Origin of the sequence: Cobetia sp. D5 (assembly GCF_035666195.1) — a bacterium.
Lineage (GTDB): Bacteria > Pseudomonadota > Gammaproteobacteria > Pseudomonadales > Halomonadaceae > Cobetia > Cobetia amphilecti.
In genome coordinates this window covers 2,876,709-3,107,394 of sequence record NZ_CP142020.1, presented here as the reverse complement: position 1 = coordinate 3,107,394, position 230,686 = coordinate 2,876,709, and the positions used below count along the sequence as shown (strand labels likewise).

Annotated in this window: 190 protein-coding genes and 12 tRNA genes (2 of these 202 only partly in view); 120 read left to right on the top strand and 82 right to left on the bottom strand. The window is 62.4% G+C overall.

The window, feature by feature from the left end:
- A protein-coding gene (locus U0O11_RS12970; RefSeq protein ID WP_043331364.1) for a proline--tRNA ligase crosses the window boundary here: on the bottom strand, positions 1-998 show its 5' portion. 733 nt of this gene lie to the left of the window's left edge; the window shows 998 of its 1,731 coding nt (coding positions 1-998); its start codon is at positions 996-998; its stop codon lies off the left edge, out of view.
- Between the two features lie 264 nt (positions 999-1,262).
- On the opposite strand from U0O11_RS12970, the gene U0O11_RS12965 reads away from it, so the two are divergent.
- Positions 1,263-2,696 (top strand): hypothetical protein, encoded by a 1,434-nt coding sequence (locus tag U0O11_RS12965; RefSeq protein ID WP_153636343.1) that lies wholly within the window; start codon positions 1,263-1,265, stop codon positions 2,694-2,696.
- A 44-nt stretch (positions 2,697-2,740) separates the two neighbouring features.
- On the opposite strand, the gene U0O11_RS12960 is transcribed toward U0O11_RS12965, so the two are convergent.
- From U0O11_RS12960 to U0O11_RS12925, 8 genes are all read right to left on the bottom strand, one after another.
- Positions 2,741-3,193: an STAS/SEC14 domain-containing protein gene (locus tag U0O11_RS12960; RefSeq protein WP_153636342.1), complete on the bottom strand. Its 453-nt coding sequence runs from the start codon at positions 3,191-3,193 to the stop codon at positions 2,741-2,743.
- 343 nt (positions 3,194-3,536) lie between these two features.
- Positions 3,537-3,621: transfer RNA gene (locus tag U0O11_RS12955), tRNA-Leu, on the bottom strand.
- 487 nt (positions 3,622-4,108) lie between these two features.
- A tRNA-Cys gene (locus U0O11_RS12950) sits at positions 4,109-4,182 on the bottom strand.
- A gap of 112 nt (positions 4,183-4,294) precedes the next feature.
- Positions 4,295-4,369, bottom strand: a tRNA-Gly gene (locus U0O11_RS12945).
- 156 nt (positions 4,370-4,525) lie between these two features.
- A complete protein-coding gene (pgsA, locus tag U0O11_RS12940) occupies positions 4,526-5,074 on the bottom strand; it encodes a CDP-diacylglycerol--glycerol-3-phosphate 3-phosphatidyltransferase (protein WP_043331361.1) in 549 nt (182 codons plus the stop codon).
- A gap of 249 nt (positions 5,075-5,323) precedes the next feature.
- The gene (gene uvrC, locus U0O11_RS12935) at positions 5,324-7,357 is read right to left on the bottom strand and encodes an excinuclease ABC subunit UvrC (protein WP_277876241.1); all 2,034 of its coding nucleotides are present in this window, start codon (positions 7,355-7,357) and stop codon (positions 5,324-5,326) included.
- 299 nt (positions 7,358-7,656) lie between these two features.
- Positions 7,657-8,319 (bottom strand): UvrY/SirA/GacA family response regulator transcription factor, encoded by a 663-nt coding sequence (gene uvrY / locus U0O11_RS12930; protein ID WP_043331360.1) that lies wholly within the window; start codon positions 8,317-8,319, stop codon positions 7,657-7,659.
- 129 nt (positions 8,320-8,448) lie between these two features.
- Entirely contained in the window at positions 8,449-8,601 is a 153-nt protein-coding gene (locus U0O11_RS12925) for a hypothetical protein (RefSeq protein WP_153636324.1), read from the bottom strand.
- A gap of 18 nt (positions 8,602-8,619) precedes the next feature.
- On the opposite strand from U0O11_RS12925, the gene U0O11_RS12920 reads away from it, so the two are divergent.
- The 3 genes from U0O11_RS12920 to U0O11_RS12910 all read left to right on the top strand — a co-directional run bounded on the left by U0O11_RS12920 (position 8,620) and on the right by U0O11_RS12910 (position 9,997).
- A tRNA-Ala gene (locus U0O11_RS12920) sits at positions 8,620-8,695 on the top strand.
- 74 nt (positions 8,696-8,769) lie between these two features.
- Positions 8,770-8,845 (top strand) — tRNA-Ala (locus U0O11_RS12915).
- Between the two features lie 279 nt (positions 8,846-9,124).
- Positions 9,125-9,997: an AraC family transcriptional regulator gene (locus U0O11_RS12910; protein ID WP_153636323.1), complete on the top strand. Its 873-nt coding sequence runs from the start codon at positions 9,125-9,127 to the stop codon at positions 9,995-9,997.
- An 86-nt stretch (positions 9,998-10,083) separates the two neighbouring features.
- On the opposite strand, the gene U0O11_RS12905 is transcribed toward U0O11_RS12910, so the two are convergent.
- Together U0O11_RS12905 and argF are read right to left on the bottom strand one after the other, a co-directional pair.
- A complete protein-coding gene (locus tag U0O11_RS12905; RefSeq protein WP_054555527.1) occupies positions 10,084-11,163 on the bottom strand; it encodes an ABC transporter ATP-binding protein in 1,080 nt (359 codons plus the stop codon).
- Positions 11,164-11,309: 146 nt separating this feature from the next.
- On the bottom strand, positions 11,310-12,227 hold the full coding sequence (gene argF, locus U0O11_RS12900; protein ID WP_043331358.1) for an ornithine carbamoyltransferase: 918 nt from the start codon (positions 12,225-12,227) through the stop codon (positions 11,310-11,312).
- 316 nt (positions 12,228-12,543) lie between these two features.
- Between argF and grxD the strand changes: the two genes are divergently transcribed.
- The gene (gene grxD / locus U0O11_RS12895; RefSeq protein WP_043331357.1) at positions 12,544-12,876 is read left to right on the top strand and encodes a Grx4 family monothiol glutaredoxin; all 333 of its coding nucleotides are present in this window, start codon (positions 12,544-12,546) and stop codon (positions 12,874-12,876) included.
- A gap of 170 nt (positions 12,877-13,046) precedes the next feature.
- Here grxD and rnt read toward each other — a convergent pair whose 3' ends face one another.
- A complete protein-coding gene (rnt, locus tag U0O11_RS12890; protein WP_054555724.1) occupies positions 13,047-13,742 on the bottom strand; it encodes a ribonuclease T in 696 nt (231 codons plus the stop codon).
- Positions 13,743-14,009: 267 nt separating this feature from the next.
- On the opposite strand from rnt, the gene U0O11_RS12885 reads away from it, so the two are divergent.
- The 5 genes from U0O11_RS12885 to U0O11_RS12865 all read left to right on the top strand — a co-directional run bounded on the left by U0O11_RS12885 (position 14,010) and on the right by U0O11_RS12865 (position 20,565).
- Entirely contained in the window at positions 14,010-15,275 is a 1,266-nt protein-coding gene (locus tag U0O11_RS12885) for an argininosuccinate synthase (RefSeq protein WP_225348161.1), read from the top strand.
- A 350-nt stretch (positions 15,276-15,625) separates the two neighbouring features.
- Complete coding sequence (locus tag U0O11_RS12880) at positions 15,626-15,913, top strand: HlyU family transcriptional regulator (RefSeq protein ID WP_306424366.1); 288 nt, start codon at positions 15,626-15,628, stop codon at positions 15,911-15,913.
- A gap of 53 nt (positions 15,914-15,966) precedes the next feature.
- Positions 15,967-16,671: a glutathione S-transferase gene (locus tag U0O11_RS12875; protein ID WP_153636321.1), complete on the top strand. Its 705-nt coding sequence runs from the start codon at positions 15,967-15,969 to the stop codon at positions 16,669-16,671.
- Between the two features lie 402 nt (positions 16,672-17,073).
- Positions 17,074-18,324, top strand: a complete 1,251-nt coding sequence (locus U0O11_RS12870) for a diguanylate cyclase domain-containing protein (RefSeq protein WP_324690414.1) — start codon at positions 17,074-17,076, stop codon at positions 18,322-18,324.
- A gap of 315 nt (positions 18,325-18,639) precedes the next feature.
- A complete protein-coding gene (locus tag U0O11_RS12865; RefSeq protein WP_324690413.1) occupies positions 18,640-20,565 on the top strand; it encodes a dihydroxyacetone kinase subunit DhaK in 1,926 nt (641 codons plus the stop codon).
- 153 nt (positions 20,566-20,718) lie between these two features.
- On the opposite strand, the gene U0O11_RS12860 is transcribed toward U0O11_RS12865, so the two are convergent.
- Both U0O11_RS12860 and U0O11_RS12855 read right to left on the bottom strand, forming a co-directional pair.
- A complete protein-coding gene (locus U0O11_RS12860) occupies positions 20,719-21,603 on the bottom strand; it encodes a DMT family transporter (protein ID WP_324690412.1) in 885 nt (294 codons plus the stop codon).
- A gap of 121 nt (positions 21,604-21,724) precedes the next feature.
- Positions 21,725-22,576: an IclR family transcriptional regulator gene (locus U0O11_RS12855; RefSeq protein WP_084589193.1), complete on the bottom strand. Its 852-nt coding sequence runs from the start codon at positions 22,574-22,576 to the stop codon at positions 21,725-21,727.
- 253 nt (positions 22,577-22,829) lie between these two features.
- Between U0O11_RS12855 and xsc the strand changes: the two genes are divergently transcribed.
- From xsc to U0O11_RS12830, 5 genes are all read left to right on the top strand, one after another.
- Positions 22,830-24,650: a sulfoacetaldehyde acetyltransferase gene (gene xsc / locus U0O11_RS12850; RefSeq protein WP_235506947.1), complete on the top strand. Its 1,821-nt coding sequence runs from the start codon at positions 22,830-22,832 to the stop codon at positions 24,648-24,650.
- A gap of 164 nt (positions 24,651-24,814) precedes the next feature.
- A complete protein-coding gene (pta, locus tag U0O11_RS12845; RefSeq protein ID WP_324690407.1) occupies positions 24,815-25,831 on the top strand; it encodes a phosphate acetyltransferase in 1,017 nt (338 codons plus the stop codon).
- Between the two features lie 402 nt (positions 25,832-26,233).
- Positions 26,234-26,782 carry a hypothetical protein gene (locus U0O11_RS12840; RefSeq protein WP_324690405.1) on the top strand — a complete coding sequence of 183 codons (549 nt, stop codon included), beginning with the start codon at positions 26,234-26,236 and terminating at the stop codon, positions 26,780-26,782.
- On the top strand, positions 26,769-26,993 hold the full coding sequence (locus U0O11_RS12835) for an ABC-three component system middle component 6 (protein WP_324690403.1): 225 nt from the start codon (positions 26,769-26,771) through the stop codon (positions 26,991-26,993). Before U0O11_RS12840 ends, U0O11_RS12835 begins: the two co-directional genes overlap by 14 nt.
- Entirely contained in the window at positions 26,984-28,681 is a 1,698-nt protein-coding gene (locus U0O11_RS12830) for a DUF2326 domain-containing protein (protein ID WP_324690401.1), read from the top strand. Before U0O11_RS12835 ends, U0O11_RS12830 begins: the two co-directional genes overlap by 10 nt.
- Positions 28,682-28,716: 35 nt before the next feature.
- Here the strand turns inward: U0O11_RS12830 and U0O11_RS12825 are convergent, their stop codons facing one another.
- On the bottom strand, positions 28,717-30,465 hold the full coding sequence (locus U0O11_RS12825; protein ID WP_324690399.1) for a cobaltochelatase CobT-related protein: 1,749 nt from the start codon (positions 30,463-30,465) through the stop codon (positions 28,717-28,719).
- Positions 30,462-31,577, bottom strand: coding sequence for an AAA family ATPase (locus tag U0O11_RS12820; protein ID WP_324690397.1), 1,116 nt, complete (start codon positions 31,575-31,577; stop codon positions 30,462-30,464). Before U0O11_RS12820 ends, U0O11_RS12825 begins: the two co-directional genes overlap by 4 nt.
- Before the next feature lie 171 nt (positions 31,578-31,748).
- Between U0O11_RS12820 and thiO the strand changes: the two genes are divergently transcribed.
- The 3 genes from thiO to U0O11_RS12805 all read left to right on the top strand — a co-directional run bounded on the left by thiO (position 31,749) and on the right by U0O11_RS12805 (position 35,094).
- Entirely contained in the window at positions 31,749-32,888 is a 1,140-nt protein-coding gene (gene thiO, locus U0O11_RS12815) for a glycine oxidase ThiO (protein ID WP_324690395.1), read from the top strand.
- 239 nt (positions 32,889-33,127) lie between these two features.
- The gene (locus U0O11_RS12810; protein ID WP_324690393.1) at positions 33,128-33,514 is read left to right on the top strand and encodes a nuclear transport factor 2 family protein; all 387 of its coding nucleotides are present in this window, start codon (positions 33,128-33,130) and stop codon (positions 33,512-33,514) included.
- A 116-nt stretch (positions 33,515-33,630) separates the two neighbouring features.
- Positions 33,631-35,094, top strand: a complete 1,464-nt coding sequence (locus tag U0O11_RS12805) for an NAD(P)/FAD-dependent oxidoreductase (protein WP_324690391.1) — start codon at positions 33,631-33,633, stop codon at positions 35,092-35,094.
- Between the two features lie 224 nt (positions 35,095-35,318).
- Here U0O11_RS12805 and pdxR read toward each other — a convergent pair whose 3' ends face one another.
- Positions 35,319-36,923 carry a MocR-like pyridoxine biosynthesis transcription factor PdxR gene (gene pdxR / locus U0O11_RS12800; protein ID WP_324690389.1) on the bottom strand — a complete coding sequence of 535 codons (1,605 nt, stop codon included), beginning with the start codon at positions 36,921-36,923 and terminating at the stop codon, positions 35,319-35,321.
- A gap of 487 nt (positions 36,924-37,410) precedes the next feature.
- Between pdxR and U0O11_RS12795 the strand changes: the two genes are divergently transcribed.
- The 4 genes from U0O11_RS12795 (at position 37,411) to U0O11_RS12780 (ending at position 41,093) form a co-directional block, all read left to right on the top strand.
- Positions 37,411-38,502, top strand: a complete 1,092-nt coding sequence (locus U0O11_RS12795) for a TRAP transporter substrate-binding protein (protein ID WP_324690388.1) — start codon at positions 37,411-37,413, stop codon at positions 38,500-38,502.
- A 150-nt stretch (positions 38,503-38,652) separates the two neighbouring features.
- Positions 38,653-39,231: a TRAP transporter small permease gene (locus tag U0O11_RS12790; RefSeq protein WP_279839322.1), complete on the top strand. Its 579-nt coding sequence runs from the start codon at positions 38,653-38,655 to the stop codon at positions 39,229-39,231.
- A complete protein-coding gene (locus tag U0O11_RS12785; RefSeq protein WP_197738683.1) occupies positions 39,228-40,571 on the top strand; it encodes a TRAP transporter large permease in 1,344 nt (447 codons plus the stop codon). Before U0O11_RS12790 ends, U0O11_RS12785 begins: the two co-directional genes overlap by 4 nt.
- 45 nt (positions 40,572-40,616) lie before the next feature.
- Positions 40,617-41,093 carry a universal stress protein gene (locus U0O11_RS12780; RefSeq protein WP_324690383.1) on the top strand — a complete coding sequence of 159 codons (477 nt, stop codon included), beginning with the start codon at positions 40,617-40,619 and terminating at the stop codon, positions 41,091-41,093.
- A gap of 206 nt (positions 41,094-41,299) precedes the next feature.
- Here U0O11_RS12780 and U0O11_RS12775 read toward each other — a convergent pair whose 3' ends face one another.
- From U0O11_RS12775 to U0O11_RS12760, 4 genes are all read right to left on the bottom strand, one after another.
- Entirely contained in the window at positions 41,300-42,058 is a 759-nt protein-coding gene (locus tag U0O11_RS12775; protein ID WP_324690381.1) for an IclR family transcriptional regulator, read from the bottom strand.
- Positions 42,059-42,229: 171 nt separating this feature from the next.
- A complete protein-coding gene (locus U0O11_RS12770) occupies positions 42,230-43,507 on the bottom strand; it encodes a TRAP transporter large permease (RefSeq protein ID WP_054555518.1) in 1,278 nt (425 codons plus the stop codon).
- A gap of 10 nt (positions 43,508-43,517) precedes the next feature.
- On the bottom strand, positions 43,518-44,099 hold the full coding sequence (locus U0O11_RS12765; RefSeq protein WP_082388272.1) for a TRAP transporter small permease: 582 nt from the start codon (positions 44,097-44,099) through the stop codon (positions 43,518-43,520).
- Positions 44,099-45,325 (bottom strand): TRAP transporter substrate-binding protein, encoded by a 1,227-nt coding sequence (locus U0O11_RS12760; protein WP_215823259.1) that lies wholly within the window; start codon positions 45,323-45,325, stop codon positions 44,099-44,101. The genes U0O11_RS12765 and U0O11_RS12760 overlap by 1 nt, the downstream gene beginning before the upstream one ends.
- A 633-nt stretch (positions 45,326-45,958) precedes the next feature.
- Here U0O11_RS12760 and U0O11_RS12755 point away from each other — a divergent pair.
- The 3 genes from U0O11_RS12755 (at position 45,959) to trxC (ending at position 49,437) form a co-directional block, all read left to right on the top strand.
- The gene (locus U0O11_RS12755) at positions 45,959-47,602 is read left to right on the top strand and encodes a GMC family oxidoreductase (RefSeq protein ID WP_153636308.1); all 1,644 of its coding nucleotides are present in this window, start codon (positions 45,959-45,961) and stop codon (positions 47,600-47,602) included.
- Between the two features lie 79 nt (positions 47,603-47,681).
- Positions 47,682-48,749, top strand: a complete 1,068-nt coding sequence (locus U0O11_RS12750) for a YeiH family protein (RefSeq protein ID WP_225347067.1) — start codon at positions 47,682-47,684, stop codon at positions 48,747-48,749.
- A 250-nt stretch (positions 48,750-48,999) separates the two neighbouring features.
- Positions 49,000-49,437 carry a thioredoxin TrxC gene (gene trxC, locus U0O11_RS12745; protein WP_279836171.1) on the top strand — a complete coding sequence of 146 codons (438 nt, stop codon included), beginning with the start codon at positions 49,000-49,002 and terminating at the stop codon, positions 49,435-49,437.
- Between the two features lie 123 nt (positions 49,438-49,560).
- Here the strand turns inward: trxC and U0O11_RS12740 are convergent, their stop codons facing one another.
- Positions 49,561-50,382, bottom strand: coding sequence for an SDR family oxidoreductase (locus tag U0O11_RS12740; RefSeq protein WP_279836169.1), 822 nt, complete (start codon positions 50,380-50,382; stop codon positions 49,561-49,563).
- 466 nt (positions 50,383-50,848) lie between these two features.
- On the opposite strand from U0O11_RS12740, the gene U0O11_RS12735 reads away from it, so the two are divergent.
- Positions 50,849-51,217, top strand: coding sequence for a hypothetical protein (locus tag U0O11_RS12735; RefSeq protein WP_043331343.1), 369 nt, complete (start codon positions 50,849-50,851; stop codon positions 51,215-51,217).
- Positions 51,218-51,435: 218 nt separating this feature from the next.
- On the opposite strand, the gene U0O11_RS12730 is transcribed toward U0O11_RS12735, so the two are convergent.
- From U0O11_RS12730 to U0O11_RS12705, 6 genes are all read right to left on the bottom strand, one after another.
- Positions 51,436-51,771: a zinc ribbon domain-containing protein YjdM gene (locus U0O11_RS12730; RefSeq protein ID WP_043331342.1), complete on the bottom strand. Its 336-nt coding sequence runs from the start codon at positions 51,769-51,771 to the stop codon at positions 51,436-51,438.
- A gap of 220 nt (positions 51,772-51,991) precedes the next feature.
- Positions 51,992-52,933, bottom strand: a complete 942-nt coding sequence (locus tag U0O11_RS12725; protein WP_279836166.1) for a hydroxymethylglutaryl-CoA lyase — start codon at positions 52,931-52,933, stop codon at positions 51,992-51,994.
- Positions 52,934-52,938: 5 nt separating this feature from the next.
- Positions 52,939-55,206: an acetyl/propionyl/methylcrotonyl-CoA carboxylase subunit alpha gene (locus U0O11_RS12720; RefSeq protein ID WP_324690373.1), complete on the bottom strand. Its 2,268-nt coding sequence runs from the start codon at positions 55,204-55,206 to the stop codon at positions 52,939-52,941.
- Positions 55,207-55,372: 166 nt separating this feature from the next.
- Positions 55,373-56,212, bottom strand: a complete 840-nt coding sequence (locus U0O11_RS12715; RefSeq protein ID WP_279836161.1) for an enoyl-CoA hydratase-related protein — start codon at positions 56,210-56,212, stop codon at positions 55,373-55,375.
- Between the two features lie 83 nt (positions 56,213-56,295).
- On the bottom strand, positions 56,296-57,903 hold the full coding sequence (locus tag U0O11_RS12710; protein WP_054555514.1) for a carboxyl transferase domain-containing protein: 1,608 nt from the start codon (positions 57,901-57,903) through the stop codon (positions 56,296-56,298).
- 56 nt (positions 57,904-57,959) lie between these two features.
- Positions 57,960-59,129: an isovaleryl-CoA dehydrogenase gene (locus U0O11_RS12705; protein WP_279836159.1), complete on the bottom strand. Its 1,170-nt coding sequence runs from the start codon at positions 59,127-59,129 to the stop codon at positions 57,960-57,962.
- 493 nt (positions 59,130-59,622) lie between these two features.
- Here U0O11_RS12705 and U0O11_RS12700 point away from each other — a divergent pair, with 493 nt between their 5' ends.
- The 3 genes from U0O11_RS12700 (at position 59,623) to U0O11_RS12690 (ending at position 62,300) form a co-directional block, all read left to right on the top strand.
- Positions 59,623-60,363 carry an ATP-binding cassette domain-containing protein gene (locus tag U0O11_RS12700; protein WP_153636301.1) on the top strand — a complete coding sequence of 247 codons (741 nt, stop codon included), beginning with the start codon at positions 59,623-59,625 and terminating at the stop codon, positions 60,361-60,363.
- An 8-nt stretch (positions 60,364-60,371) separates the two neighbouring features.
- Entirely contained in the window at positions 60,372-61,937 is a 1,566-nt protein-coding gene (locus tag U0O11_RS12695) for a glycine betaine ABC transporter substrate-binding protein (protein WP_279836154.1), read from the top strand.
- A 189-nt stretch (positions 61,938-62,126) separates the two neighbouring features.
- Complete coding sequence (locus U0O11_RS12690) at positions 62,127-62,300, top strand: hypothetical protein (RefSeq protein WP_165873989.1); 174 nt, start codon at positions 62,127-62,129, stop codon at positions 62,298-62,300.
- 363 nt (positions 62,301-62,663) lie between these two features.
- Here U0O11_RS12690 and U0O11_RS12685 read toward each other — a convergent pair whose 3' ends face one another.
- From U0O11_RS12685 to U0O11_RS12665, 5 genes are all read right to left on the bottom strand, one after another.
- Complete coding sequence (locus U0O11_RS12685; RefSeq protein WP_043331336.1) at positions 62,664-63,968, bottom strand: TRAP transporter large permease; 1,305 nt, start codon at positions 63,966-63,968, stop codon at positions 62,664-62,666.
- Position 63,969: 1 nt separating this feature from the next.
- Positions 63,970-64,527 carry a TRAP transporter small permease gene (locus tag U0O11_RS12680; protein ID WP_043331335.1) on the bottom strand — a complete coding sequence of 186 codons (558 nt, stop codon included), beginning with the start codon at positions 64,525-64,527 and terminating at the stop codon, positions 63,970-63,972.
- Between the two features lie 260 nt (positions 64,528-64,787).
- Positions 64,788-65,807 (bottom strand): TRAP transporter substrate-binding protein, encoded by a 1,020-nt coding sequence (locus U0O11_RS12675; protein WP_248377138.1) that lies wholly within the window; start codon positions 65,805-65,807, stop codon positions 64,788-64,790.
- A 224-nt stretch (positions 65,808-66,031) separates the two neighbouring features.
- Complete coding sequence (locus tag U0O11_RS12670) at positions 66,032-66,943, bottom strand: LysR family transcriptional regulator (RefSeq protein ID WP_107336255.1); 912 nt, start codon at positions 66,941-66,943, stop codon at positions 66,032-66,034.
- 132 nt (positions 66,944-67,075) lie between these two features.
- Entirely contained in the window at positions 67,076-67,516 is a 441-nt protein-coding gene (locus U0O11_RS12665) for a VOC family protein (protein ID WP_054555510.1), read from the bottom strand.
- 283 nt (positions 67,517-67,799) lie between these two features.
- On the opposite strand from U0O11_RS12665, the gene U0O11_RS12660 reads away from it, so the two are divergent.
- From U0O11_RS12660 to U0O11_RS12650, 3 genes are read left to right on the top strand one after another with little or no spacing between them, the layout of a single operon-like run.
- Positions 67,800-68,567, top strand: a complete 768-nt coding sequence (locus U0O11_RS12660) for a 5-oxoprolinase subunit PxpA (RefSeq protein ID WP_153636297.1) — start codon at positions 67,800-67,802, stop codon at positions 68,565-68,567.
- A complete protein-coding gene (locus tag U0O11_RS12655) occupies positions 68,567-69,313 on the top strand; it encodes a 5-oxoprolinase subunit B family protein (protein ID WP_279836144.1) in 747 nt (248 codons plus the stop codon). Before U0O11_RS12660 ends, U0O11_RS12655 begins: the two co-directional genes overlap by 1 nt.
- On the top strand, positions 69,310-70,272 hold the full coding sequence (locus U0O11_RS12650; RefSeq protein ID WP_279836142.1) for a biotin-dependent carboxyltransferase family protein: 963 nt from the start codon (positions 69,310-69,312) through the stop codon (positions 70,270-70,272). Before U0O11_RS12655 ends, U0O11_RS12650 begins: the two co-directional genes overlap by 4 nt.
- A gap of 482 nt (positions 70,273-70,754) precedes the next feature.
- Here U0O11_RS12650 and U0O11_RS12645 read toward each other — a convergent pair whose 3' ends face one another.
- The 3 genes from U0O11_RS12645 to U0O11_RS12635 form a co-directional block, all read right to left on the bottom strand.
- Positions 70,755-71,750: an SAM-dependent methyltransferase gene (locus U0O11_RS12645; RefSeq protein ID WP_279836141.1), complete on the bottom strand. Its 996-nt coding sequence runs from the start codon at positions 71,748-71,750 to the stop codon at positions 70,755-70,757.
- Positions 71,747-73,444, bottom strand: coding sequence for an AMP-binding protein (locus tag U0O11_RS12640; protein WP_279836214.1), 1,698 nt, complete (start codon positions 73,442-73,444; stop codon positions 71,747-71,749). Before U0O11_RS12640 ends, U0O11_RS12645 begins: the two co-directional genes overlap by 4 nt.
- A gap of 373 nt (positions 73,445-73,817) precedes the next feature.
- A complete protein-coding gene (locus U0O11_RS12635; RefSeq protein WP_324690366.1) occupies positions 73,818-74,339 on the bottom strand; it encodes a MerR family transcriptional regulator in 522 nt (173 codons plus the stop codon).
- A gap of 314 nt (positions 74,340-74,653) precedes the next feature.
- On the opposite strand from U0O11_RS12635, the gene U0O11_RS12630 reads away from it, so the two are divergent.
- From U0O11_RS12630 to U0O11_RS12600, 7 genes are all read left to right on the top strand, one after another.
- Complete coding sequence (locus tag U0O11_RS12630) at positions 74,654-76,249, top strand: CoA-acylating methylmalonate-semialdehyde dehydrogenase (RefSeq protein ID WP_279836139.1); 1,596 nt, start codon at positions 74,654-74,656, stop codon at positions 76,247-76,249.
- A gap of 85 nt (positions 76,250-76,334) precedes the next feature.
- Positions 76,335-77,501, top strand: a complete 1,167-nt coding sequence (locus tag U0O11_RS12625; protein ID WP_279836138.1) for an acyl-CoA dehydrogenase family protein — start codon at positions 76,335-76,337, stop codon at positions 77,499-77,501.
- 53 nt (positions 77,502-77,554) lie between these two features.
- Positions 77,555-78,373, top strand: coding sequence for an enoyl-CoA hydratase (locus tag U0O11_RS12620; RefSeq protein WP_279836137.1), 819 nt, complete (start codon positions 77,555-77,557; stop codon positions 78,371-78,373).
- Positions 78,370-79,554 (top strand): enoyl-CoA hydratase/isomerase family protein, encoded by a 1,185-nt coding sequence (locus U0O11_RS12615; RefSeq protein WP_215823244.1) that lies wholly within the window; start codon positions 78,370-78,372, stop codon positions 79,552-79,554. The genes U0O11_RS12620 and U0O11_RS12615 overlap by 4 nt, the downstream gene beginning before the upstream one ends.
- A gap of 85 nt (positions 79,555-79,639) precedes the next feature.
- The gene (mmsB, locus tag U0O11_RS12610; protein ID WP_324690365.1) at positions 79,640-80,554 is read left to right on the top strand and encodes a 3-hydroxyisobutyrate dehydrogenase; all 915 of its coding nucleotides are present in this window, start codon (positions 79,640-79,642) and stop codon (positions 80,552-80,554) included.
- Positions 80,555-80,617: 63 nt separating this feature from the next.
- Positions 80,618-81,031, top strand: coding sequence for a rhodanese-like domain-containing protein (locus U0O11_RS12605; protein ID WP_107336265.1), 414 nt, complete (start codon positions 80,618-80,620; stop codon positions 81,029-81,031).
- Positions 81,032-81,151: 120 nt separating this feature from the next.
- Complete coding sequence (locus tag U0O11_RS12600; protein ID WP_279836124.1) at positions 81,152-82,531, top strand: MATE family efflux transporter; 1,380 nt, start codon at positions 81,152-81,154, stop codon at positions 82,529-82,531.
- A gap of 183 nt (positions 82,532-82,714) precedes the next feature.
- On the opposite strand, the gene ppnP is transcribed toward U0O11_RS12600, so the two are convergent.
- Together ppnP and ppsR are read right to left on the bottom strand one after the other, a co-directional pair.
- Positions 82,715-83,002, bottom strand: coding sequence for a pyrimidine/purine nucleoside phosphorylase (ppnP, locus tag U0O11_RS12595; protein WP_166018755.1), 288 nt, complete (start codon positions 83,000-83,002; stop codon positions 82,715-82,717).
- A 103-nt stretch (positions 83,003-83,105) separates the two neighbouring features.
- Positions 83,106-83,939: a posphoenolpyruvate synthetase regulatory kinase/phosphorylase PpsR gene (ppsR, locus tag U0O11_RS12590; protein ID WP_043331317.1), complete on the bottom strand. Its 834-nt coding sequence runs from the start codon at positions 83,937-83,939 to the stop codon at positions 83,106-83,108.
- 395 nt (positions 83,940-84,334) lie between these two features.
- Here ppsR and ppsA point away from each other — a divergent pair, with 395 nt between their 5' ends.
- Positions 84,335-86,722, top strand: coding sequence for a phosphoenolpyruvate synthase (gene ppsA, locus U0O11_RS12585; RefSeq protein ID WP_324690364.1), 2,388 nt, complete (start codon positions 84,335-84,337; stop codon positions 86,720-86,722).
- Between the two features lie 400 nt (positions 86,723-87,122).
- Positions 87,123-88,415: a dicarboxylate/amino acid:cation symporter gene (locus tag U0O11_RS12580; protein ID WP_213113965.1), complete on the top strand. Its 1,293-nt coding sequence runs from the start codon at positions 87,123-87,125 to the stop codon at positions 88,413-88,415.
- Between the two features lie 91 nt (positions 88,416-88,506).
- On the opposite strand, the gene rraA is transcribed toward U0O11_RS12580, so the two are convergent.
- A complete protein-coding gene (gene rraA, locus U0O11_RS12575; RefSeq protein ID WP_043331314.1) occupies positions 88,507-89,007 on the bottom strand; it encodes a ribonuclease E activity regulator RraA in 501 nt (166 codons plus the stop codon).
- Positions 89,008-89,340: 333 nt separating this feature from the next.
- Here rraA and U0O11_RS12570 point away from each other — a divergent pair, with 333 nt between their 5' ends.
- Positions 89,341-89,961: a porin family protein gene (locus tag U0O11_RS12570; RefSeq protein ID WP_324690363.1), complete on the top strand. Its 621-nt coding sequence runs from the start codon at positions 89,341-89,343 to the stop codon at positions 89,959-89,961.
- Positions 89,962-90,121: 160 nt separating this feature from the next.
- Here U0O11_RS12570 and acnB read toward each other — a convergent pair whose 3' ends face one another.
- Positions 90,122-92,725, bottom strand: a complete 2,604-nt coding sequence (gene acnB / locus U0O11_RS12565) for a bifunctional aconitate hydratase 2/2-methylisocitrate dehydratase (protein ID WP_043331313.1) — start codon at positions 92,723-92,725, stop codon at positions 90,122-90,124.
- Positions 92,726-93,145: 420 nt separating this feature from the next.
- On the opposite strand from acnB, the gene U0O11_RS12560 reads away from it, so the two are divergent.
- From U0O11_RS12560 to U0O11_RS12550, 3 genes are all read left to right on the top strand, one after another.
- Positions 93,146-93,640 carry a DUF1289 domain-containing protein gene (locus tag U0O11_RS12560; RefSeq protein WP_192837576.1) on the top strand — a complete coding sequence of 165 codons (495 nt, stop codon included), beginning with the start codon at positions 93,146-93,148 and terminating at the stop codon, positions 93,638-93,640.
- A gap of 16 nt (positions 93,641-93,656) precedes the next feature.
- Positions 93,657-94,469: a tRNA-(ms[2]io[6]A)-hydroxylase gene (locus U0O11_RS12555; protein WP_324690362.1), complete on the top strand. Its 813-nt coding sequence runs from the start codon at positions 93,657-93,659 to the stop codon at positions 94,467-94,469.
- A 78-nt stretch (positions 94,470-94,547) separates the two neighbouring features.
- Complete coding sequence (locus U0O11_RS12550; RefSeq protein WP_324690361.1) at positions 94,548-98,462, top strand: AAA family ATPase; 3,915 nt, start codon at positions 94,548-94,550, stop codon at positions 98,460-98,462.
- Positions 98,463-98,562: 100 nt separating this feature from the next.
- Here the strand turns inward: U0O11_RS12550 and U0O11_RS12545 are convergent, their stop codons facing one another.
- Both U0O11_RS12545 and U0O11_RS12540 read right to left on the bottom strand, forming a co-directional pair.
- Positions 98,563-99,336, bottom strand: a complete 774-nt coding sequence (locus U0O11_RS12545; RefSeq protein WP_054555497.1) for a UDP-2,3-diacylglucosamine diphosphatase — start codon at positions 99,334-99,336, stop codon at positions 98,563-98,565.
- 152 nt (positions 99,337-99,488) lie between these two features.
- Complete coding sequence (locus tag U0O11_RS12540) at positions 99,489-99,983, bottom strand: peptidylprolyl isomerase (RefSeq protein WP_043331309.1); 495 nt, start codon at positions 99,981-99,983, stop codon at positions 99,489-99,491.
- Positions 99,984-100,221: 238 nt separating this feature from the next.
- On the opposite strand from U0O11_RS12540, the gene U0O11_RS12535 reads away from it, so the two are divergent.
- Both U0O11_RS12535 and cysS read left to right on the top strand, forming a co-directional pair.
- Positions 100,222-101,901: a glutamine--tRNA ligase/YqeY domain fusion protein gene (locus U0O11_RS12535; RefSeq protein ID WP_043331306.1), complete on the top strand. Its 1,680-nt coding sequence runs from the start codon at positions 100,222-100,224 to the stop codon at positions 101,899-101,901.
- A 202-nt stretch (positions 101,902-102,103) separates the two neighbouring features.
- A complete protein-coding gene (cysS, locus tag U0O11_RS12530; RefSeq protein ID WP_153636939.1) occupies positions 102,104-103,486 on the top strand; it encodes a cysteine--tRNA ligase in 1,383 nt (460 codons plus the stop codon).
- Positions 103,487-103,603: 117 nt separating this feature from the next.
- On the opposite strand, the gene mtnN is transcribed toward cysS, so the two are convergent.
- Positions 103,604-104,314 (bottom strand): 5'-methylthioadenosine/S-adenosylhomocysteine nucleosidase, encoded by a 711-nt coding sequence (mtnN, locus tag U0O11_RS12525; RefSeq protein WP_043331304.1) that lies wholly within the window; start codon positions 104,312-104,314, stop codon positions 103,604-103,606.
- A gap of 85 nt (positions 104,315-104,399) precedes the next feature.
- Positions 104,400-105,269: a bifunctional methylenetetrahydrofolate dehydrogenase/methenyltetrahydrofolate cyclohydrolase FolD gene (gene folD / locus U0O11_RS12520; protein WP_324690360.1), complete on the bottom strand. Its 870-nt coding sequence runs from the start codon at positions 105,267-105,269 to the stop codon at positions 104,400-104,402.
- Between the two features lie 619 nt (positions 105,270-105,888).
- Between folD and U0O11_RS12515 the strand changes: the two genes are divergently transcribed.
- The 10 genes from U0O11_RS12515 to U0O11_RS12470 all read left to right on the top strand — a co-directional run bounded on the left by U0O11_RS12515 (position 105,889) and on the right by U0O11_RS12470 (position 115,407).
- A tRNA-Pro gene (locus U0O11_RS12515) sits at positions 105,889-105,965 on the top strand.
- 86 nt (positions 105,966-106,051) lie between these two features.
- Positions 106,052-106,128: transfer RNA gene (locus U0O11_RS12510), tRNA-Arg, on the top strand.
- Between the two features lie 93 nt (positions 106,129-106,221).
- Positions 106,222-106,296 (top strand) — tRNA-His (locus U0O11_RS12505).
- Between the two features lie 68 nt (positions 106,297-106,364).
- Positions 106,365-106,439 (top strand) — tRNA-His (locus tag U0O11_RS12500).
- 315 nt (positions 106,440-106,754) lie between these two features.
- Complete coding sequence (tig, locus tag U0O11_RS12495) at positions 106,755-108,107, top strand: trigger factor (RefSeq protein ID WP_043331301.1); 1,353 nt, start codon at positions 106,755-106,757, stop codon at positions 108,105-108,107.
- A gap of 122 nt (positions 108,108-108,229) precedes the next feature.
- Positions 108,230-108,850: an ATP-dependent Clp endopeptidase proteolytic subunit ClpP gene (gene clpP / locus U0O11_RS12490; RefSeq protein WP_043331300.1), complete on the top strand. Its 621-nt coding sequence runs from the start codon at positions 108,230-108,232 to the stop codon at positions 108,848-108,850.
- An 84-nt stretch (positions 108,851-108,934) separates the two neighbouring features.
- Positions 108,935-110,224, top strand: coding sequence for an ATP-dependent Clp protease ATP-binding subunit ClpX (clpX, locus tag U0O11_RS12485; RefSeq protein ID WP_043331299.1), 1,290 nt, complete (start codon positions 108,935-108,937; stop codon positions 110,222-110,224).
- 232 nt (positions 110,225-110,456) lie between these two features.
- On the top strand, positions 110,457-112,865 hold the full coding sequence (gene lon / locus U0O11_RS12480) for an endopeptidase La (protein ID WP_107336273.1): 2,409 nt from the start codon (positions 110,457-110,459) through the stop codon (positions 112,863-112,865).
- Between the two features lie 177 nt (positions 112,866-113,042).
- Positions 113,043-113,315 carry an HU family DNA-binding protein gene (locus tag U0O11_RS12475; RefSeq protein WP_043331296.1) on the top strand — a complete coding sequence of 91 codons (273 nt, stop codon included), beginning with the start codon at positions 113,043-113,045 and terminating at the stop codon, positions 113,313-113,315.
- Positions 113,316-113,592: 277 nt separating this feature from the next.
- On the top strand, positions 113,593-115,407 hold the full coding sequence (locus tag U0O11_RS12470) for a SurA N-terminal domain-containing protein (RefSeq protein WP_324690359.1): 1,815 nt from the start codon (positions 113,593-113,595) through the stop codon (positions 115,405-115,407).
- A gap of 219 nt (positions 115,408-115,626) precedes the next feature.
- On the opposite strand, the gene U0O11_RS12465 is transcribed toward U0O11_RS12470, so the two are convergent.
- On the bottom strand, positions 115,627-116,583 hold the full coding sequence (locus U0O11_RS12465; protein WP_324690358.1) for a LysR family transcriptional regulator: 957 nt from the start codon (positions 116,581-116,583) through the stop codon (positions 115,627-115,629).
- A 264-nt stretch (positions 116,584-116,847) separates the two neighbouring features.
- On the opposite strand from U0O11_RS12465, the gene U0O11_RS12460 reads away from it, so the two are divergent.
- The 3 genes from U0O11_RS12460 to U0O11_RS12450 all read left to right on the top strand — a co-directional run bounded on the left by U0O11_RS12460 (position 116,848) and on the right by U0O11_RS12450 (position 120,897).
- Complete coding sequence (locus U0O11_RS12460; protein WP_324690357.1) at positions 116,848-117,846, top strand: NADP-dependent oxidoreductase; 999 nt, start codon at positions 116,848-116,850, stop codon at positions 117,844-117,846.
- A 453-nt stretch (positions 117,847-118,299) separates the two neighbouring features.
- Positions 118,300-119,451 carry an iron-containing alcohol dehydrogenase gene (locus tag U0O11_RS12455; RefSeq protein ID WP_107336276.1) on the top strand — a complete coding sequence of 384 codons (1,152 nt, stop codon included), beginning with the start codon at positions 118,300-118,302 and terminating at the stop codon, positions 119,449-119,451.
- Positions 119,452-119,676: 225 nt separating this feature from the next.
- Positions 119,677-120,897 (top strand): CobW family GTP-binding protein, encoded by a 1,221-nt coding sequence (locus U0O11_RS12450; protein WP_324690356.1) that lies wholly within the window; start codon positions 119,677-119,679, stop codon positions 120,895-120,897.
- Positions 120,898-120,925: 28 nt separating this feature from the next.
- Here U0O11_RS12450 and U0O11_RS12445 read toward each other — a convergent pair whose 3' ends face one another.
- From U0O11_RS12445 to queC, 4 genes are read right to left on the bottom strand one after another with little or no spacing between them, the layout of a single operon-like run.
- Positions 120,926-121,213 (bottom strand): YkgJ family cysteine cluster protein, encoded by a 288-nt coding sequence (locus U0O11_RS12445; protein ID WP_324690354.1) that lies wholly within the window; start codon positions 121,211-121,213, stop codon positions 120,926-120,928.
- On the bottom strand, positions 121,210-122,109 hold the full coding sequence (locus U0O11_RS12440; protein ID WP_324690353.1) for a 6-carboxytetrahydropterin synthase: 900 nt from the start codon (positions 122,107-122,109) through the stop codon (positions 121,210-121,212). Before U0O11_RS12440 ends, U0O11_RS12445 begins: the two co-directional genes overlap by 4 nt.
- 8 nt (positions 122,110-122,117) lie before the next feature.
- Positions 122,118-122,810, bottom strand: coding sequence for a 7-carboxy-7-deazaguanine synthase (gene queE / locus U0O11_RS12435; protein ID WP_225347032.1), 693 nt, complete (start codon positions 122,808-122,810; stop codon positions 122,118-122,120).
- A complete protein-coding gene (queC, locus tag U0O11_RS12430; protein ID WP_043331289.1) occupies positions 122,810-123,553 on the bottom strand; it encodes a 7-cyano-7-deazaguanine synthase QueC in 744 nt (247 codons plus the stop codon). Before queC ends, queE begins: the two co-directional genes overlap by 1 nt.
- Before the next feature lie 744 nt (positions 123,554-124,297).
- On the opposite strand from queC, the gene U0O11_RS12425 reads away from it, so the two are divergent.
- On the top strand, positions 124,298-126,025 hold the full coding sequence (locus U0O11_RS12425; protein ID WP_052384227.1) for a putative bifunctional diguanylate cyclase/phosphodiesterase: 1,728 nt from the start codon (positions 124,298-124,300) through the stop codon (positions 126,023-126,025).
- A gap of 204 nt (positions 126,026-126,229) precedes the next feature.
- Here U0O11_RS12425 and U0O11_RS12420 read toward each other — a convergent pair whose 3' ends face one another.
- The gene (locus U0O11_RS12420) at positions 126,230-127,192 is read right to left on the bottom strand and encodes a LysR family transcriptional regulator (RefSeq protein WP_043331288.1); all 963 of its coding nucleotides are present in this window, start codon (positions 127,190-127,192) and stop codon (positions 126,230-126,232) included.
- Between the two features lie 451 nt (positions 127,193-127,643).
- Between U0O11_RS12420 and U0O11_RS12415 the strand changes: the two genes are divergently transcribed.
- The 4 genes from U0O11_RS12415 (at position 127,644) to U0O11_RS12400 (ending at position 132,669) form a co-directional block, all read left to right on the top strand.
- Positions 127,644-128,975, top strand: coding sequence for an MATE family efflux transporter (locus U0O11_RS12415; protein ID WP_215824600.1), 1,332 nt, complete (start codon positions 127,644-127,646; stop codon positions 128,973-128,975).
- Positions 128,976-129,385: 410 nt separating this feature from the next.
- Positions 129,386-130,645 (top strand): D-amino acid dehydrogenase, encoded by a 1,260-nt coding sequence (locus U0O11_RS12410; RefSeq protein WP_324690347.1) that lies wholly within the window; start codon positions 129,386-129,388, stop codon positions 130,643-130,645.
- Between the two features lie 148 nt (positions 130,646-130,793).
- Positions 130,794-131,177 (top strand): RidA family protein, encoded by a 384-nt coding sequence (locus U0O11_RS12405; protein ID WP_043331285.1) that lies wholly within the window; start codon positions 130,794-130,796, stop codon positions 131,175-131,177.
- A 265-nt stretch (positions 131,178-131,442) separates the two neighbouring features.
- Entirely contained in the window at positions 131,443-132,669 is a 1,227-nt protein-coding gene (locus U0O11_RS12400; protein WP_324690346.1) for a LysR family transcriptional regulator, read from the top strand.
- Positions 132,670-132,801: 132 nt separating this feature from the next.
- Here the strand turns inward: U0O11_RS12400 and U0O11_RS12395 are convergent, their stop codons facing one another.
- The 3 genes from U0O11_RS12395 to phhA all read right to left on the bottom strand — a co-directional run bounded on the left by U0O11_RS12395 (position 132,802) and on the right by phhA (position 135,321).
- Positions 132,802-133,995, bottom strand: coding sequence for an amino acid aminotransferase (locus U0O11_RS12395; RefSeq protein ID WP_324690344.1), 1,194 nt, complete (start codon positions 133,993-133,995; stop codon positions 132,802-132,804).
- A 1-nt stretch (position 133,996) separates the two neighbouring features.
- On the bottom strand, positions 133,997-134,335 hold the full coding sequence (locus U0O11_RS12390) for a 4a-hydroxytetrahydrobiopterin dehydratase (protein ID WP_054555480.1): 339 nt from the start codon (positions 134,333-134,335) through the stop codon (positions 133,997-133,999).
- A gap of 89 nt (positions 134,336-134,424) precedes the next feature.
- Complete coding sequence (gene phhA / locus U0O11_RS12385) at positions 134,425-135,321, bottom strand: phenylalanine 4-monooxygenase (RefSeq protein WP_324690342.1); 897 nt, start codon at positions 135,319-135,321, stop codon at positions 134,425-134,427.
- Positions 135,322-135,748: 427 nt separating this feature from the next.
- Between phhA and U0O11_RS12380 the strand changes: the two genes are divergently transcribed.
- Positions 135,749-137,302: a sigma-54-dependent transcriptional regulator gene (locus U0O11_RS12380; RefSeq protein ID WP_043331281.1), complete on the top strand. Its 1,554-nt coding sequence runs from the start codon at positions 135,749-135,751 to the stop codon at positions 137,300-137,302.
- A 344-nt stretch (positions 137,303-137,646) separates the two neighbouring features.
- Positions 137,647-138,168: a MarR family winged helix-turn-helix transcriptional regulator gene (locus U0O11_RS12375; RefSeq protein WP_225347027.1), complete on the top strand. Its 522-nt coding sequence runs from the start codon at positions 137,647-137,649 to the stop codon at positions 138,166-138,168.
- Between the two features lie 164 nt (positions 138,169-138,332).
- On the opposite strand, the gene cfa is transcribed toward U0O11_RS12375, so the two are convergent.
- On the bottom strand, positions 138,333-139,511 hold the full coding sequence (gene cfa, locus U0O11_RS12370; RefSeq protein ID WP_192837591.1) for a cyclopropane fatty acyl phospholipid synthase: 1,179 nt from the start codon (positions 139,509-139,511) through the stop codon (positions 138,333-138,335).
- Between the two features lie 514 nt (positions 139,512-140,025).
- Positions 140,026-140,403 carry a hypothetical protein gene (locus tag U0O11_RS12365; protein WP_043331278.1) on the bottom strand — a complete coding sequence of 126 codons (378 nt, stop codon included), beginning with the start codon at positions 140,401-140,403 and terminating at the stop codon, positions 140,026-140,028.
- A 415-nt stretch (positions 140,404-140,818) separates the two neighbouring features.
- Here U0O11_RS12365 and fdhA point away from each other — a divergent pair, with 415 nt between their 5' ends.
- Both fdhA and argE read left to right on the top strand, forming a co-directional pair.
- Positions 140,819-142,027 carry a formaldehyde dehydrogenase, glutathione-independent gene (gene fdhA, locus U0O11_RS12360; RefSeq protein ID WP_054555477.1) on the top strand — a complete coding sequence of 403 codons (1,209 nt, stop codon included), beginning with the start codon at positions 140,819-140,821 and terminating at the stop codon, positions 142,025-142,027.
- 231 nt (positions 142,028-142,258) lie between these two features.
- Complete coding sequence (gene argE, locus U0O11_RS12355) at positions 142,259-143,497, top strand: acetylornithine deacetylase (RefSeq protein WP_324690337.1); 1,239 nt, start codon at positions 142,259-142,261, stop codon at positions 143,495-143,497.
- A gap of 40 nt (positions 143,498-143,537) precedes the next feature.
- Here the strand turns inward: argE and U0O11_RS12350 are convergent, their stop codons facing one another.
- Positions 143,538-144,476, bottom strand: a complete 939-nt coding sequence (locus U0O11_RS12350) for a LysR family transcriptional regulator ArgP (RefSeq protein ID WP_324690335.1) — start codon at positions 144,474-144,476, stop codon at positions 143,538-143,540.
- Positions 144,477-144,611: 135 nt separating this feature from the next.
- Between U0O11_RS12350 and U0O11_RS12345 the strand changes: the two genes are divergently transcribed.
- Together U0O11_RS12345 and hppD are read left to right on the top strand one after the other, a co-directional pair.
- On the top strand, positions 144,612-145,217 hold the full coding sequence (locus U0O11_RS12345) for a LysE/ArgO family amino acid transporter (protein WP_324690334.1): 606 nt from the start codon (positions 144,612-144,614) through the stop codon (positions 145,215-145,217).
- 358 nt (positions 145,218-145,575) lie between these two features.
- Entirely contained in the window at positions 145,576-146,655 is a 1,080-nt protein-coding gene (gene hppD / locus U0O11_RS12340; RefSeq protein ID WP_216059963.1) for a 4-hydroxyphenylpyruvate dioxygenase, read from the top strand.
- Between the two features lie 126 nt (positions 146,656-146,781).
- On the opposite strand, the gene U0O11_RS12335 is transcribed toward hppD, so the two are convergent.
- A complete protein-coding gene (locus U0O11_RS12335) occupies positions 146,782-147,270 on the bottom strand; it encodes an Lrp/AsnC family transcriptional regulator (protein WP_043331273.1) in 489 nt (162 codons plus the stop codon).
- Positions 147,271-147,827: 557 nt separating this feature from the next.
- On the opposite strand from U0O11_RS12335, the gene U0O11_RS12330 reads away from it, so the two are divergent.
- Both U0O11_RS12330 and gltS read left to right on the top strand, forming a co-directional pair.
- Positions 147,828-149,552, top strand: coding sequence for a 2-isopropylmalate synthase (locus U0O11_RS12330; protein ID WP_043331272.1), 1,725 nt, complete (start codon positions 147,828-147,830; stop codon positions 149,550-149,552).
- A 457-nt stretch (positions 149,553-150,009) separates the two neighbouring features.
- Complete coding sequence (gltS, locus tag U0O11_RS12325; protein WP_043331271.1) at positions 150,010-151,200, top strand: sodium/glutamate symporter; 1,191 nt, start codon at positions 150,010-150,012, stop codon at positions 151,198-151,200.
- A gap of 231 nt (positions 151,201-151,431) precedes the next feature.
- Here gltS and U0O11_RS12320 read toward each other — a convergent pair whose 3' ends face one another.
- Positions 151,432-152,928: an SLC13 family permease gene (locus U0O11_RS12320; RefSeq protein ID WP_324690329.1), complete on the bottom strand. Its 1,497-nt coding sequence runs from the start codon at positions 152,926-152,928 to the stop codon at positions 151,432-151,434.
- A 523-nt stretch (positions 152,929-153,451) separates the two neighbouring features.
- Between U0O11_RS12320 and galE the strand changes: the two genes are divergently transcribed.
- The 15 genes from galE (at position 153,452) to ihfA (ending at position 170,665) form a co-directional block, all read left to right on the top strand.
- Complete coding sequence (gene galE / locus U0O11_RS12315) at positions 153,452-154,474, top strand: UDP-glucose 4-epimerase GalE (protein WP_054555473.1); 1,023 nt, start codon at positions 153,452-153,454, stop codon at positions 154,472-154,474.
- Positions 154,475-154,644: 170 nt separating this feature from the next.
- Positions 154,645-155,472 carry a 3'(2'),5'-bisphosphate nucleotidase CysQ gene (gene cysQ, locus U0O11_RS12310; protein WP_216059966.1) on the top strand — a complete coding sequence of 276 codons (828 nt, stop codon included), beginning with the start codon at positions 154,645-154,647 and terminating at the stop codon, positions 155,470-155,472.
- A gap of 79 nt (positions 155,473-155,551) precedes the next feature.
- On the top strand, positions 155,552-157,402 hold the full coding sequence (locus U0O11_RS12305) for a sulfatase-like hydrolase/transferase (RefSeq protein WP_324690325.1): 1,851 nt from the start codon (positions 155,552-155,554) through the stop codon (positions 157,400-157,402).
- 1 nt (position 157,403) lies between these two features.
- Positions 157,404-158,756: a UDP-glucose dehydrogenase family protein gene (locus U0O11_RS12300; protein WP_324690323.1), complete on the top strand. Its 1,353-nt coding sequence runs from the start codon at positions 157,404-157,406 to the stop codon at positions 158,754-158,756.
- Positions 158,753-159,886 carry a glycosyltransferase family 4 protein gene (locus U0O11_RS12295; RefSeq protein WP_324690322.1) on the top strand — a complete coding sequence of 378 codons (1,134 nt, stop codon included), beginning with the start codon at positions 158,753-158,755 and terminating at the stop codon, positions 159,884-159,886. The genes U0O11_RS12300 and U0O11_RS12295 overlap by 4 nt, the downstream gene beginning before the upstream one ends.
- A gap of 231 nt (positions 159,887-160,117) precedes the next feature.
- Positions 160,118-160,630 (top strand): DUF2489 domain-containing protein, encoded by a 513-nt coding sequence (locus tag U0O11_RS12290; protein WP_324690321.1) that lies wholly within the window; start codon positions 160,118-160,120, stop codon positions 160,628-160,630.
- A gap of 20 nt (positions 160,631-160,650) precedes the next feature.
- Entirely contained in the window at positions 160,651-161,805 is a 1,155-nt protein-coding gene (locus U0O11_RS12285; protein ID WP_324690320.1) for an amidohydrolase, read from the top strand.
- A 277-nt stretch (positions 161,806-162,082) separates the two neighbouring features.
- Entirely contained in the window at positions 162,083-162,958 is an 876-nt protein-coding gene (locus U0O11_RS12280) for an OmpA family protein (protein ID WP_043335655.1), read from the top strand.
- A 338-nt stretch (positions 162,959-163,296) separates the two neighbouring features.
- On the top strand, positions 163,297-165,195 hold the full coding sequence (gene thrS / locus U0O11_RS12275) for a threonine--tRNA ligase (protein WP_324690319.1): 1,899 nt from the start codon (positions 163,297-163,299) through the stop codon (positions 165,193-165,195).
- Positions 165,196-165,229: 34 nt separating this feature from the next.
- Positions 165,230-165,769 (top strand): translation initiation factor IF-3, encoded by a 540-nt coding sequence (gene infC / locus U0O11_RS12270; protein WP_082388253.1) that lies wholly within the window; start codon positions 165,230-165,232, stop codon positions 165,767-165,769.
- A gap of 100 nt (positions 165,770-165,869) precedes the next feature.
- Positions 165,870-166,064 carry a 50S ribosomal protein L35 gene (gene rpmI, locus U0O11_RS12265; protein WP_043335648.1) on the top strand — a complete coding sequence of 65 codons (195 nt, stop codon included), beginning with the start codon at positions 165,870-165,872 and terminating at the stop codon, positions 166,062-166,064.
- 45 nt (positions 166,065-166,109) lie between these two features.
- Complete coding sequence (gene rplT / locus U0O11_RS12260) at positions 166,110-166,463, top strand: 50S ribosomal protein L20 (RefSeq protein WP_043335644.1); 354 nt, start codon at positions 166,110-166,112, stop codon at positions 166,461-166,463.
- 358 nt (positions 166,464-166,821) lie between these two features.
- Positions 166,822-167,841: a phenylalanine--tRNA ligase subunit alpha gene (gene pheS, locus U0O11_RS12255; RefSeq protein ID WP_166018712.1), complete on the top strand. Its 1,020-nt coding sequence runs from the start codon at positions 166,822-166,824 to the stop codon at positions 167,839-167,841.
- Between the two features lie 56 nt (positions 167,842-167,897).
- Positions 167,898-170,282, top strand: coding sequence for a phenylalanine--tRNA ligase subunit beta (gene pheT, locus U0O11_RS12250; protein WP_324690314.1), 2,385 nt, complete (start codon positions 167,898-167,900; stop codon positions 170,280-170,282).
- A 26-nt stretch (positions 170,283-170,308) separates the two neighbouring features.
- On the top strand, positions 170,309-170,665 hold the full coding sequence (gene ihfA, locus U0O11_RS12245) for an integration host factor subunit alpha (RefSeq protein ID WP_107336300.1): 357 nt from the start codon (positions 170,309-170,311) through the stop codon (positions 170,663-170,665).
- 137 nt (positions 170,666-170,802) lie between these two features.
- Here the strand turns inward: ihfA and U0O11_RS12240 are convergent, their stop codons facing one another.
- Positions 170,803-172,197, bottom strand: coding sequence for a TrkH family potassium uptake protein (locus tag U0O11_RS12240; RefSeq protein ID WP_324690312.1), 1,395 nt, complete (start codon positions 172,195-172,197; stop codon positions 170,803-170,805).
- Positions 172,194-172,847, bottom strand: a complete 654-nt coding sequence (locus tag U0O11_RS12235) for a potassium channel family protein (protein ID WP_107336302.1) — start codon at positions 172,845-172,847, stop codon at positions 172,194-172,196. The genes U0O11_RS12240 and U0O11_RS12235 overlap by 4 nt, the downstream gene beginning before the upstream one ends.
- Before the next feature lie 433 nt (positions 172,848-173,280).
- Between U0O11_RS12235 and U0O11_RS12230 the strand changes: the two genes are divergently transcribed.
- Positions 173,281-174,744: a sodium-dependent transporter gene (locus U0O11_RS12230; protein ID WP_324690310.1), complete on the top strand. Its 1,464-nt coding sequence runs from the start codon at positions 173,281-173,283 to the stop codon at positions 174,742-174,744.
- A 144-nt stretch (positions 174,745-174,888) separates the two neighbouring features.
- Here U0O11_RS12230 and lapB read toward each other — a convergent pair whose 3' ends face one another.
- The 3 genes from lapB to U0O11_RS12215 all read right to left on the bottom strand — a co-directional run bounded on the left by lapB (position 174,889) and on the right by U0O11_RS12215 (position 176,912).
- Positions 174,889-176,067, bottom strand: coding sequence for a lipopolysaccharide assembly protein LapB (lapB, locus tag U0O11_RS12225; protein WP_043335632.1), 1,179 nt, complete (start codon positions 176,065-176,067; stop codon positions 174,889-174,891).
- On the bottom strand, positions 176,068-176,373 hold the full coding sequence (locus U0O11_RS12220) for a lipopolysaccharide assembly protein LapA domain-containing protein (RefSeq protein ID WP_054555462.1): 306 nt from the start codon (positions 176,371-176,373) through the stop codon (positions 176,068-176,070). It abuts the gene before it with no gap.
- Positions 176,374-176,615: 242 nt separating this feature from the next.
- Positions 176,616-176,912 carry an integration host factor subunit beta gene (locus U0O11_RS12215; RefSeq protein ID WP_043335630.1) on the bottom strand — a complete coding sequence of 99 codons (297 nt, stop codon included), beginning with the start codon at positions 176,910-176,912 and terminating at the stop codon, positions 176,616-176,618.
- A 269-nt stretch (positions 176,913-177,181) separates the two neighbouring features.
- Here U0O11_RS12215 and U0O11_RS12210 point away from each other — a divergent pair, with 269 nt between their 5' ends.
- Together U0O11_RS12210 and U0O11_RS12205 are read left to right on the top strand one after the other, a co-directional pair.
- The gene (locus tag U0O11_RS12210) at positions 177,182-177,457 is read left to right on the top strand and encodes an FAD assembly factor SdhE (RefSeq protein WP_043335628.1); all 276 of its coding nucleotides are present in this window, start codon (positions 177,182-177,184) and stop codon (positions 177,455-177,457) included.
- Positions 177,417-178,319, top strand: a complete 903-nt coding sequence (locus tag U0O11_RS12205) for a hypothetical protein (RefSeq protein ID WP_324690305.1) — start codon at positions 177,417-177,419, stop codon at positions 178,317-178,319. Before U0O11_RS12210 ends, U0O11_RS12205 begins: the two co-directional genes overlap by 41 nt.
- Before the next feature lie 17 nt (positions 178,320-178,336).
- Here the strand turns inward: U0O11_RS12205 and nadB are convergent, their stop codons facing one another.
- The 3 genes from nadB to U0O11_RS12190 form a co-directional block, all read right to left on the bottom strand.
- The gene (nadB, locus tag U0O11_RS12200) at positions 178,337-180,043 is read right to left on the bottom strand and encodes an L-aspartate oxidase (protein ID WP_324690303.1); all 1,707 of its coding nucleotides are present in this window, start codon (positions 180,041-180,043) and stop codon (positions 178,337-178,339) included.
- Positions 180,040-181,359 (bottom strand): FUSC family protein, encoded by a 1,320-nt coding sequence (locus U0O11_RS12195; RefSeq protein ID WP_324690302.1) that lies wholly within the window; start codon positions 181,357-181,359, stop codon positions 180,040-180,042. Before U0O11_RS12195 ends, nadB begins: the two co-directional genes overlap by 4 nt.
- A gap of 320 nt (positions 181,360-181,679) precedes the next feature.
- Complete coding sequence (locus U0O11_RS12190; RefSeq protein ID WP_324690300.1) at positions 181,680-182,612, bottom strand: peroxiredoxin-like family protein; 933 nt, start codon at positions 182,610-182,612, stop codon at positions 181,680-181,682.
- A 70-nt stretch (positions 182,613-182,682) separates the two neighbouring features.
- Between U0O11_RS12190 and U0O11_RS12185 the strand changes: the two genes are divergently transcribed.
- Entirely contained in the window at positions 182,683-184,074 is a 1,392-nt protein-coding gene (locus tag U0O11_RS12185) for a class II fumarate hydratase (RefSeq protein WP_192837605.1), read from the top strand.
- Positions 184,075-184,179: 105 nt separating this feature from the next.
- Here the strand turns inward: U0O11_RS12185 and glpD are convergent, their stop codons facing one another.
- Together glpD and U0O11_RS12175 are read right to left on the bottom strand one after the other, a co-directional pair.
- Positions 184,180-185,682 carry a glycerol-3-phosphate dehydrogenase gene (gene glpD, locus U0O11_RS12180; RefSeq protein ID WP_215823209.1) on the bottom strand — a complete coding sequence of 501 codons (1,503 nt, stop codon included), beginning with the start codon at positions 185,680-185,682 and terminating at the stop codon, positions 184,180-184,182.
- A 589-nt stretch (positions 185,683-186,271) separates the two neighbouring features.
- A complete protein-coding gene (locus U0O11_RS12175; protein ID WP_324690298.1) occupies positions 186,272-187,063 on the bottom strand; it encodes a DeoR/GlpR family transcriptional regulator in 792 nt (263 codons plus the stop codon).
- Positions 187,064-187,534: 471 nt separating this feature from the next.
- Between U0O11_RS12175 and glpK the strand changes: the two genes are divergently transcribed.
- From glpK to U0O11_RS12145, 6 genes are all read left to right on the top strand, one after another.
- Positions 187,535-189,067, top strand: coding sequence for a glycerol kinase GlpK (gene glpK / locus U0O11_RS12170; protein ID WP_324690296.1), 1,533 nt, complete (start codon positions 187,535-187,537; stop codon positions 189,065-189,067).
- A 2-nt stretch (positions 189,068-189,069) separates the two neighbouring features.
- A complete protein-coding gene (locus U0O11_RS12165) occupies positions 189,070-189,792 on the top strand; it encodes an MIP/aquaporin family protein (RefSeq protein WP_052384798.1) in 723 nt (240 codons plus the stop codon).
- A gap of 215 nt (positions 189,793-190,007) precedes the next feature.
- Positions 190,008-190,730, top strand: a complete 723-nt coding sequence (locus U0O11_RS12160; protein ID WP_324690293.1) for an MIP/aquaporin family protein — start codon at positions 190,008-190,010, stop codon at positions 190,728-190,730.
- Between the two features lie 345 nt (positions 190,731-191,075).
- Positions 191,076-191,152, top strand: a tRNA-Val gene (locus U0O11_RS12155).
- 37 nt (positions 191,153-191,189) lie between these two features.
- A tRNA-Val gene (locus U0O11_RS12150) sits at positions 191,190-191,266 on the top strand.
- Positions 191,267-191,316: 50 nt separating this feature from the next.
- Positions 191,317-191,393, top strand: a tRNA-Val gene (locus U0O11_RS12145).
- Positions 191,394-191,479: 86 nt separating this feature from the next.
- On the opposite strand, the gene U0O11_RS12140 is transcribed toward U0O11_RS12145, so the two are convergent.
- From U0O11_RS12140 to U0O11_RS12120, 5 genes are all read right to left on the bottom strand, one after another.
- Entirely contained in the window at positions 191,480-192,520 is a 1,041-nt protein-coding gene (locus U0O11_RS12140; RefSeq protein ID WP_324690292.1) for an alpha/beta hydrolase, read from the bottom strand.
- 164 nt (positions 192,521-192,684) lie between these two features.
- Positions 192,685-193,173, bottom strand: a complete 489-nt coding sequence (locus tag U0O11_RS12135) for a GAF domain-containing protein (RefSeq protein ID WP_324690290.1) — start codon at positions 193,171-193,173, stop codon at positions 192,685-192,687.
- Positions 193,174-193,390: 217 nt separating this feature from the next.
- On the bottom strand, positions 193,391-194,209 hold the full coding sequence (locus U0O11_RS12130; RefSeq protein ID WP_043335679.1) for a MetQ/NlpA family ABC transporter substrate-binding protein: 819 nt from the start codon (positions 194,207-194,209) through the stop codon (positions 193,391-193,393).
- Between the two features lie 160 nt (positions 194,210-194,369).
- Positions 194,370-195,023, bottom strand: coding sequence for a methionine ABC transporter permease (locus tag U0O11_RS12125; protein WP_107336314.1), 654 nt, complete (start codon positions 195,021-195,023; stop codon positions 194,370-194,372).
- Positions 195,004-196,047, bottom strand: coding sequence for a methionine ABC transporter ATP-binding protein (locus tag U0O11_RS12120; RefSeq protein ID WP_324690287.1), 1,044 nt, complete (start codon positions 196,045-196,047; stop codon positions 195,004-195,006). Before U0O11_RS12120 ends, U0O11_RS12125 begins: the two co-directional genes overlap by 20 nt.
- 654 nt (positions 196,048-196,701) lie before the next feature.
- Between U0O11_RS12120 and U0O11_RS12115 the strand changes: the two genes are divergently transcribed.
- The 7 genes from U0O11_RS12115 (at position 196,702) to U0O11_RS12085 (ending at position 202,415) form a co-directional block, all read left to right on the top strand.
- A complete protein-coding gene (locus U0O11_RS12115; RefSeq protein ID WP_054557313.1) occupies positions 196,702-197,313 on the top strand; it encodes a riboflavin synthase in 612 nt (203 codons plus the stop codon).
- Between the two features lie 300 nt (positions 197,314-197,613).
- Positions 197,614-198,915 (top strand): NCS2 family permease, encoded by a 1,302-nt coding sequence (locus U0O11_RS12110; RefSeq protein WP_107336316.1) that lies wholly within the window; start codon positions 197,614-197,616, stop codon positions 198,913-198,915.
- Positions 198,915-199,460, top strand: a complete 546-nt coding sequence (locus U0O11_RS12105) for an adenine phosphoribosyltransferase (protein WP_043335609.1) — start codon at positions 198,915-198,917, stop codon at positions 199,458-199,460. The genes U0O11_RS12110 and U0O11_RS12105 overlap by 1 nt, the downstream gene beginning before the upstream one ends.
- 171 nt (positions 199,461-199,631) lie before the next feature.
- Complete coding sequence (gene gpt / locus U0O11_RS12100; RefSeq protein WP_043335607.1) at positions 199,632-200,129, top strand: xanthine phosphoribosyltransferase; 498 nt, start codon at positions 199,632-199,634, stop codon at positions 200,127-200,129.
- Between the two features lies 1 nt (position 200,130).
- Positions 200,131-200,841: a uracil-DNA glycosylase gene (ung, locus tag U0O11_RS12095; RefSeq protein ID WP_324690284.1), complete on the top strand. Its 711-nt coding sequence runs from the start codon at positions 200,131-200,133 to the stop codon at positions 200,839-200,841.
- A gap of 38 nt (positions 200,842-200,879) precedes the next feature.
- Entirely contained in the window at positions 200,880-201,551 is a 672-nt protein-coding gene (locus tag U0O11_RS12090; RefSeq protein WP_324690282.1) for a glycosyltransferase family 25 protein, read from the top strand.
- A gap of 21 nt (positions 201,552-201,572) precedes the next feature.
- Positions 201,573-202,415 (top strand): polysaccharide pyruvyl transferase family protein, encoded by an 843-nt coding sequence (locus U0O11_RS12085; RefSeq protein ID WP_324690281.1) that lies wholly within the window; start codon positions 201,573-201,575, stop codon positions 202,413-202,415.
- Positions 202,416-202,941: 526 nt separating this feature from the next.
- Here the strand turns inward: U0O11_RS12085 and U0O11_RS12080 are convergent.
- Together U0O11_RS12080 and U0O11_RS12075 are read right to left on the bottom strand one after the other, a co-directional pair.
- Entirely contained in the window at positions 202,942-203,745 is an 804-nt protein-coding gene (locus U0O11_RS12080; protein ID WP_324690279.1) for a sulfotransferase family protein, read from the bottom strand.
- A 294-nt stretch (positions 203,746-204,039) separates the two neighbouring features.
- Complete coding sequence (locus U0O11_RS12075) at positions 204,040-204,972, bottom strand: glycosyltransferase family 8 protein (RefSeq protein WP_324690277.1); 933 nt, start codon at positions 204,970-204,972, stop codon at positions 204,040-204,042.
- 331 nt (positions 204,973-205,303) lie between these two features.
- On the opposite strand from U0O11_RS12075, the gene upp reads away from it, so the two are divergent.
- The 3 genes from upp (at position 205,304) to U0O11_RS12060 (ending at position 208,755) form a co-directional block, all read left to right on the top strand.
- Entirely contained in the window at positions 205,304-205,933 is a 630-nt protein-coding gene (gene upp / locus U0O11_RS12070) for a uracil phosphoribosyltransferase (RefSeq protein WP_043335602.1), read from the top strand.
- A 121-nt stretch (positions 205,934-206,054) separates the two neighbouring features.
- Positions 206,055-207,341 carry a uracil-xanthine permease family protein gene (locus U0O11_RS12065; RefSeq protein ID WP_324690274.1) on the top strand — a complete coding sequence of 429 codons (1,287 nt, stop codon included), beginning with the start codon at positions 206,055-206,057 and terminating at the stop codon, positions 207,339-207,341.
- Positions 207,342-207,531: 190 nt separating this feature from the next.
- Positions 207,532-208,755 carry a glycosyltransferase gene (locus U0O11_RS12060; RefSeq protein WP_248377237.1) on the top strand — a complete coding sequence of 408 codons (1,224 nt, stop codon included), beginning with the start codon at positions 207,532-207,534 and terminating at the stop codon, positions 208,753-208,755.
- 95 nt (positions 208,756-208,850) lie between these two features.
- On the opposite strand, the gene U0O11_RS12055 is transcribed toward U0O11_RS12060, so the two are convergent.
- From U0O11_RS12055 to U0O11_RS12045, 3 genes are all read right to left on the bottom strand, one after another.
- On the bottom strand, positions 208,851-209,567 hold the full coding sequence (locus tag U0O11_RS12055) for a helix-turn-helix domain-containing protein (RefSeq protein WP_442872631.1): 717 nt from the start codon (positions 209,565-209,567) through the stop codon (positions 208,851-208,853).
- 105 nt (positions 209,568-209,672) lie between these two features.
- On the bottom strand, positions 209,673-211,943 hold the full coding sequence (locus tag U0O11_RS12050) for a cache domain-containing protein (RefSeq protein ID WP_324690271.1): 2,271 nt from the start codon (positions 211,941-211,943) through the stop codon (positions 209,673-209,675).
- Positions 211,940-213,529 (bottom strand): sigma-54-dependent transcriptional regulator, encoded by a 1,590-nt coding sequence (locus U0O11_RS12045; RefSeq protein WP_324690270.1) that lies wholly within the window; start codon positions 213,527-213,529, stop codon positions 211,940-211,942. The genes U0O11_RS12050 and U0O11_RS12045 overlap by 4 nt, the downstream gene beginning before the upstream one ends.
- 662 nt (positions 213,530-214,191) lie before the next feature.
- Between U0O11_RS12045 and U0O11_RS12040 the strand changes: the two genes are divergently transcribed.
- The 10 genes from U0O11_RS12040 to U0O11_RS11995 all read left to right on the top strand — a co-directional run bounded on the left by U0O11_RS12040 (position 214,192) and on the right by U0O11_RS11995 (position 223,272).
- Complete coding sequence (locus U0O11_RS12040) at positions 214,192-215,115, top strand: substrate-binding domain-containing protein (protein ID WP_324690269.1); 924 nt, start codon at positions 214,192-214,194, stop codon at positions 215,113-215,115.
- A gap of 26 nt (positions 215,116-215,141) precedes the next feature.
- Positions 215,142-215,816, top strand: a complete 675-nt coding sequence (locus tag U0O11_RS12035) for an ABC transporter permease (RefSeq protein ID WP_324690268.1) — start codon at positions 215,142-215,144, stop codon at positions 215,814-215,816.
- Positions 215,817-215,936: 120 nt separating this feature from the next.
- Complete coding sequence (locus U0O11_RS12030; protein ID WP_324690267.1) at positions 215,937-216,749, top strand: ABC transporter ATP-binding protein; 813 nt, start codon at positions 215,937-215,939, stop codon at positions 216,747-216,749.
- A 117-nt stretch (positions 216,750-216,866) separates the two neighbouring features.
- Complete coding sequence (gene mobA, locus U0O11_RS12025; protein ID WP_324690265.1) at positions 216,867-217,583, top strand: molybdenum cofactor guanylyltransferase; 717 nt, start codon at positions 216,867-216,869, stop codon at positions 217,581-217,583.
- A gap of 517 nt (positions 217,584-218,100) precedes the next feature.
- Positions 218,101-218,700, top strand: coding sequence for a molybdopterin-guanine dinucleotide biosynthesis protein B (gene mobB / locus U0O11_RS12020; protein ID WP_054556297.1), 600 nt, complete (start codon positions 218,101-218,103; stop codon positions 218,698-218,700).
- Entirely contained in the window at positions 218,697-220,142 is a 1,446-nt protein-coding gene (locus U0O11_RS12015; RefSeq protein WP_324690263.1) for a molybdopterin molybdotransferase MoeA, read from the top strand. Before mobB ends, U0O11_RS12015 begins: the two co-directional genes overlap by 4 nt.
- Positions 220,143-220,305: 163 nt before the next feature.
- The gene (gene moaC / locus U0O11_RS12010; RefSeq protein WP_248377249.1) at positions 220,306-221,139 is read left to right on the top strand and encodes a cyclic pyranopterin monophosphate synthase MoaC; all 834 of its coding nucleotides are present in this window, start codon (positions 220,306-220,308) and stop codon (positions 221,137-221,139) included.
- Between the two features lies 1 nt (position 221,140).
- Positions 221,141-221,761, top strand: a complete 621-nt coding sequence (locus U0O11_RS12005; protein ID WP_442872630.1) for a molybdenum cofactor biosynthesis protein MoaE — start codon at positions 221,141-221,143, stop codon at positions 221,759-221,761.
- On the top strand, positions 221,758-222,747 hold the full coding sequence (gene moaA / locus U0O11_RS12000; RefSeq protein ID WP_054556294.1) for a GTP 3',8-cyclase MoaA: 990 nt from the start codon (positions 221,758-221,760) through the stop codon (positions 222,745-222,747). Before U0O11_RS12005 ends, moaA begins: the two co-directional genes overlap by 4 nt.
- Positions 222,748-222,987: 240 nt before the next feature.
- A complete protein-coding gene (locus tag U0O11_RS11995) occupies positions 222,988-223,272 on the top strand; it encodes an H-NS family histone-like protein (protein WP_043336782.1) in 285 nt (94 codons plus the stop codon).
- 209 nt (positions 223,273-223,481) lie between these two features.
- Here U0O11_RS11995 and U0O11_RS11990 read toward each other — a convergent pair whose 3' ends face one another.
- Positions 223,482-225,062, bottom strand: coding sequence for a ribonuclease J (locus U0O11_RS11990; RefSeq protein ID WP_043336797.1), 1,581 nt, complete (start codon positions 225,060-225,062; stop codon positions 223,482-223,484).
- Between the two features lie 414 nt (positions 225,063-225,476).
- Here U0O11_RS11990 and purU point away from each other — a divergent pair, with 414 nt between their 5' ends.
- Entirely contained in the window at positions 225,477-226,331 is an 855-nt protein-coding gene (gene purU / locus U0O11_RS11985) for a formyltetrahydrofolate deformylase (RefSeq protein ID WP_043336780.1), read from the top strand.
- Positions 226,332-226,448: 117 nt separating this feature from the next.
- Here purU and dinB read toward each other — a convergent pair whose 3' ends face one another.
- Together dinB and U0O11_RS11975 are read right to left on the bottom strand one after the other, a co-directional pair.
- Entirely contained in the window at positions 226,449-227,507 is a 1,059-nt protein-coding gene (gene dinB / locus U0O11_RS11980) for a DNA polymerase IV (protein ID WP_225346986.1), read from the bottom strand.
- 164 nt (positions 227,508-227,671) lie between these two features.
- Positions 227,672-229,018, bottom strand: a complete 1,347-nt coding sequence (locus U0O11_RS11975; RefSeq protein WP_324690259.1) for a Na+/H+ antiporter family protein — start codon at positions 229,016-229,018, stop codon at positions 227,672-227,674.
- A 330-nt stretch (positions 229,019-229,348) separates the two neighbouring features.
- Between U0O11_RS11975 and U0O11_RS11970 the strand changes: the two genes are divergently transcribed.
- The gene (locus tag U0O11_RS11970; protein ID WP_213114861.1) at positions 229,349-229,966 is read left to right on the top strand and encodes a YrbL family protein; all 618 of its coding nucleotides are present in this window, start codon (positions 229,349-229,351) and stop codon (positions 229,964-229,966) included.
- Positions 229,967-230,104: 138 nt separating this feature from the next.
- Here U0O11_RS11970 and bioA read toward each other — a convergent pair whose 3' ends face one another.
- Positions 230,105-230,686, bottom strand: the 3' end of a protein-coding gene (gene bioA, locus U0O11_RS11965) for an adenosylmethionine--8-amino-7-oxononanoate transaminase (protein ID WP_324690256.1). The gene runs 729 nt beyond the window's last position; only the last 582 of its 1,311 coding nucleotides appear in the window; its start codon lies beyond the right edge, outside the window; its stop codon occupies positions 230,105-230,107.

The following is a 230,686-nucleotide window of genomic DNA, read 5'->3' as shown; positions in this document are numbered from 1 at the left end:
GCGCGCACTTCCTCGTCGCTGGCCATGGTCAGCGGCTCGGCGACCTGCGGCAGGTGCTCGGCCTTGATCTCGTTCAGCTCGTGGTCGCCACGCACCATCAGTGCGATCAGACCACCTTCGACGCCTTCGGCCGCCTTGACGATCAGCGTCTTGACGGTCTTCTTGATGTCCAGGCCGTGCTGTTCGACCAGCGCGGCGATGGTCTTGGCGTTCGGCGTGTCGACCAGCTGCATCTCCTGGGTCGGTGCCGCGCGCTCAGGCGTCTCGCCCAGCGGTGCCGGCAGCGCTTCACACTTCTCGATGTTGGCGGCGAAATCGGAGCCGGTGGAGAAGGCGATGGCGTCTTCACCGGAGGCGGCCAGCACGTGGAATTCGTGGGAGCCGGTGCCACCGATGGAGCCGTTGTCGGCGATGACGGGACGGAAGTCGAGACCCAGGCGCGTGAAGATGCGCACGTAGGTGTCGTACATCACCTGATAGGTCTCTTTCAGGGATTCTTCGCCCAGGTGGAAGGAGTAACCATCCTTCATCACGAACTCGCGTGAGCGCATCACACCGAAGCGCGGACGAATCTCGTCGCGGAACTTGGTCTGGACCTGGTAGAAGTTGGCCGGCAGCTGCTTGTAGCTGTTCAGCTCACGACGTGCGAGGTCGGTGATGACTTCCTCGTGGGTCGGGCCGACACAGTAGTCGCGCTGGTGACGGTCAACGACGCGCAGCAGCTCGGGGCCGTACTGCTCCCAGCGACCGGACTCCTGCCACAGCTCGGCTGGCTGCACGGCTGGCATCAGCAGTTCCTGGGCGCCGGAGCGGTCCATCTCTTCACGCACGATGCGCTCGACCTTGCGCAGCGTGCGCAGGCCCAGTGGCATCCAGGTGTAGAGGCCGGAGGTCAGGCGACGGATGAAACCGGCCCGCAGCATCAGCTGGTGGCTGACGACTTCGGCGTCGGACGGGGTTTCCTTGAGAGTGGAAATCAGCAGTTGACTGGCACGCATGGGCTCAGCGATCCCTCGACTTGTCGCTTTGATCGGTACGCTTCGCAGTCGCGAAGCATGAACAGGCAGGTCTTCGGCACGCCTTTTACAGGCGTATCAGCGAAGCAGACTGAGCGCATTGTACTGCCGCGAGCCTTGGAGGGGCAAAGTGCATGGCCAGACTGGAAAATCCGCGCCCGCCTGCCGATACTGGTGACACGGGATTTCCCTTTGGAGAGGGCCGTGAACGGCTTTCTCAGGGAGACCTGACAAGGAGACAAGGATATGTCGTCACTCGATCAGCGCATGGGATACGCGCGCGCCAGACATCGTTGGCCCTTGAAGGTGGGGTTGGCGTTGCTCGCACTGGGGGCGTGCCTGAGCGTTTCCCTGTGGCTGGTGAGCCTTCGCCTGCCGATCCCTTTCGTCGATGAGGGAGTGCATTTCGCGCAGATTCGCCAGTTTCTCGCCGGCGACTGGAGCCAGCATCCCAAGCTGACCACCCTGACCCTGTATCACGCCACCATGGCGGTGACGCTGATGGCACTCCAGACCTTGGGGGAGTGGCTCAATCTTCCCCTCGCGGCTGACGCCATGGCCGGGCGCTGGCCTGAAATGCCCTCGGTGAACTGGGTGCGGGGCCTGTCGCTGCTCGGCTTCAGTGTCATGGCGTGCATGGTCTGGCGGGCGCTGCCGAGCGTCTATCGGCGCCTGGACCCCATGCTCGATGAGAGCGGCGCCCAGCAACAGGCGAATCGTCAGAGCTGGCAGTGGCTATGGCTGCCGATCATCTTTCCCTATCTGGCGCTGGTGTATACCGACCCGTGGATCATCGTGCTGGTCGCGCTGCAGCTCGTCGCGCTGGTGTGTGAGCGGCGTCTGCTGTTGCTGGTGTTGATCCTGGCCGGCCTCGGCTTGCGACAGGACAGTATCGTGCTGCTCGGGCTGTGGGGCGGTCTGTTGCTGTTCATGACGCATGCGCAGCCAGGGGTTCGGTCGCAGGCTGTCGGCATGGCACCACCGCTGCGCTCGCCGTTGCGTCAGCTTTCCGTCTGGTGGGGCCTGATCGTGCGCTGGTGGTGGGTGGCCGTGATTCCAGTGGCCGCCTTCATCGGGTTTGTCGTCTGGAACGACGGCATTGCCATGGGCGATACCACGCGTCATCAGGCCGGTTGGCACACCGGCAATCTCGGCTATTACCTGGGCGTGATCGGCGTGGTGTTTCTGCCGTTGTGGTTGGCCGACTTGCCGCGTCAGCGGCATCTGCTATGCCGTCTGTGCACCCGGGGTGCCTGGCCATGGCGGGGCATTCTGCTGCTGGGGGCGCTGGCGGGTGTGTGGGTCATGCTGGTGATGAGCTTTGAGGTGACGCATGACTACAATTTCCAGCGCTGGACGATCCGCAACAGCTGGCTGTTATGGCTCAATGAGCACCCGGTGGGGCTGTGGGTGACCATGCTGCTGACCACCAGCATGGCGCTCTGGTGGCTGAGAGCACCGCTGCGGCTGGGGCATGGTGGCCTGCTGTTGGTGATGCTTGCATTGATGGTCTGCACGCGTGAGCTGATCGAGACGCGCTACATGCTGCCCCTGGTCACGGTCTTCCAGCTGCTGCGCTGTGCAGAGCGAGCGGAAGTGGAGCGCGCGATGACGCTCTGGGCGGTTTCGATGGGAGCGCTGTTGCTGGCGGGATTGGTGCAGACGCGCACCCTGCCATGAGGCGGTGGCAGGGCGTTTTGGGGGCTCACTCGATGGCGGGTGCTTCAGGCCTGTTGGCGTTTCGCCGCTGGGGTCTGGGCATCACGGCCGGCGGGGGCTTTATTGGCACCAGCACCGATGCCAGAGCCACCACGCGGTGGCTCGGCGACCCAGGCATAGGCAGCCTCGCGCTCGTCGGGCGAGAAGTGGCGCACCTCGATGGAACGCACCAGATGCTTGCTGAACTCGGTGACATGACGCAGCCAGTCGGCCTTGCTGATGATGGCTTCGCGCTCGAAGTCTCCCAGGTGGCGCAGGGCGTAGCCGATGTCATTGAGCAGGGCGGCGGGTGTGATCAGGCCAAAGCGTTCAATCTCCACCAGCAACGAGATTCGCTCATGGCGCGCCAGGCGTTCGTCGCATTCCTTGATGATGGGGGCGAGCGAGGCCTGATCGATATGTCCTGCGAGATGCAGGGCGACAACGTGATCGGCGGGACTCTTGAGCAGTGTCAGCATGTTTGGCTCCTGCACTGATGCATGTTGGCTGGGCGAGCCGTGCTGGAAGCCAGCGCTGGCGTCGCTACCTCTTCAGTGTAGTCGCATGTAAGCAGCTTGCTGGCGTCTGGCCAGGCGATTGTCGGTACTGTTCCTGTCGAGGAGCTGCCAGCAACGGTTACCTCTCTCGACGTCTGGCCGCGCGAGGCATGACGAGCGGAGCTGTGTTCAGGTTTGAAAAGTGACAGGCTCGAAATTTATCAGACATGAAAAGTGACAGACATGAAAAGTGACAGACATGAAAAAGCGCCGCCCCTCGTGAGAGGAGCGGCGCTCTTGAATTCAGTATGGTGCTTGCTTGATCTGGTACGGCCAGCCGGACTCGAACCGGCACGCCCGAAGGCAGGAGATTTTAAGTCTCCGGTGTCTACCGATTCCACCATGGCCGCGCAGACTGGCGCATAACTTATCATATTTCAGATCAAGGTCAACTTTAATGGCGATGACACTCTACTGAATGCGTGATTTAACTGACTGTTATGCAATGAAATTGCGACGGTCTGTGGTTATCGTGAGCGCTGACATTGAGGAGGGAAAGCAGAGCGCTTTTCACCCGGCATGATCGCGGCAAGCGACGCGAAAAGGCGCGCGGTGGAGAGGGGCGGGGCAACAGATAGTCAGTAGCAAGCGCGAAGGCGCACAGGGGAAGTCGCTGACGGGTGCCGGAACACTGTCAGAATCACGGACAGATGAAAACAGAGAAATGATGTGGCAAGGCAATGGCTTGGCAAGGCGTAGATCAGACGATAACCAAGCGAAAAAGCGTCAGGGTTGCAGCAATGTAAATCGAAACAAGTAAGGGAAGTGTGACGACCCGAAGGGGGTGGGTGTCAAATCCATTCCAGAGGGAAACAGGGGATGTTTCGGTATCTGAAATGGAGGCTGGAGTCGGAATCGAACCGGCGTACACGGAGTTGCAGTCCGCTGCATGACCACTCTGCCATCCAGCCTCAATGATCGAGATGTCAGTCGAAACTGATGTCTGATCCGAGGAGTATCCACTGATGCTGCTGCAGATACATGAGTCAGTAAATCAGGTGAATGTTGCGCTACCTGTGTTACTGGAGCGGGAAACGAGATTCGAACTCGCGACCCCAACCTTGGCAAGGTTGTGCTCTACCACTGAGCTATTCCCGCTGAACTCGAGGTCGAATTATACGGATAATTCCCATGCTGTCAAACAGTTAATGAAAAATTGTCTCGCGAGTCAGGTCACTGGAAACGAAAACGCCCACCGGCCACAGGGGCGGTGGGCGTTGAGGCATTCGCAGCGTCTCGTGGCTGAACGGGGTGTCAGACCGAGCGCACCAGTTCCGGCCAGGCGGCACGCAGATAGCTGATCATCGACCACAGCGTCAGCGCTGCCGAGATATACAGCAGGGCCAGGCCGGCATCCCCCCCGACACTGCCCGGAGCGAAGAACAGCAGCATGAACAGGGCCAGCATCTGGGCAGCCGTCTTCAGCTTGCCGACCCAGGACACCGCGACGCTGCCGCGCTTGCCGATCTCGGCCATCCACTCACGCAGCGCCGAGATGACGATCTCGCGACCGATGATGACCAGGCTCGGGATGGTCATCCACAGGCTGTCGTAGCGTTCGATCAGCAGGCCCAGTGCCACCGCGACCATCAGCTTGTCGGCGACGGGGTCCAGGAAGGCGCCGAAGGGCGTGGTCTGATTCCACAGGCGGGCCAGATAGCCATCGAACCAGTCGGTGATGGCGGCCAGTGCGAAGAGCAGCGCCGTCAACGGCAGGCTCCATGCATAAGGCAGATAGAAACATACCACCAGCAGCGGAATGAACAGGATGCGGATCAGAGTCAGGATATTGGGGATGCTCATCGTGACGGCACGAGTCCTTGCATGAAGCGTAGGTGGCTGGGCGCAATCGAGGGCGAGTCGAGACCCTGAAGAAAGCCGATCGATTGGCGCCGCACAAGTCGTCTATTCTAGCCTGCCGGCGGCGCATTCAGCCATGCCAAACGGCAGGTTATTCAAGCCAACGCTCTGTCACTCTTCCTTGAGCGTTGAGTCGATGGTGCCAGAGGCAGCCATGTCGTGCACGGGGGCAGCCATGCAGCGCCTGGTGGATCAGCCATGCAGCGCCTGATGGATCAGCTCGGCGAGCGATTCGCTGATGCCGGGCACGCGCGCCAGTTCCGGCTTGGAGGCCTGTTTCACCCCCTGCAGGCCGCCGAAGAACTTGAGTAGCTCGCGGCGCCGCTTGGGGCCGACTCCCGCGATGCCCTCCAGGCTTGAGGTGCGCCGCGCCTTGTCACGCTTGGCGCGGTGACCGGCGATGGCGAAGCGGTGCGATTCATCGCGCACATGCTGGATCAAGTGCAGCGCCGGTGAGTGGCTGTCGAGGTCCAGGGTGTCGTGCACCGTCTCGATGAACAGCGTCTCGAGCCCTGCCTTGCGCGTGGTGCCCTTGGCTACCCCGAGCAGGATGATATCGGTCACGCCGAGTGACTCGAACACCCCGCGCGCCATGTTGAGCTGCCCCTTGCCGCCATCGACCAGCAGGATGTCCGGGCGCTTGCCTTCGCCTTCCTGCAGGCGCTTGAAGCGCCGCGTCAGTGCCTGTTGCATGGCGGCGTAGTCATCGCCGGCCGTCACGCCTTCGATATTGAAGCGCCGGTAATCCGACTTGATCGGCCCGTCATGATCGAAGACCACGCAGCTGGCCACGGTCGCCTCGCCATGACTGTGGGAAATATCGAAGCATTCCAGGCGCTTGGGTACCTCATCGAGTCCCAGCGCATCGCGCAGCGACAGGAAGCGGTTGGACAGCTGCTGGCGGCTGGCCAGCTGGGTGGCCAGATGTTGCTCGGCGTTGGTCTGCGCCAATGTCAGCCACTGGGCGCGATGGCCGCGCACCTGATGCGCGACCCGTACCCGCCGCTCGGCCTTCTCGCTCAAGGCGCCTTCCAGCAGGTTGGCGTCATCGAGGGCCAGCGAGGTCAGCACCTCATCGGGCATCTCCCTGTCCTGGCCGAGATAGTACTGGCTGACGAAGCTGGTCAGCAGCTCGCTGCTGGTCAGGTCCAGACCATTGCCCGGCGAGAAGTGGCGTGCGCCGAGCATGCGACCCTGACGGACCGAGACCACGCTGATGCAGAGCCCGCCGGGGCGCTCGGCCAGCGCCAGGATGTCGGCGTTGCCGGTGCCGGTGTCGACGTATTGCTTCTCCTGCATGCGGCGCAGCTGGGCGACCTGATCACGCAGGCGGGCCGCTTCCTCGAATTCCAGCCTCATGGCCGCGTCTTCCATCGCCTGGCTGAGCTCGTCGGTGACCTTGTCGCTCTGGCCGTTCAGGCACATCACCGCATGTTCCATGTCGCGGCGATAATCCTGCTTGCTGATGTAGTCGACACACGGCGCGGTGCAGCGGTTGATCTGATATTGCAGGCACGGGCGATCGCGGTGGGCGAACACCGAATCCTCGCAATTGCGCAGGCGGAAGATCTTCTGCATCAGGGTCAGTGATTCGCGTACCGCAACGCTGCTCGGGTAGGGGCCGAAATAGCGTCCGTCATTGCGCTTGTGGCGCACGCGCTTGAACTCCAGCGCCGGATAGTCGTGATGCTGGCTGATGAAGACGTAAGGGTAGGATTTGTCGTCACGCAGCAGGATGTTGTAGGGCGGGCGCAGCTCCTTGATCAGGGTCTGCTCCAGCAGCAGGGCCTCGGTCTCGCTGCGCGTGATGGTGACCTGCACATCGGCGATGCGCCCGACCAGCGCCTGGGTCTTGGCATTCAGGCCGGTATTGCGAAAATAGCTGGAGAGGCGCGCCTTGAGGCGCTTGGCCTTGCCCACGTACAGCACGTCACCGGCGCTATCCAGCATGCGATAGATACCGGGCGCGTCGCTGACATGCTTGAGGAAATGGCGGGCATCGAAGCCAGTCGCCTCGCTGCCCTGCAGCAGATCACTGCTCGCGTCACTGGTGATCAGGCGGCTGGAGACACGCGCGGCGTCGCTGCGTGCGCGGCTGTCAGCCTGCGCGCTCGCTGAGGACGTAGGTTGGGCATCAGGCTGGCTGGCGGTGCCTGCCGGCTCCTCATTCTCGGGCGACTGAGAAGTGGTGTCCGTCATCGTGGGATCAGTGTGCTGCTTGGCCATGAGGTTCCTCGTCCAGAGATGCCTCGAGTCTATCAAACAAGGGCGATTGCTCGCAGGCATGGGGGCAACAGGGCCATGCTGCAATGCCTGCTGTCATGGCCGCGTCTGTGAGGGCGTGCCATTCACGAACATCTCAGACAGAAACGCCTCATGCATGAACGTTCCAGACAGAAACGCCTCATACAACAACGCCACCCGGGGAAGGTGGCGTTGTTGTATGAGGCGTTGTCGGCGCTGCTCGGGAGTGTTACGAGCAGCGCGGGCCTGCAGTGTGTGACGGGCGAGCAAGGTGTGCTTGCTCAGGCCTCGTCAGGACGGTCCAGCACGTAGTCATCCAGCAATTGGTGACGCATGGCCAGATGCGTCATCTCCACGTCGCTGGTCACGCCAAGCTTGTCGAAGATGCGATAGCGGTAGGTGTTGACCGTCTTCGGGCTCAGGTGCAGGCGGTCCGAGATCTCGCTGACGCGATGGCAATTGACGATCATCGTCGCCACCTGCAGTTCTCGGCTCGACAGCTGATCGAAGGGATTGCTGCGCTGGGTGTCCATGCCCGAGAACACCAGGCGCTGGGCGATTTCCGGGGACAGATAGCGCTCGCCAGCGGCCACCTGATGGATGGCGCGAATCATCTCGTCAAAGGGCGTGCCCTTGGAGATGAAGCCGAAGGCTCCCGCTTCCAGCAGGCGTTTGGCGAAGGACTCTTCCAGATAGGCGGTCAGCACGATGACTCTGACGTCGGGCAGGCTGCGCACGATCTTCTGTGTGGCTTCCAGGCCATCGACGCCGGGCATGCGAATGTCCATGAGCACGATATCCGGGCTGTGCTCACGGCAGAGTTTGATCGCGGTTTCGCCATCCGAGGCTTCTGCAATCACCTTGAGCCCATCCTCTAGCTCAATGGTACGGACGATGCTGGTACGCACCAGGTGGTGGTCGTCAGCGACAAGAACCTTGATCAAGGCGGCTCCAGTAAAGATGTCAATAAGCAGTGAAGTGAATGCGGGATCCAATGTACCCATTGGACAAGGGCTTGTCGATGCCCTGTCATCCAGTGCGTCGCGTTCAGGATAACCACTACTGATATAGTGCTAGCGTGATTCCTGCTCCTTGTCGTCGGCCGTGAGTCCGTGAGCGAGCCCCTGCGGGAAACCGTGCTCCGCGATGTGATCCTCAGACTTCGCGCGCTCCACAAAGCGCAGCAAAAATAAGAGGTTGACGACGTATTCGTCGCTCTGTAACATGCGCTCCATCGTGAAGACGGGGCCTTAGCTCAGCTGGGAGAGCGCAACACTGGCAGTGTTGAGGTCAGCGGTTCGATCCCGCTAGGCTCCACCATGATTCACGACAAGCCTGTCCAGATTTCATGTGCCTCTTGCCTGCAAGTGACATGCGAAATGACAGTCTGATTCGGGGCCTTAGCTCAGCTGGGAGAGCGCAACACTGGCAGTGTTGAGGTCAGCGGTTCGATCCCGCTAGGCTCCACCAGAATTATTGAAAAAGCGGTCATCCTTCGGGGTGGCCGCTTTTTTTGTGCCCGGCTTTCAGCTCGTTCCTTTCTGCAGCTCGCCCCTGTCAGCATGCCCCTGTTTGCAGCTCGACCCTGTCTGCTTCACATATATAGCCGGCGGCGCCCGAGTCTGCCAATACTGACAGAAATGGACGATAAATCTCACTCAGACTCGAGATCGGCTGAAATTACCTGCATTCGTTGCCTGATCGTCTCAAGTTGTTGATGAGAGGCAGGCATGGCGCTAGATTGGCGACATGAGCAGACAAGAGATCACACGACTCGTGGCGAGTCTCGCCCACGAGGAAGGCATTCGAGAGACCGCAGTGAAGGGCGTGCAGCTCTTTCGCATGACGGAGCCCGTGCGTTGCGCGCCGGCCATCTATGAACCCGCCGTGGTGGTGATCGTCAGCGGTGCCAAGGAGGCGATACTGGACGGCGAGCGGCATGTCTATGACAGCCGTCAGTATCTGTGCTGTCCCATCTCGATGCCGGTCGAGGCGGGCGCCCCCACGGCCTCGCCAGAGACACCGCTGCTGGGCGTCTACCTCTCGCTGGACACGCGGGTAATGACGGAGCTTGCCATCGAGATGGAAAGCGCCGCGGGCCTCGTGCGCAAGTCGGCCCGCGGCCCGCTGCCGCCCGGGCTTGCCCTGGCGCATTGGGACGCCGCCTTCAGCGATGCCTTGTTGCGGCTGCTGCAGGTGGCGCAGAGCCCCGCCGATGCGGCGATACTGGGAGAAGGGCGGCTGCGGGAGCTTTACTACGCCGTCCTGAAGGGCGAGGCCGGTGAGTCGGCGCGACGTGCCTTCGGTGTGGGCAATGAGATCGCGCGGACAATCGATTACCTGTCCAGCCGACTGGATGAGCCGGTCAGCATTGAAGACATGGCCGGGCGGGTCGGCATGAGTCGCGCCGTCTTCCACCGCAAGTTCAAGCAGGCGACCACGATGTCGCCGATCCAGTTCGTGAAGTCCATGCGCCTCAATACCGCCGCCATGCAGATCGCCAATGGCAAGACCGTCAGCGAGGCGGCCATGGCCGTGGGCTATGTGAGCTCCTCGCAATTCAGTCGCGAATTCAAGCGTCTGTACGGGCAGTCGCCCAAGCAATGGAGTCAGTTCAAATAGCGACACGCCACCAGCGGGGCAAGAAAAAACGGCCATCCGAAAGGAGGCCGTTTTTTCATGGCTGGCGATCATCCTGCGCGCAGGCGCTAGAGCACCGCTTCACTCTCCTCGACACGCTCGAAGAGGATCAGGTGATCGGCCTGGATACGCAGCATGACCTGCTCGCCGGGCTGATAGTCGTGATGGCTGTTGAAGGCCGCCTCGACTTCCCGTCCGGAAGGCAGCGCCAGCCTATAGAGGGTACTGGTACCGGCGAAGGTCGCGCTGAGCACGCGTGCCTTGAGATCGGTGGCTTCCGAATCCCCTTCGGCCAGCACCAGGTCATCCGGGCGCAGCAGCACATCCACCGGCGTGCCGGGCGCATACGGATAGGCACGGTTGCCGCGAATCACGCCCAGCTCCGTGCTCACGCATTCGTTGTCCTTCAGCGTGCCGGGGATGAAATAGCCCTGGCCGATGAAGTTGGCGACGAAGCGCGTGGCGGGTTCGTGATACAGATTGAACGGCGTGTCCCACTGCTGCAGATGACCGCCGTGGATCACGCCGATCTGGTCGGCCATCGCGAAGGCCTCATTCTGATCATGCGTGACCAGCACCGCGCTGATGCCAAGGTGCTTGAGAATCCGCCGCACCTCCTGACTCAGCTGACGACGCAGCTCCACGTCCAGATTCGAGAACGGCTCATCGAGCAGCAGAATGCGCGGCTCCGGCGCCAGCGCGCGGGCCAGGGCCACGCGCTGCTGCTGGCCACCGGACAGCTCATGCGGGAAGCGCTCGCCGAGATGGGCGAGGCCGACCAGCGTCAGCAGCTCCGTCACCTTGTCATTGCGCGCTTCACGGGTCATGCGGCGCACGCCGAAGGCCACGTTGTCCGCCACGCTCAGGTGGGGGAACAGCGCGTAATCCTGAAAGACCATGCCGACATGGCGCTGCTCCGGCGCAGTCAGATGAGTCGCGCTGGACAGCACCTCGCCTTCGAGACGAATCTCGCCCATCGCTACCGGTTCGAAGCCGGCAATCGCGCGCAGCAGCGTGGTCTTGCCGCAGCCGGAGGGGCCGAGCAGGCAGGCAATGTCACCCTTGTTGAGGGAGAAATTGATGTCACGGGTCACGACGGTAGTGTCGTAGCGACATTCCAGCGAATCGATCTGAAGGAGCGGTTGCATGATGGCAGGTCAGTCCGGATGGCGATGAAGGCAGCGGAGCAGGGGAGTGTCCGTCTCGCTTGAGCATACGCGAGCGCCGCCTGCGTGGATGCAGGCGGCGGCAGGGCACCCCTTCGGCTTGCTGGGCGGCGGCTCAGCCTTGAGGCTCAGTCCTGGCGACCCAGCATCAGGAACTCGAGCAGTGCCTTCTGGGCGTGCAGGCGATTGCCCGCTTCCTGCCAGACGACGGCGCGCGGGTCATCCAGCAGGCCCATGCTGATCTCTTCGCCGCGGTGTGCCGGCAGGCAGTGCAGGAAGATGACATCGTCAGCGGCCTTGTCGAGCATGGCTTCATCGACCTGGAAACCGGCGAAGTCGGCTTCACGCTTGAGCTGCTCTTCTTCCTGGCCCATGGAGGCCCAGACATCGGTGGTCACCAGGTCCGCGCCCTGCACGGCTTGCTGCGGGTCGCGATGGATGCTGACGCGCTGGCCAGCCGCCGCGACGATCTCGCTGTCCGGCTCGTAGCCTTCCGGGCAGCAGATGCGCAGATTGAAATCGAATTGACGCGCGGCGTTGATCCAGGAATGGCACATGTTGTTGCCATCGCCGATCCAGACCGCTGTCTTGCCCTTCACGGAGCCACGACATTCGGTCCAGGTCATCACGTCGGCCAGCAGCTGGCACGGATGATAGTCATCGGTCAGCGCATTGATGACCGGCACGCTGGAGGCGTCGGCGAAGGCTTCGATATCGGAGTGGGCGAAGGTGCGGATCATCACGCCATCGACCATCTCGGAGAGCACGCGGGCGGTGTCGCCGATCGGCTCGCCACGGCCCAGCTGGGTGTCGCGCGGCGACAGGAACAGCGCATGGCCACCGAATTGCGCCATGGCCGTCTCGAAGGACACGCGGGTACGCGTGGAGGACTTCTCGAAGATCATCGCCAGGGTGCGGTTGGCGAACGGCGTATAGACCGGACCTTCCTTCTTCAGCCCATCCTTGATGGTGATGGCGCGCTGGATGAGGTAGTCGAGTTCTTCCGGAGAAAGGTCAAGCAGGGTCAGAAAGTGCCGGGTGGCCATCGAGCGGGCTCCTGTCAGGGTCTCGGGCAGCACCATCGAAAAGGGCGCCATGCGTCGGAGGGAAGGAAGTCGCCGACGATCACGGCGCCCGGATGGCGCTGCCTGTCAAAAGAGCCATCCTAGCCAGCTCGGCTCGAGCGTGCAACGCTCACGCCGTTATCAGCGCGGCCATGGCGCGTGCTGCAGGGCCGATGCGCGCTGCTGCAGACAGCAATCCACAACTCGGGCACTATCGGGGGCTGAATTCATGGCTTACCCCCAGTAGAATGAGGGAATGACACTCACGGGCCTTGCGCCCACCGTCCGAGGATTGCACATGAGCACTACCATCGAATCGATCGAAAAGCAGATTGGCGAGAACCCGATCCTCCTGTACATGAAGGGCACCCCGCAGCTGCCGCAGTGTGGTTTCTCTGCGCAGACCGTGCAGGCCGTCATGTCCTGCGGCGAGCGTTTCGCCTTCGTCAACATTCTCGACAACCCGGACATCCGCGCCGAGCTGCCGAAATACGCCAACTGGCCGACCTTCCCGCAGCTGTGGGTCAACGGCGAGCTGGTCGGCGGTTGCGACATCGTGGTCGAGATGTACCAGAGCGGCGAACTGGAGCCGCTGATCAAGCAGGCCGCTCAGGAAGCGTCTGCCGAGTGATCGGCTCCTTCTGATCGGCTCCTTCTGATCGGCACCCACTGATCCGCATCTTCTGATAGGAGTTGCTCTGATCAGGCTCGCTCTGAGCCAAGCAGTGCCGAGCAGAAAAAACGCCCCCGCAGCCTGGCTGCGGGGGCGTTTTCATGTCTGGCCGTCAGAAGCTCTGCCAGTCAGGGCGCGGGCGCGTCGAGCGAGGCCGGCACCTCATCATTCATGCCCTGTTCCTTCATCGCCAGGTCCCAGCCGCCCAGGTCCTTGAAGCGGTTGACCATCGCGCAGAACAGCTCCGCGGTGCGTTCGGTGTCATAACGCGCCGAGTGGGCGGAGGCGTTGTCGAACTCGATGCCGGCGGCGCGGCAGGCGCGCGCCAGCACCGTCTGGCCATAGACCAGACCCGCCAGCGAAGCGGTATCGAAGCACGAGAACGGGTGGAACGGATTGCGCTTGATACCGCAACGCTCGACCGCCGCGTTCAGGAAGCCCTGATCGAAGGCCGCATTGTGGCCGACCAGCACCGCACGCGTGCAGCCGTGCGCCTTGATGGCCTTGCGCACCGGGCTGAAGATCTCGCCCAGCGCCTGATTCTCGGCCACCGCGACCTGCTTGCGCACCGGGTTGTCGAGATCGATACCGGTGAAATCCAGTGCCGACTGTTCGATGTTGGCGCCCTCGAAGGGGGCCACGTGGAAGGCATAGGTCGCATCCGGCACCATGTTGCCATCGTCGTCCATGGTCAGCGTGACGGCAGCGATCTCGAGCAGTGCATCACCGGCGGCATTGAAACCACCCGTCTCGAGGTCGACCACCACTGGCAGAAAGCCACGGAAGCGCTGTGCCATCTGCGTGCGCTCGCTCGCCTGGGTCATCAAGATCTCCAATCCCGTCATAGCATCTCGTGCTGCGTCGTGCGTATTGCCGACGCTCAAGGTGGCCAATTGTAGCAGGGCGAAAAGGGCGCGTCGCGGCGCTGGCCGCGTGCCGGGGTGTCTCTGGCCCTCCTGGCAGTATCGGTGAGGTGCCAGCCTCGCTATAATCGGCGTCACATCGTGATTCGGGTAGATGAGCGGCTGCGCTTGCGCGGCCTTCGCTCGTCTGGACCGGGCGATCCAACCCCACCTGCGGCCACGGCGTTCATCAGTGGTACGCGGGAACTACAAGCATCAACTCAGGAGTCAAGCATGTCCGACGTGCAAAAGGTCGTTCTCGCCTACTCCGGCGGCCTGGACACTTCAGTCATCGTCAAGTGGCTGCAGGAAACCTACAACTGTGAAGTCGTGACTTTCACAGCTGACCTCGGTCAGGGCGAGGAAGTCGAGCCGGCGCGTGCCAAGGCAGAAGCCCTCGGCGTGAAGGAGATCTACATCGAAGACCTGCGCGAGACCTTCGTCCGCGATTACGTCTTCCCGATGTTCCGTGCCAACGCCATCTATGAAGGCGAGTACCTGCTGGGCACCTCCATCGCACGTCCGCTGATCGCGCGTCGTCTGGTCGAGATCGCCAACGAGACCGGCGCCGACGCCATCTCTCACGGCGCGACCGGCAAGGGCAACGACCAGGTGCGTTTCGAGCTGGGCGCCTACGCGCTGAAGCCGGGCATCCAGGTCATCGCGCCGTGGCGTGAGTGGGACCTGAACTCCCGCGAGAAGTTGATGGAATACTGCGAGCAGCACGGTATCGAAGTCGACTACGCCAAGAACAAGAAGAAGTCTCCGTACTCCATGGACGCGAACCTTCTGCACATCTCCTATGAAGGTGGCGTGCTGGAAGACCCGTGGACCGAGTGCGAAGAAGAGATGTGGCGCTGGAGCGTCAGCCCGGAGCAGGCGCCGAATGACGCGACCTACATCGATCTGACCTACACCAAGGGCGACATCACTGCCATCGACGGCAAGGAAATGGCCGCTCACGAAGTGCTCGAGTACCTGAACAAGGTCGGCGGCGCCAACGGCATCGGCCGTCTCGACATCGTCGAGAACCGTTACGTCGGCATGAAGTCGCGTGGCTGCTACGAAACACCGGGCGGCACCATCATGATGCGTGCTCACCGTGCCATCGAATCCATCACTCTGGACCGCGAAGCGGCCCACCTGAAGGACGAGATGATGCCCAAGTACGCTGAGCTGGTGTACAACGGCTACTGGTGGAGCCCGGAGCGTCGCATGCTGCAGGCGGCCATCGATGAGTCCCAGAAGGTCGTCAACGGCGTCGTGCGTCTCAAGCTCTACAAGGGCAACGTGATCGTCGTCGGCCGTCAGTCCGAAGACTCGCTGTTCGATGCGTCCATCGCGACCTTCGAAGATGATGCGGGCGCCTACGACCAGAAAGATGCTGCCGGCTTCATCAAGCTGAACTCCCTGCGCCTGCGTATCGCGGCCAGCAAGGGACGTGGCATCGAGTAATCTCTGATCCGATAGCCTGATCTCGGAACACCATGACGCCGGCCCCTGCTGCAGCCATTCGCTGCCATAGGGGTCGGCGTCGTGCTATCCGGTTGTCGGTGCTACGTTATCCGGCTGTCGTATCGCGCTTTAGGCGGCCAGAGTCAGTCGCGCTGTCGGCTACCAGAGCCGGGCGCGCTTTCGTCTGATGAGGTGCTGCTCATCCAGGGCACGCATGGCGCTCAGGGGCGTTGCTGAGCGCTTTTCTCCCCCGTGGGTGCATGCGATGCTGACAGAAGCCCCTTTTCATTGTCATTTCTGCACGTAGATCGCCGGCGTCTGTCATGGCGGCCGGCCAAGGAAGATGTCTCATGCTGGGTATGCTGAAGAAACTGTTTGCCGCAGGCGAGCCTGCGCCGGTCAAGGAACCGGAAGCCACCGAATACAAGGGCTATCTGATCGTGGCGATGCCGCAGAAGCACGATGGTCAATACCGGGTGTCGGGCGTGATCCGCAAGCCGGTGGAAGGCGGCGAGATGCTGGAGCACCGCTTCGAGCGCTCCGACACCGTGCCGGGCGAAGAGGGCGCCGTGGAGCTGACCCTGCTCAAGGCGAAGCGCACCATCGATGACCTGGGTGACAGCATCTTCGAGCGCTGATCGCCCCCGGAGCTGACCGCTGCGCACTTGCCCCCACCTTCAGGAGCACGCCTATGATCACGGTTCACCATCTGGAAAACTCGCGCTCGCAGCGCATCCTGTGGCTGCTGGAAGAGTTGAATCTTGAATACCGTCTGCAGACCTATGCCCGCGACAGCAACAGCATGCGTGCGCCCAAGGCGCTGAAGGAGATTCACCCACTGGGCAAGGCGCCGATCATCACCGACACCACGCTGGCGGGAGAGAATGCCGAGCCGGTGGTGGTCGCCGAGTCCGGTGCGATCATCGAATACCTGATCGATCTGTACGCCGGCCAGGGCAGCGGCAGCACTGCCCATCTGCGCCCGCCCGCCGGCAGCCAGGCCGAGCGTGACTACCGCTTCTGGCTGCACTTCGCCGAAGGCTCGGCGATGCTGCCGCTGATGCTCAGACTGGTGTTCTCGCGTCTCGACAAGCCGCCGGTGCCGTGGCTGGTGCGCCCGATCGCGCGCAAGCTGGCCAAGGGGGTGAACGACAGCTTCATCAGTCCGGAGATCAAGGCGCATCTCGCCTACATGGATACCTGTCTCGAGCATCGCCAGTGGCTTGCCGGCGACTCGCTGACCGGTGCCGATATCCAGATGAGCTTCCCGATCCAGGCGCTCGATGCGCGCCAGGGGCTCAAGAATCACCCGAATATCCAGGAATGGCTGGCCCGCATCCGTCAGCGCGAGGCCTTTCAGCGCGCCGTGGCCAAGGGCGGCGAGCTGGCGCTCTGACGCGCTGATGCTTTTGCGCCCTGATGACCTGATGCTCGGGCGCGATGCGCAAATATCATATGGCTTGCGCATTTTTGCGCTATTGATGTGATTTAGACTTTCGTCGGGATTCTTTCGGCATTCGGGCTGTCACATCTGGACGTTATATCGATAGGTTCTGTTTTAGGTATCTAAGCTACAGTTAGTGCTTATTGACCTCGAGCGGGTGACAACCGCCCAGTCACCGGGCTGGGCAGCGAAGCGCCTAGGACGCCAGGCACGACAGGCGGAAGAACACCGCAACACAGAGCGACAAGACAGAACACAAGACCGTGAGCGATGCATCGGCAAGCGAGTGGGGAGTCCACCGTGGTGCCGATGGATAAACAGGATGCAGGACAAGGAGTCGACCGGGGGCCTGGCATGGCACGCAAGAGTCTGCGTGAACAATCACTGGAACAAGCACTCCAGCAGATGGAACGCGACAAGGCTCGCCTTGAACGCCGACTAGCGGGGCTGGAAGAGAAACTGTCGACGACGCTCGACGGTACCGGCCTGCGCCTCTGGCAGCTCGAAGTGCCCAGCGGCAAGCTCACCATCTTCAACTATCGCTGGGGGCGCATGCTGGGCTATCAGCCCGGCGAACTGAACGCCCATTTCGATGTCTGGCGTGAGCACCTGCACCCGGAAGACCGCGACGAAGTGCTCGCTAACCTCAATGATCACCTTGAGGGGCGCACCGAGGTCTATCAGGTCGTGCATCGCATGCTGGCCCGCGACGGCAGCATCACCTGGGTCGCCGACCGCGGGCGGGTGGTCGAACGCGATGAGCACGGCAATGCCCTGCGCCTGCTGGGCACGCATACCGACATCAGTCATGAGAAGGACTACGAATCGCGGCTCAATGCGCTGGCCAGCACCGATGCCCTGACGGGCCTTGCCAATCGTCAGGCCATCAACAGCTGGCATCAGCGACCGCTGGCCGATGACAGTGCCTTGATCTTCATCGACCTCGACGGCTTCAAGCAGGTCAATGACCAGTTCGGCCATCGTGCCGGCGACGAAGTGCTGGTGCTGGTCGCGCATGGCCTGAACGATGAGCTGCATCGACTGGGCATCCATCATCATCTCTCGGCGCGTTTCGGCGGCGATGAATTCCTCTTTCAGCTGCCCCGCATGTCACTGCCGCGTGTCGAACATATCGCCCGTCGCTGGCTGGAGCGCTTCGCGCATCCCCTCGAGATCAGCGGTGGCCTCGGCCGCATCGGCCTGAGTATCGGCATCTGCTTCGGGTGCGATGCCGATAATCGCTTCGGGCTGGCGCTGGAACGGGCCGATCAGGCGATGTACCGGGTCAAGCACCACGGCAAGCATGGCTTCAGGGTGCACACGCCGGTGGAGTACTCCGACTGCGATTTCCAGGCCTCGAATCTGGAAGCCCCCGCCAGTCGCCTGCCTTCCTGGCTGCACCCACAGCCCGCGCCGACATCAAGGCCCGCGCCAGCCTCCCAGTCGCCGCCGAGGCAGCAGGCAGCTTCTGCCGGTACCGAGCCTGCCAGTGCTGAGTCTGCCGGTACTGAGCCTGCCGATACCAAGCCTGCCGATACCGAGCGTGGCGATAGCGTGTCTGCTTATTCCGAGTCTGCCGATGCCAGGGCCAAGGAGGAAAGGTGACTCGCATGACAAGCAAGCCCGCTTCCCGCTGGCTCCCGACATTCCAAGCCCCCCCGCACGCGCAGGCGTCGGGGGGCTTTTGTCTTTCAGGCCGCTCGATCGACGGGCGTGGCACAACGCTGCAGCGCGAATGCCATCATTTTCTGATATGACTATTGCATCCGGCAAAGTCGCGAACGACGCTGGGGGGAACGGCAAGGCAGGATGAGTCGAGGCCCCCGAGCGTCATGGAAGCGTCGTGGCACAAGACAGGCATGAACGGCGGCCTCAAGTGCCGCCTTTATCAGCAGGGCGAGTGTCCTCAAGGAGAGAAGGATGAGTAGCAGCGAGTCTGGCCGACAGTTCATCAATCAGCCACGCCAGGTCGTCGGTGAGGCGCTGGAAGGCTGCGCACGACTGCGCCACCCTGATGGCAGTGGCGTGCGGCTGTCAGACCCCGCCAGTGGCATGCGCCTGGTGGTACGCGATGACTGGGCGCGTGATCAGGTCGCGCTGATATCCGGTGGCGGCTCGGGGCATGAGCCCGCGCACGCAGGCTTCGTCGGCGCGGGCATGCTGACGGCTGCCGTGTGTGGTGAGCTGTTCGCCTCGCCGACGGTGGACGCCGTGCTGGCGGCGATCCGCGAAGTGACCGGTGAGGCCGGGGCCTTGCTGATCGTCAAGAACTACACCGGCGATCGCCTCAACTTCGGGCTGGCCGCCGAGCGGGCGCGCCAGGAAGGCTTCAAGGTCGAGATGGTCATCGTCGCCGATGATGTGGCGCTGCCCGACAACCCGCAGCCGCGCGGGCTGGCCGGCACACTGCTGGTGCACAAGGTCACCGGTGCACTGGCGGCACGTGGGGCGGGCCTCAAGGAAATCACCGCCGTCGCACGGCGCGTCGCCGACAGCTGTTCGACCCTGGGCGTGGCCTTCAATGTCGGCCGCCATCCCGGCAAGCCGCGTGAGCAACGCGCACCGGAACTGGGGCTGGGCATTCACGGCGAGCCGGGCGCCATGGCGCTCGAGCTTGGCAGCGACTCGGACACCCACGGCGTGCATGCGGTCATGGACACCGTGGTCACGGCGCTGGTGCAGGGCCATTCGCGCAAGGATGTCGGCGGCGACCTGCCGGCCAGCGGCCATCTGCTGTTGATCAATGATCTGGGCGGTTGCTCGGCGCTGGAACGCAGCCTGCTGCTGGAAGAAGCGCTGACCCATCCGTCGCTGCAGGCGTTGGGCATCCATGCCGTGGTCGGCCCGCAACCGCTGATGACTTCGCTGGACATGCACGGCTTCTCGCTGACGCTGCTGCCGCTGGATAGCCTGCTGGAAGAGGCGCTGAGCGCCAGCTGCGCGCCGGTCGCCTGGCCGGGTGTGCAGCCGGTGACGCCACTGGCGCACTTCACGCCGAGTCAGGACGCCGCCAGAACGGCCGGCGATGAGGCCTCGGATGCCAGACGTGCCCAGGCCAAGGCCGACTGCCAGGAGCGTGCCGCCCGTGGCGTGAAATCGCGTGCCGGCCTGCCGGGCGATCCGCAGGTCGAGCAACGCCTGCGCGCGGCACTGGAAATCCTGCTCGCCAGTGAGGCGGACCTTGACCGCCTCGATGCCATCAGCGGTGACGGCGATACCGGCAGCACCTTCGCCAGCGGTGCGCGCGCGGTGATCGAGGCGCTGGAAGACTGCGAGCTGGCGTGTGGCGATTCCGGTGAGCTGATGACCACCATCGGCAAGCAGCTGGCCCACGGCATGGGCGGCTCCAGTGGTGTGCTGCTCTCGACGCTGTTCACCGCCGCCGCCACCCGCTGGAAGGAGCAGTCGGACGCGCATGGCCAGGCACCACTGGGCCATCGCTGGCACGACGCCCTGAGTCACGGTGTCGCCCGCATGCAGCATTACGGCGGCGCCTCACGCGGCGACCGCAGCCTGCTGGATGCGCTATTGCCGGCATTGGAGGCCCTGCAAGCGTCGGTGCAGTCTGAAAAGCAGGCATCGGTGCAGCCTGATCAGCAGGGTGATCAGTCCGCCTCGCCGGCCGAGAGCCAGCAGAAGATACGCGCCGGTCGTGTCGACTGGGCCGCGATGGCACGCGCCGCCCGTCAGGGTGCGGATGCCACCGCCGAGATGGCCAAGGCACGGGCCGGACGCTCCGCCTACGTGCCTTCCGCTCATCTGGTCGGCAACAGCGACCCGGGCGCGGAAGCCGTGGCGCGTGTCTTCGAAGCGCTGGCCGATGCTGCCGAGGAAGCGGCGGGCTGATGTGATTGACCGGCTGAGCTGGTTGACCCGAATGACTGGTGTCTGAGCTCTCCAGCCCCAAAAAGCTCTAAAACCAAAGCCCCATAAAGCAAAAGGCCCGCCCCATGAACCTCGTGTTCAGGGGCGGGCCTTTTTGCATCATGCGGCAAGCGGTCAGGCGACTTTCTGACGTGTCGGCAGGCGAATCAGACGGGTGGCGATGGCGGTGCCCAGCAGGGTGATGCCCATGCCGGTGAGGATGCGCGCATCGATCACCTCATCGAGCAGCATGTTGCCCCACAGCAGCGCACTGACCGGTACCAGGAAGGTCACCGAGGTGGTCGCGGTGGCGCCGGCACTGGCCAGCAGGCGGAAGAAGATCAGGAAGGCGAGGCTGGTGCTGAGCACCGCCAGTGCGATCGCGCTGCCCCAGGCTTCCAGGCTGACGCTGGTCGTCGGCCACATCCACAGGCCCGGAATCAGCAACAGCAGGGACGACATCATCGAGCTGCCCGCGGCCAGTACCGGCGCCGGCAGGTGATTCAGGCGCTGGCGCGAGAAGTTGGAGGCGAAGCCGTAGCAGAAGGTCGCGCCGAGGGCGGCGAGAATGAACCAGCCATCACCGCCGAGCTGGAAATCGAGGCGATTACTCGACAGCACATAGACGCCGCTGAAGGCCACGGCCAGGCCGAGATACTGCTGCTTCTGGATCGGCGTGGCGAACAGCGCCATGCCCAGCAGCGCGGTGAACAGCGGCGTGGTGGCATTGATCAGCGAGGTGAAACCGGCCTCCAGCTGGGTGGTGGCCAGCGCCAGCAGGCAGAAGGGCAGCGCCTGACTGGTCAGTCCCAGCACCGCAAGTGGGCCCTTGTGCTCCCACAGCATCCTGAGGCGTCCCGCGCCCAGCAGCAGCGGGGCCAGTACCAGCGCACCGATGCCCATGCGCAGCAGTATCAGCGTGGTCGGGCCGAATTCCGGCGCGGCCACGCGCATGAAGATGAAAGACATGCCCCACAGGGTGGACAGCAGGACAAGACGCAAGGCATCGCTGGCGGACATGGTGTTCTCGACGTGGCGTGTGAAAGGCAGTCCGCTAGGCTAGCCCCTCATGCGCGTCACGGGAAGCACGACCTTGTGCCTGTCGCTCTTCTTTCCCAGTCCCAGCTCCAGCCCGCTGGCCTCAGGCGGAGGGTATCGCGCCGCGCTGGATGGCGGCGATATCGCGGGCGGCGCGCTCGAGTGCCGGCAGATGCTTGAGCATGTCCTCGCGCGACTGGCGCATCACCGGTGCCTGGATCGCCACGCCGATGTTGGAGGGCCCATCGGGATTGGGCGCCAGTACCGCGATGCACACCAGACCGGGCAGGAATTCCTCGTCATCCAGCGCGAAGCCCTGCTGGCGGACCTGCTCGATCTCGGCCTCGACGGACTCGATGTCGGTCAGGGTATTGCGTGTCATCGCGTTCAGCGGCGTGCCGGTCAGCAGGCGGCGGCGCTGGGCGGGCGGCATCTGGGCCAGAAACAGCTTGCCGCTGGCGGAGCAATGCACCGGCACCCGTGAACCGGGGTGCAGATAGAAGCGCAGCGGGGCCTGGGTCTCGACGCGGTCCAGATACAGCACCTCGCTGCCGGACAGTGCCGTGATGTTGCAGCTCTCGCCGACCTCTTCCATCAGCCGGTTGAGCACGCCGTGGCGGGCGCCCTGCACGGTGTCGTTGAGCAGCAGGTTCTCCGCCAGACGGCGCAGGCGGCTGCCCTTGCTGTAATGGCGGTTGTCCGCCTCGCGCTGCAGCATGCCGCTGCCTTCCAGCTGCTGCAGCATGCGGTGCAGCGTCGGCTTGGGCAGGCCGGTCTCTTCCACCAGTCCCTGCAGGGTGAAGAACTGGTCCTTGGCGGCGATCACTTCCAGCAGCGCCAGCAGACGCTGGGCGGGCGTATCGCCTTCTATCTTGCTGCCTTCCTTGCCGGTGTCCCTGTCAGCGTCCTTGCGGTCACGCGGCAGGCTCGCCTGGGGCTGGGTGGCACTGTTCATGGGCTATTCCCTCCTTCAATCCGTGCGCTGGGCAGTGTGGCGCCGAAACGCTCGGCCCGTCAGTGCCTTGCGTTGCTGTGCCTACTTTAACAGTACTCCATTCATCGAAAGAAGTTTCTAAAAAAGGAGTGTTTTTGATCATTTTCCGAAATCGGGCTTGACGGACCGCGCGGCGAGGGCTAATTTTGGTCACATGTTTCGGTAATCGGAACTAAATGTATCAATAAACATAAAATTTAGAGTTGGAGACGCCATGAGCACTCAAGACAGCGCAGACAATCGCAAGGTCGTGCAGGGCAAGCAGAAGATGACCCCTTCCGAGGCCTTCGTGGAAACCATGGTCGCCAATGGCGTCACCGACATGTTCGGCATCATGGGCTCCGCCTTCATGGATGCGATGGACATCTTCGCCCCGGCCGGCATTCGCCTCATTCCGGTGGTGCATGAGCAGGGCGCTGCCCACATGGCCGATGGCTATGCTCGCGTTTCCGGCCGTCACGGCATGGTCATCGGCCAGAATGGCCCGGGCATCTCCAACTGCGTCACCGGCATCGCGGCGGCTTACTGGGCGCACAGCCCGGTGGTCATCGTCACGCCGGAAGCCGGCACCACCGGCATCGGCCTGGGTGGCTTCCAGGAATGCAAGCAGCTGCCGATGTTCCAGGAATTCACCAAGTACCAGGGCCACGTGACCCACCCGTCGCGCATGGCGGAATACACCGGTCGCTGCTTCGACCGCGCCATGTCCGAGATGGGCCCGACCCAGCTCAACATTCCGCGTGACTACTTCTACGGCGAGATCGAATGCGAGATTCCGCTGCCGGCACGTGTCGACCGCGGCCCGGGTGGCAGCAAGAGTCTGGATGAGGCAGCCGAGCTGCTGGCCAGCGCTAAGTTCCCGGTCATCGTTTCCGGTGGCGGTGTGGTGATGGCCGATGGCGTCGAGGAGTGCAAGGCACTGGCAGAGCGTCTCGGCGCGCCGGTGGTCAACAGCTACCAGCACAACGATTCCTTCCCGGCCAGCCACCCGCTGTGGTGTGGTCCGCTCGGTTATCAGGGCTCCAAGGCGGGCATGAAGCTGATCTCCCAGGCCGATGTCGTCATCGCACTGGGCACGCGCCTCGGGCCGTTCGGTACCCTGCCGCAGCACGGCATGGACTACTGGCCGAAGGACGCGAAGATCATCCAGATCGACGCCGACCACAAGATGCTGGGCCTGGTGAAGAAGATCTCCGTCGGCATCTGCGGCGATGCGCGTGAAGCGGCCATCGCCCTGACCGAGCGTCTGTCCGGTCGCAATCTGGAATGCGATGCCTCCAAGGATTCGCGTCTGACCCAGATTCGTGAAGAGAAGGCCGCCTGGGAAGCCGAGCTGGATGCCTGGACCCACGAGAAGGACGCCTTCAGCCTCGACGCCATCGAAGAAGCCAAGGACGAGAAGCCGTTCTCCGGCGGCGAATACCTGCACCCGCGTCAGGTACTGCGCGAGCTGGAAAAGGCCATGCCGGAAGATGTCATGGTCTCCACCGACATCGGCAACATCAATTCCGTGGCCCACAGCTACCTGCGCTTCGATCGTCCGCGCAGCTTCTTCGCCCCGATGAGCTTCGGCAACTGCGGCTACGCGCTGCCGACCATCATGGGTGCCAAGACTGCCGCGCCGGAACGTCCGGCCATCGCCTATGCCGGTGACGGCGCCTGGGGCATGAGCCTGATGGAAATCATGACCGCCGTGCGTCACGACATTCCGGTCACGGCCGTCGTCTTCCACAACCGTCAGTGGGGCGCCGAGAAGAAGAACCAGGTCGAGTTCTACAACCGTCGCTTCGTCGCCGGTGAGCTGGACAACGAGAGCTTCGCCGAGATCGCGCGCTCCATGGGTGCCGAAGGCATCACCGTCGACCGTCTGGAAGACGTGGGCCCGGCCCTCAAGAAGGCCATCGACATGCAGATGAACGAAGGCAAGACCTGCGTCATCGAGGTGATGTGTACTCGCGAACTGGGCGACCCGTTCCGCCGCGACGCCCTCAAGAAGCCGGTGCGTCTGCTCGAGAAGTATCAGGATTACGTGTAACGCCCATCGCTGATCGCGCTGTGCAGGTCATGGATGGCAGCGCGATGAAGCGGGTGTAGCGCGACGCGCAAGCAGGACTGGAACTCTCCCTTGCCCCGGCCATTTCAGATGTCCGGGGCTTTTTGGATGTGTCGGCTGCCTGCAAGGGCAGCGAGGAGACAGACATGAAGGCACTCAACAACATTCTGGCGCGGGCCAAGGCAGACCCGCGGCGTATCGTGCTCTGCGAAGGGCAGGACATGCGGGTGGTGCAGGCGGCGGTGAGCGCGGCGGAGCAGGGCCTGGCGCAGGTGATGGTGGTCGGTGACCCCATCGTCATCGCCGCCACCGCCAGAGAAGCCGGGCTTGAGGATCAGGCGCTGGCACGGCTCGAGTTGATCGACCCCGTCACTTCCGAGCACACCGCCAGGCTTGCCGAGGCGCTGCACGCGCATCGCGCGGCCAAGGGCATGACGGCGGAGCAGGCCGCCGAGAAGATTCGTGATCCGCTGACGTTCGCCAACATGCTGGTGCGCGAAGGGCTGGCGGATGGCTCGGTGGCTGGCGCCGTGCTCACCACTGCCGATGTGGTGCGCACCGCCATTCAACTGCTGGGGCTGGCGCCGGGCAGCAAGCTGGTCTCCAGCTTCTTTCTGATGATGCTGTGCAAGCCGTTCCACAACCTGAAGGGCGGCATGATCTTTTCGGACTGCGGGCTGGTGATCGACCCCGATGCCGAGGAGCTGTCGCAGATCGCGTTGGCCGCCGCCGACAGCGCCCAGGCTCTGCTCGGGGAAGACCCGCGGGTGGCGATGCTGTCGTTCTCCACCAATGGCAGCGCGCATCACGCCTCGGTGGACAAGGTGGTGCAGGCCGCGCATCGGGTACGCGAGCAACGTCCGGATATTGCCATCGATGAAGACGTGCAGCTCGACGCCGCCATCGTGGCGGAAATCGCCGAGCGCAAGCTGCCCACCTCCCGCGTCAAAGGCACCTCCAACGTGCTGGTATTCCCCAATCTGGAAGCCGGCAATATCGGCTACAAGCTCGCCGAACGCATCGGCGGCGCAGAAGCCATCGGCCCGCTGCTCCAGGGCCTCGCCAAACCCGCCAACGACCTCTCGCGTGGCTGCTCCACCGCCGACATCCTCAATGTCATTGCGGTCACTGTTGTTCAGGCACAGCAATATAGAAGTACGTAGCTGACATATGAATTAGTAAAAGATATACTTGTTAAAGAAGGGTGAGATTTTATCTCACCCTTCTTTAGTGGCTTAATGCTATACTACTACATGATCGATTGTAAATTTGCAATTACTGTTATTTATAAAGCTAGAGGGTAAGTGAATGGATATAGTGGACTCTATATATGGGTTTATAAGACTTCCTTTGATAAATATTGGAGTAACTGTTTTGTCAGTCGTATCGTCTATCATTGCTGTTGTTCAATATTTGAGTAAAAAGCGTGTTGTTAAAGAAAATATCACTCTTAAGAATGAGGTAAGTGAAGTTGCATTGAAATATAATAACTTGGTGCAAGGAGATAAGTCGCAATTCTTTCAAGACAATTCCGGGCCCGTTAGTATAGATAATAGAGGCTAGTTATGTCAGGCGATATAACTTTTACCGATAATAAAGCTCCAATTACAATTAGAAATGAGTCCTCTATACGTAGACCTACAGTGATTGGAAAGCTCATCGAGATCATTGCGACAAATAGTGCTACTGCGGATGATCTGAGGCGTGAGCCAGCCGACATAGAAGTGAAAATAAAACTCAATGATCTTAAACGTTCAAAAAGATATCTCAAAGATTATAGAGGAGAGTCATTGTTGGTTGATGACTCAATAAAGGAACTTAATCGGAACATCATGAATGGTGGTAGAAAGCTAAAAAGACAGATGAAAGATTTCTATACAGATTCTTTGTGCAAATACTCTATTGAAATCGATCCATTTGATCTAAATAAATTAAGAGAAAATTCGGACAATATAGTCGAGGATGTGGCCCACGCTACAATGGTTTTTGTTAAGAATTCTTCAGATTTACAGGATGGGTATTTTGAAGAAGACATTGTCTTTGGTGTGAATCTAATTGTTGGGTATAGTATAGTTGAGTGTATTGTTATGGAAAATCCTCATGATCACGATTGATTCAGACCCAGAAGTCAATCCAGTAAGTTTAGGTGCCCATATACTAACATATATAGCGGATAATGCAGGCGAAGTAGAGCTGGATGAGCTCTACAATGTGTTAAAGAATAGTTATGGCATTTCATATGATGTATATGTTTACACATTGGACTGGCTGTATGCTATTGGCGCTGTTAACTTAAATGATGACGAGAGACTTGTATGTTTTTAATCAGCCTTACTGTTTTTAAAAATAATAATATTCTTCGTGAGATTTCTTTTAAAAAAGGTCTCAATATTATAGTTAACTCTGCTAATCCTGACCAAGCATCAGGTAATAGTGTAGGTAAGTCTACATTATCTCGCTTGCTGGACTATATCTTTTTGTCTAGTGGTAAAGAAATATATACTGAGAGTGAGCATAATAATCCTATACCTCAAGTAGTAGATTTTATAAAAAATAATAGAATTTTAGTTGAGCTAAAGTTTATTGGTTACGATAAGAAAAATTATACAATAGGACGAACGCTTACTCTAACTGCTGCTAAGTCTGAATATTATATTGGTTTGAAAAAATCCAATAAAAAAGATTACGAAAGTATAGTGGCTTCTCAAGTGTTTGGATTGAGCTCCGAGAAGCCTACTGTACGTACTGTTTCTAATAAGTTTATTAGAAATACAAACTATAAAATGCAAAATACTACAAAGTTCTTATTCCCTACAACAAAGCACGATGTTTATGATCAGTTATACCTCTTTCTTTTCGGTTTTTCGGATTTGGACCTATTAAAGAAAAAGGCTAAACTAAATCTAGATATAGCCTCTAGCAGTCAACAGTTGTCTGCTTATCGGCAGCCTTATAAAGAAAGTGTGTTGAAGAAAATGATAGTTCCATTACATACAGAAGAGAAAGAGATCATCGAAAGGATCGAAAGTTATGACTTTACTGGAACTCAAGATGATAATGTGAAATCATTAGTTAAAATTCAAAGTGAAATATCGGATTTAACCATAAGGTATTCTAAAGTAAAGTCTAAGTCGTTGTACTTAAATAAATCTATAGAAAGCCTGAAGGAGAACTCAACAAGTATTAACGGGAAATACCTGCAAGATATATATCTAGATGCTAAAGTGTCTATAAATGAAGATCTATTGCGGTCAATGGAAGATCTTATGATTTTTCATAACAAGGTTATAAATAATAAGATTTCTTATATTAATGCCGGTATAACAGAGTGTCTAGAAGAAGAAGAGAATTTGCGGGAAGAAATATCAAGCTTACAGAAACATGAATCGGAATTACTTCAGCATATAAAGGAGCCCTCAGTATTAAAATCTATAGCTACGCTATATCAGAAGCTGTCAAATGTTAAAGAGGAGATAGCAAAGGCTAATACATTACTCAATAGGATAGAAGAAGTTAAAGCATCACTTGCTGAACTAGAGAAACAAAAGCAAAAAGTTGTAGAAAGGATACAAAGTAACACAGATAGTCTAAATAGTAATGTTAGCCACTTTAATAGGCTTTTTGGCGAGCTAAGCAAATGTTTTTATGATGAAAGATACATTTTTGATTTAAATTTTGACTCTGAGAAAGAGAGATGTAGTTTTGAAGTTGTTAGTGTAACGCCGAACTCTACAGGGGGAAAAAAGAAAGGCGAACTTAGTGCTTTCGACATGGCTTATATAAAGTTAGTTAAGGAAGTGGGGTTAAAAAGACCTACATTTGTCGTGCATGATAGTATTGAAGACGTTGATGTTAATCAAGTACATGATATTTTTAAAGCAGCGGATAAGCTAGATGGTCAATATATTATTGCTTTGATGAGGGATAAAATAGCAGGTCAAAACTTTTCTGGATACTTAGAAGAATCTACAGTTTTAGAGCTGTCAGAGAATGATAAATTCTTTAAGATATAAATAAATCAAAGGAATTTCTGTGATTCTTGTATAGATCACATCCCCTGATGCCGACACGCCAGCGCCATGTGATACACGATTTCATCGGCGAGGGCGTTGTCGAGGGTGCGTTCGAGGTCGATGATCAGCTGGTTGGGGTAGTAGGCGCTGAGGTCCAGCCCGACGCCGAGGCCGAGGATGGCCTGGCGGCCGGAGCGGGTCTGTTGCGCGACCACCTGCTTGAGGTGGCTGTCGAGGTACTGTTCATCATTGGCCATGTTGGTGGCGCTGTCACAGGGGCTGCCATCGGAGATGACGACCAGCAGACGGCGCGCGCCTTCGTCGGCAGTACTGTTATCGGCGAGTCGTGAGCAGGCCCATTGCACGGCTTCGCCATCCACGCCTTCGCGGTAGAGATCGGCCTTGAGCAGGGCGCCGAAGTTGCGGCGCGCACGTCGCCACGCCAGTGAGGCGGGCTTGAAGACCAGATACTGCACTTCATTCAGGCGACCCGGACGTGCGGGCTTGCCGGCGCGTCGCCAGTCCTTCAGGGCGCGGCCGCCATTCCAGGCGCCAGTGGTGAAGCCGAGCACCTCGGTGGGCACACCGGCCATGTCGAGCGCGCGGGTGAGTATCTCGATCAGCATCGCCACCGCCTCGCCATGCACCTTCATCGAACCGGAGCAGTCGATCAGGAAGCTGACCTGCGCACTGGCCTCGGGCACCCAGCGCTCGCGCTGGAAGACCCGCCGCTCGGCCGGCGAGGAAATCACCTGACTCAGCCGCCGCCCATCGATGATTCCTTCCTCCTCCCCGAAGTGCCAGCCCTCACGCTGCGGCGAGCTGAAATGGCGCGCCAGCTGACGTGCCAGGCGCCGCACGTTGATCTTCTGCTCCGCCAGACGCGTATCCAGCGCCTGACGATACTCATCGAGCAGGGCCGCGCGCATGCGCCTGGCCGGTTCCAGCTCGCGGTCATAGGCCGTGGTGAACACCTGATAGGGCAGCAATTCCTCCGGCGCGCCACGCCGATGGCTCGGCAGCTGCGACGCCGCCTGCTCCTCGAGCAGGCTCGCTTCCTCATCCTCGTTTTCCAGAAACAGCGCGAAGCGCTGACTGGCCTCAGACTCGTCATCCTCCTCGCCGTCCTGCTCCTCCAGCGATGCGGCCAGTTCCTGCTCCAGCCACAGGCTGATGTTCAGCGCATGCTGCTGATAGGCCGCCTGATCGAAACGCGTGCGTCTTAGCCCCGCCATGTCAGCGCCCAGCGCCTGATAGAAGGAGGCGCGCGTCGTCTCGATGTAATCCTCCGTCTCGTGGATCACCGCACAGGCCATCAGGCGCGACCAGCACGACTGGATGACGCTGTAGATGAGGATGCCGCTGCTCGTCTCGGTCAGGCCCGCGTGATAGAAGGCCAGGCACCAGTCGGTGAAGCGCCGCGCCAGATTCTCCTTCACGCCGGGCATGTCGGGGTCGACCAGCGCCTCGACGCGCAGCTGCTCCAGCAGGTCATAGATCAGGCGCGTTTCCGGCAGCGCCGGACGCGCCGCCAGATGCAACGCCTCGTCGGTGTGAACCAGGCGCAGCGCGATGGCATCGCTGACCGCGCGATAGTTGTCGAGCGTGCAATCATCTTCCTCAAGGCGCAGATGCGGCGTGCGCAATGGCAACGCCTGAGCATGCCGACTCAGGCGCCGCCCCCGATAGGCCCAGCCGGCCTGACCGCTGAGTGCCCCGAGACTCGCCGCAGAAAGCTCCTCGAGATACTGCTGACGACGGCGTACCTGCTGGGCCGCACTCATGCCCGGGCTCCCTTGTCGCTGTCCTGTTCATCCATCAGGTCGCTCTCCATCAGCGCCGCGGATTCCTCCAGTTCCTTGGCGAAACAGCGCTGATAGAACTCGGCGACCAGCGGGCGCTCATGCTCATCGCACTTGTTGAGGTAGGAGAGACGGAAGGCCAGCGCCGGATTGCGGAAAATCTCGCAGTTCTCCGCCCAGGTGATCACGGTGCGCGGCGACATCAGGCTCGACAGGTCGCCATTGGCGAAGCCCTTGCGGGTGAGGTCGGCCACCGCGACCATCGCGCGAATCAGGGCGCGGCCTCGCTCGTTGTCCTTGGCGGGCACGCGCGCCAGCACGATCTTCACCTCTTCCTCACGCGGCAGGTAATCCAGCTTGGCGACGATGTTCCAGCGGTCGATCTGCGCATGGTTGAGCAGCTGGGTGCCGTGATAGAGCCCATCCTGATTGCCAAGCCCGACGGTATTGGCGGTGGCGAACAACCGGAACTGCGGATGCGGGCGAATCACGCGGTTCTGATCGAGCAGCGTGAAGTGGCCGTCGCGCTCCAGAATGCGCTGGATGACGAACATCACGTCCGGACGGCCGGCATCGTACTCATCGAAGATCAGCGCGATGGGGCGGGTCAGCGACCAGGGCACGATGCCTTCCTGGAACTCGGTGACCTGCACGCCGTCGCGAATCACGATGGCGTCCTTGCCGACCAGATCCAGTCGGCTGACATGGCCATCGAGATTGACGCGCAGGCACGGCCAGTTGAGGCGCGCGGCGATCTGCTCGATATGGGTCGATTTGCCGGTGCCGTGCAGGCCCTGAACCATCACGCGGCGGTTGTTGGTGAAGCCGGCGAGGATGGCGAGGGTGACATCGGGATTGAAGCGATAGGCGTGATCGATCTCCGGCACGTGGGCGTCGCGCTCCAGAAATACCGGCACCTTGAGGTCACTGTCGATGCCGAACAGCTCGCGCACGCCGCGCAGCTCGGTGGGCTGCAACTGGCCGGCGGGCAGCGGCTGCTCGGCAGAGGCGGCGGGGCCTGCATCGCTGGCAGGATTTGCCTCATTGGTAGAGCTTGCATCACTGCTGGAATGCGTCAAGGTGGCGTCGCTCACGGGGTGTCTCCCTCGTCATTCTTGTTGGTGGCTGCCCGGTGGACCTGTCGCGGGGAGACAGGCAAACCGGGCGGCGGCAATGCTGTGAATATAGCTTTGTTTCTAAAAATAATGCAAATCGTATCGAAATATGAGATTTGTGATTGTTCATTCCCCGCAGGAGCAAGGCAGATGAGCGATACCCTGATCATTGGTGGCGGCGTGATGGGCATGATGATGGCGTGGCAGCTGGCCGAGGCCGGCCAGACGGTCACGCTGCTGGAGCGCGGTCAGTGCGGACGCGAGGCATCGTGGGCCGGTGGCGGTATCGTCTCGCCGCTGTATCCGTGGCGCTATTCGAGCGCCATCTCGTCACTGTCACGCTGGTCAGAAGGCGAATACCCGAGACTTGCCGAGGCGCTCAAGGACGCCACCGGCATCGACCCCGAATACCGCCAGAAGGGCCTGATCTATCTGCGGGTCGAGGATGAGGCGCTGGCGCTGGACTGGGCGCGTACCCAGCACAAGCCGCTGGAGGTGATCGAGCGTGAGGCGCTCTACGCGCGCGAGCCGCATCTGGCCAGTGGCCATCAGCAGGCGCTGTGGATGCCGACACTCGGCAGCATCCGCAATCCGCGACTCGGTCAGGCGCTGCGTGCGCGTCTGCTGGCGCACCCGCGTATCCGGGTGCGTGAAGACTGTGAGGTCACGCAGCTGGTGCTTGCCACGCCGTCGCGTGTCACGGGCGTCCGGCTTGTTGATGAGACCCTCAGCGCAGACAACGTCGTGGTGTGTGGCGGCGCCTGGAGTGGCAGGCTGCTGGCGGCCGCCGGCGTGCTGCTGCCGGTGCGCCCGGTGAAGGGCCAGATGATGGTGTTCAATCCGGTGGCGGCGGGGCTTTGCAGTGTGGATGCGCCGCTGCTGTCGCGGGTGGTGCTGTGCGATGGCCGCTACGTGATTCCGCGCGCCGATGGGCGGATTCTGATCGGCTCGACCCTGGAGCATCAGGACTTCGACAAGTCCACCACCGCGCAGGCGCGCGAGTCGCTGCATGCCAGCGCCGCGAGCATTCTGCCGGCTCTGGGTGAGCTGACGCCGGAGCATCACTGGGCCGGCCTGCGTCCGGGCACGCCGGATGGCACGCCCTTCATCGGCGCGGTGCCGGGGCTTGATGGCCTCTACGTGAATGCCGGTCACTACCGCAATGGCCTGGTGCTGGCGCCCGCCGCCACGCGCCTGCTCAGTGACATCCTGCTCGGGCGCGAGAGCTTCATGTCAGCGGAGGCCTTCACGCCACCGGGCGTGGCAGCGCCCACGGCCCTCGCAGGCTGAGTCGCCCGAGGGCGGCGCTAGGGCGGCGCTTGGACGGCCTTGGTACAGCATCAGCGCGGCGCGATGGGACCAGTTGGCACCAGGGCAGCCCCGCTCGTGCCAACTGGCCCAATCGGTGGCAGCCAACTGGTGCTAAAGGGCGGTGCAAGTGTCGGCGTAGTCTCGGGTCATGGCGCAGCGCTTGCTGCCGCTCATCAGCTCAAAAACAAGCCCAACAACAAGACTGCGGAGCCCGACCCATGACTCACCAAGCCACCATCGAACTGCTGACCGCCTTCTGCGATGCCCTCAACCGTCACGACATCGACGACTGCCTGTCGATGATGACCGATGACTGCGAATTCCTCGCCATCGCCGGGCCGGAACTCGAAGGCAAGACCTTCGCCGGTCAGGACGCCGTGCGTGCGGGCCTCTCCGCCGCCTGGCAGAACGCGCCGGATGCCCAGTGGATCGACGCGGAAATCTTCGCCGATGGCGAGCGTGGCTTCGTCATCAGCACCTATACCGGCACCACTGCCGATGGCGCGCGTAGCGAAGCGCGCATGATCGACGCCTTCACGCTGCGAGACGGCAAGATCGCGACCAAGAACGCCTTCCGCAAGAACCGTCCGCCCGTCAACGTCTGAGCGCCAGCGGCGCACCGATCAGGGAAGAGGTTTCTGAAGCTGTCTTTGCCCCGGGGGCAGCACGTCATGGCGTCAGGTCATGGCGTGCGCCCCGTGGGTGAGAGGAGGTGTTCGAGATGGAAACTATCGTGCAGCACGGCGCCCGGCCGTCGGACATGGGCAATGAGCCAGAGCAGCGCCCGGCCACTCAGGCCTCGCGGCCGTATGACCCGGCCTACGACCCGCTGGTGAGCGCCACACCCGGCGAAGGGCGCGACTATGCGCCGACCTACTGGGTCGCCACCGCCGGCGAGCCGCCGGCAGACGATGGCCCGGTGATGGGCGATATCGACGCCGATGTGGTGATCGTCGGCTCCGGCTTCACGGGCCTGACCGCCGCCATCGTGCTGGCCGAGAAGTACGGCATCAAGGCCACCGTGCTGGAGGCCAATCGGGTCAGCTGGGGCTGTTCGACCCGCAATGGCGGTCAGGCGCAGTGTGCCACCGGCCGCCTCAAGCGCTCGCAGTGGATCGAGCGTTACGGCCTCGAGGCCGCCTACGGCCTGCACCGCGAGTGCGTCGAGGGCATGGAGAATTTCAAGGAGCTGATCAAGGACATCGACTGCGATCCGCAGCCGGGCGGCCATCTGTATATCGCCCACCGCGAGCGCATGATGCCGGGGCTGGAGAAGGAAGCGCGCCTGTTGCGCGAGACCTTCAACTACGATGCCCGCATCATCGATGGCGCCACGGTGCGCAATGAGTGGGTCGGTGATGAAGAGGCCTGCGGTGCGATGCACGAGCCGGAAGGTATCGGCGTGCACCCGGGCAAGTTGGCCTTCGGCTATCTGCGCAAGGCGCGCCGCCTGGGCGTCAAGGTGCACCCGGCAAGTCCGGTGGAGAGCTGGGAGACCCGCGATGGCGTGCACTATCTGACGACGCCGGGTGGCGTGGTCAAGGCGCGCTCGGTGGGCATGGCGACTGGCGGCTACACCTCCGGCAAGCTGCATCCGGAGCTCGACAAGCGTCTGATGCCGGTGCTTTCCAACTCGCTGGTGACGCGCCCGCTGACGGCGCAGGAAATCGAGGCGACCCGCTTCCATACCCACCAGGTGCTCACCGACACCCGCGTGCTGCGCCACTACTACCGCCTGCTGCCGGACAACCGCTTGCAGATCGGTAGTCGCAGTGCCGTCTCGGGGCGTGATGCGCCCAAGGCGCAGTACGAGCAGCTGCTGATCGCCGACATGCATCGCAAGTTCCCCGCGCTGAGCGGCATCGAGGTCGATTACTCCTGGTGGGGCTGGGTGGATGTCAGCCACGACATGATGCCGCGCATCCATCAGCCGGACCCCAAGCAGAGCATTTATTACGCCATGGGCTATGGCGGCAACGGCGTGATGTATTCCGCCCAGGCGGGCAAGCGCCTCGCCCAGTGGATCGCCAAGGACGCGGCGGACCTGATACTGCCGATCTTCCAGTCACGTCTGCCGTACCCCAATGTGCTCAACAAGGTCGAATCCCCGCTGTTCGCACCGTTCCGCCGTACCGGCCAGCGTTGCCTGTATCGCTGGTACGCGATGAAGGATGAGGCGCAGTAGGTGTGACTCGCCACTGATGCCACGATGACCAGAATGCTCCCGCATTGATCGATTTCATGATCAGTGCGGGAGCATCTTTGTTATCTAGAAGATAATGATCAGGGTATTTGTTGCTTGGGGAATGAGTAGGGTTTGCCTCAGCCATGGCCGATACGGCGGCTCGTCTCGCCTTTCTTCTCCTTGCCTTTCATCTCCTCGCCTTTCATCCCCTCGCAAGGGGCAGGCTAGCTGGCGCGCTGCCGGTGTGATGCGCCGTGGGGAGTGGGCAGGGCGGGCTGAGGGGGTAATGGCTGTGCTTGTGTTTCCGGTGCGTCCGTCTCCGGTGCTTCTGTCTCTGCGCCCGCAACTGACGGCGCCTCCTCCATCGCCTGTGGCACCAGCGCGGCCAGCTTGAGGATGCCGGCTTCGATGCGTGATTCCGGAATCGCCGAGAAGCCAAGCCGGAAGTAGTGGCGGTGGCTGTCGCGATCACAGAAGAAGTGCAGGTCACCGACCTCGATCAGGATGCTCTGCTCGCGGGCGAGGTCGGCCAGGCGGTGGGCATTCAGGCTCTTCGGGCCGTGCATCCAGAAGCAGGAGCCGCCGTAGGTGGCCGGCGTGCTCATCATCGGTAGATGGCGCTGGATGGCGTCACGCATCAGCAGGAAGCGACGCTGCATCACCTGGTGCATCTGATTGATCAGGCTGTCGTGATAGCCGCGCGCGATGAAGAGTCCCACCGCACGCTGATTGTTGGTCGGCGGATGGCGCAGCATCAGGCGGCGCAGGGCGCGGGCCTCTCGAATCAGGGTCGGGTGCGCGACCATGTAGCCCAGACGCAGACCGGGGGCGAGGGTCTTGGAGAGGCTGCCGACATAGATGACGCGCTTGTGGCGGTCGAGGCTCTTGAGCGCGGGTGTCGGGTTGTCGGCGTAGTTGCTCTCGCTCTCGTAGTCGTCCTCGATGATCAGGAAGTTGCCGGTCTCGGCCATGTCCAGCAGCTGGCGGCGGCGCTCGAGCGGCAGGGTGATGGTCGTCGGCGACTGGTGGCTGGGCGTGACATATACCAGGCGGCAGTCCTTGAGCGATTCCAGCGGCTGCATGCCCTTGTCGTCGATGGGCAGCAGCTGGATGTCATCGGTGAAGGTGCTGGCGATGTTGTACATGTCGACGTAGCCGGGGTTCTCCATCGCGAAGCGCTGACCCTGCTTGAGCAGCAGCATGCAGCTGATCCACAGCGCCTGCTGGGTGCCCACCGTGATCAGGATTTCCTCCGGGCTTGCCCAGACACCGCGGCGCGGCAGCAACCGCTGGTGGATCTGCTCGATCAGCAGCGGGTCGTCATTGTTGAGGTGATCCACCGACCAGCTGCGAATCGACGGCACGCTCATGGAGTCGCGGCTGCATTCGCGCCAGTGCTGGGTGGGGAAGAATTCCGGGTCCAGCTGGCCATAGAGGAAGGGGTAGTCGTACTGGTGCCAGTCGCCGGGCTTCTCGATGGCGCGCTGCACAGAGGGCTTGAAGGCCAGCCGCTCATCCCAGTCGAGGCTGTCGGCCTCGATGTCATTGAGGCGCACCGGCGTGTCGGCGCGGCCCTTGAGAATCTCGGGATTGATGAAGTAACCGCTGCGCTCGCGCGCGATCAGAAAGCCGTCTTCCAGCAACTGCTCATAGGCCAGCATCACGGTATTGCGCGCGACATTCAGCTCGCGGGCCAGCTTGCGACTGGAGGGCAGCGCGACATCACGTGGCAGATGGCCTTCGAGAATCGCCTGGGAAATCTGCTCGCGAATCTGGAATTGCAGGCTTTCCTTGCGCGAGGAATCGAGGTGAAACAGCGGGTGGCTCATGCGTGTTCTCTATTGTTTTCGCGAGCGTGTCGTCACGAGGACTTTCCAGCGGAAGTGCCCGTTTTATATGCATTTTCTGTACCTGCTTGCCCCGCGGTGCGCCGTCAGTGAGTGGCGCGCGGGGCGCTGCCTGCCCTGAGGTGGCAGCCACCGGTACGGCTTCATTGAGGCAGACCCCCGTCGGGAGAGCAATAGCCAGCCGGGACTGGCCCCATCGATGCCGACGGACTGGTTCTATCGAGGAATGGCGCACGGGGAGAAAGTGATCTGGCAGGTACAACGAAAGCACAGTTCAAGCACGACGCGACTTCACACTCCCTTTCCTGGGGCTGTAGATGAGCAGGTGATGGCAATCGTGAATGGCATGAGGCGCTGCAGGATAGTGGTGCAGACGCGAAGTCATTGACGATATGAGGTGCAGTACCCCGCTCGCTATCACGCGCAGCCGTCAGGAGCCCGCAACAACAATAACGACGGGACAGACAAGATGATCGACTCGACACAGACCCTTTCAGACCTCCGCTTGCTGACTCGCACCAGCGTATCTCGCACCAGCGTATCTCGCACCAGTGCCTTCAAGTCCACGCTGGCCATCGCGGTGGCTGCCGCGAGCCTGGGCATGACCGCCGGCGCCAATGCCGCGACCTGGAAGATGGCCCTCGGCGATGCGGCCGGCGGCACCCAGTATGAACTGGGCAAGACCTTCGCAAGCCTGGTGGAAGAGAAATCCGGTGGCGACATCAAGGTGGACCTGTTCCCCAACGGCCAGCTGGGCAGCGAGCAGGATACCGTCAACAACGCCAGCATGGGGCTTGTTGACCTGTCCGTGGTGGCGATCAACAACCTGACACCATTCTCGCCGACCGTCGGCGTGCTGACCCTGCCGTATGTCATCCACGGCCCGGACGATGCCAAGGCGCTGACGCAAGGCAAGATAGGCGATGAGCTGCGCGAGAACACCCTGCGCGATTCCGGTATCCGCATTCTGGGCTGGGCCTATTCCGGCTGTCGTCGTCTGACCAATTCCAAGCAGGCGGTCGCCTCACCGGAAGACCTGGAAGGCATGGTCATTCGCGTGCCCAAGAACGAGATCATGATCTCCTCCTACCAGTCCTGGGGCGTCAACCCGAACCCGCTGGCGTGGTCCGAGACCTTCACCGCCCTGCAACAGGGCGTCGTCGATGGTCAGGACAATCCCTACATCACCATCGATGCCATGAAGTTCTATGAGGTGCAGAACCACGTCACCGACAGCTGTTACGTGTTCTCGATGGAACCGCTGATCATGGGCGAAGGCACCTTCCAGAGCCTCAGCGAAGAGAATCAGCAACTGGTGCTGGCCGCTGGTGAAGAGGCGACGTCGCACAGCTATGACTACCTGCTGGCCACCGAGGATTCCATCAAGAAATCACTGGTGGAAGAGCACGGCATGACCATCACCCAGCCCGCCAATGACGAGCAGGAATGGATCGCCAAGGCCTCCAGCATCTGGCCGGACTTCTATGACAGCATCGGCGGCCGCGACAAGCTGGTCGAGGTGCTCGAGACCCTCGGACGTGATCCGTCCACCGCGCCCTGATGAACTCCTGAACGGCTGAGGCTTTCAAGGCCCGCCCGGATTCCCCTGCCTGCCGGCACCTGTCATGAGTATGTCGTCGACATGTGATCGCTGGCAGGGGAAACGTGGCGTCAAGTGGTCATCGCTGGCGATGTCGGGGGATGTGTATCCATGCGGGTATTGTTGAAGTTTCTGGATAATATCGAGAACTATCTCTGCCAGTTCCTGCTGGTAGTGTTCGTCATCATTCTCTTCACGCAGATCATGCTGCGTAACCTTTTCAGCTACTCGATTCCCTGGGGAGACGAGTTGGCGACCTATGCCTTCGTGTGGTTTGCCTATCTAGGCGCCGTCTACGCCACACGCATGTCGGCGCATAACCGCGTGACCTTCCAGTTTCGATTCCTGCCGCGTTGGGTGGAAACCCTCTGCGGTGTGCTGACCGATATCATCTGGATCGCCTTCAATGCGGTGTTCATCTATTACAGCTACGACTTCGTGTTCAACAAGATGAATCTGTTCTGGAAGTCACAGACGCTGGGTGTGCCGATGAAGTACTTCTATCTGATTCTGCCGCTGGCCTTTACCGCCATGACGGTGCGCATCATCCAGACCAATTATCTCAAGTTCGTGCGCAAGGAAGACATCGTGGACCCGGATTCCCAGGCAATGGAGGAATTGAAGCAGGGCGGTGACGGCCAGGCCACTGATCCACAGCCCAGTGACAGACAGGAGGGCGGCAAGTCATGATCGATTCCACCATCATCTACATCCTGTTTGGCGTCTTCTTCCTGCTGCTGGTACTGGGTGCACCGATCACCGTCTCGCTGGGTGTCGCGGCGCTGGCGACCTATCTGAGCATCGATGAAAACCCGATGGCGTTCGTGCAGATCGCCTTTACCTCGGTGGGTTCCTTCCCGCTGATGGCCTTGCCGGCCTTCATTCTGGCCGGGGCGCTGATGGAGGCCGCCGGCATCTCGCGACGGCTGGTCGATATCGCCGAGGCCTTCGCCGGGCCGGTGACGGGCGGACTTGCCGCCGCCACGGTATTTGCCTGCATGTTCTTCGGTGCGATCTCGGGCTCAGGACCTGCCACCACGGCGGCGGTCGGCATGCTGATGATTCCGGCGATGGCCAAGCGCGGCTATGACCGTGGCTATGCCTCGGCGATCACGGCCTCTTCCGGCGGGCTGGGGGTGGTGATTCCGCCGTCGATCCCGATGGTGATCTTCGGGATTTCCGGCATGGGGCTGCAGCCGCCGCCCGAAGCGGTGGCCATGCACGGTGATTTCCAGACACTGTCGATCCCGAAGCTGTTCATCGCCGGCGTCATGCCCGGCGTGGTGATCGCCGGCTTCCTGCTGATGATCAACTACGTGATTTCGAAGAAACGCGGCTATCGCGGGCTGACCAACAGCTGGTCGTGGCCACATATCCGCGCCACCTTGAAGAAGGGCGTCTGGTCGATGCTGGCGCCCTTCATCATCCTGGGCGGTATCTACAGCGGCCTCTTCACGCCGACCGAATCCGCCATCGTCGCCATCGTCTACACCCTGATCGTCGGCATCTTCCTGCACAAGGAACTCAAGTGGAAGCCGACGCTGCGCACCCTGGAGACCACCACCTGGATCACCGGTCGCGTGCTGCTGATCCTGTTCACGGCGACGGTCTTCGGGCGGCTGCTGGTCGAGCAACGCGTGCCGGCGCATATCGCCGAGGGCATGCTGGCGATGACCGACAACCTCTACCTGATCTGGGCGATGATCATCTTCTTCCTGCTGTTCGTCGGCATGTTCATGGAGACGCTGGCCGCGATCATGATTCTCACCCCGGTGCTGCTGCCGATCATGTACATGCTGGGGATGGACCCGGTGCACGTCGGCATCGTGGTGGTCTGTGCACTGGCCATCGGCTTCCAGACGCCGCCATTGGGGGAGAACCTCTTCGTGGCCTCGGGGATAGGCGGGGCCTCCATCGAGGAGATTTCCCTGAAGGCATTGCCGTTCGCGGCGGGCTCGGTGGCGGCCATCTTCCTGATCGCCTATGTGCCTGAAATCTCGCTGTGGCTACCCAGGGTGATGGGGTACTGAAGCGCCATCTGAACGCTAGCCCTGCAATGAACGAGGAGAAGGACGATGCCGGCAGTCAAACGAATTCTGTGTTGTGTAGGCCTGCGCGGAGACTGTGAGCGTGTACTGGCGCGCTCGGTGTGGTTGGCGGGAGCGACCGGCGCCGAGTTGCATGTGCTGCATACCGTCAAGTCATTGTCGGATGACGTGATGAACACCCTCAAGGTCAACATCCGTCACAAGCCGACGCTGGAGGGCCTGATGCAGCAGCGGCTCGATCAGGCGAAAGAGAGCCTGGAAAAGATGCTGGAGGGCTTCTGGAGCACCCATGACGACGGCGACCCGCGCCCGGTGATCGCCGGACTGAATGTGGTGGAGGGCTACCCGGCCTCGGAGATCATCCGCTACGCCACGCGCCATGACTGCGACATGATCATCATGGCCACCAACAAGCGCGGCTTCGTGGCCTCCTATGCGGGCAAGGTCACCAAGGGGGTGATCAAGCGCGCCAGCATTCCGGTGGTGGTGGTACCGACGCCCTGAGCCGGTGGAGAGAGACGCCTCAGGGATAGGCGGAGGCAGCAAGGTGGCAGATGAAAAACGCTCGCTGAAAAACGCTCGCCCCCGCAGACAATCACTGTCTGCGGGGGCGAGCGTTTTGGATCATGGCCCATCGTCAGCGTGGCTCAGGTGTCACCCGGGTCTGGATGGGATCACTTCATGAGTCATGTGCGCACAAGGTGCACGCCTCAGAGCGTGCCTTCCAGCTCAGTGGCGATCTGTCGCATCAGCGGTGCCCACTCCAAGAGGGAGTCGATGGAGTGGCGCAGGCGCGGCGCGTGAATCGCCAATGTCGCCTGGATCTGGCCGACCTCATCGAAGACCGGCACCGCGATGGCGACCATGCCCTGGATGAACTCCTCATCATCGGTGCTCAGCTGATTGCGCGCCACGGTGTCGAGCGCCTCTTCCAGCGTGGCACGCGAGGTCAGGGTGCAGGGCGTGTGTGCCTCCAGCGCCAGATGGGTGAGCAGGGCGCGGCGACGATGCAGCGGCATCAGCGCCAGAAACAGCTTGCCGCTCGCGGTGCAGTGCAGCGGCAGGCGTGAGCCGGGCGCCAGCTGGATGCGCACCGGCCAGTTGGTTTCCACGCGGTCGTAATACATCACCTCGTGGCCATCGAGCAGCGTCAGGTTGCAGGTCTCACCGACTTCCTTCGCCAGCCGTTCCAGCAGGACACGGCGCGGCACCTTGAGGCCTTCATTGGCCAGTGCGCCCAGCGACATGCGCCGAAAGCGCGGGCCGGGCAGCAGGTGACGGCCATCCAGATCACGACTGATCAGCTGCTGTTCTTCCAGCTGCTTGAGCAGGCGATGGACGGTCGGCTTGGGGATGTCGAAGCGCTTCTCGAGGTCGGCGGCGCTGACGGCGTGCTGGGTGGTGACGATTTCTTCCAGCAGGCCGAGTGCGCGAAAGAGCGTCGAATTGGTGGGCGTGTCTTTGCTCATCTAGTGTCCTCATCCTGCTGTCGGGCACATGTCACTCGGGGTGACCGGGACCGACAGGGGCAGGGTGGCAAGGCGTCAGTGCATCGATTCATCACGGCAGTGGGCCCCTTGGCGAAGGCTGCCCTGATGAGACGAAGACAGCCCCTCGCGGGGCTGTCGATGAGGCTAGTGTTACAGGTTTACCAGGAACAGGGAAAGGGAAGGCACCAGGCAGATGGCCAGCCAGCAGGCGATCAGCGCGATGAAGTAGGGGATCACGTACTTGACCAGTCTGACGTAGGAAATGCCGGTGATGCTGCTGGCCACGTACAGGTTGAGCCCGAAGGGTGGCGTGACGAAGCCGATGGCGGCACCGACCAGGAAGATGACCGAGAAGTGGATCGGATCGACCCCGGCCTGCTGGGCGATGGGCGCGAGAATCGGCGCCAGGATGATCGTCACCGGCAGGCTTTCCAGAATCATGCCCGCCAGCAGGATGATCAGCATGCAGGTGCCCAGCGTCAGGTAATAGTTGTCGATGCCGCTGAGCATCTCGCTCAGCGCCTGACCGGCACCCAGCACCGACAGCAGCTGCTGCATGACCACCGAGATGGCGATCAGCGGTGCCAGCATGCCGGCGATCTGACCCGAGCGCAGCATGATGGTCGGCAGCTTCCTGAGGCTGATCTCGCGGGTGATCAACAGCCCCGCGATCATGGTGAAGCCCACGGTGATGGCGGCGGCTTCGGTCGGCGAGAACTTGCCCGAGTAGATGCCGTAGACCACCACGCCGATGGTCGCGAAGCCCAGATAGGCCTTGCGCGCCAGCCTGGCGCTGACACCGGCCTTGAAGGGCTGCAGCTGGCCCCAGCCATTCTTGCGCGCCACCAGATAGCAGGCGCCCATCATCGCGACCACCATCAGGGCGCCCGGCACCATGCCGGCGATGAACAGGTCACTGATCGACAGGTTCATCATGAAGCCGTAGACGATGAAGATGATGCTGGGCGGAATGATGATGCCCACGGTGCCGCCGGAGGCCGCCGTGGCGGCGGCGAAGCGTTCGTCATAGCCGTTCTTGACCATCTCGGGCTGCATGATCGAACCGATGGTGGCGGTGGTGCCGGCGTTGGAGCCGGAAATCGCCGCGAACAGCCCGCAGGCGCCGAGGGTCGACATGCCCATCCCGCCGCGCATCCAGCTCAGCGTCGAGTAGGCGAAGTCGGAGAGTCGCTTGGCGATGCCCGCCGCATTGATCAGGTCCCCCGTGAGGATGAACAGCGGCAACGCCAGCAGGCCGAAGAAGCTCAGGCCCTGGAAGAGGGTGACGCCGACATTGGCCAGCGTGAAGTCGATCACCAGACTGGTGCCGACCACCCACAGGCCGATGACGAGGAAGATGGGCACGCCGAGCAGGAAGAAGGCGGTCACGCCCGCCGTGATCAGGGAGATCCAGATACCGTCTGTCATGCTGACCTCCTCAGTCCATGATGGACGGTTGCAGGTTGAAGGAATCGCCGCGGCGGTAGCGCGCCCAGTCGGCGTAGAGGTTCTGCAGTACGCGATAGATGATCATTACCCACGCCAGCGGCGTGGCGAGGTAGAACCACCACTGCATGACGTTGTCGGTGCCCGGCACGATGGCGTAGTTGTCATAGGCCAGTGTCACCTGGGTGGTGGTGAAGTAGATCACCATCAGCCCGAAGCCGATCCACAGCACGGCATCGAGGATCAGACAGGCGAACTGGCCACCGCGCGGCAGCTTCATGCGGATCTCGTTGAGGCTCAGGTGGGTGCGCTTCTTGACGTTGAGCGAGGCGCCGAACCAGGTCAGCCACAGGAACAGCAGCACGGGAATGCTGGTGCTCCAGGGGGCCTGCAGGCCGAAGAAGAAGCGCCGGATGACTTCGACGAAGATGATGCCGGCCATGCCGGAATAGGCGATCAGTATGACGACCTGTTCCAGATGGGCGTCCAGCCACAGGAAGGGACGCGCCCAGGGCGCGGCCTTCTTGAGGGCAGGTTTCTTGGTCGGTTGGCTGAAGATGGTGGTATCGCCCATTACCCCCTCCACCAGCGCTGCGGCTTGACGTTGACGGCGGCGACATCACGCGGAATCTCGCGCGCGACATCATGGATTTCCTGATAGATATCGAGACCGCCGGACCACTTGTTGAGGCGTTCGCGCCACTGCTCCCACGGCTCGGGATTGAATTCCGGCGAGCACATCTGCTCCGCGCGTGAGCGTTCGGCGTCCGACAGCGGCGCCACGCGCACGTTGTTCTCGGCGAAGACGGTGCCGGCGGCGGGGTGCTCGGTAGCACCGACGATCTCGAAGCGCCCGGCCTCGTTCATGCCCTGGGTGAAGATCTGCGCGCAGTAGGCGGACTCCATCACCTGGTCCTGCAGCTCGGAACCGAGGCTGTCGAACTTGGGCAGGCTCATGCCGGTGTGTTCGGTACCGGCGAAGAAGCGCAGGTCGACCGCCTGGGACACCACCGGTGCCATGCCGGCGTAGGCCACGGCGCTCATCCAGGTCTCGGCGCCATCCAGCAGGCCCTGACGCAGGCCATCGAGGGTCTCTTCCCAAGCGACCGGCACCGGGTTCAGGCCCAGCTGCTCCATCGCGATGCGTCCCATCTGGGTGCCGGTGACGCGATTCTTGGTGCCCTTGAGATCATCGATGCTGGTGACCAGCGGTTTGTCCTGCCACTTGAGGCCGAGCATGATGCCGCGCAGGTCACAGTGGGTGAACAGGAACTGCAGGTTGTGGCGCTGGCGCAGCGGTTCGCGCAGCAGCTGCTCACTCTTCTTGTGATAGAAAAAGTGGAACATCGAGGCGACGGTGGGGAACATGTAGGCGAAATCGAGCACGTTCAGATACGGCGCGCTGCCCGAGGAATTCTGGGTGGAGGCCGAGTAGATATCGACGATGCCCTGCTGGGTCTTGCCGACGCAGTCCAGCTGGTTGCAGACCTCGTTGCTGCCCATGAACTCGACGCGGATGGCGCCGTTGGTGCGCTCTTCCAGGTCGCGCGCGAAGAACAGCTGGCCGGATTTCTGGATATCGAGATTGCGCTCATTGAAGCCCGAGGCACCGAAGCGCAGCTGGAACTTGGGCGCTGTCTTGTAGCGTTTCTGCTGCTCCTGGTCGGCGGCGCGCGCCAGTGTGGACGCGGTGAGACCTGCGCCGAGGCCGGTGGCGGCCAGCAGGGTCGAGGTCAGACCGAAGCGACCCGAGATGTCGAGGAAGTCACGGCGTGACAGCTTGCTGAGTGGCGATGGCATGGTAGTGCTCCCGGTATTGTGTTTGCTTTTGTGGTGGGATGCAGGCCTGGCGGCCGGGAAGTGATGTCGTATCACTCGCCCTGTGTTGGCGTTGTTATGGGTCTTGCGGTGCGGGGCTTGCTTCCGCTGCTTGTCTGGCAAGCCGTTCGTTGATCACTTCTGTAGCCAAGTGCTTGTTTATCCTTCCTTATTTGCTGTCCTGATTTGCCCGTCTTTATTTGTCAGGCGTTTTCGCAGTGCCTGTTCAGAGCGTGTCTGTTCAGAGCGTGTCTAGTTAGAGAGTGTCTTTTCTGAGCATGTCGGGGCGCTTGTCAGACATATCCGCTATTTCTTCAAAGTCTCCTCAAGCCCTCTTAAGGCTCTCCTCAAGCACGCCTCCAGAGCCCATGAGCCCTGCTTCTGGCCTCTCTGGTGGCTGCCACTGATGGCAGTCTGTGTCGTTCTCGCTAGTTCGTCTTACATAGTTGGTCGTATAACGAGACGAAAAGTACCGTTACCGGCGTTTCAAATCTCAATGTAGGGCACTTTTTCAGCTTTGGCAAAGATATTGAGACAATACGTTTCGTATTTGACGAATCCCAATTTTGATACCATGATTATGAGACAATATGTCTCGATATGGTATATAAAATAATGAAAACAACACGTTACGCCAATGCAGACGCATCAGCCGCCTATGACTACATCGTGATCGGAGCGGGTTCAGCCGGTTGCGTGCTAGCCAATCGTCTAACCGAAGACCCCTCCATCAAGGTCTTGCTGCTGGAGGCCGGCGGCTCGGACTGGAATCCGTGGATTCATGTGCCGGTCGGTTATTTCAAGACGATGCACAACCCGGCCACCGACTGGTGCTATCTCACCGACCCTGACAAGGGCATCAATGGTCGTCGGCTGCAGTGGCCGCGGGGCAAGGTGCTGGGCGGTTCCAGCTCGCTCAATGGGCTGCTGTATATCCGTGGTCAGCACGAGGACTACGACGACTGGGCGGCCGCGGGCAATCAGGGCTGGGACTACGCGTCAGTGCTGCCGTACTTCCGCAAGTCGGAGTGTCAGGCGCGCGGCGCCAACCAATGGCACGGCACCGATGGGCCGCTGCATGTCTCTGACCTGCGCCTGAAGCGCGAGATCGCCGAGCGCTTCATCGAGGCGGCGGTGGAGGCGGGGATTCCGCTCAACCAGGACGTCAATGGCGAGCGCCAGGAAGGGGTCGGCTATTTCCAGCAGACCACCTACAAGGGCCTGCGCTGCAGCACGGCCAGGGCTTTCCTGCGCCCGGCGCTCACGCGCAGCAATCTGACGCTGGTCAAGCATGCGCACTGTCGTCGCGTGTTGCTGGAAGGCAAGCGTGCGGTGGGAGTGGAATACGAGGTGAAGGGCACGATCCACACGGCGCGCGCCGAGCGCGAGGTGCTGCTGTCCAGCGGCGCCATCGGCAGCCCGCAGATTCTGCAGTGCTCCGGTATCGGTGAGCCCGAGCATCTGGCCAGTGTCGGCGTCGAATGCCTGCACGCGCTGCCGGGGGTCGGGGAAAACCTGCAGGACCACCTGCAGGTACGGCTGGTGTTCAAGACCCAGTGCCGCACCCTCAATGACGAGGTGCGTCATCCGCTCAAGAAGCTGGCGGTCGGCACCCAGTACCTCTTCACGCGTACCGGCCCGCTGACGCTGGCGGCCAGTCAGGTGTGCGCCTTTACCCAGTCGCGTGAGGGGCTGACGCGCCCCGATATCCAGTTCCACATGCAGCCGTTGAGTGCCGACAAGCCCGCCGATGGCGTGCATCCGTTCTCGGCGTTCACGTCCTCGGTGTGTCAGCTGCGCCCGCACAGTCGCGGCCAGGTGCGCATCACCAGCGCCGACGCCAGCATCTATCCTTCCATCCAGCCCAACTATCTCAGCGCCGAGGAAGACCGCCGCGTGGTGGTCGATGCCATCAAGGTGGCGCGGCGTATCGCCCAGGCAGCGCCGCTGGCCTCGGTGATCAGCGAGGAGTACGTGCCGGGCGCGCACTACCAGAGCGATGAGGAGTTGCTGGAAGCCGCGCGTCAGTTCAGCCAGACCATCTATCACCCGGCGGGCACCTGCAAGATGGGCCACGATGCGCTGGCGGTGGTGGATGACGAGCTGCGTGTCCATGGCCTGCACGGCTTGCGCGTGGTGGATGCCTCGATCATGCCGGTGATCGTGTCCGGCAATACCAATGCGCCGACCATCATGATCGCCGAGAAGGCCGCCGACATGATCAAGGCCGCCCAGGTGAACATGGCCCAGGCCAGCTAGCAGGCCTGCGTGCCTGAACGACACACCGCGGCGGGGCTGCTTGCCCGTCACCGCTTGCTGGTCTTCAAGAGGAATCCGCGTGGCCACTGACAACAGTTCATCACTGCACGACACACCCACCCCGCCCACCAGCCTGTGGCGGACCCTGGAAGGGCGCGTGCGCACCATCATGCCGGGCCTGTTGATCTGCATCATCATCGCGCTGGCGACCACATTCATCGCTGATCACTACGGCGGCCCGACGCTGCTCTATGCGCTGCTGTTCGGCATGTCGCTGCACTTTCTCTCCGAGGAGGGGCCGTGCAAGGCGGGCATCGAGTTCGCCTCCAAGACGGTACTGCGCCTCGGCGTGGCCCTGCTGGGCGTGCGCATCACGCTGGAGCAGGTCGCGAGTCTCGGTCTCGGCCCGGTGATCACGGTGGTGCTCGGGGTGGTGGCGACCATCCTGTTCGGCGCGCTGCTGGCCCGCGTGATGGGGCTGGACCGCGACATGGGGCTATTGACCGGTGGCTCGGTGGCCATCTGCGGTGCCTCGGCGGCACTGGCGCTGTCGGCGGTGATGCCGCGCAACGCCACCAGCGAGCGCCACACCATCATGACCGTGGTCGGGGTGACGACCCTCTCGACCGTGGCGATGATCACCTATCCGCTGATCGTCAGGCTGCTGGGGTTGGATGATGCCGAGGCCGGCATCTTCCTCGGCGGCACCATCCACGACGTGGCTCAGGTGGTGGGCGCGGGCTATATCATCTCCGAGCACACCGGGGACGTCTCGACCTTCGTCAAGCTGCTCCGGGTGGCGATGCTGGTGCCGGCGGTGATGGTCTTCATGCTGCTGTTCCGCAGTGCGCGCCAGGCCAATGGCGATGAGGGCGGCAAGGTGCCGATGTTCCCCACCTTCCTGATCGCCTTCGTGGCACTGGTGCTGATCAACAGCCTCGGCTGGGTGCCGAGTGTCGCCGTGGAAGGCTTCACGGATCTGTCGCGCTGGTGTCTGGTGGCGGCGATTGCCGCGCTGGGCGTCAAGACGTCGTTCCAGAAGCTGGCGGTGGTGGGCTGGAAACCGGTGATCCTGATGGTGGTGGAAACCCTCTTCCTGCTGGTGCTGGTGACGCTGTGCATCAAGTTCGGGCTGGCCAGCATCTGACCGACTCTGGGTGTGCTCAACCTGAAGGGCCCCGCCGTGACTGGCGGGGCCCTTCAGGTTGAGGGCAGGGGGGCGTTCAATTCGTTCAGTTCGTTCAGATCAGGCGGGCTCATACAGCCAGCCAATCAGGGCGATAAGGTGGCTCAATTGCTTCCTGGCCCACGAGTCGTATGATCTGCGCTTATCGGTACGCATCTGACGGTTGACCGTCACGTGGCGCGCCGCATCCCCATTTCTCTGGAGTCCGATCATGTCTGAATCCCTCGTGCTGGCCTGTCCGCAATGTCTCGCTCTCAATCGTGTGGCCACCGCGCGTCTGGATGACAACCCCAGCTGCGGCAAGTGCAGCGCCGCCGTACTGCCCAAGGAGCCGCTGGAACTGACCAGCGACAACTTCGAGGCTCTGGTGGTGCGCAGTGAAATGCCGGTGGTCATCGACTTCTGGGCCAGCTGGTGTGGCCCGTGCAAGATGATGGGGCCGATCTTCAATGAAGTCGCCGCGCAGATGGGCACCCGTGTGCGTTTCGCCAAGATCGACACCGAAGCCCAGCAGGCGCTGGCCGGTCGTTTCGGCATCCGCAGCATTCCGACGCTGCTGGTGATTAAGCAGGGCAAGGAGCTGGCGCGCGAATCAGGCGTGATGCAGGCCGGTCAGCTCAAGCAGTGGCTGGCACCGCACGCGGTGTGACCACGGCCCGCTCAAGACAAGTCCGCAGTTGAGCGTTCAGGGAAACCCGGACGCAGCTCAAGAACTGACAACGCCTGACGTGCAATCGCGTCAGGCGTTGTCGTCTCAGTCCGCCTTGTCGTATCAGTCGACGTAAACCATCTTGCGCGTCATGCCGCCATCGACGACATGATTCTGGCCGGTGATGAAGCCGGCCTTGTCCGAGATCAGGAAGGCCACCAGCGCGGCGATGTCATCGACATGGCCGACGCGCCCGACGGGGTGCTGGGCGTGGTCTTCGTCACTCAGCGACTCGGCCTCGCCGCTTTTCTGCAGGGCGCTGACGTCGATCCAGCCCGGGCTGATGGCATTGACGCGAATCTCCGGCCCCAGACTCATCGCCATGGCGTGGGTGAGGGCGACGATGCCGCCCTTGCTGGCGGCGTAGGCTTCGCTGTGCGGCTCGGACTGCAGCGCGCGGCTGGAGGCCAGATTGACGATGCTGCCGCCAGTCTCGCGCAGATGACGCGCCGCATGCTTGGCGGTCAGGAAGCTGCTGGTCAGGCTGGTGTCGAGTACCTGGTGCCAGCGCTCGAGTGACAGCTCCTCAAGCTTGCCCTGGAAGGGATCGGCGATCGCGGCATTGTTGATCACCGCGTCCAGCCGCCCGAAGGCCTCGCAGGTAGCCGCGATGCTGGCGGCCACGGATTTCTCGTCACGCACATCCAGCGTGAAGACGCGCAATCGCTCGCCGATGTCTTCTGCGGGCTGCTCCCCCGACGGCTCTGCAGGCTCCTCTGCGAGCCCGCTCGCCTGTCGCTTCTTCATCTCTCGATATTGCTGGCCTGCCTCGGCATCGATATCCGCCACGGCCACGCGCCAGCCGTGGGCGAGCAGGTAGTCGCTGATGCCGCGGCCGATGCCTTGAGCACCGCCGGTGATATAGGCCACCTTGGCTGTCTTCATGTCATTCTCCTGATGAGGTGCCGGCAGGGCGATGTGACGAAGCGCTTCACACATGCCTCGTCGATGGCGCGGTGTGCCCCTGCGGGCAATGATATAGGTGCGGTTGGCGCGCGAGACAAGGGCGGTGCTGCAGATGCGCGCGCGGCGCCCATGCCTCAGCATGACAGGCCTCAGAGTCGTGATGGGGCTGGCGAGTGGCGCGGCGCCTCACGGCCTGCGTTGAGGACTGATCCTGATGGCTGATTCTATTGGTCAGGGAGTTATCGCCTCGCGTGGCAGCTGTCAGACTGTGCATGAGTCCACGTCAGGCGTCAGGTGCGTCTGGGTGACCACGAGATATCGCCATTCGATGCGAGGGGCGAGGAACTCGACTGCCGGGCCGTTGCCCGAGTCCCCTCAAGCCGCAAGCGAGTGAATGAGCGAGCGGGTAGCTCCCGATGAAGTATCAGTCGCGCGAGGAATGAAGATGAACAAGGGGATGCAACACTGGCTGGCGATGGTGGCCGTGGCGGTGATGCTGATGGCCACAACGGGATGCGATGGCGTCAATGGCCCGCGCCCTACCAGCGTGGCGACGCTGCTGGAACACTCCGAGGCCTGGCAGGGCGAGCAGGTGGCCGTGCAGGGCAGGGTGCGCAGCGAAGACGTGCCCAACCGCTATTGGCTGGAAGGCGAAGGACAGCAGCGCTTGGAACTGCTGCCACCGGAGCGCATCGGTGCCTATATCGGGCGCGAGGTCCAGGTGAGTGGCCGCTTTGAATTCGAGGTCGGCGGTCAGCGCCGCATACGCCTGTCCAAGGTCACGCCGCTCGACAAGACGTCGCCTGAGGAGTGAGTGAGCACTTGCTGGGGTGGTGGGCTGGAGCGGGCTTGAGAGGACTGGAGCGTATTGGCGCGGGCCAGGGCTAGCCAAAGCGGACTGAACAAGGCGCCTCGGCAAGCCGGAAATGGCGGGCTGGAAACGATAGTCCGAAAACGACAGTCCGCAAACGACGATGCCCCGTCGCGCACAGAGCGCAGGCGGGGCATCGTCGTGTCAGGCGAGCGGATCGATCAGGCTTTCTTGACGAAGATCGACTTGAGCTTCATCGGGCCGACGCCATCGATCTTGCAGTCGATGTCGTGATCGCCATCCACCAGGCGGATGTTCTTGACCTTGGTGCCGACCTTGACGACGGAGGAGGTGCCCTTGATCTTCAGGTCCTTGATGACGGTGACGGTATCGCCATCGACCAGCTCGTTGCCGTTGGCATCGCGGAATACCGGGCCGGCTTCCTCGACGGCGGCTTCCTTGGACCACTCATGGGCACATTCAGGGCAGACGTACTGCATGCCATCGTCGTAGGTGAATTCGGAATTGCAGGCCGGGCAGTTCGGGAGGGCGCTCATCACGGTGTCCTGAAAGCTGTCTCGCGCTTCACCCGCTCACAAGACGGGCGAAGATTCAGGCAGAGACATGGTGTTGGAAGGCGCGCATCGGGCTCAAGCGGTGCGCGAACGGCGGCAAGCCTACACCGATTCCATGACAGCGACCATCCAGTGCGGCCCTTGGTCGCAATCAGCGCGCGCCATTGTGGCCTCTCTTGGCAGCGCCTCAAGCCACTCGTCCTCAGCCACTGGCCATCAGCGCCTGACCGACGCGTGAGCCATTCGGCCGCCCAAGCGTGCGGCTGATCCAGTCACCAGTGCGGGCCAGCGCTGCCAGATCCACCCCCGTCTCGATGCCCATGCCCTCAAGCAGATAGAGCACGTCTTCACTGGCGACATTGCCCGAGGCGCCCTTGGCGTAGGGGCAGCCGCCCAGACCTGCCACGGAGCTGTCGATCACCGCTATGCCTTCTTCCAGCACGGCGTAGAGGTTGGCGAGTGCCTGGCCGTAGGTGTCGTGGAAGTGGGCGGCGAGCTGCGTGATCGGCACCTCGCGACTGACCTGCTCCAGCATGTGCTTGGCCTTGAGCGGCGTGCCGACGCCGATGGTGTCGCCCAGCGAGACCTCGTAGCAGCCCATGGCCTTGAGCTCGCGAGCGACGGCGGCCACCTCGGCGGGGGCTATCTCGCCTTCATAGGGGCAGCCGAGCACGCAGGACACATAGCCGCGCACACGCACACCGGCCTTGAGGGCGTGTTCCACCACTGGCGCAAAGCGCTCAAGCGATTCGGCGATCGAGCAGTTGATGTTGCGCTGCGAGAAGGACTCGCTGGCCGAGCCGAACACGGCCACCTCGCGCACACCACACTCAAGCGCCGCCTCAAGCCCCTTCATGTTGGGCGTGAGGGCGGAGTAAGTGGTCGCTGACTTGGCGGTTGTTGACTTGGTAGTTGGTGACTCGGCGGAGCTGTCGCGCAGCGCCAGCATGATCTCGCGGTGATCGGCCATCTGCGGCACCCACCTGGGCGAGACGAAGCTGGCGGCCTCGACATGCGCAAGACCGCTGTCGCTCAGGCGCCGGATCAACTCAAGCTTGGTGGCGGTCGCGACGGGCACTGACTCGTTCTGCAGTCCGTCGCGCGCACCCACCTCGACGATGCGTACCTTGCGGGGAAAGTGCATGCTGACTACTCCTTGTCCGACTCGACCTGCGTGGCCGTGAATTCGAGCAGCACATCGCCCTGGACCACGCTGTCACCGGCCGAGAAGTGGAACTGGGCGACCTCGCCATCGGCAGGGGCATTGAGAGTGTGCTCCATCTTCATCGCCTCCATCACCATCAGGGGCGTGCCCTGCGGGACATGGCCGCCCGGCGCGACCAGCTGGGCGACCACGGTGCCATTCATCGGCGCATTCAGGGTCGCCTGGGTCTCGTGGCGCGCGTGGTCCACGGCATCGGCACGTCGCCACAGCAGGCGTGACTCCCCCTGTGGAGTGCTGCCGGACTGGCTGTGCTGCGCTGACGACAGCACCAGCACTTCACCGCCGCGGGCCGGCGCGTGACTGGCCTGGAAGCGGCGACGATAGCCATCCAGCGTCACGGCGATGGCGTTGCCTTCAAGGCGAGTGAGTCGGCCGAGATGCCTTGTAGTCTGTCTTTCATCGCCGCAGTGAGTGGTCACTTCCAGTTGCCAGTCGCCGCGCGAGTCGCTCATCGGTGGCGTATCTGAGGTGTGCGTATTCGCCAGGGAGGCATGTGTTACGGGGCGGCGCGCGATGATATGCGCCACCTTGTCGCTGCGCTCATCGGTATCGGCGTCAGCGGGCAGACACAGCGCCAGGCGCACCTGGTGTGGCAGGCCATTGCGCCAGCCATCGCGGCGCTCCCACGGGCCGGCGCAGGGCTGGCGCGAATGTGATGTGGAGCGCGAAGGTGATGCGTGGCTGGCTTGCTCATTCAGGCGCGAGAGCGCCAGCAGGGCACTGGCCGCGAGACTGTCATGGTCCAGCGTCGCGCTGGGGAACAGGCTGTCGTGATGACGCTCGATGAAGCGGGTATCCAGCTCGGCGGCGCGGAAGTCAGCATGGCCAGCCAGGCGGGACAGGAAGGCGCGGTTGGTGGTGACGCCGCGCACTTCCAGCGCTGCCAGTGCGCGCAGCATTGTCTCGAGCGCCTGTTCGCGAGTCGGCCCGTAGCTGATCAGCTTGGCCAGCATCGGGTCGTAATGCATCGAGACTTCATCGCCCTCGGCGACGCCGCTGTCCAGGCGTACCTGCCGGGCGGTCAACCCGCCCCCTGCCAGATCCAGCCGGAAGCGTTCCAGCACACCGGTGGCGGGCAGGAAGTCGTTGTCCGGGTCTTCGGCGTAGAGACGCGCCTCGAAGCTGTGGCCGGTCAACGTCAGCTCATCCTGCTGGCGCGGCAGGCGTTCGCCCCGCGCGATGCGCAGTTGCCATTCGACGAGGTCTTCGCCGGTGATCATCTCGGTGACCGGGTGCTCGACCTGCAGGCGGGTGTTCATCTCCATGAAGTAGAAGGCGCCGTGGCTTTCGCTGCCCGGCTGCGGTGCGTCGAGCAGAAACTCGATGGTGCCGGCACCGACATAGCCGATCTCGCGCGCTGCCCGCACGGCGGCCTCGCCCATCTCACGGCGCAGCGACGGCGTCAGCCCCGGCGCGGGGGCCTCTTCCAGCACCTTCTGGTGGCGACGCTGGACACTGCAATCGCGCTCGAACAGATAGACACCGCTGCCGTAGCTGTCGCAGAACACCTGGACTTCGACGTGGCGCGGCTGGGTCAGGTATTTCTCGATCAGCATGCGCTCGTCACCGAAGGCGGCGCGGGATTCACGGCGACAGCTGGCCAGCGCCGCCGCAAATTCCTGTGCGCTCTCGACCACGCGCATGCCCTTGCCGCCACCGCCGGCGCAGGCCTTGATCAGCACCGGATAGCCCATGCGGTCCGCTTCAGCCTGCAGCAAATCGTCCTGCTGGTCATCGCCATGGTAGCCGGGCACCAGCGGCACATTGGCCGCCTGCATGCGCATCTTGGCGGCCGACTTGTCGCCCATGTCGGCGATCGCGCTCTGGGGCGGGCCAACGAAGATGATGCCGGCCTCGGCCAGCGCGCTGACGAAGGCGGCGTTCTCGGACAGGAAGCCATAGCCGGGATGCACGGCATCGGCACCGCTTTTGCGTGCGGCAGCGATCACCTTTTTGATATCCAGATAGCTTTCGCGGGCGCTGGCGGGGCCGAGACGCACGGCCTCGTCGGCCTCGCGCACATGCAGGGCATCGGCGTCGGCATCGGAGTAGACCGCCACTGTCTGGATGCCCATCGCGCGAGCGGTGCGCATCACGCGTACGGCGATCTCGCCCCGGTTGGCGACCAGCAGCTTGCGGATCTCGCCGCAACCGGCGGGGAGGGTCTGGTCTGTCTCGCGGTTGGCGTTCATGGCAAGCGTCCTGTGGCGAAGGTGGCTAGGGGAATCAGGAGGAGAAAAGCTCTTGAGAAAAAATCCGGCAGGCATGGCCGAGGTGGATGGCCGAGGTGGATGGCCCAGATTGAAGACCAGCGCCGAGAGCGTCGACATGCCGCCAGCGGCTTCAAGCCTCTGGCGTTCATGTGGGCTTCGACGTCTCGGTTGTTTGGTTCTCGGTCGGCACCCAGGGCGCCGGCGTGCCGGCGAAGAAGGCGGCCAGACCGGCCTGGCCCTGTTCGCTGACGCGCAGCTGGCTGATCACCTCGCAGCAGCGTTCACGGGTCGCGGCGCTGGCAGGTGCCTGAGCCACCTCGCTGAGCAGCGCCTTGGTGGCGCGACTGGCGGCAGGCGAGGTGGCCAGCAGGGTCTGCACCATCTCCGTGACGCGCGCCTCCAGCAGCTCATCGGGGCAGGTCTCGTGGACCAGGCCGATGCGCTGCGCGGTGGCACTGTCGATCACCTCGGCGCTGAGGGCATACCGGCGCATCTGGCGTGAGCCGATGGCGCGCTGCACGTAGGGACTGATGGCAGCCGGTGCCAGGCCGATGCGCACTTCGGAGAGACAGAAGCGCGCCCGCTCGGCGGCAATCACGATGTCGCAGCAGGCCACCAGGCCGACGGCACCGCCGAAGGTGGCGCCCTGGACACGACCCACGCTGGGGCAGGGCAGCTCATCGAGCAGCTGCATCAGTCGCGCAAGCTCGCGTGAGTCGGCAAGGTTATCTTCCAGCGAATACTCGACCATGCGCTGCATCCACTTGAGATCGGCGCCGGCCGAGAAGCTCTTGCCCTCTGAGGCCAGCACCACCACACGCACCTCGTCGCGGCTCGCCCTGGCGTGCAGGCTCTCCAGATGCTGATTCAGCTCCGCAATCAGCAGGTCATCGAAGGCGTTGTGCACCTCGGGGCGCAGCAGAGTGAGGCGGGCGACGCCGTGTTGATCTATCTCGAGTCGACTCGATTGGCGAGGCTCTGTCATCGTGCTTTCTTCCATTCTGTTAGCTTAAAGATGACTATCACTATTCAGTGCAGGTCACAATCATTGTTGTGGCGCTTGACGGGTTACATGCGAAGCACACCGAAGCGACTGTCCTCGATCTCGGCATTCATGGCCGCGGCCAGTGACAGACCGAGGATGTCGCGGGTCTGCAGCGGGTCGATCACGCCGTCATCCCACAGGCGCGCACTGGCGTAGGTCGGATGGCCCTGACGCTCGTACTGCTCGCGCACCGGTGCCTTGAAGGCCTCCTCTTCCTCGGCGGGCCACTCGCGCCCCTCGCGGGCATGCTGGTCGCGCTTGACCTGTGCCAGCACGTTGGCGGCCTGCTCGCCGCCCATCACCGAGATGCGTGAGTTGGGCCACATGAACAGCAGGTTGGGGTCATAGGCGCGCCCGCACATGCCGTAGTTGCCCGCGCCGAAACTGCCACCGATCAGCACCGTGAACTTGGGTACCCTGGCGCAGGCCACCGCCGCCACCAACTTGGCGCCGTGCTTGGCGATGCCTTCGTGCTCGTAGCGCGAGCCGACCATGAAACCGGTGATGTTCTGCAGAAAGATCAGTGGAATCCGGCGCTGGGTGCACAGCTCGATGAAATGCGCGCCCTTGAGGGCGCTTTCCGAGAACAGCACGCCATTGTTGGCGAGGATGCCGACCGGATGGCCATGCAGATGCGCGAAGCCGGTGACCAGCGTCTCGCCGTACTCGCGCTTGAACTCGTCGAAGTCCGAGTCATCCACCAGGCGGCCGATCACTTCGCGCACGTCGTAGGGTTTCTTGAGATCGGTGCCGACGATGCCGTAGAGCTCCTGCGGGTCCAGGCGTGGTGGACGCGATTCGCGCAGCGCGAGCTGGCCCTTGCGTTGCCAGTTGAGGCGCGACACGGCGCGGCGAGCCAGCTGCAGGGCATGGGCGTCGTTGTCGGCCAGATGGTCGGCCACGCCGCTGATCTTGCAGTGCACCTCGGCGCCGCCCAGTGCCTCGGCGCTGATGTCCTCACCGGTGGCGGCCTTCACCAGCGGCGGCCCCGCCAGGAAGATGGTGCCTTGCTCGCGCACGATGATGGATTCGTCCGCCATCGCCGGCACATAGGCGCCGCCTGCGGTGCATGAACCCATCACCACGGCGATCTGCGGGATACCCTCGGCAGACAGCGTGGCCTGGTTGTAGAAGATGCGGCCGAAGTGGTCGCGGTCCGGGAAGACCTCGTCCTGGTGGGGCAGATGCGCGCCACCGGAATCGACCAGATAGAGACAGGGCAGGCGATGCTTGCGGGCGATTTCCTGGGCACGCAGATGCTTCTTGGCCGTCATCGGGAAGTAGGTGCCGCCCTTGACGGTGGCGTCGTTGGCGACGATGACGCACTCCACGCCGCTGACGCGGCCGATGCCGGTGACCAGGCCCGCGCCGGGGACAGGGCTGTCGTAGACGTCGTGGGCCGCCAGCGCAGAGAGTTCGAGGAAGGGCGAGCCTTCATCGATCAGGTGGTCGATGCGTTCGCGCACGAACAGCTTGCCGCGCGACTCGTGACGTTCACGCGCCTTGTCGCCGCCACCGGCCGCGACGGTCTCCAGCAGCTGGTGCAGGCGATCGACCTCGGCCTGCATCGCCGCTTCATTGGCGCGGAACTGGTCACTGCGCGGATTGATCAGGGAGGTCAGTATGGCCATCGAGCAAGCTCCAGCGGCGAAGGGTTGCGAAAAAGAGTAGGGGATGACGAGAGGTATCAGGCACTCTCGTTGAACAGTTCACGCCCGATCAGCATGCGGCGGATCTCGCTGGTGCCGGCGCCGATCTCGTAAAGCTTGGCGTCTCGCAGCAGGCGCCCGGTGGCGTACTCGTTGATGTAGCCATTGCCGCCGAGCAGCTGGATGGCATCCAGCGCCATCTGGGTGGCCTTCTCGGCGCAGTAGAGAATGACGCCCGCGGCGTCCTTGCGTGAGGTCTGGCCGCGATCACAGGCATTGGCGACCGCATACTGATAGGCGCGACAGGCATTGAGGGTGGTGTACATGTCGGCGACCTTGCCCTGCACCAGCTGGAATTCACCGATGGCCTGGCCGAACTGGCGGCGCTCATGCAGGTAGGGCACCACGATATCCATGCAGGCCTGCATGATGCCGATGGGGCCGGCGGCCAGTACGGTGCGCTCGAAATCGAGCCCGCGCATCAGCACCTTGACGCCACGATTGACCTCACCCAGCACGTTCTCGACCGGCACCTGGCAGTCCTGGAAGACCAGTTCGCAGGTGTTGGAGCCGCGCATGCCGAGCTTGTCGAGCTTCTGGGCGGTGGAGAAACCGGGGAAGTCGCGCTCGATGATGAAGGCGGTGATGCCCTTGGAGCCGGCGTCCGGGTCGGTCTTCGCGTAGACCACCAGGGTGTGGGCATCCGGGCCGTTGGTGATCCACATCTTGTTGCCGTTGAGCACGTAGTGATCGCCACGCAGCTCGGCCTTGAGCTGCATCGAGACCACATCAGAGCCGGCGCCGGGTTCGGACATCGCCAGCGCGCCGACATGCTCGCCGCTCATCAGTTTCGGCAGATAACGTGCCTTCTGCTCGGCAGTGCCGTTGAGCTTGATCTGGTTCACGCACAGGTTGGAATGCGCGCCGTAGGAGAGCGCCACCGAGGCGCTGGCGCGCGAGATCTCTTCCATCGCGATGCAGTGCGCCAGATAGCCCATGCCGCTGCCGCCGTCCTCGTCCGGCACGGTGATGCCGAGCAGGCCCATGTCGCCGAACTTCTGCCACAGGTCATCGGGGAAGGCATTGCTGGCATCGATCTCGGCGGCGCGCGGGGCGATCTCGTCGCGGGCAAAGGCGTTGACCTGCTCACGCAGCAGGGTGTGTGTCTCGTCGAGTCCGAAATCCAGCGGTGAATAGAGGCTGTGCATGATCTGGCATCCTGTAGATCGGTGAAGCGCGATGAGCAAGGCCCGCCAGGGGCTGTGATGACCTGATGGCAAACGGTCTGTCGCGACCGGCTTATCAAGTCCGCCCGTCATGGGCCGCCTTGGCGTGTGATGGAAATTACTCTAGGTCAAAGTTGACGTTAACGTAAAGGTCATTATGCGGCGCTTTGACCAAGGTCGCAGGGTTTGCGGCAGAAGGTCAGCAGGGAGACTCGGGAAGGGGAGTGTCAGGTCGAGAAGGTCAGGTAGAGAAAGTCAGCTCAGGAAACGAAATTGCTCCGGCATCGCCGAGGTGACTTGATAAGCTGAGACGCTGTAGTCACTGTTGATTGAGGAAGTCGTGAGGGCGTCAGTGGGGGAGCATTCCCGTCACCTGCCTGGTGTCACCGGCACTCTTTAGTGTGCAAGTGCGCTGACTCGCCAGCGCTTTTTACCATTCCAGACTCATGCTCACCTGCCTAGAAGGACCTACTCGATGAGTGATGACACCGCCCCGGCAGTCCGCTTCAGCGGCCTGCACAAGGGCTTTGCCGGTCAGCGCCTGTTTGAAGGCATTGATCTTGAACTGCCGCGTGACCGTATCACCGCCCTGGTCGGTGCCAGTGGCTGTGGCAAATCGACCCTGCTGCAGCTGATCAACGGCCTGATCCGCCCGGATGAAGGCGAGGTGAAGGTGTTCGGCGCCGCCGTCGATTACGCCAACCTGCCAGTCATGCGTCGCCGCATCGGCTATGCCGTCCAGCAGATCGGCCTCTTTCCCCATCTCAGCGTGCGCGACAACGTCGCCATTCTTGCTGACCGCGAAGGCTGGAGCGCCGAGCGCGTCAAGGCACGCATCGCGCGTCTGTTCCAGATGATGGATCTCGACATGGCGCTGCTGACCCGCTATCCCCACGAGATTTCCGGTGGTCAGGCCCAGCGCGTCGGGCTGTGTCGCGCCATGATGCTGGAGCCACCGTTGCTGCTGCTCGATGAGGCCTTCTCGGCGGTCGATCCGATCACGCGCATCGAGGTGCATGCCCAGTTCCAGCGCATGCAGCAGGAGGAACCGCGCAGCGTGGTGATGGTCACCCACGACATGAACGAGGCGCTGAGCCTGTCCGATCACATGGTGGTGATGGCGCCCGGCGTGGTGCTGCAGGCCGCCAGCCCCGACACCATCACCACGGCGCCGGCGGATGAGCGCGTGGCCCGACTGCTGGAGGCTCGCGCATGAAGACGCTGATGACGACTCCCGTCCTGCAACGCTCGCGCCGCGGGCTGTCCGGTGCGCTGATGGTCGCCGGCCTGGCGCTTGCCAGTCTGGGGGCACTGGTGTCCAGCCCGCTTGCCAGCGCGGAAGAGCAAGCCGCGGCATGGCCCGAGGACAAGCCGATCGTGGTCGGCTCCAAGGCTGACCGCGAAGGGCATCTGCTGGGCGAGATCTTCGCGCAGGTGCTGGAGGACGCCGGCTTCACGGTCGAGCGCCGTCTGGGGCTGGGGCAGACCATCATCACCTATCAGGGGCTGGCGGAAGGCGAGCTGGATGTCTATCCCGAATACACCGGCACCCTGGCCCACGCGATTCTCAAGCTGGACGACGTGCCTCCGCTCGAGAAGCTCGATGAGCTGAGTCGCGAGCAGGGCCTGCGCGTGCTCGAGCCGCTGGGCTTCAACAATACCTACGCCGTCAGCATGCGCCGCGATCAGGCCGAGTCGCTGGGAATCAGCACCATTGGCGATATGGCCGATCACCCGGATCTGTCCGTCGCGATGTCGCATGAGTTCATCAAGCGTCCGGATGGCTGGCCGGGACTGGCCGCGGAATACGGCCTTTCCCAGGTGCCGCGTGGCATCGAGCACGGCATCGCCTATCAGGCGCTGCGCGAGAGCAAGATCGACGCCACCGATGCCTATTCCACCGAGGGCGACATCAAGCGCTTCGACTTCGTGCTGCTCGACGATGACAAGGGCTACTTCCCCGAGTATCTGGCGGTACCCTTCGTGAATGCCGCCTTGCCGGAAGATGCCGTCGCGGCGCTCAACCAGCTGGCGGGGAGCCTCGATGAAGACAGCATGCAGGCGCTCAACGCCCGCGTTTCCACCGATGAGCAGAGCTTCGCTCAGGTCGCCAGTCGCTTCATTCAGGAACAGGGCATCACCACCGAGCAGCGTGAAGTCAGCGGCGCCAAGTGGGACAAGCTGGGTACCAATCTGATCGAGCACCTGCAGTTGACGCTCTCGGCGCTGCTGCTGGCGTGTCTGGTCGGCCTGCCGCTGTCCTTGCTTGTCTATCGCAATCCGAAGGTCTCGCGGGTGGTGCTCTACGTCACCGGCCTGCTGCAGACCATCCCCTCCATCGCGCTGCTGGCACTGATGATTCCGCTGTTCGGCATCGGGGTGGTACCGGCGGTGATCGCGTTGTTCGTCTACTCCTTGCTGCCGATCATCCGCGCGGCGATCACCGCGTTGCTGACGGTGGACCCGCTGCTGGTCAAGGTGGCACGTGGCATGGGCCTGACGCGTCGCGAGCAGTTGCGTCACGTCATCCTGCCGCTGGCGACGCCCAATCTGCTCACCGGTATCAAGACCGCCGCCATCATCAATATCGGCACCGCGACGCTGGCAGCCTTCATCGGCGCCGGAGGGCTGGGCGAGCCGATCGTCACCGGGCTTTCGCTCAATGACTATGATCTGGTGCTTTACGGGGCGATTCCCGCGGCATTGCTGGCCATCTGCGCCGAGCTGCTGTTCGAGCTGTTCGAGCGCCTGGTGATACCGGCGCATATGCGGGGCTTGAAGTCGCGCTGAGCCGGAAAAAAACGGCGTAGTACATTACACGACAATCATGTCGCAACTCTTGTACAAGGCGTGCAGTAAAAAAGGAAGGCTGCTGCGAAGGTTTAACGTTGGTCGCCGATCAGAGTAATGTGAAGGGGAAAGTAAGGGCTTGCTGACAGGCCTTGCAGCAGCCTCTACCCCCCTTTGAAGGAGAGATTCATGCGTATCAAAAATCTGTTTCCGATTGCGCTGGTCGCGGCGACTCTGGCCCTGAGCGGTTGTGGTCTGTTCGGTCATGGCCACGGCCATGGTGGTCACGGCGGTGGCGGTGGTGGCAAAGGTCACGCGATGATCGATACCCCGGCCAGCGCACCGGCGGATCATCTGTCCTGATCTAGCCTCGCCTGTCGGTTGACGAAAAAGCCGCCCCTTTCTGCCTCACGGCAAGGAAGGGGCGGCTTTTTTGTGTTCGTGTCCGAGTGCCGATCTGAGCTGAGCTGTGTGGGGTTGGGCTGTGTGCGAGGACGGTGCTTTCCGTCGCGATGCTTTGAGTCGCGATGCTCTGCGAGCGGCAAGCGCCGGGCAGGCGGCAAAAAAAAGACCTCCCCGAGGGGAGGTCTGCAAGCACGTCACCGTATGTCTGCCGTGACGCTCGGCGCCCTTGAGGCAAGGGTCGACCGATAGAGGTGCCGACAGCTGCGGTTCCTGAGTCTGGAAGCGCTACCAGCTGCCATCCTTGGCATCGGGGTCAGATGATCAGTTGTTCATGGCCTGCGGAAGATAGAGCACGATCTCCGGGAAGACGTGCATCAGCACGATGGAGAAGATCATCAGCAGGAAGAACGGCAGTGTCGCCTTGGTGATGGTGATGATGTCCTTGCCGGTCAGGCTCTGGATCACGAACAGGTTGAAGCCGACCGGCGGGGTGATCTGCGACATCTCGACCACGATGATCAGGTAGATACCGAACCAGATCAGGTCGAAACCGGCGGCTTCGATGACCGGCATGATGATGGAGGTCACCAGCAGGATCAGCGAGATGCCGTCGAGGAAGCAGCCCAGGATCAGCAGGAACAGCGTCAACACCACCAGCAGCATGGTCGGCGACAGTCCCAGGGTGGCGATGCCTTCGGCCAGCTGCATCGGAATCTGGGTGAAGCTCATCGCCGAGGACAGGAAGGAGGCACCGGCGATGATGAAGGCGATCATGCACGAGGTGCGCAGCGCCGCGAACAGCGATTCCTTGAAGGTGGCGGCGGTCATGTGGCCGTTGAGGCGCGCGATGATCAGCGACAGTACCACGCCGACCGCGGCCGCTTCGGTGGGTGACGCCAGGCCACCGTAGATGCTGCCGAGGATGCCGCCGATCAGTGCCAGCAGCGGAATCAGCTGGGCGCTGTTGCGCAGCTTGGCCATGAAGCCCATGTGCGGCTCGTCATGGCCGGCGCGGCCCTGCGGCTCACCGACGACCTTCGACCAGATCGCCAGGTAGCCCATGAACAGGGCCAGCAGCAGCATGCCCGGCAGGACACCGGCGATGAACAGACGCGAGATGGACTGCTCGGTGACCACGCCATAGACGATCATCATGATCGACGGCGGAATCAGCAGGCCGAGGGTCGAGGCACTGGCGAGGGTACCGATGGCCAGGTTGCTGTCGTAGCCGCGGCGTTCAAGCTCCGGCAGCGTCATCTTGCCGACGGTGGCACAGGTGGCGGCGGAGGAACCGCACACGGCGGCGAACAGACCGCTGCCGATGATGTTGGAGTGCAGCAGGCGTCCCGGCAGGCGATTGAGCCACGGTGCCAGCGCGCGGAACATGTTGTCGGCCAGCCCGGAGCGGAACAGGATCTCGCCCATCCACACGAACATCGGCAGGGCGGTCAGGTCCCAGCCGTAGCTGGCACCCCAGAAATCGGAGGCCAGGATCGGGCCGGTCTCGAAGGTGGAGAAGAAGGTCAGCACGATCCAGCCGGTGCCGATCAGCGAGAAGGCGACCCACACGCCGCTGCCGAGCAGCAAGGCGAGGGCCAGCAGAGTGACGAGGATGAGTGTCAGCATGTCATTCGGCTCCGTCTTCGGGCTCGGGCGCCACGTAGCTTGAGGGCGCGGTGAAGGCGGTGCGCAGCGTGGCGATCAGGGTCTCGAGAATCGCCAGGCACAGCAGGCCGGTACCGGCGACCAGCACGCTCTGCGGAATCCACAGCGGCAGCGCCAGCAGGCCGGAGGAGATGTCGTGGTACTCGAGGCTCTCGCCGACCAGCAGTACCAGTTCATGGGTGATCAACACGCTCAGGCCGAGTGCGATCAGCAGCGCGAGGCTTTCGATCCATACGCGCACGGCGGCCGGCAGGCGGTTGATGACCAGCGTCACGCGGATATGGGCGTGATGCGTGAAGGTGTAGGCGAGGCTCAGGAAGGTGGCGCCGACCAGCAGGAAGGCAGCCATTTCCGACACGCCGGAGATCTCGAAGCCGAGACGCTCGGCACCGAACATCACCATGATGGCGTCGATCAGGCGCAGGAAGACTTGCAGGCTGACGAGGGTGCAGATCAGCAGCATGCAGGCCGCCGCACCCCACGCACCGAGGCGATAGAGTCTGTCGAAGAAATAGGTCATGACGGGCGCTCACAGGGAAGGTGAGGGTGGCCACGCGATGCTGCGCACAGGCTTGTCCGTGGGTCACCTGCCGGCGGACGGCAGGTGTCGGAGTCTCGAGTGGCGTATCGCGTGGCGGGATAGCAACGCTGCAGCTGGGGTCGGTCAGGACATCTACAGCGCTCAGGCAATGCTCAGAGGTTGCTCAGGCAGTGCACGGTCGATGCGCTCAGCCGCATGTCCAGCATTCAGCGCCGGGCAGCCGGGCTTGCGAGCGAATCTCAGGCATCCAGGTCTGCGCGGTAGCGCTCGAGCAGCTGCTGGCCTTCTTCACCGGCACGCGACTTCCAGTCCTGGAACAGCTTGTCACCGGCGGCCTTCAGGTCTTCTGCCAGCTTGGCGTCAGGCTCGCTGATGGTGAAGCCATTCTCGGTCAGCACCTTGGCGCTCTCGTCGGCATCGGCCTTGCTGGCTTCCCAGCCGCGGGTCTCGGCGGCCTTGGCGGCATCGAGCACGGCTTGCTGGGTGCTCTCGTCGAGACGATCGAAGGCACGCTTGTTGACGAAGACGATGTTCTTCGGCAGCCACAGCTTGGCGTCGTTGTAGTGCTTGACGTAATCCCAGGCCGACATGGACTTGCCGGTGGAGCTGGAGGTGATCATCGCGTCGACACGGCCGGTGCTGAAGGCGGTGGGGATGTCGGCTTCTTCGGTCTCGGTGGGCTTGCCGCCGACGTTCTCGACGAAGCGCTGGGTGTTGATGTTGGGTGCGCGGATACGCAGCCCCTTGAGCTGGGAGACGTCGGTCAGGTCGAAGTCGGTGTAGATGCCCTGGGCCGGCCAGGCGACCGCGTACAGCGGCATCAGACCTTCCTTGGCGAACAGCTCGGTGATGTCCGGCTTGGAGGCCTGCCAGAGGGCGAAGGCTTCTTCGTAGCTGGAGGCGACGCCCGGCAGGGTGTCCAGCTCGTAGACCGGCGATTCGTTGGAGAGGATCGACAGGAAGATCTCACCGGCCTGGACGGTGCCGCGACGCACGGAAGGCTTGATCTCGCCGTGGGAGATCAGGGAACCGCCGCTGTGCACGGTCACGGTCAGCTCGCCATCGGTGGCCTCGGTGACGTCCTCGGCGAACTGCTTGGTGTTCTTGGTGTGGAAGCTGGCATCGCCATACGGAGTGGCGAGGTTCCACTGTGCCGCGAGTGCCGAGCCACTGAAGGCCAGGGCACCCACTGTCGCCAGCCAGGCGAGGGACTTGACTGTCGGGGTCTTGCGAGTGAGGGAATCGTTGGGCTTACGCATGTCCTGTTCCTCATTATTATTGAATGTTGTCGGCAGACAATTTCATTCTTCAAGCGACGGGCCATCCCGTCCAATCGTTAATTCTGATGCGTAGTATCGATGAAATCTTTCACAGTGTCGTCGCATGAAAGCCTTTGACGATATTTTTAGACCTTGGTCTGACGCTGATCTGATGCGGGGCGGGGCGCGATCAACCCTGACTCAGCGCATGACAGGCGGTCTGATCAGGGATCGGAATGCGCGTGTTGCTGCGAGTAGGTCTCGGCACATTGGCGGCCGAGGCGTGCCACGCTGGCGCAGAAATCGGGATAGTTGGCATTGCGCCAGATGGCTTCATAGACCATTGGCGGCAATGGGGTCTTCAGTGGCAGGCGCACCAGTTCGCCGTGGCTGATGACATCCTCCACCGTGGCGACCGGCAGTACGCCGATGCCGAGCCCTTCGCTGCTCATGCGCAGGATGGTCATCAGGGTGCTGGTGCAGTGCACCTTGGGCTGGGTGATGCCCTGTTCCGACAGATAGCTGACCAGCTCGGTATAGGGGCGCGCCTGCTTGCTGAAGGAGATGAATGGCGTGGAGGCGAAGCGCTCGCCATCCTCGGCCAGCTGCTCGGCGAGGGTCGGCGAGGCGAACATGCCCATCTCGAAGGTGCACAGCGGAGTCTGGGTGGCGTAGGGCCCCATGGCGGCGCTGTCCATCGCGAACAGCATGTCGAGATCATTGTCGGCCAGACGCTGATGCAGGGAGGGCGAGATATCGACGGTCATTTCCAGCGTCAGCTTGGGATAGCGTTCGGCCAGCTGGCGCATGAAGGCGGGGAACCAGCTGTTGGCGATGGTCTCGATCACGCCCAGACGCAGGGTGCCTGAGAAGGCGCCTTCTTCCTGAAACAGGCGCATGGCTTCGTCGCGGCCACTGAGCAGGCGCTCGGCGTGGGCGAAGAACTCTCGCCCGCGCAGGGTGGGCTGGATGGGGCGGGTGGCGCGTTCCAGCAGGGATTCGCCGACGGTGGCTTCCAGGCGGTTGATGCGGTCCGAGATGGAGGGCTGGGTCAGGTGAAGCTTGGTCGCGCCTTTGCGGAACGAGCCAAGCCGGACCACCCAGACGAAGGCCTCGAGTTCCTTGAAGTCGAACATGGCAGATGCCCCGTGATGAATCGTGAAGACCGCCCATCTTGCCGCATGCGGCGCGGGGCGTCAGCTTTCATCTCGGGGCATGGCCCGCGTCAGGCCGGGAGCGGGCTCATTCGCTTGCGCGGGTCGCTCACGTCATTTGCGAAACAGCTGGCTCTCGCGGTCCTTGAAGGCCTTGAATTCCAGTGCATTGCCGGTGGGGTCGAGGAAGAACATCGTTGCCTGTTCGCCGGGTTCGCCCTTGAAGCGGATATGGGGTTCGATCTCGAAGGTGACGCCCTCGGCGATGAGGCGGTCCGCCAGTGCCTGCCAGGCATCCATCTCCAGCACCACGCCGAAGTGCGGCACCGGCACGCCATGGCCATCGACCGGATTGCGGTGCTGAGCGACGGCGCTTGCCGGGTCGGCCAGCGCCGGGTTCAGGTGGCAGACGAACTGGTGGCCATAGAGGTCGAAATCGACCCAGCTGTCGGACGAGCGGCCCTCGGGGCAGCCCAGAAACTCGCCATAGAAGCGGCGTGCCTCGGCGATATCGCGGACCTGGATGGCGAGGTGGAACGGGTCGCTGACGGCCATGGTGAAACTCCTGTTGTTGTTGGGGGATTCGGCTGAGCAAAGAATGACTTCAGACCAGCGGTGGGCGGGGTGACAGGCCCTGAAGTCACCGCTCGGCTCGCACAAGACAGAAGCATGACGCGCGCTGTCGGGCAAGCGATACACGGCCGGTGCTTTCATGGCGCAAGATGATGAAAGATTTCACCGATATGACGAATCATAAAATACGATTGGATACCAAGGCGGCCCCTTACATAAAGTGGAGGCATAACAACACACAAGATCTGACCTGTGAGGTTCCGCTATGTCCCGCTCTGCTCCCTCCCTCCCCCTGCTCAACTGCGATATGGGCGAAAGCTTCGGCAACTGGAAGATCGGTCTGGATGAAGAGGTCATGCCCTTCGTCGACTGCGCCAATATCGCCTGTGGTTTCCACGCCTCCGACCCCAGCATCATGCGCCGCACCGTGCGTCTGGCGGTCAAGCATGACGTGCGCATCGGTGCGCACCCGGCCTATCCAGACCTGCAAGGCTTCGGCCGTCGCTCGATGGCGTGTTCGCCTGCCGAGGTCGAGGACATGCTGCTCTACCAGATCGGCGCGCTCGATGGTATCTGTCGCGCCGAGGGCACTCGCGTCCAGTACGTGAAGCCGCATGGCGCGCTCTACAACGACATGGCCGCCGACCCGACGCTGCTGCGCGCCGTCATGCAGGCCGTGGTGCGCTATGACGCCAGCCTGCCGCTGATGGTGATGGCGACCGCCAACCCCGCGCCGATGCAGGCGCTGGCCGACGAGATGGGCATCACGCTGTGGTTCGAGGCCTTCGCCGACCGTGCCTATGACTCACGCGGCCACCTGGTGTCGCGCCGTGAGCCGGGTGCCGTGCATCACGACAGCGAGGTGATCATCGCCCAGTCCGTGACATTGGCGCGTGGTGAAGCACTGACCGACAGCAGCGGCGGTGACCTGGTGCTGTCCGCCGATACGCTGTGCGTGCACGGTGACAACGCCGAGTCCGTGGCCGCGGTGCGCGCCATCCGTGAAGCCTTCGATACGTTGGCGGGTGCCTGATGGCGGGGGCTGACAGCCACGGCCGTGGCACGTCACCGCAACTGCGCCTCGAGACCGTCGGCATGGACTCGCTGATCATCCGGCTGTTCGATCGCATCGAGGAATCCAACATGGCCTGGGTGCTGGCCGCCGACAGTGCGCTGCGTGAGGCCTTCGGCGCGGCGCTGGTCGATCTGGTGCCGTCCTACACCACGCTGCTGCTGCACTACGATGTGGCCGCGCTGGAAGAAGGCGAGGCGCGTGCCCGCATCCAGGCCGCGCTGGCGGATCTCGCGCCGGGCAGTGGCCAGCAGGGCCAGCTGCATGAAGTGCCCGTCTGGTATGACGACAGTGTCGGGCCGGAACTGGCGCCGATCGCCGCGCGGCTGGGCATCAGCGTCGAGGCGCTGATCGAGCATCACGGGGCGCATGATTACTGCGTGTTCGCCCTCGGCTTCGCGCCCGGTTTTGCCTTCATGGGCGTGCTGGAAGAGGCGCTGACCACACCGCGCCTCAAGACGCCGCGCCAGAAGATCGCCCCCGGCAGCGTCGGCATCGCCGACCGTCAGGCTGCCATCTACCCGTCCCGCTCACCCGGTGGCTGGAACATTCTGGGCCGTACGCCTATCACGCTGTTCGGGCGCAATGAGGCCGGTGAACCGTCCAGTCGTTTCATGCCCGGTGATCGCGTGCGCTTTGTCTCCGTGAGCCGAGAGGAATTCGTTCGCCTGGGCGGCGATGTCACCCCGCTGGAGGAACGCGCATGAGCGACGTGAAGACGAAGACGACGCTGCGCGTCGAACGCAGTGGTGCACTGGCGCTGGTGCAGGATGCTGGCCGTCTGGGCGTGCGTCACCTGGGCGTGACCCAGGGCGGCGCGGCGGACTGGGTGTCGCTGGGCTGGGCCAACTGGCTGCTGGGCAACGCTCATGATGCGCCGGGGCTCGAGATCACCATGGGCGGCGGCTTGCTGCTCAAGGTCGAACAGGCCGGCACTCTGGCGCTGTGCGGGGCAGATCTGGCCGCGACCCTCGACGGCGAGGCGCTCGCGCCGGGTCAGGCCTTCGAGGTGACCAGCGGACAGCAGCTCAAGTTCGAGCGTCCCGTTGCTGGCCTGCGCGCCTATCTGACCTTCCCCGGTGGCCTGGATGTCGCCCCGGTGCTGGGCAGTGCCGCCAGCACGGTGCGCGACGGCCTCGGCGGGCTGGATGGCGAAGGGCGGGCACTGGCCAGCGGTGATGTGCTGACGGCTGCCAGCAATGAGCTGTCGCTGCGCGAGCTGCCGGCCTCGGCACAGGCATGGCAGCAGTCGCTGGCCGCCAGGGAAGGCGAGGCGCTGGAGTTGCCGCTGGTCGTGGGGGCGCAGATCGCCGAGTTCAGTGGCGACAGCCTCTATCGCGCCTTCAACAGCGAATGGGCGGTGGATGGACGCGCCGATCGCATGGGCGTGCGCCTGACCGGCCCGCGTCTGGAGCGTGAAGGGGCGGGCATGGTGTCCGAGGGCATTCCGCTGGGCGCCGTGCAGGTGCCGGCCGATGGCCAGCCCATCATATTGCTCAATGATCGCCAGACCATCGGCGGTTACCCGCGCCTTGGCGCGCTGACGCCACTGGCCTGCGCACAGCTCGGGCAATGTGTGCCGGGCACCCGGGTGCGACTGGCGGCCGTGACACCGGGTCAGGCGCGTCGTGATCACCTCGAGGTGCTGGCCGGTTGGCAGTCGTGATGCGCTGCAGCGAAGCTGTCAGCTCGACGCCTGCAGGCCAGAGTGACTAGACCGAAGCGTGCAGGCCCGAGCCTGCAGATCAACGCGTGCAGACCTGAGCGACTGGATCGAAGCGCGCAGACAAAAAAAGGGCCTCCAAGTGGAGGCCCTTTCGGTTTTCCCGTGAGGGAATCTTTGATGCTGTTGGGAGTGATTGATCAGATCACGCCCTCGATGAACAGATTCCCGGAGAAACGTTGCGCGAGCATCGGGAAACGTTGCACTGACTCGTGGGTATCGATGAAACACGAAGCAATGCGGTCATCATGTCGGGCACATTACCCTCACATGCTGACGGGTAACGAACGGCTTATCCCCCGAACGGGACTGTACTGGCAAGAATAACGGTTGAGGCAGGCGGATGCCAGTCATTTGCGAGCGCTGTTTCCTAATTTTTTCCTCGCCGCATCCCTGCGGTGAGTTCTGCTGATTCATCGCGCCTTTCACTGCCTGGCAGGACGCTTGCGCAGGCGCCACAGGTGAACCTCCAGCCAGCCGGCTTCCAGGGCCAGCATCAGGTTGCGTTGCATCTGGGAAAAGGCCGGGCCGAACACCAGTTCCGGCGTCAGGCCGCGGGCGGCCAGCATGGCCGGCGAGGGCGCAGGCGCATCATCCCGGTAGGCGCTGGGTTGCTCGCTGGTGCTCTCGCGCATGCGCCGCGCCTGCCAGCTCAGCACCTGATCGGTCAGCTCGACATGGGCATCGACCTCGAAGCCACTGCTGGCCATCGCCTCATGCAACTCCTCGCAACTGGCCAGCTGATCGCCACGCGGTGACAGCGCCCAGGGCAGTGGCAGGGCAGGGCGCTCGCCAAACGCCTGCGCCTGCACGCTGAGCACCGGCTCGTGCAGCAGGAGATAGCCATCCTGCTCGAGACAGTCATGCCACTGGGTGAGCGTGCTGACCTTGTCGCTCAGATGCACCAGCAGGTGCTGGCTGAAGAGGCGATCAAAGCGGCGGCCCGAGAGTGCCGGATGCAGCTCGGGGTAGCAGGCGTCGCCCTCCAGCACGCGAATCGACTCGCGCAGTCCGGTGGCCCGGTTGAGGGCGATCGCCAGCTCGCAGAGGCTGCTCGAGAGATCCAGCGTGGTGATGTGGTGGTCCGCGCCGGTGTCACGCGACTGGCTGGCAATATGCCGTGCCAGCCCGCCAAGGCCGGCGCCGAGTTCGAGCATCGCCAGCCCCCGCGACTGGGGTTCCAGCCGGGCGAGGGCCAGCAGCTCGCGGGTGCCCGTCACGCCACCCAGATGCAGTTGGTCCAGCCCGGCCAGTGCCATGATCGGCAGTGCGCCGCTCGGGTGGGCATCGATCAGCGTCTCGAGTGCCTCGTCGAGGGCCGCATGATGGTGACTCGCCGCATAGTGGGCGACCTGCTGACGAGCGCTGCTCAGGTGGCGTGTGGCGGGGGCGTCATCCTCCTCCTCACGTGACGTGCTCACCTGGCCAGGCCCAGTTCTTGCGTTGCGGCCTCGCGCATCTTGAACTTCTGGATCTTGCCGGTCACGGTCATCGGGAATTCCTCCACGAACTTGATGTAGCGCGGCACCTTGAAGTGAGCGATACGTCCCTGGCAGAACGCCTTGAGCGCCGGTTCATCGAGCTGCTCGCCTTCCTTGAGCTTGACCCACGCCATCACTTCCTCGCCATACCGCTCATCGGGCACGCCGATCACCTGCACGTCCGACACCGCCGGGTGGGTGTAGAGGAAGTCCTCGATCTCGCGCGGATAGATGTTCTCGCCCCCGCGGATGATCATGTCCTTGATACGTCCCACGATCGTCACGTAGCCGTCTTCATCCAGCGTAGCGAGGTCGCCGGTATGCATCCAGCGGCCGGCATCGATGGCCTTGGCGGTGGCCTCCGGGTTGTTCCAGTAGCCCAGCATCACGCTGTAGCCCCGCGTGCACAGCTCGCCCTTCTCGCCGACTGGCACCACGCGCCCGCTGTCAGGGTCGATGATCTTGATCTCCAGATGCGGGTGCAGGGTACCGACGGTGGAGACGCGCTTGTCCAGCGGCGCCTCACGCGTGGTCTGCAGGCTGACCGGACTGGTCTCGGTCATGCCGTAGGCGATGGTGACCTCGCGCATGTGCATGCGTTCGATGACCTGGCGCATCACCTCGATGGGGCAGATGGAGCCGGCCATGGTGCCGGTACGCAGGCTGGTGAGGTCGAATTCGGCGAAGCGCGGGTGTTCGAGTTCGGCGATGAACATCGTCGGCACGCCGAACATCGCGGTGGCGCTCTCCTCGCTGACCGCCTGCAGGGTGGCCAGCGGATCGAAGCCCGCTTCCGGATAGACGATGGCGGCGCCGTGGGTCAGGCAGCCCAGATTGCCCATCACCATGCCGAAGCAGTGATAGAGCGGTACCGGCATCACCAGTTTGTCGTGCTCGCTGAGGTTCATGCGCTCGGCGACGAAGAAGCCGTTGTTGAGGATGTTGTGGTGCGAGAGGGTCGCGCCCTTGGGCGCACCGGTGGTGCCGGAGGTGTACTGGATATTGATCGGGTCATCGAAGGTCAGGCTGGCCTGCAGCTCGCTGAGTGTTTCCCGCGAGACGCTATCGGCACCGCTGAGCACATCCTGCCAGTTGAGCATGCCGGGCAGGGCATCCTCGGCCTCGAAGCAGATCAGGCGCCTGAGGTCCGGCAGCGCGCCATTGTGAATGCCATCACGGCCGCGGGCCTCTTTAGCCTCAGGGAACAGCTCCTCGAGGATCGCCACATAGTCGGACGCCTTGAAGCGAGACTGGAAAATCAGCGTCGCCGCACCGGATTGCTTGAGGGCGTAGGCCAGTTCATGGCCGCGGTAACTCGGGTTGAGATTGACCAGCACCACACCGATCTTGGCGGTGGCGTACTGGATCAGCGTCCATTCGGCGCGATTGGGCGCCCAGATGCCGACGCGGTCGCCGCGCTCGATGCCCATCGCCAGCAAGCCGCGCGCCACGCGCTCGACCTCTGCGTGCAGTTCGGCCCAGGTGTAGCGCAGTCCCTGATGGCGACTGATCAGGGCATCGCGCTCGGGCCAGCGCGCGCAGATGCGATCGAGGCAATCCCCGATGGTTTCTCCCATCAGTGGGGTGTCGGAGGTAGCGCTGAGATAGCTGGCTGACTGGCTTGCGTGTGCCATTTCGCTGGCAGGCTGGCGTGTGGCGATGGCGTCCTGTGACATGGTGCTTTCCTGTGTCCTTGGTTGTTATTGGTGAGGCAAGGCTTGTCAGGGGGAGCCGCCTCAGGGAGGCGGTGACGCAGTGTTGTCGTTCTTTTCGTTCTTTTCGTTCTTTTCGTTTTTGTCGTCTGGTCGTGCTGTCGTCTTGTCATGAGTCGCGTGATCAGCGGGCGACGCGCTGCTCTCCGGCAGTCTGCTGTCGCCCGCACTCGCGAGGCGCTGGTCAGTTTTCGACAGACGATTCTCTATAGGCAGTCTAGTCGCTGTCACTTGTGTAGCCGGCAGTTATATAGCTGCTGCTGGCGCGAGTGGGTTCTGGCGTTGTTGACTCCAATCAGCCCTCGCTGTCGCCGGCCAGGCGGGCGAGGGCTTCGCGGGCACGCGTCTCGACGTCATCCAGCTCGCGCTGCATGGCGGTGAGATCGCGCAGCTGACGCTCAAGGCCCTCACGCTTTTCGCTCAGGATGCCAAGCAGGCGGGTGAGCTGCTTCTCGCCACCGCCGTCGGCGGCGTCGTAGAGGTCGACCACTTCACGAATCTCGGCCAGCGAGAAGCCCAGTCGCTTGCCGCGCAGGGTCAGCTTGAGACGCACGCGGTCCTTGTCGCGATAGACGCGCGTCTGACCGCGCCGCTCCGGGTGCAGCAGACCTTCCTGCTCGTAGAAGCGGATGGTGCGCGTGGTCACGTCGAAATGCCGTGCCAGCTCGCCGATGCTCCAGGTGCGCTGGGTCGGACGGATGGCGTCGCTGGTGCTGGTGGTGCTCAGCAGGGACTCCACACCGGCATCGTGTGTCGCGCCATCAGGCGTTGCCCGGGATTTGGGGTCAGGACTTGGGGTCATCATCGTATCTGTCATGGGCGCTGCCGCTCCGGATGCTGTGCGCGCCAAGGAGAGGGGAATGCTCCTTGGCGCAGTGGGTGCCAGCGGCGTCTGGCCGTGAATTTTCTACAGACTAGCATTGTTTACGTTAACGTAAAGGGTAATAGTATTTGCAGCCAACCAAGCAGATGCTAGGTTGAATCAGATCACAGTCTCGGCTTGCCGCTTTCTGCAGGACGGCCTGGTTCTGCAGAACGTCTTCAGCTCTGCAAGGCGGCTCGCCTGACGACTTCGGCTCTGTTGACACACTGTCTTCCTCCCAATAACAACAGCCACAGGAATGCCACGCCATGTCTTCGACGTCTCTCACGCCCTCTACTGCCGCGCCCTCTACCGGTTCACTGGATCTGCTGTCACGCCTGCGCGCCGTGGTCGCCGGTGACAGCGCGCCGCTGGTGCTGCCTCAGCTGATCAATGGCCAGTTTGTCGAAAGTCGCGCCGATCAGCACCTGAGCGTCACCAACCCGGCCACCAACGGCGAGATCGCCCGCGTGCCCCTGTCACCGCTGAGTGAGCTTGATGAAGCGCTGGACCACGCCGAGCAGGCCTTCCAGGGCTGGCGCAACACGCCGGTGCCGTCCCGTGCCCGCCTGATGCTCAGCTATCAGCATCTGCTCAAGCAGCATCATGACGAGCTGGCCGAGATCATCTCCCACGAGCTGGGCAAGACCTTCGAGGACGCCAAGGGCGATGTGTGGCGCGGCATCGAGGTGGTCGAGCACGCCGCCAACATTCCCAGCCTGCTGATGGGCGAGACGGTGGAGAACGTCGCCACCGGCATCGACAGCTATTCCGTGACCCAGTCGCTGGGAGTCTGCTTAGGCATCACGCCGTTCAACTTCCCCGCCATGATACCGCTGTGGATGTTCCCGCTGTCCATCGCCTGTGGCAATGCCTTCGTGCTCAAGCCGTCCGAGCAGGTGCCGCTGACCACGCTGCGGCTGGCGGAGCTGTTCATGGAAGCGGGTGCCCCCGAGGGCATCCTGACCGTGGTGCAGGGCGGGCGCGATCAGGTCAATCATCTGCTCGCCCACGAGATTCCGCGCACCGTCAGCTTCGTCGGCTCGGTACCGGTGGGTCAGCACATCTATCGCACCGCCACTGACAACCTCAAGCGCGCCCAGTGCTTCGCCGGGGCCAAGAACCACATGGTGATCATGCCGGACGCCCCGGCCGACCAGGTGGTCAACGCGCTGGTCGGTGCCAGTGTCGGCGCGGCGGGTCAGCGCTGCATGGCGATCTCGGTGGCGGTCTTCGTCGGTGATTCGAAGGCCTTGATCGAGCGCGTGCGCGATGCGCTGGCCGAGGTGCGCCCGGGCGCCTGGGATGACAAGGGCGCCAGCTACGGGCCGTTGATCTCGCCGCAGGCGCTGGAGCGCGTGACCGGCTGGATCCAGCAGGGCGAGCAGGAAGGCGCCGAGCTGCTGCTGGATGGTCGTGGTGTCTCGGTGGCGGGCTATCCCGATGGCAACTGGCTGGGGCCGTGTCTGTTCTCCAAGGTGACGCCGGAGATGGTGCTCTATCGCGAGGAAATCTTCGGGCCGGTGCTGTGCTGCATGGAGGCGGCGGACCTGTCCGAGGCCATCGAGCTGATCAACAACAACCCCTACGGCAACGGCACCTCCATCTTCACGCGCTCCGGCGGCGCGGCGCGGCGCTTCCAGAACGAGATCGCGGTCGGTCAGGTCGGCATCAACGTGCCGATTCCGGTGCCGCTGCCGTTCTTCTCCTTCACCGGCTGGCGCGGCAGCTTCTTCGGCGATCTGCATGCCTATGGCAAGCAGGCGGTGCGCTTCTATACCGAGACCAAGACGGTGACGGCGCGCTGGTTCGACGATGCACCGGCCGAGGGCAATCAGCCCAACTTTTCTATTCAAATGCGCTGATGGCTCCTCAGATGCGCTGAGCCGCTTTGACAGGCCCGGGCGATAGACCCGGGCCGACAGAACAAGGACAACAGGAGGCAGCTGCATGAACTTTTCGCTGACCGATGACCAGCGTGCCCTCCAGGAGGGGGCGCGTGCCTTCGCGGATGCCGAGCTTGCCCCGCATGCCGCCGAGTGGGACGCCACGGCCCACTTCCCCATCGAGACACTTCGCAAGGCGGGCGAGGCCGGCTTCATGGGGCTTTACGTCCCCGAGGAGCATGGCGGCCTTGGCCTGCCGCGCCTCGACAGCTCCATCATTCTCGAGCAGCTGGCGACTGGCTGCATCTCGACCACCGCCTACATCACCATCCACAACATGGTGGGCTGGATGATCGCCAGTTTCGCCACGGACAGCTGCCGTGAGCAGTGGGTGCCGGCGATGGTGGCGGGCGACAAGCTCGGTTCCTACTGCCTGACCGAGCCGGGCAGCGGCAGTGATGCTGCCAGTCTGCATACCCGCGCCGAGCGCGAGGGCGATGACTACTATCTGAGTGGCTCCAAGATGTTCATCTCCGGTGCCGGCGCCACGGACGTGCTGGTGGTGATGGCGCGCACCGGCGAGCCGGACAGCGGCGCGGCGGGTATCTCGGCCTTCGTGGTGCCGGCTGACGCCGAGGGCATCAGCTACGGCAAGAAGGAAGACAAGATGGGCTGGAACAGCCAGCCGACCCGACTGGTGAGCTTCGATCGCGTGCGGGTTGCGGCGGCCAATCGTCTGGGCGAGGAGGGCGAGGGCTTCCGCTTCGCGATGAAGGCGCTGGATGGCGGTCGCATCAACATCGCCACCTGCTCACTGGGTGCGGCCCAGAAGGCGCTGGAGCTGTCGCGGGATTATCTCGGCGAGCGCAAGCAGTTCGGGCGCGAGCTGGCCCAGTTCCAGGCCCTGCAGTTCAAGCTGGCCGACATGGCCACCGAACTGACCGCGGCGCGCACCCTGGTGCGGCTGGCGGCCTTCAAGCTCGATGAGGGTGACGCCGAGGCCAGCGCCCACTGTGCGATGGCCAAGCGCTTCGCCACCGACATGGGCTTCGAGGTCTGCAATCAGGCACTCCAGCTGCATGGCGGCTACGGTTATATCCGCGAGTACCCGTTGGAGCGGCTGGTGCGTGACACCCGTGTGCACCAGATTCTGGAAGGCACCAACGAGATCATGCGTCTGATCATCGCGCGCCGTCTTCTGACGCCGGGCATGATCGAGTCGCTGGCGTAACGCCGCCTCCACTTCAGTTCGTCATTGGTTACCATCTTTCAGGGAGTTACATGATGTCATCCAGTCAAGGGCCATGCCTCATTCTCGAGAAGGATCGTCATATCGCCCGGGTCACCATCAACAACCCGCCGGCCAACACCTGGACGGAAGCGTCCTTGATCGAGCTGGAGCAGCTGCTCGACGAGCTGGAGGGCGATGGCAGCATAAGTGCCGTGGTGATCACCGGTGAGGGCGACAAGTTCTTCTCCGCCGGCGCCGATCTCAAGACCTTCGCCGATGGCGACAAGGGCGTCGCCGCCACCATGGCGCGTCGCTTCGGGCTGGCCTTCGAACGGCTGGCCAACTTCCCGGGCGTGACGATCGCCGCCGTCAACGGCTACGCGATGGGCGGCGGGCTCGAGTGCGCGCTGGCCTGTGACATGCGTATCGTCGAGCGGCAGGCCAGGTTGGCACTGCCGGAGGCCAAGGTGGGGCTGTTGCCGTGTGCGGGCGGCACCCAGCACCTGCCGTGGCTGGTCGGCGAAGGCTGGGCCAAGCGCATGATCCTGTGTGGTGAACAGGTGGATGCCGAGACCGCCGGTCGCATCGGGCTGGCGGAAGAGGTGGTCGAGACCGGCCAGAGCTTCGAGCGCGCGCTGGCGATCGCCGAGAGCGTCGCCAACCAGAGCCCGAGCGCGGTGGCGCGCTGCAAGGCGTTGATCATGTCATCACGCCATCGCGGCATGAGCGATGGCCTGCGCATGGAGCGCGAGCTGTTCGTCGAGCTGTTCGATGACCCCAACCAGAAGGAAGGCGTAAGCGCCTTCCTCGAGAAGCGCGCCCCGCAGTGGGTTTCGCGTCAGGAAGAGGTGAAGGGAGGAGGGCGCTCATGAGCCAGATAGAAGGTGTCACCGCCAAGGCCGCGACCGATGTCGAGGCGCCCGTGGTGTTCGAGACGCGTCGCGCCCGCGACGGCAAGCAGCTGGGAATCGTGCGCCTGAACGCGCCGCGTTCGCTGAATGCGCTGTCGCTGGCCATGATCGAGCGCATCGAGGCGCAGCTGGATGCCTGGGAGCTGGACAGCAGCATCGCCATGGTGTGGCTGGAAGGCGCCGGCGAGCGTGCGCTGTGTGCCGGTGGCGATATCGTGGCGCTCTATCAGGCGATGACCACGGCGCCTGCCAGCGAAGGCGCAGACCCCCTCGAGGCGCTGGATGATTTCTTCGCCACCCGCTACTTCACCGCCGAATACCGGCTCGATCACCGCCTGCATACCTTCCCCAAGCCGCTGCTGGTGTGGGGTGGCGGCATCGTGATGGGCGGCGGCATGGGGCTGTTCGCCGGCGGCTGTGAGCGCGTGGTCACCGAGAGTTCGCGACTGGCGATGCCGGAAGTCAGCATCGGCCTGTATCCGGATGTCGGTGCCAGCTGGCTGCTCAATCGCCTGCCGCGTGGCATCGGAGAATATCTCGGCGCGACCGGTGCGCAGCTGAATGCCCGCGATGCGCTGGATCTGGGGCTTGCGACACGCCTGATTCCCGATGAGCAGCGCGAGGCGCTCAAGCAGGCGCTGTGCGAGGGAGAATTCGGCCGTCACCCGTCGCGTCATCTGAGCCAGGTGCTGAGCGAGTTCGAGCGCCGTGAACTGGCGCCGCCGGGGCAGGTGCTGCCGCTCTTCGATCACCTTCAGCAGCTGGTCGCCGGGCGTGAAGTGCTGAAGGCCTGCCAGCGAATCATTGATGACCCCCAGGCGCGCAGTGACTGCAATGCGTGGCTGAACGCCAACCGCGAGCGTCTGCTGGCCGGCTGCCCCAGTTCACCGCATCTGGTATTTCGCATGCTGGGGCGCCATCGCCACTCCTCGCTGGCTGAAGCCTTCCGCGACGAGCTGACTCTGTCGGTGCGCTGCTGCATGGGCACCGAGCTTGCCGAAGGGGTGCGCGCCCTGCTGATCGACAAGGACAAGCAGCCTCAGTGGGCCTATGCCTCGATCGCCCAGGTCTCCGAGGAATATATCGACGGCTTCTTCGCGCCGCTGTGGGAAGAGGACGAGCATCCGCTGATGGACCTCTGAGCGCACTTTTCAGTACAGGCGGCAGGCGCGGCCATGCCGCCGGACGCCAATGACAACAAGAATCTGTTCACAAGGAAGCATTGCCATGACATCCATCGGTTTCATCGGACTCGGCAACATGGGCGGTCCCATGGCGCTCAATCTGGTCAAGTCTGGCCATGCGGTAAGGGTTTTCGATCTGGTCGAGTCGGCCATGAGCGAGCTGGTCGAGGCGGGCGCCACCCGTGCGGCATCTCCCGGAGAGGTCATCGAGGGTGTCGAGGTGTTGATCAGCATGCTGCCGGCCGGTCAGCACGTGCGAAAGCTCTATCTGGGCGACAAGGAAGACGGCGCGGGTGGCCTCCTGGCCACGCTCGACGCCTCGGTGCTGGTGATCGACGCCTCGACCATCGCGCCAGATGATGCCCGTCTGGTCGCGCGCCACGCCGCCGAGCGTGGCATCACCTTCATGGATGCCCCGGTGTCCGGCGGGGTCGGTGGCGCGCGTGCCGGCACGCTGAGCTTCATCGTCGGCGGCGAGGCCGACGGCTATGCGCGTGCCGAGCCGCTGCTGGAAGTGATGGGCAAGAATCTGTTCCATGCAGGCCCGGCCGGCAGCGGCCAGGTCGCCAAGATCTGCAACAACATGCTGCTGGGCATCCTGATGAGCGGCACCGCCGAGGCGCTGGCGCTGGGGGTCAAGAACGGACTGGACCCGGCTGTCCTCTCGGAGGTGATGAAGCAGTCATCCGGCGGCAACTGGGCGCTCAACGTCTACAACCCCTGGCCCGGCGTGATGGAAGCCGCACCGGCCTCCAATGATTATCAGGGCGGTTTCCTGGTCGATCTGATGACCAAGGATCTTGGCCTTGCCTGGGAGATGGCGCTGGGCTCGAAATCGGCGGTGCCAATGGGCTCCCAGGCGCGTAATCTGTTCGTCCAGCATGCCGCCCAGGGCGCAGGCCGTCTCGATTTCTCGAGCATCCAGCGCTTCTATCGCTGTGGCGAGGCGGATGCGTGAGCTGATACGCCGCCAGCCGCTGGCATGCACCCCGAGGACAACATCACCTGCAAGGAGCACCCCATGATTCGACCGGTCAGTGAGCTGGTGGCCGCCGCCGAGACGGAGATCGAGACCCTGTCGCCCCGCGAGCTGCGCGAGGCGCTGGAAGAGGCCCGCGCCGGCGGCACGCCGCTGACGCTGGTGGATATCCGCGATGTGCGTGAGCTGGAGCGGGAAGGGCGTATTCCCGGCGCCATCCACGCGCCGCGCGGCATGCTGGAGTTCTGGGTCGACCCGGCCTCGCCCTATCACCGTGCCGACTTCGCGCGCGAAGGGCGCTATGTGCTGTTCTGCGCCGGCGGGCTGCGCTCGGCGCTGGCCACCAAGTCGCTCAAGGACATGGGCTTCGGGCCGGTGGCCCATCTGGGTGGCGGCTTCGCGGCCTGGCGTGAGGCGGGGGGAGAGGTCGTCTCGCCCTTCATGCAGGGCAACTGACGCAGCGCTGGGATCCTCGGCGCGATCCGGCGTTGCCCCTCACCTGACACGCTGATGCTTTACACTGTTCGGCCCCGCTGGCGCCTCGCCGGTCGGGGTCGTTTTCTGTCCGGAGCCTGTATGTCTGACCCTGATACCCCTGCCACCCCCAAACGTGCCTCGTCTCGGCGTGACACGCGTGATCTGGTGCGTGACCCGATCGCCTCGACGCTGGCGCGCATGACGGGGCCGGTGATCGGCGGCATCGTCACCATGATGCTGTTCAACCTAGTGGATGCCTGGTTCATCGCCCAGCTGGGCACGCCGGAGCTGGCGGCGGTGACCATGACCTTCCCGGTCACCTTCGGCGTGATCAGCATCGCCATCGGTCTGTCCATCGGCACCACCGCGGTGGTGGGGCGCCGGCTGGGGCGAGGTGAGCTCGAGACCGTCAAGGCGCGCACCACGGATTCCAGTCTGCTGGGGCTGCTGCTGGGGCTGGTGATGCTGGTGCTGGGGCTTGCCAGCATCGAGCCGCTGTTCGGGCTGCTGGGGGCCGATGACACCCTGATGCCGCATATCCGCGATTACATGCAGGTGTGGTATTTCGGCGCACCCTTCGTGTTGCTGCCGCGTGTGCTAGGCAGCGTGCTGCGCGCCGAGGGCAATACGCTGGTGCCCTCGCTGGTGATGGCGGCGGCGGGGGTGCTCAATGCGCTGCTCGACCCGCTGCTGATCTTCGGCATCGGTAGCTGGCAGGGCATGGGCGTGGCGGGCGCGGCGCTGGCCACGGTGCTGTCATGGCTGGCGATGACGCTGGGCTTGCTGGCATTGCCACTGCTGCGCGCGCGGCTCGATTTCCGTCACCTGAGCGTGACGCGGCTGGTGACGTCATGGCGCGAGGTCGGGGCGATCGGCCTGCCTGCCGCGCTGACCAGCGTGATGACGCCGATTGCCACCGCGCTGGTCACGCGTATCGTCAGTCAGCATGGGCACGCGGCGGTGGCGGCTTACGGTATCGGCTCACGCATCGAGTCGCTGGCGCTGATTCTGGTGCTGGCGCTGTCCATGACGCTGTCGCCCTTCATCAGCCAGAACGATGGTGCCGGGCAGCACAAGCGTGTGTGGCGCGCCATCCACGGCGTGCTGGCCTTCATTCTCGCCTGGCAGCTGGTGGTCTGGTTGGGGCTCGGGCTTGGCGGTGAGTGGATCGCGGCGCGCTTCGCCGAGAGTCAGGAGGTCGCGGGGCTGGTCAGCACCTATCTGTGGCTGATACCCGCCGCCCTCGGGGCCCAGGGCGTGATCATTCTCGCCAATTCCAGCCTCAATGCGCTGCACAAGCCACGCCGCGCGATGATGCTCTCGCTGGTGCGTCTGTTCGCCTTGCTGGTGCCGCTGGCCTGGCTTGGTGGCGCCCTGTATGGCGTGATCGGCATCTTTGCCGGGGTGGCGACCAGTTACCTGTTGATGGGCGGCATCAGTTATCTGGCGCTGCGTTCGGTCCTCAGGCAGCGCGCCTGAGCCTGGTAGCGAGAGGACAGTCGTCGTGACGAAAAAAGCCGCCGTGGCCCGAGAGGGTACGGCGGCTTTTTCATGTCTGGCTTTCAGCGCCTTGGGCGGCTGTTTTCCAGTGCCCCAGGCGTCTTTTTCCCAGTGCCCCAGGCGGCTGTTTTCCAGTGCCTTAGGCGGCTGTTGCCCAGTGCCTTAGGCGTCTTCGTACTTGCACAGATAGGCGGATTCGACCGTGGTGCGTACCTCGAAGCTCTGGTTGGCTTCGACGATGAAGCTTTCACCGGCGGCGAGCTGATACCACTCTTCCGCGCCCGGCAGCAGTACCTGCATGTCGCCGCTGATCAGGGTCATGTATTCGCGTTGGCTGGTTGAGAACACGAATTCGCCGATGGCCATCACGCCGACCGTGGCAGGAAGGTCTGCGCTCTGGAAGGCGATGGAGGCCACCTGGCCGTCGAAGTAGTGGTTGGTGTTGAACATGGGAGAATTTCCTGGGTGAGTAGCGCTGTTGTTGTGGTCGATGTGTCTAGACGTGTTCGACGTGTGTTGTTGTGTTCGACTTGTGATGATCTGGCCGTCGGGGTCAGCGCGGTGAGAAGCGGCGCGCCAGGCCGGTCTCGGCGATCATGCGCGTCGAGATCTCTTCGATCGAGAAGCGCGTGGTATCGATGTAGGGCACCTTGGAGCGGCGGAAGAGTGCCTCGGTCTGCTCGACTTCCTGCAGGCACTGATCGATCGAGCAGTAGCGGCTGTTGGGGCGACGCTCGGTACGGATGGCGGCCAGACGGCGCGGGTCGATGGTCAGCCCGAACAGCTTGTGACGATATTGTGCCAGTGAGGCGGGCATCTTGAGGGTGCCGGACTCGTCCAGATCATCCTCGGTCAGCGGGTAGTTGGCCGCGCGGATACCGAACTGCAGCGCCAGATACAGCGAGGTTGGGGTCTTGCCGCAGCGTGAGACGCCGATGAGGATGACGTCGGCCTTGTCGTATTGATGTGTGCGCGCGCCATCATCGTTGTCGAGGGCGAAATGCACGGAATCGATGCGATTCATGTAGACGTCGTCCTGCCCGATGGAGTGGGTCTTGCCGACGCTGTAGGACGAGTGGGTGTCCAGCTCCTCTTCCAGCGGCTTGAGGAAGGTCGAGAAGATGTCGACCTTGAAGCCGGAGGATTCGGAGATGATGTCGCGGATGTTCTGGTCGACGATGGTGTCGATGATGATCGGGCGCTCGCCGTCATTGGCATGCGCGCTCTCGATGGCCTTGACCAGTGCCGTCGCCTTTTCGGCCGAATCGATGTAGGGCTTGGTCACCATGCGGATGTCGGTATTCTCGAACTGGGCGAGCAGACTGCGCCCCAGTGTCTCGGCGGTGATGCCGGTGCCATCAGAAATGAAGAAGGCGGTTCGGGTCATGACGGGCACTCGTGAAGAACGAATCGAAGACACCAGCCCGCTCAGGCTGTTGCCCCGTGAAGACCCCAAGTGTCGGTGTTCACTGTCGAGCTTGCAATATCCGGTACAGGGCCAGTGGCGCGATATGAGAAATCCCGTGTTCCCGTTCTCTGCAAAAGCGCCTCATGACTACATTCCTGTAGCGGCCGTTTCTGGCTTGTCGACATGTTCGCCGACGATGGCGACATAACGTCTGAAACAGGCTCAGGGTTGTAGTCCTCCTCCACTGACTAGCCGGTTAGACCAATGGCTAATACTAGAGAGAGCTTGTTAGGGTGGCGTCATTGCTGAACGGAAGGCGGTTCATCGTCCTCCATCGGTCATTCGTTTCCATCCATTGGTACCAGGGGGTTCCCTTGTCACAGCAAGCCACATCCGAATACGTCGTCGATTTCGATCAGCTCGGCATGAACGATGTTGATCGCGTTGGCGGCAAGAACGCCTCGCTCGGTGAGATGATCTCCAATCTGGCCGATGCCGGTGTCACCGTGCCCGGCGGCTTTGCGACTACCTCCTATGCCTATCGCGAGTTTCTGGCCCACGAAGGCCTCGACAAGCGTATCAATGCCGCCCTCGATGCCCTCGATGTGGACGACGTGGTCGAACTGGCACGCGTCGGTGCCGAGATTCGTCAGTGGATCATCGACACGCCGCTGCCGCCGGCCTTCGAAGCCGAGATGGAACGTGCCTATGCCGAGCTTCAGGCCAGGCACCCGAACCTGAAGGTCGCCGTGCGCTCCTCCGCCACCGCGGAAGATCTGCCGGATGCCTCCTTCGCCGGTCAGCAGGAAACCTTCCTCAACATCGAAGGCTTCGACAACATCAAGCGTGCGGTTCACGAGGTGTTCGCGTCACTGTTCAACGACCGCGCCATCTCCTACCGCGTGCACAAGGGCTTCGATCACTCACTGGTCGCGCTGTCTGCCGGCGTACAGAAGATGGTGCGCTCCGAGACGGCCGCTTCCGGCGTGATGTTCACCCTGGACACCGAATCCGGCTACCGCGACGCCGTCTTCGTCACCGGCTCCTGGGGCCTGGGCGAGACCGTGGTGCAGGGCGCGGTCAATCCTGATGAGTTCTACGTCCACAAGACCACGCTGGCCGCCGGCCGCCCGGCAGTACTGCGCCGCAACCTGGGCTCCAAGCTGATCAAGATGGTCTACACCGACGACACCAGTGCAGGGCGCTCCGTCGAGACCGTCGACGTGCCGGTGCCGGACCGTCACCGTTTCTGCATCAGCGACGCCGATGTCGAGGCTCTGGCGCGCCAGGCCATGATCATCGAGAAGCACTACCAGCGTCCGATGGACATCGAATGGGCGCGTGATGGTGACGACGGCAAGCTCTACATCGTCCAGGCGCGTCCGGAAACGGTCGTCAGCCAGGAAGAGGGCGGCAACCTCGAGCGCTTCCAGCTGCGCGAGAAGGGCCGCACCCTGGTCACCGGACGTGCCATCGGCCAGCGTATCGGCCAGGGCGCGGTGCGCGTGATCGACAACCCGGAGCAGATGGACAAGGTGCAGGTCGGCGACGTGCTGGTCACCGACATGACCGATCCGGACTGGGAGCCGGTCATGAAGCGCGCCTCCGCCATCGTCACCAACCGTGGCGGACGTACCTGCCACGCGGCGATCATCGCGCGTGAGCTGGGCATTCCGGCCGTGGTCGGCTGTGGCGACGCGACCTCGGTGCTCGCCGAAGGCCGCGAAGTGACGGTCTCCTGCGCCGAAGGCGATACCGGTCACGTCTATGACGGTATCCTCAACTTCGATCGCACCGTCACCAGCGTCAACGAGATGCCGGAGATTCCGTTCAAGATCATGATGAACGTCGGCAACCCGGACCGCGCCTTCAGCTTCTCGCGTCTGCCGAATGCCGGCGTGGGCCTGGCGCGTCTGGAGTTCATCATCAACCGCATGATCGGCGTGCACCCCAAGGCGCTGCTCGACTACGCCGCCCTGCCCATCGATCTGCAGCAGACCATCGATGCGCGCACCGCCGGCTACGCAAGCCCGGTCGACTTCTACGTCGACAAGCTGGTCGAGGGCATCTCCACCCTGGCAGCCGCCTTCCATCCGCAGAAGGTCATCGTGCGCATGTCGGACTTCAAGTCCAACGAGTACGAGAACCTGATCGGCGGCAAGATGTACGAGCCGGGCGAAGAGAACCCGATGCTGGGCTTCCGTGGCGCCTCGCGCTACGTGTCCGACACCTTCCGCGACTGCTTCGATCTGGAATGCCGTGCCCTCAAGCGCGTGCGTGACGAGATGGGGCTGACCAACGTCGAGATCATGGTGCCCTTCGTGCGCACCACCGGCGAGGCGGAGCAGGTCATCAAGCTGCTGGGCGAGAATGGTCTGGTACGTGGCGAGAACGGCCTGCGCGTCATCATGATGTGCGAGCTGCCGACCAACGCGCTGCTGGCGGATCAGTTCCTCGAGCACTTCGATGGCTTCTCCATCGGCTCCAACGACCTGACCCAGCTGACCCTGGGGCTGGATCGCGACTCCGGCATCGTCGCTCACCTCTTCGATGAGCGTAACCCGGCGGTCAAGCAGCTGATGTCGATGGCGATCCGTGCCTGCAAGGCGCAGGGCAAGTACGTCGGCATCTGTGGTCAGGGCCCGTCGGACCATCCGGAGCTGGCCAAGTGGCTGATGGAAGAGGGCATCGACAGCGTCTCCCTCAACCCGGATTCCGTGCTGGAAACCTGGTTCATGCTGGCGGACAAGGAGCTGGTGTAACCCAGGCTTCCCAGGATGGTGACCTGACGCGCTGAGGCGCAGATGGTCGTTGTCACCCAGGGCGCCCATCGCACTCAACGTGCGGTGGGCGCTTTTCGTTTTGTGCCTGAAACCTGAATGATTGGTCAGTTCGGGCATTAGACCAATGGGGGAGAAAGCAGCACAAAGACGCCAGTTAGTAACAAATGGCAACAAAATGATCTCGATTGCGCGACTAAATGATTATCTTTCTACCTTATGTAAAAAAGGCAGTCATTTATAATCCCAGCCACCCCGCTGACCACAATATCCATGGTGGCAATGAGTCCATGGTGACTATGACGGCAGGCCTCACCGGTAGCCAGCACTGCGGTGGCACGCAACAACCGACCTTTCAGACACAATCCAAGGTAGTCGTAACGTGAAACAGTCTTTATGGAAAAACATCGGCGTCCAGGTAGTCATCGCCATGATCCTGGGTGCAGGTGTCGGGGCGTACATGGGCGAAGACGCCTCGATGTTCGCGCCACTGGGTGAGCTGTTCATTCACCTGATCAAGATGCTGGTCGTGCCGCTGATCGCGGTCTCCATCGTGTCGGGAGCCGCCAATCTGGGCGACAGCCCTTCTGCCGGCAAGATCGGTATCTCCACCTTCGCCTTCTTCATGCTGACCTCTGCCGTGGCCGTGATGCTGGCGCTGGTGATGGGGCATGTCTTCCAGCCGGGCAGCGGGGTGGACCTGGAAAGCGCCAAGGGCATGTTCTCCAATGCCTACGCTGACAAGGGCAGCGTGCCGGGCGTGATGGACACCATTCTGGGCATGGTGCCGACCAATATCTTCGGGGCACTCACCGATGCCAATATCCTGCAGATTCTGGTGTTCTGCCTGTTCCTCGGCATTGGCCTGTCCAAGACCGGTGAGCGTGGCAAGCCGCTGATCGAAGGCCTGAACACCGTCATTGAAGCCTTCGTGTGGATGATCAACGTGGTGATGCTGATCGCGCCGATCGGCGTCTTCGGCCTGATGGCGGACGCCGTCGGCACCTTCGGCTTCGATGTACTGACGCTGGTGATGAAGCTGTTCCTCGTCTACATGGGCGCCATCCTCATCTACGGCTTCGTGTTCTACCCGCTGGTGGTCAAGTTCGGCTCTGACGTGCCGCTGGGTCGCTTCATGTCCGCGATGAAGAAGCCGCAGGCCGTCGCGCTGTCCACGGCGTCCTCCATGGCGACCCTGCCGGTCAACATGGAAGTCTGCGAGAAGGAGCTGGGCCTCAAGAACGCCACCTCTGCCTTCGTGCTGCCGCTGGGCGCGACCATCAACATGAGCGGCAATGCCATCTATTACGGGCTGGTGGCGATGTTCTTCGCCCAGGTCTTCAATGTCGACCTCGGCTTCTCCGCCTACGCCGCCATCGTGTTCACCGCGACTCTGGGTGCCATCGGTCAGGCCGGCGTGCCGGGGCCGTCGTTCCTGGTGGTCGCCGTGCTGCTGGCTGCCGGTATCCCCATCGAAGGCCTGCCGTTGCTGTTCGCGCTGGATCGTATCTTCGACATGACGCGCACCGCGCTCAACATCACCGGTGACGCTGCCTGCGCCGCCGTGGTGGACCGCTTCGCGCGGGCCGATGATGCGGCTGCGGCCTCTCAGGCCAGTGCTCAAGCCGGCTCACAGACCGACTCATCCAACGTAGAGCCTGCCAGCACTCGCTGAGTCCGCGACTTTGAACGCGAAACGCCCCCGCAACCTGCCTGGTTGCGGGGGCGTTTTCATTGCGGCGTGCACCGCGGCGCGAGACGGCGACTCAGGGAGTCGGCTGGGTACGGATCAGCGCTTCCTTGGCGGTGATGACGCCATTGTTGTCGGCGTAGAGATAGTCGCCCGGCACGATGGTGACGCCGGCGAAGGTGACCGGGATATCGCGCTGGCCTTCGCCGCGCTTGATGCTGGGTCGCGGGTAGCAGCCCAGTGCCTGCACGCCGAGATTGGTGGCGTGGATCTCATCCACATCGCGGATGCAGCCATACATGATCACGCCGGCCCAGCCACTCTTGGCGGCCTGTTCGGCGAGCATGTCGCCCAGCATGGCGCAGCGCATCGAGCCGCCGGCATCGACGACCAGGACGCGGCCTGCGCCGGGTTCCGCGACGGCTTCCTTGACCAGCGAGTTGTCCTCGAAGCACTTGATGGTCACGACTTCGCCGCCGAAGGACTCGACGCCGCCGTAGTTGATGAACAGTGGCTCGAGCACCTGCACGTCGGGGAACTCATCGCAGAGGTCGGGGGTGGAGATGGGATGCGTCATGTCGGATTCCTTGTGCTGGGCGGCCGGGGCGGGCCGCTTGAGGGACGGAGCGCTTTGATTGCTGCAATGCCACAACCCCGAGAATGCCCGATACGCCAGGGCTTTGCATCTGTGCGAAGGGCTAAGTGGGCCTCGGGCACGCGCAAGCGGGGGGAGCGGGAAGGTCATGAGGACATGTTGCTGACTGGCGACGTGACAAGTAGTCAAAACGCCACTCTTGAAACACTGTTCTATATCTACCACGATGCTCCTGCAACCCATGACAGGCGCGGTCTTGCCGTCAGTACCTGGCCGGCAGCTGCCTGTGCCGCCCATTGGATCAAGGAGCAATACATGAGCAAGTCACGTCTTCTGGCCGCCCCGTTGGCTACCGTTTCCTTCGCCGCTCTCGCTCTGGCGCTCAGTGGTCATGCTCAGGCGGCAGGCAATGCCAACAAAGGGCTCTACATCGGTGCCGGTACCGGCTTCTCCAGCCTTGAGAACGATGATTCCGATGAGGCCGGTGACTTCATCGAATCCGGCAGCGATGACTTCGATGTGGATGATGACGACAACGTCTACAAGGCCTTCGTGGGCTATCAGTACAATCCGTACTTCGCCACTGAGGCCTTCTACACCGACCTGGGGACTGTCCAGCTCAAGGGCAATGACTTCAGTAATACCGATCTCGAGTCCAAGGCCTACGGTGTCAACGTGGTGGGTATCCTGCCCATCGGTCAGTACTTCTCGCTGTTCGCCAAGGCGGGGATGGCCAAGTGGGAAACCGATGTCGATGGCAATCTGGGCAATTCCAGTGTCGATCTGAAGGACAACGACGGCTTTGATCCGGTCTATGGTGCCGGTGCACAGGTCAATCTGGACCCGTTCCTGATCCGTGCCGAGTACGAGCGCTATGACTTCGACAGCGATTATCAGGTGGATGCCTTCACCGCCTCGGTCGGCTACAAGTTCTGAGGCAGGGCGCTTGCGCCTACTGAGCTTGTCGCAGGCATGAAAAAACGGGCCGTCCCTTGAGGGGCGGCCCGTTTCGTTGTCTGGCATGACACCAGTTGGCATGACGCCAATTGCTGCTGTCAGAGGGGAGTCATGCAGTGGCGCATGACTCCCCGCCTGATCAGGCTTCCTGGGTGACCGGAATCACGTTGGAAGCGGCGTTCTGGAACTCTTCGATCTCATGGAAGTTCAGGTAGCGATAGATCTCGCCCGCCATGGCATCGAATTCGCCCATGTAGCCCTGATATTCCTCGACGGTCGGCAGACGACCGACCACGGCCGCGATGGCCGCAAGCTCGGCAGAGGCCAGGAAGACGTTGGCGCCGTCGCCCAGACGGTTCGGGAAGTTGCGCGTGGAGGTGGACACCACGGTGGACTTGGCGGCCACACGTGCCTGGTTACCCATGCACAGTGAGCAGCCCGGCATTTCCATGCGCGCGCCGGCACGGCCGTAGATGCCGTAGTAGCCTTCCTCGGTCAGCTGGTGCTGGTCCATCTTGGTCGGCGGTGCCAGCCACAGCTTGGTCTTCAGGCTACCGGCCGGCTGCTTCTCGAGCAGCTTGCCTGCAGCGCGGAAGTGACCGATGTTGGTCATGCACGAGCCGATGAAGACTTCGTCGATCTTCTGACCGGCGACGTCGGACAGCAGGCGGGCATCGTCGGGGTCGTTCGGCGCGCACAGCACCGGCTGATCGATCTCGGCGAGGTCGATCTCGATGATCTCGGCGTATTCCGCGTCCTTGTCGGCACGCATCTGGCTCGGGTTGGCCAGCCACTCTTCCATGCCCGCGATACGACGCTCGATGGTACGGGCATCGCCGTAACCGTTGGCGATCATCCACTTGAGCAGGGTGATGTTGGACTTCAGGTACTCGGTCACGCTCTCGTCGGACAGCGTGATGGTACAACCGGCGGCGGAACGCTCGGCAGAGGCGTCGGACAGCTCGAAGGCCTGTTCGGCCGTCAGATCTTCCAGACCTTCGATTTCCAGAATGCGGCCAGAGAAGGCGTTCTTCTTGTTGGCCTTGTCGACGGTCAGCAGGCCCTGCTTGATGGCGTACAGCGGGATGGCGTGGACCAGGTCACGCAGGGTGATGCCCGGACGACGTTCGCCCTTGAAGCGCACCAGGATGGATTCCGGCATGTCCAGCGGCATCACGCCAGTGGCGGCGGCGAAGGCCACCAGGCCAGAACCCGCCGGGAAGGAGATACCCATCGGGAAGCGGGTGTGGGAATCACCACCGGTGCCGACGGTGTCTGGCAGCAGCATGCGGTTCAGCCACGAGTGGATGATGCCGTCGCCCGGACGCAGGGAGACGCCGCCGCGGTTCATGATGAAGTCGGGCAGGGTGTGGTGAGTCTCGACGTCGACCGGCTTCGGGTAGGCAGCGGTGTGGCAGAAGGACTGCATCACCAGGTCGGCCTGGAAGCCCAGACATGCCAGATCCTTCAGCTCGTCGCGGGTCATCGGGCCAGTGGTGTCCTGGGAGCCGACGGTGGTCATCTTCGGCTCACAGTACATGCCCGGACGCACGCCTTCCAGGTTGCAGGCCTTGCCGACCATCTTCTGTGCGAGGGTGAAGCCCTTGCCGGTGTCCTTCGGCTGTTCCGGCAGACGGAAGACGTCAGACGCCTCCAGACCCAGCTCGGTACGCGCCTTGTCGGTCAGACCGCGGCCGATGATCAGCGGGATACGGCCGCCAGCACGCACTTCGTCGAGCAGGACCTGAGTCTTGAGGGAGAAGGTGGAGATGACTTCGTCGGTGTCGTGACGGCAGACCTTGCCTTCGTATGGGTAGATGTCGATGACATCGCCCATGGCCATCTTCTCGACGTCCATCTCGATGGGCAGGGCGCCGGCATCTTCCATGGTGTTGAAGAAGATCGGCGCGATCTTGTTGCCGATGCAGAAACCGCCGGCGCGCTTGTTGGGCACGAACGGAATGTCGTCGCCGAAGAACCACAGCACGGAGTTGGTGGCGGACTTGCGTGAGGAGCCGGTACCGACCACATCACCGACGTAGGCGACAGGGAAGCCCTTGGCCTTCACTTCCTCGATCTGGGCCAGCGGGCCGACGACGCCATCTTCCTGCGGGTTGATGCCTTCACGCGGGTTCTTGAGCATCGCGTTGGCGTGCAGCGGGATGTCCGGACGTGACCAGGCGTCAGGCGCCGGAGACAGGTCATCGGTGTTGGTCTCGCCCGGCACCTTGAAGACGGCCAGTGAGATCTTCTCGGCCAGTGCCGGCTTGGACAGGAACCATTCGGCGTCGGCCCAGGATTGCAGCACGGCCTGGGCGACGGCGTTGCCGGCCTTGGCGCGGTCAGCAACATCGTGGAAGGCGTCGAACATCAGCAGGGTGTGCTTGAGCTGTTCGCCGGCTTCCTTGGCCAGGCTTTCGTCGTCCAGCAGCTCGACCAGCGTGGCGATGTTGTAGCCGCCCTGCATGGTGCCGAGCAGCTTGACGGCATGTGTCTTGTCGATCAGCGGAGAAGCGGCTTCGCCACGTACGATGGCGGTCAGGAAGCCAGCCTTGACGTAAGCGGCTTCATCAACGCCCGGGGGAATGCGATTGGTGAACAGATCGAGGATGAACTCTTCTTCACCGGCCTGCGGATTCTTGAGCAGTTCGACCAGCTCTGCGGTCTGCTCGGCAGTCAGCGGCTTTGCCGGGATGCCCTGCTGGGCGCGTTCTTCAACCTGTTGACGGTAGGCTTCAAGCACGTGGGAGACCCTCATCTGTAATCGTGTCGAAATGCGCGGGCCAGTCGTCTTGAAGACGCAGGGCGGGGCACCTCGAGGCTTCTTGCGGGTAATTCAAGCGTCTTATTGCGAGCGAATCAGGCGCTACGGGGCGAATGCGAGTCTACTCAACTTTGTCGACAATGTTAAGGAGCGCCCAGTGGCGGGGGCTGAGACTTTGGTCGCCTATTGCGGCATAACATTCTGATATTTCATCTGATTGTCAGGAAATCACGCTGAGCAAACACTATGCGGCAACGCTGATGACGCGCTGATGACGCCCAGCGCGGTGCTGACGCGAGGCCCTTTGGGCACCGACGGCGCGATGCTGTCGGCCCTCAGGTACGCACGGTATGATGGGGGTTACCCCGAATCACACTTTCCGCCTCCCCCGAGGGCAACATGAGCCGTATTCTTTCTCCTTGCGTAGGTGTCTGCTCCACTACGGTCGGCGATAGCGTCTGTCGCGGCTGCCAGCGTCATGATCATGAGATCCTGGCCTGGTTCGGCTATGACAGTGACCAGCGCGCCCAGCGCATGCTGGCACTGGACGAGCTGCGCAGCCAGGTCGCCGCCCGCTGGCTGCGTGTCGCCGATGACGCCATGCTGGCCGAGCAGCTGACCCGCCATCGCATCCGTTTCCGTGCCGATCAGTCGGCGCTGTCACGCGCCGTTGAGCTGCTGCGCGTCGGGCGCACCCGCATCAAGGACCTGTCGGCATATGGCATCGCACCACTGGCCCATGCGCGAGAACTTGAGCCCGAACAGCTTTTTGCCCATATAAACGATGAAATCATGGTGGAAGCGGCAAAGCGTGCCGATAATGATATGAACTCCGTCGTTGAGGTGTCTCCTGTCAGTCAGCAGCAGACGCAAGCGAGCGAGACAAAAGACTGACGTGACAATGAATTCAATGACCGACGTGACGGAGCGCAATGTGATTGCGCCTGAGCAGAGCAAGCAGCATGATGATGTTCATGCTGGCCAGTATGGCGAGAGTGAGGCTGGGGCGCGCGTGATCGCAGCGTCGCAGGGGCCAAGCGATGAAGATACCGAGGCCTTGCTGCCGGCGTCGCTGCTGGCCTTTCTGCCCTGCAGGACGCCCCTGAGCTGGGTCGAGGCGGCGCTCGAGAATCCGGAGCTGTTGCTGATCGACCATGCGCAGTGCGAGAAGAAAGCCGCCTCCACCGCCATGAGCCTGATGTACCGCTACGTGAACCGGCCACTGCTGTTGACCAAGATGTCACAGCTGGCGCGCGAAGAGCTGCTGCACTTCGAGCAGGTGGTCGGGCTGATGGAGAAGCGGGGCATCGTCTATCGGCATATCAAGGCCTCGCGCTATGCCGAAGCCCTGCGCCAGCAGGTCAGGGACGAAGACCCGCAACGCCTGGTGGACATCCTGCTGATCGGCGCCCTGATAGAGGCAAGGTCGTGTGAGCGCTTCGCGCGCCTCATCCCGTATCTCGAACCAGAGCTTGCAAAGTTCTATCGCACTTTGGTTAAGTCAGAAGGACGTCACTATGAGGATTACCTCATGTTGGCGGAGCAATACACCAATGAACCACTGGAACCCCGTCTCGCGGTGCTACGTGAAGTGGAACGAGAGCTGATCGAAACCCCCGATGCTGTCTTCCGCTTCCACAGTGGTCAGCCGAGCGCACGACGGGCAGCGCGCGCCTCGGCCAGGGTGGGTCGGGACGCGATGGATCAAGGCACGAGAGACTAAGGCAAGGATCAAGGACAGGGGATCACCGGCGCCGTGGCAGGGCTGGCGTTTCGTTCGCGACTTTGAAATGGATGACACATGACGCAGGAAACATCTGGTCAAGCTCAACTGGCACTGCTGGGACATTTCCAGCTGACGTTGGGTGATGACACGCTGACTCAGTTCAGCTACGACAAGGTCAAGGCGCTACTTCTGCATCTGCTGCTGCATGATCAGGCCGTCTCCCGTGCCGGGTTGGCGGAGTTGCTCTGGCCGGATCAAGGGCTGTCCTCCGGACGGACCAACCTTCGCCACGCCTTGCACTGTCTGCGTCAGAGTCTCGGCGAAGAGGCCGACAACCTGTTGACGGTGTCGCGCCAGACCATCGCGCTCTCGCTGCCGGAGCACTGGGAGCTTGATCTCGACGAGCTCAACGGCCTGCTGCTGGCACCGCCCTCCGTCGCCACCCTGGGGGAGATCCTCACCCTGTATCGTGGCGACCTGGTCGAGGAGCTCTCCTTGACCCAGTGCCCTGACTTCCAGCGCTGGATGATCAAGGTGCGTGGCGAGTGGCGTCAGCGCGTCATCCAGTTCGCCGAGCGGGTGCTGGCCACGGACGAGCCGCTGCCCGATGACGCGCTGCGCACGCTAGTCAGTCGCTTCTCCGGTTACGGCCCCTTCCATGAGCGTCTCGTGCGTCAGCTGGCCGAAGGCGGCCAGTCGGCCGCGGCCCATGAGCAGTTCAATGCCTTCCTGCAGCAGCTGGCGCTCTCCGGTCAGCAGCCGGACCCCGGCTTCCTGCAGCTGGCCCGCTACTGGTCCGATGGCAAGAGCGAGACCATGAGTGCCATGACGCCGCAGGGCGCCATCTCACGGACCCTGTCGCTGGACAGCGCGCCGCTGCGCGAAGAGGAAATCGATCACCGTCAGCTGTCGGTCATGGCCATTCGTCTGAGCGTCAAGGACAGTCATCGTGACCGCGTCTGGGCGCGTGCCTGCCTGACGCTGCAGATCGAGCTGCTGCGCTGGCTGGAGCAGCAGTGTCATCACCTGGGCGGCTTCTGGCTGCCGGGCGCCACGGGTGGCGTGGGTCTGGCATGCTTCGGCACCCACGGCCCGGCGCATCAGCTCGCCGAGCTGGTCGCGCTCTATGAGCACTGCAGCAAGGCGATCCCCGACGAGATCGCCAAGCTGTGGGACGGTGAAGGCAAACCGCCGGCCTTCTCGCTGTCGGCGGGCCTGCACTCCGGTCAGGTCATCTACCTGCCGGAGCGCCAGCTGGCCGACCCACTGGGTCAGGTCACGCAATATTCCCTCGAGTTGATGACCGCCGCCGAAGGCAGCGAGCTGGTGATCTCCCAGGAAGCCAGTCAGCACATGCCGCCGGCACTGGATCTGCAGCCTCGCTTGACCTCGCGCCTGTTGGCCGCTGACGGTCGCGTGCGTCTGCGTGCGCTGGTGCTGGGCAGCAGTGTCGCCACCCGCGAATCCTCATTGCCGACCTTGATCGGTCGCGAGGGCGAGCTGCGTCGTCTGCGCGATGCGCTGGCCCGCGCCAGCATCGGCCTGCGCCAGAGCGTGCTGGTCAGTGGCAACTCCGGCATGGGCAAGTCGGCCCTGATGGTCAATTTCCGTCAGCTGGAGCAGAGCCAGGATGTCGGGCTGTGCTGGATGCCGACCACGCGCCTCTCGCAGCTGGAGCCCTACAGTGTCGTCACGGCGCTGATTCGCTGGCGTCTGGACGGCAATATCGATCGCGAAAGCGTCGAGCAGCTGTTCGAGTCTTCCGAGGCGTTGCAGGGCATCAGCGAGGAAGTGCGTCGCTCCTTCCACGCGGTGCTCGGCACGGCGGAAGATACTGCCGAAGATGAAGTGCTGATCCAGTCCAGCGAGACGGTCGAACGCGTCGTGCGCGTGCTGCATCTGGTGATCGAGAAGTCAGCCAGCCTGCGTCCGCTGGTGATGATGATCGATGACCTGCAGTGGCTCGACGAGCCGTCGCTCAAGGTGCTGGCTGGCCTGCAGGCGCGTCTGCCGATCAACATCGGCTTCATGCTGGCCGCGAGCCACAACGGTCGCGACAGCCTGGCGGTCAAGCTCAACTGGGACCAGCACATCGCGTTGGGTCGCCTCGACCCGATGCAGGTCTCGCGCCTGCTGTCGCACCTGTCACGTCGCTATCGCCTGCACCTGAGTCCGCGCATGCGCAGTCAGCTCATCGAGCGCTGCGATGGCGTGCCGCTCTACCTGCAGGAAATCTGCCGGCGTCTCGACATGGACCGCCGCGAAGGGCGTCCGGTGCAGCTCGACGAATTGCCCAAGGGCCTGATCGGCCTGCTCTCCAGTCGTATCGATCAGCTGGAAGAGGGGCGTGATGTCGCCCACGCCGCCGCGGTATTGGGGCGTGTCTTCAAGCTGAGCTTCGTGCGCCAGAGCTGTGAGTTCGAGGAGGGCCGCCTCAAGCGCGCCATCGAGAACATGCAGCGTCTGGAGATCATCGAGGCCTGCAGCAGCGACAGTGAATTCGACTACCAGTTTACCCATCAGCTGATCCAGGAAGCGGCCTACCTGTCGTGTCCACGGGATGTGCGGCGCCGGATTCACCATCAGGTGGTCGCGCTGATCGAGGACAAGTATCCTGCCTGGATCAGCCGTCACCCCGGCTACTTCGCCGTTCACCTGCGCAAGTCGCAGAACTTCAGCCGTGCCGCGCGTTACTTCGAGCTGTCGGCGCGCGAGGCGCTCAAGATCAGCGCCAACCGCACCGCGCTCAAGATGGCGGACAACGGCCTGGCCTGCCTCAAGCATGTCGATGGTCAGGAAGAGCGCGAAGTCAGCCTGCTGACGGTACGTGGCCAGTCCGGCTTCGCGCTGGAAGGCCATGGCTCACGCATTGCCCACGAGAGCTTCGTGCAGGCGCGCAACCTGCTCAGCAGCCCGGCGCTGGTCGAGGACGACGAGCCGGACCTCGAACAGGCCTTCATCGTCAAATGGGGTCTGTGGGTCGGTTGCAGCGAGCGCCATGCCCACGCCGATGCCTTCGCGCTGGCCTCGGGCCTCAGCGAGCTGGCAGAAGAGCTTTCCGATGATCGCTATCGTCGCCTGGCTGACTATGCGCGGGCCCACTGCGAGTTCTGGGCCGGTCGCGTGCGTGTGGCGGGCGAGCACCTGGATGAGATCGATCCGGTCAACCATCCGATGGTGCTCGAATGGCTGCCGTTCAGCGATCACCCGCAGGTGGCGGCTTCCTGTCTGCAGAGCTGGACATCGTGCCTGCGCTGCGACTACGTGAAGGCCGAGCAGCAGGCCGAGGCGGCGATTCGCATGGCCGAGCAGATCGGTCAGCCCGGTTCGCTGGCGATGGCGCTGATGTTCTCCACCTCCCTGTATCGTCAGCTGGGCCACACCCATCTGGCGACCCAGCGCGCCGAGCGGGCCCTGGAAGTGACGCGTTCAGCGGACCTTCATCTGTGGCACATGGCCGCGCATGGCGTGCTGGGCTGGGCGCGGGCGATGAACGGCGACCGCGATGGCCTGTCCATGCTGCAGTCGAGCATGAACGAGTTCGCGGAGCTGACCGGTCGCGAGCGTCATCAGCGTCCCAACCTGTGGTACATGGACGCCGTGATGGCGCTGGGCGAGCACGCTGCCGCCGAGGAATACATGGAGAAGGTGCTGCTGGTGGCACAGGAGCGCAATTCCTTCTACCTGTCAGAAGTCAGCTATCTGGTCGCGAGCCTGCGCAGTGCTCAGGGCTTGCCGCTGGAGAAGGTGCGCTCCCTGATCGAGCAGGGGCTGTCCTACTCCATCGAGCAGGAAAACACTCACCATGAGGCCATGGGGCTTGCCACCTGGCTGCGTCTGGTCGATGCCCATGATGCCGAGCGGTGTCAGCGTCTGAAGGTGTTGCTGGAAGAGCTTCCGAGCGCCGATGCCCCCGCGGTACTGGGCTGGCATCAGCTGGTGGAGATCGCCGAGGGGCGTGCGCGCCGCAAGGCGTCGTCACCGGCCTGAGCGAAGCGTCTGGCGCAGCGAAGCGCCTGATACTGTGAGAGCGTAAGAAAAAGCCCCGCTGCCGTGATCGGCAGCGGGGCTTTTTGGTGTGTGCAAGCGATCAGCCGTGGGTGATCGCATCGACCAGCGGCAGCGCAAATTCACGCAGCTCCGGCCCCTGGCCACGGGCGATGATGTCGAAGGCCTGAGTCGGGCGCCAGTCGCCGAGCACGATACGGCGCGCCGGCTCGCCATCGATCTCGAGTTCATGCACCGCCGGGCGATGCGTATGGCCATGGATCAGCGTGCGCACGTCGTGCTCACGCATCTCGCGCACCACTTCCTCGGGCGTGACGTCCATGATCGCCTCGTCCTTCTCGCTGTTGGTCTCGCCGGACTGCATGCGCAGTGACTGGGCCAGCGCCAGACGCTGCTCCAGCGGCATGGCCAGAATCTGCGCCTGCCACTGAGGGTCGCGGGTCATGGCGCGGAACTTCATGTAGGCCTCGTCGCGGGTGCACATGCTGTCGCCGTGCATCAGCAGCACGCGCTCGCCGTCCAGCTCGATCACGCTCGGGTCGGGCAGCAGCGTCACGCCGGCCTCGGCCGCGAAGGTCTCGCCGACCAGGAAGTCGCGATTGCCGTGCATGAAGAAGATCGCGGTGCCGCGCTCGGCGATGCGCTTGAGCGCAGCGCTCATGCTGTCGGTGAAGTCGTTGCGATAGTCATCGCCGACCCAGACCTCGAAGATGTCACCCAGCAGGAACAGACGCTCGACGGCAGGCTGGCAGGTAGCCAGGCGTGCAAGATAGTCGAGGAAGCCCTGGGCGATCTCGGGCGTGTCGGGTTGCAGATGCAGGTCGGAGATGAAGAGGGTGGTGGCAGTCGTGTTCATGGTCGGGGTCCGCGAAGGTGGGCGGTCAGCAGGGCATCGCAAGGGCGCACTGCCGTGGGAGTTCATAACGCAAACCGCCCAGCCTGGCACTCGCGATCACGAGGCAAGGCCGGGCGGCAGGCACGCCTTGCGGCGTGATCAGGCGAAATCGCTTATTCGGTGATTTCAGCGCTGGTGATGATCACGTCTTCTGCCGGCACGTCGGCGTGGCCGTCGCGACGGGTGGTCTTGACCGCTTCGATCTTCTCGACCACGTCCATGCCTTCGACGACCTTGCCGAACACGCAGTAACCCCAGCCCTGGCTGGTCTTGCTGGTGAAGTTCAGGAAGTCGTTGTCATTGACGTTGATGAAGAACTGGGCGCTGGCGGAGTGCGGGTCCATGGTGCGAGCCATGGCCACGGTGCCGCGGTCGTTCTTGAGGCCGTTGTCGGCTTCGTTCTCGATCACGCCATTGGTCGGCTTCTGGTTGAAGTCGGTGTCAAAGCCACCGCCCTGAACCATGAAGCCCGGAATGACGCGGTGGAAAAGGACATTGCTGTAGTGGCCTTCACGCACGTACTGCTCGAAGTTGGCCGCGGTCTTCGGGGCCTTCTCGTGGTTGAGTTCGAGGGTGATATCGCCGTAGTTGGTGTGAAGAACGATCATTCGGGCTTCCCGGTCATCTGTCTTGCTTAAGTGTCAGGCAGGCGCGGCTTCATGGCATCGCCTGCGGGCGTCGCGCTATAATAGCGGCTTTGCATCCAGACACGAAAGCCTGAGCGGGCGGCAGGCGCGTGGATGCAGCCCCGATCATCCGTCTTGTTGTCCTTGCGCACGTTCGTTCAACCACATGACGACCCGCAATACGACGCCCAGGAACCACACAGAGGTGCAGCGAAACTTCATGAGTACCGAGACCCAGAGCGCCCCGAACTTCGTGCTTAACCAGATCCGCGAAGAACTCGAGGCCGGCCGTGCCGATAAGGTTGTCACGCGTTTCCCGCCGGAGCCCAACGGCTTCCTGCATATCGGGCACGCCAAGTCGATCTGTCTGAACTTCGGTCTGGCGCAGCAGCTCGGTGGCGATTGTCACCTGCGCTTCGATGACACCAACCCGGCCAAGGAAGAGCAGGCCTATATCGACGCCATCAAGGAAGACGTCGAATGGTTGGGCTTCGAGTGGGCCGGCAAGGTGCGCTTCGCTTCCGATTATTTCGACCAGCTCTATGCCTGGGCCCAGCACCTGGTGCGTGAAGGCAAGGCCTATGTCGATGACCTGTCGCCGGACGAGATTCGTGAATATCGTGGCACGCTGAAGGAGCCGGGTCGCCCGAGCCCTTACCGTGAGCGTAGCCCCGAGGAAAACCTCGATCTGCTCGAGCGCATGAAGAAGGGCGAATTCGGCGAGAGCGAGAAGGTGCTGCGTGCCCGCATCGACATGGCGGCGCCCAACATCAATCTGCGTGATCCGATCCTCTATCGTATCCGCCATGCCAGCCACCACCAGACCGGCGACAAGTGGAAGATCTACCCGTCCTACGATTTCACGCATGGTCAGTCCGATGCGCTGGAAGGCGTGACGCATTCCATCTGTACGCTGGAATTCGAGGACCATCGTCCGCTGTATGAGTGGTTCCTGGCCAACCTGCCGGTACCGGTCACGCCGCGTCAGATCGAGTTCGCGCGTCTGAATCTGGATTACACCGTCACTTCCAAGCGCAAGCTGAAGCTGCTGGTGGACGAAGGCGTCGTCGATGGCTGGGATGACCCGCGCATGCCGACCATCTCAGGCATGCGTCGTCGTGGCTACACGGCCGCTTCCATTCGCAAGTTCTGCGACATGATCGGCGTGAGCCGCGCGGATGGCGGCATGGTCGAGATCGGCATGCTGCACCACGCCATCCGTTCCGACCTGGAAGACAACGCACTGCGGGCCATGTGCGTGCTCAATCCGCTCAAGGTGGTGCTGACCAACCTGCCGGAAGGTCACGAGGAAGTCTTCGAGGTGCCCGGCCATCCGGCACGTGACGACATGGGCACCCGCCAGATTCCGCTGACCCGTGAGCTGTGGATCGACGCCGATGACTTCATGGAAGATGCGCCGAAGAAGTTCTTCCGTCTCGCGCCCGAGAAGGAAGTGCGTCTGCGCAACGGTTACGTCATCCGCTGTGATGAAGTGATCAAGGATGAGGCCGGCGAGATCGTCGAGCTGCGTTGCAGTGTCGACCTCGATACCCTCGGCAAGAACCCGGAAGGCCGCAAGGTCAAGGGTGTCATCCACTGGGTCAGCGCCGAGCACGCGGTGCCGGTCGAGGTGCGTCAGTACGAGAACCTGTTCCTGGAAGCCGAGCCGGACCGTGACAAGGATGTCGACTTCCTTGAGCACCTCAATCCGAACTCGCTGAGCATCGTCAAGGGCTTCGGTGAGCCGAGCCTGCGCAATGCCGCGCCGGAAACGCGTTACCAGTTCGAGCGTATCGGCTACTTCGTCGCCGACCGCCATGACTGCGTCGATGGCGCGCTGGTCTTCAACCGTACCGTTAGCCTGAAGGACGGTTGGGCCAAGGCCCAGAAGAAGGGTTGATGGCAGCCAGGCCTCCTGCGGGAGGTCTGCTGGTATGACTTTTGACCCGCTTCACGGCCCGCAGGCTGATCCTGTACCTTCGATGACGAAGCTGCATGACCGGCCTGCGGGCCGCTCCATTTCGCAAGGCTGACAGCGCACTGTCAGCAAAGTAGCCAAGGGCGATGACTGAATGATTTCACTCGAAGATGCCGCGAGCACACTGTCCATCTACAGTACCCTGAGCCGGACCAAGGCACCCTTCGTGCCATTGGAAGGCAACAAGGTGCGCATGTACGTCTGTGGCGTGACGGTCTATGACCTCTGTCACATCGGCCATGCGCGTGTGATGGTGGCCTTCGACATCATCACGCGTTACCTGCGTGCGCGTGGCTATGACGTCACCTATGTGCGCAACATCACCGATATCGACGACAAGATCCTCAAGCGTGCCGACGAGAATGGCGAAGCCTTCGAGGCGCTGACCGAGCGCATGATCCAGGCGATGCACGAAGACGAGGGGCGTCTGGGGATCCTGCGTCCTGATCGCGAGCCACGGGCGACCGCGCACATCGGCGATATCATCGCGATGACCGAGACGCTGATCGACAAGGGCTTTGCCTACGCGGCCAGCAACGGTGATGTCTACTACCGTGTGCGTCGTTTCGAGGGCTATGGCAAGCTCAACAACCGTCAGCTCGATGACATGCAGTCCGGCGCGCGCGTGGAAGTGGAAGAGGCCAAGGAAGATCCGCTCGACTTCGTGCTGTGGAAGGCCGCCAAGCCGGGCGAGGCCAGCTGGCCGTCTCCCTGGGGCGCGGGCCGTCCGGGCTGGCATATCGAGTGCTCCGCGATGTCGACCTGCTGCCTGGGCAACACCTTCGATATCCACGGCGGCGGGCCGGACCTGACCTTCCCGCATCACGAGAACGAGATCGCCCAGTCCGAAGCCGCCACTGGCCAGCAGTATGCCAACGTGTGGATGCACGCCGGCGCGGTGCGTGTCGGGCAGGACAAGATGTCCAAGTCGCTGGGCAACTTCTTCACGATTCGTGATGTGCTGGAGCAGCACAACCCGGAAGTGGTGCGTTATCTGCTGGTGGCCAGCCACTATCGCAGCGCGATCAGCTATGAAGCCAACTCGCTGGATGAGGCGCGTCGCTCGCTGGAGCGCTTCTACAATGCGCTGGAGAACGTCACGCCCGAACAGGGCGAGGTGTCAGGCGACTGGCGGGCACGTTTCGTGGCTGCCATGGATGACGACTTCAATACGGCCGGTGCGCTGTCTGTGCTGTTCGAGCTGGCCCGCGAGCTGAACCGTGCCAAGAAGGAGGCACCGCAGCAGGCGCCGGCGCTGGCCTTCGAGTTGACCGCGCTGGGCGGTCTGCTGGGGCTGTTCGGGCAGGACCCGGCGGTCTTCCTCAAGGGCGATACTGCCGCATTGGCGTTGTCGGAAGACGAGATCCAGGCGCAGATCGAGGCGCGTGCTGCCGCCAAGAAGGCCAAGGATTTCGCGGGTGCTGACCGTATCCGTGACGAGCTGGCCGCTCAGGGCATCATCCTCAAGGATTCCCGCGAGGGGACGACCTGGGTGCTGGAAGGCTGATGCCGTTGGCATGACGCATTGTCGCCGCGAAATGTCACCGCGAAAAAAACCGCCGTCCCGAGAGGGGCGGCGATTTTTTTGGCCAGTCGAGCGGGGTCGCTCTCAGGCAGCGGCTGATCAGCTGGCGAGGCGCTTGACCATGGCCTCGACCATGCGCGAGGACTGACGTGCGGCGACGTGAAGGAATTCCTCGAAGGACTGGCTGTTGTTGTCCTTGCCGGCGATGTCAGACAGCGCGCGGATGACCACGAACGGCATCTCATAGACGAAGCAGGTCTGGGCGATGGCGGCGGCTTCCATCTCGGCGGCCAGCATGTCCGGGAAGCGTGAGCGAGTCAGCGCGACCAGTTCCGGGTCTGCCATGAAGATGTCGCCGGTGCAGATCAGGCCTTCACGCGCCTTGATCTCGCCCTGGGCTTCGACGCACTCACGCGCGATCTTCACCAGTGCCGGGTCTGACGGGTAGGCGGCCGGCATCTGCGGCACCTGGCCGTATTCGTAGCCGAACACCACGGCATCGACGTCGTGGTGACGCACTTCGCTGGAGATGACCACGTCGCCGATCTCCAGATCAGAGGCGAAGCCCCCGGCGGAACCGGTGTTGATGATGGCGTCCGGCTGATAGCGCTCGATCAGCTGGCAGGCGCCCACGGCGGCGTTGACCTTGCCGATGCCGGACTGCAGCAGCACGATCTTGAGGCCGTGCAGCTGGCCGACGTGGAAGGTGGAGCCGGCATGTTGAGTCGTGGTGCTGTCTTCCAGCAGCTCGGCGAGGATGGCGACTTCCTCGGCCATGGCGCCGATGATGCCAAGTGTCTTGAGGGACATGGTGAAATCCTGAAGCAGGGCCTGCGGGGCATCCTGTCATGCGATGCCCCGCGGCCAGGGGAGGTGTCAGCGAGAGGGTGCGTGCTTACTTGCCGGCCAGCTGAGCATCGTGCAGCTCGGCGGCGAACAGGGTGTTCTCCAGCAGCGAGGCAACGGTCATCGGGCCGACGCCGCCCGGAACCGGCGTGATCCAGCCTGCGCGCTCCGCCGCCGGGGCGAACTCCACGTCACCGACCAGCGAGCCGTTGTCGAGGCGGTTGATGCCCACATCGATGACGATGGCGCCTTCCTTGATCCACTCCCCCTTGACCAGGCCCGGCTTGCCGACGCCGACCACGACGAGGTCTGCCTGGCGGACCTTGCTCTCCAGGTTCTTGGTAAAGCGGTGGCAGACGGTGGTGGTGCAGCCGGCCAGCATCAGCTCCAGTGACATCGGGCGACCGACGATGTTGGAGGCGCCCACGATGGTGGCGTCCATGCCGCGCACCTGCAGGCCGCTCTCGGACAGCAGCGTCATGATGCCCTTGGGGGTGCAGGGGCGCATTACCGGCAGGCGCTGCGCCAGACGACCGAGGTTGTAGGGGTGGAAGCCGTCCACGTCCTTGTCGGTACGAATGCGCTCGAGAATCGGGCGTGAATCGAGATGCGCCGGCAGCGGCAGCTGCACCAGGATGCCGTCGATGCTGGTGTCGTCATTCAGCTGGTCGACCAGGGCTTCCAGTTCCTGCTGAGTGGTGTCAGCGGACAGGCGGTGCTGGGTGGAGAGGATGCCAGCCTTCTCGCAGGCGAGGTGCTTGTTGCGGACATAGACCTCGGACGCCGCGTCTTCACCGACCAGCACGACGGCAAGCCCCGGAATACGTTCACCGGCATCACGACGCGCATCGACCTGACGGCCTACCTGTTGGCGTACGCGTTCGGCAATGGCCTTGCCATCTATCAGTTGTGCTGACATCAGCGATCATTCCTTCTCGTGGGCGATAAATGCAGGAGGGACAACGATGGCCAATTTTCGCATGCCTTGCCCCCCAGTCAACGCCGAATGACGACCTTGGTCGAAAGTAGTCATGGGTGTCAGGTCTTTCGCAGGCATTCGCAGGTCAGATGACGGCGCCAAGTCACAGGCAAGAGTGGGGTCATGCCATGCGGTTGTCGCCTTGACGCTCCCTCTGTAGAGGCGCAAGCAGAGGTAGAAACAAAGGGGGAGACAAAGGGTGAAGCAGAGGGCGGAGTAAGGAGAAGGGTGGGGTAGATGGGAGAGGGCGGATGGGTGAGGGTGGATGGCAGAGAGGTAGAAAGCGTGAAGACGATAGTCAGTCCACCGGCGGCGCTCAGCCGTCGCAAGTCATCACTGCGTCAGTGGCAGAAGCGATGACAGGTAAGGCGTCTTGTATCAGCAAGGAGAGATGTTGGGGGCTGCAGGGATGAAAGCCCATGACATGACATTGGCATGACAGCGCGAGGGGGCAAACGATTCTTTTGGAAAGAATTCACGTAAGGGCTTGACCGCAGACGAAAGTTCGGTAGAATACGCCTCGCATCGACGGGGTTCGACGGTCGGTTGAAGACGGTTTCGGGATATAGCGCAGTCTGGTAGCGCGCCTGCTTTGGGAGCAGGATGTCGGGGGTTCGAATCCCTCTATCCCGACCACTTGAATACAATGTATCGCAAGGCTTCGGTCTTCTGGAACAGTATTCAGGGCTTTGTCCGGAGGTTGACTCGCAGCATTAGTTTCTGCGCCTATAGCTCAACCGGATAGAGCAACGGCCTTCTAAGCCGTAGGTTGCAGGTTCGAGTCCTGCTGGGCGTGCCATCGAGATGACGTTTGTCATCGAAGTGGATGTCGGAATGCTCTTCATTGAGCCTGATGACTGCGACCAGACGATGTGAAGATGTTCATGCAGTGGTGGGTGTAGCTCAGTGGTAGAGCCCCGGATTGTGACTCCGGTGGTCGTGGGTTCGAACCCCATCATCCACCCCATTGCATGTCAGCTTGAGCAGTATCAACGAGATGGAGACGGCAGGCTTTCTGTCCAACCTCCAGAAGTGGTGGGTGTAGCTCAGTGGTAGAGCCCCGGATTGTGACTCCGGTGGTCGTGGGTTCGAACCCCATCATCCACCCCACGTCTCGATGAATATCAGGATGCTGCCTGGCCCACTTGGGCGGGCGGCATGCCGCAAAAGGGGGAGAAGGCCAATGGCTTTCTCCTCCTTTTTTTTGGTTTTTTCGCACTGCTCCATGCATGACGATTCCGGGTTGCCGGGCGCTCCAGGTGCCTGTCTGGCGGGTAGGTGGAGCAGAAAATGGCCGGGGTCCTTGAATAACTTGGACCAAGGCACCATATGAAAGGGTCATATCCGCGCTTGCCAGCGCGTGGCGGGGTTTCTACAATCTTCGCCTTTATGATTCGAACGCCACCAGTGGGTAGAGGAACTTTCATGCAAGCTTCTGTCGCAACGACTTCTCCGATCGAGCGCACGGTCACCATCACGGTGCCGGCTTCTGAAGTCGACCAGGCCGTCAACGCCCGTCTTCTGGAAACCGCCAAGACCGTTCGTCTGAACGGCTTCCGCAAGGGCCACGTGCCGATGGCAGTGGTGCAACAGCGTTACGGCAAGGACGTGCGCAACGAAATCGTTGGCGAGATCATGCGCCAGCATTACGTGACCGCCGTCACCGAAAACGAACTGAACCCGGCTGGCTGGCCGAAGATCGACGCGACCGTCGATGAAGCCGGCAAGGATCTGGAGTTCGTCGCGACTCTGGAAATCTACCCGGAAATCGAACTGAAGCCGATTGAAGGCGCTGAAATCGAGCGTCCGCAGGCTGAAGTGACCGACGCCGACGTCGAAGAGATGATCGAGACCCTGCGCAAGCAGAACGCCTCCTGGACCGACGTCGAGCGCGCTGCCGCTGACGGCGACCAGGTCAAGATCGACTTTGAAGGCTTCCTCGGTGAAGAGGCCTTCGAAGGCGGCAAGGCAGAGGGTCACGAGCTGGTGCTGGGCTCCAACAGCTTCATCCCGGGCTTCGAAGAGCAGCTGGTCGGCGCTGCTGCCGGCGACGACAAGGAAATCAAGGTTTCCTTCCCGGCTGACTACCAGGCCGAGCACCTCGCCGGTCAGGAAGCGACCTTCAAGGTCAAGGTCCACGCCGTCAAGGCTCAGGAACTGCCGGAAGTGAACGAAGAGTTCATCGCCCAGTTCGGCCTGGAAGCTGCCGATGTCGAAAGCTTCAAGGTGGAAGTGAAGAAGAACATGCAGCGTGAGCTGAAGAACGCGATCGAGAATCGCGTCAAGCAGCAGGTGCTGGCCGAACTGACCAAGGCCAACGACATCCTCGTGCCGCAGGCTCTGGCCGACCAGGAAATCGACGGCCTGAAGCGTCAGGCTGCACAGCAGTTCGGTCTGGGCGAAGACTTCGACGTCTCCCAGCTGCCGGGCGAGCTGTTCCAGGACCAGGCGGTCCAGCGCGTCAAGACTGGCCTGCTGCTCAGCGAAGTCGTCAGCAGCAACGAGATGGACGTCAGCGACGAAGAGCTGAATGCTCGCGTTGAAGAAATGGCTCAGCAGTACCAGGACCCGGCTCAGGTCACCGAGTACTATGGTTCCAACGAACAGGCTCGCAACCAGCTCAAGTCCGTGCTGCTTGAAGAGAAGGCCGTTGACAAGCTGCTGGCACAGGCTCAGGTTAAGGACGTTGCCATGTCCTACCAGGAAGCCCTGCAGGCTGCACAGCAGCAGGAAGAAGCAGAAGAAGAGGCTGCTGAAGCCGAAGGCGAGCAAGCCTGAAGCTTGGTTGACCCCTAGTGCTTGCTAGACCAGGACCCGGCTACGGCCGGGTCTCTGGTCAGTGGGCGGGGTAAAGTGGCATGCTCAATGGATATCAATGTCATCGGATGAAGGAAGCCCCCATGAACGACTTCGACATCAAGAATGCTGGCGGTCTGGTTCCGATGGTTGTCGAGCAGAATGCTCGCGGCGAACGGGCCTATGACATCTATTCCCGCCTGCTGAAGGAACGGGTGATCTTCCTTGTGGGTCCGGTTGAGGATTACATGGCCAATCTGGTCGTGGCTCAGCTGTTGTTCCTCGAGTCTGAAAACCCGGACAAGGACATCCATCTGTACATCAACTCGCCGGGCGGCTCCGTGACTGCAGGGATGGCGATCTACGACACCATGCAGTTCATCAAGCCCGACGTGTCCACCGTGTGCATCGGCCAGGCAGCCAGCATGGGTGCCTTGCTGCTGGCAGGCGGTGCCGCCGGCAAGCGCTACGCGCTGCCGAATTCCCGCGTCATGATCCACCAGCCGCTGGGCGGCTATCAGGGTCAGGCCACGGATATCGAGATTCACACCAAGGAAATCCTGACCATCCGTGAGAAGCTCAATCGCATTCTCGCGCACCACACTGGCCAGGACTTCGACACCATTGCCAATGATACCGACCGTGACAACTTCATGGCGGCCAATCAGGCAGTGGAGTACGGCCTGATCGATGCCGTGCTGGAACGCCGTCCCGACGTGGAGTGATCCGCGTAAACGGCTGACCTGACGTCGGCAAACATGCATTTCCGGCGGCTCCCCGGGGAGTCGCCGCCATTGAGAGGTACGCGAATGGCTGACGGCAAAGGCAAGGACGAGAACGGCAAACTGCTGTACTGCTCCTTCTGTGGCAAGAACCAGAATGAAGTGCGCAAGCTGATCGCGGGACCTTCCGTCTACATCTGCGACGAATGTGTCGATCTGTGCAATGACATCATTCGCGAAGAGGTCCTCGAAGCCGACGCCGAAGGTGATGATGATCGCCTGCCGGCGCCGCGTGAGATTCGTTCCACTCTCGACGATTACGTGATCGGCCAGGACCGCGCCAAGCGTGTGCTGTCCGTGGCGGTGTACAACCACTACAAGCGTCTGCGTGCCGGTCAGAAGGCCGCGGATGAAGTGGAGCTGGGCAAGTCCAACATCCTGCTCATCGGCCCGACCGGTAGCGGCAAGACGCTGCTGGCCGAGACGCTGGCGCGCCTGTTGAACGTCCCGTTCACCATCGCGGATGCGACCACCCTGACCGAAGCGGGCTATGTCGGTGAGGACGTCGAGAACATCATCCAGAAGCTGCTGCAGAAATGCGATTACGATGTCGAGAAGGCCGAGCGTGGCATTGTCTACATCGATGAGATCGACAAGATCTCACGCAAGTCCGACAACCCCTCCATCACGCGTGATGTCTCGGGTGAAGGCGTGCAGCAGGCACTGCTCAAGCTGATCGAGGGCACCACTGCCTCGGTGCCGCCGCAGGGCGGTCGCAAGCACCCTCAGCAGGAATTCCTGCAGGTGAATACCGGCAACATCCTGTTCATCGTCGGCGGTGCTTTCGCCGGGCTGGACAAGGTGATCCGCGAACGCGCCGAGAAGGGTGGCATCGGCTTCAATGCCGAGGTCAAGAGCAAGCAGGACGAGAAGACCGTGGGTCGCGTGCTGGCAGACGTCGAGCCGGGTGATCTGGTCAAGTTCGGTCTCATTCCCGAATTCGTTGGCCGCCTGCCGGTCATCGCGACACTGACCGAGCTGGACGAAGATGCCCTGGTGCAGATTCTGACCGAGCCGAAGAACTCGCTGGTCAAGCAGTACTCGCGCCTGTTCGAGATGGAAGATGTCGAGCTGGACCTGCGTGAAGATGCGCTGCGTGCCGTGGCTCGCAAGGCCATCGAGCGTCGTACCGGCGCACGTGGTCTGCGCTCGATCCTCGAGTCCGTGCTGCTCGACACCATGTATGACATCCCGTCCGAGGAGAGTGTCAGCAAGGTAGTGGTGGATGAGTCGGTGATTGCCGGCGACAGCAAGCCGCTGCTGATCTACTCCAAGAACGAAGAGAGTCAGGGCAAGGTGGCCGGCAAGGACGGCTGAAACGTCCGGGCCTGAGTCGCACCAACGGGGGGCCGCAAGGCCCCCCGTTGCGTTTGCGCTCGCAAGCCATCCCTTCTGTGATGCATTCGCGGGTCACGCACGGCTTCATTCAGCGTTGAGTTACCGCCAGGCGTGTCGGGATCATTGCAAAATCATGACCTTGCCCCCATGGTCTCAGTATCAAAGTGCCGTGTGAGGCGGCCCACCCACAGAATACCGAGGAACGTCTGCCATGGAGCAGAACGAAGATCAGACCCTGACACTTCCGCTGCTGCCGCTGCGGGATGTGGTGGTCTATCCCCAGATGGTGATTCCGCTGTTCGTCGGCCGGGAAAAGTCGATCCAGGCCCTCGAAGTGGCCATGGAAGGCGACAAGAAGATCCTGCTTGCGGCGCAGCGTGAAGCCAGCCAGGACGACCCGACGGCGGAAGACCTGTTCGCCATCGGCACCGTTGCCGACATCATGCAGCTGCTCAAGCTTCCCGATGGTACCGTCAAGGTGCTGATCGAGGGCAGCTCGCGCGCCGATATCCAGGCGATTCGCCTGCACGACGACGGCCACAGCATCGCCGACGTCGCGCTGCGTGACAGCCAGCCGCTGTCCGAGCGGGAGCAGGAAACCCTGGTGCGCGTGCTGCTCAACCAGTTCGAGCAGTATGTGAAGCTTTCCAAGAAGGTGCCCAACGAGGTGCTGGGCAGCCTGCAGGGCATTGAAGACCCGAGCCGTCTGGTGGACACCATCAGTGCGCATCTGTCGCTGGGCATCAATGACAAGCAGGCGCTGCTCGAGATGGACAAGGTGCGTGACCGCATCGAGCACCTGATGACGCTGATCGAAGCGGAGATCGACCTGTTGCAGGTCGAAAAGCGCATTCGTACCCGCGTCAAGGAGCAGATGGAGAAGTCGCAGCGCGAGTACTACCTCAATGAGCAGATGAAGGCCATCCAGAAGGAAATGGGTGAGCTGGATGACGTGCCCAACGAGGTCGAGCAGTACGAGCGTCGCATCAAGGACGCCGGCATGCCGAAGGAGGCAGAGGAGAAGGCCACCCAGGAGCTCAACAAGCTCAAGATGATGGGGCCGACTTCCGCCGAGGCGACCGTGGTGCGCACCTACCTGGACTGGCTGTGCGACGTGCCGTGGAAGAAGCGCACGCGTGTGCGTCATGACATCGACCACGCCGCCAAGGTGCTGGACGAGGACCACTACGGTCTGGATGAGGTCAAGGAACGCATCCTCGAGTATCTCGCCGTGCAGAAGCGCGTCAAGAAGCTCAAGGGGCCGGTGCTGTGTCTGGTCGGTCCGCCAGGTGTCGGCAAGACCTCGCTGGGCAAGTCCATCGCACGTGCCACCAACCGCCAGTACACCCGTATGGCGCTGGGCGGCGTGCGCGATGAGTCCGAGATCCGCGGTCACCGTCGCACCTATATCGGGGCACTGCCGGGCAAGATCATCCAGCGCATGGCCAAGACGGGCGTGAAGAATCCGCTGGTGCTGCTCGACGAGATCGACAAGCTGGGCATGGACCACCGCGGTGATCCGGCCTCGGCGCTGCTTGAGGTGCTGGACCCGGAGCAGAACGACAAGTTCGCCGATCACTACCTCGAGCTTGATTACGATCTGTCCGAGACCCTGTTCATCTGTACGTCCAACTCGATGAACATTCCGGGCCCGCTGCGCGATCGCATGGAAATCATCCGTCTGCCGGGTTACACCGAAGACGAGAAGCTGGCCATCGCGATGCGCTACCTGGCGCCCAAGCAGCTCAAGGCCAATGGTCTGAAGCCGGGCGAGCTGACCTTCAGCGAAGCCTCCGTGCTCGAGCTGATCCGTTACTACTCGCGTGAAGCCGGTGTGCGTGAACTTGAGCGCCAGCTTGCCAAGGTCTGCCGCAAGATCGTGCGTGAGCGTGTGGTCGCCGAGGCAAAGGAGGGTGCACTGTCTTCCATGCACCTTGAGGCCGAGCAGGTCGAGCACTACGCGGGTGTGCGCAAGTACAGCTTCGGCCTTGCCGATGCCGAGGACCAGATCGGCCGTGTCACTGGCCTGGCCTGGACCTCCGTCGGCGGTGAGCTGCTGACCATCGAGTCTGTCGTCACGCCGGGCAAGGGCCGTGTCAGCAAGACCGGGTCACTGGGCGACGTCATGAAGGAATCGGTGAGTGCGGCCCACACCGTGGTGCGTGCGCGTGCCGAGGCCTTCGGTATCGAGGCTGAGCGCTTCGAGAAGGAAGACCTGCACATTCACGTGCCGGAAGGCGCCACGCCCAAGGACGGCCCCAGTGCGGGCGCTGCCATGGTCACCGCGATGGTATCCGCTTACTGTGGACGCCCCGTGCGCTGTGACGTGGCAATGACCGGTGAGGTCAACCTGCGCGGCGAAGTCATGCCGATCGGTGGCCTCAAGGAGAAATTGCTGGCGGCGCGACGCGGTGGTATAAAGCTTGTGCTGATTCCCGAGGAAAATCGCCGTGACCTCAAGGAGGTTCCGGACACCATCAAGGATGCACTCGATATTCGGCCGGTGCGCTGGATCGACGAAGTGCTTGAGGTGGCTCTAGCAGAAAAGTCTACTGCTGAGAAGGACGATTCTCGTTCAGACGATGCCAGTGGTCGTCAGACAATGATCAGTACACATTGACGGGATTTTTTTGGCCATGCCGCTGTCGAAACGGCGGCGTGGTGCGGTTTTGCGCGTGAGGTTGCTTGACAGTCGTTTGAGGGCGTTGCTATAAACTCCGCTTCGTCGCGATCGCGTTTAGCACCCGTAATTTTCGCGCTGATTTCTGGTAATTTTTGCAAATTCAAGGGGTGAAGAGTGAATAAATCCGAGCTGATCGAAGCCATTGCTGCATCTGCCGATATTCCGAAAGCAGCAGCTAGCCGTGCACTCGATGCGATGGTCGACACCGTCACTGATAGCCTGAAGAAGGGTGAGACCGTGGCACTGGTCGGGTTCGGCACCTTTATTGTCAAGGAACGTGCTGCACGTACTGGCCGTAACCCGCAGACTGGCGCTCCGATCGAGATCAGTGCTGCCAAGGTGCCGAGCTTCAAGGCTGGCAAGGCACTGAAAGACGCCGTCAACTGAGGTCTGCCTGCTTCGCAGGCACCCGGTGGCGCGGTACCGGTTCGGGAGTGGTCTGATGACTGCCGAACCGGCACCAGAACATCGAAGCGCATCGCCTGGCGATGCGCTTTTTTTGTGGCTGAACCCGGCCATGTCGGCAGGGCGCAAGCGTTTGATGACCCTGGCGAGTCAGTCAGTCGTGCAAAGTCACCTGCATCTGTCTGCGGCATGCGTATAATCATCAGTCACTGAGTCGCGGCCCTTGTGGCCATTCCAATCCCTGTAGTTCGAGGCCTGCATGCTGCAACGAATTCGAGACCGGTCGCATGGCTGGGTGGCCAAGACGATCGTTGGTTTCATTGTCGTCACCTTTGCCTTCTTTGGTGTTGAGTCGATCATTGGCGCCTTCACTGCCAGCAGTGACGACGTGGCCACGGTCAATGGCGATACCATCAGCCGTCAGGCGGTGGAAACCGAAGTCCAGCGTGCCATCCGTTCTGGCCAGGTAGCGCCGGAACAGGAGCGCGAAGCACGCAATCAGATCATCAACCAGATGATCGATTCCCGCCTGCTGGATCAATACGCCGAGGAAGGCGGCCTGCACATGTCCGATGCGCAGCTCGATCAACTGATCGTGAGCATTCCGGACTTCCAGGACGACAAGGGACGCTTCGATGCCGACCTGTTCCGCAATCGTCTGGCCAGCGCCGGCTATTCGCCCACCTCCTTCCGTCAGCAGCTGAGCAGCGACACCCTGCGCCAGCAGTTGACCGACGGCTTCGCCGCCAGTGCCTTCGTGCTGCCGGGCGAAGAAGAGAAGCTCAGCCAGCTGCAGCGTCAGACGCGCACCTTCCGCTATGCCACGCTGAGCAGTGCGGACCTCGATGCGCCGGTGACGGTCAGCGAAGACGAGCTCAAGGCCTGGTATGACAGCCACCAGGACAACTACCGCCGCCCGGCACAGGTCAAGCTGGCCTACGTGCTGCTGGACCAGAACGAGCTGGCCAGCGGTGGCGATATCAGCGAAGACACGCTCAAGGCTGAATATGCGGCCAAGCGTGCCGATGCGCCGCGGGAAATCGCGCACATCATGGTCGAGAAGGGTGACGATGATGCGGCAGCACGTGCCAAGCTCGAGGGCGCACGTGACGCACTCGCCAACGGCGAAGACTTCGCCAAGGTGGCGGCCGAGGTCTCCGAAGACAGCTCCACGGCCGAGGACGGCGGTGAGCTTGGCGTGATCACCCGCGGTATCTTCGGTGAAGACTTCGACGATGCGGCCTTCGCACTGGATGAAGGTCAGGTCTCGGATATCGTCGATACCGGCGACAGCCTGCACCTGATCAAGGTGACCGGTCTGGACATCGCGCCCTTCGAGGACATGCGCGACGAGCTGCTGACGCAAGCCCGTCAGGCCGCTTCCCGCGATACCTTCAACGAGAAGGCGCAGCAGCTGAAGGACGAGAGCTTCGCGGCGGATGATCTGGCCAGCGTCGCCGAGGATCTGGACCTGCCGCTGAAGAAGACCGACTGGGTCGCGCAGGAAAATGATGACGAACTGCTGTCCGAGCCGGGTGTGATGGCGGCAGCCTTCGGTGACGAAGTGCTGGAAGAGGGCTACAACAGTGACGTCATCGAACTGGATGACAGCCGTCGTCTGGTGCTGCGTGTCCTCGAGCAGCGTCCGGCCACCACGCTGGCGCTGGATGAGGTCAAGCAGCAGGTTCAGCGCGAAGCCAAGGCCGACAAGACTGCCAAGGCACTCGAAGCACTGGCCGAGAAGCGTCTGGAGACGCTGCGCCAGGGCGGATCACTCGAGGGGATCGACTGGCAGCAGGCTGATGACGTCAGCCGTCAGGCCAGCAGCCAGCTGCCGCAGAGTCTGGTCAAGCAGGCCTTCACGCTGGCGCACCCGCAGGATGGCCAGCCGGTCTACGGCAAGGCGTCGCTCAGTGGTGGCATCGCGCTGATCGCCCTGACGGAGATCGGCGAGGCCGAGCCGGGCGAGATGGACCAGTTCCTCTCGCGTCTGGCCACGCGTCTGCGTGCTCAGGCCGCTGTCACGGGCCTGCAGGAATCTCTGCGTGAGCGTGCCGAGATCGAGCGCAACTGATCGAGCGCAAATGAGCCAGGCAACTGGCGTGGGCAGCTTTCCCTGCCAATGAGACCGTCACCCTTTGGGGTGGCGGTCTTTTTTTGGTTCAAGCCATTGGGTTCAAGCCAATGGGCTCAAGTCTTAGAGGCTCAGGTATCGAAGCTCAGGCCGCGAGGCTACGTGCGGGTGTGGTGCCAGGTCACGAGCTTGGTGTCAGGTCATGAGTCATGTATCAAGTCACGAGCCCAGCCGCTGACGCAGGCGCTGGGAGAGTTCGCGGTGACGGGTCTGAATGCCCGTGGAGAGCGTCTGGCGCAGCCAGCGGTGGCCAGCGTCATGGTGCAGGCGTTCGTGCCACACCAGCCAGTAGGAGAAGCGGTTGAGGGTGATGGGCAGCGGACGCAGGGCCAGCGGCAGCTGATCGAGCATGCTGATGGCCAGACAGCCCGGCACGCACAGCAGCAGGTCGCTGTGGCAGCTGACACTGAAGGCGGCCAGAAAATGGGGCTGGCGCATGACGACCTGACGACTCAGTCCCAGTTCCGCCAGCTTGAGGTCCACCGCGCCTCGCTCATCGCCACCCATGCTGATCAATTGGTGGCTGGTGGCGAGGAAGTCCTCCAGGCTCAAGGTCTCCTTCGTTGCCAGCGGATGGTCCTTACGCATCACGCAGACGAACTGGTCATCCCCGATCTCGCGACCATGCACGCCGGCCGGCACCCTGGCGGTGGGCACGCACATCGCAAGCTCCGGCCCGCCTTCTTCCAGCTGCTGTTCGACATTGCCGCCATAGGCCTGGATATCCAGACGGATGCCGGGCGCCTGCTCGTGCAGCGGGGCGATCTGGGGCGCCACGAAGGCGTGCATGCCGTAATCGGTGGTGGCCAGCTGAAAGCGACGTTGGCTATCTCCAGGCGAGAACTCGGGCGGTGCCAGCAGGGCGCCCAGCTCCTGTAGCAGGCGGGCGAGGGGCTGCCTGAGGGCCTCTGCGCGGGCGGTGGGGCGTAGACCGCGTTGCGCGCGCACGAACAGGGGGTCATCGAAGGCCTCGCGCAGCCGGCCCAGGGTGCGGGATACCGCAGGCTGGCTCAGGTTGAGGCGCTCAGCGGCTCGCGACACGCTGCGGGTTTCCAGCAGCGCATGCAGCGCGACCAGCGTATTGAGATCATGGCGGGCAAGTTCAGCCAGGTGCATGGCAAGCGGTTCCCGGTAGCGAGGCGGCCCAGTCACTGGGATGAAAGTGTGCAGTTTCAACCGCACATGATATCAGTCTCATGCATACCGGGATTCAGTTTCTGTCATTGGTGTGATATCGGGAGCGCGCGTAATCTGGGAGCACTTCGTCGCCGAGCAACGCTTGCGGCGGCCAGTCGTCACAGGGTTGAGGCTACGGGCCAGCGGCCTGATGACGATTCTGATCACATGTCGTTTGACCAGATCATTCGCAAGGAGCATTGCATGCAGACACGCTATTACACGATCACCGACTATCCGAAAGGCACCCCGGAACGCGACCTGTTCCAGTTGCGCGAAGAGGAGCTGAGCGAGCTCGGTGAAGGCGAGGTGCGCATTCGCAACAGCTGGCTGTCCGTCGATCCCTACATGCGTGGCCGCATGAGCGGCGTGAAGACCTATATCGACCCCTTCGAGATCAACGAGCCGCTGCAGGGCGCAGCCGTCGGTGAAGTGATCGAGTCACGTGACTCTCGCTTCAAGAGCGGCGACAAGGTACGTCACATGGGTGGCTGGCGTGACATCGCGCAGCTCTCTGGTGACCAGGTCGAGCCGCTGCCGAGCATCGAGGTGCCGGAGCAGGCCTACCTGGGCGTGCTGGGCATGCCGGGCATGACCGCCTGGACCGGCCTCAACATCATCGCCGAGATGAAAGAGGGCGATAACGTGCTGGTCAGCGCGGCCTCCGGTGCGGTCGGCTCGCTCGCCGTCCAGCTGGCCAAGGCCAAGGGCGGCACCGTCGTCGGCATCGCCGGCAGCCAGGAAAAGCTCGATTGGCTGGAAGCGCGGGGCGTCAAGGCGGTCAGCTACAAGGGCAAGGACGCCGAGCAGCTGACGAAGGCGCTCAAGGAAGCCTGCCCGGACGGCTTCGATGTCTACTACGAGAATGTCGGCGGTGATTGCCTGGTGGCGGCGCTGAACAATCTGAATGTCGGTGCACGCATCGCCGTCTGCGGCATGATCTCCAGCTACAACGATACCGAGGCGGCGCCTGGCCCCTCGAACATCTCGATGATCCTGATCCGCCGTGCGCGCATGCAAGGCTTCATCGTCTTCGATCACTGGCAGAACTACAGCCGCTTCCTCGAAGAGGTAGGGCCGCAGGTCGCCAAGGGCGATATCGACTACGAAGAGACGGTGGAAGAAGGTCTCGAGCAGACGCCGGACGCCTTCCTCAAGCTGTTCTCGGGTGGCAACAAGGGCAAGATGCTGGTGCGTCTCTGATCTGAGAACTGAGTGCTGAGAACTGAGTGCTGAGAACTGACACAGCATTACTGAAAAACCGGGCTCAAGACCCGAACACCTGATGTCGTGCGTATGCGCGCTGCTCAGGCAGTCACGAAAGGCTCGCTACGGCGGGCCTTTTGCGTGGGTGGTCAAACGTTTGCCATCACGCATTACTGTTCATCACGAATTTCTGGTCATCACGCATTACTGGTCGTCAAATATCACTGGTCATCAGGATTGGTGACTCTCACGAACCAAAGACGTGCGGTCTGCGCTCTACTTTGGTCTTGGTCACTGCTCTAGAATGCAGACCATCGTTCGTGGGCAGGTGGCGTCATCGTCGCGCTTTTCTGTCATTTGCCCACACATCACTCTGTGTCAGGTGGCGCCTGACCACGGCCCTGTCACTTCATGTAGCCGTGTCGCCCCTGACTCCGCGAGGAGAGCATCATGCAGGACTTTACCTATCAGAACCCGACCCGCGTGCACTTCGGTGCCGGCCAGATCGCCAAGGTGCGTGACGAGATTCCGGCGGATGCCCGCGTGCTGGTCACCTACGGTGGCGGGTCGATCAAGCGCAATGGCGTGATGGATCAGATCGAAGCCGCGCTGGAAGGCCGTCAGTGGTGGAGCTTCGGCGGCATCGAGCCGAACCCGAGCTATCACACCCTGCTCGAAGCCCTGGAAGTCATCAAGCGCGAGAAGATCGATTATCTGCTGGCGGTCGGAGGTGGCAGCGTCGCCGATGGCAGCAAGTTCCTCGCGCTCGCCGCCTGTCATGCCGGTGATCCGTGGGAGATTCTCGCCGAGGGCAAGCACCCCGAGACGGCGCTGCCGCTGGGTGTGGTGCTGACACTGCCGGCCACGGGCTCCGAGTCCAATGGCAACGCCGTGGTCACCAACTACGAGACCCACGACAAGCTGCCGATGTTCAGCGAGCTGGCCTATCCGCGCTTCGCGGTGCTGGACCCGGCCACCACCCTGACCCTGCCGGAGCGTCAGAGCGTGAATGGCGTCGTCGATGCCTTCATTCACGTCAGCGAGCAGTACCTGACCTATCCGGTCAATGCGCCGGTGCAGGACCGCTTCTCCGAGGGGCTGCTGATGACGCTGATCGAGGAAGGCCCCAAGGTGCTGAGTCAGCCGGATGATCTGGCCGTGCGCGCCAACATCATGTGGGCCGCCAACCTGGGGCTCAACGGCCTGATCGGGCGTGGCGTGCCGCAGGACTGGGCCACCCACATGATCGGTCACGAGATCACCGCACTGCACGGTGTCGATCATGGTCGCACCCTGACCATCGTGATGCCGGCGCTGTGGGAAGAGCTGTTCGAGGCCAAGCGTGCCAAGCTGGCGCAATACGGTCGCCGCGTCTGGGCGCTGGAGGGCGATGAGGAGAGCGTCGCGCGCGCCGCCATCGACAAGACCCGTGAGTTCTTCACTCGTCTGGGCGCGCCGGTGTCGTTGAGCGAAGCCGGTATCAGTGCCGACAGCATCGATCAGCTGGTCGACAACCTGACCCGTCACGGCTTCACCGCCATCGGTGAGCACGGCGATATCACGCCGGACGTGGCGCGTCGTATCCTGACCCGCGCTGCCTGATCGCACGCGTCAGTCAGGCTCGAGTGTCAGCCTCAAACCCCTCGTCACTCCTGGTGGCGAGGGGTTTTGCGTATCTCCCCCCTTGTCTTCCCCCTTGTTGCAGCTTGCCGATCGCCAGGTCGCGTCAAGCCAGAAGGCCGGATTCGCTTGACGAGACTTCGTCGCCGGCCGGTTTTTGTTACTCTATAACCTTTTGCACGCCCTTCATCTTGCGGAGATTTCAGCATGTCTGTGGCTTCACGCGGCGCCAGAAGTGGCGACGCTCCGACGGAACCAGCTCCGATTCCGGTGCATCTGATCACCGGCTTTCTGGGAACGGGCAAGAGCAGTTTCATCCAGGCATTGGTCGCGGCCAAGCCAGCGGATGAGCACTGGGCGATCCTGGTCAATGAGTTCGGGCAGGTGGGGATCGACCAGGCACTGTTTGCCGGGCGCGAGGATGTCAGCGTCAAGGGACTGCCCGGCGGGTGTCTGTGCTGTCAGCTGGCCTTCGTGCTGCAGGCGGGGCTGGTCAGCCTGATCCATCAGACGCGACCTGACCGTCTGATCATCGAGCCCTCGGGGCTGGGCCATCCGGCGGGGCTGATCGATGTGCTGCGCAGTGAGGGGCTGGCTTCGGCGCTTGCGCTCGAGGAAGTCATCACCCTGCTGGACCCGCGCGCACTGGACGATACCCGCACGTGCGAACACGGCACCTTCCAGGACCAGTTGACGCTGGCGGGCGGCGTGGTGCTCAGCAAGCGTGATCTGGCGAGCGATCAGCAGCTGGCGGCCGCGCATGAGTTTCTGGCGGGGATGTGGCCGCGCAAGCGCTGGGTCGGTGAGCTGGGCAGAGCCGAGGGCGAAAGCCAGCCGCCGCAGGCTCGCATGGCCGGTCAGAAGGTCGCGCTGATCGATTGGCTGCTGTCAGCAGAGCGCGCGCCTCAGCGCCAGGGCGGCGGGCATGCCAGCGATGCGCACCAGCCCGAGATCAGCATGCCGGCCGCCCATCGCGCTGCGCGGGATAGGGCGCGTCTGGCGCAGCCCAGTGATGAGACGTCCGCCTCAGACATGATGCCGCTGCCCGGCGCACCGGTGATCGAACAGGCCGAGGGGCTTGAGCATGCCAGCCTGGGCTGGCGAATCGCCGCAAGCGAGGTCTTCGATCTCGATCAGCTGACCCAATGGCTGGATGGCCTGCCGCGCGAGTGGCGCATCAAGGGCATCTTTCACACCCAGGATGGTTGGCGCAGCTATAACCGCGCCAATGGGCGTGCCGAGCTTGCGCCGTCCAGTTGGCGCGAGGATTCGCGGCTTGAACTGATTGCACCGCTGGATGGGCAGGGCCAGGAGCAGGAGGGGATGGTGGCTGCGTTGCCGCTTGAGGATTCCCGTCAGCTGAATGCGGCCTTGCTGGCCTGTCGCAGCGACGGTGCCGCCAGGCCCTTCAACTTCTTCGGCGAGTGAGCTGAGCACCTCCCTCAGGAAGCGCTACTTACGTCAGGCGCTCCCACTCGCCGATCAGGCGCAGGGCCTCTTCGCGGGAATCGCCACACAGCTCATGATCGAAATCGAAGTCGCCGCACACCGCCGGACGCTGCGGCGTGCCGAACAGCTTGCACAGATTGTCGTCATTCAGCTGCACGCAACGCACCCCCGCCGGCTTGCCATTGGGCATGCCGGGAATAGGGCTCGAGATCGAGGGGGCGATGCAGCAGCCACCGCAACCGGCACGACAGCCGGGAGCGGCAGCTGCTGCAGAAGGGGCGGCAGTCTGCGTCATGAGGTAGCAGACGTGTCTTCGCGCTCGGGGAGGACGAGCGGCTCACGCGCCGTCTGCGGGGTATGGCGCGCGATGGCGCCCTTGTTGATGCCCTCGTAGGCTTCGACACGGATACTGTCACCGCTGTCGAGGGCGATCTGGCGCGCCAGCCAGTCGGCGATCCACTCGATGGTGGTCGGTGTCGGCAGCAGCCAGACCTGCTTGCGCGGCAGGCGGATGCGGAACCTGCCCTGCGGCGCTTCATAGCTGAATACCAGCTCACGTCCCGGGCGGTCGATCAGATCGCCTTCCTCGGCCAGGTAGCGGTCGTTGAGCTTCTCGGCCCATTCGGCTTCCAGCGCCGTGTCCCGCACACCATTGCGCTCGATGATCAGCGGAGAGCGATGCCCATGCGCGATACGCTGGCAGTTGCCACTGTGATGACGTAGGCCATGACTGTAGGTGTAGGCGGCGCCGTCGATGATCTCGTCTCGCAGACGCACGCGCAGCGCCTCGACGCGCGGTGGCAGGCGGCGAGTCAGCAGCTTCTCGAAGTGGTTGGCCAGCACCTCGGTGGTGACCTCGGCCACCGGCAGCAGGCAGAAGGCCTGACGCGGGCCGCGCACTTCCATGGCATAGGGCTGGGTGAAGCGCAGGCACAGTCCTTCCGGGCAGTCCGTGACGCTCACGCCATCGGCCTGACTGGGCACGATCAGGGTGTGATCGGCGTCCTGATCGATCATGCGTTTGGCCCACGGCTTGACGTCGCCGAAGTCGAACAGCATGCCGTCATGGCCGACGGCACCGTCCAGCTCCAGGTCCAGATGCTGGCTGATGCCGTACAGGCCGCGGGTATTGCTCCACACCGAGGCATCCACCGCGGTGAGGGCCCTGACGAACAGGGTCTTGGGAGTCATTGCGGTCATCAATCGATACCACTGATCTTGTGAGTCTGCAGCGAGAGCTGCCACTGGGGATTGCGCATGCAGTAGCTGACGCACTGGTTCATCGGCGTGTCGGACGCCAGCACCTCGCGGTAATGCTCGCGGGCCGCGGCAGGCGCGGGCAGGGCATCGAGGGCGGCGGTATCCAGTGGCTGCAGATAGAAGTGCGCGAAGTCCAGGCTGGCGAAGCGCTCCGGCAGGGCCTCCGGCTGCGGGTAGACGAGCTTGAGCTCATCGCCTCCGGTGAGGACCAGCTCGCTGGCGCCCTTGGGGCTGACACACAGCCAGTCGATGCCGGCAGGCGGCTCGACGGTGCCGTTGGTCTCCACCGCGATCTCGAAGCCGCGGGCGTGCATCGCGTCCACCAGCTCACTGTCGAGCTGCAACAGCGGCTCACCGCCAGTGAAGACCACGTAGGGCGTGGCGATGCCGGTGTGTTCCGGCCACAGGCTGGCCAAAAAGTCCGCCAGCGCGTTTGCGGTGCGGAACTTGCCGCCATTCTGACCGTTGGTGCCGACGAAATCGGTGTCGCAGAAGCGGCAGACCGAGGTGTCGCGGTCCTGCTCGCGGCCACTCCACAGATTGCAGCCGGCAAAGCGGCAGAACACGCTGGCGCGCCCTGCGCGAGCACCTTCGCCCTGCAGGGTGTAGAACGCTTCCTTTACCGTATACATTAGAGAGTGCCTGCGCCCTTGGCCGAGTCGGTCGTTTCGTAACCGAGCGGATCGCTCAACCCATGGGCGGCGAAGGCCTCGAGACGCTCACGGCAGCTGCCGCATTCCCCGCAGGCCAGTTCGCGGCCTTCGTAGCAGGTCCAGGTCTGGGCATAATCGAGCTGCATGGCGATGCCGGCGGCCAGAATCTCGTCCTTGCTCGCGTGCAGGAAGGGCGCGCGAATCTCGACTGGGGAGAAGTTGGCGATCGCGGCGACGGCGTTCATCTTGTCGACGAACTCCGGACGGCAATCCGGGTAGAGCACGTGATCGCCACCGTGGGCACCATAGAAGCAGACCTCGGCCTCGATGTTGACGGCCTTGGCGATGGCCAGCGACAGCAGGATCATGTTGCGGTTGGGCACCACGGTCGAGGTCATGGAGGCCTCGTCGTAGTCGGCCTTGGGCATCGCCTGGTCACTGTTGGTCAGCGCGGAGTTGTCGATCAGGCCATGGATGGCGCGAATGTCGACGACTTCGTGGGCGACGCCCAGCGACTCGCAGACCTGGCGTGCGACGTCGAGCTCACGCGAGTGACGTTGGCCATAATGGAAGGAGAGGGCGTGTACCTCGAAGCCTTCCTTCAGCGCCTGGTGCAGGACAGTGTAGGAGTCCATGCCACCGGAGTAGATGACGACGGCGCGGGGGCGCTCTGCAGAGGAGGCAGAAGCGGGTACAGCGGAATTCTGGACGTTGAGAGTCATGACGGAGAATTTCTTTGACCGATGGATTCGGCGCCCGGGATCCGGTCCGGGCGAAACGGGCGCCTATCCTACTCTTCCGCACGCCTTGATGCCACTCGTGCACTGGTGCAGGCCGCGGATACACCGCCTGTCGCCAGATTCTTAAGCGGCCATGGCAGCCAAGCGTTGAGTCGGCGAGAAAATAGCCTTGGTACCCGCACCACAGGCTGGCATAGACTCGGAGTATTTACGAAGCGTAGAGAGAGTCGTCTGCGTGCTGCACGCTTGTCCACCTAGTGCTTCGCCTGATGGCACGCTCTTCGGGATGACGGGTTGAGGAGCAGGTTGAGGAGCCGTCTGAGTGGCTTGCCGAATGGCTCCGGGAGTGGCTCTCGCAATGGCGCCTGGAGCAGCGTCAAGTGACAGGCGAAGCGGGAGGCGTCTGGCGTTCAAAAGGGCGCTCAAAAGGGCGATCAGAAGAGACAAAGTGCAGCAGTCTGGCGCCTGGTGATGTCCATAGGAGGAGTAGCATGGTCGTCCGGACATTGCCGCATTAGCCATGCGGCCCCGGGCCTTGCGGCAGCCAGCGGCGACAATGAAAGCAGGTGTAAGCAGATAAGCGCGAGAACAGCCGGAAGCGTGAATGACGTGTCATGTCCCGGCGGTGTTGTCCGCGTTGCGCCAGCCAACGGCCAGCATCACTGGCGACAGGCGGCCCTTGCGGGGCATCAAGCCATTTTCCTTATGACTGCAGGTGGAGTGAGCGTGCCTCTCGATATCTTGATCAAATTGCTGTCGTCCATCGAAGAGCCGTTGTGGATTCATGACCGCTTCGGCCAACTCGCCTGGACGTCGCCGCGCGCTCGACAGGAAGACAGGGTGCCGGAGCTGCCATCCCCGTTGCCCAAGCAGCCGGAGCCTTGTGGCATCAGCGGCCAGCCCGGCTTCTGGTTGATGGGCATCACCGGCGAGCTGGGAGAATGGCTGCTGGTGCAGAAGGCCAATCTGCCGTGGCGCATGGCGATCTTCGATGCCGAGTGTCTGGTGGCCAACACCTGTGGCTGGCAGGAGCTGTTCGGCACCGAGCGGCCGCGTCTCGAGCCGGTCAGCGAGCGGCGAGTTCGCCTCAAGGCGCCGTTCTCGGGGCTGGCGGAGGCCCGGGCGGCCGGGGTGGATGACAAGGTCTTGATCGCCCTGCGCCGCCTGCAGCCCATCAACCTGCTGTCGCGCGATCGCTTCAATGCCCAGATCGATGAACTGCTGCTGGAAGAAAGCGTCGACGGCAGCATCGATGGCGGCATCATCTATCTGTCGCTGACCCACCTGGAAATCATCAACTCGGCGCACGGTGCCGAGCGCATCGATCCGCTGCTGGAGCGGGTGGCAGAAGCCATGTCACTGCAGTATCGCGACGCCCTGGTCTGCCGCCCGCTGGGCAACGCCTTCGCGCTGTTCTTCGTCGGGGATGAGGCCAGCCTGATCGCGCGTGCCAACGAGCTGTGCGAAAGGCTGGTGATGCTGATGCGACTGGATGGCAAGGCCCTGCCGGTCACGGCGCGGGTCGGCATCAGTCTGGCACCGCAGCACGCGCGGCGTGCCCATCGCCTGATGCATCTGGCCGAACTCGCCATGTTGCACGGGGAATACGATGACATCGATGTCTGCGGCCCCCTGCATGTGTTCTCGCCCGGCGCGCACATGCAGCACCTCAACGACTATCGCCTGACCAGTGACCTGCGCGAGCATCTCGAAGAGCTGGACCTCGCCTTCCAGCCCCAGTTCGACCTCGCCAGTGGCGAGGCCGTCGGTGTCGAGGTGCTGGTGCGCTGGGATCACCCCGAGCTCGGCACCATCGGGCCGGGTCGCTTCATCCCGCTGGCGGAGCAGTACGGCTTGATCGGCACCGTCGGCGCGCGGGTGATGGACACGGCCCTCTCGGCGACGCGTGATCTGGTGACGCCCAACGGCAAGCCGCTGTCGGTGGCGATCAATGTCTCGGCTCAGGAATTTCGTGACCCCGGCTTCCCCGAGCGCGTCTCGGAGGCTCTGGCGCGCCATGACTTCGCGCCGGAACGCCTGGAGCTGGAGATCACCGAATCCTCACGCGTGCCGGATCTCGATCGCGTCGTGGAGCGACTGACCGGCCTGATCGAACGCGGCGTGCGCCTGGCGATCGATGATTTCGGCACCGGCTTCGCGTCACTGCTCTACGTGCGCGACCTGCGTGCTTGCCGCCTCAAGGTCGATCAGCGCTTCGTCGGTAGCCTTGACCATGATGCCCGCGACCGCGCCATCGTCTCCCACGCGATCTCGCTGGCCGACAGCCTGGGCATGGAGGTGCTGGCGGAGGGCGTCGAGACCGCAGAGCAGGAGCGCCTGCTGGTCGAGATGGGTTGCCATCTGGTGCAGGGCTTCCGCTATGCACGGCCCAAGCGCCTGCCGGAGCTGGTCGAGTGGCTCAAGCGCAAGCCGTCGATCCATCCCTGCCCCTGAGTACTTTTGGAGGGCGCCTGATGAAGAGTTCTGAAGTGAAAGGCGCTTGAAATGAAAGGCGCTTGAAACGAAAGGTGCCTGAAATGAAAACGCCCGCCACGCAGTGACTCTGCATGGCGGGCATTTTCATGGCGAGCATTCGGATCTGGCAGTGGCCGTGGGAGGTGACGGCGTGCGTTCAGACTCGAGAGCCGTGGCGACGTCTCATTCGCTGCAACCGCTACCGTAGCCGTACATGTTCTCGAAGCCCGGGATGCGCTGCTCCCAGACGGGCGGCGTGCCGACGACCTCCTGCAGGCAATCGCTGAAGCGACGCGTCTTCTGCGGCAGGTACTGGCGGTGCGGGTAGACCAGGTGGATCGAAGGCAGTGGCTTCATCGGCACGTTGGTCAACAGCGGCACCAGCTCGCCGTTCAGGATCTCGTCCTTGATGTTGATCGCGGACACCATGCCATAGCAGGCGCCCGACTTGATGGCGCCGATCAGCACGTCGGCATCGTTGACCTTGAGGCGCGAATCCAGCGCCACCTTTTCCTCGACACCGCTCTCGGTGCAGACGCGCAGGCGATCAAGAATGAAGCCATCGCGCGAATACACCGCTGCCGGCAGGCCAGACAGATCGGCGGGGGTCTGGGGCATGCCGTGACGCTCGATGAAGGCCGGCGAGGCACAGATCAGGTGACGGTGTGCAGCCAGCGGACGCGCGATCAGGTTGGAGTCTTCCAGCTCCGACATGCGAATGGCCAGGTCATAACCGCCGCCGATCAGGTCGGTCAGGTGGTCTTCCAGGCGCACTTCCACCTGGGTGTCCGGGTAGCGCTCCATGTAAAGGCGCACGGCCTGGGCGACATAGGTGCGCCCGAAGTGGCTCGGGCTGGTGATCTTCAGGATGCCGCGCGGGCCATCCTGATAGGCGCCGGCCACATCGTCGGTATCTTCCAGCACTTCACGCAGACGCAGTGCGTGCTGATGGATCTCGCGCCCCGCATCCGTCAGGGCCAGCGAGCGAGTCGAGCGATTGAACAGGCGAATCTGCAGTTCTTCTTCCAGACGGCTGATCTGCTTGGAGACCACCGAGCGGTTGACCTGACGATGGTCAGCCGCCTTGGAAAAACTCTGTGCTTCTACCACATCGAGAAACAGCAACAAACGGGATGCTTTATCCACGGTCTGACCTCTCGTGATGCCATGGGGAGGGGAACACTCTGCCAGCCATCCGTGAGGCAGTCAGTGCATATAAAGCGACGGTCCAACTTCGGTAGCAGTCGATAATCGGTGACATTGCATGGGTCATCATCACGAATCCAGGTGACGGAAATCCCTGACAAGGTGAGTTTATCACGGTCACTGTTTCCTCTAATACCACGCATCAACGCGTTTCTCGCTCTTCCTGTTGCCGACAATGCATCAAAGACATGTCCCACTGAGCCTATCTGGGGTCCGGCGAAATCCCTAGAATCATCCCTCCAGCGTCACGGAAGTGTTCCGACGCCTTTACCTCCATCCAACCAGCCATGCTCGACATGCTGGGAGTGAGTTCATGTCTTCTTCTATGTCCACCGACGCCTCTGCAACATCGACCCCGCCAACGTCGGAAACGCCGACGACGCGTGAGCTGATGTCACGCCTGTGGCGCAGCACCTTGCCGATGACACTCGGCATCATGGGATTGCTGGGCTTCAACCTGGTCGATGCCGCCTTCGTCTCGCACCTGGGCACCGCGCCACTGGCCGCGCAATCCTTCACCTTCCCGCTGACCTTTCTGATCATCGGGGTGCAGGTCGGCATGGGCATCGCGATCGCCGCGATCGTCTCGCGGACCCTGGGCGCCGAGGATGAGGCGCGTGCCCGGCGTCTGGGAGGTGTGGTGCTGCTGGGGTCCGGTGTGTTGATGGCACTGCTGATGCTGCTGTTGTGGGTCATCCGGGTGCCGGCCTTCGAGTTGCTGGGGGCCAATGCCACTGAAATGACGCTGATCGAGGTCTATTGGGGCCCATCGCTGATCGCCAGCTGGCTGGGGGCCATGGCCTATGTGCTCTACAGCCTGTTCCGCGCCCACGGCGACACGCGTCTGCCGGGCGAGATGATGCTGCTGACCAGTGTCTTCAACCTGGTGCTGGACCCGCTGCTGATCTTCGGCGCGGGGCCGCTGCCCGGCTTCGGTCTGGCGGGGGCTGCCTGGGCGACCGTACTCTCCTTCGGGGCCGGGCTTGCCATCACGGCATTCAAGCTCTCACGCCGTGACTGGATGGAATATCGCGGCCTGTGGGCCGAATGGCAGGCCTCGCGCCGCCAGCTGGCGGGAATCGCGATACCCGCGATTCTGTGCCAGATGATGCCGGCACTCTCCGCGATGCTGGTCACCGCCATCGTCGCGGGGCTGGGCCAGACGGAGGTGGCCGCCTGGGGGATCGCCTCACGCCTGGAAACCTTCTCGCTGATCGTGGTGCTGGCCCTGACCATGTCGCTGCCGCCGTGGCTGGGGCGCTGCTATGGCGCCGGCCGTTGGCAGGAAATTCGCCGCCTGATGAACCTGGCAGCCCGTGTGGTGGTGATCTGGCAGCTGGTGCTGGGCATCATCGCCGCAGTGCTGGCGACACCGCTGGCCTATGTGCTGGTGGGCAGTGACGAGGTCTCGGCGGCACTGGCGGTCCTGCTGCCGTGGATGTTGCCCAGCTACTCCTTCCTCGGCATCTGCATGCTGGTCGTGTCGGCTGCCAACGCGCTGGGGTGGCCGCTGCGTGCCACGGCGTTGTCCTTCGTGCGGCTCTTCATCTGCTTCATGCCGGCGGTATGGCTGGGAGCACATCTGGATGGGCTGCGCGGTGTCGCCATCGGCTCGGCGATCGGCAACCTGCTGGCGGGTGTGGTGGCATGGCGCGTCTATCGTCAGGCCCTGGGCGACCGTGGCAAGTCAGTGCGTCGCCATGCCTATGTCGCGACGACCTGATCGCCCGGGCCTTCATGGCGTCCAGCACGAGCGCTCCCTCGAGATGTCAGGCGCCATTCAGAAGATTGTGCCTAGAAGACCCTACTGGAGACCCTGCCAGTAGACCTTGCCAGAAGCCCCGTCAGCAGTCCCGCTGAGAAGCACCGAAAGCGGCCATTCCAAAAATGGCCGCTTTTTTGTTTTTTATCACTGCCATCATGCGAAAATTACCTGCTTATTTTCTGATATAGGGTCTCATAACAGAATATTAACCGTGGTTTGCGCCTCTATACTGGATGCATTCAGGCCAAGTCACTGTGAGTCGCCTTGTCGACCGGTGCCGGCCTTCATCGTCTTTATTCGCTGCCGAGTGCGCGAATACGCCTGTCATTTGCCGTGGGGCGCGGCTTGCAGTCATGGGGTAGGCCAACATGAAGATTCTTGTACTCGGTAGCGGCGTCGTCGGTGTCACCAGTGCCTATTATCTGGCGCGTCAGGGGCATGAGGTCACTGTCGTCGATCGTCAGGCCAGCCCGGCGATGGAAACCAGCTACGGCAACGCCGGTCAGGTCTCCTTCGGCTTCTCCTCGCCGTGGGCGGCGCCGGGCATTCCGCAGAAAGCCGTCAAGTGGATGTTCCAGGAGCATGCGCCGCTCAAGATCCAGCCGCGCATGGACCCGCAGATGGCCAAGTTCATGGTCAAGATGTTCGCCAACTGCAACGCCGACCGCTATGCCGTCAACAAGGAGCGCATGGTGCGTGTCTCCGAGTACAGCCGCGCCTGCATCAACGCCCTGCGCGAAGAGACCGGACTGCGTTACGAAGACCGTCAGAAGGGGCTGTTGCAGCTGTTTCGTACCCAGGCGCAGGTCGATGCCGTGCAGAGCGACATGAAGGTGCTGGCGGGCTGTGGCGTGCGCCATCAGCTGCTCGACGCCGACGCCTGCGCCACGGTGGAGCCGGCACTGACCCGCGTGCCGGGCAAGTTCATCGCCGGCCTGCACCTGCCGGATGACCAGACCGGTGATTGCCATCTGTTTACCAACCGGCTGGCGGATTACTGCCGCGACACCCTGGGCGTCAATTTCGTCTTCAATACCACCATTCAGCGCATCCAGCGCAGCGGCAGCCGCATCGAGAAGGTCATCACCGACCGTGGCGAGATGAGCGCAGACAGCTACGTGATGTGTCTGGGCAGCTACTCGCCGTTCCTGGCGCGTGATCTGGAGCTGGACCTGCCGATCTATCCGGTCAAGGGCTACAGCCTGACCGTGCCGATCATCAATGCCGATGCCGCACCGCAGTCCACCGTGATGGACGAGACCTTCAAGGTCGCGCTGACGCGCTTCGATGACCGCATTCGCGTCGGTGGCACCGCCGAGCTGGCCTCGTTCGATCTTTCCTTGATCGAGAAGCGCCGTGCGACCATCAACATGGTGGTGCGTGATGTGTTCCCGGAAGCCGGTGACTATGCGCGGGCGGAATTCTGGGCCGGCCTGCGTCCGATGACGCCGGATTCCACGCCGATCATCGGTGGCACCAAGTATGACAATCTGTGGTTGAACACTGGACACGGCACCCTGGGCTGGACCATGAGCTGCGGCAGTGCGAGTCTGTTGGCGGACCTGGTGGATGGTCGCAAGCCCACCATCGACCCCAACGGTCTCAGTCTTGGTCGCTACGCTGCCTGATGCTCGGCGCAGTGTCTGTATCTGTGACAGTGTCTGTATCTGTGTAAGTGTCAGTGGCTGGGCCAGGGTCTGCCAGGCAGTGCGTACTGCCGTGTAGTCGTCTTTTTTCGAGTGTCTCTCCGTCAACTGATTGAACAAGGAATTGCGCATGACCAAGCAGATTATCTCTACCGAGTCCGCACCGGCTGCCATCGGCCCGTATTCCCAGGCGGTGCGCACGGGTAATCTGGTGTTCCTGTCCGGCCAGATCCCGCTGGACCCGGCGACCATGGAAGTGGTGGAAGGCGGTTTTGAAGCCCAGGCAGACCAGGTATTCCGCAATCTCAAGGCGGTGTGTGAGGCCTCCGGTGGCAGCCTGGATCAACTGGTCAAGGTCAATCTGTTCCTGACCGATCTCAGCAACTTCGCCGTGGTCAACACGCTGATGGAGCAGTACTTCAGCCAGCCGTATCCGGCGCGTGCGGCCGTCGGCGTCAAGGAGCTGCCCAAGGGCGTGCTGTTTGAAGCAGAAGGTGTACTGGCACTCTCCTGATCGCTCGTCGATTGTCGGTCTTAACGAGCGGCCGCTCTGAACCAGTGGCCGCTCTGAACGAACAACTGGCGTGAATCGATGCCTTGTCTCTCACTCCCCTCGCTGATTCATCAGCGGGGGGAGTGTCGTTTCAGGGGGTCGTGACGTCCTCTAGGCAGCTTGAGCGTGACATTTGGCGCCAGCATGATTAGCGTAAGGCTAAATAAGCCAGCGCCCAGCGCTGACTCTCGGAGCATCGCGGACGAACCCTTCAAGGAGCAACACCATGGCGCAGTCAGACACAGGCACCCGTGAACCCGGCATACGGCTGCGTCAGCTGGAAATGCTGTGGGCGGTGATCGAGTGTGGCTCGATGAAAGGCGGTGCCGCACAACTGGGGATCAGCGTGCCGGTGGTCTCGCGGGGCTTGGCACAACTCGAGCAGACGCTGGGCTATTCGTTGTTTCTGCGCGAGGGCGGCAAGCTGGTACCGACCCCGGAAGCCGAGCGCCTGACGCCATCACTCGCCCGGATGTTCAGCGCTCAATCCGAGCTCAGGAGACTGGCCTTCGGGCCGGGCAGCGGCAAGCGTCCGCGTCTCGTGCTGGCGGTCACGCCTGGTCTGGAGGCCTTCAGTGCCGGTTGGCTGACACGCATCGCGGCCAGTGAAGCCTTGAGTGAGTGGCTGCCAAGCCTGGAAGTGCTCGAGGTGTCACAGCATGATCTCGCCATCCGCGAGGGGCGGGTCGCGATGGCGGTGAGCCTGGAAGCCCCGCCGGAGCCACAGGGCGGCAAGCGTGCCAAGACGGCGGCGGCACGCGCCCGCGAGCTCAAGGCCAGCCTGCGTCAGCGTGCGCGCGAGGAGACGACACTCATCGAAGGCGATGACGACGAGGCAAAGCCTACCGCCAAGGCCGCCATGCCCGAGCTGGGGGATACGCCGGAGTTGCCGTTTGACGTCGAGGATGATGCGCACAATGCCGAAGGGACCGCTTCCCGGAGCGGGACAAGTGAAGAGGCCAGTGACGAGGCGCACGCCGAGGCACCGCCCGCGCTGAAGCTACCCTTGATGTTGCTGTGGCCCTCACGCTGGCCGCTGCTGGACAAGCCGCTGACCCTTGCACGCCTCAATGAACGCCCCTTCGTCGACCTGCCGGAAACCAGCAGTCAGGGGCGCTTGATTCGTGGACTGCTCAAGCGTGAGCGCGTGACGCCGGCGAGTCTGCTGGAAGTCGCTACGCCGGCCAGCGCCGGGCGTCTGACACGCGCGGGCAGTGCCGCCACCATCATTGATGCGTTGTCGGCGCTGCAGGTGCTCGAGGATGCCAGAGGCGACCTGATCGGCCTGCCGCTCTCGATGCGCAGCGAGCGCTATCTGGAGCTCAAGTGGCAGTTGCCGACGGCCGAGGAAGGGGAATCGCTGCACGCGGTGCAGGCCCTGCTGATCAGCCTGCTCGAAGAGGAGGTGGCGGCGAGTCTTGCTCGCTTGCCGCTGGCGGACGAGGAAGGCTGATGGTGCAGGCGCCTGGCGGAAGCCTTGCCTCAGAGTAGAGAGCAGACCAGACAGCAAGTCAGACAACCGACCATTAAAAAACCCCGCCGATTGGCGGGGTTTTCTTGTCTTCACGACAGCGCTCGCTCGGGCTCAGCCCTTGACGACGGTCGCGATGGCCTTGGCCACGTAGGGCAGGTTCTCGGTGGAGAAGCCGGCCACGTTGGCACGCCCGGAGCGCACCATGTAGATGCCGAACTCGTCACGCAGGCGATCGACCTGTTCCGGCGAAAGGCCGGTGTAGGAGAACATGCCACGCTGTTCGGCGATGAAGGCGAACTGCTCGTCCAGACCATACGGCTTGAGCGCCTCGACGAAGTCACGACGCAGGCCGTTGATGCGCTCACGCATCTCGGTCAGCTCGCTTTGCCACTCGCTGCGCAGGGTGTCGTCCTCGAGGATGTCGATGACCACCGCACCGCCATGTGCCGGCGGGTTGGAGTAGTTCTCGCGCGCGGTGATCGCGGCCTGGGAGCGCACGTCGAGCATTCTCTCCTCGTCCTTGGCGATCAGGATCAGGCAGCCGGTGCGCTCGCAGTAGATGCCGAAGTTCTTGGAGCAGGAGCTGGTGATGATGGCTTCATCGACGTTCTCGGCCAGCAGGCGCACGCCGTAGGCGTCTTCTTCCAGGCCGTCACCGAAGCCCTGGTAGGCGAAGTCGATCAGCGGCAGCAGCTTGCGCGCCTGGACGACTTCCAGCACCTGGTCCCACTGCTCGCGGCTCAGATCGAAACCGGTCGGGTTGTGGCAGCAGGCGTGCAGCAGCACCACGTCACCTTCCGGGATGGTCTTGAGCGTCGCCAGCATGCCATCGAAGTCGAGACGGTTGTTCTCGTCGACATACGGGTAGCTGTGGCGCGTCACGCCAGCGGCGTCGAAGATGCCCAGGTGGTTCGGCCAGGTCGGGGTGGACAGCCAGATATCACGGCCCTTGAGGTTGCTGGCGATGAAGTCCGCGGCCAGACGCAGGGCACCGGTACCGCCGGGCGCCTGGGTGGCGCTGGCGCGATTGGCGGCCAGCACCGGCGACTCGGCGCCCAGCACCATCGGCAGCACGACCTTGCCGAAGCGCGGGTCGCCGTGAGAACCGATGTAGGTCTTGGTGGCCTCGTTCTCGACCAGGCGGCTCTCGGCCTGCTTGACCGCACGCATGACCGGCGTATTGCCGTTGGCATCGCGATAGACGCCCACGCCGAGGTCGACCTTCTGCGGGTTGGTGTCCTTGTTGAAGGCTTCGATCAGGCCGAGGATGGCATCCCCGGGTACACGCGCAATCTGCTCGAACATCTTATTTCGCTACCTCGTCGGTTCTGGCGGCCATGATGAAATCGTTCTTGTGCAGACCCTTCATCTCGTGGGACCACCAGGTCACGGTGACCTTGCCCCACTCGGTGAGAAGTGCCGGGTGGTGCCCGACTTCCTCGGCAATCTCGCCTACGCGATTGGTGAATGCCAGTGCCTGCTTGAAGTTGCGGAACGTGAAGCACCGTTCCAGTTGCATGATGCCATCGCGATTGAGCAACTGCCACTCGGGAATGGCGGTCTTGAGCGTCTCGATGTCGCTATCGCTGACCTTGGGCGCATCGAAGCTGCAGGCTTCACAGGACTGTCTGGCGAGTTCGGTCATGTCACTATCTCCGGCTTGAGGAAAGAGGGGGCTGGTGAAAAGGCGTATCCCTTGGGGCAAGGACGTCTGTGCGATCAGCGCCGGTGCGATCAATGTCTGTGCGAACAACGTGGTGGGAAGCGCGGCGTCTTGAGGCCGAGAGCCATCGCCTCGTGGACCAGCGCCATGATGTCGCGACTGGCGAGTTCATGCAGGTCGTCCAGTGACTCAAGGACATAGTAGAGCGGCTGCAGGATGTCGATGCGATACGGGGTGCGCAGTGCCTCGACGGCATCGAAGGGCAGATGCGCGGGGCGCTCGAGACTCTCCGCAAGCTCACCCAGGGCATAGCGGGTCTCGCGCGGCGAGGAGATGATGCCGCCGCCGTAGAGGCGTAGCGCACGACTGCCATCGGGTTGAGTCTCGCGCAGCATGCCGAATTCCACCGTCATCCAGTAGAGGCGGGCCAGATAGACGCGCTCTTCCTTGCTGGCGGCGAGACCGAGGCGTCCGTAGGTGGCGGTGAACTCGGCGAAGGCGGGGTGGGTGAGCATCGGGCAGTGGCCGAAGATCTCGTGGAAGATGTCCGGCTCCTGCAGGTAGTCGAGTTCTTCCGGGGAGCGGATGAAGGTGGCGACCGGGAAGCGCCGCTCGGCGAGCAGCTCGAAGAAGCGCGTGAAGGGGATCAAGGCCGGCACGCGAGCGGTTCGCCAGCCGGTGGCGGCCTCGAGGACACGATCGATCTCGCCAAGCTGGGGGATGCGGTCCTCCGGCAGGGCAAGGCGCTCGAGCCCTTGCCGATACTCGCGGCAGACGCGCCCCTCGACCAGCGCCATCTGGCGCGCCATCAATGTCTGCCAGGTGGCGTTTTCCTGATCGCTGTAATGGATCCGGCCCCGGGCATCCGGCTCATGGGCCACGTAGCGGGTGCCCTTGGCCTTGGTTTGCGAGCCGGGCTGAGTTTCCTGGGATGTCTGTGGCCAATGACGACCCTGCGGTGCGTTCATGCAACCTCCCCAACCAGATGGCGGCGCTGCCGAGCAGGCTGCCGTGTTGTCATTATGGCGTACATGCCAGTCCTTGCATGTCGATGACAACGCTAGGCCTTGTCGGGTGGCGTTGACCAGTGGTCAGGCGTGGCTCTGCGCCGCAGATAACGCTGCGATGGCGCGTGTCTTGTCACATAATTGTGACACTGGAGCGGTAATCGGGCGCATCCTGTGCCATTCGGGCGTTCGTGCACTGCTGTGTCGCCGTCTTTTGTAAGGAATGCTTTACGACGTTTTTGATAACGCTTACGTTAACGTCACTCAGCCGCCCGTCGCCAAGCTGTCCGTCGCCAAGCCGCCCGTCACTCGAGCGGTGCCGCCAGGCCGGTGACACCATTTCGATGACAATGCCAACAAGAATTCCAACGACAATGCCGAGAACGCCATGCGCCTCAAACTGACCTGCCAGAATCGAATCGGGATTCTGCGCGATATCCTGGCCCCCTTTGCCGATTACGGCCTCAACGTGCTGCGCGGTGAGGTCGGCGGGGAGGCCAACAACTCCATCTATCTGCATGTGCCCAACATGCTGCGCATGCAGCTCTCGACCCTGAAGCCGACCCTTGAGGAGATACCCGGGGTCTTCAAGGTCAGTCGCGTCAGCCTGATGCCCACCGAGCGACGCCATCTGGAGCTCAATGCACTGCTGTCATCGCTGTCAGACCCGGTGATGTCCATCGACATGGATGGGCGCGTGGTGGCGGCCAATCGCGCGGCGGGCAAGTTGCTCGGGGTGCGCATCGATGAGGTGCCGGGGCTGGCGCTGACGCGTCACGTCCAGGATGTCGATCTGCCGGAACTGATCCGGCGCAACAATGCCCGCGTCAATGGCCTGCGCCTGCGGGTAGGGGAGGAGACCTTCCTCGCCGATATCGCGCCACTGCATACCGAGAACGAGGATGTCGCCTCGCTGGCGGGCGCCGTGGTCACCCTGCATCGTGCAGACCGACTGGGCTCGCGTATCTATCAGATTCAGCGCACCGAGGTGCGCGGCTTCGAAGCGATATTCCAGGCGAGCCGTCAGCTGTCGGCGGTGGTCAAGGAGGCTCGCCGCATGGCACCGCTGGATGCGCCGCTCCTGATCGAGGGCGAGACCGGCACCGGCAAGGAGCTGCTGGCGCGGGCCTGCCACCTGGCAAGCCCCCGCGGTCAGGCTCCCTTCATGGCGCTCAATTGCGCGGGGCTGCCGGAGTCGATGGCCGAGACGGAGCTGTTCGGTTATGCCCCGGGCGCCTTCGAGGGCGCACGGCCGGAGGGCAAGCTGGGCCTGCTGGAGCTGACCAGCGGCGGCACCATCTTCCTGGATGAGGTCGGCGAGATGAGTCCGCGCATGCAGGTCAAGCTGCTGCGCTTTTTGCAGGACGGCGGTTTCCGGCGCGTCGGCAGCGATGAGGAAACCTTCCTCGATGTGCGCGTGATCTGCGCCACTCAACAGGACCTGCCGGCACTGTGCAGCGAAGGGCGCTTCCGCCACGATCTCTTCCATCGCCTCAATGTGCTGTGTGTGCAGATACCGCCGCTCAGGGAATGTCTGGATGGGCTCGAGGAGCTGGCGCGGCATTTCCTCGAGCGGGCGGTGCGTCAGATCGGCGCTCGCGTACGGGATATCTCGCCCGAGGCCATGGCGCGCCTGCAGGGCTATCACTGGCCGGGCAACGTGCGTCAGCTGGAGAACGTGCTGTTCCAGGCCGTCTCGCTGTGCGATGGCGAGGTGATCGAGGCGCAGCATCTGCGCCTGACCGGTGAGGCGCGTGATGAGGGGCTCGACAACATCGACCTGACCGGCAGTCTGGGCGATATCCATGACGAGGTCGAACGGCGCATCCTGGCGCATCTCTATCCCGAGTACCCGTCCAGCCGATTGCTGGCCAAGCGTCTGGGGGTCTCGCATACCACCATCGCCAACAAGCTCAAGCGTCACGGCATCGCGCAGGAATGACCCGCGGCGCAGGTGATGACGGGAGAGAAAAGACAACAGGGCGAGAGCAAAGCAGACGAGCCGCAAAAGAAGAAAGAGGAGAAGGGGAAGATAAGTCAGAAGACAGGCAAGAAGACAGAGACGCAGAGGCGCTTGAATGCGTGTTTGAATATCGGAATTGGTGAATTGTTTTGCTCGCTAATAAAGGGTATGATTCTCATATTGTTAGCAAGCTAATATAGATGGCGTCTGATATCGCCGGCAACAGCCGCCCTGACGCCGCACCAATCAAGGCTCTCGTGGGTCTTCCGCTCAGTACCGATGAGGGGGAGTGTCATGGGAGCCTTCATGTCGAGAGATGATACATGAACGCACATTCTTCGGGGACGGATTCGACACAGGAAATTCCGTTTCACGAGCAGATCAAGCCCTCGCTGGGTGGCCAGGTCGGTCGGGTCCACCGTCTATGGCGCACCGCCATCACCAGCGCGGTGCGTAGCCTGGACATGACGGAATCGCGCTGGACGGTCATGGTTCATCTGGAAAAGCTCGGCGAGGGCTGTACCCAACAGATGCTGGCCAGTGAGCTGGGCATCGAGATGCCGTCGCTGACGCGCACCCTCAACCAGCTCGAGGCTCAGCAGCTGATTGCGCGTGTGCCGCACGAGACCGACAAGCGGGCGCGCTGCCTGTGGTTCACCGAGCAAGGCCGCCAATGCCTGACCCAGTTGACGGAGCGCATCGAGCGAGTGCGTGCCGAGCTGTACGTCGGCTTCGATGACGAAGCACTCAATGCCTTCGCCCGCACCCTGCTCCAGTTCGAAGACAATGCCAGTGCCAGCATCGCGCGCTCCCAGGCCGAATATCAGCGGAGTCGCCAGGGGTGACATCCGATCAGCGCTTTCGGCGCTGGGTGCGGTCTGCATCGCGATGCTGTTGATCTACCTGATGCATGCGCTGCTCAATCGTTTCGCGGCGACGCGCCTGATTCGCCCCGCCGCTTGAGACAGTCGTTCCCGGTCGAGACTGCCGGCGCCCCGCAGGCGGTGGATCAGCGTGGCGCGTCGTAGCGCCCTGCGGTGCCGTGGGTGAACACCACCTGCCACAGCTGCAGCTGGCGGGCGCGGAAGGCGCCGGCGCAGGCGCCGAGATAGTACTCGAACATGCGCTTGTCGCGCGGTGAATAGGTATCGGCCAGCTCATGCCAGTGCTGGTCGAGATTGGCGCGCCACGCCATCAATGTCGGGTCGTAGTCGGCGCCGAAGTTGTGCCAGTCCTCCATCACCAGATGCGCTTCGCTGGCGCGTACCAGCTGGCTGGCGCTGGGCAGCACGCCATTGGGGAAGATATAGCGGTTGACCCAGGGGTCGGCCGAGATATCGCTCTGGTTGGAGCCGATGGTATGCAGCACGAAGCGTCCGCCGGGGCGCAGCAGGTGCGCGGCATGGGCAAAGTAAGTAGCGTAGTTCTTGTGGCCGACATGCTCGAACATGCCAATCGAGGCGATGGCATCAAAGCTGCCCACCGTGCGCCGGAAGTCAGGGTCGCGATAGTCCTTGAGCAGGATTTCCACCGGTAGCCCTGCGCAATGCTCACGCGCCAGCGCGGCCTGCTCGGCGGAGATGGTGATGCCGACCACCTCCACGCCGTAATGGCGCGCGGCGTAGGCGGCAAGGCTCCCCCAGCCACAGCCGATATCCAGCAACCGCATGCCGGGCGCCAGCCCCAGCTTGCGACACACCAGATCCAGCTTGGCCTGTTGCGCCTTGCCCAGGTTCTCCGCACTCACCGGCAGGTCTTTCCAGTAGCCGCAGCTGTAGCACAGGGTGTCATCCAGCATGCGCGTGAAGAGGTCATTGCCGAAGTCATAATGCACCTTGCCGACCACGCCGGCGCGGCGGCGACTCTGCAGATTGATCACTCCGGCCTGCAGGCGATAGGCGATGCGCTCGCTGGTGGTGTGGGCGCGGCTGCCCAGGCCATGTCGCAGCAGGCGACAGATCATCTCGTCGATCTGCTCACAGTCCCACCAGCCTTCCATATAAGCCTCGCCCAGTCCCAGGCTGCCTTGCTGCAGTACCCGCCGGAACAGGTCCGGATGGCGAACGCGAATGTCCCAGGGATCAGGCCCATTGAGCCTGACGCCGGAACCTGCCAGCAGATGTTCGACGGTGCGTCGATGACGGGTGTCGGGGAGTGCAACGGGGGCCAGGCGTTGTTCGATACTCATGGAAAAGCCTCCTTGACGGCGCGCGGGCGCAGAGAGTCCTGATGGGTTCGTCATGGCGTATGGCAGTGATCGACAGCCCTCGGGCGATAGGGCTGTCGAACGTCTCGCATGGCAATGCGCGAGCTTCATGCTGCGAGGTGCATGCAGCGAGGTTGCAGGGTCAGCATCCGAGTCGCCACTGGCGTGCCACCCGGGCGGCGGGGGCTCTCTCTTCACCAGTTCCACATGGCGATCAGGGGCAGCGCTGGGACAGCTTTCGTCTCAGCATAGTCAAGAGTCGTCTAATGCGGTGACGCAATTGACTGATTTGTGGGGCAACCGATGGTTGCGCCCTCGGAACTCAAGTGCCGCAGTGCCGGTTTCCCTGGCTTATCGCCTGGTGTCGGAACGCAAGAAAGCCGCCCCTGGGGGCGGCTTTCTGACGGATGCTGCGCTTTCGCTTTCGCCGTCGTTGCGACTTTCGCTTTCGCGTTCGAGCGCGCTGTCAGGTCACGCTACCTGACGGGGGAACGCCTCAGCGGCAGCGCACGGTCCAGACGACCTTGTAGCCTTCGCCTTCATGGGTGGCGGCAGCCATTTCGGTGTCTTCATTGACGGTGCCACCTTCCAGCTGGTCATTGCCATCGGCGGCCTTGGCGGTGGCGTCGTGCGGGCCGAAGACGCGCGAATCGAGCACATCGTACTTGTCGCGGTCCTGCTCTTCACACACCTCGAGCGCGCGTTCCTTGACCTGTGCGATGGCATCATCGCGGTCTTCATCGACGGCGCTGACTTCATAGCGCGTGTCCTGCTTCTCGATCACGCTGGTGTTGCCGCAACCGGCGATGAAGGCGGAGCCGACGAGGGCCAGGGTCATGCAGGAATTGCGCAGGGCGTTGGATGTCAGGGTCATGATCTCTCCTTGAAGTGTCTTTCAGAGCCGCCGTAAGCGGGCTCGGGTCGCAATGTCTGTCGTCAAGATGACGCTGACATCAGTACTGGGGGGTATGGGCGCGTGCTTCAAGTGTCGAGATGCATCGACGCTGACTGTCGCCTGCCGCCAACAGCAGAGGCGCGAGGGCACTGGCGAGTGGGCTTGCGGGCAACCGAAGTGACACTTTGGTCGTGAACTGTCTCATTTAGGCATGTCGATGCCTCATCTGGACAGCCAACCTGTGACAACTGACCTAGTCTGCATAAGCCCTACCGGTTGGACGCCACCGACCGGGGGCTGGTGGCCGATGCAGGAGAAGTGACGGGCGGCGCAAGCCAGCTTGTCTGCCTGTCGCCGGCCACCTGCCAAACCCCATGCCAGCCAGGAGCACGTCATGTCAGCCAATGCCAATCGCGGAGTCGTATACCAGGGAGCGGGGAAGGTGAGTGTCGAATCACTGGACTATCCGACCCTGGCGCTGGGAAATCGCAAGTGTGAACACGGGGTCATTCTCAAGGTCGTCTCGACCAATATCTGCGGCAGTGATCAGCACATGGTGCGTGGCCGCACCACGGCGCCTCAGGGTCTGGTACTGGGCCACGAGATCACCGGTCTGGTCGTCGAGGCCGGGCGCGATGTGGAATTCATCAAGGTCGGTGACATCGTCTCGGTCCCCTTCAACATTGCCTGCGGCCGCTGCCGCAACTGCAAGGAAGGCAAGACGGGGATCTGTCTGAACGTCAATCCGGCGCGTCCCGGCGCGGCCTACGGCTATGTCGACATGGGCGGCTGGACTGGCGGTCAGACAGATTACGTCATGGTGCCCTATGCCGACTTCAACCTGCTCAAGTTCCCGGATGCCGACCAGGCGATGGAGAAGATCCGTGATCTGACGCTGCTGTCCGACATCTTCCCCACCGGCTTCCACGGCTGTGTGACCGCGGGGGTCGGGCCGGGCTCCACGGTATATATCGCGGGCGCCGGGCCGGTCGGGCTGGCGGCGGCTGTCTCCGCCCAGCTGCTGGGGGCGGCCTGTGTCATCGTCGGCGACATGATTCCCGAGCGTTTGCAGCAGGCCGAGAGCTTCGGCTGCGAGACCATCGATCTGCGTCAGGAAGGTTCGATGGAAGACAAGGTCGAGGTGATTCTCGGCGAGCGTGAAGTGGATTGCTTCGTCGACTGCGTCGGCTTCGAGGCGCATGGCTGTGGTTGTGATCACGGCCGCGAGCAGCCGGCCACGGTGCTCAACTCGGCGATGGCGCTGACGCGTGCCGGCGGCCAGATCGGTATTCCCGGGCTTTATGTCACCGAAGACCCGGGCGCCGAGGATGAGGCCGCCAAGGTCGGGGCGCTGTCGATGCGCTTCGGGCTGGGCTGGGCCAAGTCCCACTCGCTGCACACGGGCCAGTGTCCGGTGATGAAGTATCACCGTCCGCTGATGCAGGCGATCCTGTTCGGGCGCGTCAATATCGCCGATGCGGTCAATGTGCAGGTCATCAGTCTGGAAGAAGCCCCGCAGGGCTATGCGGACTTCGATGGCGGCGCTGCCAAGAAATTCGTCATCGACCCCCACGCCATGGTGCGCAACGGCCGTGCTGCCTGACGCCATCACGGCCTGAATCCCGCCCGTAGCGGAGTTCTGTCGCCACAGACGACGCTGCCACGCCCTTTCATCGGGTGTGGCGGCGTCGTCTTTTTTTGAAGCTGCCTGCCAGGCGGATGTTGCAGTCAGGCCCTTGTTGTCGAAGAGGCGCTGCGCTATACCGGTGGGCATATGAGGCCAGCGCGCTGCGTATGGTGCTCTCCGCTCTGATGTCTCTGCACAGGAATGCCCATGTCCGCTTCAGCGTCCCCCATCGCCAATACCGCCAGCCTGATGCCGCAGCACGCCGATTTCTCCGACTGGCCCAACAGCCGCGACTGGCTGGCGCATCTGGTCAGCTTCAATACCGTGTCGCGCGAGTCGAATCTGGCGTTGATCCATTGCCTGCGCGACGCCCTGGAAGTGGTCGGTGTCAGTGCCGAGGTCATCCATAACGATGGCGGCGACAAGGCCAATCTGCTGGCGGTGATCGGGCCGGAAGTCGAGGGTGGTGTGGTGCTCTCCGGGCACACCGATGTGGTGCCGGTGGAGGGTCAGGCCTGGGACAGCGATCCCTTCACGCTGCGAGAGGACGAGGGTCGCCTTCATGGGCGCGGTTCCGCCGACATGAAGGGCTTCATCGCCTGCTGCATGGCGGCGGTGCCGGCACTGGTGAATGCCCAGCGTGCGGGTACGCTGAAAAAGCCGGTGATTCTTGCCTTCTCCTATGACGAGGAGATCGGCTGTCTGGGGGCGCCGCGCATGATCGCGCGCCTGCGTGACCGCCTGCCGCGTCCGGCGGCGGTGCTGGTGGGCGAGCCGACCATGATGGCGATCGTCGATGCCCACAAGGGCATCACCGATCTGCGCACCACGGTGACCGGCAAGCCGTCGCATTCCAGCCTGGTCTATCAGGGAGTGAGTGCCATCCATCTGGCGGCGCGCATGGTGACCTTCATCGAGGATCGCATGCAGGCGCGCATCGACTGCGGCCATCTGGACGAGCGCTTCGATGTGCCCCACGCCAGCCTGCACGTCGGGCGTATCGAGGGCGGCACGGCGGTCAACATCACTGCCGGGGAGTGCATCTTCGACTGGGAGCTGCGTCATCTGCCGGGCGAGGATGTCGAGGCGATGCTGGCGGAGATCGATGCCCACGCCGAGCGTCTGGTCGCTCCCTATCGTGAGCGGGCGCCAGAAGTGGCGATTCGTAGCGAACGCACGGTGGAAACGGTGCCATCACTCGGGCATGGCGATCGGGACCCGGCCATTCGCCTCTGCCAGCGTCTGCTGGGCGATGAGCGGGCCAGCGAGGCCGTGGCGTATACCACGGAGGCGGGTCAGTTCCAGAGCGAAGGCTGGCCGACGGTGGTCTGCGGGCCAGGCTCCATCGGGGTCGCGCATCAGGCCAACGAGTACATCGAGCTCAGCCAGCTGGCGGCCTGTGATCGCTTCCTGGCCCAGCTGGTGCGTGAGCAACAGGGCGGCTGAGGCTCCTGTGTTGGGCCTGATGCACGACTGACACGTGCTCTCACAGCATGCCGGGGCGGGGCGTCTCCTGCTCCGGCATCGGGCGCAATGCCGTGGCACATTCCCGCAGCAGGTGATCGGTGAGCTTGTCCAGCGTGCTGCCGCCGTGGCGCCAGTGATGCCAGTAAAGCGGTACATCGAGGGCATGGTTCGGCGCGATATCCACCAGCTCACCACTGGCCAGCAGATGCGCCGCCTGCTGCTCGGGAATCATGCCGTAGCCCATGCCGCTCAAGGCCAGACGCACGAAACCTTCCGACGACGGGCAGAGATGGTGGGGGAAGGGCTCATCGAAGCCCATGGTCGACAACAGCCGGTGCTGCAGGCGGTCATCACGGCCATAGACGATGGCGGGCATGCTGCGCAGGGTCTCGGCCGGCAGAATGGGCGGGATGGGATGGCCTTTCTTTGCGATATGGCGCTGCACGAAGTCCGGGCTGGCCAGCGCCCGATAACGCATGCTGCCCAGCGGGTGGGAGCGTGCCCCCTGCACCGGGCGCGGCGTGGCACAGATGCAGCCCGCGACTTCTCCATCACGCATGCGCCTGAGCGCCACTTCCTGATCCTCCACCAGCATGTCCAGCAACAGGTCACGCTCGCGACAGAAACTGCCGGTGACGGTCGGCCACCAGGTGGCCAGCGAATCGGCATTGATGGCGATGCGCAGTCGCTGCTCGCTCTCGCCGAGGGCGGGAATCTGGTCGAGCAGATCATGCTCCAGCAGACGCACCTGCTGGACATGATTGAGCAGGCGCCGCCCGAGCGGTGTCGGCCCCAGCCGCGGTGTACGCACCAGTACCGGCTGCCCCAGCCGTGCCTCCAGCAACTTGATGCGCTGCGAGACCGCTGACTGCGTCAGCCCCAGTGCTCGCGCCCCGCGTTCAAAGCCCGCCTGATCGATGACGGCCGCCAGCGCCTCCAGCAGTTTATAGTCCAGCATCAGTATTCCTTATGATCCATTCCCTGAATCAATTTCCTTGATGGATTCATCCTAGCGTACTCTGCCTGCCTCAGCACTGACAGCCGTGGTATGCACCGTCAGTCACGGCAACGACACGACGAAAGGACAGGCGATATGTGGTGGTCATTCTTCAATGGGGCAGGGGTAGGCGCAGGCTTGATCATCGCCATCGGGGCGCAGAACGCCTTCGTGTTGGGACAGGGTCTCAAGCGCGAGCATCAATGGTGGGTCGCGGGACTCTGCGCGCTGTGCGATGGCGTGCTGATCATCGCCGGCGTGCTCGGGCTGGGCGCGCTGATGCAGCAATCGCCGCTGTTGATGAGCATTGCCCGCTGGGGAGGGGTGGCGTTTCTGCTCTGGCAGGCACTCAAGGCGTTGGGGCGCATGCGCACTGGCGGCCAGCTGACGGCGAGCAACGCGCTCAAGGCCAATCTCGGCAAGGTGCTGGCGGCAACGTTGGCCGTCACGCTGCTCAATCCCCAGGTCTATCTGGATACGCTGGTGATGCTGGGCGCGATCGGCGCGCAACAGCCGTCCCCGCAAAGCTTCATCGTCGGGGCGAGCCTGGCCTCCTTCGGCTGGTTCTTCGGCCTGGTGACATGTGCCGGTTGGCTGGCACCACGTCTGACCAGTCCGCGTGCCTGGCAGGTCATCGAGGCCTTCATCGCCACGATTCTGCTGTGGGTGGCCTGGCAACTGGGCAGCGGTGCCTGGCTCTAGCGGCCAACGCAAGACGGGCAAGAGGCAACAGCAGGCGTGACGCGCCGATAGGTGTAAAGAAAGCATGACGCAGTGTCAGGCGCTGGCGGCAGTGGGAGCGCCCCGAGTGGGCAGTGTCGAGATGGCCGTCAGCGCCATGGCAGGGTTTCGTTACATGTCTGGCGTGGGAAGAGGCCGGACACGGCACCAATGCAGGCGCAAGGCGCATGGGCAGGGCGGCAGGCAAGGCATAGATTTCCGATAACGGAATCGGGACACGGCAGGTGATGCGCGCGATGCGTTCGCCTGTCGTGAAGGATGTTGCCCGCCTTTTCTCTACCTTGCCTGCCTTGTCGGCAGCCTGACTCAGGAGCCTCCCATGAACGCACCGGCACGTATCGAACAGCACAATCCCATCGGCACGGACGGCTTCGAGTTCGTCGAATTCACGGCCCCGGATGCGGCCGGCATCGATGCCCTGCGCAAGTTGTTCAACCAGCTCGGATTTACCGAGACCCGTCGCCATCGCTCCAAGCAGGTGTTCCTGTTCCAGCAGCACGGCATCAATGTGGTGCTCAACGCCGAGCCGAACAGCCCGGCGGCGGAATTCGCGGCGATCCACGGCCCGAGTGCCTGTGCGATGGCCTGGCGCGTGGCGGATGCCGAGCAGGCGCATCGCTACGCACTGGCGCACGGTGCGCGCAGCGTCGAGCATCCGGTCGGGCCGGGCGAGGTGGGCATCCCCGCGGTGCAAGGCATCGGCGGTTCGGTGCTGTACTTCGTGGACCATCACCGCGAGCGCTCGATCTACGATACCGACTTCGTCGCCATCGACGGCGCAATCGAGAATGCCAACAGTGTCGGCCTGCATACGCTGGATCACCTGACCCACAATGTCGGGCGTGGCCAGATGGATGTGTGGGCCGACTTCTATGCGCGTATCGCCAACTTCCGCGAGATCCGCTATTTCGATATCGAAGGCAAGATGACCGGGCTCTTCTCGCGCGCGATGACGGCGCCCTGCGGCAAGATGCACATTCCCATCAACGAGTCAGCGGATGATGACTCCCAGATCGCGGAATTCATCCGCGAATACCATGGCGAAGGTATCCAGCATCTGGCGATGGCGACGGATGATATCCATGCCACCGTCAAGGCGCTCAAGGCCAATGGCGTCACCTTCCTGACCACGCCGGCCACCTATTATGAGAAGGTCGATGCGCGGGTGCCCAATCATGAAGAGAATGTCGAGGACCTCAAGGCATTGAACCTGCTGGTCGATGGCGCGCCGGGGGAGGGCATTCTGTTGCAGATATTCACCGAGACGGTGATCGGGCCGATCTTCTTCGAGATCATCCAGCGCAAGGGCAACGATGGTTTCGGCGAGGGCAACTTCAAGGCGCTGTTCGAATCCATCGAGGAAGACCAGATCCGCCGCGGCATCATCGGTGGCGAGTGATCCACCCATTCCGGCACGCCCTGATCAGCGCGTGATCACGATGGCATCTTCAGCAACACGAAAGCCCCGTCGGCTATCACCGACGGGGCTTTCATGTTGATGAAGGCTTGATTCAGGCAGTCAGGCTCAGGAGGTCGTCGGGACGCGTTGGTGATCGATCACCTGACGCAGCACGAAGCTTGAATGCACGCCGGTCACACCTTCGATCCGCGTGATCTGCTTGAGCAGCAGGTCGTGATAGTCATCCATGTCCTTGACCACCACCTTGAGCTGGTAGTCGGCTTCCTGGCCGGTGATCAGCAGGCATTCCATCACCTGGGGCAGCGAGGCGATGGTGTCCTCGAAGTTGGTGAAGCGCTCCGGGGTGTGGCGGTCCATCGAGATATGCAGCAACGCCATCAGGCTGAGTCCCAGCTTGCGGGCATCTATCTGGGCGCGGTAGCCGGTGATCATGCCGCTTTCTTCCAGCGCACGGACACGGCGCAGGCAGGGCGACGGGGACAGGCCGATGCGCTCCGCGAGTTCCTGATTGCTGATGCGACCCGAGTGCTGAAGCTCGTCAAGAATGCGACGGTCGAAGCGGTCCAGTGTCGGGAGAGGAATATTCTGGCTCATTTTCGCAATCCATTAGCGGTGAAGATGTGAATGGTGAAATAATCTGCTTTTAAGATGGCGATGTCATGTGGTTTTCGCAATCGTCCGCCCTGATATGCGGCATATACTGTAATCACTGCTCAGCGATGAAGACGCCCGTTCGGGTCGTGGCTGTCGCATGACACGACGTACGACGCGAACGACAGACCTGAGCAGGATGAGCCACCGGCGCTGGCGACACGCCTCTTGCAACCGGTGAACGCGGAACGCAGTCGGCTTCTGATCGAAGCGAGGCTGCCGAAAGGGCTCTGGTGGTGATCCCACCGTCCTTCTCTCCGCGCTGGAGACCGTGATCCGGTCCCGGAGCTTGCGGCGGGCAGTGACGTTACGCTGCCCCCGACTTGCTTGCTTGCCCTGCTGACGGCAAGCTTTCGGATGCAAGGCCTTCACGCCTTCGTCATCTCACATTTACTCAGGCGCCCCGATTGGGACACTGTTGAGTGCGAAAGGTGCCATCGATCTCCCGTATCGGGCCTCGATTGCCGGTTTTTCGCACCCAGACCGCCAAGGACACGACCATGACTGCTGCATCCACGCCAAGTGCTGCCTTCGACCACACCAAATATCGCCCCGTGACCCCTGTTGCACTGACCGACCGCCAGTGGCCGTCGCGTACCGTGACCCAGGCGCCGCTATGGGCGAGTGTCGACCTGCGTGATGGCAATCAGGCGCTGCTCGAGCCGATGACGGTCGAGCAGAAGAAGCTGATGTGGAAGCTGCTGGTCAAGATCGGCCTCAAGGAGATCGAAGTCGGTTTCCCCTCCGCCAGCCAGCTCGATTTCGACTTCGTGCGCTGGTTGATCGAGGAAGACCAAGTTCCGGAAGGCGTCAGCATCCAGGTGCTGGTGCAGGCGCGTGAGCATCTGATCGCGCGTACCTTCGAGTCGCTGGTCGGTGCGCGTGATGCCGTCGTTCACGTCTACAACTCCACCTCCACCGTGCAGCGTGAGCGGGTGTTCGAGATGGACCGTGACGGCATCAAGGCCATCGCCGTCGAGGGCGCACAGCTGGTCAAGGACTACGCCGAGCGCTACCCGGACACCAACTGGGTGTTCCAGTACTCGCCGGAGAGTTTCACCTCCACCGAGATGGATTACGCCGTCGAGGTATGTGAAGCGGTGATGGATGTCTGGCAGCCGACGCCGGAAAAACGCTGCATCCTCAATCTGCCGGCCACGGTGGAAGTGGGCCCGGCCAATCACTTCGCCGACCAGGTCGAGTACTTCATCAAGCACCTGAGCCGTCGTGACTGCGCGATCATCTCGCTGCACACCCACAACGACCGCGGTGGCGCTGCTGCCGCCGCCGAACTTGGCCTGCTGGCCGGCGCTGATCGCATCGAAGGCACCCTGTTGGGCAACGGTGAGCGCACCGGCAACATGGACCTGATCACCCTGGCGATGAACCTCTACAGCCAGGGCATCGATCCGGAGCTGGATCTCTCCAACCCGGACGAGATCATCCAGGTCTACACCGAGTGCACCAATCTGCCGGTTCACCCGCGTCACCCGTGGGTCGGCGAGCTGGTCTACACCGCCTTCTCCGGCAGCCACCAGGACGCCATCCGCAAGTGTCTCAAGAAGCAGCAGCCTGACGAGCCGTGGCAGGTCGCCTATCTGCCCATCGACCCGCAGGATCTGGGCCGCGACTTCCAGGCGGTGATCCGCGTCAACAGTCAGTCCGGCAAGGGCGGCATGGCCTTCCTGCTCGAGCGCGATCATGGCATCAGCCTGCCGCGCTGGATGAGCCTCGAGCTTGCGCCGCACGTGCAGAAGGCCAGCGAGCAGGTCAGTGGTGAGCTGTCCAGCGACCAGATTCGCGCGATTCTCGATGCCAGCTTCAAGCGTGAGGCGCCGCTGAGTCTCAAGGGCTATCGCCTGGATCGCGAAGGGGCCGAGCAGCTCACCGCGACACTGGTCGACGACAAGGGCGAGCAGATCGCGCTGGCCGGCGAAGGCAACGGTGCCATCTCCGCCTTCATGGATGCCTGGCAGCGTCACACCGGTTCCACCGTCAGCGTGGTGGATTACGGTGAGCACGCCCTCGGCGAAGGCAGCGATGCCGTCGCGGTGGCCTTCGTGATGCTTAACCTGGATGGCAAGCGTGTCTGCGGCATGGCCGAGGATGGCGATACCGTGAGCGCATCGCTCAAGGCCGTGCTGTCGGCGGTCAATCGCGGCCTGGAAAGCAGTGCACGCAGCGAAGCGGAACGTGCCGAGGAAGCCGGTCCGGTCGCTGTCTGACGACAACACGCCTCATGCGTGACTGATCAGGGGCTTTTTTGCCTCTCTCGAGACCCTCGCTCATCAGAGCGGGGGTCTTTGCGTTTCGTGGCAGGGCAGAAGTTGCCCGGATGGCGCTCACGCCCGCCGTTGCTGGGCTGACGCGGGCAGGCTTGCGTGGAAAATACGTGTCATGCTCGCCAGGCCGCTATAGACTTTTGTCTGATGTTGACGGCTCAGTCAACATCCGGGCTTGCACCGGTGCCCACCCTGCGTATCATCGCTGCACCCGCATAATGATAACGATCTGGTGGCAGACCGGATTCGAGAACACAACAATTCCAAGCGGTGCAAAGGCAACCCCCCTGATTGAAGAGATAATGGATGCGTCCCCATCCCTGCTCTGATCGGGCATCGCCAGTGCACCTCTCGTTCAGGAGGTCCGCTAGAACAACCCACAACTACTCATCGGTATCGCATGATTCAACTTGATGCTATCACCACCCTGTTGCTGGCGGCGCTTGTCCTCGTCGTTGGCCATCTGATCGTCGAGCGCGTGCGCGTGCTGCGCGAATTCAATATCCCCGAGCCTGTGGTCGGCGGCCTCATCGCTACCATCATCGTCACCGGCCTGCGCGGCCTGGGTTACGAGTTCCAGTTCTTCGGCGGTCTCCAGACTCCCTTCATGTTGCTGTTCTTCGGCTCCGTCGGTCTGTCGGCAGACGTGCGCATGATTCGTGCCGGCGGAAGCAAGCTGGTGCTGTTCCTCGCGCTGGTCATCGGTCTGCTCATCCTGCAGAACCTGCTGGGTGTCGGTGTTGCCAGTCTGTTCGGTCTGGATCCGGTACTGGGTCTGCTCGGCGGTTCCATCACCATGTCCGGTGGCCACGGTACCGGCGCGGCATGGGCCAACGTCTTCGCCGACGAATATGGCATCAATGGCGCGATGGAAGTCGCGATGGCCTGTGCCACCTTCGGGCTGGTGTTCGGTTCCCTGATCGGTGGGCCGACGGCGCGTTTCCTGATCAATCGCATGAAGCGTGAAGGGCAGGACATCAACGCCCAGGTCAGCGATTCCGAATATGACGAGACGGAAGTCCAGCATCCGCTGAATACGTCCAATGCCCTGAAGACACTCTTCATGCTGCTGCTCGGGGTCGTCTGTGGCCAGCAGCTGCAGTCACTCACCTCGGGCACCGCCTTCTCGCTGCCGACCTTCGTGTGGGTGCTGTTCAGCTGTATCGTCATCGGCAACGTGGTGCGCGCCTTCGGCGACAAGCACCTCAATACCCACGCCGTCGATGTGCTGGGCAACATCAGCCTGTCGATCTTCCTGGCGCTGGCGCTGATGACGCTCAAGCTCTGGGATCTGGCCAATCTGGCACTGCCGATTCTGGCCATCCTGCTGGCACAGGTCGCGCTGGTGTTCCTCTACACCACCCAGGTCACCTTCCGCCTGATGGGCAAGAACTACGACGCTGCGGTGCTGGTCGCGGGTAACTGTGGCTTCGGCATGGGCGCCACGCCGACGGCGATCGCCAACATGCAGGCGGTCACGCAGCACCACGGGCCGTCGCGTCTGGCCTTCATCATCGTGCCGGTGGTGGGTGGCTTCCTGATCGATATCGCCAACTCGCTGATCATCAAGGGTTTCCTCGGCTTCTTCTGAACATGACAGCAGATGTCATGAGGAGATGTCGCAGAATCTGCCTGGCATGAACGACAACGCCGGACTCCATTGGAGTCCGGCGTTGTCGTTTCGGGGGGGCTGAGGCTTGCAGGTTTCAGGGCTCAGGCTTCAAGGGCGGTGAGAAGCTCGTCAGGCGCTTTTGTTCTCACCCTCGTTCTCACCTTCGCTCTCTTCCTCGTGCTCTTCCAGACCCTGCGTCAGCACTTGCCTCTACACCCACAGTGCCACAATCAGGCCATAGGCCAGCAGGGTGACGACCACGGTACCGGCCAGGTTCAGGAAGAAGCCGGCGCGCATCATGGTCTGGATCTTGAGGTGGCCGGTGGCGAACACGATGGCGTTGGGCGGCGTCGCCACCGGCATCATGAAGGCACAGCTGGCCGCGATGGCTGCCGGCACGGTGATCAGCAGCGGATCGATGTCCAGTGACAGCGCCAGTGCCCCCAGCAGCGGCAGGAAGGCAGCTGCCGTCGCGGTATTGGAGGTGACCTCGGTCAGGAAGATGATCACCACGACCACGATGGCGACCAGGCCGATGAGCGGCAGCACGCTGAACATCGACAGCTGGCCGGCGATCCACTCGGCGAGACCCGAGCTCTTGATCACGCCCGCCAGTGCCAGACCACCCCCGAACAGCAGCAACACGCCCCAGGGCAGGTCACGCGCGTCTTCCCACACCAGCAGGCGGCGGCCGCGTGAGGTGCCGGAGGGAATGGCGAACAGGCCCACGCCGATGGCCATGGCGATGCCGGTGTCCGACAGCCAGGCAAGGCCCATCTGGTTGATCAGCGGACGGAACATCCACAGCAGGGCAGCCACCAGGAAGGCGACGCCGACACGTTTCTCGGCGCTGCTCATGGCACCCAGCGCCTTGAGCTCGCGGCTGATCATCTCGCCGCTGTCTGCCGTCTCGGACTTGAAGGAGAAGGGCGTGCGCGTCAGCCACCACCAGGTGATGGCGCACATCGCGATGGCCACCGGCAGGCCGACGACCATCCACTGGGCGAAGCCGATCTCGATGCCTTGATCACTGGACAGGTAACCCGCCAGCAGGGCATTGGGCGGCGTGCCGATCAGGGTCGCGATACCGCCGAGGCTGGCGGAATAGGCGATGCCCAGCAGCAGGGCGGCGGCGTAGCGCTTGAGTTCCGGGTCATTGCTGTCGCGCTCGTCCTGACCACTGGACATCAGGCTGACCACTGACATGCCGATGGGCAGCATCATGATGCTGGTGGCGGTGTTGGACACCCACATGCTGATGAAGCCGGTGGCGATCATGAAGCCGGCGATCTGGCGGCGCGGCGAGTGACCGGCAAGTTTCAGCGTATGCAGAGCCACGCGGCGATGCAGGTCCCAGCGCTGCATGGCGATCCCGAGCAGGAAGCCACCGAGGAACAGGTAGATGGTCGGGTTGGCATAGGCGGCGGTGGTGCTCTTGATGTCGTCGATGCCAAGCGCCGGCACCAGCACGATGGGCAGCAGCGAGGTCACCGGAATCGGCAGGGCCTCGGTGGCCCACCAGGTGGCCATCAGCAGGGCCAGGCCGACGCAGAGCCAGGCGCTGTCCGGCATGCCACCCGGTGCCGGTGTCAGCCAGGTCAGCAGCAACAGGAGGGGTCCGAGTATCAGGCCGATGCGCGCCGCGAGTGGCGCTTGTGGCGGCGTAGTGGATTGATCAGCGACGTGATCGGGAGATTGCTCAGGCATGTCGACTCCAGAGAAGCCGGTCGGCGACTGGCTTCCTCATCATGGTGGTCATCGTGTTGTTGGTATGGGTCATGGTAGGTGATGGCGAGTTGTCGTGTTGGTGTTATTCATTAAATGTCGCGCATGTATTCCCGGTCGGGGTGACGTGCACGACGTGTCATGTTGCCTGCCATGTCAGAAAGCCGCTCGCGAGTCGATCTGCCGGGCGCTCAGGCGGCAAGGCGCGGCCATTGTCTCAGCATTGCGGCGCGGCTCAATAGCCTTCATTGCCTGTTTTGAAACTCCGGCAAGTGAAACCTTGACGCCGCGCAAGCGCGACGCTTGATCCGAGGCGCTCACACCTCGGGCCAGGCCCTGTGTGACGCCATCTTGCACGGGTCAGGTTGCTGTCTGGCGACAGACGCTGTCGTTGGCTGTGGACTTGTGAGCGCAAGGGCTGGAAGGTAGGGTTAGCAGCCATGAACAGGGCCAGCGCAGGACAACTGCGTGGCCCACTGTCGCGTTACTTTCACAAGGAAGATGATTGATGATTCTGGTCACGGGTGGTGCAGGCTACATCGGCTCTCATACGGTATTGGCGCTCATGGAGGCCGGCCATCAGGTGCTGGTGCTGGACAACCTGTCCAATGCCAGTGAAGCCTCTCTTGCGCGTGTGGCGACGCTTGCCGGACGCGAAGTGCCGTTCGTCGAAGGGGATATCCGCAACGGCGCGCTGCTCGACAGCCTGTTCGAGCGTCACGATATCGAGGCCGTGGTCCACTTCGCCGGGCTCAAGGCGGTCGGCGAGAGCGTCGCCAAGCCGCTGGCCTACTACGACAACAACGTCAACGGCACCCTGGTGCTGTGTGACGCCATGGCGCGTGCCGGCGTCAAGCGTATCGTGTTCTCTTCCTCCGCCACCGTGTATGGCGACCCGGCCTCCACGCCGATCCGTGAAGACTTCCCGACCTCCGCGACCAACCCCTATGGCCGCTCCAAGCTGATGGTCGAGGAAGTGCTGCGCGACCTGGCCGTCGCGGATGACAGCTGGCGCATCGCGCTGCTGCGCTACTTCAATCCGGTGGGCGCCCATGAGTCCGGCACCATCGGCGAAGACCCCAACGGCATCCCCAACAACCTGGTGCCGTATATCAGCCAGGTCGCCGTGGGCCGCCTCGAGGAACTGGCCGTGTTCGGTGATGACTACCCGACGCCGGATGGCACCGGGGTGCGCGACTACATCCACGTCGTCGACCTGGCCGATGGCCACCTCAAGGCGCTGGACTACCTGGCCGGTGATGCGCGGGATGGCGTTCACACCTACAACCTGGGCACCGGTACCGGCTACAGCGTGCTGGACATGGTCAAGGCGTTCGAGAAGGCCAGCGGTCGTCCGGTGCCGTATCGCATCGCACCGCGTCGCGCCGGTGATATCGCCGAGTGCTGGGCAGAGCCGGACAAGGCCTTCAATGAGCTCAAGTGGAAGGCCGAGCTGGGTCTCGACCGCATGATGGCCGACAGCTGGCGTTGGCAGTCGCGCAACCCCAACGGCTATCGCAGTGCCTGAAAACTGACACTGCATGGTCAGTGCGCCGAAGTTGACCAAGCTTGAGTTGACGGCGCTTGTGTGAAGACCTCTCGAAGCGGTCGCGGGCAGCATCCGCGGCCGCTTTTGCGTATGATGACGGCGGGCCGAAGGGCCCGTGCCGACTCCTTCGAATTCTCTGCGAGACCCCCATGACCCAGTCTGATGTCACCCTCGATCTTGAACTGCTGACGGCCATTGAACAGCTTTGCCGTGAAGCGGGGCAGGCGATACTCGCCGTTGCCCGTGGGGGAGAGCTCGGCACGCGTGCCAAGGCGGATGACAGCCCCGTCACGGCGGCGGATATGGCGGCGCATCATGTGCTGGTCGAGGGGCTGGCCCGTCTGACGCCGCAGATTCCGGTGCTCTCGGAGGAGAGCGACAAGGCCGATATCGCGGCGCGGCGTGACTGGCAGACCTTCTGGCTGGTCGACCCGCTGGATGGCACCCGTGAATTCGTCACCGGCAGCGGTGAATACACCGTCAACGTGGCACTGATACAGGGTTCGCGCAGCGTACTGGGTGTGGTGGATGCGCCGGTGCTGGAGACGACCTGGAGCGGCCTCGCCGGTGTGGGGGCCTTCCGGGAAGACGCCACCGGGCGTGTCGCGATCACGGTCAGTCCGGAGCCCGAGGTATTGAGAGTCGTGGCCAGCAAGTCGCATCTCGATGCGCGTACGGCGGCGCTGATCGAACGACTGGCACCGGTGGAGAACGTCAGCTGTGGCAGCTCGCTCAAGTTCTGTCGCATCGCGGAAGGCAATGCGGATCTCTATCCGCGCTACGCGCCGACCAGCGAGTGGGACACCGCGGCGGCCCAGGCCGTACTGGAAGCGGCCGGCGGCCAGGTCTTCGATGCCGAGTCATTGCCCGCACAACCGCGTCGTCTGGACTACAACGCCCGCGATACACTGGTGAATCCCTTCTTCATCGCCTGTGGCCAAGCGGATGGTCGCTGGCGCCAGGCGCTGGACGTCTGAGGGTGGCCGGGGCTCGACGGCTCGTGCATCCATTGGCCCGCGTGAGGGCTGAAGCGCTCATGTCATGGCGAGGACGCGCATGAAGGGCCTGCTGCAGCGCCTCGTCCGTCGCCTGTTTGCGCGCAGCGATCAGGCGAGCAAACGGGCCGGGGTGATCTCCGCCATCACGCTGGCCCTGCTGGCGAGTCTGGTGCCGTTGATCTATCACGGCCTGCTCGAGGGCGGCCTGATCCTGTTCGGCAATCTGTTGCTGTGGCCGTGTCTGCTGGCGGCGCTGCACCGTCCGCGCTGGCGTTGGCCGGCGCTGGGGCTGATGGCGTCGCTGGGCGTCAATCTCTCCGCAAGCGTGGTCAGCGCCGTCTATTACGATTCCCGCTATGGTTTGGCCTTTGCGCTCAGCTCGCTGGATACCAGCCGCAGCGAATCGATGGCGATGCTGTTCAAGTTCCCGCTGGCCCTGATCGTCCCGTTGGGGTTCTTCCTGCTGGCGCTGTCATTGGGCAATCGCTTCGGGGCGGGGCTGGCTCGCGCCCGGCTGGGCGGGCGCAGCGGAATCGCCTTCGTGCTCTGGATGCTGATGCTGCTGGCCGGTAGCTGGCAGTGGGGCCGGGCCAGTGTGCCGTTGGCCATCACGACGCTGTCGGTCTCGCCGGGCTGGAATCTGGCCACCACCTCGCATGCCTGGTGGGAGAAGGAGCGCTACAAGGCGCTGATGGCGGACGACTATGATTTCGGCGGCGTCTCGCGCAGCCCCGAGGTGTCGGATGACGCCGTCTTCGTCCTGATCATCGGTGAATCCCAGCGCCGCGACCAGCTGTCGCTGTATGGCTATTCCCGTGCCACGACGCCGAATCTCGATGCGCGCCGCGATGAGCTGGTGGTCTTCGATCAGGCCATCGCGCCGGCGCCGCAGACCGTGCTGGCGGTACCGATGCTGGCCAGCCTGACCGACCCGCGGACCTTCTCGCCGCGCTACCTGGACGCCAATCTGATCTCGCTGGCCAATCAGGCCGGCTATCATACCGAGTGGCTGTCGCGCCAGGGGCTCGATATCACCTCCGAGCGCACCTGGATCACCGCCATCGCCCAGCGTGCCGATGTCGCTCGCACCATCATGACCGACTATGACGATGGCTTGCTGGATGCACTGGATGAGGCGCTGGCGCGCGAGGTCGAGGGGCCGCGGCTGATCGTGCTGCATCTCTACGGCAGTCACCCGCCGGCCAGCCTGCAGTACCCGGATTCACTGCGCTATTTCCTGACCCCGGACAGCCGCTCGCCGCTGACCGATGCCTACGATGACAGCATCCGCTTCACGGATCAGGTGCTCGAGGGTGTCTTCCAGCGCCTCGAGGGGCGACCCGCTGGCGTGCTCTATCTGTCGGACCACGGCCTCGAGCATGACCCGCTCAGTGACGCCTATGTGCATGGCGGTGATCGCCCCAGTCAGGCGCCGTACCGCATTCCGCTATGGCTGTGGCAGACAGCGCAGGCGCCCAATCCCGCGCGCGAGCTGACGCGCCTGCGCTCGCACGCCGATGAGCCTTTCGCCAGTTTTGACCTGCCCTATCTGGCCAGCGACTGGCTGGGCATCCGCTTCTCCGGTGACAAGCCGTGCCTGTCGCCCTGGGCGGTCTGCTATCAGCCGCGTGAACGTCATCCGGTGCTGGACCAGCTGGGACGATTGAACTTCTATGAAGCCCTGCCGTCGGACTTTCTTTCCCGACCTCTCGCGCCGGGTGCCGAAGAGCTCGAGGAAGCGGTTGAGGCGACCACCGAGCTGCTGGAGCGTCCGGAGTTCATGTCCGGGCAGGGCGCGAAACGCGACGGGCAAGCCCCACAACCGGATTCCCGCGTGACGCCGTCAGAGGAGTCGTCGGCGTTCACCTTGTCACCTGCTTCATTACCTTCAGAAACCCTCAAGGACTGACATGAAAATCACTGTCTTCGGAACAGGCTACGTAGGCCTGGTGACTGGCACCTGTCTGGCCGATGTCGGCCATGACGTGATCTGCATGGACGTTGATGCGGCCAAGATCGATGGCCTCAAGCAAGGCGAGATCCCCATCTTCGAGCCGGGGCTGGAGAGCATGGTGCTGCGCAATGTCGAGGCCGGCCGCCTCAACTTCACCACTGACGCCCGTCAGGCCGTCGAGCACGGCGTGCTGCAGTTCATCGCCGTGGGCACACCGCCGGACGAAGACGGCAGCGCCGACCTCAAGTACGTGCTTGCGGTGGCCGGCACCATCGGCGAGCACATGAATGACTACAAGGTCATCATCGACAAGTCCACCGTGCCGGTGGGCACGGCGGATCGTGTCACGGCGCGAGTCGCCGAAGTGCTCGCCGAGCGCGGCGAAAGTGTCGACTTCGATGTCTGTTCCAACCCGGAATTTCTTAAGGAAGGCGCGGCGCTGGAGGACTTCACGCGTGGCGCGCGCATCGTGGTCGGCACCGATTCCGAGAAGGTGCGTGAGCGCATGCGCGAATGCTACGCGCCCTACAACCGCAATCATGAAAAGCTGATGTTCATGGATGTGCGCGCCGCCGAGCTGACCAAGTACGCTGCCAACGCCATGCTGGCGACCAAGATCAGCTTCATGAACGAGATTTCCAACCTGGCCGAACGCCTGGGTGCGGACATCGAGGAGGTGCGTCGCGGCATCGGCAGTGACCCGCGTATCGGCTACCACTTCATCTATCCCGGTTGTGGTTATGGCGGTTCCTGCTTCCCGAAGGACGTCCAGGCACTGGCGCGTACTGCCAGTCAGGTCGGTTATGACGCCGAGCTGCTGACTGCGGTCGAGTCCGTCAACAAGCGCCAGAAGGTCACGCTGTTCGACAAGCTGTCGCGGGCCTTCGATGGCGACCTCAAGGGCAAGACCATCGCTGTCTGGGGTCTGGCCTTCAAGCCCAACACCGATGACATGCGCGACGCGCCGAGCCGCACGCTGATGGAAGCGCTGTGGGCCGCTGGCGCGACCGTGCAGGCCTATGATCCGGAAGCCATGAAGGAATGCCGCCGCATCTACGGCGAGCGTGATGAGCTGGTGCTGGTCGCGGACCGTCAGCAGGCGGTCAAGGGCGCCGATGCGCTGGTGGTGTGCACCGAGTGGAAGGAATTCCGCACCCTGGACGGCGAGTGGCTCAAGGCGCAGCTCGGCTTCCCGGTGGTGGTCGATGGCCGCAACCTGTTCGAGCCCGCCGCCATGAAGGCCGCTGGCCTGATGTACTACGCGGTCGGTCGCGGTGACTCCATGCGCCGCGTGCAGGAGGCGTCGTGAGCACTGGCGCAGGCAAGCTGGCCGCGATCGCCATTCGTCAGGTCGAGAAGAACACCGGGGCCAGCCGCAATGCCTTCGAGCAGGCGGATGCGTTGCGCGCGCTGGGCTATCGCGTGGTGATTCTCGCCGAGCGCGGCAAGCCCGAACTGGCTCGCGCCCACGGCGCGGAACTGGTGCGCCTGTGGCGGTGGCCCTTCAAGGGGGCGTATCGACGTTTCTGGTTCAATCGCCGTGTTCAGGCCTGGGCCAGCCGTCATGCGCCCGACCTGCTGATCAGTCATGGTGACTGCGAAAGCCCGGATACCGTCTATCTGCACAATTGCGTGCACCTTGCCTCGCAGTGCATCCATGGCCGTGAGCTGCCTCGCGACCACGAAGTGGCGGCGATTCATGATCACGTGCTCAAGGGGGGCAAGTTCCGTCAGGTTGCGGTCAATTCGCGCATGATGGGCGAGGATCTGATGGCGCGCTACGGTATCGCGCCTGAGCGGATCGAGATCAGCTACCCGGGCTATGACCCGGTGCAATTCACGGTCGAGCGCGCGCGCGCAGGGCGCACCGCCCAGCGTGAGGCATTGGGCGTGGCCGAGGACGAGCTGCTGGTCGGTCTGGTGTCATCCGGCAACTTCACCAAGCGCAACGTGGCAGGCTTCGTGGCGATGGCGGCGCTGATGGAGCAGGCCTCACCGGGCCGCTATCGCTTCCTGGTGGTAGGCAAGGATGATGCCGCGCCTTACCAGCAGCAGGCCAGGGAGGCGGGCATCGCCGAGCGCATGATCTGGCGCTCGACCATCCCGGAGGTTGAGACGCTCTACGGTGCGCTGGACCTGTTCGTGATGCCGGCCCATATCGAGGAATTCGGACGTGTCGCGCTGGAGGCGATGGCCTGTGGTGCGCCGGTGCTGCTCAATGCGCGGGTCGGCTCGGCCGAGTTGCTCGATGACTACCCTGAACTGGTCATGGCGGCAGAGTCCACGCCACAGCAGTGGGCCGAGCGCTGCACCCATCTGCTCGAGAGCGACACTCAGGCGCTGAGCGCTGCGCTGGCCAGTCTGGCACGCAATTACTCGCATCAGGCGCAGAATCTCAAGCTCAAGGCCAGCTTCGAGGCCTTGATGGCGGGGCGGTGAAGGTCCGCTCTGACAGATTGACCGCTCGCGTGCCGGGCGAAGCATGAGTGCGACAGAGAAAAGCGTGCAAGAGTGAATGACACGACTGGCCCCGTATCCCTGATGCGGGGCCTTTTGTTGACGCAAGGCGTGGGTGAGGGCGGGCTACGTGGTCATCGGTCGCAGTGCCCCGCCTTGGGTGTCGCGTGTGCAGTCCCTATACTCATGGCTTGTTTACCGCAGGAGAAAGGCATGTCCCTGACTATCAGCATCATTCTGGCCGTCATCGCGATCATCATTATCGCGGGATTGGCGTTCTATGCCCTCAAGCTGCGCCGCGAGGTCAAGGTGCGTGAGGCGCGTCGCGAGCAAGAGCTCATCCAGGCGCGCGCCAACTGTCTGGAAAGCCTCGAAGCCATCGCACGCGCCATGCAGGCCGGGCAGGTCGACATGGTGGAAGGCGGTCTGCGCTGCAAGGTGTTGATCGAGATTCTCGATACCAGTCTGGCCGAAGATGACGTGCTCTCGGTCTTCGGTGTCCTGCATGGGCGGGTGTCACACCTGCACACCCATTCGGCGCGCAAGGCGCTGTCGCCGCGTGAGCGACTGGCCGAAGACAAGGAGCGCATCGCCGTCGAGGAAGCGCTGGCGGAGCCGCTGCAGCTGGCGGCGAGTCGCGTGCTGAGCAACATGGAGTTCTGGCATCAGCATTACCTGGGGCGCAAGCGTCCCGCTTCGCCAGCAGATCTGGGGCAGGCCGTCTGATGAGTCTTCACGAGGCAGGCATGAACACGACACTTTCCTTGCTGGGCACGCCGCTGGCCGAGCTGCGTCACGCCCTGCACCGCTCACCGGAACTCTCCGGACAGGAAGCCGCCACGGCGGCCTGCATCGCCGGCTGGATGCAGGAGGCCGGCGCCGAGGTGGTCAGCGGGCTGGGCGGGCATGGTCTGGCCGCCATCTTCCGCGGCGCCGAGCCAGGCCCGCGCGTCATGCTGCGCTGCGAGCTGGATGCGCTGCCCATCGATGAGGCGCCGCGCGGCGACTGGTCCTCCTGTCATCCGCATGTCGGGCACCTGTGCGGCCATGACGGCCACATGAGCTGGATGCTGGGCGTGGCGCAGCGCCTGGCGGCGTCTCCGGTCGCCAGGGGCGAGGTGGTGTTGCTGTTCCAGCCCGCCGAGGAAACCGGCGAAGGCGCGCGCGCCGTCGTACGCAGCAAGGCCTTTGCCGCGCTCAAGCCGGATTATCTCTATTCGTGTCACAACCTGCCGGGGCGCCCCCTCGGGGAAGTCAGCGTGCGCGACCATGCCTTCACCTGCGCCTCACGCGGCATGATCGTGCGGCTTTCCGGGCTCTGTGCACATGCGGCCCACCCGGAAAATGGTCGCAGCCCGGCGATGGCCATGTGTCGCATCATGCAAGGCCTGTCGCGTCTGCCGTTGCAATTTGCCGATGAGACCGGACTTGCGGTGGTGACCCTGATTCATGCGCGCCTGGGCGAGGTCGCGTTCGGCACCTCACCGGGCGACGCCGAGGTGATGGTCACCCTGCGCACCGAGAGTGATGACATGATGAAGGCGCTGGCCGAAGCGGCGGTGTCACTGGCGCGCAGCGAGGCGGAAGAAGACCGTCTGGGCATCGACGTGGACTGGTGTGACACCTTCGATGCGACTTGGAATTCGCCTAAGGCGAACGACATGATTCGCCGCGTGGCACGACAGCAAGGGCTTGATTGCGTGGAACTTCCTCAGGCACATCGCTGGTCCGAGGACTTTGGCGTGCTGGCACGTGACTGCCATGCCGCCATGTTCACATTTGGCGCAGGCGAGGAAATGCCCGGCCTTCACCACCCCGATTACGATTTTCCTGATACGCTGTTGGCGCCCGGCGTCGAGATTTTCGAGGGGCTGGTTCGCCAGCACCTTGGAAGAGAGTAAAACAGGGGTTTTACAGCGTCGCTATTCTGATACAGTTAGTGTCAAAGATTTTCGACGTTGCAAAAAACACTGTTTTCCTTCACCGTATGCCTGAGGATCGGTACCGTTTTCAAGGGAAACAGACCCGATCAGAGCTGGAAGGACGCACCTGCATGTGCTTTCTTCTTAAAGGAAGATTTGAATAAAATTCCTTTCATCGTAACGAGTTCGGCTCTTATACTGAGTCGATACGTAACACCCTCGTTACATATTGCGCTGTGTTAAGAAGGAGTCTTACATGAAAAGATCTACGACTGGCCTGGTTCTGGGTTCTGCATTGGTTGTTGGCCTGTCTGGCTGCGCAAGCTCTGCTTCCCAGTCTTCATCTGCTGAGAAGCCCTGGTACAGCCAGCCGTTCGTCTGCGGTCTGGCCGGTGGCCTGATCGGTGGCGGGATTGGTTACGGCGTCTCTGGCGACAGCGACGAAGACACCGGCGCTTCTCTGGGTGCTGTCGGCGGCGCGACCGCTGGCGCACTGCTGTGTGCTGACGATGCTCCGAAGTCCATGGACGACGATGGCGACGGCGTGCCGAACGACCGTGACGAATGCCCGGGGACTCCGGCAGGCGTCGCTGTTGATGCGAAAGGCTGCCCGCTGGACACCGACGGTGACGGCGTTGCTGACTACAAGGACCAGTGCCCGGGTACTCCGGCCGGCGTCACTGTTGACGCGAAAGGCTGCCCGCTCGATTCCGACGGTGACGGCGTGCCGGACTACCAGGACCAGTGCCCGAACACCCCGGCCGGCGCCAAGGTCAATGCCCTGGGCTGTGTCGCTGACCTCGTCCTGCGTGACGTGAACTTCGAGTTCGACTCCGCCAAGCTGACTGCCAACGCCGAGAAAGTGCTGAACGGTGTGGCGGCCAAGCTGGTCTCCAACGAGAACGTCCGCGTTCGCGTCGAAGGTCACACTGACTCCGTGGGTTCTGACTCCTACAACAAGCAGCTGTCCCAGAAGCGTGCTGACTCCGTGAAGGCCTACCTGGCTTCCGAAGGTGTTGGCGCCAACCGTATCCAGACTGTGGGTTACGGTGAAGAGCAGCCGGTCGCCAGCAACGATACTGCTGCAGGCCGTGCCGAAAACCGTCGTGTCGAGCTTGCTGAAGTCAAGTAAGCCGAACGCGGTAAGCTGAATCAGACGGGGCGCCTCAGGGCGCCCCGTCTGCGTTCGTGTCGTGCATGGTCTTCAGTGGCTCAAGCGTATCTTTACGACTTTTGAACGGGCTGCTAAGGTCTTGCCTCGTTCATGTTCCCGCGTTATGTGTCCACACCCTGCCTGGTCGCTCGATCATCATGGGGCAGTGGGCGGCGCCCCAGGCATTGTAGGCCGGGGTCAGTAGCGTGAGGGGCGTGATCGTCATTGCCCCCATTTCGAGCCGACGCCCCGCGTTCGGCCAAATTCGCTTCACGTGACCCTTGGTAAGGGCCACCACTGAACGCAAGGAATTCTTCATGCCTATCGTTACTCTGCCTGACGGCAGCCAGCGTACCTTCGATACCCCGATTTCCGTGATGCAGCTGGCCGAGTCCATCGGTCCCGGTCTTGCCAAGGCCTGCGTGGCCGGCAAGATCAATGGCGTCGAGGTCGATGCCGCTGACATGATCACCGAAGACGCCAACGTCGCCATTCTCACGGCGCGTGATGCGGAAGGCCTGGACGTGATTCGTCACTCCTGCGCGCACCTGATCGGTCATGCCGTCAAGCAGCTCTACCCGGAGGCCAAGATGGCCATCGGCCCGGTCATCGATGACGGTTTCTATTACGACATCGACTTTGGCCGCTCGGTCACCCCGGAAGATCTCGAGACCATCGAGAAGCGCATGAAGCAGCTGATCGACAGCGAGTACGATGTGGTGCGTGAGTATGTCTCGCATGACCAGGCCATGGCCGCTTTCGAGAAGCGCGATGAGCCGTACAAGCAGGAGATCATCGAGGGCATCGGCGAAGGCGACACCATCCGCCTTTACCATCACGAAGAATACACCGACATGTGCCGCGGCCCGCACGTGCCGAATACCCGTCACCTCAAGCACTTCCAGCTGCTCAAGCTGGCCGGTGCCTACTGGCGTGGTGATTCCACCAAGCCGATGCTGACTCGCATCTATGGCACCGCCTGGCCGGACAAGAAGCAGCTCAAGGCCTACCTCAAGCGTCTCGAGGAAGCCGAGAAGCGCGATCACCGCAAGCTGGCCAAGAAGCTGGACCTCTTCCATATGCAGGAAGAAGCGCCGGGCATGGTGTTCTGGCACCCGAATGGCTGGACCATGTACCAGGTGCTCGAGCAGTACATGCGTCGTATCCAGCGTGCCAATGGCTACCAGGAGATCAAGACGCCGCAGGTGGTCGATCTTTCGCTGTGGAAGAAGTCCGGGCACTGGGGACATTACAACGAGCTGATGTTCACCACCGAGTCAGAGAAGCGTGAGTACGCGGTCAAGCCGATGAACTGCCCATGTCACGTCCAGGTCTTCAACCAGGGCCTGAAGAGCTACCGTGACCTGCCGCTGCGTCTGGCCGAGTTCGGCTCCTGCCACCGCAACGAGCCGTCCGGCTCTCTGCATGGTCTGATGCGCGTGCGTGGCTTCACCCAGGATGACGCCCACATCTTCTGTACCGAGAATCAGGTCGAGTCCGAGGCCGAGGACTTCATCCGTCTGACGCTGGAAGTCTACCGTCAGTTCGGTTTCGAAGACGTCGAACTGAAGCTCTCCACCCGTCCGGAATCCTTCATCGGTGAGCCGGAAGCGTGGGACAAGGCCGAAGCCGGCCTGCAGGCAGCACTGGATGCGACTGGCCTGCCGTGGGAGCTGCAGCCGGGTGAGGGTGCCTTCTATGGACCAAAGATTGAATTCTCTCTGCGAGATTGTCTGAATCGTGTCTGGCAGTGTGGTACTCTACAGCTCGACTTCAATCTGCCTGAGCGTCTCAGTGCCCAGTTTGTCGATGAAAGTGGAGAGCGTCGCATGCCGGTCATGTTGCACCGCGCGATTCTCGGCTCCTTCGAGCGCTTCCTCGGCATCCTGATCGAGCACCACGCAGGCGCGATGCCATTCTGGCTCGCCCCGGAGCAGGTTGTCGTAATGAATATCACGGATTCCCAGGCAGAATATGCCAAGGATCTGGTCTCCCGCCTCGAGAAACATGACATCCGTGTCAAAGCAGACTTGAGGAACGAGAAGATCGGCTTTAAAATCCGTGAGCATACTCTGCAGAAGGTTCCTTACCTCATCGTCGTTGGCGACAAGGAAGTGGAAGCTGATGCAGTAGCTGTCAGAACCCGTTCCGGTGAAGACCTCGGCACCATGAAAGTTTCAGAATTCATGGAACGCCTGAAGGAAGAACAGGTCTGACAGTAACGAATTTCAGCCAAACGGAGACGCAACGATCAAGCGGAATAATCAGCGCGGACGCCCCCAGGAAAAGCGGGCTCCCATCAATGACCGTATTCGTGCGGACGAAGTCCGCCTCATCGACGCAGATGGCGAGCAGGTTGGCGTAGTGTCAACCAAAGATGCGCTTGTCAAGGCCGAAGAGGCAGGGCTCGACCTCGTCCAGATTTCCAATGCCGACCCCATCGTCTGCAAGATCATGGATTACGGCAAGTTTCTTTTCGACGAGAAGAAACAGAAGAATCTGCAGAAGAAGAAGCAGAAACAGATCCAGGTCAAGGAAGTCAAATTCCGTCCTGGTACCGATGAAGGCGATTATCAGGTCAAGCTACGCAACCTGACTCGCTTCATCGAAGGCGGAGACAAGGGTAAGGTAACCTTGCGCTTCCGTGGTCGCGAAATGGCGCACCAGGACATCGGCCGCAAGCTGATGGAACGGATCGCCGGCGATCTCTCGGAGCTCGTGACCGTCGAGTCCTTCCCGAAAATGGAAGGCCGTCAGATGATCATGATTCTCGCGCCGAAAAAGAAGTGATCCATAGGCAGTAAAACGGACACATCAGGGTCACGCCTGCGGGCGTGGCTCTTTTTGTCGGCCCTGGATTTTCTCAAGAAACCGAGCGGAGTTAATACTCATGCCGAAGATCAAGACTAACCGCGGCGCTGCCAAGCGCTTCAAGAAGACTGCCAACGGCTTCAAGCACAAGCAGTCCTTCCGTAGCCACATCCTGACCAAGAAGTCGACCAAGCGTAAGCGTCAGCTGCGTGGCATGAAGCAGGTTCACGCTGCAGACAAGGCGCTGATCCAGCGCATGCTGCCGAACCTGTAAGCCGTCCTTACCTCGGTCCAACTTTCTTAATATCAGGAGTACGCTATGTCCCGCGTCAAGCGTGGCGTCGTCGCACGTCGCCGTCACAAGAAGATCATGAAGCAGGCCAAGGGTTACTACGGAGCGCGTTCACGCGTCTTCCGCGTAGCCAAGCAGGCTGTCATCAAGGCCGGCCAGTACGCTTACCGTGACCGTCGTGTCCGCAAGCGTCAGTTCCGTGCCCTGTGGATCGCGCGTATCAACGCTGCGGCCCGCATCAATGGCATGTCCTACAGCCGCTTCATCGCTGGCCTGAAGAAGGCCAATATCGAGATCGACCGCAAGGTCCTCGCCGATATCGCGGTTCACGAAAAAGCTGCCTTTGCTGCCATCGTCGAGAAGGCCAAGGCTGCTCAGTAAGTGACCGGATCAGATGTCGCCCAGTCCCGGCGAGCCGCTCAGGTGGCGAATCGGGCCGTGACTGTCGAATGCTTGCATTGGACAACTCAGGCGGTATCGAGATGACGTGTTACGTCACAGGGGAAGAGCAGCCGCTCTTCCCCTGTTTTTGTTTGGCCTGCCTTCAGAGAACCGGCGGTGGGTCAGCAGCGACATGAACGGGATTGGCCGCGTTGTGGGCCGGTCTCTGGCAAGGGCGCGATCGTCTGTGTGACTCACCGCAGGCGGAGCGCTCTCCCTGCCGACCTTCGGGTCGGCGCGACTTCCATTGGTGGCGGACATTGCCGCGCCAGTGACTCAAGCGATCGGAGCTGAACGGATGGAACATCTTTCCACCCTGGTGGACGAAGCACGCACCGCGATCCAGGCGGCCGAAGACGTCCAGACCCTCGACGAGGTACGGGTACGTTTTCTCGGCAAGAAGGGCGAGATCACCGCACTGCTCAAGGGCCTCGGCAAGCTGTCCCCCGAAGAGCGTCCCAAGGCCGGTGAGACCATCAACGAAGCCAAGCAGCTGCTGAGTGGCGAGTTGGATGCACGTCGCAATACGCTGGAAACGGCGGCGCTCAATGCGCGTCTTGCCGCCGAGCGCGTCGATGTGACCCTGCCGGGCCGTGGTGAGCCGGTAGGCGGCCTGCACCCGGTCACCCGCACGCTTGAGCGTATCGAAAGCTTCTTCTCGCACATCGGTTACGGTGTCGCTGAAGGGCCGGAAATCGAAGATGACCATCACAACTTCGAAGCGCTGAACATCCCGTCGCATCACCCGGCGCGCGCGATGCATGACACCTTCTATTTCGATGCCACGCGTCTTCTGCGCACTCACACCTCACCGGTGCAGGTACGCAGCATGAAGGCCAGTGAGCCGCCGCTGCGCATCGTCTGCCCGGGCCGCGTCTATCGCTGCGACTCCGATCTGACCCATACCCCGATGTTCCACCAGGTCGAGGGTCTGCTGGTCGACGAGAATGTCAGCTTCGCCGACCTCAAGGGCACCGTCGAAGAGTTCCTGCATGCCTTCTTCGAGCGTGATGACCTGGAAGTGCGCTTCCGTCCGTCCTACTTCCCGTTCACCGAACCGTCCGCTGAAGTCGATATCCAGTGCGTGATGTGTGCCGGTGACGGCTGTCGTGTCTGCTCCCACACCGGCTGGCTCGAGGTGATGGGGTGCGGCATGGTGCACCCGGAAGTCTTCCGTCACTCCGGTATCGATAGCGAGCGCTTCCGCGGCTTCGCCTTCGGCATGGGCGCGGAGCGTCTGGCGATGCTGCGTTACGGCGTCAACGACCTGCGGTTGTTCTTCGAGAACGACCTGCGTTTCCTTCGCCAGTTCAGCTAGACACTCATTCACGTATCGCGCCTTGAGGGCGTGAACTTACGGAACAGGACAGCAAGATGAAATTTTCCGAACAGTGGCTGCGTGAGTGGGTGTCGCCGGAACTGAACACCCAGCAGCTTGCCGATCAGGTCACCATGGCCGGTTTGGAAGTCGATGGTATCGAACCGGTCGCCGGTGAGTTCACCGGTGTGGTCGTGGCCGAGGTCAAGGACAAGCAACCGCACCCGGAGGCTGATCGCCTCAATGTCTGCCAGGTGGATGATGGCAGTGGTGCACTGGTGCAGGTCGTCTGTGGCGCGCCGAATGTCGCCGCTGGCCAGAAGGTGCTCTTCGCTCAGGTCGGCGCCAAGCTGCCGGGCGACTTCAAGATTCGCAAGGCCAAGCTGCGCGGTGTCGAATCCCGCGGCATGATCTGCGGTGCCTCCGAGCTGGGTCTGGAAGCCGAAGCCTCCGACGGCATCATGGTGCTGGCCGCGGACGCGCCGGTGGGCCGCGATGCACGTGACTTCCTGAATCTTGACGACAACGCCATCGAGGTCGATCTGACCCCGAACCGCGGCGACTGCCTGAGCGTCAAGGGTCTGGCGCGTGAAGTCGGCGTGCTCAACCGTCTCGCCGTCACTGCGCCGGGCATCGAGCCGGTCGCCGCCCAGATCGACGATACCTTCCCGGTCACCGTCAGCGCGCCAGAGGCGTGCCCGCGCTATCTGGGACGTGTCGTGCGTGACGTCAATGTCGCCGCGACCTCGCCGCTGTGGCTCGAGGAGCGTCTGCGTCGCAGTGGCATCCGCAGCATCGACCCCGTCGTCGACGTCACCAACTACGTGCTGCTCGAACTCGGCCAGCCGATGCACGCCTTCGATCTGGCACGCTTGAACGGCGGCATCGAGGTGCGCATGGCAGCCGCTGAAGAGCCGCTGACGCTGCTCGACGGTCAGGAAGTCGCGCTGCGTGACGACACCCTGGTCATCGCCGACGAGAAGGGCCCGCTGGCCATCGCTGGCGTGATGGGCGGCGAAGGCAGTGGCGTGAACGCCGAGACGCGCGACATCTTCTTCGAGTCGGCCTTCTTTGCACCGTTGAGCGTCGCTGGCAAGGCGCGCAGCTACGGCCTGCACACCGACAGCTCGCATCGTTTCGAGCGTGGTGTGGACGCCCAGCTGCAGCGTGATGCCATCGAGCGCGCGACAGCCCTGCTGCTCGAGATCACCGGCGGCAAGCCGGGCCCGATCATCGAGGTCGCAAGCGACGCAGCGCTGCCCAAGGCCGCCGTCATCAGCCTGAGCGGCGCCAGTGTCGAGCGCACGCTGGGCATGGCGCTGCCGGATGACGAGATCGTCGAGATTCTCGAGCGTCTAGGCATGCAGGTCGCCGCGAATGGCGATAGCCAATGGCAGGTGACGGTGCCGAGCTGGCGTTTCGATGTCAGCATCGAGGCTGATCTGATCGAAGAGCTGGCACGCATCCACGGCTACAACAATCTGCCGGTCAGCCGTCCGAACGCGCGTCTGGCGCCGGCCGTGGCCAATGAGACCACCCAGCCGCTGACCACCCTGCGTCGTCAGCTGGTGGCGCGGGGCTATCAGGAAGCGATCAGCTACAGCTTCGTCGCCCCTGAGCTGCAGAAGACGCTGGACCCGCAAGGGGTGGCACCGGCACTGGCCAACCCGATTTCCAGCGACATGGCCGTGATGCGCAGCTCGCTGCTGCCGGGGCTGGTCAAGGCGCTGAGCCACAACCTCAATCGTCAGCAGTCGCGCGTGCGCCTGTTCGAGACCGGGCTTGTGTTCCGCGGCGAGCTGGACTCCCTCGAGCAGGCGCCGATGATCGGCGGCCTGATCACCGGTGCCCGTCTGCCGGAAGGCTGGAATGGCGGTCGTGACAAGGTCGACTTCTTCGATCTCAAGGGCGATGTCGAGGCACTGCTGGCACTGGGCGGCAATCTGGATGCCTGGCGCTTCGAAGCCGCCGAGCATCCGGCACTGCACCCGGGCCAGTGCGCTCAGCTGTTCTTCAATGGCGAGCCGGCGGGCTGGATGGGTGCCCTGCACCCGGCGGCGCGCGCCGAGCTTGGCCTGAAGGTCGAGGTGTTCGTGTTCGAGATCACGCTGGCCGCTGCCTGCGCTGGCCGTCTGCCGCGCTTCGCGCCGCTCTCCAAGTATCCGGAAGTGCGCCGCGACCTGGCCTTCGTGGTCGAAGAGGGCGTTCACGTGCAGTCGCTGCTCGACGCCATCCGCTCGCAAGCCGGTGAATGGCTGACGGACCTGCGCCTGTTTGACGTCTATCAGGGCCAGGGGGTAGCCGATGGTCACAAGTCGCTCGCCCTGGGCTTGACCTGGCAGCATCCTTCGCGCACGCTCAATGATGAGGAAATCAATCAGTTAGTCGATGCGATCGTCACCGATGGCCACACACGTTTCGGGGCGGCGCTGAGAGCATGAGTCGCCACTTGAACGAGGGAGCGGACATGGGAGCGTTGACCAAGGCGGAACTTGCCGAGCATCTGCATGCAGAACTCGGCATGTCCAAGCGCGAAGCCAAGTCGATGGTAGAGGTATTCTTCGACGAGATTCGCGGTTGCCTGCGGGAAAATGAACAGGTGAAGCTGTCCGGTTTCGGCAACTTCGATCTACGTGACAAGCGCGAGCGTCCGGGGCGCAATCCCAAGACAGGCGAGGAGATTCCGATCTCCGCGCGTCGCGTGGTGACATTCCGCCCAGGTCAGAAGCTCAAGGCCCGAGTGGATGAGTACGACGGCGAGACGCACGCACATCAGCGTCTTGAAGAGCATGATGACCACGATGATCATGATGATGATCACTGAGGTCATTGCCTGACCTCACCCGCCGCTCCCTGAGCGGGTGACCATGCTCACGAAAGCCCCGACGCCCTGCGTCGGGGCTTTCGTCGTTCTGAGGCGTCGTTCTGAGGCGTCGTTTCTTGTGTTATCGCTGTGCGCCATCAGCCGATCGAAAGCTCGGTACGCGCATAGCTGATGCCGGGGCGGCTGCGGGTCGCCAGCAGGTAGCCGAGGGCGAGTGGCCCGGTGCGGCCCAGCAGCATGGTCGCGATGATCAGCAATTGCCCGCCGGGCGAGAGCTCGGGCGTCAGGCCGTGGCTCAGGCCGACGGTGCCGAAGGCCGAGACGGTCTCGAAGGCCAGCGACAGGAAGGCGTGGTCCGGGTCGGTGATGGTCAGGCCGAACAGCATGCTGAAGATCAGCAGCATCGCCGCCAGTGCCACGGCGATCGACTTGAAGACGGTGTCATCGCCGATGCGGCGGCCATGCAGGGTGGGGGAGGGCTCGCTGCGCAGAAAGGCGCGCGTGGTCAGCAGCAGCACCACGAAGGTGGTCAACTTGATGCCGCTGGCCGTCGAGCCGCTGCCGCCGCCGATGAACATCAGCGCCATGGTCCACAGGGTCGAGGCTTGTGTCATCTCGGCGGAATCGATGACGCTGAACCCGGCGGTGCGCGGTGTGATGGCCATGAAGGCAGCGGCGAGCAGGCGTTCGCCATGACTGGCCATGGCGCCCAGCGTGCCGGGGTTGCGCCATTCAAGCGCCAGTATCACCACCAGACTCAGCAGGTTGAGCGCCACGGTGGCCTCGATCACCAGGCGTGTCTGCACCGAGAAGCGTGACGGCTGCAGCAATACGCGCCAGCCATGTTGGCGGCGCCGCTCGCGCAGCTCGCCCATGACGGCAAAACCGATGCCGCCGGTCATGAACAGAATGCCGATCACGCCGCTGGTCAGGGGGTTGGCCGCCTCACGCATCAGGCTGTCCGGCCACAGGGTGAAACCGGCATTGTTGAAGGCCGAGACCGAGTGGAAGAGGCTCAGCCAGAGCCCCTCCTGCCAGCCGTACTCGGGCACCCAGTCCAACGCCAGCAAGGAGGCGCCTGCCAGCTCGAGCGTCAGCGCAAAGGCGGTGATGATCTTGAGCAGGCGGCCTATCTCGCGTGAGCTGCTGCGATTGAGCGCCTCGCGCAGCAGGCTGGTCTGATGCATCGGCAGGCGCTGGCCCAGCATCACCAGCGACAGGGCGGCGATGGTCATGAAGCCGAGTCCACCGAGCTGGATCAGTATCACTACGACGGTCTGGCCCGCGAGGGTGAAGTCGCTGAGCGGAGTGACGGAGAGTCCGGTGACCGTGACGGCAGAGGTTGCGGTGAACAGCGCCGACAGCCAGCTCAGCCCTTGCTGGTGCATGCCGGGCAGTTTCAGCAGGCAGGCGCCCAGCATGCCGAGGCCCAGAAAGCCGCTCAGCAGAATCTCCGGCGGCGACAGATGGATGATGGGCCCGCGTGGACTGCGGGTCAGGGGGCGGAGATAGCGCCGGTAGCGCTGCCTCATAGATGTGCTCCCAGCTTGCGCAGCGCGCTCAGCTCGCCGATCAGGACCAGATGGTCACCGGCGGACAGTCGCGTGCTGCCGGAGGGTTGGCGATCGAGGGTCTTGCCCTTGCGCAGCGCGATCACGCTGATGTCGTCATCGATGGGCAGCTGATCGAGCTGCTGGCAGTCATCGCCCAGTCGTGCACTGACCTCCAGCTCGACCACGAACTGGTGATCGCCGAGATGGATGAAGTCGACCATGGCATGGTAGGCGAGGCTTTCCGCCACGCGCACGCCCAGGTCGTACTCCGGATGCACGATGTGGTCGACACCCAGACGACTGAGCAGCTTGTGGTGTGCATCCGAGGTGGCCTTGACCCACAGCTCCCTGGCGCCGAGCTCCTTGGCCAGCAGCGCGCAGATCAGGCTCTGTTCCATCGAGTCGGCCAGATCGATCAAGACGGCGTCGTACTGCTCAAGCCCCAGCTCCTGCAGGGCATGTTCATCGGTGGGGTCCGCGATCACGGCCTGGTTGAGCAGGTCTGCCACGGCATTTAGGCGCTTCTCATCGGCATCCACGCCGAGCACTTCATGGTCATGGCGCCTGAGCTCCCGCGCGACGGTGCTGCCGAAATAGCCCAGTCCGATAACCGCGAATTGACGATGCATGACGACTCCTTGTCTGCGCTGCTGGGTGAGACCAGACGCTCTTTGTCCAGAAGCTCTCTGGCCAGGCACTCTCAGGCCCAGCCCTCTCTAGCCAGAGCGTTCCGGTCTGCGTCTCTTGAATGAGCCTACTCCAGTGATGCGGTGATGTCGGGTCCTTTTGCGGCGCGGTGCGTCTCAGGCGAGGTTGCTTGTCAGGCTTGGGAAGCAGGTATCGTTTCAAATGTTACCAATTTGAAGCATCTAATGTAGAGTGATTGCCGTCGTGTGGTGATGGCGTTTTCGCAGACGAATTCTGAGGGAATCGTGGTGATTTTCGATGGGAATCGCGGACGAACCTGCTTCATATCAGTAAAATGATCTGTGTGAGCACCCAAGGCGGCCAGGCGTTGCGTCGATCACCACTGGCTCACAACAATAACTCGTAAGGTATTCCATGACGGCAAGACAGCAACCCAAGAATCTCTGGTTCAGTCGCTGGGGCTTCATCCTTGCAGCTACCGGTTCCGCGGTAGGACTGGGCAATATCTGGAAGTTTCCCTATATCACCGGTGAGTACGGCGGTGGCGCCTTCGTGCTGGTGTATCTGGCCTGCATTCTCGCCGTGGGCGTGCCCGTGATGATGGCGGAGATCGCCTTCGGGCGGCGCGGGCGCGGCAGCCCCATCGAGGCGATTGCCAATCTGGCGCGTGAAGCGGGGGCCAGTCCGTTGTGGAAGGTCTTCGGCTGGATCGCGATGCTGGCCGGCTTCATGATCCTGTCGTTCTATGTCGTGGTGGCGGGGTGGTCGTTCAGTTACCTGTGGAAGATGGCCAGTGGCGCGCTGTCCGGACACAGCGTCGCGGAGCTGGGCGCCATCTTCGAGGCCGGCAACGCCAACCCTTGGGCGCTGGGTGGCTGGGCCACGCTGGTGACGGTGGTGACGATGCTGATCGTCGGGCGCGGGGTGCAGGAAGGCGTCGAGAAGAGCGTGCGCTGGATGATGCCGGGCATGGTGATCATGCTGCTGATCATGATCGGCTATGCCCTGACCTCGGGCAACTTCTCGGCAGGCTTCCACTTCCTGTTCGATTTCGATGTCACGCGCTTGAGCAGCGAGGGGGTGCTGGCCGCGCTGGGGCATGCCTTCTTTACCCTGTCGCTGGCCTCCGGTGCCATCCTCACCTACGGCTCCTACCTGCCGTCGGGCACTTCCATCGCCCGCACCACCTTCACGGTGGCGATCGCCGATACCCTGGTGGCGCTGATGGCGGGACTGGCGATCTTCCCGATCATCTTCGCCAATGGCATGGACCCGTCCTCCGGGCCGGGGCTGATCTTCATGAGTCTGCCGGTGGCCTTCAATCAGATGCCCTTCGGACAGCTGTTCGGGGTGCTGTTCTTCGCCATGCTCTCGATCGCCGCCCTGACCTCCGCCATCTCGATGATCGAGGCGACCGTCGCCTGGCTGAGCGAGAACCGCAACATGAGCCGCACCAAGGCCTCGTGGCTGGCCGGCAGCGTGCTGTGGCTGGTGGCGATGTTCGCGATGCTGTCGTTCAATCTCGGCGCGGACTGGACACTGGCCGGCAAGCACTTCTTCGACTGGCTCGATTACCTGACCTCGCGCTGGATGATGCCGATCGGTGGCATCGCCATGGCGCTGCTGGCCGGGTTCGTCTTCAAGAGCAGCATGCTGCGCGATGAGCTGAATCTGAGCGACGCCGGCTATCGTCTGTGGCTGTTCATGATTCGCTATGTCAGCCCGGTCTGCATCCTGGCGATCTTCGTCGATGCCCTGGGCGTCGCAGAGCTGTCATTCGACGACTGGCCGTATTTCGTGGCCGTCATCCTGGCAGCCTGTCTCGTGGGCGAGCTGCTCTCGCCGCGCCTGCGCGAGCGTGCCGCCGAGCAGGGCTGATATGCTCGCTAGCGTCAGTTCGATAGCGCCAAGCCCGGAAGTCATGAAAGCGGCATGAAAAAGCCCCCTGCAGCGAGCTGCAGGGGGCTTTTCGTTATGGTATCTGTGGTCTGGCTGCTGGTATCTGTGTGCCAGCTGGCGCCGTTACTCGCCTTCCAGGCCGGTGATCGGCTTGACCGTGCCCCAGTGGCGGCACTTCGGACATTGCCAGAGCAGCATCGAGGCTTCGAAGCCGCAGCGATGACAGCGATGGCGAGGACGCGCCTGGATCAGTTGCTGGGTATGACGCTTGAGCAGATTGAAACGCTCGGTCTCGCGCTCATCGGCATCCAGCAGGTAGAGATCGAGCAGATAGTCGACGCCGCGCAGGCTGGGGTGACGATGCAGCTGCTCGCTGGCGAAGCTGGCAGCGGCCTCGACGCCCTCGCGGCGCTCGATCAATTGCGCAAGGCTGATGACTGTCGTGGTGTAGGGCGCGCGCTCGACTTCCTGATGCAGCAGGCGTACCAGGCCGCTCTCGTCATCCAGCATGCGAAAGGCATTGCCCAGTGGCTCGAGGATGATGGGGGTGAAGCCGGTGTCCTGACGTGGAATGCGCTGCAGCAGGCGGATGCACTGCTTGTAGTTGGCATGATCGAATTCGATCTCGGCCAGCATCCAGTTGGCGCGGACGCATTTCTCATCGGTGGAGAGCGCCTGCTTGAGGCGCTTGCGGGCCATCGCCTGGCTGCCTTCGGCGATATCCAGCGCGGCCAGTTCGCAGTGCCAGTGGGCCGCCGCGCGGCGGATGCCGCCTTCCTGGCGCAGAATGGCGTGGGCGACTTCGAGTGCGGCCTCCCATTCGCGTTCCCGCTCGAGGAGGTCGATCAACAGGCGGCGGCCGGCACGCCGATGGCTGTCGTGCTGCGCTTGCTTGAGGAGGGTTTCCAGCAGCTTCTCGGCGCGGTCATAGACACCGCTGCGCATGAAGTCGCGGGCCAGTTCCAGCTGGACACGCTCGCCCTGTTCGCTATCCAGGGCAGGGCGGGCCAGCAGGTTCTGGTGAATCTTGACGGCACGATCGACTTCGCCGCGACTGCGATAGAGATTGCCCAGCGCGATGTGGGTATCGACGGTGTCGCTGTTGACTTCCAGGGCCTGAACGAAGGTTTCGATGGCACGATCAGGCTGCTCGTTGAGCAGATGATTGAGGCCGACGAAGTAGTCGCGGGACAGGGTGGCAGGAGCCGGTGCTTGTTCATCGGGGCGACGATCACGCCGCCCCAGCCAGAATCCGATGGCGATGGCCGCCATCAGCAATCCCAGCAATATCAGATCAGGCATTTATGCCACTTCCTTGATCTCCTGGATGCGCAGTTGGTCCAGTTCCTTGCGTTGCTGCTGGTTGCGACGCTGGGCACGGGTCAACAGCGTGCGCAGGCGCAGGTACATGCCGGTCATCGCAACCATGCCAAGCACGACGCCGACGGCCAGCGAGAACAGCAGCCACATGGAAAGGGACGCAGCAGGCAGCTCTACCCAGATGAGGTCGAGGGGCACGGCTTGCTGGTTGTGAACGGCAAAGAGAATACCGACCAGCAGGACGATCAGCAGGATCACGGCCAGAACGAGACCTTTTAGCCAACGCATAACGGTTTCCTTGTCATGAAATGCAGTCGTGAATCATCTGGGAGCGAGTGTATCACTGCCCATCGCGCGAGTCTTGGCGGCGACGCCGTGAGGTGGGTGGCTGTCGTCTCTGGCATGACGGCTTGAGCAGATGTCGGCCGGCGCTGAGCCAGCCGGCCCCGTCACGCCGGGTCTTGCTCTGCGGGCAGCGCTGTCAGTCAGCCGCGCCGTCGTCTTCAGCACTGTCATCGGTCGCGCTGTCGTCAATACCCCAGGGCGCGACTGGCATCGACCTGCTCGCGCAGCTCCTTGCCGGGCTTGAAGTGGGGGACGAACTTGCCATCCAGGTCCACCGGCTCACCGGTCTTGGGGTTGCGCCCCAGTCGTGGCTCACGATAGTGCAGCGAGAAGCTGCCGAAACCGCGAATCTCGACGCGACCGCCGTGGGCCAGGGCGTCTGTCACATCATCGAGGATGATGCGAACCGCGGCCTCTACATCCTTGAGCGACAACTCAGGCTGTCGCATGGCTATCTGTTCGATCAGCTCGGACTTGGTCATCGGATCTCTCCATGCCTGCACCTTTCTCGCGAAAGGCGTTCGTGATGCGGCAGCCGGGCGACCTCTTGTCACCGGACAGGCACACGCATCCTTGTGATTGTTATCTCCTCAGCATAATGGGCAAATCCTGAGAAAACAACGCACTAGGGACATCATTGCCGATCACGGCACGGATTGCCAATTCCTGCCCGAGCAACGGGTCAACGGATGCCGCTGACGCCCCCCTCGGGTATACTGCGCGCATTGATGTGACGACTGAGGTTCAGGCAATGGAAGATGTGATTCGCAAGCGGCTTCATTGGCATTCGCGTCGCGGCATGTGGGAGCTCGATCTGCTGCTGCTGCCGTTTCTGGAGCAGCGTTTCGACGCCTTGAGCGAAGACGACAAGGCGCTCTATGTGCAGCTGCTGGCCGAAGAGGATCAGGATCTCTTCGTGTGGCTGATGAAGCGCGACCCGTGCGGCAATGCCGAGTACCAGCGCCTGATCAACATGGTGATCGCCAATGCCGAGAATGGCGAGCGCGATCAGTTCAAGGGCCTCTAGACAGGCGTTCGCGACCCACGCCAGCCTGCGCGTCGGGCTGTTGGCGGCGAGTCTCGCCTTGTGGGTCTGGCTTGCCGAGCTGACGACTGGCCAGTTGGTTGTCAGTACCTGGTGGACCTGTCAGTGGCAATATCTACGCAATGCCCTGCCTTTCGAGGCGGGGCATTGTGCGTTTGAGGGGCCCGCTCAGCTGCCGGATGGCGTCATGGCGCTGCTGAGCGTGTTGGGGCTGGGCTGGCTGCTGCAGGCCGTAGAGCTGGTGTCGTGGTGGCGCCAGGCTCGGCGGCGCCTCAAGGACCCCGAGGCGCGAGTCTGGCTGGCCCTTGGAGGCAGTCTCTGCGCCGATGCGGCGCTTGCCAGCGGTGGCCAGGCGCCAGTGCCGGAGAACGAGGCTGAAGCCAAGACCGAAGCCAAGACCGAAGCCAAGACCGAAGCAGAGAGCGAAGCCGAGACCGAAGCCAGCGACACCCCGCCTGCGTCAGAGGCGCGCCATCGTCATCCGGAGATGCAGCTCTGCTGGTGGTGGGCCGATGGTGCCTCACGCAGCTGGCAGCCCGTCAACGTGCGCTGTCTGTGGTGCTCACCACGTCTGCTGGGGCTCGAGATCTCGCCGCAGGGCTTCGGGCCACAGGGAGTGGGGCCACAGGGGATGGAGCTGCAGGGCTTGAGAGCGCAAGGCGCGGGCCAGCAGTACCTGAAAACCCAGCGGGTATGGCTGTGGCCGGATAGCGCCTCCAGCGAAGACCTTCACCAGCTGCGGCTGTGGTTGCTGTGGCCGCCCTTGCCGCATGGCTTGCCGCGTCAGCCGCCGCCATTGGAGACCCTGCGGCGCGTCGCTGCCCAGGGCTCCCGCCCACGCTGAGCCTTCTCAAGAGCTGCTCAGGTCGCGGCAGCGAAGGCCGAGAGCCGAATGACGCTATCGCGGGCACGCGGCGCCGGCATCGGGAAGTCGCGGATGAAGTGCAGGCCACGTGACTCATGGCGCTGATGGGCGCACAGCAGCAGCAGCGGTGCCAGCGTCAGGGCCTGATAGAGCGCAAGATGATCGAGCCCTGCACGCGGCGCTGAAGCTTGCCTGTGCTGCTCGGTCTCCGTCGTTTGCCCCGCCTCCAGCGAGACCCACTGCGCTATCTGCTTCAACGCCTCCCTCAGGCCGTGCTGGCTACGCTCGATCCCCGCTTGCAGACTCATCAGCTGGCGCAAGCTTTGCAGGCGCGTGCGCGCCTCGTCGGCGCTCAGGCGCATCACGCAGCGCCAGACCTGACCATTGTCGGCAAGCTGTGTGAGCAGGGCGGCGTGTTGCGGCATCAGCGAGTCGAGCGTGCTCATCAGGCGTGGCTCGTCGGTGCGGCGCGGCTGCCCCAGCGCTTCACCACAGGCGCGCGCCTGTACCAGGCACTCGAGCAGCGAGTTGCTGGCCATGCGATTGGCGCCGTGCAGGCCCGTGCAGGCGACTTCGCCGATGGCCCACAGCCCGGGCAGGTCGCTGGCGCCATCCAGCCCGGTGGCGATGCCGCCGCAGCTGTAGTGGGCGGCAGGGACGACGGGAATCGGTGCATGACGAATATCGATCCCGCGTGCCAGGCAGTGCTCGGCGATGGTCGGGAAGTGATGCTCGATGGCCTCGGCCTCCAGCGCGCTGATATCCAGACAGACATGCTCGAGGCCGTGCGTGCGCATCTCGGCGAGAATGGCACGTGCCACGACATCACGCGGCGCCAGCTCCAGACGCGGATCATGATCGGCCATGAAGCGATGTCCATCCGGACGCAGCAGCAGTCCCCCTTCGCCCCGCACCGCCTCAGAGATCAAAAAGGGCGTGCCATCGGGGTCATACAGGCAGGTGGGATGAAACTGCTGGAACTCCAGGTTCATCAGGCTGGCGCCGGCGCGGGTCGCCATCGCCATGCCATCACCGACGCTGGCGCTCGGGCTGGTGGCGTGAGCGAACAGGCCGCTGGCGCCGCCGGTGGCCAGTACCAGGTCATTGGCCGCCAGCCATTGGCGCTGGCCCGTGCCATCCATCACCCACAGACCGCTGGCGCGACCCGCATTGACCGCGATGTCGACGGCCAGCAGGTCTTCGAGAATCTCGATGTTCGGGTGGGCTTCGACGTGGGCGCTGAGCGTATCGAGCAGCGCTCGCCCGGTGGCGTCGGCGGCATGGATGATGCGGCGGCGTCCATGCCCGCCTTCACGGGTGAGGTGGAAGGGGTAGCTGGCGTCGGCGTCGGCCGGGGTGAAGGGCACGCCAAGCGCGATCAACCATTCGATGGCCTCCCGCGAGTGACCGACGGTGAAGCGCACCGCACGTTCGTTGCATAGGCCATCGCCGGCAATCAGGGTGTCGGCGACATGGGATTCCACATCGTCCTCGGGCGCCAGCACCGCCGCGATACCGCCCTGCGCCCAGCGGCTGGCGCCCTGTGCCTCACGCGCCGGACGCAACAGCGTGACGCGGCGGGTGCGCGGGCCGGCTGGCAGGCGATTGGCGAGGCTGAGTGCCAGGGTCAAACCTGCCGCGCCGCCACCGACGATCAGCACGTCATGCTGGCTTGCGGGAGTCACTCCGGATACTGAGTTCATGTGTCTTTCCTGGCAGTCTCATTGCCGGCCGAGTCCGGCTGGTGCCTGTCGTGGCGGTCTGGCTCATCGCTGCTGTTGTCACTGATGCTGTCATCACTCGCCGGCGCTTTGCTGGCCGGTGCTTCGCTGACCGAAGAGTGTTGCTTGCCAGCGCTGTTCTCGCGCCTGGTGGGGGCTGCCGTATCGCCCGGTGTCGGATCTTCCGGCAGGAACAGACGGCGTGCATCACTGATCAGGCCATGGCCCGGCAGGCGGCGTTGCAGGCGCTGGCTCGGCAGGCGCTCCAGCAAGGCAAGACGCTCGCCCAGCGCTTCGGTCAAGCGTGCCAGTTCGCGGTTGAGCCACAGGTAGCCTGCCGGGCTGAACAGCGCGCGGCCGTTGCGGCTCTCGACATTGCGGACATCGGCATAGCGTTGCAGGTCGAAGGGCGTCACCGTCAGTTCGATGCTCTGGCCGGTGCGCACCTGAAAGGCCAGGGTCCCCAGGGCGCGGGCCAGACGATGCTGGGCATCGCGCAGGCCATCCAGCCCCTCGATGAATTCATGCCCCTCGCGGGTGTTCCAGTGGGTTTCCTGCAGCAGTTCGATGGTCGAGATCATGCGGCGCTCGAAGGACAGGATTTCCTCGATGTCGGCACGATTGATGCGGCCTTCCTGAGCGACGGCATCGACCAGTCCGCGCTGCTTGACCAGCTGTGCCGAGGTGGCACGCACCAGCGCGAGCCCCTCATTGACGCCCTCACGCTCGGCCTTGGTATGGCCGTGGTAGAGGCGTGCCAGCTTGTCGAGGTTGTCGGCCAGCAGAAAGCGGAAGACGTCCGTCGCCTTCTGGGGCAGCAGCACCATGCTGACCACGATGCTGATCAGGGTGCCCAGCACCACATTGAAGACACGCCACAGCCCGATGCCGAGATCATGATTGCCATCACCGATCACCATCAGCAGCGTGACGCAGAACAGCAGCGAGCTGTAGCCATAGCGATTGCTGAAGGTGGCATTCAGCGCCAGGGCGATGCCGACGATGCTCCAGAAGGGCACCACGCCGGGCAGAGGCTCGGCGACCAGAATCAATATCAGGCCCCACAGGCCGCCAAGCAGGGTGCCGACCAGACGTTGCCAGCCCTTGTCGATGACACCGCCGACGTGGGGCAGGTTGCCCATGACCATCACGGTACTGACCAATGCCCAGGAGCTGTGCGGCAGGCTGAACAGTTCGATGATGGAAAAGCACAGCGTCAGGGCGACGGTCACGCGCAGGATATGCAGGCGCTGGCGGTGCAGATAGGTGAAGTAAGGGTTGTGCGAGAACCATTTCATCGGGCGTATCTCACTGTGCTTGTCATGAGGAAGAGGCTACCCGAGGGTGAAGGGGTTCAGTCATCGTGACCGAGAATGAGGTGAACATCTGGAGCGGCAGGGTCCCGTTGCTGGAGAAGATGAGGTGGTGGTCGACATTGATGGAAATGCAGTGGAGGCGTGGTATCTCCACTGCGCTGCTGATTCAGGCTCGAAGTGGCTCAAGGCTGTCGCGGTTCAAGACTGAAGTGATTCAAGACTGCTGCCTCTCGCGCGGGAGATATTACCCCAGACGCCGGCGGTGGCAGGCGTCTGGGGAGCCTCAAGTGCCTGTGAGGGTGTCAGGCGAGCTCTTTCAAGGCGTTGACGATATCTGCGGGTTCCGAGCGTGTCCGGTAATCGACATCGACGTGACGCCAGCTCACGGTTCTGTCCTGTGCGATGACGAAAGTCGCCGGGATGGGCAATACACTGCCATTACCGTTGTTGATGGCATCCAGATCGAGTTCACGATCCACGCGCATGTGTTCCATCAGATAGTCCGGCACCTTCCAGGCGACGCCATAGCGAGAGGCGACCTCTGCGTCCTGGTCTGACAATACGTGGAACTTCATCTCATCGATCTCGGTGGCGGAGAGCGAGTCATCCGGCACCTGTGGGCTGATGGCGACCAACTGTGCGCCGTGAGCGCGAATGTCTTCGAGTCGCTCATTCAGGGCTCTCAGCTGCAAGCTGCAGTAGGGGCACCAGTCACCACGATAGAAGGTGACCACGACCGGGCCTGATTCGAGCAATTCCTCGAGAGACACTGCCTGGCCTGCGGCGTTGGGCAGCGCGAACCCGGGTGCCTTCTCGCCCACGGAAAGAGCATTCGCACCCTGTTGCAAAGCCTTGGCGTTTTCGATGATCTCATCGACATTCTTCATGAAGTCAGGCTTGGCCTGGCGCCCAGCTTCAACCTTCGCTTCAGTCTGCTCTTTCAGGCTTTTCATGCTGTCCTCGCTAAGGTGGTAGTGGGCCGCTGGAAAGGGCCAGCCATAGGCCCTCGCAAGCTCGGTAGTGTAACCGAGGCCCCGTCTTGCGTAACAGAGGATTGGTGACAAGCCATCTCGCAAGCGTGCGTCCGTGCCGTTGCAGGGCGGGTGATGACGGAGCCCGGCAATGAATGTGTAATTGTTATTGATAATCACTACCATCAAGCGGCTTGATTGGTATCCTGTACGTCCCCAAGTGATCATCAGGGGATCGAAGCTGGCGATCAGGTCATTGATCAATTATTGCCAGCCGCCCATCAGTGACGCCAGCCAGGTGCGACGTCATATGCAACAGCACAGGGAGACAAGCATGAGCAGCCAGACCCGCCGTGAACGCGACAGCATGGGTGAACTCGAAGTGCCGGCCAGCGCACTCTATGGTGCCCAGACTCAGCGAGCGGTCGACAACTTCCCCGTCAGTGGCCAGCCGTTGCCTGCTGCCTTCATTCGTGCCGTGGCGCGTATCAAGCTGGCCGCCGCCGAGGTCAACCGTGACCTGGAGCTGCTGGATGACGTGCGTGCCGAGGCGATCATCAAGGCGGCGCGTCAGATCATCGACGGCGAGCATGCCGATCAATTCCCGGTAGATGTCTTCCAGACCGGTTCCGGCACCTCGACCAACATGAACGTCAACGAGGTGCTGACGCAGCTTGCCAATCAGCATCTGGGTGACAAGGACGTGACCGTCGGCGCCAACGACCACGTCAACATGGGCCAGTCGAGCAATGATGTCATCCCGACGGCCATTCATCTGTCCGCCGTCATCGCTGTCTCGGACACTCTGTTGCCGGCGCTGCGCCATCTGCATGAGGTGATCTCCCGCAAGGCCTCTGAGGTGGACGACGTCGTCAAGACCGGTCGCACTCACCTGATGGATGCGATGCCGATTCGCATGAGTCAGGAGCTGGGAGCCTGGCAGGCGCAGGTCGGGCAGGCCATCGAGCGCATCGAGCAGGTGCTGCCGCGCCTCGAGCGCCTCGCCCAGGGCGGCACCGCCGTCGGCAGTGGCATCAACGCGCATCCGGAATTCGCCGAGCGCATCGCCGACCGCCTCTCGCACCAGACCGGCCATGCCTTCCGTCCCGCCGAGAGCTTCTTCGCGGCGCTGTCCTCCCAGGACACGGCAGTCGAGCTCTCCGGCCATCTGCGTACCTACGCCGTGGCGATGATGAAGATCAGCAACGACCTGCGCTGGATGAATTCCGGCCCGCTGGCAGGGCTGGGCGAGATCGAGCTTGAGGCCCTGCAGCCGGGCAGCTCCATCATGCCGGGCAAGGTCAATCCGGTGATTCCCGAGGCGGCCGCTCAGGTGGCGGCGCAGGTGATGGGCAATGACGCCACCATTGGCATCGCCGGGCAGAGCGGCAACTTCCAGCTCAATGTCATGCTGCCGCTGATCGCCAACAACCTGCTGTCCTCGATCACGCTGAGTGCCAATGTCAGCCGTCTGCTGGCGGACAAGGCCATTGCCACCTTCAACGTGCGTCAGGACAACATCGAGGCACCGCTGGCCAAGAACCCGATTCTGGTCACGGCGCTCAATCCGGTGATCGGTTACAACGAGGCGGCGCGAGTGGCCAAGGTGGCCTATCAGGCCGGGCGTCCGATTCTGGATGTAGCCGAGGAAGAGACCGAGTTGTCACGCGAGGAGCTGGAGCGTCTGCTCGACCCGGCCAAGCTGACGGCGGGCGGTATCCAGTAAGTCGTCAATACATGACCTGAAATCCCGCCTGTCCCTGAACGAAAAGCCCGCCCCTCCGGCAAGGAGGGGCGGGCTTTCTTTTGCTGCTGGCTCAGCCGGTTTTCATCATGCGGCGCGTGCCAGCAGGCGTTCCTTGAGGTAGTCGCCGATGCGCGTCTTCTGCTCATCGCTCAGGCGCAGCGTCAGCTTGGTGCGGCGCCAGACGACATCCTGGACCTCACGCGCCCATTCGTGCTCGACCAGGTAGTCGATCTCGGCGGCACTGAGTCCGGCGCCGAAGTCTTCACCCAGCTCCGCCTCGCTCTTCTTGCCGTCGAGGAAGTGCAGGCACAGGCTGCCGTAGCTTGAGGCGAAGCGTCTGGCGCGTGCTTCGCCGAGGAACGGGTAGTCGCGCTGCAGCTGGCGGGTGAAGGCCGCGCGGCTCTCGATATCGCCACCGGGCAGGGCCTTCTCGTGGGTCCACGGCTCGCCCATGCTCGGCAGCAGCGGCTTGAGGTCTTCGAGTGCCGATTCGGCCAGTTTGCGATAGGTGGTGATCTTGCCGCCGAAGATGGACAGCATCGGTGCGCCGCTGTCATCCAGATGCAGGGTGTAATCACGCGTCATCGCGGACGGGTCTGCCGACTCGTCGTCACACAGCGGGCGCACGCCGGAGAAGGTCGAGACCACGTCATCGCGGCTCAGCTTGCGCTTGAAGTGATGGTTGACCACCTCGAGCATGTAGTCGGTCTCATCGCTGGAGCAGGCCACTTCGGAGGGGTCGCCCTTGTAGCGCACGTCAGTGGTGCCGATCAGGCTGAAGTCTTCCTGATAGGGCAGCACGAAGACGATGCGCTTGTCCTTGTTCTGCAGGATGAAGGCGCGGTCATCGGTGTTGATGCGCGGCACGATCAGGTGGCTGCCCTGGATCATGCGGATGCCATAGCGCGGCGTGCGCTCGGTGGCGCCCTTGATGAAGGACTCCACCCACGGGCCTGCCGCATTCACCAGGGTGCGTGCGCGGCGGATGAAGGTCTCGCCGCTGCTGACATCTTCAAGCGTCAGCTCCCAGTGGCCCTCGACATCGCGGGCGCCGACACAGCGGGTGCCCGTCATGATCTCGGCGCCTTGCTCGCGCGCCTGCAGCGCATTGGTGATGACCAGACGAGCATCATCGACCCAGCAATCCGAGTATTCGAAGCCCTGATTGATCTCGCTGACCAGCGGACTCTGCTCGCCGAACTTGAGGCCCTTGGAGGCTGGCAGGGTCTCGCGCTTGCCGATGTGGTCATACAGGAACAGGCCCGCACGAATCATCCACGCCGGACGCAGATGCGGCTGGTGCGGCAGGATGAAGCGCAGCGGCCAGATGATATGCGGCGCCTTCTTGAGGAGTACCTCGCGCTCCTGCAGTGCTTCGCGCACCAGACGGAATTCGTAGTGTTCCAGATAGCGCAGGCCACCGTGGATCAGCTTGCTGCTGGCGGAGGAGGTCGCACTGGCGAGGTCGTTCTGCTCGCACAGGGCCACGCTCAGGCCGCGGCCGCTGGCATCGTTGGCGATACCGGCGCCATTGATGCCGCCGCCGATGATGAAGAGGTCAAGAAGTGCATCGTTGTCGCGGGACATGGGCTGCTCCTGCTCGTGCCCGGCGCTACCGGGTGGGGCGAATGAGTCTGCACCGGCAAGGTGCGCGATAATAGGTTTTCGAAAGTGAACATAGCTTAGCAAAAGTCGAACATCAAGGGGATTCTTCTGCGCTGATGGCTTTCGGAAGTGATCATTTGGGCGAGTGTCTGGCAACTGAGGATTGCCTGATATTCAACCTGTTGTCTTGCCGGTGTTTTTTCTCAGTCTCTGATCATGGCGTGACATTTTCATGAAGCGCCTGGCTGTCATGTTGCCGCGCGGGCGGCGCAGACGATGCCCGCAGTGACTGATCAAGCGTCATGACACGATATACGGAGACGAAGCGGTGCCGCTGGGCAGCGGACAGTCAGCAGCTGGGTAGCTTTCGTGATCTGCGAGGGTTCATCGGTGCAGGGTTCATCGGTGCAAAGGGGCGAGGGGGAAGAAGAAAAGGGGGCGAGGGATAAGGGATGAGAGCCGGGCCAGGCTGCATGTCGGCGTATTGCCTGGCCCCTTGATGCGCGATGACCGGATTGCGCGATGACTTGTTGGTGAGGCGACTAGTGGGTTGGGTGACGCGTCATCGAGCTCAAGCGTCGCCAGTCTCGCCCGACGACTCGGCACCGGCGACATGCAGCGCGACCTCGTGCTGACGCATCAGGGTAAGGATGCTTTCCGGGGGCTGGATGTCGGTGAAGAGCGCATCGAGCTGGCTCAGGTTGCCCTGGCGCACGACCGCATTGCGCTGGAACTTGGAGTGATCCGCGATCAGGAAGACCTGGCGTGAGTTGTGGATGATTGCCTGGGCGACACGCACTTCCTGATAGTCGAATTCCAGCAGCGAGCCATCTTCATCGATGCCGCTGATGCCAATGATCCCGAAGTCGACCTTGAACTGGTTGATGAAGTCGATGGTGGCCTCACCGATGATGCCGCCATCGCGAGAACGCACCATGCCGCCGGCCACGATGACATTGAAATCCTCCTTGTGCTGGAGGATGGCCGCCACGTTCAGGTTGTTGGTGATGACTTCAAGTCCGTGGTGATCACATAGCGCCTCGGCCACCATCTCGTTGCTGGTGCCGATGTTGATGAACAGCGAGGCGTGGTCAGGAATCTGCCTAGCCAGGGCGGCCGCCATGCGCCGCTTGGCGCCCAGGTTCAATGTCTTGCGGGTGCTGTAGGCGGTGCTGACGGTACTGGATTCAAGCCCCGCGCCACCGTGTACGCGCTTGAGCGCGCCGGCCTCGGATAGCTGATTGAGGTCGCGACGAATGGTCTGCGGCGTGACCTCGAAGTGACTGGCCAGCTGCTCGATGGAGGCATATCCCTGACGCGTGATCAGTTCGACAATGGCGCGATGGCGCTTTGGCTGCATCATCCTGCTCTCTTGTTGTCAGCGGCTTGCGAAACGTGAGTTCACTTCATGTCAGGAAGCGCGCATCACGGTTGCCGTTGGGGAGTGGGGTCGTCCAGTGAGGCTACATCCTAATCCAACAGGGGGGCGTCAGTGCAATTTGACGAATGGCGTCAAGGTGTTGCGAAGCTGCAACAGGCCATGTCGGCGCAATGGACATGAGACCAAGGTACAATGATATTGATTGGTAATACGTTTGTGATAGCGCGCATTTGGCGCTAACGTTTGCAGCGATATTCGAAGACGAACATTTCGTGTTCGGTTGTGATGGTTCAAGAGGAAGTGTTCTCGCTGCGCCTGCCAAGCGCGAAGAGGACAAAGCCAACCCGCTTTCTCCTGTCGCCCTCACATAATACCCGAGCCAATATAGTGAAGTACCGCAGTCTCCGCTGACGTGTACTCTCAGAAGCAGCCTCGAAGCCAAGGACAGTCATAATGTCTAGCCCCAAGCCAGAGAAAGACTCTCGCGTCGATGGACCCACGCGCATTCTCGCGATCGACCAGGGTACCACCAGCTCCCGCGCCATCCTGTTCGATCGTGAAGGGACGGTGACAGGTCTGGCCCAGGAAGAATTTCCGCAGCATTTCCCGGATAGCGGTTGGGTCGAGCACAACGTCGATGATATCTGGGGGTCGGTGAAGCGCACCGTGCGTCAGTCGCTGATCAATACCAATGTCGGCGCCGAGCAGGTGGCCGCCATCGGGATCACCAACCAGCGTGAGACCACCATCGTCTGGGACCGCGAGACCGGCGTGCCGGTCTACAACGCCATCGTCTGGCAGGACCGCCGTACCCACGAGTACTGTCGTGAGCTTTCCGATGCCGGTCATGGTGACATGATCCAGCAGAAGACCGGTCTGCTGATCGACCCGTATTTCTCCGCGACCAAGCTGCGCTGGATTCTCGAGAACGTCGAAGGCGTTCGCGCACGTGCCGAGAAGGGCGAGCTGGCCTTCGGTACCGTCGACAGCTACCTGATCTGGAAGCTGACCGCCGGCAAGCGTCACGTCACCGATGCCACCAACGCCTCGCGTACCTGCCTTTTCAACATCGTCGATCAGTGCTGGGACAGCGAGCTGCTGGAGCTGTTCGGCATCCCGGAAAGCCTGCTGCCGCAAGTGCTGGATTCCAGTGATGATTTCGGCACCACCGATCCGCAGCTGTTCGGTGCGGCGATGCCGATTCGCGGCGTGGCCGGCGATCAGCAGGCGGCGCTGGTCGGTCAGGCCTGCTTCACGCCCGGCATGAGCAAGAGCACCTACGGCACCGGCTGCTTCATGATCATGAACACCGGCGAGAAGATGGAGCTGTCCCGCAATCGTCTGCTGACCACGGTGGGTTATCGCCTCAATGGCAAGCCGACCTATGCCATGGAAGGCAGCATCTTCGTGGCGGGCGCAACCGTGCAGTGGCTGCGTGATGGCCTGAAGCTGTTTTCCGATGCCTCCGAGACCGAACCGCTGGCGCGTGCGGCCAAGGCCGACCACGGCGTCTACATGGTGCCGGCCTTCACTGGCCTTGGGGCACCGCACTGGGACCCGCAGGCGCGTGGCGCGATTCTGGGGCTGACCCGTGGTACCGGCATCACCGATATCGTGGCGGCCGGCCTGCAGTCGGTGTGCTATCAGACGCGTGACCTGCAGGAGTGCATGCTGGATGACGTGGCCATCAACTGCGCGAATCTGCGCGTGGATGGCGGCATGGTCAGCAACAACTGGGTGATGCAGTTCCTGTCTGACATGCTGGGCGTGAAGGTGGATCGTCCGCGCGTGCTGGAAACCACGGCGCTGGGCGTCGCGTATCTGGCCGGCCTGCATATCGGCTGGTATGAAAGCCTGGATGTGATCAGCGAGCTGTGGCATTGCGAGCGTACCTTCGCGCCGGAAATGGCGGAAGAGCAGCGCGAGCGCCTCTACGCCGGCTGGCTGGAAGCGGTGGAAAGAGTGAAAAGCGACGGAGGCCACTGAGCATGTGGACCGATGTCATGACAGGCGAGTTTCTCGGCTGTCTGTTCCTTATCCTGTTCGGCGGTGGCGTGGTCGCCAATGTGGTGTTGTCTGACACCAAGGGCAATGGTTCCGGCTGGATCGTGATCACCACCGGCTGGGGCTTTGCCGTGATGATCGGCGTGTTCGTGGCCGTCTCGACCGGTTCGCCCCAGGCGGACCTCAATCCGGCGGTGACGCTGGCCAAGTATCTGCTCGGGGTGCATGCCACCCTCATGGATGTGGCGCGACATGTCATCGCGCAGATGCTCGGTTGTTTCGCCGGTGCCGTGATGGTGTGGCTGGCCTATCTGCCGCACTGGAAGCGCACCAGCGATGCTGGCCTCAAGCGTGCGGTGTTCTGCACCGACCCGGCAGTCGAGTGTCGTCTGGGCAACATGCTCAGCGAAGTGATCGGTACCGTGGTGCTGATCTTCGGTATCGGCGCCATCGTCGGCTCCGGCACCATCAGCGCTGGCCTGCTGCCGTATCTGGTCGGCATGCTGGTATGGGCCATCGGCCTCTCGCTGGGTGGCGCGACCGGTTATGCCATCAACCCGGCACGTGATCTGGGCCCGCGTATCGCGCACTCCTTGTTGCCGATCCACGGCAAGGGTGCCTCCGGCTGGGGGTATGCCTGGGTGCCGATCGCCGGCCCCCTGGCGGGTGCCTTGATCGCGGCCTCCATGTGGCATCTGCTGCTGTAACAAATCCTTGCCGCAATCCGCTGGAGCAGCCCCCTGCACCTGTGGCACTGTAGCCTGACTTCGCCCCGTCCCTCGACGGGGCGAAGTCATTTCGGGTCTCCGCCTTTTCTCGCCTCCCCCGGCGATAGCACCACTCCATCGTCATGGGGCGCGTTCGTGCGGGCGAGAGGTGGCGGTAGACGACTGACGGGGGGCAAGTGGCGGAGGTCATCAAGATGTGGACTGACGTCATGACGGGCGAGTTTCTGGGCACCACCTTCATGATTCTGCTGGGAGGTGGCGTGGTCGCCAATGCGATGCTCAGGGGCACCAAGGGAGCGGGTTCCAGCTGGTTGATGATCAATGCCGGCTGGGGATTTGCCGTGATGGTCGGGGTGCTGGTCTCGACCTCGACAGGGTCGCCCTACGGCGATCTCAATCCGGCGGTGACGATCGCGAAATACCTGCTGGGCGTGCATACCGACGAGCTCAAGGTCGCCAGGATGATGCTGGCGGAGCTGCTGGGCTGCTTCATGGGGGCGGTGCTGGTGTGGGCGGCCTATTACCCGCATTGGGAGGTGACCCGAGACCCGCTGCGCAAACGCGCGGTCTTCTGTACTGATCCGGCAGTGGCCAACAAGACGGCCAATGTCATCAGTGAAGCGATCGCGACGGTGGTGCTCATCTTCGCCATCGGCAGCATGGTCAACAGCGCGCTGGTCACCGATCAGGCGCTGCCATATCTGATCGGTGTGCTGGTCTGGGCGATCGGCCTGTCGCTGGGTGGGCAGACCGGCAACGCGATGAACCCGGCGCGTGACCTGGCGCCGCGCATCGCGCATTGGGTATTGCCGATTGCCGGCAAGGGCAGTTCGGGCTGGCAGTATGCCTGGGTGCCGATCGCCGGTCCCTTGCTGGGGGCCGTGTTGGCAGCTGCGCTGCGTCGGGTCTTCCTCTAGCCGTCGAGGCGCTGCGGCCAGCCATTGTCGTGTCCGTGCGCTGCCAGCCAACCTTGTGCCATTGGGCAAGAGTGGCTGGCGGCGTAGGGCAGAGCAGAGCAGATCAGACCGGGTGAGTTCTTTTCAGGCCTGGCCGTGATGACGAGCCTCGCTTGCGTGCCGCGCGCGGCCGATCCGTTCCCGCTCTGTGTCCGTTCTTTTTACCTGATCATGGCAAGGCGGAATGGCGAGAAAATTTTTTATCATCAGGGGGTTGCATCAAAACGGGAGTTGCGTAGAATACGTCCTCGCTGACAGGGCAAAGCACTTCGCATCACACTGCTTCGCATTTCAGCATGCTGACATAGGACCATAGCTCAGTTGGTTAGAGCGCCACGTTGACATCGTGGAGGTCGGCGGTTCAAATCCGCCTGGTCCTACCAGCATCGGCACTGATGGCAACATCGCGCCACTTGATTCAGGACCATAGCTCAGTTGGTTAGAGCGCCACGTTGACATCGTGGAGGTCGGCGGTTCAAATCCGCCTGGTCCTACCAAGCCGTTCCACGGTATGTTTCAAGTGTTCCTGTGTCATCTGCCACACTTCAGGACCATAGCTCAGTTGGTTAGAGCGCCACGTTGACATCGTGGAGGTCGGCGGTTCAAATCCGCCTGGTCCTACCAGATTCCAGAAAACGCCCGGCTCATCGAGTCGGGCGTTTTTTCGTGTGCGTGTCATGAAAATCTGCCGCGGGATTGGTGCGCGCCGCTCAGGCAAGCGTCTCGTCGAGGAATTCGCGTGCTTCCTTGAGGGCGGCATTGGCAGCGCTCAGCAGCGGAGCGAAGCCGACGAACACATGCGGCATGTCCGGCCACAGACTCAATGTGACGGGCGAGCCGCAGTCCTGCGCCTGAGTGGCGTAGCGACGGCTGTCGTCGAGCAGGATCTCCGCCTCGCCGCACTGGATCAGCGTCGGAGGCAGGTCAAACAGATTTCCCTCCAGCGGCGAGATGCGCGGATCGCTCATGTCGGTACCGTCCTGCACATAGGCCATGCTCACGAAGGGCAGCAGATTGGGATCGAGGATCGGGTCCACCTCGGCCTTGCGCGACAGCGAGGCGCTGCCCCAGCTGAGGTCCGTGGCGGGCGAGAAGGCGATCACCGCATCCGGCAGCCGCTCGCCTGCGCTCTTGAGCGCATTCAGGGCCGCCAGCGTGAGGTTGCCGCCCGCACTGTCACCGGCCAGCAGCAGGTGGTCCTGCGGGTATTCGTCACACAGCCAGCGCCACGCGGCCAGCACGTCCTGCAGGCCGGCCGGGAAGGCGGCCTCGGGCGCGAGGCGGTAATCCAGGGTGTAGGTCTGGGCGCGTGCCGCTCGCCCCAGACGGCTGGCCAGAGGGCGATGGCCGGCAGGCGAGCCTGCGATCCAGCTGCCGCCATGCACATACAGCAGGCGACGCGGGCGCGCTGGTGCGTCATCGGGTGCCGGCAATACCTCACAGACACGCTCTCCCTCGCCACCCGGTACCATCGCGAGACGCGGTGTCACGCCGGTGTCGAGAATGCTGGCGTCGGCAGCGAAGTAGGCCTCAAGCAGGGTGCGCTTGGCGCCGAGGTCATTGCCGGTGCGCGCCGTGAAGGCCTTGATACGCTCAAGATGCTTGATGACTCGCTCAAGGCCGGCATGCGCATCGTCGTGATTTTGCAGCGAGGCCTCCGCGTGTGGGGGCGGCGAATCCGGGGATGTAGAGGATGATGTGGAGGGCGAAGTAGAGGGCGACGAGGGATGAGATGGCGACCGGGATGACATGTTTGGCTCCTGTCGGGGGCGAGAGCTCTTAACCTGTCATCTCGCACGGGGCTGTGCAAGGCCTGACAGGCCGCAACGCAAACCGCCCGCCGTGCGGGTGGCGCGGCGGGCGGCAGAGCGTGATGCTGACGTTCAGGCTGCCTGTCAGACGGGCGCTCAGTTTGTCAGGCAGGAACGCTGTCGAAGTCGCTGGAGGCGATGAAGATCTCGACCAGACGCTCGATGCCGGCCTGGTCCTCTTCGTCGAAGCGCTCGGGGCTCGGGCTGTCCAGGTCCAGCACACCCCACAGCACTTGCTGGCCGTCCTGCTCGATGAGCACCGGGATGACCAGCTCGCTGCGCGAGGCGGCGTCACAGGCGATATGGCCCGGGAAGGCGTGTACATCCGCGACACGCTGGGTGGTGCGCTCGGTGGCGGCGGCGCCACACACGCCCTTGGTGAAGGGAATCGGGTGGCAGGCCGGCTGACCCTGGAATGGCCCCAGGTGCAGGACCTGCGGCTGACGTTGCACATAGAAGCCTGCCCAGTTGAGGTTCTCCACCGTCATGTTGACGAAGGCAGCCGTCTGGGAGGCATTGGTCAGCCAGTCGCGGGTATCGAGGATGGCATCCAGCTGGCGGGCCAGCAGTAAATAGTCGGGGCGAGTGGCCATGAGGGCTCCTGATGGATAGGTAAGTGGGGAGATGGCGCAGGAATGCGGTCGCGGGTCGCCTGTTTCAAGCGTGTCCTGCGCGTGTGTCTTCTCGCGCTGCGCCGGCATCTGGGCGCGATGAGATGCGTGATGAGATGAGTCATCCACCGGATGCAAAAGCGCCGACCAGTGGTCGGCGCTTTGCGTTCAGGCGTCTGTCAGTGACGTGGGGTGAGGCTTACTTCCAGCCCGGCACCGCCGCGCCCTTGAACAGCTCTTCCGCCTTGGCTTCGACTTCCGGCGTCTGGTAGGCCTTGACCAGCTTCTGCACCTTCTCGCTGTCTTCATCGCCCTGACGCACGACAATCAGGTTGACGTACGGAGACTCGGCGCCTTCACGGATCAGCGCGTCTTCCGGCTTCAAGCCAGCCGGCTGGGCGAAGGTGTTGTTGATGAAGGCCAGGTCGACGTCCGGCAGGATGCGCGGCAGCTGGGCAGCCTCGATTTCCTTGAACTGGTAGTCATGCGGGTTCTTGGCGACGTCGATCGGGGTCGCTTCGAGGTTGCCCTTGTCGGTCAGCTCGATCATGCCCAGGTCGTGCATCAGGATCAGGGAGCGGCCTTCATTGGACGGATCGTTCGGCAGGGCGATGGTCGCGCCGTCCGGCAGTTCGCTGATGTCTGCGTACTTCTCGGAGTAGGCACCGATCGGGTACACGAAGGTCTTGCCGGCGCTGGCGAACTTGTAGCCACGCTCACGCACCATGGATTCCATGTACGGCTGGTGCTGGTAGGCGTTGGCATCCAGAGAGCCGTCGGCCAGCGCGGCGTTGGGAGACACGTAGTCGGTGAACTCGGTGATCTCGACGTTCAGGTCGTACTTTTCCTTGGCGATCTCGGCCGCGACCTTCATCACTTCGGTTTCCGGGCCTGCGACGGTACCCATCTTGAGGGTATTCTCGTCGGACGCGTCGTTGCCGCAGCCTGCCAGCAGGGTGGCGCCGAGCAGGGTGGCGGCACCGGCAAGGCGCAGCGGGGAAGAAAGCGTGGTCAGCATGTTGCGCATCGATGTTCTCCTTGTGATCCGACGTGACCGGCGGGGTCCGCGGGATGTTATGAGTGACGGCTCATTGTGATGAGCCGTCACGATACCGAAAGCCGTGTGATTTGTAGATCGAACGCCACTTCTATATCAGTCACCGCTCATGGAACGACGCTTACTTGTGGTTCGACTTGCGCACCAGATGGTCGCCCAGGCTCTGGAAGCCCTGCACCATGACGACGAGGATGACCACGGTCACCAGCATCACCATCGGGTCGAAGCGGTTGTAGCCGTAGCGAATGCCGAGATCCCCCAGGCCGCCGCCACCGACGGTGCCGGCCATGGCGGAATAGCTGATCAGCGTCACCACGGTGATGGTCAGGCCATTGATGATGCCGCCGCGTGCTTCCGGCAGCAGTACCTTGGTGATGATCTGCATCGGCGTGGCGCCCATGGCCTGTGCGGCCTCGACCAGCCCGGGGCCGACTTCATTCAGCGCGCCTTCGATCAGGCGGGCGACGAAGGGAATCGAGGCGATGGTCAGCGGTACGATGGCGGCATTGGTGCCGATCGAGCTGCCCGCGATCAGGCGCGTCAGCGGGATGATTGCCACCATCAGGATGATGAACGGCACCGAGCGACCGATGTTGGTGATGATGCTCAGCACGCTGTTGAGTGCCGGGCGCGCGAGAATCTGGCCGGGGCGCGAGGTGTAGAGTGCCACGCCCAGCGGAATGCCGAGTGCCGCGGAGATCAGGCCTGCCACCGCGACCATGTACAGGGTCTCGAGGGTGGAGGACAGGACGAGTTCAAGCAGTGCGGGTGACATGGCCGAGCACCTCCACTTTCAGGTCGTGGGATTCGAGATAATCGAGCGCTTGCTGGGTCTGGCCGCTGTCGCCCATCAGTTCGGCGATCATCAGGCCCAGGGTGCGGTCCTGAATGGATTCCACCTTGGCCTGCAGGATGCTGACATCCACCTGGCATTCACGCGCCAGACGGGAGATCAGTGGAGTGGAGACGGCGTCGCCGCTGAAGGCCAGGCGCACCACCGGGTGGGTGTGCGGGCCGGCGGTGGCTTCGAGGCGCTCGACCAGCGCACGCGGCGGCTCAAGCTCCAGGAAGTCATTGAGGAACTCGCGGCCCAGGCGGGTCTGCGGTGCGGTGAAGAAATCGCCCACCGAGGCCACTTCCACCAGTTCACCGCCGCTGATCAGGGCGACCTGATCACAGATGCTCTTGACCACTTCCATCTCGTGGGTGATCAGCAGAATCGTCAGGCCCAGCTTGGTGTTGATGTCCTTGAGCAGCTCAAGGATGGAGGCGGTGGTCTGCGGGTCGAGGGCCGAGGTGGCCTCGTCGCACAGCAGCACCTTGGGGCGGCTGGCCAGCGCACGGGCGATGGCCACACGCTGTTTCTGGCCGCCGGACAGCTGGGCAGGATACTGGCCGGCCTTGTCGCTCAGGCCGGTCAGCTCCAGCAATGGCTCGACGCGCTTTTTGATCTCGTCCTTCGAGATGCCAGCCAGCTCCAGCGGCAGCGCCACATTGGCGAAGACTGTGCGTGAGGAGAGCAGATTGAAATGCTGGAAGATCATGCCGATCTGGTGACGAGCGCTGCGCAGGGCGGACTCGTCGAGCTCGGTCAGTTCCTGGCCATCGACGACGACGCTACCGGCAGTGGGGCGTTCGAGCAGATTGACGCAGCGAATGAGGGTCGACTTGCCGGCACCGGACAGGCCGATGACACCGGTAATGGCGCCCTGAGGAACCGTGAGGCTGGCATCCTTGAGCGCGACCACGGCCTTGTCACCACTGCCGTAAGTCTTGGAGACGTTCTTGAGTGTGATCATGGGGGTCCGAGTGGTTAAGGCACCAACCGGATTGCGGGCGAAGGTCTGTAGAGGACAGAACGTTCTGCCGGCGTCTGCGCACATGGCAGACAGCGAAGAGGGGAGCGATCCAGTGGGGAGAAAAAAGACCACCCAAGACGGGTGGCCATCAACGCTGGACACACCCTTTTAGCAGAACTTGCACCCCGTGAGACCAGCTCTCGTGGTGGGCGCCCGCAATCCGGGTACAAATCGGCGCCAAACAGATTTGAGGCGCATTCTATCAGTCACCTTGGGGGTGTCAACGACTTTGGTCTTGCGCTGGACGTTTATTCGAACTGTCGTTCGATATGGCAATTTGGCGATACGCTCTGTAAGCCATTTCTTACAAGGCTCTAGTCGTGACGCGGGTTTCAACAGGCATCGACGGCTTTCCTGTCTTGACGGTCACTCGGGCATGAGTTGCGGCCCGCTCTGTCTGCTCTACGTTCGCGGTGGCAGTCGTGCTTGTCTGTGGCGAGAGGCGGGTGGCGAGGGCGGCAACGCCAGCATGTCGACAGCTAGTCCACCATGCTAGGATTTCGGCTGGGCATGCCGGTCATCTCGCTGCTGCATGCCGTCCCTTATTCACGGCTTCTCGACAGCAAGAAGCAGCAGTGCAAGGAAAGATCACGCATGTTCACGGGTATCGTACAAGGCATGGCGGAAGTGGTGGCCATTGAAGAACGCACTGACTTTCGCACGCATCAGGTCCGGTTGCCGGCGGGACTGGAGGCGGGGCTGGAGCTGGGGGCCTCGGTGGCCCATAACGGTTGCTGTCTGACCGTGACGGCGCTTGAGGGTCAACTGGCCAGCTTTGACCTGATGCGCGAGACGCTGCGTCTGACCAATCTGGGCGAACTCGAGGTGGGAAGTGTCGTGAACGTGGAGCGAGCGGCACGCTTCGGCGACGAGATCGGCGGGCACTCGATGTCCGGGCACGTGATGGCGATGGTGACCATCGATGCCATCGAGGCCACCGCCGACAATCGTCGTATCTGGTTCCAGGCACCGGCCGAGCTGATGCGTTTTCTGTTCGACAAGGGCTATGTGGGACTTGACGGTGTCAGCCTGACGATCGGGGAGGTGCAGGGCACACGCTTCTGCGTCAATCTGATTCCCGAGACGCTCGAGCGCACCCTGATGGGCGTGCGCGCCGTCGGTGATCAGGTCAACCTTGAAGTCGACCCGCAGACCCAGGCCATTGTCGAGACCGTCGAGCGGGTCATGGCCTCCCGTCTGGCATGAGGCTTGCAAGTCTGCAGCGGATCAACTCACTGGCAGGACGCCAGAACTCGTCTGACTGGTCAGGAAATATGCCGGGAATGCTCGATTCGCTGCAGACCTTTGGGTACCATGTTGCGCCTTTCGATGCCCTGCCGCTGGCGGGGCATCGTGGTTCAGGCAGGCTGAACAGGGGAAAAGCTTCATCCGACGCCCTGTGCGGCATACCTGTCCGAGCGAGTTCGTCTTGATCTGCTGATTCTGACAATCACCGACCACTGCGCCTTGCCGGACAGGCACTGCTCAAGGATAGGGGCTACCTCAATGCTGGAACGTCTTTTCAAGCTCTCCGAGCACGGTACCAATGTGCGTACCGAAGTCATCGCAGGATTTACCTCCTTCCTCGCGATGGCCTATATCATCTTCGTGGCTCCCTCGATGCTGGCCTCCACCGGCATGGATCACGGCGCCGTGTTCGTCGCGACCTGTCTGGCGGCCGCCATCGGCTGTCTGATCATGGGCCTTTACGCCAACTACCCGATCGCGCTGGCGCCGGGCATGGGGCTGACGGCCTTCTTCACCTATACGGTCGCCGGCCAGATGGGCGTGCCCTGGCAGGTCGCGCTGGGCGCGGTCTTCCTGTCCGGGGTGAGCTTCTTCCTGCTGTCCGCCTTCAAGATTCGCGAGTGGATCATCAATGCCATTCCCGCTTCGCTGAAGACCGGCATCGCCGCGGGCATCGGCCTGTTCATGGCGATCATTGCCCTGCAGGGCAGCGGCATCGTCGTCGACGCTCCCGGCACGCTGGTCACGCTGGGCGATCTATCCTCGCCGGCGGCCATGTATGCATTGCTCTCGTTCTTCCTGATCGTCGCGCTGTCCTACCGCAAAGTGATCGGTGCGGTGATGATCGGCATACTGCTCGTGACTCTGCTGGCGACCCTGACCGGCAACAACGATTTCCACGGCTTTGCCTCGATGCCGCCGAGCATGCTGCCGACATTGGCGGAGCTCGATATCGCCGGCGCCTTCAACCTGGGCATGGTGTCGATCATCTTCGCCTTCCTGTTCGTCGATCTGTTCGACACCTCGGGCACGCTGATCGCCGTCTCCCAGCAGGCTGGCCTGACCAATGAACGTGGCCATCTGCCGCGCCTGGGACGGGCCTTGATGGCAGACTCCAGTGCCACCATGGTCGGCTCTGTCATGGGCACCTCGAACGTGACCAGCTACATCGAATCCGCCACCGGCGTGGCCGCCGGCGGACGTACCGGCCTGACGGCCGTCGTCGTTGCCGGCCTGTTCCTCGTCAGCCTGTTCCTGTCGCCGCTGGCGACCTCGATTCCGGCCTTCGCCACTGCCGGTGCGCTGTTGTATGTCGCCTGCCTGATGACGGGCGGCCTGGCACGCATCGACTGGAACGACATTACTGAAGCGGCACCGGTGGTGATCGCCACCCTGGTGATGCCGCTGACCTACTCGATTGCCAACGGGATCGCGCTGGGCTTCATCAGCTACGCCGTGATCAAGCTGTTCTCCGGCCGTTATCGTGATCTGAGCCCGGGGCTGGTGATTCTCGCCATCCTGTTCGCCTGCAAATACCTGTTCCTCGACGGAGCCCTCTAATGAGCATCTACAGCGACTACATCAAGTCTGTCATCCGCACCGTGCCGGACTGGCCCCAGGAAGGTGTCAACTTCCGTGACATCACGCCGGTGCTGCAGAACTCCGCCGCGTTCCGCAAGCTGATCGACTCCTTCGTGCACCGCTATCAGGAGATGGAGATCGACGCCATCGCCGCCATCGATGCGCGTGGCTTCATCATCGGTGCTCCGCTGGCCTACGAGCTGGGCTGCAGCTTCGTGCCGGTGCGCAAGAAGGGCAAGCTGCCGTTCAAGACCATCAGCGAGACCTACTCGCTGGAATATGGTGAGTCCACCGTCGAGCTGCACTCCGATGCCTTCCGTGAAGGCGATCGCATCCTGGTGATGGATGACCTGATCGCCACCGGCGGCACCATGCTGGCGGCCTGCAAGCTGATCGAGCGCACCGGTGGTGTGGTCGTCGAGACGGCAGCCATCATCGATCTGCCGGAAATCGGCGGCTCCGCGCGCATTCGTGAAGAAGGCCACAGTGTCTTCGCGGCGTGCAGCTTCACCGAATCCGAGTAATGCCGGCTTGACGCGATGGCCCTGTCTTCTGGCAGGGCCATCGTCGTTGCTGCGGGCAGCGAATCTGAGGCCCTTGTCCGCGCTCTGGCGTGGCTGAGTGGATCTTCCCCTTGTGCGGTGGCGCGCCAGCCACCATGCTTTCCTTCTGTTTCGTCATTGCGAGTGACCCACATGTCTTCCGAACGCTACCACGACCACTTCATCGTCTCCTGGGACCAGCTGCACCGTGATGTGCGCGCGCTGTGTCACGACCTCAGCGGTCGCGACTTCAAGGGCATCATCGCCATCACCCGCGGTGGCCTGATTCCGGCCGGCCTGATCGCCCGCGAGCTGGGTATCCGCCACATCGATACCGTGTGCATCAAGAGCTATCACGACCACATGGAGCAGGGTGGTCTGGAAGTGGTCAAGGGCGTCGACCACGACGGTGACGGCTGGCTGCTGGTCGATGACCTGGTCGACACCGGCAATACCGCACGTGCGGTGCGTGACATGCTGCCCAAGGCGCACTTCGTGACCGTCTATGCCAAGCCGGAAGGGCGTCCGCTGGTCGATGGCTTCATCACCGAAGTGCCGCAGAACTGCTGGATCCAGTTCCCGTGGGACATGGGTATCGCCTACGTCGAGCCGATCGCCGAGCAGCTCAAGAAGCAAGAGAGCGATAGCTGACATGCCGTTGGAGACTGCCGCGACTGGCCGCTCCGAGGTGCTGCCTGCCGATTGGCAGGCGCATCTTGGCCAAGAGTTTCAGGCTGATTACATGCAGCGTCTGCGCGACTTTCTGCGCGCCGAGAAAGATGCCGGCAAGGTCATCTATCCGCACTCCGATGACTGGTTCCGCGCCTTCTGGCTGACGCCGCTCTCCAACGTCAAGGTCGTGATCCTCGGCCAGGACCCGTACCACGGCCCGGGCCAGGCGCATGGACTGTGCTTCTCGGTACGCCCCGGCGTACGCCCGCCGCCTTCGCTGAAGAACATCTACAAGGAACTGGCCACCGATGTCGGCGTTGAACCCGTCGATCACGGCTTCCTTGAAAGCTGGGCGAAGCAGGGCGTCTTGCTGCTCAACAGCGTGCTGACCGTCGAGCAGGGCAAGGCCGCCTCGCATCAGAAGCAGGGGTGGGAGCAATTCACCGACCGCGCCATCGACGTGATCAACCAGCACTGTGAGGGTGTCGTCTTCCTGCTCTGGGGCAGTCATGCCCAGAAGAAGGCCCGCGCTGTGGACACCCAGAAGCACCTGGTGCTCCACGCGCCGCACCCATCCCCCCTCGCAGCGCACCGCGGTTTCTTCGGCTCTCGCCACTTCTCGCAAGCCAACGCCTGGCTGGAAGCGCGTGGGGAAAAGCCGATCGACTGGCAGTTGCCTTCCAGTGAGTAAATATCATCCCTAGAACGTCATCACGGACGGAGCAGACCATGTCTACATTGGAAGTCGATGGAGTTTTCTGCATCAGTCTCAAGGATCGTTATGATCGTAGGGCTCATCTGGTGAAAGAATTCGAACCCTTGGGCTTGAATATCGAATTCTATCTCGCAGAGCGTGATGACTCTAATCCGGAAAGAGGATGTTATGAGTCGCATCGTGCGTGTGCGACTTTAGCACTGCAGCGAGGTTATCAAAGGGTATTGATTCTTGAAGATGATGCGACCCTGTCGATGCCTCGTGAATCAAAAATAAGACGTATCAATACATTCATGAAGCTACGAAACCCTGAGATTTTTTACTTGGGCGGCATGCTTGGTAGAATGTGGTTGATACCTTACAGGGGGGTTGTAAGAGCCAAGTTGACGGGCGGGCATGCATACTTGCTCTCACGAAAAGGAATGAAGAAAATTTCTTCAAATCCTTATTCAGGTAAAGCAGTAGATAGTGTCTATTCAACACGATTCAAAGCGTATGCCTCTTACCCATTACTTTGTGATCAACTACCTGAGTCACAAGTTGAAAGTGATATCGCTAATTATCGCATTAATAAGAAAGGCGGTGGTAGCTACAAGGATAGTGATTACTGGGCTATCAATTCACGAAAGCAAGTCTCTGCATTAAGAAGAGATATTTGGCGAACAATTTGTGGTCGTTGGCTATAATGTGAAACAGGAGATGTTAAGTTGAAAGCTTATTGGTGGCGAGCTAACAGTGGTATGTGCAATTTTGGTGATGAAATTACTTCTATTGTACTGAGTAAAAAATTTTCTATTGAGCATGAATTGACGACGATTGAAGAAGCTGATTTGATTTCAACTGGGAGTATATTGAATAAGCTTGTCAACAATAAAAAGGTTGAGTCTAGAAAAGGAAAAATTCATGTGGTTGGCTCTGGGTTGATCTCTCCTTATATTAAACATAATTCTATTCTTAAAAGATTGAAGCCATTAGGTAAAACTTTCAGTAAAAAGGTCGTGATTCATTCTGTAAGAGGGTATCTCACTCAGCAAGTGCTCGAAGGGCTTGGTGAGCGAGCTTATCCGATCGGCGATCCAGGTTTGTTACTGCCTTTAATTTATAATGACGATATACCTCAGTCATACAAGGTTGGGTTTATACCACACATTTCTACTATTGATGATCCTGAATGGGACGCTCTCTGTGAAAGAATAGCTGGTAGCATCAAGATTGATTTTCGTACAGACGATCTTGAACGTGTTATCACCCAAATAAAGTCGTGTGAGTTGATTCTAAGTCAAAGCTTGCATGGTTTAATCCTTTCTGATGCATATGAAATTCCTAACTGCTGGTTCTATAATGGAGCGCTTCACTCTGGGGGGAGATTTAAATTTTATGATTATTTCTCTTCAGTTGGCAGGAGTTTTGATTTAAATTTTGAAAAATTTGAGGAAATCAATTTTGACCTTTTGAAGGAAAGCTCCGCTACAGTTGAGTTGGACGTAATTAATAAGCTTCAATTAAGTATACTGAAAAGCTATGCAGATGCTTTAAAGGAGATAGATTAACTTTTAACTTAAAGTGTGAAGTGTTATTACTTTTATGCAGGTTTATCTGTGAGCGTCGACTAAAGGTTGTTACGTTTCACTAGTGTTTCAAGTCTGACGAAATATTAGAAACGTATAAGAGTATATTTACGACAAAAATCTCTGGGCAACATGAGTTGTTGCCCAATGCCAGATATATTGACGCTGATTGCAAGTTGGTTTTCAAGGTATGAAATATTCGAACATAGTCATAGGCTGTAATCTTGAATCATAGTTTTTTATTAGTTTTTCAACTAGGGGGGGAGGTGCTCACTAGTTGTTAAACCCACTTCTTTTTTATCTTTTATTTTGCCTGCTTGTCAATAAGACACAAAGTCTCAATTTGACTCGCATGATATCATTAGTCACTATGTATGCGAGTTGCTGTTTTAAATACTGGGCCTGATAACTCGTTGTATATAGAGTTAGGTAGAAGTGGAGAAGCTCAAAGATATAATCGCCAGTGCAATACCTGAATGAATTGTTAAGGTATTGCACTGCTTGAAAGTTATAATGAGTCTTTGTAATTTAATTTTCTGGAAATATTTTCTACTCTTGATAGGATGTATTTAGCTTGATCTACATCGAAAACCTTTTTCCACCCTCCCATGTTAGGCCTTATAGGGCGACTCACTTGCTCCTCCCTCAATTTCATGTTTCTCTTTTGTGGACTTTTGTTATAGATGGTTTCCTCTGAGCCTAGTACATTTTCTTCATATTCATATCCTAAAAATTCCAGTGCTTTTATTAAGGTATCTTCCGGGTTATCTGTCAAATCTTCATATTTTATATAGATTACATTGCTGTTCTTTTGTAGTGCTAGGGCTTCACTATTATCATAAATCCATCTATCGATACAGAATTCCAAGTCGCCAAATCTTTTAAATAGCGACGCTATCGTATCCAGTGGGTTTCTTAGCATAATAATGAACTTGTTGTTAGGTAATACACTTTGAACCTGCTGATATGCATATATGTGCTTTGGGGTTTTTTCTAATATGCAGGTGTGTCCATGTATTTGTGAGAAGTAGTTCCATTCACGAAGCACCGCTTTTATAGCAGTGATTGAGTTACGTCCTGGAGAGAGTATTCCAGTTTCTCTACCGATGCCAAGTATCGCCGAGTGGTTGCTAAGTTTAGCCGCCAGCAGTGTAGTACCACTATGCCCACATCCTGCAATAAAAACAAATAATGTATCTATTTCCAATGGTTTTGAAAAATAAGATGGTAGTGAATTGTAGCCTTTCTTTATGTAATGCTCTATATATTTACCTTTAGAGACATTATGTTTTACTAAGCTTTTTATAATCATCTTTATCCGGTCGCGTATGTATGTTTAAGTTTCTAGCACTATGCTAGAAGCTTTGATGCTTTGAGCGAGTTATACAACTATGCTTACAGGATGGCAAAAGAGCAATATCCGTTTTGCGTTTCCATAGTCTTTGCATAAGATATATGCTCTTGTTGTTAGTGCGATGCATTTAAAATAAAGGTGTATGTGGTTTTTCAATAGCAATATTCAGTTTAGGGAGGATGGCCACGACTTAGTATGCAAAAATGATTCCGCCCTATTATGGTTGGCGCGTTAGTTTTGCGCCAACCAAGGTTAGGCGTTTTTGTGTATGTCGATCAATTGTTTGCTCATTCTTTTCCTCTTTTCGTAGAGATAAATTTTCTGTACTGATGCATAGAATCTTATTCTTCTATGTAATGCAGTTTTCTGGGTTTTAACTGGCCATGGGGTTTTGCGACGATAAATAGTATATAATGCTTTTAATGGATGCAAGCTATGAGCATCCCATGGTTTACTGTTTTTTCCCATATAGTGAACCATGATCGGTTCCTGAATTGATTTCAAGAATTCATTTTTATCCCTATGCTGTTCGTTCATACGCTTTTCTAAAATTTTATAGGCAGGTCGTTGAGCATTCCAAGTCAATGGAAGACGATACCATTCCCCTTGGGCGACTTTGTTAATTGCGCATTGTTCATTGTGTGCACACAATTCAGGGTGAGCTAATAAAAACTCCAGCCCTCTCTTTCCTATTTTTTCTTCTTTCCACTGCTTCATATTGATAAGCATTAATCCACAGTTGAAGTAATCACCTTTTTTCAAACCAAGGCGACTATATGGAGATCTGCCGATATTTTCCACAGCAGCAATTGTGAAACTTTCCCCACGGGTTTCACTATATATATCTAATAAATCGCCGACGACAACAGTGTCACAATCCAAACATAGAACTAGTTCTTCATCATCAAGCAATTCATCAAGGTAGAATCTGAAATAAATTGACTTGCCGTAGCGCTTTATTTTCAGGCCACTAAATTTACTGTCGTCTAGATAAACAAATGCCACATGAGATCCATATTTTTCTATCATGGATGTCAATGTTGATCTTGTGTCTGCTTTGAGCCCAGCGTCACCAATAATAAACTTGAGCTTTTCAGGCTCTTTACAATTGATGATTGCCGATATGATAGTGGTAGCAAGATGCGCGGAGTAATTTTCATCGCATGATATAAATATAGGTAGCATTAATTCCTCTCGTGTAAAATACTTTTGATATTTACATATGATAATGTTTGTGTGCTTTCTAAGCAATGCTGTAAGGTTATCTCCATGAATAGTTACTGTTCGGTTACGAAAACAACTCTGGATACCTGCTCAGGGCGAGGATTGTGTTGCTGGCACGGAGGCTTAGCCCTTGTGGCTAAAGGTAAGGGGGACAGGGTGGTGGTACTTAACTTGTAAGCCTGCTTCCGCTAGAATGCGCTCAATTTACCAGCCTTCCCGCTGCTATCGTCCGAGCCGGCGGGGGTAGTGCTGCGTATCGTTTGCACCATCTTCTGTCCCAAGAGGTATTTCCATGAGCGTCCATGCCATCAATCATCCACTGGTCCAGCACAAGCTCGGCCTGATGCGTGCAGCAGGCATCAGCACCAAGAGCTTCCGTGAGCTGGCCAGTGAGGTCGCCAAGCTGTTGACCTATGAGGCAACCCAGGACCTGGAGCTGGAAACTACCACCATTGATGCCTGGAGCGGCAACGAGCTGGATGTCCAGACCATCAAGGGCAAGAAAGTGACCATCGTCCCGATCCTGCGCGCCGGCCTGGGCATGCTGGATGGCGTGACGGACCTGATCCCCCCGGCACGCATCAGCGTCGTGGGTCTGTACCGTGATGAAGAGACGCTGGAGCCGGTACCGTATTTCGAGAAGTTCGTGTCAGATCTCGACGAGCGTCTGGCCATCGTGATCGACCCGATGCTGGCGACCGGCGGCTCCATGATCGCCACACTGGACATGCTCAAGGCCAAGGGCTGCCAGCAGATCAAGGTCATCGTGCTGGTCGCGGCGCCTGAGGGGATCGCCAAGGTGCAGGAATCCTACCCGGACATCGAGATCTACACCGCCTCTGTCGATGACCGCCTCGACGAGAACGGTTACATCGTGCCGGGTCTCGGCGATGCTGGTGACAAGATCTTCGGTACGCGCTAAGCGCCCGCCAGAGATGACAACGCCCTGCGCATCTGCGCGGGGCGTTTTTGTATCTGTCTGACCTGTCTGAGCAGTCAGGATCAGGCGGTTGACTCCTCCGCCCGTGAAAAGAAGTGCTGCCATGTCGTCTTCATCACCGTCCTCTGATACCTCCTCTCCCCATGCGTCGTCTGCCCATGTGCCCTTGCCGGAACAGGAAGGCTTCTCGCTGACGACGCTCGTCACCGGCGCGCAGATGCTGTTCGTCGCCTTTGGTGCGCTGGTGCTGGTCCCGTTGCTGACCGGGCTTGACCCCAACGTCGCCCTGTTCACGGCCGGTGTCGGCACCCTGGTCTTCCAGTGCGTGACCAAGGCCAGCGTGCCGGTCTTCCTCGCCTCATCGTTTGCCTTCATTGCGCCTATCCAGAGCTCGGTCGCGAACTTCGGCATTCCTGCCACCATGGGCGGTTTGTTCGTCGCGGGCTTGGTCTATGTGCTGCTGGCGCAATGCATTCGTCTCAAGGGTGTCGGCATCGTGCATCGCCTGCTGCCGGCCGTCGTGGTCGGTCCGGTGATCATGGTCATCGGGCTGGCGCTGGCACCGACGGCGGTGCAGATGGCCACCGGCGAATTCAGCGACAACATCTCGCATACCCAGGCGCTGACATTGTCATTGGCCAGTCTTGGCGTGACGCTGGTGCTGTCGATCTTCGGGCGGGGCATGTTGCGTCTGGTGCCGATCCTCGGCGGTATCCTGACGGGATATGTGCTGGGACTGTTGATGGGAGTGATCGATCTCTCGCCGGTGCATGCGGCTGAGTGGCTGGCGCTGCCAAGCTTCACTGCGCCGACCTTCGAATTTTCCGCCATTCTGTTCATGATTCCCGTCGCCATCGCGCCTGCCGTCGAGCACATCGGCGACATGGTGGCGATCGGCTCGGTGACACGGCGCGACTACCTGAAGAAGCCGGGGCTGCATCGCACGCTGCTCGGTGACGGCCTGGCGACGTCGGCAGCGTCACTGTTCGGTGGTCCGCCCAATACCACCTATTCCGAAGTGACCGGTGCGGTGATGCTGACCCGCAATTTCAATCCGCGCGTAATGACGGTCGCGGCCTGTGTCGCGATCTCGCTGGCCTTCATCGGCAAGGTCGGCGCCGTGCTGCAGACGATCCCCACGCCGGTGATGGGCGGCATCATGTGCCTGCTGTTCGGTTCGATCGCGGTGGTCGGCATGAACACGCTGGTGCGCGCGGGGGATTCACTGACCGCACCGCGCAATCTGGTGATCGCCTCCTTGATCCTGGTGTTCGGGATCGGTGGCATGCAGGTCGGTGGTGGTCAGTTCACGCTGCAGGGCGTGAGCCTGGCCGCCATTCTGGGCATCGTGCTCAACCTGATTCTGCCGCCGGCGAAAGAGGGAGAATGATTACCATTTGATGAGTGGTTGCAGGGAACATTTCCGCGAATGACGGTTCAGATAAATGCAACTCCCGTGTGCTGAGCGACTGGCATATGTGAGTTGCATTTTTCGTTTTCCCACCAGACGCCAGCTATCGTTTTCGCATGACTTGCACGAGACCCAAAGCGGTACTGGCGGACATTCGAAGGAGTGATGCTTGCGTACCCTGGTCGTAGTGAGAAGCCTGAAAATGGGCGGCATGGAGCGAGTGGCGGTCAATCTTGCCGACAGTCTTGCCGCGAATGACCACGAGACGCATATGGTCATCTGGCGCGGTCGTGATCAGGTGCTTGAACCGCAGGATGCCAGCGTCCAGCAGCACATCGTGCCGATTCAGCAGCGCGTCCAGCGTTCCGTCGGCGGCGCCCTGACGACACTGGCGTCACGTCTGGTGCTCAATCCCGTCATCCGCCGCTCCAATTTCGTGTGGGTCGGCAAGGCCGGTGGCGAGGAATTCGCCGCTTGGCTCAAGGAATTCGAGCAGAAACACGGCAAGGTTGACCGCATCATCTTCCGTGGCCTGGGAACCTTCGAGCAGGTGTGGGGCTTCAAGGATTCCCGTGCACGTTACGTGCTGGAAAATCGCGTCAACTTTAGCGGCCCGCAGTGGAAGCAGCGCATGTTTGCCCGTTGCCTGCTGGAAGACAAGCATCTGGTGGCGGTGTCCGAGGATGTGGCGCAAGGGGCTCGTGACATTGCTCGCCAGCATGGGGTGACGCCGGCGCATATCGAGACGATCGTCAATGCCTGTCCGATCACCCGGATCCGCGAGCAGGCCGCCATGGATGAGCCGGATATCCCCGCTGAGCCCTTCATTCTCAATGTGGCGCGTCTGGTGCCGCAGAAAGATCACGCCCTGTTGCTCGAGGCTTATGCCCTGGCCAATCCGAAGGAGCCGCTGGTGATCGTGGGGGCAGGCAATTGCCGTGAAGCCCTGGAAGCCCAGGCTGAAAGGCTTGGCATCGCCGAGCGGGTGATCTTCGCCGGTCAGCGTGACAACCCCTATGCCTGGATGCGTGCCGCCAAGTTGTTCGTGCTCAGCTCGCGTGTCGAGGGCATGGGGATCGTGCTGATGGAGGCGCTGGCCTGCGGCACACCGGTGGTCTCGGTGGATTGCCGTGGTGGAATACGCGAGATCCTCAAGGGCGAGCTGGAACACGCCATCGCGCCGCATTCCGCTGAAGGCCTCGCGCGACGCATGAACGAGTTGTTGGCAGAGGAGGGCTATCCGATTCGCGAGGAATGGTTGGCAGATTTCTGTCCGCACACCATGGTGGAGCGTTTCCTGGCCGAGCCGGCCACCAATGACCCCTGGGATGAGGTGCGCGAGCAGTCGCCTGATGCTGCAGGCCAGCCTCCCTCCCGCGCTGCAAGAGGCTAGCGACGTGCTTCACGCCCACCCGGCCGAGCTGGCCAGGGGCTTACTGGTCAAGGGCGTGCTGGCCAGGGCCGAGCAGTTCTCGAGCGAATACCTGCCTAGCGACTCTGTGCGATGCATAGCCACTGGCAGTCTGGGGCCTCGGCAGCGTCGGAGGTCTCGTGGTGGGTGACTTCACTGTTGGCGGCTTGTGACGCCGCCGGCTTGCGCCAGTGCAGTTGATAGCGCTCTCCGGCATGCAGTCGCGCAGCATCACCACATTCGAGAAGTGCCTCCTGGCAGGCCGCCGTAGCGGGGAACTCGATACACAGTGCGCCGTGCGTGACCAGCACCAGGCTGTCATGCGCGGCCTGCAGATAGGCGCTGCACCCCGGTGCGAGGCTGCCCAGCTCGACCTGGGGCTGTGGCGATGTCTGCCGGGATTGATCAATGCGCCGCAGCGTGAGTCCCGGTCCACAGCCCGCAATCGGCTCATGCTCGCTGTCACGCAGGATGCGTGGTGGTTTGACGGGCACCTCATCGCTGAAGAAGTCGCTCAGCGAGATCGGAAATACCTCGAGAATCTTGTTCAGCGAGCTGACGGAAGGGCTTACCGCGTCCTGCTCGACCTGCGAGATGGTCGAATTGGTCACCTGGGCGCGCTTGGCCAGTTCACGCTGAGAGAGGCCATGACGCGTGCGCAGTTCGCGCAGCCGCTTGCCCAGCGTGCGAGACGCTGCCATTTCCTCGTCTGCCATTTCCTGGCCGTTAGTGGTCTGCGCTGCCTTGCCGGCAGTGAGAGGTTCGGGGGCAGTAGGGGAGCTATCGTGCGACATCAGTGGTGCCTGATTGAGTGAGCATGCGCGCAGGCTAGCACGCGGGTGGGAGTGCGTGGCAGTGCGCCTCGCCACGCCCAGGTGTGTTCATCAGCCGCGTGTGGCTCAAGGCGAGCGACTGCTGCCCCCGGCGCTGAGCGTCTCGAGCAGATGGCGCCCTTGATCATCCTCGTGATGCCGGCGTGCGATGCACGGCAGCCACAGGCAGAAGGTGGCACCGCCACCGGGCGTATCTTCCAGCCATAGCCTGCCCCCCAGCTGGGTGATCAAGCCCGATGAGACCGACAGACCGATGCCCGAGCCATTGGCGCGCGTGGTAAAGAAGGGCGTGAAGATGCGTGACTTCAGGTGCTCGGGCACGCCAGCGCCGTGATCGATGACGCGTATCTCGACCCCCGCCACGGGGGCGAGCTCCGCTGTTGGCGCTGGCACTGCTGCTGGCACTGAGGTTGATGTATCCGGACGGCTGTTTGGCTCGCCATTCATCACGGCCAGCGCCGCATCACGATCACGGCTGGTGATGCACAGCGTATCCGGCGCAGGCGCCATCTCGATGGCGTTGATCAGCAGATTGACCAGCACCTGGGTCAGTTGCGCGCGGTCGGCCTCGATCAAGCGCGTCGCCGCCAGCTCATGCTGCAATTGATGGCCATGATGATCCAGCGCGTGCCTGACCAGCACCTCGACACTGTGGATCGCCTCATCGGGATGAATCTGGCTGAGGTGAGGCGCACCGAGTGACGGTGTCAGTGAGTTGCCGTCGCCAATGTCGTTGGAGGCGAGCGGGTCGCGCGCGTACTGACGCAGGTTATCGACCAGCGCGCGAATGCGCTCGACCTGATGGATGATGGTGGCGATTTCTTCGCGCACCGGCTCGGCCTGTTCACCGAGAATCACCTCGATCAACTCGACATGGCCGAGAATCACCGCGGCGGGGTTGTTGATCTCGTGGCCGATACCCGCCGTCAGCTCGCCCAACGCCGCCAGTTTCTCGCGGGTCAGCAGGCGCGCACGCGCTTCGCGCAGCAGGCGGACGTGCTCTTCCAGCGCCTGACTGCGTTCGCGCAGCGTGGCGGTCTGGGCGCTCAGGTCGCGGGTGCGATCCTCCACCTGGGCTTCCAGCGTCTGGGCCGCGAGCTGTATCTCGTGGCGGTGCGCTTCCAGTCGCGCCAGCATGGCGTCGAATTCCTCGGCCAGTTCATCCAGCTCATCACCGTGTCGCTGCGCCGGCCCCAGTGAGGACAGCGGGCCTATGCGCAAGCCCTCCTGGGACGGGGTATCACGTACTGCATGCACCACACGGCGAATCTGTCGGATCGGCTGCATCAGGCGCTCGATACTGCTCCATACCAGCAATACCCCCAACAGACTGACCGCGATCAGCACCAGGCTGATATGCGTCAGCGTCTCGCGATAGAGTCGCGCGTAGGGCGCCTGCGGATAGCCCGCGTAGATCATGCCTATCCGCTGGCCATCAAGGGAATCCAGCGGGGCATAGGCGGCCACGAACCAGTCACGAACCACGAAGGCACGATTGATATAGCGCTCGCCATTGCCGATCACCTGACGCTTCACCTCCAGCGAGGCGCGCGTGCCCAGTGCGCGCTCGCCGCTGGCGTCGGTGACATTGGTGGCGATGCGGACATCATCGAGAAACAGGGTGATGGTGCCGGTGCCATCTTCCGGCAGGGTGCCGGGGCCGTAGAGCAGATCGCGGATCTCATCGACCAGACGCGGATCACGGTTGAGCAGGCGGCCCGCATCCAGCGCGCCCAGCAGCTTGCCCTCGCCATTGAGGATGGGCACCAGCGCCCGCAGCAGCATGCCGCGGTTTTCCTCGCGACGGGCACTGGGTTGTGCGTAGGGCGTCTGGCGCAGCGCAAGGCGCGCGCGCTCGGCAAGGGCAGGGTCCAGCGTCGCCAGTGAGTCGCTGGACAGCATGTCGAGGCCATCCAGGCTTTCGCCGCGCGCCAGTTGCGGAATCAGTGCGGCGACGCCGGGCGTCTGGCGCAACTGCTCGGTGGGCAGCCAGCGCAGCCAGTCGGCATTGAGGGTGTCCCGCATGGTATCCAGGCGCGGCACCAGGCGAGGCAACAGCTGCGCGGTCTGCTCATCGGGTGCCACCAGCTGGCGCAGGTTACGACGCATCGCCTCCAGGCCATCACGCAGGCGCTGATGCTGGCTCTGCAGCGTGCGGCTGGCGACATCAAGATCGCTGCGCACGTTCATGTACAGCTGGCGGTCGGTATAGGCCGTGGTCCAGTAGGCGGTCAGGCCGACCAGCGCCAGCATCAGCGCCAGCAGCGGCGCCAGTGTCAGCAGCAGCAGCCTGCGCCGCAGCGAACCGGCGAAGTAATGGCGCAGGCGCTTGATCATGCGCTGCCGTCGGCTCCGTAGGGAGCGGCGGAGGTGGTGGCGGGGGCGGGTTGATCGCTCTCAGCGCCGCTCTCAGTACTAATCTCAGTACCACTCTCAGTGCCACTCTCAGTGCCGCTGTCCTCACTGATTTGCTGCTCGGCGCGCCAGGTGGTCAGTTTGCGATCCAGCGTCTTGCGCGAGATGCCCAGCTGTCGGGCGGCGGCGGACTTGTTGTTGGCATGTCGCTCCAGTACCGCGTACAGATGGGCCTTTTCCACCGCATCCAATGACCACTCGAGCGGATAGCCGCTGCTGGCGGCCTCTTCCTCGATGGAGGTGGTCGCGTCTCCGCTGTCACCCCATGCCGGGTGGCCTGATACCTGTTCGGCCTGACTGTCGACCGGCAGGCTATCGCCGGGCAGGCGGCCGAGCAGCAAGGCGCGCTCGATGACGTTCTTGAGTTCCCGCACATTGCCGGGCCAGGAATAGTGGCACAGGCGAGTGAGATCAGAATGCTGCCAGGGCACGGCGGGGAGGTTGAGCTCGCGCGACAGCTGGCGCGAGAAATGCTGGGCCAGCGCCGGGATGTCCTCCGGGCGCTCGCGCAGGGCCGGCAGTGTCAGGCTCAGCACGTTGAGGCGATAGTAGAGGTCTTCGCGGAAGCGGCCCGCGGCCACTTCCGTCTCCAGCGTGCGGTGAGTGGCGGCGACGATACGCACGTCCACCGCCTGTTCCTGCTCGCCGCCGACGGGGCGCACGCGGCGCGTCTCCAGCACCCGCAACAGCTTGGCCTGCATCGCCAGGGGCATCTCGCCGATTTCATCCAGGAACAGCGTGCCGCCATCGGCGAAGCTGAACAGGCCATCACGGCCACGGTGGGCACCGGTAAAGGCACCCTTGAGGTGGCCAAACAGCTCGCTCTCCAACAGCTCCGGGCTGATGGCACCGCAGTTGACCGGCACGAAGGCGCCGCGCCGACCGGACAGGCGATGCAGATCACGCGCCGCCAGCTCCTTGCCGGTGCCGGACTCCCCCAGAATCAGCACCGGCGAGGGCGCAGGGGCGACGCGTGCGATGATATGCGCCAGCTCCTGCATGGCAGGGCTCTCGCCCTTGAGGCTGGCCTCTTCCTGCTGATGGCGGGCATTGTCGCGACGGAGCAGGAAGTTTTCCCGCGTCAGCTGGCGGCGCTCAAGGCAGCGGTCCAGCGCGGCCTGCAACTGTTCGAGACGAAACGGCTTGATGATGAAATCACAGGCCCCGGCCCGCAGTGCGCGCACAGCGGTCTCGAGATCGGCGTAGGCGGTCATGAAGATGACATCGCTGACCGAAGAGGGCGCAAGCGCTTCATCCCAGTCCAGGCCATCGCGCCCCGGCAGGCGAATGTCGAGCAGGATGAGGTCGAAGTGCAGGCGCGAGCGCAGGGCTTCGGCCTGCTCGACACTCTCGGCGCATTCGATCAGCGCGAAGCGCGAGGACAGTGCCTTCTCCAGATAGCGGCGCATGCCGGGCTCGTCATCGACGATCAGTACCGAGGCGGTGGGGAGGGGGTCGCTGCCGCTACGCCGGGTCTCACGGGGTGTGGAGGGGGCGTGGGCAGTCATGGCGTTCCTCGGGTCAACAGGGCAGTAATGGTCGCAGGGGAGATCATCTCTATCATGCGGGCATTGTGGCGTGCTGCTCACTGGTAATCTAGCGCTGGATGCCACATTGCTGCCTCTTTCTGCTTGTGCTGGCCACAGGCAGGGCCTTGCAGCTCTGTCAGCACGCGGCGCTGGCGGGCAGGGTTGGCAGGCTGTCCCGTTGCGCTACGCAAGGCACGGCGATGACTCGGCAATCGGGTCGTCATGGGTCAGTGATGGTCATGCCTGGAGTTATTGTCAGTATTTTCTCGGCCATTCCGGCAGTGCCATTCCAGCAGCGCCATTCGCTCCAGTCGATATAGCGACGTCAGCAGGGCGACAGGGGTTGCAGAGGCGAGAGGGGCGTCAGGGACGAGAGGAGACGATAGGGACGACAGGAGCCGGCAAGTCTGCCTGCTGGAGAAGATTCCGGTATCATCGCCGGCTGTCTTGCGTGCCAGTCCATGTATCAGCGCTGTCTGGCAAAGCCTTGAAAGCCTTGAAAGCCTTGAAAGCCTTGAAAGCCTTTATTGGATCGTCCGTTTCGTCACCACAGCGCTTTCGGCATGTCGTTTGCAGAGTCAGCATTCACGCTGATGTCATCAAGACCGTCACGCCAGAAAAAATATTCAGGGAGCACCCCCATGCCGCAACGCCATACCTTGTCTTCTCGTCGCCTGCTGGCCACCCTCGCAGGCCTGTCATTCGGTGCGCTGAGCATTCTGCCGGCCCAGGCAGCCGACGACATCATCCGTCTGGCCACCACGACCAGCACCTACAATTCAGGCCTGCTCGATCACCTGCTGCCGGAGTATGAAGAGGCCCACGATGTCACCATTCAGGTCATCGCGGTCGGTACCGGCAAGGCGTTGCGCATGGGCCAGGATGGCGATGTGGATCTGGTGATGACCCACGCCCCGGGCGCCGAGCGCAAGTTCGTCGATGCCGGCTACGGTGTCGAACCGCATGGCGTGATGTACAACGACTTCGTGCTGCTCGGCCCCGAGGCGGACCCGGCGGCCATCGACGGAATGCAGGATGTGGACGCGGCACTGGGCAAGATCGCCGGCGCCAATGCCGGCTTCATCTCGCGCGGCGATGATTCCGGCACCCACAAGAAGGAATTGGCCCTGTGGCAGAGTGCCGATGTCACCCCTGATTTCTCCGGCTACAAGGCCGTCGGCCAGGGCATGGGTAAGGTGCTGAGCATGGCCAGTGAGCTGCAGGACTACACCCTGAGTGATCGTGGCACCTGGCTTGCGATGGAAGACAAGCTCGAGCTTGAGATTCTGGTCGAGGGCGATGCGCGCCTCTTCAACCCCTATCAGGTGATTCTGGTCAACCCGGCCAATCATGACGGGCTCAATACCCGTGGTGCGCGTGAGCTGGCCCAATGGCTGATCTCCAGCGAAGGGCAGCAGGCAATCGATGATTACCGTCTCAAGGGCAAGGCGCTGTTCCATGCCAGCCACGGCGAGACCGGCTTCGATGCTCGCCAGACAGCCGACCGCGCCTCTGAGCGCACGCCGGTGAAGGCGCAGGACGCACAGGCTGAGCCGCGTTCGTGAGCTTGTGGCAAACCACGCAGGAGGCCATGAGCCTCCTGCTGAGCATGGATGGCGCGCTGTGGGAGATCATCGGCGTGTCGTTTCGTGTCTCGTTGATGGCGATGTTGATCGCGGTGCCACCGGCACTGTTGATCGCCTTCGTACTGGTTCGCTGTGCCTTCCCGGGGCGCTGGCTGCTGATCTCGCTGATCAATACCCTGATGGCCGTCCCCACCGTGGTGGTGGGGCTGCTGCTGTTCATCCTGCTGTCGCGCGCTGGCCCGCTGGGCGACTGGCATCTGCTGTTCACCCAGCCGGCGATGGTGATCGGGCAGATTCTGCTCGCCCTGCCGATTCTTGTAGTGATGCTGCATGCCGCGCTGGCGGGCGTCGACAAGCGTGCCTGGGAGACGGCCTTGCAGCTGGGGGCGTCGCGCCGGGCGGCGCTGTGGCGGCTGGTGATGGAGGCCCGTTTCGGCGTGATGGCGGCGTTGGTGGCCGCGCTTGGTAGAATCATCGCTGAAGTGGGTTGCGCCATGATGGTGGGTGGTAACATTGCCGGTTTCACGCGCAATATCACCACGGCCATCGCGCTGGAAACCCTCAAGGGCGAGTACGCCCAGGGGGTCGCCCTGGGCATGGTATTGCTGGTGTTGGCACTGGCGCTCAATCTGATGCTGGGGCTGTTGCGTGGTCGTGGTCAGCTGGTGGTGCAGGCGTGACCCGCGGCCTCGCCACCAGTCACGTTCTGCTCCCGCAGTCTGCAAGCCGCCTGCCAGCCAGTTGAGACAAGCACACGCCAGCACTGATCGCGTCAGGCTGAATCGTCGTATGGAGTCATGATGTTCCCCCCTAGTTCTTCGTCCTCGTCTGTTCCCCCGGGTGACCCCTCCTGCCCGGTGGCGGGGGCTGGCTTCGCGCAAGCCGCGCCGCCTGCTGCCCAGGCACTCGTTGCCGACGCAAGCGTTGCCCCTCTGTTGCGTGTGCGCGGCCTCGAATATCGCTTGCCGCCTGCGGCGCAGGCATCCGGCGAGGGCATTGAGACGCAAGGGCGTCTGTTGTGGCATGTGACGGCGCTGGATTGGGCGCCGACCCCGGCGTCCGGCTGGGTGCACCTCAAGGGTGACAACGGCAGCGGCAAGACCACGCTGCTGCGCGTGCTGGCCGGCATGCAGCCAGCGACTGGCGGCAAGCTTGAATGGCAGACCCGTGACGCTCATCCGGTGCGCTACCTGCACCAGCAGCCGTATCTGTTCGACACCAGCGTGGCCGGCAATCTGGTGCTGGCGGCTCGCTGGCAACCCGACAGCGGCTCTGCCGGCCAGCAGCGCGATCAGGTCGAAGAGATGCTGCGCTGGAGCGGGCTGAGCGATCAGGCCCGACAGCCCGCCCGCTCATTGTCGGGTGGCGAGCGGGCGCGACTGGCATTGGCGCGCGCCTGGTTGTCGCGTCCGCCGGTGCTGTTGCTGGATGAGCCTGCCGCCAATCTGGATCAGGCCGCCGTCGAGCAGTTGGCGCTGCGACTGGAGCAGATGTGCCAGCAGGGGTGTGCGGTGATCCTGTCCTCGCATCAGGACAATGCCTTGAGTCAGGGCTCGAGTGCGCGCTGGACGCTGAGCGCTGCCAGCCTGCACACTGAGCCCTCAGCGGGCTGAGTTGTCTTAAGGGTTGAGAAAGCCCTGTTCATCAGCCGCTTGCACTGGATGCCCTGCCAGCGGCCCTGCTGCATGACATTACATGCGCATTTGCGCACTCGACCGGGATACGCCTTCATGCCGAGCTCCAATCACACCTCTGACGCTACACCACTGCCGAGCGATGCCGAGCAGCTCAAGGTCTCGCTCACGCCCGCCAATATCACCGGGGTGGTGCTGGCCGGGGGCCAGGCGCGGCGCATGGGTGGCGTCGACAAGGGACTGGTCATGCTCAATGAGGTGCCGCTGGTGGCGCATGTGCTGGCGCGCCTGACCCCCCAGGTGGGTGAGCTGCTGATCAATGCCAACCGCTCGCACGCCGAATATGCCGCCTATGGGCATCCGCTGGTCGAAGACAGCGAGCAGGGTTACCACGGCCCCCTGATGGGCATGGCCAGTGCGCTGGCGGCAGCGCGGACACCCTGGGTGATGATGGTGGCCTGCGATGTGCCGCACCTGCCCAATGAACTGGTCGAGACGCTGAGCGTGGCGCTGATCGACCATGCCAACGGCGATCAGCTGGAAGGCTTCACTGTCGAGGGTGGTCACGCCGTTGATGCCGGGCCTGCGCTGCTGGCCGTGGCGGCAGACGAGTTCCGCTACCATCCGGTGATCTGTCTCATGCATCGTGGCCTGCTGCCTTCTCTGCAGGCGGCGCTGGCCGCTGGCGAGCGCAAGATCGACCGCTGGTTCGATCAGCACGTCTGGCTCAAGGTGCAGGCGGGCAGCGAGCAGGACTTCGCCAACCTCAATACCCTTGAAGAATGCCGTGAGATGGAAGCCGGCTCGCGCTGAGCGTGCTTCTTTCCTGACGTCCTCTGCGTGTCATTCGTTCCCGCTTGCACGTCCAGAGTGTGTCATTGTGATGCAGGTCGTCATCGCCGGGGGCGTCTCTTCAGGAGTCTGGCGGGTTATTGTCTTTGCCTGCCCGGTATTGATGGCCTTGGCGTTGCACCTCAAAAGTGTCGTGTCTGGCGGTTCTGGCGGGTGTCTTGCCACTCTGCGTCGTTGCCCCCATTTAACCCTTGCTCATATCGAGCCGTTGCCCCATTGAAATGAGCGCCATGCGTGTTCACCTTCATGGCATCCGCTCAGCCCGCATTGTCATCGTCACCTTTTTCCTTTGCGGGCGCGGGAGCGCTGCGGTGAGCCCGTCGACAGGCCGCCTTACGCCGGAATCATCAAGAGAACCTTCATGTCTGAGTCTTCCTCCACGACTGACCAGCGTGCTGATACCGCTGTCAGTGCTGAACATTCCTCCCCCCGCAGTGATGCTCCCACGCCGCGTGGTGATATTTCTCATGAAGTCGGGATGTCGCCCGCCTGGCAGGCACGTCTGGCGGCGTCAGCGTGTCCATTGTTGGGCATCGCGGCCTGGAGCGGCACCGGCAAGACCACGCTGCTCGAGCAGCTGCTGCCCGAGTTGAGGGCGCGCGGCCTCCGTGTCGCCGTGATCAAGCATGCGCATCATGCCTTTGATGTCGATACGCCGGGCAAGGACAGCCATCGTCTGCGAACGGCCGGTGCCGTGCCGATGCTGGTGGCGTCTGCCAAGCGCTTTGCGCTGATGATGGAGACGCCGGACCAGGCGGAGGCCGATCTGGAGCAGCTGGTGGCGCAACTTGAGGGGCTGGAGGTGGACCTGATTCTGGTCGAGGGCTTCAAGCAGTGGCCGCTGCCCAAGCTTGAGCTGTACCGCGAGGCCGTGGGCAAGCCGCTGCGAGCCCCAGAGGACCCCTGGATCCATGCGCTGGCGACACCGGCGGCGCAGCTGCCGCCTCGTGATGATGTGCCGCAGGACCTCAAGCGGCTCGATCTTGACGATCCTCAGGCGCTGGCCGCCTGGATCGCCGCCTGGCCGGTGCATTGGCGTCTGGAAGGCGGCAAGCCGCGTGGCGAGGTGGGCGCATGAGTCTGTCGTGTTTCGATCCGCGTTTCGGCGAGCGCATGCTGAGTGTCGATGAAGCCTTGAGCGTGTTGGGGGAGAGCCTGGTGGGCGTGATGCGCACGCCACGCAGCGAGCGTGTCGCCCTGGCGCAGGCGCCCGGACGTGTGCTCGCCGAGACGGTCATCTCGCCGCTGGATGTTCCGGCGCAGACCAACGCGGCGATGGACGGCATCGCGCTGGCGCAGGCTTCATTGTCAGACGCGGCGAGCGGCGAGCTCCTGAACGGTCGCGGCGAATTGAGCGATCACTGCCAGCTGAGCGTGATCGGCAGCTCGCTGGCGGGCCATCCCTGGACGGGGCGGGCGCTCGCCGCGGGGGAGGCCATGCGCATCACGACCGGCGCGGCCCTGCCCGCAGGCGCCGACACCGTTGTCATGCAGGAGCAGCTGGAGTATCGCTCCGCGCAGGGCGAGGGCGAAGGGCTGTGCGAGGGCTTGGTCGACGGCGACGCAGGCGAGCGGGTGGTGATCGAAGGCGTGACCAGCATTCGCCGTGGTCAGAATGTGCGTCAGGCCGGAGAGGACATCGCGCGCGGCAGCCAGGTGATGGCGCCAGGCCAGTGGCTGACGCCTGCCGCCGTGGGCGTGCTGGCGTCGCTCGGGCTCGCCGAGGTCGCCGTCTATCGGCCACTGACGGTGGCGATCTTCTCCACCGGTGACGAGGTCACGGCCCCCGGCGAGACGCTGCCGGCCGGCGGCATCTATGACGCCAATCGCTTCAGCCTCGTGGCGCTGCTGCGCGACCAGGGCATCGAGGTGCTGGATCTTGGCATCCTGAGCGATGACGAGGCGAGCGTGAGTGCTGCCCTGCGTGATGCCGCGACGCGTGCCGATATGGTCATCACCTCCGGCGGCGTGTCGGTGGGCGAGGCCGATCATGTTCGCAGCGCCCTCGCTGCCTGTGGTGAGCTCGCGCTGTGGCGCATCGCCATGCGTCCGGGTCGCCCGCTGGCGTTCGGCATGTTGCGTGCCACTCCCGCCGACGCCGAGTCGTCATCTGGTCAGGTGCCGTTCTTCGGCTTGCCGGGCAATCCGGTGGCGACCATGGTCACCTTCCTGCAGTTCGTGCTGCCCGCGCTGCGCCTGTTGTCGGGCCAGCAGCGGTTGGCGAAGGCTGAGGAGGGCGCCTCCGCGACGACGCTGGCGCAGTGGCAAGCCCCGCGCCTGCAGTTGATCGCCGGCGAGACGTTGCGCTCACGTGCCGAGCGTGTCGACTATCATCGCGGCCAGATCGTGCTGGATGGCCAGGGGCGGCAGGTGGTGATGACCACGGGGCGGCAGGGCTCGGGTATTCTGACCTCGATGTTGCTGGCCGAATGCCTGATCGAGATTCCCGCCGGCTGCGCCACGCTTCACGCCGGTGAGCCGGTCATGGTGCAGTGGCTGGGCAGTCGCGGCATCGTCTAGGCGATGCCCGCCCAGTGGTCATGCCAGCTGATTCATGAAAAGATAGTCTGCTAATTTCTTGGCCAGTCCTGTCCATCAGGGCTTGCCTGCCTGCTTCTTCAGGCATTGGTATTTCAGAGATTGCCGCCAGTCAGGCGCACCCGATACGGATACGAGACAGCTCATGAGCCTTACTCATCTCAACGCACGCGGCGAAGCCCATATGGTGGATGTTGCGGACAAGCAGGAAACCCGCCGCGAGGCACGAGCCAGCGCACGCGTCAGCATGCTGCCTGCCACGCTCGCCCTGCTCGCCGAAGGTGGCCTGCCCAAAGGGGATGTGCTGGCGACGGCGCGTATTGCCGGTATCCAGGCGGCCAAGCGCACTCATGAGCTGATTCCGCTCTGTCATGCCTTGATGCTCTCCAAGGTGACGGTCGACTTCACGCTGGACAGCGCCAACAGCTGCGTGGAAATTCAGGTGCTGTGCCGCCTCAATGGGCGTACCGGTGTCGAGATGGAGGCGCTGACGGCGGCCTCGGTGGCGGCATTGACGCTCTATGACATGTGCAAGGCGGTCGACAAGGGTATCGTGATCGGCGATATCCAGCTCGAGACCAAGACCGGCGGCAAGAGTGGTGACTGGCAGCGCCCGGACGAAGCCGCCGCTGTCGAGCAGACGTCGGCTGAGCCAAGCCGTTCTGCGACAGCTGAGCCCATCGAAGCGACAGCGGGACAGGCCGCTCCGGCGGCACGCGGTGATGCCACCGTGCGGGTCCTCTTCCTGGCGGAACTGCGGGAACGCCTGGACCTCGACAGCCTGGCGCTGAATCTGACGACGCTGTCCGAAGCGACGGTCGGGGGCCTGAAGCGCACCCTGGCGCTGCGTGACCCTCAGCTTGAAGCGCTCAATGACACTCGCGTGCTTTGCGCCGTCAATCAGGACATGGTGCGCGATGACCACCCACTGAATGCCGGTGATGAAGTCGCCTTCTTCCCACCGGTGACGGGGGGCTGACATGACCCAGGTCGCAAACGAAGCCTCGCAGGCCTTTTCGGTCAGCATTCAGGCCAGCGATTTTGATCTGCGTGTCGAGCAGGACATTTTGACGCGTGGGCGCGGCGACATCGGTGCCGTGGTGTCCTTCACGGGGCTGGTGCGTGATTTCAATCAGCGACCGGATGTCGTCGCGCTGACGCTGGAACACTATCCCGGCATGACGGAGCGCAGCCTCGAACGCTTGATCACAGAGGCTCGCGAGCGCTTCCCGCTCACCGGGGTGCGCATCATTCACCGTGTCGGACGGCTCGAGCCCGGCGACAATATCGTGCTGGTGCTGGTCGCCAGTGCGCATCGTCAGGCGGCCTTTGCCGGCTGTGACTTCCTGATGGACCACCTCAAGTCGCGGGCGCCTTTCTGGAAAAAGGAGCACACCGCCACGGGAGATTATTGGGTGCGGGAACGCTCGAGCGATCGCGAGGCACTCGAGCGCTGGCATCCAGAGTCCGCGCTGACGGCAGAGGGTGAAGCGGTATCCCCCCTTGCCGAGCAACACAAGGCTGATGACTCATTGGCCGAGGCCAGCGGCGAAGAGAGACAATCAGCGCTGGCAACACCCAATTTTTCGGGAGAGTCATGATGGAAACCCTGGTCGATGACTTCGGTCGTCGCATCCGCTATGTTCGCCTGTCAGTGACGGACCGATGTGATTTTCGCTGCGTCTATTGCATGAGCGAAGAGATGACCTTTCTGCCGCGCGACGAGGTCTTGAGCCTCGAAGAGATCGCGTTGCTGGCGCGCGCCTTCGTGGAATTGGGAGTCGAGAAGATTCGCCTGACCGGAGGGGAGCCGCTGGTACGGCGTGATATCGGCAAGCTGGTTGATGAAATCGGCGCACTCGAGGGACTCAAGGACTTCTCGATGACCACCAACGGCGCGGGCCTTGCCAAGCACGCCGCTCAGTTGAAGGCCGCCGGCATGTCACGGCTCAATATCAGCCTTGATTCTCTGGACCCGGAGCGCTTCAAGGCGCTGACGCGTACCGGCGACCTGAACAAGGTGATCGCTGGCATCCGTGCTGCGCGCGAGGAAGGTTTCCGCATCAAGCTCAATGCAGTGGTGCTGAAAGGGCGCAATGATCACGAAGTGGTGTCGCTGGTCGAATTCGCGCGTGAGGAAGGGTTGGACATCAGCTTCATCGAGGAGATGCCGCTGGGCCAGGTCTCGGATCACGGGCGTGATGAGACCTTCTGCTCCAGTGATGATGTCCAGGCGCGCATCGAGACGCGTTATCCGCTGATTCCTACGCTTGAAGACAGCCTGGGGCCGGCGCGTTATTTCCGCATGGCGGACAGCGAATCACGGGTGGGATTCATCTCACCGCACAGTCATAACTTCTGCTCGACCTGCAACCGCGTTCGCGTCACGGTAGAGGGGCGTCTGTTGCTGTGTCTTGGCAATGAGCACTCGCTTGACCTGCGTGACATCATGCGTCGCCACCCGGGTGACATCGAGCCGCTCAAGGCCGCGATCATCGATGCCATGCACCTCAAGCCCGAGCGTCATCACTTCACGACGGACGGTGATGTCCAGATCGTTCGCTTCATGAACATGACGGGAGGCTGAGTCCTTTTTCGTCATCAGTCGTGGCGCTCATGTTGATCGAGCCATTCTGGATAATTCACAGGCGCTCACAAGAACCCCGCTATCAAGCGGGGTTTTTGTTGGTCTATCCTATGGAAACACTGCCTTGCTTTTGACAAGGCTTGTTAGTTCATATTTAGCGCTTATACTTTGCTGCATTATCACATCCAATGCGATGACTCGCAGGGATTCCAGCTCAGTGCATATGGTGGAGGTAGCGAAATGACAGCCGATTCTCTCGAAAAGATCGCTCGTAACAAGAATGTTGCTCGTGCAGCAGCGCGTCAGCTGTCCATGGAACAACTGCACAAGCTGTCCGAGGTCATCAATGAGGTGATCGAGCAGAAAGCCGAAGAAGACGAGCAGCGCCGCGAAGAAGAAATCGCCAAGGAGCGCAAGCTTGCCGAGATTCGTGATGCGATGATCGAAGCTGGCCTTTCCGTGGATGATCTGGTCAGTGATCAGCCCAAGCGTCGTGGCCGTCCGCCGAAGAACAAGTCCGTTTGAGACCTTCGGCCTGACGCCATGGAGGTGGCTGAAGCGCTTGAGATCGAGATTGCCAGCCGGCAAGTCGGCAATCTCGCCATCACCAGTCCCTGAGCGCCTCCCAGCAGCAGAAAAGCCCGCCCGGTATTTCCCGGGCGGGCTTTTTCATGCGCTGCTTTGTGCAGGGCAGTGAGCTCAAGGCGGCCATCACTTCAATGATGGCGCGACACTCACTCCTGATTCATGGCCATGATATGCAGGAAGAGCACCGGCTCATGGCGCAGGTGATTGCGCAGCCAGCGATTGATGCGGCCATCGAGTTGCTGCTTGAGTTCACGTTCATTGCTGGCATCCAGGCCTGCCAGGGTGTCATCCAGCCACTCGGCGAAGCTGTCTTCATCGAGGCTTGAAGTACCGCTGATATCCAGCATCAAGCGGCCGATGCGAACCCAGCCGGCCTCCTGCAGCGTGACGGGCAACGCCAGTGAGACGCTGCCATGCCGGCCGAGACGCGCGCGGGCACGGCGGTCCATGGAATCCAGCGGACGCACCTTGTCATGCTCGATGATGCGCTCGTGCAGTGTCAGGCGTTTTTCCACCGACAGCCCCTGAGCATCGAGGCGAATCACGTCACCATTGACGGGAATCAGCGGTGCCTCGATGCCCAGGGACTGTGCCACCTGGGTGTGAGCGAGCTGGTGGCGATATTCGCCATGCACCGGCAGCAGGCGTACCGGTTTGAGCCAGCCATAGAAGGTGCGCAATTCTTCCTGCGCCGGGTGCCCGGAGGCATGCAGGTCCGGGAACTGCTTCTCTTCCATGATGCCGACGCCGAGGCGTGTCAGTGCGTTGTGCAGCTTGCCGATGGCCAGCTCATTGCCGGGAATCGCCTTGGAAGAGAAGATCACGGTGTCGCCGGCAGCCAGCTCGAAGTCCGGATGGCGGGAATTGGCCAGGCGCGACAGCGCGGCGCGCGGCTCGCCCTGACTGCCGGTGGCGATCACCATGACCTCTTCCGGGGGCAGGTAGCCCAGATCCTTCACCGGGACCAGCGGCGGGAAGTCTTCCAGATAGCCGAGACCGCGGGCGACGCGCACCATGCGCTCCATCGAGCGCCCCAGCAGCGTGATGCGGCGACCATTGCGTGCGGCGGCGCGCCCCAGCGCCAGTATGCGGGCCAGGTTGCTGGCAAAGCAGGTCACGACGACGCGTCCACGACAGCCGGCCAGCGTCTTCTCCAGCGCACGGGCTACCTCGCCCTCGCTGCGCGAATGACCCGCCAGCGGCGCATTGGTGGAGTCGCCGACGACCAGATCGACCGGTGCCAGTGCCTGATAGCGCTCCGGATCGGTGGGCTCGCCGATCAGCGGCTCCGGGTCCAACTTCCAGTCGCCGGTATGCATCACGCGATATTCCGGCGTGACGATCAGCAACGAGCAGCTTTCCGGAATGGAGTGGGTCAGCGGCAACAATCGCAGCGCGAAGGGGCCGGATTCGAAGCCTTCATCCACCTCGATGATCTGCAGGCTCGAGGTTTCCAGCTCGCGCTCGGCAAACTTGGCGCGCAGCAGGCCAGCCGCCAAGGGCGTGGCGATGATCGGGCAGCGCCATTTCGGCCACAGCCAGGCGACCGCGCCGATGTGGTCTTCGTGGCCATGGGTGATCACCAGCATCTGCGGGCTGATGCCCAGGCTTGCCAGGGACTCGATATCCGGCACCTGCAGCGGACCTTCCGGCAGGTCCTGGCGAATCATCATGCCGCAATCCACGGCAATCCAGTGATCCTGATAACCATAAAGCGTCAGATTCATGCCGATCTCGCCGCAGCCACCCAGCGGTAGCAGGTGCAGCGGCGGACGTTGTCTCTGACGGACTTGAACGCGGGGTTTCAACATGGATGTCATGCCATCTATAAAATGTGGCTCAACTATACGGGAATCCCGCGAAGCGCCACAAATGGCGCTGTTGTCCGATCGCGTCAATTCGAGAGCGGCCCAACCGTCCGCGTGACGCCTTGAGGTGGGCCGGCGTGATGGCCGCTGATCGCAATGTCGTATTGACCATATGGACAGAATCGGGGCGCAGCACTGTTTCAGGCCGCGTGATCAGCTACAATAGCCCACCTTTGCCGAGGGGCTGCTTACGGGCGGTGTCATGATTCCTCGCGCAGGCCGGCGCTTCGCCGGCTGAACATCATTCCCGCTATCACAATGGTTGAACTTACGATGTCTCACGCCTATCGCCTGGTGGTGTCCTGCCCTGATCAGGTCGGAATTGTTGCCCGAGTTTCCACTTTCATCGCCGAGCAGGGCGGGTGGATCACCGAAGCCAATCAGCATTCTGATCTTGGCGCCGGTCGTTTCTTCATGCGCTATGAGATCAACCCCGAGACCATCGGCCTGAGCGCCGCTGAGCTCGGCAAGCGCTTCGCCCCGATCGGTGAAGAGTTCGGCATGCAGTGGCGCGTGCATGACACCGCCGCCAAGAAGCGTGTCGTGCTGATGGTCTCCAAGGACTCCCATTGCCTGGTGGACCTGCTGCATCGCTGGCAGTCCGGTGATCTGGATTGCGAGATTCCCTGCGTCATTTCCAACCACGATGACATGCGTTCGCTGGTGGAATGGCACGGCATTCCGTTCCATCACGTGCCGGTCGACAAGAATGACAAGGCGCCGGCCTTTGCCGAAGTCGAGCGTCTGGTGGAAGAATCCCGGGCCGATTGCATCGTGCTGGCGCGCTACATGCAGATCATTCCGCCGAGCCTGTGTGAGCGCTATGCCGGTCGCCTGATCAACATCCACCACAGCTTCCTGCCTTCCTTCGTGGGCGCCAAGCCGTATCACCAGGCCTTCGGGCGTGGGGTCAAGCTGATCGGCGCGACCTGCCATTACGTGACCGAAGAGCTGGATGCCGGCCCGATCATCGAGCAGGACATCCACCGCGTCACTCACTGCCATACCGCCGAGGAACTGGTGCGCATCGGCCGTGATGTCGAGCAGAAAGTGCTGGCGCGCGGGCTGCGTTGGCACCTGCAGGATCGCGTGCTGATCCACGGCAACAAGACCATCGTCTTCGCCTGAGCCTCGCTTGCTCAGCGCATGAGTCTGTCATCGACCTGAGGTCGTGACGAAGAAGCCGGTACCTGTTTCAGGTGCCGGCTTTGTTGTTTTCGGGATGGGGTGGGCGCCTGGCGTGAGCTAGAACAATCCCAGCTGCTGGGCGTCCTCGCGGGCCTTGAGGCGCACGCCGACACCCAGCAGGCGGACAGGTCGATGGCCGCGTTGCCAGGCTTGCTCCATCAGCAGGGCGAAGCTGTTGGCGCTCGGCAGCGTGGTGGTCGAGGCGGGGAGCAGGCTTTCCAGCGTGGTGCTCTCGAAGTTGCTGAAGCGGATCTTGACGAACTGCTTGGCCAGCACCGGCTGGTCATGGCGGGCGTGACGGCTGGTCAGGCGTTCGAGTAGCGCAGGCAGGCGCTCGAGGCAGGCTGGCAGATCAGGCAGGTCGTGATCGAAGGTGTGCTCGACACTGATCGACTTGCGCTCGCGCTCGACACGCACCGGTCGCTCATCGATGCCGTGCGCCAGTTCGTGCAGGCGGGTGCCGAACTTGCCGAAGTGCTCGGCCAGGGTCGTCAACGGCGTGGTGCGCATGTCCTCGCAGGTGGTGATGCCCAGGCGTGTCAGGCGCGCCAGCGTCGCGGGGCCGACCCCGTGCAGCTTGCCGACGGGCAGCTGGCGGATGAAGGCGTCGCTGGTCTCGGGCGTGATCACCGTCAGGCCGTCGGGCTTTTCCCAGTCACTGGCGATCTTGGCCAGAAACTTGTTGGCGGCCACGCCAAGGGAGAGGGTGATGCCGGTGCGCTTGAGCGCCTCTTCCTTCAACCAGCGCGCCATCCAGGTGGCGCTGCCCTGAAAGTCAGTCACGGCGCTGACATCCAGATAGGCCTCATCCAGCGAGAGGGGCTCCACCAGGGGTGTCAGCTCATGGAAGAGTGCCTGGATCTCGGCGGAGACGGCGCGGTAGCGCTCGAAGTCCGGGGGCACCAGAATCAGCTGAGGGCACAGGCGCAGCGCGCGGGCAGTCGACATCGCCGAGCGTACGCCGAAGGCACGCGCGGGATAGTTGCAGGTGGCGATGACACCGCGTTGCTCGGTGCGGCCACCGATGGCGATGGGCACCTCGCGCCACTCGGGATGGCGGAGCATCTCGACGGCGGCATAGAAGCAATCGCAGTCGGCGTGGAGGATCTTGCGCATGCGCGCATCATGCTAAAAGACTGGATGGCTGTCCAGTAGCTGTGCCCATTCATTGCGCCTGAGCCGGCTCCGCAACGACAACGCCCGACAGGGAGGAGAGTCCTCTCTGTCGGGCGTTGGCATGTCTGGCATCTCGCTTGGGCGCGAGGCTGTCGCTCAGCGGATTACAGCGTCATCGCGGCCACCCAGCCGAACACGATCAACGGGATGTTGTAGTGGATGAAGGTCGGCACCACGCTGTCCCAGATGTGGTCGTGCTGCTGATCGACATTCAGGCCGGCCGTCGGGCCGAGGGTCGAGTCAGAGGCAGGTGAGCCGGCATCCCCCAGCGCGGCAGCGGTGCCGATCAGCGCGACGGTGGCCAGCGGCGAGAAGCCGAATTGCAGCGCCAGCGGCACGTAGATGGCGGCAATGATCGGAATGGTCGAGAAGCTGGAGCCGATGCCGAGGGTGATGAACAGGCCGACCATCAGCATGACCAGCGCGGCCAGCGGCTTGTTGTCACCGATGATGTGGAAGGAGGCGTCGACCAGGGTCTGGATGTCGCCGGTGGCCTTCATCACGGAAGCGAAACCTGCCGCCGAGATCATGATGAAGCCGATCAGCGCCATCATGCGCATGCCGGAGGTGAAGAGGTCATCCGCTTCGTTCCACTTGAACAGACCACCCAGCGAGAGGATGGCGAAGCCGACCAGGCCGCCGAGAATCATCGAGCCGGAATACAGCTGAATGCCGAGGGCGGCGATGATGGCGATACCTGCCATGATCAGGCCGCTCTTGGACGGCGAGTGCATGGGCGTGTGATGCGGTACGTTGCTGGACTTGATCTCGCGGGTCGCGTAGTCACGCGGCTTGCGGTAGGAGACGAACAGCGCCGTCAGCAGGCCGAGAAACATGCCGCCGACGGGAATCGCCATCGCCATCGGCACCATGCCGCGGGTCACGTCGAGACCGAGCGACTGGCCGGCCTCATTGATATTGGCCAGCAGGATGTCGTTGAGGAAGATGGAGCCGAAACCGACCGGCAGCAGCATGTAGGGCGCGGTCAGGCCGAAGGTCAGTGCACAGGCCACGGCACGACGATCCAGGCGCAGGCGGTTCATGGCGACCAGCAGCGGCGGAATCAGGATCGGGATGAAGGCGATGTGGACCGGAATCAGGTTCTGGGAGGAAATCGCGACCAGAGTCACGCTGCCCAGCAGGCCGTACTTGATGGCCGTCTGGCGGCGCGGCGTGCTTTCGCCATTGAGCAGTCCGATCAGGCGTGCGGCGAGCAGGTCCGGCAAACCGGAGCGAGACAGGGCGACGGCGAAGGCACCGAGGGTGGCGTAGGCCAGCGCGACCTTGGCGCCGCCGCCGACACCGTCATTGAAGGCGCCGAGCGTGTCGGTCAGAGACAGGCCGCTGAACAGACCGCCGACCAGGGCGCCGGCGACCAGCGCGAAGACGACCGAGACGCGAGCCAACGACAGGCCGACCATGACCAGGACGGCCAGAATTACCGCATTCATGCGAGTACCTCTATGTGGGGTTGTGCCAGCTTTGGGAGTGTTGCGGACAGAGCGGGCGAACTGTGGGTGCGTGGCCACCCGATCCCGGGGCAATGCCTCGCATGACGTGTACATTCGTGACGAATGCCTTGCTGTCGCAGTGTTCCTGCGGCTTCCTCCTGAATGCCGTCAAAAACGGCGCATTATCTTACCAGAAGGGCAACGCAAGCTGAATGGCCGATGAACGTGGGCGCCGCCAAATGCCACAAGTTGGCGTGCCATGACGGCTTTTTGTAGAATGCCACGCTGCCCGGCGGCTGCAGTCGCAGGCGTTATTCAACAGGAGTGCGCATGCTGGAGCTGGAAAATGCCCGCGTCATCGGCATGGGAAATGATCGGCGTGTCTATCAGGACCCGAACGACCCCCATCGCTGCATCAAGGTCCCGCGTTACCCTGACAAGGGCAGCCGCCAGAATGAACGCGAGCAACGCTATTTCGAGGGCCTGGTCAGACGTGGCATGCGCGACTGGTCCTATGTGCCTGCCTACCACGGCAGTGTCGCCACCGCCGAGGGGCTCGGGCTGGTCTTCGATCTGATTCTCGACAGTGACGGCTCCACGTCACGCCGACTGCGCGAGGTGCATCTCGAGACCCCCGAGCGCCTGAGCACCGAGGTGCTGGTGAGCGAGCTGGCCAATCTCTATCGCTATCTCGAGAAACGCTGGTTGATTCCATCTGATCTCAATGATCGCAATATCGTGGTCCAGTTCAGCGACGACCAGCCGCCCAGATTGTGGCTGATCGACGGTATCTCGAATCCTGACTTCATTCCGCTGGCGACCAGTGTCGCCTGGCTGGCGCGGCGCAAGGTCGCGCGTCGTTATCGTCACTTCCTCAAGAAGCTGGTCAAGGGCGGTCAGCTCTCGCCAGAGGATTATCAGGCACTCGAAGCCCGTCTGTGGGGGTGAATGTCTCTGATGGTGATAGCTTTCGAGACTGGTGGCGCTCGAGAGTGGCTGCCCCTGATGGTGCTTGTCGCTGATGGCAATCGCCTTTGATGAACATCGCCAGGGGCAGTCGTGTTGTGTATCAGTGCAATCAGTGCATCAGTGTTCCAGGGTCTCGAAGTAGCTGGTCATCGCATGGGTGATCTGGCGCAAGTCCTGCGGCGAGGTGATATAGGCCGGCATGGTATAGAGCCAGCGACCGAAGGGGCGTAACCAGACACCCAGTTTACGGGCATGGGCCTGAGCGCCTGCCAGACTGCTGGCATCGTGCACTTCTATCACCGCCGTGGCACCCAATACGCGTATATCGCGAATGGCGGGGTGGGAGAAATTCAGCAGGGTGTCGCGCAACAATTGATTGAGCTCGGCAATCTTGCCCAGATAATTCTCTTCCTCGAATACCGCGAGACTTTCCAGTGCTACCTGACAGGCCAGCGGATTGCCCATGAAGGTCGGGCCGTGCATGAAGGCGCTATTGGCATCCTCGCCATCAAATGCATGGAAGATATGACTCTGGGCCAGGGTGGCGGCATGTCCCAGATATCCCCCCGTCAGTCCCTTGGAGAGCACCATGATGTCGGGAGAGACATTGGCGTGTTCACAGGCAAACATCTTGCCGGTCCGACCGAAACCGGTCGCGACTTCATCGAAGATCAATACGATCCCGAACTCATCACATAA

What these genes read in the sequence shown, in the direction of transcription:
- U0O11_RS12965 (WP_153636343.1), top strand. Translation starts at nt 1,263, where the DNA reads ATGTCGTCACTCGATCAGCGCATGGGATACGCGCGCGCCAGACATCGT.
- U0O11_RS12960 (WP_153636342.1), bottom strand. Translation starts at nt 3,193, where the DNA reads ATGCTGACACTGCTCAAGAGTCCCGCCGATCACGTTGTCGCCCTGCAT.
- pgsA (WP_043331361.1), bottom strand. Translation starts at nt 5,074, where the DNA reads ATGAGCATCCCCAATATCCTGACTCTGATCCGCATCCTGTTCATTCCG.
- uvrC (WP_277876241.1), bottom strand. Translation starts at nt 7,357, where the DNA reads ATGGCCAAGCAGCACACTGATCCCACGATGACGGACACCACTTCTCAG.
- U0O11_RS12925 (WP_153636324.1), bottom strand. Translation starts at nt 8,601, where the DNA reads ATGTTACAGAGCGACGAATACGTCGTCAACCTCTTATTTTTGCTGCGC.
- U0O11_RS12910 (WP_153636323.1), top strand. Translation starts at nt 9,125, where the DNA reads ATGAGCAGACAAGAGATCACACGACTCGTGGCGAGTCTCGCCCACGAG.
- U0O11_RS12905 (WP_054555527.1), bottom strand. Translation starts at nt 11,163, where the DNA reads ATGCAACCGCTCCTTCAGATCGATTCGCTGGAATGTCGCTACGACACT.
- argF (WP_043331358.1), bottom strand. Translation starts at nt 12,227, where the DNA reads ATGGCCACCCGGCACTTTCTGACCCTGCTTGACCTTTCTCCGGAAGAA.
- grxD (WP_043331357.1), top strand. Translation starts at nt 12,544, where the DNA reads ATGAGCACTACCATCGAATCGATCGAAAAGCAGATTGGCGAGAACCCG.
- rnt (WP_054555724.1), bottom strand. Translation starts at nt 13,742, where the DNA reads ATGACCCAGGCGAGCGAGCGCACGCAGATGGCACAGCGCTTCCGTGGC.
- U0O11_RS12880 (WP_306424366.1), top strand. Translation starts at nt 15,626, where the DNA reads ATGCTGGGTATGCTGAAGAAACTGTTTGCCGCAGGCGAGCCTGCGCCG.
- U0O11_RS12875 (WP_153636321.1), top strand. Translation starts at nt 15,967, where the DNA reads ATGATCACGGTTCACCATCTGGAAAACTCGCGCTCGCAGCGCATCCTG.
- U0O11_RS12870 (WP_324690414.1), top strand. Translation starts at nt 17,074, where the DNA reads ATGGCACGCAAGAGTCTGCGTGAACAATCACTGGAACAAGCACTCCAG.
- U0O11_RS12865 (WP_324690413.1), top strand. Translation starts at nt 18,640, where the DNA reads ATGAGTAGCAGCGAGTCTGGCCGACAGTTCATCAATCAGCCACGCCAG.
- U0O11_RS12860 (WP_324690412.1), bottom strand. Translation starts at nt 21,603, where the DNA reads ATGTCCGCCAGCGATGCCTTGCGTCTTGTCCTGCTGTCCACCCTGTGG.
- U0O11_RS12855 (WP_084589193.1), bottom strand. Translation starts at nt 22,576, where the DNA reads ATGAACAGTGCCACCCAGCCCCAGGCGAGCCTGCCGCGTGACCGCAAG.
- xsc (WP_235506947.1), top strand. Translation starts at nt 22,830, where the DNA reads ATGAGCACTCAAGACAGCGCAGACAATCGCAAGGTCGTGCAGGGCAAG.
- pta (WP_324690407.1), top strand. Translation starts at nt 24,815, where the DNA reads ATGAAGGCACTCAACAACATTCTGGCGCGGGCCAAGGCAGACCCGCGG.
- U0O11_RS12840 (WP_324690405.1), top strand. Translation starts at nt 26,234, where the DNA reads ATGTCAGGCGATATAACTTTTACCGATAATAAAGCTCCAATTACAATT.
- U0O11_RS12835 (WP_324690403.1), top strand. Translation starts at nt 26,769, where the DNA reads ATGATCACGATTGATTCAGACCCAGAAGTCAATCCAGTAAGTTTAGGT.
- U0O11_RS12830 (WP_324690401.1), top strand. Translation starts at nt 26,984, where the DNA reads ATGTTTTTAATCAGCCTTACTGTTTTTAAAAATAATAATATTCTTCGT.
- U0O11_RS12825 (WP_324690399.1), bottom strand. Translation starts at nt 30,465, where the DNA reads ATGAGTGCGGCCCAGCAGGTACGCCGTCGTCAGCAGTATCTCGAGGAG.
- thiO (WP_324690395.1), top strand. Translation starts at nt 31,749, where the DNA reads ATGAGCGATACCCTGATCATTGGTGGCGGCGTGATGGGCATGATGATG.
- U0O11_RS12810 (WP_324690393.1), top strand. Translation starts at nt 33,128, where the DNA reads ATGACTCACCAAGCCACCATCGAACTGCTGACCGCCTTCTGCGATGCC.
- U0O11_RS12805 (WP_324690391.1), top strand. Translation starts at nt 33,631, where the DNA reads ATGGAAACTATCGTGCAGCACGGCGCCCGGCCGTCGGACATGGGCAAT.
- pdxR (WP_324690389.1), bottom strand. Translation starts at nt 36,923, where the DNA reads ATGAGCCACCCGCTGTTTCACCTCGATTCCTCGCGCAAGGAAAGCCTG.
- U0O11_RS12795 (WP_324690388.1), top strand. Translation starts at nt 37,411, where the DNA reads ATGATCGACTCGACACAGACCCTTTCAGACCTCCGCTTGCTGACTCGC.
- U0O11_RS12790 (WP_279839322.1), top strand. Translation starts at nt 38,653, where the DNA reads ATGCGGGTATTGTTGAAGTTTCTGGATAATATCGAGAACTATCTCTGC.
- U0O11_RS12785 (WP_197738683.1), top strand. Translation starts at nt 39,228, where the DNA reads ATGATCGATTCCACCATCATCTACATCCTGTTTGGCGTCTTCTTCCTG.
- U0O11_RS12780 (WP_324690383.1), top strand. Translation starts at nt 40,617, where the DNA reads ATGCCGGCAGTCAAACGAATTCTGTGTTGTGTAGGCCTGCGCGGAGAC.
- U0O11_RS12775 (WP_324690381.1), bottom strand. Translation starts at nt 42,058, where the DNA reads ATGAGCAAAGACACGCCCACCAATTCGACGCTCTTTCGCGCACTCGGC.
- U0O11_RS12770 (WP_054555518.1), bottom strand. Translation starts at nt 43,507, where the DNA reads ATGACAGACGGTATCTGGATCTCCCTGATCACGGCGGGCGTGACCGCC.
- U0O11_RS12765 (WP_082388272.1), bottom strand. Translation starts at nt 44,099, where the DNA reads ATGGGCGATACCACCATCTTCAGCCAACCGACCAAGAAACCTGCCCTC.
- U0O11_RS12760 (WP_215823259.1), bottom strand. Translation starts at nt 45,325, where the DNA reads ATGCCATCGCCACTCAGCAAGCTGTCACGCCGTGACTTCCTCGACATC.
- U0O11_RS12755 (WP_153636308.1), top strand. Translation starts at nt 45,959, where the DNA reads ATGAAAACAACACGTTACGCCAATGCAGACGCATCAGCCGCCTATGAC.
- trxC (WP_279836171.1), top strand. Translation starts at nt 49,000, where the DNA reads ATGTCTGAATCCCTCGTGCTGGCCTGTCCGCAATGTCTCGCTCTCAAT.
- U0O11_RS12740 (WP_279836169.1), bottom strand. Translation starts at nt 50,382, where the DNA reads ATGAAGACAGCCAAGGTGGCCTATATCACCGGCGGTGCTCAAGGCATC.
- U0O11_RS12735 (WP_043331343.1), top strand. Translation starts at nt 50,849, where the DNA reads ATGAACAAGGGGATGCAACACTGGCTGGCGATGGTGGCCGTGGCGGTG.
- U0O11_RS12730 (WP_043331342.1), bottom strand. Translation starts at nt 51,771, where the DNA reads ATGAGCGCCCTCCCGAACTGCCCGGCCTGCAATTCCGAATTCACCTAC.
- U0O11_RS12725 (WP_279836166.1), bottom strand. Translation starts at nt 52,933, where the DNA reads ATGCACTTTCCCCGCAAGGTACGCATCGTCGAGGTGGGTGCGCGCGAC.
- U0O11_RS12720 (WP_324690373.1), bottom strand. Translation starts at nt 55,206, where the DNA reads ATGAACGCCAACCGCGAGACAGACCAGACCCTCCCCGCCGGTTGCGGC.
- U0O11_RS12715 (WP_279836161.1), bottom strand. Translation starts at nt 56,212, where the DNA reads ATGACAGAGCCTCGCCAATCGAGTCGACTCGAGATAGATCAACACGGC.
- U0O11_RS12710 (WP_054555514.1), bottom strand. Translation starts at nt 57,903, where the DNA reads ATGGCCATACTGACCTCCCTGATCAATCCGCGCAGTGACCAGTTCCGC.
- U0O11_RS12705 (WP_279836159.1), bottom strand. Translation starts at nt 59,129, where the DNA reads ATGCACAGCCTCTATTCACCGCTGGATTTCGGACTCGACGAGACACAC.
- U0O11_RS12700 (WP_153636301.1), top strand. Translation starts at nt 59,623, where the DNA reads ATGAGTGATGACACCGCCCCGGCAGTCCGCTTCAGCGGCCTGCACAAG.
- U0O11_RS12695 (WP_279836154.1), top strand. Translation starts at nt 60,372, where the DNA reads ATGACGACTCCCGTCCTGCAACGCTCGCGCCGCGGGCTGTCCGGTGCG.
- U0O11_RS12690 (WP_165873989.1), top strand. Translation starts at nt 62,127, where the DNA reads ATGCGTATCAAAAATCTGTTTCCGATTGCGCTGGTCGCGGCGACTCTG.
- U0O11_RS12685 (WP_043331336.1), bottom strand. Translation starts at nt 63,968, where the DNA reads ATGCTGACACTCATCCTCGTCACTCTGCTGGCCCTCGCCTTGCTGCTC.
- U0O11_RS12680 (WP_043331335.1), bottom strand. Translation starts at nt 64,527, where the DNA reads ATGACCTATTTCTTCGACAGACTCTATCGCCTCGGTGCGTGGGGTGCG.
- U0O11_RS12675 (WP_248377138.1), bottom strand. Translation starts at nt 65,807, where the DNA reads ATGCGTAAGCCCAACGATTCCCTCACTCGCAAGACCCCGACAGTCAAG.
- U0O11_RS12670 (WP_107336255.1), bottom strand. Translation starts at nt 66,943, where the DNA reads ATGTTCGACTTCAAGGAACTCGAGGCCTTCGTCTGGGTGGTCCGGCTT.
- U0O11_RS12665 (WP_054555510.1), bottom strand. Translation starts at nt 67,516, where the DNA reads ATGGCCGTCAGCGACCCGTTCCACCTCGCCATCCAGGTCCGCGATATC.
- U0O11_RS12660 (WP_153636297.1), top strand. Translation starts at nt 67,800, where the DNA reads ATGTCCCGCTCTGCTCCCTCCCTCCCCCTGCTCAACTGCGATATGGGC.
- U0O11_RS12655 (WP_279836144.1), top strand. Translation starts at nt 68,567, where the DNA reads ATGGCGGGGGCTGACAGCCACGGCCGTGGCACGTCACCGCAACTGCGC.
- U0O11_RS12650 (WP_279836142.1), top strand. Translation starts at nt 69,310, where the DNA reads ATGAGCGACGTGAAGACGAAGACGACGCTGCGCGTCGAACGCAGTGGT.
- U0O11_RS12640 (WP_279836214.1), bottom strand. Translation starts at nt 73,444, where the DNA reads ATGGCACACGCAAGCCAGTCAGCCAGCTATCTCAGCGCTACCTCCGAC.
- U0O11_RS12635 (WP_324690366.1), bottom strand. Translation starts at nt 74,339, where the DNA reads ATGACAGATACGATGATGACCCCAAGTCCTGACCCCAAATCCCGGGCA.
- U0O11_RS12630 (WP_279836139.1), top strand. Translation starts at nt 74,654, where the DNA reads ATGTCTTCGACGTCTCTCACGCCCTCTACTGCCGCGCCCTCTACCGGT.
- U0O11_RS12625 (WP_279836138.1), top strand. Translation starts at nt 76,335, where the DNA reads ATGAACTTTTCGCTGACCGATGACCAGCGTGCCCTCCAGGAGGGGGCG.
- U0O11_RS12620 (WP_279836137.1), top strand. Translation starts at nt 77,555, where the DNA reads ATGTCATCCAGTCAAGGGCCATGCCTCATTCTCGAGAAGGATCGTCAT.
- U0O11_RS12615 (WP_215823244.1), top strand. Translation starts at nt 78,370, where the DNA reads ATGAGCCAGATAGAAGGTGTCACCGCCAAGGCCGCGACCGATGTCGAG.
- mmsB (WP_324690365.1), top strand. Translation starts at nt 79,640, where the DNA reads ATGACATCCATCGGTTTCATCGGACTCGGCAACATGGGCGGTCCCATG.
- U0O11_RS12605 (WP_107336265.1), top strand. Translation starts at nt 80,618, where the DNA reads ATGATTCGACCGGTCAGTGAGCTGGTGGCCGCCGCCGAGACGGAGATC.
- U0O11_RS12600 (WP_279836124.1), top strand. Translation starts at nt 81,152, where the DNA reads ATGTCTGACCCTGATACCCCTGCCACCCCCAAACGTGCCTCGTCTCGG.
- ppnP (WP_166018755.1), bottom strand. Translation starts at nt 83,002, where the DNA reads ATGTTCAACACCAACCACTACTTCGACGGCCAGGTGGCCTCCATCGCC.
- ppsR (WP_043331317.1), bottom strand. Translation starts at nt 83,939, where the DNA reads ATGACCCGAACCGCCTTCTTCATTTCTGATGGCACCGGCATCACCGCC.
- rraA (WP_043331314.1), bottom strand. Translation starts at nt 89,007, where the DNA reads ATGACGCATCCCATCTCCACCCCCGACCTCTGCGATGAGTTCCCCGAC.
- U0O11_RS12570 (WP_324690363.1), top strand. Translation starts at nt 89,341, where the DNA reads ATGAGCAAGTCACGTCTTCTGGCCGCCCCGTTGGCTACCGTTTCCTTC.
- U0O11_RS12560 (WP_192837576.1), top strand. Translation starts at nt 93,146, where the DNA reads ATGAGCCGTATTCTTTCTCCTTGCGTAGGTGTCTGCTCCACTACGGTC.
- U0O11_RS12555 (WP_324690362.1), top strand. Translation starts at nt 93,657, where the DNA reads ATGACCGACGTGACGGAGCGCAATGTGATTGCGCCTGAGCAGAGCAAG.
- U0O11_RS12550 (WP_324690361.1), top strand. Translation starts at nt 94,548, where the DNA reads ATGACGCAGGAAACATCTGGTCAAGCTCAACTGGCACTGCTGGGACAT.
- U0O11_RS12545 (WP_054555497.1), bottom strand. Translation starts at nt 99,336, where the DNA reads ATGAACACGACTGCCACCACCCTCTTCATCTCCGACCTGCATCTGCAA.
- U0O11_RS12540 (WP_043331309.1), bottom strand. Translation starts at nt 99,983, where the DNA reads ATGATCGTTCTTCACACCAACTACGGCGATATCACCCTCGAACTCAAC.
- U0O11_RS12535 (WP_043331306.1), top strand. Translation starts at nt 100,222, where the DNA reads ATGAGTACCGAGACCCAGAGCGCCCCGAACTTCGTGCTTAACCAGATC.
- mtnN (WP_043331304.1), bottom strand. Translation starts at nt 104,314, where the DNA reads ATGTCCCTCAAGACACTTGGCATCATCGGCGCCATGGCCGAGGAAGTC.
- folD (WP_324690360.1), bottom strand. Translation starts at nt 105,269, where the DNA reads ATGTCAGCACAACTGATAGATGGCAAGGCCATTGCCGAACGCGTACGC.
- tig (WP_043331301.1), top strand. Translation starts at nt 106,755, where the DNA reads ATGCAAGCTTCTGTCGCAACGACTTCTCCGATCGAGCGCACGGTCACC.
- clpP (WP_043331300.1), top strand. Translation starts at nt 108,230, where the DNA reads ATGAACGACTTCGACATCAAGAATGCTGGCGGTCTGGTTCCGATGGTT.
- clpX (WP_043331299.1), top strand. Translation starts at nt 108,935, where the DNA reads ATGGCTGACGGCAAAGGCAAGGACGAGAACGGCAAACTGCTGTACTGC.
- lon (WP_107336273.1), top strand. Translation starts at nt 110,457, where the DNA reads ATGGAGCAGAACGAAGATCAGACCCTGACACTTCCGCTGCTGCCGCTG.
- U0O11_RS12470 (WP_324690359.1), top strand. Translation starts at nt 113,593, where the DNA reads ATGCTGCAACGAATTCGAGACCGGTCGCATGGCTGGGTGGCCAAGACG.
- U0O11_RS12465 (WP_324690358.1), bottom strand. Translation starts at nt 116,583, where the DNA reads ATGCACCTGGCTGAACTTGCCCGCCATGATCTCAATACGCTGGTCGCG.
- U0O11_RS12460 (WP_324690357.1), top strand. Translation starts at nt 116,848, where the DNA reads ATGCAGACACGCTATTACACGATCACCGACTATCCGAAAGGCACCCCG.
- U0O11_RS12455 (WP_107336276.1), top strand. Translation starts at nt 118,300, where the DNA reads ATGCAGGACTTTACCTATCAGAACCCGACCCGCGTGCACTTCGGTGCC.
- U0O11_RS12450 (WP_324690356.1), top strand. Translation starts at nt 119,677, where the DNA reads ATGTCTGTGGCTTCACGCGGCGCCAGAAGTGGCGACGCTCCGACGGAA.
- U0O11_RS12445 (WP_324690354.1), bottom strand. Translation starts at nt 121,213, where the DNA reads ATGACGCAGACTGCCGCCCCTTCTGCAGCAGCTGCCGCTCCCGGCTGT.
- U0O11_RS12440 (WP_324690353.1), bottom strand. Translation starts at nt 122,109, where the DNA reads ATGACTCCCAAGACCCTGTTCGTCAGGGCCCTCACCGCGGTGGATGCC.
- queE (WP_225347032.1), bottom strand. Translation starts at nt 122,810, where the DNA reads ATGTATACGGTAAAGGAAGCGTTCTACACCCTGCAGGGCGAAGGTGCT.
- queC (WP_043331289.1), bottom strand. Translation starts at nt 123,553, where the DNA reads ATGACTCTCAACGTCCAGAATTCCGCTGTACCCGCTTCTGCCTCCTCT.
- U0O11_RS12415 (WP_215824600.1), top strand. Translation starts at nt 127,644, where the DNA reads ATGTCACGCCTGTGGCGCAGCACCTTGCCGATGACACTCGGCATCATG.
- U0O11_RS12410 (WP_324690347.1), top strand. Translation starts at nt 129,386, where the DNA reads ATGAAGATTCTTGTACTCGGTAGCGGCGTCGTCGGTGTCACCAGTGCC.
- U0O11_RS12405 (WP_043331285.1), top strand. Translation starts at nt 130,794, where the DNA reads ATGACCAAGCAGATTATCTCTACCGAGTCCGCACCGGCTGCCATCGGC.
- U0O11_RS12400 (WP_324690346.1), top strand. Translation starts at nt 131,443, where the DNA reads ATGGCGCAGTCAGACACAGGCACCCGTGAACCCGGCATACGGCTGCGT.
- U0O11_RS12395 (WP_324690344.1), bottom strand. Translation starts at nt 133,995, where the DNA reads ATGTTCGAGCAGATTGCGCGTGTACCCGGGGATGCCATCCTCGGCCTG.
- U0O11_RS12390 (WP_054555480.1), bottom strand. Translation starts at nt 134,335, where the DNA reads ATGACCGAACTCGCCAGACAGTCCTGTGAAGCCTGCAGCTTCGATGCG.
- phhA (WP_324690342.1), bottom strand. Translation starts at nt 135,321, where the DNA reads ATGAACGCACCGCAGGGTCGTCATTGGCCACAGACATCCCAGGAAACT.
- U0O11_RS12380 (WP_043331281.1), top strand. Translation starts at nt 135,749, where the DNA reads ATGCGCCTCAAACTGACCTGCCAGAATCGAATCGGGATTCTGCGCGAT.
- U0O11_RS12375 (WP_225347027.1), top strand. Translation starts at nt 137,647, where the DNA reads ATGAACGCACATTCTTCGGGGACGGATTCGACACAGGAAATTCCGTTT.
- cfa (WP_192837591.1), bottom strand. Translation starts at nt 139,511, where the DNA reads ATGAGTATCGAACAACGCCTGGCCCCCGTTGCACTCCCCGACACCCGT.
- U0O11_RS12365 (WP_043331278.1), bottom strand. Translation starts at nt 140,403, where the DNA reads ATGACCCTGACATCCAACGCCCTGCGCAATTCCTGCATGACCCTGGCC.
- fdhA (WP_054555477.1), top strand. Translation starts at nt 140,819, where the DNA reads ATGTCAGCCAATGCCAATCGCGGAGTCGTATACCAGGGAGCGGGGAAG.
- argE (WP_324690337.1), top strand. Translation starts at nt 142,259, where the DNA reads ATGTCCGCTTCAGCGTCCCCCATCGCCAATACCGCCAGCCTGATGCCG.
- U0O11_RS12350 (WP_324690335.1), bottom strand. Translation starts at nt 144,476, where the DNA reads ATGCTGGACTATAAACTGCTGGAGGCGCTGGCGGCCGTCATCGATCAG.
- U0O11_RS12345 (WP_324690334.1), top strand. Translation starts at nt 144,612, where the DNA reads ATGTGGTGGTCATTCTTCAATGGGGCAGGGGTAGGCGCAGGCTTGATC.
- hppD (WP_216059963.1), top strand. Translation starts at nt 145,576, where the DNA reads ATGAACGCACCGGCACGTATCGAACAGCACAATCCCATCGGCACGGAC.
- U0O11_RS12335 (WP_043331273.1), bottom strand. Translation starts at nt 147,270, where the DNA reads ATGAGCCAGAATATTCCTCTCCCGACACTGGACCGCTTCGACCGTCGC.
- U0O11_RS12330 (WP_043331272.1), top strand. Translation starts at nt 147,828, where the DNA reads ATGACTGCTGCATCCACGCCAAGTGCTGCCTTCGACCACACCAAATAT.
- gltS (WP_043331271.1), top strand. Translation starts at nt 150,010, where the DNA reads ATGATTCAACTTGATGCTATCACCACCCTGTTGCTGGCGGCGCTTGTC.
- U0O11_RS12320 (WP_324690329.1), bottom strand. Translation starts at nt 152,928, where the DNA reads ATGCCTGAGCAATCTCCCGATCACGTCGCTGATCAATCCACTACGCCG.
- cysQ (WP_216059966.1), top strand. Translation starts at nt 154,645, where the DNA reads ATGACCCAGTCTGATGTCACCCTCGATCTTGAACTGCTGACGGCCATT.
- U0O11_RS12305 (WP_324690325.1), top strand. Translation starts at nt 155,552, where the DNA reads ATGAAGGGCCTGCTGCAGCGCCTCGTCCGTCGCCTGTTTGCGCGCAGC.
- U0O11_RS12300 (WP_324690323.1), top strand. Translation starts at nt 157,404, where the DNA reads ATGAAAATCACTGTCTTCGGAACAGGCTACGTAGGCCTGGTGACTGGC.
- U0O11_RS12290 (WP_324690321.1), top strand. Translation starts at nt 160,118, where the DNA reads ATGTCCCTGACTATCAGCATCATTCTGGCCGTCATCGCGATCATCATT.
- U0O11_RS12285 (WP_324690320.1), top strand. Translation starts at nt 160,651, where the DNA reads ATGAACACGACACTTTCCTTGCTGGGCACGCCGCTGGCCGAGCTGCGT.
- U0O11_RS12280 (WP_043335655.1), top strand. Translation starts at nt 162,083, where the DNA reads ATGAAAAGATCTACGACTGGCCTGGTTCTGGGTTCTGCATTGGTTGTT.
- thrS (WP_324690319.1), top strand. Translation starts at nt 163,297, where the DNA reads ATGCCTATCGTTACTCTGCCTGACGGCAGCCAGCGTACCTTCGATACC.
- rpmI (WP_043335648.1), top strand. Translation starts at nt 165,870, where the DNA reads ATGCCGAAGATCAAGACTAACCGCGGCGCTGCCAAGCGCTTCAAGAAG.
- rplT (WP_043335644.1), top strand. Translation starts at nt 166,110, where the DNA reads ATGTCCCGCGTCAAGCGTGGCGTCGTCGCACGTCGCCGTCACAAGAAG.
- pheS (WP_166018712.1), top strand. Translation starts at nt 166,822, where the DNA reads ATGGAACATCTTTCCACCCTGGTGGACGAAGCACGCACCGCGATCCAG.
- pheT (WP_324690314.1), top strand. Translation starts at nt 167,898, where the DNA reads ATGAAATTTTCCGAACAGTGGCTGCGTGAGTGGGTGTCGCCGGAACTG.
- ihfA (WP_107336300.1), top strand. Translation starts at nt 170,309, where the DNA reads ATGGGAGCGTTGACCAAGGCGGAACTTGCCGAGCATCTGCATGCAGAA.
- U0O11_RS12240 (WP_324690312.1), bottom strand. Translation starts at nt 172,197, where the DNA reads ATGAGGCAGCGCTACCGGCGCTATCTCCGCCCCCTGACCCGCAGTCCA.
- U0O11_RS12235 (WP_107336302.1), bottom strand. Translation starts at nt 172,847, where the DNA reads ATGCATCGTCAATTCGCGGTTATCGGACTGGGCTATTTCGGCAGCACC.
- U0O11_RS12230 (WP_324690310.1), top strand. Translation starts at nt 173,281, where the DNA reads ATGACGGCAAGACAGCAACCCAAGAATCTCTGGTTCAGTCGCTGGGGC.
- lapB (WP_043335632.1), bottom strand. Translation starts at nt 176,067, where the DNA reads ATGCCTGATCTGATATTGCTGGGATTGCTGATGGCGGCCATCGCCATC.
- U0O11_RS12220 (WP_054555462.1), bottom strand. Translation starts at nt 176,373, where the DNA reads ATGCGTTGGCTAAAAGGTCTCGTTCTGGCCGTGATCCTGCTGATCGTC.
- U0O11_RS12215 (WP_043335630.1), bottom strand. Translation starts at nt 176,912, where the DNA reads ATGACCAAGTCCGAGCTGATCGAACAGATAGCCATGCGACAGCCTGAG.
- U0O11_RS12210 (WP_043335628.1), top strand. Translation starts at nt 177,182, where the DNA reads ATGGAAGATGTGATTCGCAAGCGGCTTCATTGGCATTCGCGTCGCGGC.
- U0O11_RS12205 (WP_324690305.1), top strand. Translation starts at nt 177,417, where the DNA reads ATGCCGAGAATGGCGAGCGCGATCAGTTCAAGGGCCTCTAGACAGGCG.
- nadB (WP_324690303.1), bottom strand. Translation starts at nt 180,043, where the DNA reads ATGAACTCAGTATCCGGAGTGACTCCCGCAAGCCAGCATGACGTGCTG.
- U0O11_RS12195 (WP_324690302.1), bottom strand. Translation starts at nt 181,359, where the DNA reads ATGAAATGGTTCTCGCACAACCCTTACTTCACCTATCTGCACCGCCAG.
- U0O11_RS12185 (WP_192837605.1), top strand. Translation starts at nt 182,683, where the DNA reads ATGAGCAGCCAGACCCGCCGTGAACGCGACAGCATGGGTGAACTCGAA.
- glpD (WP_215823209.1), bottom strand. Translation starts at nt 185,682, where the DNA reads ATGTCCCGCGACAACGATGCACTTCTTGACCTCTTCATCATCGGCGGC.
- U0O11_RS12175 (WP_324690298.1), bottom strand. Translation starts at nt 187,063, where the DNA reads ATGATGCAGCCAAAGCGCCATCGCGCCATTGTCGAACTGATCACGCGT.
- glpK (WP_324690296.1), top strand. Translation starts at nt 187,535, where the DNA reads ATGTCTAGCCCCAAGCCAGAGAAAGACTCTCGCGTCGATGGACCCACG.
- U0O11_RS12165 (WP_052384798.1), top strand. Translation starts at nt 189,070, where the DNA reads ATGTGGACCGATGTCATGACAGGCGAGTTTCTCGGCTGTCTGTTCCTT.
- U0O11_RS12160 (WP_324690293.1), top strand. Translation starts at nt 190,008, where the DNA reads ATGTGGACTGACGTCATGACGGGCGAGTTTCTGGGCACCACCTTCATG.
- U0O11_RS12140 (WP_324690292.1), bottom strand. Translation starts at nt 192,520, where the DNA reads ATGTCATCCCGGTCGCCATCTCATCCCTCGTCGCCCTCTACTTCGCCC.
- U0O11_RS12135 (WP_324690290.1), bottom strand. Translation starts at nt 193,173, where the DNA reads ATGGCCACTCGCCCCGACTATTTACTGCTGGCCCGCCAGCTGGATGCC.
- U0O11_RS12130 (WP_043335679.1), bottom strand. Translation starts at nt 194,209, where the DNA reads ATGCTGACCACGCTTTCTTCCCCGCTGCGCCTTGCCGGTGCCGCCACC.
- U0O11_RS12125 (WP_107336314.1), bottom strand. Translation starts at nt 195,023, where the DNA reads ATGTCACCCGCACTGCTTGAACTCGTCCTGTCCTCCACCCTCGAGACC.
- U0O11_RS12120 (WP_324690287.1), bottom strand. Translation starts at nt 196,047, where the DNA reads ATGATCACACTCAAGAACGTCTCCAAGACTTACGGCAGTGGTGACAAG.
- U0O11_RS12115 (WP_054557313.1), top strand. Translation starts at nt 196,702, where the DNA reads ATGTTCACGGGTATCGTACAAGGCATGGCGGAAGTGGTGGCCATTGAA.
- U0O11_RS12110 (WP_107336316.1), top strand. Translation starts at nt 197,614, where the DNA reads ATGCTGGAACGTCTTTTCAAGCTCTCCGAGCACGGTACCAATGTGCGT.
- U0O11_RS12105 (WP_043335609.1), top strand. Translation starts at nt 198,915, where the DNA reads ATGAGCATCTACAGCGACTACATCAAGTCTGTCATCCGCACCGTGCCG.
- gpt (WP_043335607.1), top strand. Translation starts at nt 199,632, where the DNA reads ATGTCTTCCGAACGCTACCACGACCACTTCATCGTCTCCTGGGACCAG.
- ung (WP_324690284.1), top strand. Translation starts at nt 200,131, where the DNA reads ATGCCGTTGGAGACTGCCGCGACTGGCCGCTCCGAGGTGCTGCCTGCC.
- U0O11_RS12090 (WP_324690282.1), top strand. Translation starts at nt 200,880, where the DNA reads ATGTCTACATTGGAAGTCGATGGAGTTTTCTGCATCAGTCTCAAGGAT.
- U0O11_RS12080 (WP_324690279.1), bottom strand. Translation starts at nt 203,745, where the DNA reads ATGATTATAAAAAGCTTAGTAAAACATAATGTCTCTAAAGGTAAATAT.
- U0O11_RS12075 (WP_324690277.1), bottom strand. Translation starts at nt 204,972, where the DNA reads ATGCTACCTATATTTATATCATGCGATGAAAATTACTCCGCGCATCTT.
- upp (WP_043335602.1), top strand. Translation starts at nt 205,304, where the DNA reads ATGAGCGTCCATGCCATCAATCATCCACTGGTCCAGCACAAGCTCGGC.
- U0O11_RS12065 (WP_324690274.1), top strand. Translation starts at nt 206,055, where the DNA reads ATGTCGTCTTCATCACCGTCCTCTGATACCTCCTCTCCCCATGCGTCG.
- U0O11_RS12055 (WP_442872631.1), bottom strand. Translation starts at nt 209,567, where the DNA reads ATGTCGCACGATAGCTCCCCTACTGCCCCCGAACCTCTCACTGCCGGC.
- U0O11_RS12050 (WP_324690271.1), bottom strand. Translation starts at nt 211,943, where the DNA reads ATGATCAAGCGCCTGCGCCATTACTTCGCCGGTTCGCTGCGGCGCAGG.
- U0O11_RS12045 (WP_324690270.1), bottom strand. Translation starts at nt 213,529, where the DNA reads ATGACTGCCCACGCCCCCTCCACACCCCGTGAGACCCGGCGTAGCGGC.
- U0O11_RS12040 (WP_324690269.1), top strand. Translation starts at nt 214,192, where the DNA reads ATGCCGCAACGCCATACCTTGTCTTCTCGTCGCCTGCTGGCCACCCTC.
- U0O11_RS12035 (WP_324690268.1), top strand. Translation starts at nt 215,142, where the DNA reads ATGAGCCTCCTGCTGAGCATGGATGGCGCGCTGTGGGAGATCATCGGC.
- U0O11_RS12030 (WP_324690267.1), top strand. Translation starts at nt 215,937, where the DNA reads ATGTTCCCCCCTAGTTCTTCGTCCTCGTCTGTTCCCCCGGGTGACCCC.
- mobA (WP_324690265.1), top strand. Translation starts at nt 216,867, where the DNA reads ATGCCGAGCTCCAATCACACCTCTGACGCTACACCACTGCCGAGCGAT.
- mobB (WP_054556297.1), top strand. Translation starts at nt 218,101, where the DNA reads ATGTCGCCCGCCTGGCAGGCACGTCTGGCGGCGTCAGCGTGTCCATTG.
- U0O11_RS12015 (WP_324690263.1), top strand. Translation starts at nt 218,697, where the DNA reads ATGAGTCTGTCGTGTTTCGATCCGCGTTTCGGCGAGCGCATGCTGAGT.
- moaC (WP_248377249.1), top strand. Translation starts at nt 220,306, where the DNA reads ATGAGCCTTACTCATCTCAACGCACGCGGCGAAGCCCATATGGTGGAT.
- U0O11_RS12005 (WP_442872630.1), top strand. Translation starts at nt 221,141, where the DNA reads ATGACCCAGGTCGCAAACGAAGCCTCGCAGGCCTTTTCGGTCAGCATT.
- moaA (WP_054556294.1), top strand. Translation starts at nt 221,758, where the DNA reads ATGATGGAAACCCTGGTCGATGACTTCGGTCGTCGCATCCGCTATGTT.
- U0O11_RS11995 (WP_043336782.1), top strand. Translation starts at nt 222,988, where the DNA reads ATGACAGCCGATTCTCTCGAAAAGATCGCTCGTAACAAGAATGTTGCT.
- U0O11_RS11990 (WP_043336797.1), bottom strand. Translation starts at nt 225,062, where the DNA reads ATGAATCTGACGCTTTATGGTTATCAGGATCACTGGATTGCCGTGGAT.
- purU (WP_043336780.1), top strand. Translation starts at nt 225,477, where the DNA reads ATGTCTCACGCCTATCGCCTGGTGGTGTCCTGCCCTGATCAGGTCGGA.
- dinB (WP_225346986.1), bottom strand. Translation starts at nt 227,507, where the DNA reads ATGCGCAAGATCCTCCACGCCGACTGCGATTGCTTCTATGCCGCCGTC.
- U0O11_RS11975 (WP_324690259.1), bottom strand. Translation starts at nt 229,018, where the DNA reads ATGAATGCGGTAATTCTGGCCGTCCTGGTCATGGTCGGCCTGTCGTTG.
- U0O11_RS11970 (WP_213114861.1), top strand. Translation starts at nt 229,349, where the DNA reads ATGCTGGAGCTGGAAAATGCCCGCGTCATCGGCATGGGAAATGATCGG.